Annotated in this window: 207 protein-coding genes, 6 tRNA genes and 2 pseudogenes (2 of these 215 only partly in view); 101 read left to right on the top strand and 114 right to left on the bottom strand. The window is 70.4% G+C overall.

The window, feature by feature from the left end; all coding sequences use genetic code 11:
- The 3 genes from ACQP0U_RS09455 to ACQP0U_RS09445 all read right to left on the bottom strand — a co-directional run.
- Positions 1-1,372, bottom strand: the 5' portion of a protein-coding gene (locus ACQP0U_RS09455) for an alkaline phosphatase D family protein (protein WP_433317581.1). It extends 155 nt beyond the left edge of the window; only the first 1,372 of its 1,527 coding nucleotides appear in the window; its start codon is at positions 1,370-1,372; its stop codon lies beyond the left edge, outside the window.
- 119 nt (positions 1,373-1,491) lie between these two features.
- Positions 1,492-2,223 (bottom strand): TolB family protein, encoded by a 732-nt coding sequence (locus ACQP0U_RS09450; RefSeq protein ID WP_433317579.1) that lies wholly within the window; start codon positions 2,221-2,223, stop codon positions 1,492-1,494.
- A gap of 247 nt (positions 2,224-2,470) precedes the next feature.
- Positions 2,471-3,790, bottom strand: a complete 1,320-nt coding sequence (locus ACQP0U_RS09445) for an MFS transporter (RefSeq protein ID WP_433317577.1) — start codon at positions 3,788-3,790, stop codon at positions 2,471-2,473.
- Between the two features lie 219 nt (positions 3,791-4,009).
- Between ACQP0U_RS09445 and ACQP0U_RS09440 the strand changes: the two genes are divergently transcribed.
- Positions 4,010-5,389 carry a CBM96 family carbohydrate-binding protein gene (locus ACQP0U_RS09440; RefSeq protein ID WP_433317576.1) on the top strand — a complete coding sequence of 460 codons (1,380 nt, stop codon included), beginning with the start codon at positions 4,010-4,012 and terminating at the stop codon, positions 5,387-5,389.
- A 73-nt stretch (positions 5,390-5,462) separates the two neighbouring features.
- Here the strand turns inward: ACQP0U_RS09440 and mmsB are convergent, their stop codons facing one another.
- From mmsB to ACQP0U_RS09350, 18 genes are all read right to left on the bottom strand, one after another.
- Positions 5,463-6,713 (bottom strand): multiple monosaccharide ABC transporter permease, encoded by a 1,251-nt coding sequence (mmsB, locus tag ACQP0U_RS09435; RefSeq protein WP_433317574.1) that lies wholly within the window; start codon positions 6,711-6,713, stop codon positions 5,463-5,465.
- Positions 6,710-8,248 carry a multiple monosaccharide ABC transporter ATP-binding protein gene (mmsA, locus tag ACQP0U_RS09430; protein WP_433317572.1) on the bottom strand — a complete coding sequence of 513 codons (1,539 nt, stop codon included), beginning with the start codon at positions 8,246-8,248 and terminating at the stop codon, positions 6,710-6,712. The genes mmsB and mmsA overlap by 4 nt, the downstream gene beginning before the upstream one ends.
- Before the next feature lie 83 nt (positions 8,249-8,331).
- Complete coding sequence (chvE, locus tag ACQP0U_RS09425; RefSeq protein ID WP_433317570.1) at positions 8,332-9,474, bottom strand: multiple monosaccharide ABC transporter substrate-binding protein; 1,143 nt, start codon at positions 9,472-9,474, stop codon at positions 8,332-8,334.
- 312 nt (positions 9,475-9,786) lie between these two features.
- Entirely contained in the window at positions 9,787-11,442 is a 1,656-nt protein-coding gene (locus ACQP0U_RS09420) for a glycoside hydrolase family 27 protein (RefSeq protein ID WP_433317568.1), read from the bottom strand.
- 346 nt (positions 11,443-11,788) lie between these two features.
- On the bottom strand, positions 11,789-12,775 hold the full coding sequence (locus tag ACQP0U_RS09415; RefSeq protein WP_433317566.1) for a LacI family DNA-binding transcriptional regulator: 987 nt from the start codon (positions 12,773-12,775) through the stop codon (positions 11,789-11,791).
- Between the two features lie 362 nt (positions 12,776-13,137).
- A complete protein-coding gene (locus ACQP0U_RS09410) occupies positions 13,138-15,246 on the bottom strand; it encodes a family 43 glycosylhydrolase (RefSeq protein ID WP_433317564.1) in 2,109 nt (702 codons plus the stop codon).
- A gap of 342 nt (positions 15,247-15,588) precedes the next feature.
- Positions 15,589-17,091, bottom strand: coding sequence for an L-arabinose isomerase (araA, locus tag ACQP0U_RS09405; protein ID WP_433317562.1), 1,503 nt, complete (start codon positions 17,089-17,091; stop codon positions 15,589-15,591).
- A 26-nt stretch (positions 17,092-17,117) separates the two neighbouring features.
- Positions 17,118-18,107 carry a galactofuranose ABC transporter, permease protein YjfF gene (gene yjfF / locus ACQP0U_RS09400; RefSeq protein WP_433317560.1) on the bottom strand — a complete coding sequence of 330 codons (990 nt, stop codon included), beginning with the start codon at positions 18,105-18,107 and terminating at the stop codon, positions 17,118-17,120.
- Positions 18,104-19,174 carry an ABC transporter permease gene (locus ACQP0U_RS09395; RefSeq protein ID WP_433317558.1) on the bottom strand — a complete coding sequence of 357 codons (1,071 nt, stop codon included), beginning with the start codon at positions 19,172-19,174 and terminating at the stop codon, positions 18,104-18,106. The genes yjfF and ACQP0U_RS09395 overlap by 4 nt, the downstream gene beginning before the upstream one ends.
- Positions 19,171-20,712, bottom strand: coding sequence for a sugar ABC transporter ATP-binding protein (locus ACQP0U_RS09390; RefSeq protein ID WP_433317556.1), 1,542 nt, complete (start codon positions 20,710-20,712; stop codon positions 19,171-19,173). The genes ACQP0U_RS09395 and ACQP0U_RS09390 overlap by 4 nt, the downstream gene beginning before the upstream one ends.
- A gap of 188 nt (positions 20,713-20,900) precedes the next feature.
- Positions 20,901-21,905 (bottom strand): ABC transporter substrate-binding protein, encoded by a 1,005-nt coding sequence (locus ACQP0U_RS09385; protein WP_433317554.1) that lies wholly within the window; start codon positions 21,903-21,905, stop codon positions 20,901-20,903.
- Between the two features lie 128 nt (positions 21,906-22,033).
- A complete protein-coding gene (locus ACQP0U_RS09380) occupies positions 22,034-22,726 on the bottom strand; it encodes an L-ribulose-5-phosphate 4-epimerase (RefSeq protein ID WP_433317552.1) in 693 nt (230 codons plus the stop codon).
- Positions 22,723-24,405: a ribulokinase gene (gene araB / locus ACQP0U_RS09375; RefSeq protein ID WP_433317550.1), complete on the bottom strand. Its 1,683-nt coding sequence runs from the start codon at positions 24,403-24,405 to the stop codon at positions 22,723-22,725. Before araB ends, ACQP0U_RS09380 begins: the two co-directional genes overlap by 4 nt.
- Before the next feature lie 621 nt (positions 24,406-25,026).
- A complete protein-coding gene (locus ACQP0U_RS09370; RefSeq protein ID WP_433317548.1) occupies positions 25,027-25,815 on the bottom strand; it encodes an ABC transporter permease in 789 nt (262 codons plus the stop codon).
- Complete coding sequence (locus tag ACQP0U_RS09365) at positions 25,812-26,789, bottom strand: ATP-binding cassette domain-containing protein (RefSeq protein ID WP_433317546.1); 978 nt, start codon at positions 26,787-26,789, stop codon at positions 25,812-25,814. Before ACQP0U_RS09365 ends, ACQP0U_RS09370 begins: the two co-directional genes overlap by 4 nt.
- Positions 26,790-26,822: 33 nt before the next feature.
- Positions 26,823-27,665 (bottom strand): DUF4097 family beta strand repeat-containing protein, encoded by an 843-nt coding sequence (locus tag ACQP0U_RS09360; protein ID WP_433317544.1) that lies wholly within the window; start codon positions 27,663-27,665, stop codon positions 26,823-26,825.
- A 70-nt stretch (positions 27,666-27,735) separates the two neighbouring features.
- The gene (locus ACQP0U_RS09355) at positions 27,736-28,260 is read right to left on the bottom strand and encodes a hypothetical protein (RefSeq protein WP_433317542.1); all 525 of its coding nucleotides are present in this window, start codon (positions 28,258-28,260) and stop codon (positions 27,736-27,738) included.
- A gap of 91 nt (positions 28,261-28,351) precedes the next feature.
- Entirely contained in the window at positions 28,352-29,500 is a 1,149-nt protein-coding gene (locus tag ACQP0U_RS09350; protein WP_433317540.1) for an FUSC family protein, read from the bottom strand.
- A 45-nt stretch (positions 29,501-29,545) separates the two neighbouring features.
- Between ACQP0U_RS09350 and ACQP0U_RS09345 the strand changes: the two genes are divergently transcribed.
- From ACQP0U_RS09345 to ACQP0U_RS09335, 3 genes are all read left to right on the top strand, one after another.
- On the top strand, positions 29,546-30,628 hold the full coding sequence (locus ACQP0U_RS09345; protein WP_433317538.1) for a sigma-70 family RNA polymerase sigma factor: 1,083 nt from the start codon (positions 29,546-29,548) through the stop codon (positions 30,626-30,628).
- Positions 30,629-30,661: 33 nt separating this feature from the next.
- The gene (locus ACQP0U_RS09340) at positions 30,662-31,534 is read left to right on the top strand and encodes a YybH family protein (protein ID WP_433317537.1); all 873 of its coding nucleotides are present in this window, start codon (positions 30,662-30,664) and stop codon (positions 31,532-31,534) included.
- Between the two features lie 130 nt (positions 31,535-31,664).
- Positions 31,665-33,896 (top strand): hypothetical protein, encoded by a 2,232-nt coding sequence (locus ACQP0U_RS09335; protein WP_433317535.1) that lies wholly within the window; start codon positions 31,665-31,667, stop codon positions 33,894-33,896.
- A gap of 9 nt (positions 33,897-33,905) precedes the next feature.
- Here ACQP0U_RS09335 and ACQP0U_RS09330 read toward each other — a convergent pair whose 3' ends face one another.
- Positions 33,906-34,661, bottom strand: a complete 756-nt coding sequence (locus ACQP0U_RS09330; protein WP_433317534.1) for an SDR family oxidoreductase — start codon at positions 34,659-34,661, stop codon at positions 33,906-33,908.
- Positions 34,662-34,790: 129 nt separating this feature from the next.
- Here ACQP0U_RS09330 and ACQP0U_RS09325 point away from each other — a divergent pair, with 129 nt between their 5' ends.
- Complete coding sequence (locus tag ACQP0U_RS09325) at positions 34,791-35,441, top strand: methyltransferase domain-containing protein (protein ID WP_433317532.1); 651 nt, start codon at positions 34,791-34,793, stop codon at positions 35,439-35,441.
- Between the two features lie 242 nt (positions 35,442-35,683).
- Positions 35,684-36,343, top strand: a pseudogene (locus tag ACQP0U_RS09320) (ice-binding family protein); the annotation flags it as partial.
- Between the two features lie 55 nt (positions 36,344-36,398).
- On the opposite strand, the gene ACQP0U_RS09315 reads toward ACQP0U_RS09320, so the two are convergent.
- On the bottom strand, positions 36,399-36,704 hold the full coding sequence (locus ACQP0U_RS09315) for a hypothetical protein (protein ID WP_433321375.1): 306 nt from the start codon (positions 36,702-36,704) through the stop codon (positions 36,399-36,401).
- Positions 36,705-36,772: 68 nt separating this feature from the next.
- On the opposite strand from ACQP0U_RS09315, the gene ACQP0U_RS09310 reads away from it, so the two are divergent.
- Entirely contained in the window at positions 36,773-36,880 is a 108-nt protein-coding gene (locus ACQP0U_RS09310) for an LPXTG cell wall anchor domain-containing protein (protein WP_433321372.1), read from the top strand.
- 138 nt (positions 36,881-37,018) lie between these two features.
- Here ACQP0U_RS09310 and ACQP0U_RS09305 read toward each other — a convergent pair whose 3' ends face one another.
- Positions 37,019-37,465 (bottom strand): hypothetical protein, encoded by a 447-nt coding sequence (locus ACQP0U_RS09305; RefSeq protein WP_433317530.1) that lies wholly within the window; start codon positions 37,463-37,465, stop codon positions 37,019-37,021.
- Between the two features lie 267 nt (positions 37,466-37,732).
- Between ACQP0U_RS09305 and ACQP0U_RS09300 the strand changes: the two genes are divergently transcribed.
- Positions 37,733-38,914, top strand: coding sequence for an RNA ligase RtcB family protein (locus ACQP0U_RS09300; RefSeq protein ID WP_433317528.1), 1,182 nt, complete (start codon positions 37,733-37,735; stop codon positions 38,912-38,914).
- Positions 38,911-39,525 carry a peptide chain release factor H gene (gene prfH, locus ACQP0U_RS09295; protein WP_433317527.1) on the top strand — a complete coding sequence of 205 codons (615 nt, stop codon included), beginning with the start codon at positions 38,911-38,913 and terminating at the stop codon, positions 39,523-39,525. Before ACQP0U_RS09300 ends, prfH begins: the two co-directional genes overlap by 4 nt.
- 4 nt (positions 39,526-39,529) lie before the next feature.
- Here prfH and ACQP0U_RS09290 read toward each other — a convergent pair whose 3' ends face one another.
- Positions 39,530-40,435, bottom strand: coding sequence for an alpha/beta fold hydrolase (locus ACQP0U_RS09290; RefSeq protein WP_433317525.1), 906 nt, complete (start codon positions 40,433-40,435; stop codon positions 39,530-39,532).
- Between the two features lie 189 nt (positions 40,436-40,624).
- Between ACQP0U_RS09290 and ACQP0U_RS09285 the strand changes: the two genes are divergently transcribed.
- The 3 genes from ACQP0U_RS09285 (at position 40,625) to ACQP0U_RS09275 (ending at position 43,582) form a co-directional block, all read left to right on the top strand.
- Positions 40,625-41,455 carry a PIG-L family deacetylase gene (locus ACQP0U_RS09285; RefSeq protein WP_433317524.1) on the top strand — a complete coding sequence of 277 codons (831 nt, stop codon included), beginning with the start codon at positions 40,625-40,627 and terminating at the stop codon, positions 41,453-41,455.
- Between the two features lie 392 nt (positions 41,456-41,847).
- Positions 41,848-43,041, top strand: a complete 1,194-nt coding sequence (locus ACQP0U_RS09280) for an endo-1,4-beta-xylanase (RefSeq protein WP_433317523.1) — start codon at positions 41,848-41,850, stop codon at positions 43,039-43,041.
- A 169-nt stretch (positions 43,042-43,210) separates the two neighbouring features.
- Positions 43,211-43,582: an ArsR/SmtB family transcription factor gene (locus tag ACQP0U_RS09275; protein WP_433317521.1), complete on the top strand. Its 372-nt coding sequence runs from the start codon at positions 43,211-43,213 to the stop codon at positions 43,580-43,582.
- A gap of 21 nt (positions 43,583-43,603) precedes the next feature.
- On the opposite strand, the gene argS is transcribed toward ACQP0U_RS09275, so the two are convergent.
- A complete protein-coding gene (gene argS / locus ACQP0U_RS09270; protein WP_433317519.1) occupies positions 43,604-45,322 on the bottom strand; it encodes an arginine--tRNA ligase in 1,719 nt (572 codons plus the stop codon).
- A 350-nt stretch (positions 45,323-45,672) separates the two neighbouring features.
- Between argS and ACQP0U_RS09265 the strand changes: the two genes are divergently transcribed.
- Positions 45,673-46,428 carry a hypothetical protein gene (locus ACQP0U_RS09265; RefSeq protein ID WP_433317517.1) on the top strand — a complete coding sequence of 252 codons (756 nt, stop codon included), beginning with the start codon at positions 45,673-45,675 and terminating at the stop codon, positions 46,426-46,428.
- A 222-nt stretch (positions 46,429-46,650) separates the two neighbouring features.
- A complete protein-coding gene (locus ACQP0U_RS09260) occupies positions 46,651-47,139 on the top strand; it encodes a nitroreductase/quinone reductase family protein (protein ID WP_433317515.1) in 489 nt (162 codons plus the stop codon).
- Here the strand turns inward: ACQP0U_RS09260 and ACQP0U_RS09255 are convergent.
- Both ACQP0U_RS09255 and ACQP0U_RS09250 read right to left on the bottom strand, forming a co-directional pair.
- Positions 47,129-47,512 (bottom strand): hypothetical protein, encoded by a 384-nt coding sequence (locus ACQP0U_RS09255; protein ID WP_433317514.1) that lies wholly within the window; start codon positions 47,510-47,512, stop codon positions 47,129-47,131. The two genes, ACQP0U_RS09260 and ACQP0U_RS09255, sit on opposite strands and share 11 nt — an antisense overlap.
- Positions 47,513-47,791: 279 nt before the next feature.
- Positions 47,792-48,283, bottom strand: coding sequence for a MarR family winged helix-turn-helix transcriptional regulator (locus tag ACQP0U_RS09250; protein ID WP_433317512.1), 492 nt, complete (start codon positions 48,281-48,283; stop codon positions 47,792-47,794).
- Positions 48,284-48,392: 109 nt separating this feature from the next.
- Here ACQP0U_RS09250 and ACQP0U_RS09245 point away from each other — a divergent pair, with 109 nt between their 5' ends.
- The 3 genes from ACQP0U_RS09245 to ACQP0U_RS09235 are packed head-to-tail and all read left to right on the top strand — an operon-like array spanning position 48,393 to position 51,206.
- Positions 48,393-49,442 (top strand): LLM class flavin-dependent oxidoreductase, encoded by a 1,050-nt coding sequence (locus tag ACQP0U_RS09245; protein WP_433317510.1) that lies wholly within the window; start codon positions 48,393-48,395, stop codon positions 49,440-49,442.
- On the top strand, positions 49,435-50,463 hold the full coding sequence (locus tag ACQP0U_RS09240; RefSeq protein ID WP_433317508.1) for an LLM class flavin-dependent oxidoreductase: 1,029 nt from the start codon (positions 49,435-49,437) through the stop codon (positions 50,461-50,463). Before ACQP0U_RS09245 ends, ACQP0U_RS09240 begins: the two co-directional genes overlap by 8 nt.
- A 26-nt stretch (positions 50,464-50,489) precedes the next feature.
- On the top strand, positions 50,490-51,206 hold the full coding sequence (locus ACQP0U_RS09235) for an NADPH-dependent F420 reductase (RefSeq protein ID WP_433317506.1): 717 nt from the start codon (positions 50,490-50,492) through the stop codon (positions 51,204-51,206).
- On the opposite strand, the gene ACQP0U_RS09230 is transcribed toward ACQP0U_RS09235, so the two are convergent.
- Both ACQP0U_RS09230 and ACQP0U_RS09225 read right to left on the bottom strand, forming a co-directional pair.
- Positions 51,203-51,922, bottom strand: a complete 720-nt coding sequence (locus ACQP0U_RS09230; RefSeq protein ID WP_433317505.1) for a tetratricopeptide repeat protein — start codon at positions 51,920-51,922, stop codon at positions 51,203-51,205. The two genes, ACQP0U_RS09235 and ACQP0U_RS09230, sit on opposite strands and share 4 nt — an antisense overlap.
- 33 nt (positions 51,923-51,955) lie before the next feature.
- Positions 51,956-52,717 carry a GNAT family N-acetyltransferase gene (locus ACQP0U_RS09225; RefSeq protein WP_433317503.1) on the bottom strand — a complete coding sequence of 254 codons (762 nt, stop codon included), beginning with the start codon at positions 52,715-52,717 and terminating at the stop codon, positions 51,956-51,958.
- A gap of 289 nt (positions 52,718-53,006) precedes the next feature.
- Between ACQP0U_RS09225 and ACQP0U_RS09220 the strand changes: the two genes are divergently transcribed.
- The 5 genes from ACQP0U_RS09220 to ACQP0U_RS09200 all read left to right on the top strand — a co-directional run bounded on the left by ACQP0U_RS09220 (position 53,007) and on the right by ACQP0U_RS09200 (position 56,843).
- Entirely contained in the window at positions 53,007-53,456 is a 450-nt protein-coding gene (locus tag ACQP0U_RS09220) for an iron chaperone (protein ID WP_433317501.1), read from the top strand.
- A gap of 118 nt (positions 53,457-53,574) precedes the next feature.
- Positions 53,575-54,090: a hypothetical protein gene (locus tag ACQP0U_RS09215; RefSeq protein ID WP_433317499.1), complete on the top strand. Its 516-nt coding sequence runs from the start codon at positions 53,575-53,577 to the stop codon at positions 54,088-54,090.
- Positions 54,091-54,154: 64 nt separating this feature from the next.
- Positions 54,155-54,952 carry an inositol monophosphatase family protein gene (locus ACQP0U_RS09210; RefSeq protein ID WP_433317497.1) on the top strand — a complete coding sequence of 266 codons (798 nt, stop codon included), beginning with the start codon at positions 54,155-54,157 and terminating at the stop codon, positions 54,950-54,952.
- Between the two features lie 114 nt (positions 54,953-55,066).
- Positions 55,067-55,471: a superoxide dismutase, Ni gene (gene sodN, locus ACQP0U_RS09205; protein ID WP_433320731.1), complete on the top strand. Its 405-nt coding sequence runs from the start codon at positions 55,067-55,069 to the stop codon at positions 55,469-55,471.
- A 61-nt stretch (positions 55,472-55,532) separates the two neighbouring features.
- Positions 55,533-56,843 (top strand): radical SAM protein, encoded by a 1,311-nt coding sequence (locus ACQP0U_RS09200; RefSeq protein ID WP_433317495.1) that lies wholly within the window; start codon positions 55,533-55,535, stop codon positions 56,841-56,843.
- A gap of 54 nt (positions 56,844-56,897) precedes the next feature.
- Here the strand turns inward: ACQP0U_RS09200 and ACQP0U_RS09195 are convergent, their stop codons facing one another.
- A complete protein-coding gene (locus ACQP0U_RS09195) occupies positions 56,898-58,496 on the bottom strand; it encodes a pectate lyase family protein (RefSeq protein WP_433317493.1) in 1,599 nt (532 codons plus the stop codon).
- A gap of 477 nt (positions 58,497-58,973) precedes the next feature.
- Here ACQP0U_RS09195 and ACQP0U_RS09190 point away from each other — a divergent pair, with 477 nt between their 5' ends.
- A complete protein-coding gene (locus tag ACQP0U_RS09190) occupies positions 58,974-60,287 on the top strand; it encodes a hypothetical protein (RefSeq protein WP_433317491.1) in 1,314 nt (437 codons plus the stop codon).
- Between the two features lie 61 nt (positions 60,288-60,348).
- On the opposite strand, the gene ACQP0U_RS09185 is transcribed toward ACQP0U_RS09190, so the two are convergent.
- The 8 genes from ACQP0U_RS09185 to ACQP0U_RS09150 form a co-directional block, all read right to left on the bottom strand.
- Complete coding sequence (locus tag ACQP0U_RS09185; protein ID WP_433317490.1) at positions 60,349-61,428, bottom strand: hypothetical protein; 1,080 nt, start codon at positions 61,426-61,428, stop codon at positions 60,349-60,351.
- 59 nt (positions 61,429-61,487) lie between these two features.
- Positions 61,488-62,120 carry a hypothetical protein gene (locus ACQP0U_RS09180; protein WP_433317488.1) on the bottom strand — a complete coding sequence of 211 codons (633 nt, stop codon included), beginning with the start codon at positions 62,118-62,120 and terminating at the stop codon, positions 61,488-61,490.
- A 27-nt stretch (positions 62,121-62,147) separates the two neighbouring features.
- Positions 62,148-64,568: a family 43 glycosylhydrolase gene (locus ACQP0U_RS09175; protein ID WP_433317486.1), complete on the bottom strand. Its 2,421-nt coding sequence runs from the start codon at positions 64,566-64,568 to the stop codon at positions 62,148-62,150.
- Between the two features lie 202 nt (positions 64,569-64,770).
- Entirely contained in the window at positions 64,771-67,236 is a 2,466-nt protein-coding gene (locus tag ACQP0U_RS09170; protein WP_433317484.1) for a glycoside hydrolase family 43 protein, read from the bottom strand.
- 275 nt (positions 67,237-67,511) lie between these two features.
- Complete coding sequence (locus tag ACQP0U_RS09165) at positions 67,512-68,666, bottom strand: serine hydrolase domain-containing protein (RefSeq protein ID WP_433317482.1); 1,155 nt, start codon at positions 68,664-68,666, stop codon at positions 67,512-67,514.
- Between the two features lie 3 nt (positions 68,667-68,669).
- Positions 68,670-69,494, bottom strand: coding sequence for a carbohydrate ABC transporter permease (locus ACQP0U_RS09160; protein ID WP_433317480.1), 825 nt, complete (start codon positions 69,492-69,494; stop codon positions 68,670-68,672).
- Positions 69,491-70,444, bottom strand: coding sequence for a carbohydrate ABC transporter permease (locus tag ACQP0U_RS09155; protein ID WP_433317478.1), 954 nt, complete (start codon positions 70,442-70,444; stop codon positions 69,491-69,493). The genes ACQP0U_RS09160 and ACQP0U_RS09155 overlap by 4 nt, the downstream gene beginning before the upstream one ends.
- Positions 70,441-71,796, bottom strand: a complete 1,356-nt coding sequence (locus ACQP0U_RS09150) for an ABC transporter substrate-binding protein (protein ID WP_433317476.1) — start codon at positions 71,794-71,796, stop codon at positions 70,441-70,443. The genes ACQP0U_RS09155 and ACQP0U_RS09150 overlap by 4 nt, the downstream gene beginning before the upstream one ends.
- A 298-nt stretch (positions 71,797-72,094) precedes the next feature.
- Here ACQP0U_RS09150 and ACQP0U_RS09145 point away from each other — a divergent pair, with 298 nt between their 5' ends.
- Positions 72,095-73,120 (top strand): LacI family DNA-binding transcriptional regulator, encoded by a 1,026-nt coding sequence (locus ACQP0U_RS09145; protein WP_433317475.1) that lies wholly within the window; start codon positions 72,095-72,097, stop codon positions 73,118-73,120.
- 75 nt (positions 73,121-73,195) lie between these two features.
- Positions 73,196-74,149: a family 43 glycosylhydrolase gene (locus ACQP0U_RS09140; RefSeq protein ID WP_433317473.1), complete on the top strand. Its 954-nt coding sequence runs from the start codon at positions 73,196-73,198 to the stop codon at positions 74,147-74,149.
- A gap of 55 nt (positions 74,150-74,204) precedes the next feature.
- On the opposite strand, the gene ACQP0U_RS09135 is transcribed toward ACQP0U_RS09140, so the two are convergent.
- From ACQP0U_RS09135 to ACQP0U_RS09110, 6 genes are all read right to left on the bottom strand, one after another.
- Entirely contained in the window at positions 74,205-76,598 is a 2,394-nt protein-coding gene (locus tag ACQP0U_RS09135; RefSeq protein WP_433317471.1) for an RICIN domain-containing protein, read from the bottom strand.
- A gap of 80 nt (positions 76,599-76,678) precedes the next feature.
- Positions 76,679-77,530 carry a sugar phosphate isomerase/epimerase family protein gene (locus tag ACQP0U_RS09130; protein ID WP_433317469.1) on the bottom strand — a complete coding sequence of 284 codons (852 nt, stop codon included), beginning with the start codon at positions 77,528-77,530 and terminating at the stop codon, positions 76,679-76,681.
- A 6-nt stretch (positions 77,531-77,536) separates the two neighbouring features.
- Positions 77,537-78,718, bottom strand: coding sequence for a substrate-binding domain-containing protein (locus ACQP0U_RS09125; protein WP_433317467.1), 1,182 nt, complete (start codon positions 78,716-78,718; stop codon positions 77,537-77,539).
- Between the two features lie 13 nt (positions 78,719-78,731).
- Positions 78,732-79,715, bottom strand: coding sequence for an ABC transporter permease (locus tag ACQP0U_RS09120; protein WP_433317465.1), 984 nt, complete (start codon positions 79,713-79,715; stop codon positions 78,732-78,734).
- Positions 79,716-79,717: 2 nt separating this feature from the next.
- Positions 79,718-80,689 (bottom strand): ABC transporter permease, encoded by a 972-nt coding sequence (locus ACQP0U_RS09115; RefSeq protein ID WP_433317463.1) that lies wholly within the window; start codon positions 80,687-80,689, stop codon positions 79,718-79,720.
- Positions 80,686-82,197: a sugar ABC transporter ATP-binding protein gene (locus ACQP0U_RS09110; RefSeq protein WP_433317462.1), complete on the bottom strand. Its 1,512-nt coding sequence runs from the start codon at positions 82,195-82,197 to the stop codon at positions 80,686-80,688. Before ACQP0U_RS09110 ends, ACQP0U_RS09115 begins: the two co-directional genes overlap by 4 nt.
- Positions 82,198-82,720: 523 nt before the next feature.
- Between ACQP0U_RS09110 and ACQP0U_RS09105 the strand changes: the two genes are divergently transcribed.
- The gene (locus tag ACQP0U_RS09105; RefSeq protein ID WP_433317460.1) at positions 82,721-86,269 is read left to right on the top strand and encodes a ThuA domain-containing protein; all 3,549 of its coding nucleotides are present in this window, start codon (positions 82,721-82,723) and stop codon (positions 86,267-86,269) included.
- An 89-nt stretch (positions 86,270-86,358) separates the two neighbouring features.
- On the opposite strand, the gene ACQP0U_RS09100 is transcribed toward ACQP0U_RS09105, so the two are convergent.
- The 8 genes from ACQP0U_RS09100 to ACQP0U_RS09065 form a co-directional block, all read right to left on the bottom strand.
- A complete protein-coding gene (locus tag ACQP0U_RS09100; protein WP_433317458.1) occupies positions 86,359-87,351 on the bottom strand; it encodes an aldo/keto reductase in 993 nt (330 codons plus the stop codon).
- Positions 87,348-88,226: an amidohydrolase family protein gene (locus ACQP0U_RS09095; RefSeq protein ID WP_433317456.1), complete on the bottom strand. Its 879-nt coding sequence runs from the start codon at positions 88,224-88,226 to the stop codon at positions 87,348-87,350. Before ACQP0U_RS09095 ends, ACQP0U_RS09100 begins: the two co-directional genes overlap by 4 nt.
- Positions 88,223-88,984 carry a 2-dehydro-3-deoxy-D-gluconate 5-dehydrogenase KduD gene (gene kduD, locus ACQP0U_RS09090; RefSeq protein WP_433317454.1) on the bottom strand — a complete coding sequence of 254 codons (762 nt, stop codon included), beginning with the start codon at positions 88,982-88,984 and terminating at the stop codon, positions 88,223-88,225. Before kduD ends, ACQP0U_RS09095 begins: the two co-directional genes overlap by 4 nt.
- Positions 88,981-90,006 (bottom strand): zinc-dependent alcohol dehydrogenase, encoded by a 1,026-nt coding sequence (locus tag ACQP0U_RS09085; RefSeq protein WP_433317452.1) that lies wholly within the window; start codon positions 90,004-90,006, stop codon positions 88,981-88,983. Before ACQP0U_RS09085 ends, kduD begins: the two co-directional genes overlap by 4 nt.
- Before the next feature lie 106 nt (positions 90,007-90,112).
- Positions 90,113-91,336, bottom strand: a complete 1,224-nt coding sequence (locus ACQP0U_RS09080; protein WP_433317450.1) for a mandelate racemase/muconate lactonizing enzyme family protein — start codon at positions 91,334-91,336, stop codon at positions 90,113-90,115.
- A gap of 1 nt (position 91,337) precedes the next feature.
- Entirely contained in the window at positions 91,338-92,165 is an 828-nt protein-coding gene (locus tag ACQP0U_RS09075) for a carbohydrate ABC transporter permease (RefSeq protein ID WP_433317448.1), read from the bottom strand.
- Positions 92,165-93,145 (bottom strand): carbohydrate ABC transporter permease, encoded by a 981-nt coding sequence (locus tag ACQP0U_RS09070; RefSeq protein ID WP_433317446.1) that lies wholly within the window; start codon positions 93,143-93,145, stop codon positions 92,165-92,167. The genes ACQP0U_RS09075 and ACQP0U_RS09070 overlap by 1 nt, the downstream gene beginning before the upstream one ends.
- 4 nt (positions 93,146-93,149) lie before the next feature.
- Entirely contained in the window at positions 93,150-94,412 is a 1,263-nt protein-coding gene (locus ACQP0U_RS09065; protein WP_433317444.1) for an ABC transporter substrate-binding protein, read from the bottom strand.
- Positions 94,413-94,557: 145 nt separating this feature from the next.
- On the opposite strand from ACQP0U_RS09065, the gene ACQP0U_RS09060 reads away from it, so the two are divergent.
- Positions 94,558-95,328, top strand: a complete 771-nt coding sequence (locus ACQP0U_RS09060) for a FadR/GntR family transcriptional regulator (protein WP_433317442.1) — start codon at positions 94,558-94,560, stop codon at positions 95,326-95,328.
- Positions 95,329-95,400: 72 nt separating this feature from the next.
- Here the strand turns inward: ACQP0U_RS09060 and ACQP0U_RS09055 are convergent, their stop codons facing one another.
- The 3 genes from ACQP0U_RS09055 to ACQP0U_RS09045 all read right to left on the bottom strand — a co-directional run bounded on the left by ACQP0U_RS09055 (position 95,401) and on the right by ACQP0U_RS09045 (position 99,944).
- Complete coding sequence (locus ACQP0U_RS09055; protein ID WP_433317441.1) at positions 95,401-96,786, bottom strand: RICIN domain-containing protein; 1,386 nt, start codon at positions 96,784-96,786, stop codon at positions 95,401-95,403.
- A gap of 228 nt (positions 96,787-97,014) precedes the next feature.
- Complete coding sequence (locus tag ACQP0U_RS09050; RefSeq protein WP_433317439.1) at positions 97,015-98,472, bottom strand: endo-1,4-beta-xylanase; 1,458 nt, start codon at positions 98,470-98,472, stop codon at positions 97,015-97,017.
- A 464-nt stretch (positions 98,473-98,936) separates the two neighbouring features.
- Positions 98,937-99,944: a PaaX family transcriptional regulator gene (locus tag ACQP0U_RS09045; protein ID WP_433317437.1), complete on the bottom strand. Its 1,008-nt coding sequence runs from the start codon at positions 99,942-99,944 to the stop codon at positions 98,937-98,939.
- Positions 99,945-100,189: 245 nt separating this feature from the next.
- Between ACQP0U_RS09045 and ACQP0U_RS09040 the strand changes: the two genes are divergently transcribed.
- The gene (locus ACQP0U_RS09040) at positions 100,190-101,554 is read left to right on the top strand and encodes an extracellular catalytic domain type 1 short-chain-length polyhydroxyalkanoate depolymerase (RefSeq protein ID WP_433317435.1); all 1,365 of its coding nucleotides are present in this window, start codon (positions 100,190-100,192) and stop codon (positions 101,552-101,554) included.
- 82 nt (positions 101,555-101,636) lie between these two features.
- Here the strand turns inward: ACQP0U_RS09040 and ACQP0U_RS09035 are convergent, their stop codons facing one another.
- Positions 101,637-103,166: an arabinofuranosidase catalytic domain-containing protein gene (locus tag ACQP0U_RS09035; RefSeq protein WP_433317434.1), complete on the bottom strand. Its 1,530-nt coding sequence runs from the start codon at positions 103,164-103,166 to the stop codon at positions 101,637-101,639.
- Between the two features lie 231 nt (positions 103,167-103,397).
- Positions 103,398-105,233 (bottom strand): RICIN domain-containing protein, encoded by a 1,836-nt coding sequence (locus ACQP0U_RS09030; RefSeq protein ID WP_433317432.1) that lies wholly within the window; start codon positions 105,231-105,233, stop codon positions 103,398-103,400.
- 298 nt (positions 105,234-105,531) lie between these two features.
- Between ACQP0U_RS09030 and ACQP0U_RS09025 the strand changes: the two genes are divergently transcribed.
- From ACQP0U_RS09025 to ACQP0U_RS09010, 4 genes are read left to right on the top strand one after another with little or no spacing between them, the layout of a single operon-like run.
- Positions 105,532-106,770 carry a sugar ABC transporter substrate-binding protein gene (locus ACQP0U_RS09025; protein ID WP_433317430.1) on the top strand — a complete coding sequence of 413 codons (1,239 nt, stop codon included), beginning with the start codon at positions 105,532-105,534 and terminating at the stop codon, positions 106,768-106,770.
- Between the two features lie 18 nt (positions 106,771-106,788).
- Entirely contained in the window at positions 106,789-107,760 is a 972-nt protein-coding gene (locus tag ACQP0U_RS09020) for a carbohydrate ABC transporter permease (protein ID WP_433317428.1), read from the top strand.
- Entirely contained in the window at positions 107,757-108,581 is an 825-nt protein-coding gene (locus ACQP0U_RS09015; RefSeq protein ID WP_433317426.1) for a carbohydrate ABC transporter permease, read from the top strand. The genes ACQP0U_RS09020 and ACQP0U_RS09015 overlap by 4 nt, the downstream gene beginning before the upstream one ends.
- Before the next feature lie 56 nt (positions 108,582-108,637).
- Positions 108,638-110,350, top strand: a complete 1,713-nt coding sequence (locus tag ACQP0U_RS09010) for an amylo-alpha-1,6-glucosidase (RefSeq protein WP_433317424.1) — start codon at positions 108,638-108,640, stop codon at positions 110,348-110,350.
- A 9-nt stretch (positions 110,351-110,359) separates the two neighbouring features.
- Here the strand turns inward: ACQP0U_RS09010 and ACQP0U_RS09005 are convergent, their stop codons facing one another.
- Positions 110,360-111,373, bottom strand: a complete 1,014-nt coding sequence (locus tag ACQP0U_RS09005) for a LacI family DNA-binding transcriptional regulator (RefSeq protein WP_433317422.1) — start codon at positions 111,371-111,373, stop codon at positions 110,360-110,362.
- A gap of 208 nt (positions 111,374-111,581) precedes the next feature.
- Here ACQP0U_RS09005 and ACQP0U_RS09000 point away from each other — a divergent pair, with 208 nt between their 5' ends.
- Positions 111,582-113,057, top strand: coding sequence for an arabinofuranosidase catalytic domain-containing protein (locus ACQP0U_RS09000; RefSeq protein WP_433317420.1), 1,476 nt, complete (start codon positions 111,582-111,584; stop codon positions 113,055-113,057).
- Between the two features lie 64 nt (positions 113,058-113,121).
- Here ACQP0U_RS09000 and ACQP0U_RS08995 read toward each other — a convergent pair whose 3' ends face one another.
- Entirely contained in the window at positions 113,122-113,682 is a 561-nt protein-coding gene (locus ACQP0U_RS08995) for an alpha/beta fold hydrolase (protein ID WP_433317418.1), read from the bottom strand.
- A gap of 94 nt (positions 113,683-113,776) precedes the next feature.
- Here ACQP0U_RS08995 and ACQP0U_RS08990 point away from each other — a divergent pair, with 94 nt between their 5' ends.
- Both ACQP0U_RS08990 and ACQP0U_RS08985 read left to right on the top strand, forming a co-directional pair.
- Complete coding sequence (locus ACQP0U_RS08990; protein ID WP_433317416.1) at positions 113,777-114,385, top strand: VanZ family protein; 609 nt, start codon at positions 113,777-113,779, stop codon at positions 114,383-114,385.
- Between the two features lie 142 nt (positions 114,386-114,527).
- The gene (locus ACQP0U_RS08985) at positions 114,528-115,982 is read left to right on the top strand and encodes an alkaline phosphatase PhoX (RefSeq protein WP_433317415.1); all 1,455 of its coding nucleotides are present in this window, start codon (positions 114,528-114,530) and stop codon (positions 115,980-115,982) included.
- A 61-nt stretch (positions 115,983-116,043) separates the two neighbouring features.
- Here ACQP0U_RS08985 and ACQP0U_RS08980 read toward each other — a convergent pair whose 3' ends face one another.
- From ACQP0U_RS08980 to ACQP0U_RS08970, 3 genes are read right to left on the bottom strand one after another with little or no spacing between them, the layout of a single operon-like run.
- Positions 116,044-116,541 carry a GNAT family N-acetyltransferase gene (locus ACQP0U_RS08980; protein WP_433317413.1) on the bottom strand — a complete coding sequence of 166 codons (498 nt, stop codon included), beginning with the start codon at positions 116,539-116,541 and terminating at the stop codon, positions 116,044-116,046.
- Positions 116,542-116,572: 31 nt separating this feature from the next.
- Positions 116,573-116,992, bottom strand: a complete 420-nt coding sequence (locus tag ACQP0U_RS08975) for a VOC family protein (RefSeq protein ID WP_433317411.1) — start codon at positions 116,990-116,992, stop codon at positions 116,573-116,575.
- Positions 116,993-117,042: 50 nt separating this feature from the next.
- Positions 117,043-117,564 (bottom strand): CGNR zinc finger domain-containing protein, encoded by a 522-nt coding sequence (locus ACQP0U_RS08970; protein ID WP_433317409.1) that lies wholly within the window; start codon positions 117,562-117,564, stop codon positions 117,043-117,045.
- A 135-nt stretch (positions 117,565-117,699) separates the two neighbouring features.
- On the opposite strand from ACQP0U_RS08970, the gene ACQP0U_RS08965 reads away from it, so the two are divergent.
- Positions 117,700-118,356 carry a pyridoxamine 5'-phosphate oxidase family protein gene (locus ACQP0U_RS08965; protein WP_433317407.1) on the top strand — a complete coding sequence of 219 codons (657 nt, stop codon included), beginning with the start codon at positions 117,700-117,702 and terminating at the stop codon, positions 118,354-118,356.
- A complete protein-coding gene (locus ACQP0U_RS08960; protein WP_433317406.1) occupies positions 118,353-119,108 on the top strand; it encodes an MBL fold metallo-hydrolase in 756 nt (251 codons plus the stop codon). The genes ACQP0U_RS08965 and ACQP0U_RS08960 overlap by 4 nt, the downstream gene beginning before the upstream one ends.
- A gap of 90 nt (positions 119,109-119,198) precedes the next feature.
- Here ACQP0U_RS08960 and ACQP0U_RS08955 read toward each other — a convergent pair whose 3' ends face one another.
- From ACQP0U_RS08955 to ACQP0U_RS08945, 3 genes are all read right to left on the bottom strand, one after another.
- Complete coding sequence (locus ACQP0U_RS08955) at positions 119,199-119,411, bottom strand: hypothetical protein (protein ID WP_433317404.1); 213 nt, start codon at positions 119,409-119,411, stop codon at positions 119,199-119,201.
- A gap of 42 nt (positions 119,412-119,453) precedes the next feature.
- Positions 119,454-119,828, bottom strand: coding sequence for a cupin domain-containing protein (locus ACQP0U_RS08950; RefSeq protein ID WP_433317402.1), 375 nt, complete (start codon positions 119,826-119,828; stop codon positions 119,454-119,456).
- Between the two features lie 135 nt (positions 119,829-119,963).
- On the bottom strand, positions 119,964-120,461 hold the full coding sequence (locus tag ACQP0U_RS08945; protein ID WP_433317400.1) for a YcxB family protein: 498 nt from the start codon (positions 120,459-120,461) through the stop codon (positions 119,964-119,966).
- Between the two features lie 94 nt (positions 120,462-120,555).
- Between ACQP0U_RS08945 and ACQP0U_RS08940 the strand changes: the two genes are divergently transcribed.
- The 4 genes from ACQP0U_RS08940 (at position 120,556) to ACQP0U_RS08925 (ending at position 124,572) form a co-directional block, all read left to right on the top strand.
- Positions 120,556-121,515, top strand: a complete 960-nt coding sequence (locus tag ACQP0U_RS08940; protein ID WP_433317398.1) for a PaaX family transcriptional regulator — start codon at positions 120,556-120,558, stop codon at positions 121,513-121,515.
- Between the two features lie 278 nt (positions 121,516-121,793).
- Positions 121,794-123,014: a cellulose binding domain-containing protein gene (locus tag ACQP0U_RS08935; protein ID WP_433317397.1), complete on the top strand. Its 1,221-nt coding sequence runs from the start codon at positions 121,794-121,796 to the stop codon at positions 123,012-123,014.
- A 95-nt stretch (positions 123,015-123,109) separates the two neighbouring features.
- Positions 123,110-123,700 carry a DinB family protein gene (locus tag ACQP0U_RS08930; RefSeq protein WP_433317395.1) on the top strand — a complete coding sequence of 197 codons (591 nt, stop codon included), beginning with the start codon at positions 123,110-123,112 and terminating at the stop codon, positions 123,698-123,700.
- A 17-nt stretch (positions 123,701-123,717) separates the two neighbouring features.
- The gene (locus tag ACQP0U_RS08925; RefSeq protein WP_433317393.1) at positions 123,718-124,572 is read left to right on the top strand and encodes a DUF4253 domain-containing protein; all 855 of its coding nucleotides are present in this window, start codon (positions 123,718-123,720) and stop codon (positions 124,570-124,572) included.
- Positions 124,573-124,581: 9 nt separating this feature from the next.
- On the opposite strand, the gene ACQP0U_RS08920 is transcribed toward ACQP0U_RS08925, so the two are convergent.
- A complete protein-coding gene (locus ACQP0U_RS08920; RefSeq protein WP_433317391.1) occupies positions 124,582-125,895 on the bottom strand; it encodes a serine hydrolase domain-containing protein in 1,314 nt (437 codons plus the stop codon).
- A 313-nt stretch (positions 125,896-126,208) separates the two neighbouring features.
- Between ACQP0U_RS08920 and ACQP0U_RS08915 the strand changes: the two genes are divergently transcribed.
- Both ACQP0U_RS08915 and ACQP0U_RS08910 read left to right on the top strand, forming a co-directional pair.
- Positions 126,209-127,078 (top strand): fructosamine kinase family protein, encoded by an 870-nt coding sequence (locus tag ACQP0U_RS08915; RefSeq protein WP_433317389.1) that lies wholly within the window; start codon positions 126,209-126,211, stop codon positions 127,076-127,078.
- A 112-nt stretch (positions 127,079-127,190) separates the two neighbouring features.
- Positions 127,191-128,414 (top strand): MFS transporter, encoded by a 1,224-nt coding sequence (locus tag ACQP0U_RS08910; RefSeq protein ID WP_433317387.1) that lies wholly within the window; start codon positions 127,191-127,193, stop codon positions 128,412-128,414.
- A gap of 9 nt (positions 128,415-128,423) precedes the next feature.
- Here the strand turns inward: ACQP0U_RS08910 and ACQP0U_RS08905 are convergent, their stop codons facing one another.
- Complete coding sequence (locus ACQP0U_RS08905; RefSeq protein ID WP_433317385.1) at positions 128,424-129,629, bottom strand: MFS transporter; 1,206 nt, start codon at positions 129,627-129,629, stop codon at positions 128,424-128,426.
- A 72-nt stretch (positions 129,630-129,701) separates the two neighbouring features.
- Between ACQP0U_RS08905 and ACQP0U_RS08900 the strand changes: the two genes are divergently transcribed.
- Positions 129,702-130,544, top strand: coding sequence for a LysR family transcriptional regulator (locus ACQP0U_RS08900; RefSeq protein ID WP_433317383.1), 843 nt, complete (start codon positions 129,702-129,704; stop codon positions 130,542-130,544).
- Between the two features lie 28 nt (positions 130,545-130,572).
- Here the strand turns inward: ACQP0U_RS08900 and ACQP0U_RS08895 are convergent, their stop codons facing one another.
- Positions 130,573-131,028, bottom strand: coding sequence for a hypothetical protein (locus ACQP0U_RS08895; RefSeq protein WP_433317382.1), 456 nt, complete (start codon positions 131,026-131,028; stop codon positions 130,573-130,575).
- A complete protein-coding gene (locus tag ACQP0U_RS08890; RefSeq protein ID WP_433317380.1) occupies positions 131,025-131,426 on the bottom strand; it encodes a DUF6069 family protein in 402 nt (133 codons plus the stop codon). Before ACQP0U_RS08890 ends, ACQP0U_RS08895 begins: the two co-directional genes overlap by 4 nt.
- Before the next feature lie 131 nt (positions 131,427-131,557).
- Here ACQP0U_RS08890 and ACQP0U_RS08885 point away from each other — a divergent pair, with 131 nt between their 5' ends.
- Complete coding sequence (locus ACQP0U_RS08885; protein WP_433317378.1) at positions 131,558-132,718, top strand: sensor histidine kinase; 1,161 nt, start codon at positions 131,558-131,560, stop codon at positions 132,716-132,718.
- Between the two features lie 50 nt (positions 132,719-132,768).
- On the top strand, positions 132,769-133,368 hold the full coding sequence (locus ACQP0U_RS08880; RefSeq protein ID WP_433320728.1) for a response regulator: 600 nt from the start codon (positions 132,769-132,771) through the stop codon (positions 133,366-133,368).
- An 8-nt stretch (positions 133,369-133,376) separates the two neighbouring features.
- Here ACQP0U_RS08880 and ACQP0U_RS08875 read toward each other — a convergent pair whose 3' ends face one another.
- Together ACQP0U_RS08875 and ACQP0U_RS08870 are read right to left on the bottom strand one after the other, a co-directional pair.
- Positions 133,377-133,847 (bottom strand): hypothetical protein, encoded by a 471-nt coding sequence (locus ACQP0U_RS08875; protein WP_433317376.1) that lies wholly within the window; start codon positions 133,845-133,847, stop codon positions 133,377-133,379.
- Positions 133,844-134,437 (bottom strand): CDP-alcohol phosphatidyltransferase family protein, encoded by a 594-nt coding sequence (locus ACQP0U_RS08870; RefSeq protein WP_433317374.1) that lies wholly within the window; start codon positions 134,435-134,437, stop codon positions 133,844-133,846. Before ACQP0U_RS08870 ends, ACQP0U_RS08875 begins: the two co-directional genes overlap by 4 nt.
- Before the next feature lie 141 nt (positions 134,438-134,578).
- Here ACQP0U_RS08870 and ACQP0U_RS08865 point away from each other — a divergent pair, with 141 nt between their 5' ends.
- The 3 genes from ACQP0U_RS08865 (at position 134,579) to ACQP0U_RS08855 (ending at position 137,312) form a co-directional block, all read left to right on the top strand.
- Positions 134,579-135,682, top strand: coding sequence for a sensor histidine kinase (locus tag ACQP0U_RS08865; RefSeq protein WP_433317372.1), 1,104 nt, complete (start codon positions 134,579-134,581; stop codon positions 135,680-135,682).
- Complete coding sequence (locus ACQP0U_RS08860; RefSeq protein ID WP_433317370.1) at positions 135,679-136,326, top strand: response regulator; 648 nt, start codon at positions 135,679-135,681, stop codon at positions 136,324-136,326. Before ACQP0U_RS08865 ends, ACQP0U_RS08860 begins: the two co-directional genes overlap by 4 nt.
- A gap of 122 nt (positions 136,327-136,448) precedes the next feature.
- A complete protein-coding gene (locus ACQP0U_RS08855; RefSeq protein ID WP_433317368.1) occupies positions 136,449-137,312 on the top strand; it encodes a TIGR03620 family F420-dependent LLM class oxidoreductase in 864 nt (287 codons plus the stop codon).
- A gap of 26 nt (positions 137,313-137,338) precedes the next feature.
- Here ACQP0U_RS08855 and ACQP0U_RS08850 read toward each other — a convergent pair whose 3' ends face one another.
- Together ACQP0U_RS08850 and ACQP0U_RS08845 are read right to left on the bottom strand one after the other, a co-directional pair.
- On the bottom strand, positions 137,339-137,758 hold the full coding sequence (locus tag ACQP0U_RS08850) for a hypothetical protein (protein ID WP_433317366.1): 420 nt from the start codon (positions 137,756-137,758) through the stop codon (positions 137,339-137,341).
- A gap of 104 nt (positions 137,759-137,862) precedes the next feature.
- On the bottom strand, positions 137,863-138,786 hold the full coding sequence (locus ACQP0U_RS08845) for an oxidoreductase (RefSeq protein WP_433317364.1): 924 nt from the start codon (positions 138,784-138,786) through the stop codon (positions 137,863-137,865).
- Positions 138,787-138,843: 57 nt separating this feature from the next.
- Here ACQP0U_RS08845 and ACQP0U_RS08840 point away from each other — a divergent pair, with 57 nt between their 5' ends.
- Both ACQP0U_RS08840 and ACQP0U_RS08835 read left to right on the top strand, forming a co-directional pair.
- On the top strand, positions 138,844-139,287 hold the full coding sequence (locus ACQP0U_RS08840) for a MerR family transcriptional regulator (RefSeq protein ID WP_433317362.1): 444 nt from the start codon (positions 138,844-138,846) through the stop codon (positions 139,285-139,287).
- Positions 139,288-139,475: 188 nt separating this feature from the next.
- A complete protein-coding gene (locus tag ACQP0U_RS08835) occupies positions 139,476-140,771 on the top strand; it encodes a GAF domain-containing protein (RefSeq protein WP_433317360.1) in 1,296 nt (431 codons plus the stop codon).
- A gap of 35 nt (positions 140,772-140,806) precedes the next feature.
- Here ACQP0U_RS08835 and ACQP0U_RS08830 read toward each other — a convergent pair whose 3' ends face one another.
- Positions 140,807-141,064, bottom strand: a complete 258-nt coding sequence (locus tag ACQP0U_RS08830; RefSeq protein ID WP_433317358.1) for a DUF6221 family protein — start codon at positions 141,062-141,064, stop codon at positions 140,807-140,809.
- Positions 141,065-141,257: 193 nt separating this feature from the next.
- On the opposite strand from ACQP0U_RS08830, the gene ACQP0U_RS08825 reads away from it, so the two are divergent.
- Positions 141,258-142,085, top strand: a complete 828-nt coding sequence (locus ACQP0U_RS08825) for an SAM-dependent methyltransferase (protein WP_433317356.1) — start codon at positions 141,258-141,260, stop codon at positions 142,083-142,085.
- Positions 142,086-142,157: 72 nt separating this feature from the next.
- Here the strand turns inward: ACQP0U_RS08825 and ACQP0U_RS08820 are convergent, their stop codons facing one another.
- Positions 142,158-142,565, bottom strand: coding sequence for a nitroreductase family deazaflavin-dependent oxidoreductase (locus ACQP0U_RS08820; protein WP_433317355.1), 408 nt, complete (start codon positions 142,563-142,565; stop codon positions 142,158-142,160).
- 106 nt (positions 142,566-142,671) lie between these two features.
- On the opposite strand from ACQP0U_RS08820, the gene ACQP0U_RS08815 reads away from it, so the two are divergent.
- Complete coding sequence (locus ACQP0U_RS08815; protein WP_433317353.1) at positions 142,672-143,583, top strand: GNAT family N-acetyltransferase; 912 nt, start codon at positions 142,672-142,674, stop codon at positions 143,581-143,583.
- A gap of 88 nt (positions 143,584-143,671) precedes the next feature.
- Here the strand turns inward: ACQP0U_RS08815 and ACQP0U_RS08810 are convergent, their stop codons facing one another.
- The gene (locus ACQP0U_RS08810; RefSeq protein WP_433317351.1) at positions 143,672-144,523 is read right to left on the bottom strand and encodes an alpha/beta fold hydrolase; all 852 of its coding nucleotides are present in this window, start codon (positions 144,521-144,523) and stop codon (positions 143,672-143,674) included.
- Between the two features lie 462 nt (positions 144,524-144,985).
- On the opposite strand from ACQP0U_RS08810, the gene ACQP0U_RS08805 reads away from it, so the two are divergent.
- On the top strand, positions 144,986-146,119 hold the full coding sequence (locus ACQP0U_RS08805) for a hypothetical protein (protein ID WP_433317349.1): 1,134 nt from the start codon (positions 144,986-144,988) through the stop codon (positions 146,117-146,119).
- Here ACQP0U_RS08805 and ACQP0U_RS08800 read toward each other — a convergent pair.
- The 3 genes from ACQP0U_RS08800 to ACQP0U_RS08790 all read right to left on the bottom strand — a co-directional run bounded on the left by ACQP0U_RS08800 (position 146,110) and on the right by ACQP0U_RS08790 (position 148,892).
- Positions 146,110-147,120: a mechanosensitive ion channel family protein gene (locus ACQP0U_RS08800; protein WP_433317347.1), complete on the bottom strand. Its 1,011-nt coding sequence runs from the start codon at positions 147,118-147,120 to the stop codon at positions 146,110-146,112. The genes ACQP0U_RS08805 and ACQP0U_RS08800 overlap by 10 nt on opposite strands.
- 415 nt (positions 147,121-147,535) lie before the next feature.
- Entirely contained in the window at positions 147,536-148,735 is a 1,200-nt protein-coding gene (locus ACQP0U_RS08795) for a helix-turn-helix domain-containing protein (protein ID WP_433317346.1), read from the bottom strand.
- On the bottom strand, positions 148,728-148,892 hold the full coding sequence (locus ACQP0U_RS08790) for a hypothetical protein (protein ID WP_203148687.1): 165 nt from the start codon (positions 148,890-148,892) through the stop codon (positions 148,728-148,730). The genes ACQP0U_RS08795 and ACQP0U_RS08790 overlap by 8 nt, the downstream gene beginning before the upstream one ends.
- 138 nt (positions 148,893-149,030) lie before the next feature.
- Here ACQP0U_RS08790 and ACQP0U_RS08785 point away from each other — a divergent pair, with 138 nt between their 5' ends.
- The gene (locus tag ACQP0U_RS08785) at positions 149,031-149,792 is read left to right on the top strand and encodes a helix-turn-helix domain-containing protein (protein WP_393256019.1); all 762 of its coding nucleotides are present in this window, start codon (positions 149,031-149,033) and stop codon (positions 149,790-149,792) included.
- Positions 149,793-150,003: 211 nt separating this feature from the next.
- A complete protein-coding gene (locus ACQP0U_RS08780; protein ID WP_433317344.1) occupies positions 150,004-150,498 on the top strand; it encodes an SMI1/KNR4 family protein in 495 nt (164 codons plus the stop codon).
- A 480-nt stretch (positions 150,499-150,978) separates the two neighbouring features.
- On the opposite strand, the gene ACQP0U_RS08775 is transcribed toward ACQP0U_RS08780, so the two are convergent.
- Positions 150,979-152,589 (bottom strand): hypothetical protein, encoded by a 1,611-nt coding sequence (locus ACQP0U_RS08775; protein ID WP_433317342.1) that lies wholly within the window; start codon positions 152,587-152,589, stop codon positions 150,979-150,981.
- Between the two features lie 73 nt (positions 152,590-152,662).
- Here ACQP0U_RS08775 and ACQP0U_RS08770 point away from each other — a divergent pair, with 73 nt between their 5' ends.
- From ACQP0U_RS08770 to ACQP0U_RS08740, 7 genes and pseudogenes are all read left to right on the top strand, one after another.
- Positions 152,663-153,202: a hypothetical protein gene (locus ACQP0U_RS08770; RefSeq protein ID WP_433317340.1), complete on the top strand. Its 540-nt coding sequence runs from the start codon at positions 152,663-152,665 to the stop codon at positions 153,200-153,202.
- Complete coding sequence (locus tag ACQP0U_RS08765; RefSeq protein ID WP_433317339.1) at positions 153,195-153,572, top strand: YbaB/EbfC family nucleoid-associated protein; 378 nt, start codon at positions 153,195-153,197, stop codon at positions 153,570-153,572. Before ACQP0U_RS08770 ends, ACQP0U_RS08765 begins: the two co-directional genes overlap by 8 nt.
- Positions 153,573-153,586: 14 nt before the next feature.
- A complete protein-coding gene (locus ACQP0U_RS08760) occupies positions 153,587-153,901 on the top strand; it encodes a hypothetical protein (RefSeq protein WP_433317337.1) in 315 nt (104 codons plus the stop codon).
- 18 nt (positions 153,902-153,919) lie between these two features.
- Positions 153,920-154,645, top strand: a complete 726-nt coding sequence (locus tag ACQP0U_RS08755) for a WXG100 family type VII secretion target (protein WP_433317335.1) — start codon at positions 153,920-153,922, stop codon at positions 154,643-154,645.
- Positions 154,646-154,655: 10 nt separating this feature from the next.
- Positions 154,656-155,282 (top strand): EndoU domain-containing protein, encoded by a 627-nt coding sequence (locus ACQP0U_RS08750; protein ID WP_433317333.1) that lies wholly within the window; start codon positions 154,656-154,658, stop codon positions 155,280-155,282.
- 22 nt (positions 155,283-155,304) lie between these two features.
- On the top strand, positions 155,305-155,562 hold the full coding sequence (locus ACQP0U_RS08745; RefSeq protein WP_433317331.1) for a hypothetical protein: 258 nt from the start codon (positions 155,305-155,307) through the stop codon (positions 155,560-155,562).
- Positions 155,563-155,747: 185 nt separating this feature from the next.
- Positions 155,748-156,064: pseudogene (locus ACQP0U_RS08740) on the top strand (tyrosine-type recombinase/integrase); the annotation flags it as partial.
- Between the two features lie 89 nt (positions 156,065-156,153).
- Here the strand turns inward: ACQP0U_RS08740 and ACQP0U_RS08735 are convergent.
- Positions 156,154-156,225 (bottom strand) — tRNA-Val (locus ACQP0U_RS08735).
- A 50-nt stretch (positions 156,226-156,275) separates the two neighbouring features.
- On the bottom strand, positions 156,276-156,932 hold the full coding sequence (locus tag ACQP0U_RS08730) for a TIGR02611 family protein (protein WP_433320726.1): 657 nt from the start codon (positions 156,930-156,932) through the stop codon (positions 156,276-156,278).
- Positions 156,933-157,226: 294 nt separating this feature from the next.
- Here ACQP0U_RS08730 and ACQP0U_RS08725 point away from each other — a divergent pair, with 294 nt between their 5' ends.
- Entirely contained in the window at positions 157,227-157,658 is a 432-nt protein-coding gene (locus tag ACQP0U_RS08725) for an SsgA family sporulation/cell division regulator (RefSeq protein WP_007457244.1), read from the top strand.
- Between the two features lie 116 nt (positions 157,659-157,774).
- Here the strand turns inward: ACQP0U_RS08725 and ACQP0U_RS08720 are convergent, their stop codons facing one another.
- Positions 157,775-158,551: a glucose 1-dehydrogenase gene (locus ACQP0U_RS08720; protein ID WP_433317330.1), complete on the bottom strand. Its 777-nt coding sequence runs from the start codon at positions 158,549-158,551 to the stop codon at positions 157,775-157,777.
- A gap of 202 nt (positions 158,552-158,753) precedes the next feature.
- Here ACQP0U_RS08720 and ACQP0U_RS08715 point away from each other — a divergent pair, with 202 nt between their 5' ends.
- The 3 genes from ACQP0U_RS08715 to ACQP0U_RS08705 all read left to right on the top strand — a co-directional run bounded on the left by ACQP0U_RS08715 (position 158,754) and on the right by ACQP0U_RS08705 (position 160,575).
- The gene (locus tag ACQP0U_RS08715; RefSeq protein WP_433317328.1) at positions 158,754-159,746 is read left to right on the top strand and encodes a helix-turn-helix transcriptional regulator; all 993 of its coding nucleotides are present in this window, start codon (positions 158,754-158,756) and stop codon (positions 159,744-159,746) included.
- Positions 159,747-159,753: 7 nt separating this feature from the next.
- Complete coding sequence (locus tag ACQP0U_RS08710; protein ID WP_433317326.1) at positions 159,754-160,209, top strand: RrF2 family transcriptional regulator; 456 nt, start codon at positions 159,754-159,756, stop codon at positions 160,207-160,209.
- 186 nt (positions 160,210-160,395) lie between these two features.
- Positions 160,396-160,575: a DUF4236 domain-containing protein gene (locus ACQP0U_RS08705; protein ID WP_030333600.1), complete on the top strand. Its 180-nt coding sequence runs from the start codon at positions 160,396-160,398 to the stop codon at positions 160,573-160,575.
- A gap of 174 nt (positions 160,576-160,749) precedes the next feature.
- Here ACQP0U_RS08705 and ACQP0U_RS08700 read toward each other — a convergent pair whose 3' ends face one another.
- Both ACQP0U_RS08700 and ACQP0U_RS08695 read right to left on the bottom strand, forming a co-directional pair.
- Positions 160,750-161,634, bottom strand: coding sequence for a hypothetical protein (locus ACQP0U_RS08700; RefSeq protein WP_433317324.1), 885 nt, complete (start codon positions 161,632-161,634; stop codon positions 160,750-160,752).
- Between the two features lie 24 nt (positions 161,635-161,658).
- Entirely contained in the window at positions 161,659-162,180 is a 522-nt protein-coding gene (locus ACQP0U_RS08695; RefSeq protein WP_433317323.1) for a VOC family protein, read from the bottom strand.
- A 49-nt stretch (positions 162,181-162,229) separates the two neighbouring features.
- Here ACQP0U_RS08695 and ACQP0U_RS08690 point away from each other — a divergent pair, with 49 nt between their 5' ends.
- Positions 162,230-162,691, top strand: a complete 462-nt coding sequence (locus tag ACQP0U_RS08690) for a MarR family winged helix-turn-helix transcriptional regulator (RefSeq protein WP_433320723.1) — start codon at positions 162,230-162,232, stop codon at positions 162,689-162,691.
- A 58-nt stretch (positions 162,692-162,749) separates the two neighbouring features.
- Entirely contained in the window at positions 162,750-164,405 is a 1,656-nt protein-coding gene (locus ACQP0U_RS08685; protein ID WP_433317321.1) for a tetratricopeptide repeat protein, read from the top strand.
- A gap of 17 nt (positions 164,406-164,422) precedes the next feature.
- Here ACQP0U_RS08685 and ACQP0U_RS08680 read toward each other — a convergent pair whose 3' ends face one another.
- Together ACQP0U_RS08680 and ACQP0U_RS08675 are read right to left on the bottom strand one after the other, a co-directional pair.
- The gene (locus ACQP0U_RS08680; protein WP_433320720.1) at positions 164,423-165,820 is read right to left on the bottom strand and encodes an ATP-binding protein; all 1,398 of its coding nucleotides are present in this window, start codon (positions 165,818-165,820) and stop codon (positions 164,423-164,425) included.
- Positions 165,821-165,894: 74 nt separating this feature from the next.
- Positions 165,895-166,551, bottom strand: coding sequence for a response regulator transcription factor (locus tag ACQP0U_RS08675; protein WP_433317319.1), 657 nt, complete (start codon positions 166,549-166,551; stop codon positions 165,895-165,897).
- A 95-nt stretch (positions 166,552-166,646) separates the two neighbouring features.
- Here ACQP0U_RS08675 and ACQP0U_RS08670 point away from each other — a divergent pair, with 95 nt between their 5' ends.
- The gene (locus ACQP0U_RS08670) at positions 166,647-167,771 is read left to right on the top strand and encodes a LolA family protein (protein ID WP_433317317.1); all 1,125 of its coding nucleotides are present in this window, start codon (positions 166,647-166,649) and stop codon (positions 167,769-167,771) included.
- A gap of 68 nt (positions 167,772-167,839) precedes the next feature.
- Here the strand turns inward: ACQP0U_RS08670 and ACQP0U_RS08665 are convergent, their stop codons facing one another.
- Positions 167,840-168,466, bottom strand: a complete 627-nt coding sequence (locus ACQP0U_RS08665; RefSeq protein WP_433317315.1) for an SGNH/GDSL hydrolase family protein — start codon at positions 168,464-168,466, stop codon at positions 167,840-167,842.
- Positions 168,467-168,613: 147 nt separating this feature from the next.
- Between ACQP0U_RS08665 and ACQP0U_RS08660 the strand changes: the two genes are divergently transcribed.
- Positions 168,614-170,908 carry a HelD family protein gene (locus ACQP0U_RS08660; protein WP_433317313.1) on the top strand — a complete coding sequence of 765 codons (2,295 nt, stop codon included), beginning with the start codon at positions 168,614-168,616 and terminating at the stop codon, positions 170,906-170,908.
- A gap of 92 nt (positions 170,909-171,000) precedes the next feature.
- Here ACQP0U_RS08660 and ACQP0U_RS08655 read toward each other — a convergent pair whose 3' ends face one another.
- A complete protein-coding gene (locus ACQP0U_RS08655) occupies positions 171,001-171,420 on the bottom strand; it encodes a hypothetical protein (RefSeq protein WP_433317311.1) in 420 nt (139 codons plus the stop codon).
- 191 nt (positions 171,421-171,611) lie between these two features.
- Between ACQP0U_RS08655 and ACQP0U_RS08650 the strand changes: the two genes are divergently transcribed.
- Together ACQP0U_RS08650 and ACQP0U_RS08645 are read left to right on the top strand one after the other, a co-directional pair.
- Complete coding sequence (locus ACQP0U_RS08650; protein ID WP_433317310.1) at positions 171,612-173,654, top strand: glycerophosphodiester phosphodiesterase family protein; 2,043 nt, start codon at positions 171,612-171,614, stop codon at positions 173,652-173,654.
- Positions 173,655-173,831: 177 nt separating this feature from the next.
- Positions 173,832-174,206, top strand: coding sequence for a hypothetical protein (locus ACQP0U_RS08645; RefSeq protein WP_433317308.1), 375 nt, complete (start codon positions 173,832-173,834; stop codon positions 174,204-174,206).
- Between the two features lie 68 nt (positions 174,207-174,274).
- Here the strand turns inward: ACQP0U_RS08645 and ACQP0U_RS08640 are convergent, their stop codons facing one another.
- On the bottom strand, positions 174,275-175,222 hold the full coding sequence (locus tag ACQP0U_RS08640; protein WP_433317307.1) for a sporulation protein: 948 nt from the start codon (positions 175,220-175,222) through the stop codon (positions 174,275-174,277).
- Between the two features lie 368 nt (positions 175,223-175,590).
- Here ACQP0U_RS08640 and ACQP0U_RS08635 point away from each other — a divergent pair, with 368 nt between their 5' ends.
- Entirely contained in the window at positions 175,591-175,809 is a 219-nt protein-coding gene (locus ACQP0U_RS08635) for a hypothetical protein (RefSeq protein ID WP_433317305.1), read from the top strand.
- 15 nt (positions 175,810-175,824) lie between these two features.
- On the opposite strand, the gene ACQP0U_RS08630 is transcribed toward ACQP0U_RS08635, so the two are convergent.
- Both ACQP0U_RS08630 and ACQP0U_RS08625 read right to left on the bottom strand, forming a co-directional pair.
- The gene (locus ACQP0U_RS08630) at positions 175,825-176,601 is read right to left on the bottom strand and encodes a DeoR/GlpR family DNA-binding transcription regulator (protein ID WP_433317303.1); all 777 of its coding nucleotides are present in this window, start codon (positions 176,599-176,601) and stop codon (positions 175,825-175,827) included.
- Between the two features lie 37 nt (positions 176,602-176,638).
- Entirely contained in the window at positions 176,639-178,630 is a 1,992-nt protein-coding gene (locus ACQP0U_RS08625; protein WP_433317301.1) for a beta-galactosidase, read from the bottom strand.
- A 284-nt stretch (positions 178,631-178,914) separates the two neighbouring features.
- Here ACQP0U_RS08625 and ACQP0U_RS08620 point away from each other — a divergent pair, with 284 nt between their 5' ends.
- From ACQP0U_RS08620 to ACQP0U_RS08590, 7 genes are all read left to right on the top strand, one after another.
- Positions 178,915-180,243, top strand: a complete 1,329-nt coding sequence (locus tag ACQP0U_RS08620; RefSeq protein WP_433317299.1) for an ABC transporter substrate-binding protein — start codon at positions 178,915-178,917, stop codon at positions 180,241-180,243.
- 21 nt (positions 180,244-180,264) lie between these two features.
- The gene (locus tag ACQP0U_RS08615; protein ID WP_433317298.1) at positions 180,265-181,221 is read left to right on the top strand and encodes a carbohydrate ABC transporter permease; all 957 of its coding nucleotides are present in this window, start codon (positions 180,265-180,267) and stop codon (positions 181,219-181,221) included.
- Positions 181,218-182,099, top strand: coding sequence for a carbohydrate ABC transporter permease (locus ACQP0U_RS08610; protein ID WP_433317296.1), 882 nt, complete (start codon positions 181,218-181,220; stop codon positions 182,097-182,099). The genes ACQP0U_RS08615 and ACQP0U_RS08610 overlap by 4 nt, the downstream gene beginning before the upstream one ends.
- Positions 182,096-184,231, top strand: a complete 2,136-nt coding sequence (locus tag ACQP0U_RS08605) for an alpha-galactosidase (RefSeq protein ID WP_433317294.1) — start codon at positions 182,096-182,098, stop codon at positions 184,229-184,231. Before ACQP0U_RS08610 ends, ACQP0U_RS08605 begins: the two co-directional genes overlap by 4 nt.
- Before the next feature lie 113 nt (positions 184,232-184,344).
- Entirely contained in the window at positions 184,345-184,737 is a 393-nt protein-coding gene (locus ACQP0U_RS08600) for a YciI family protein (RefSeq protein WP_433320717.1), read from the top strand.
- 42 nt (positions 184,738-184,779) lie between these two features.
- The gene (locus ACQP0U_RS08595; protein ID WP_433317292.1) at positions 184,780-186,003 is read left to right on the top strand and encodes an RNA polymerase sigma factor; all 1,224 of its coding nucleotides are present in this window, start codon (positions 184,780-184,782) and stop codon (positions 186,001-186,003) included.
- Between the two features lie 596 nt (positions 186,004-186,599).
- Positions 186,600-186,920 (top strand): DMT family transporter, encoded by a 321-nt coding sequence (locus tag ACQP0U_RS08590; RefSeq protein ID WP_433317290.1) that lies wholly within the window; start codon positions 186,600-186,602, stop codon positions 186,918-186,920.
- A 55-nt stretch (positions 186,921-186,975) separates the two neighbouring features.
- Here ACQP0U_RS08590 and ACQP0U_RS08585 read toward each other — a convergent pair whose 3' ends face one another.
- Positions 186,976-188,352 carry a cellulase family glycosylhydrolase gene (locus ACQP0U_RS08585; protein ID WP_433317288.1) on the bottom strand — a complete coding sequence of 459 codons (1,377 nt, stop codon included), beginning with the start codon at positions 188,350-188,352 and terminating at the stop codon, positions 186,976-186,978.
- Positions 188,353-188,726: 374 nt separating this feature from the next.
- On the opposite strand from ACQP0U_RS08585, the gene ACQP0U_RS08580 reads away from it, so the two are divergent.
- Together ACQP0U_RS08580 and ACQP0U_RS08575 are read left to right on the top strand one after the other, a co-directional pair.
- A complete protein-coding gene (locus ACQP0U_RS08580) occupies positions 188,727-189,689 on the top strand; it encodes a TIGR03557 family F420-dependent LLM class oxidoreductase (protein WP_433317287.1) in 963 nt (320 codons plus the stop codon).
- A 5-nt stretch (positions 189,690-189,694) separates the two neighbouring features.
- Positions 189,695-190,564 carry an alpha/beta fold hydrolase gene (locus tag ACQP0U_RS08575; protein ID WP_433317285.1) on the top strand — a complete coding sequence of 290 codons (870 nt, stop codon included), beginning with the start codon at positions 189,695-189,697 and terminating at the stop codon, positions 190,562-190,564.
- Here ACQP0U_RS08575 and ACQP0U_RS08570 read toward each other — a convergent pair.
- The 7 genes from ACQP0U_RS08570 to ACQP0U_RS08540 form a co-directional block, all read right to left on the bottom strand.
- Complete coding sequence (locus tag ACQP0U_RS08570; protein ID WP_433317283.1) at positions 190,551-191,804, bottom strand: hypothetical protein; 1,254 nt, start codon at positions 191,802-191,804, stop codon at positions 190,551-190,553. The genes ACQP0U_RS08575 and ACQP0U_RS08570 overlap by 14 nt on opposite strands.
- A gap of 67 nt (positions 191,805-191,871) precedes the next feature.
- On the bottom strand, positions 191,872-192,681 hold the full coding sequence (locus tag ACQP0U_RS08565; protein WP_433317281.1) for an endonuclease/exonuclease/phosphatase family protein: 810 nt from the start codon (positions 192,679-192,681) through the stop codon (positions 191,872-191,874).
- Positions 192,682-192,692: 11 nt separating this feature from the next.
- Positions 192,693-194,183: a phosphatase PAP2 family protein gene (locus tag ACQP0U_RS08560; RefSeq protein WP_433317279.1), complete on the bottom strand. Its 1,491-nt coding sequence runs from the start codon at positions 194,181-194,183 to the stop codon at positions 192,693-192,695.
- Positions 194,184-194,252: 69 nt separating this feature from the next.
- Positions 194,253-195,254 carry a YihY/virulence factor BrkB family protein gene (locus ACQP0U_RS08555; RefSeq protein ID WP_433317278.1) on the bottom strand — a complete coding sequence of 334 codons (1,002 nt, stop codon included), beginning with the start codon at positions 195,252-195,254 and terminating at the stop codon, positions 194,253-194,255.
- Positions 195,247-196,251: a diacylglycerol/lipid kinase family protein gene (locus tag ACQP0U_RS08550; RefSeq protein WP_433317276.1), complete on the bottom strand. Its 1,005-nt coding sequence runs from the start codon at positions 196,249-196,251 to the stop codon at positions 195,247-195,249. Before ACQP0U_RS08550 ends, ACQP0U_RS08555 begins: the two co-directional genes overlap by 8 nt.
- 93 nt (positions 196,252-196,344) lie before the next feature.
- Positions 196,345-196,923: a Clp protease N-terminal domain-containing protein gene (locus ACQP0U_RS08545; protein ID WP_433320714.1), complete on the bottom strand. Its 579-nt coding sequence runs from the start codon at positions 196,921-196,923 to the stop codon at positions 196,345-196,347.
- A complete protein-coding gene (locus tag ACQP0U_RS08540) occupies positions 196,923-197,159 on the bottom strand; it encodes an HTH domain-containing protein (protein ID WP_357263759.1) in 237 nt (78 codons plus the stop codon). The genes ACQP0U_RS08545 and ACQP0U_RS08540 overlap by 1 nt, the downstream gene beginning before the upstream one ends.
- Positions 197,160-197,311: 152 nt before the next feature.
- On the opposite strand from ACQP0U_RS08540, the gene ACQP0U_RS08535 reads away from it, so the two are divergent.
- From ACQP0U_RS08535 to ACQP0U_RS08525, 3 genes are all read left to right on the top strand, one after another.
- Positions 197,312-198,172, top strand: coding sequence for a universal stress protein (locus tag ACQP0U_RS08535; protein WP_433317275.1), 861 nt, complete (start codon positions 197,312-197,314; stop codon positions 198,170-198,172).
- A 62-nt stretch (positions 198,173-198,234) separates the two neighbouring features.
- Complete coding sequence (locus ACQP0U_RS08530; protein ID WP_433320711.1) at positions 198,235-200,628, top strand: phosphoketolase family protein; 2,394 nt, start codon at positions 198,235-198,237, stop codon at positions 200,626-200,628.
- An 11-nt stretch (positions 200,629-200,639) separates the two neighbouring features.
- Positions 200,640-201,494, top strand: coding sequence for a universal stress protein (locus tag ACQP0U_RS08525; protein ID WP_433317273.1), 855 nt, complete (start codon positions 200,640-200,642; stop codon positions 201,492-201,494).
- 25 nt (positions 201,495-201,519) lie between these two features.
- Here the strand turns inward: ACQP0U_RS08525 and ACQP0U_RS08520 are convergent, their stop codons facing one another.
- The 3 genes from ACQP0U_RS08520 to ACQP0U_RS08510 all read right to left on the bottom strand — a co-directional run bounded on the left by ACQP0U_RS08520 (position 201,520) and on the right by ACQP0U_RS08510 (position 203,588).
- Complete coding sequence (locus ACQP0U_RS08520; protein WP_433317271.1) at positions 201,520-202,512, bottom strand: NAD-dependent epimerase/dehydratase family protein; 993 nt, start codon at positions 202,510-202,512, stop codon at positions 201,520-201,522.
- Between the two features lie 93 nt (positions 202,513-202,605).
- The gene (locus tag ACQP0U_RS08515) at positions 202,606-203,073 is read right to left on the bottom strand and encodes a hypothetical protein (RefSeq protein WP_433317269.1); all 468 of its coding nucleotides are present in this window, start codon (positions 203,071-203,073) and stop codon (positions 202,606-202,608) included.
- Positions 203,070-203,588: an RNA polymerase sigma factor gene (locus ACQP0U_RS08510; protein WP_433317267.1), complete on the bottom strand. Its 519-nt coding sequence runs from the start codon at positions 203,586-203,588 to the stop codon at positions 203,070-203,072. Before ACQP0U_RS08510 ends, ACQP0U_RS08515 begins: the two co-directional genes overlap by 4 nt.
- 207 nt (positions 203,589-203,795) lie before the next feature.
- Between ACQP0U_RS08510 and ACQP0U_RS08505 the strand changes: the two genes are divergently transcribed.
- From ACQP0U_RS08505 to ACQP0U_RS08490, 4 genes are read left to right on the top strand one after another with little or no spacing between them, the layout of a single operon-like run.
- Positions 203,796-204,728 carry an ABC transporter ATP-binding protein gene (locus tag ACQP0U_RS08505; RefSeq protein WP_433317266.1) on the top strand — a complete coding sequence of 311 codons (933 nt, stop codon included), beginning with the start codon at positions 203,796-203,798 and terminating at the stop codon, positions 204,726-204,728.
- Positions 204,725-205,447 (top strand): ABC transporter ATP-binding protein, encoded by a 723-nt coding sequence (locus ACQP0U_RS08500; RefSeq protein ID WP_433317264.1) that lies wholly within the window; start codon positions 204,725-204,727, stop codon positions 205,445-205,447. The genes ACQP0U_RS08505 and ACQP0U_RS08500 overlap by 4 nt, the downstream gene beginning before the upstream one ends.
- A 7-nt stretch (positions 205,448-205,454) precedes the next feature.
- The gene (locus tag ACQP0U_RS08495) at positions 205,455-208,619 is read left to right on the top strand and encodes a permease (RefSeq protein ID WP_433317262.1); all 3,165 of its coding nucleotides are present in this window, start codon (positions 205,455-205,457) and stop codon (positions 208,617-208,619) included.
- Complete coding sequence (locus ACQP0U_RS08490) at positions 208,616-211,372, top strand: FtsX-like permease family protein (protein ID WP_433317261.1); 2,757 nt, start codon at positions 208,616-208,618, stop codon at positions 211,370-211,372. The genes ACQP0U_RS08495 and ACQP0U_RS08490 overlap by 4 nt, the downstream gene beginning before the upstream one ends.
- Before the next feature lie 54 nt (positions 211,373-211,426).
- On the opposite strand, the gene ACQP0U_RS08485 is transcribed toward ACQP0U_RS08490, so the two are convergent.
- Positions 211,427-211,501 (bottom strand) — tRNA-Val (locus tag ACQP0U_RS08485).
- 26 nt (positions 211,502-211,527) lie between these two features.
- A tRNA-Gly gene (locus tag ACQP0U_RS08480) sits at positions 211,528-211,600 on the bottom strand.
- 147 nt (positions 211,601-211,747) lie between these two features.
- Here ACQP0U_RS08480 and ACQP0U_RS08475 point away from each other — a divergent pair.
- From ACQP0U_RS08475 to ACQP0U_RS08465, 3 genes are all read left to right on the top strand, one after another.
- Positions 211,748-211,990, top strand: a complete 243-nt coding sequence (locus ACQP0U_RS08475; protein ID WP_433317259.1) for a DUF6458 family protein — start codon at positions 211,748-211,750, stop codon at positions 211,988-211,990.
- Between the two features lie 234 nt (positions 211,991-212,224).
- Positions 212,225-212,959, top strand: coding sequence for a GNAT family N-acetyltransferase (locus tag ACQP0U_RS08470; protein ID WP_433317258.1), 735 nt, complete (start codon positions 212,225-212,227; stop codon positions 212,957-212,959).
- A 290-nt stretch (positions 212,960-213,249) separates the two neighbouring features.
- Positions 213,250-213,753, top strand: coding sequence for a winged helix-turn-helix domain-containing protein (locus ACQP0U_RS08465; RefSeq protein WP_433320708.1), 504 nt, complete (start codon positions 213,250-213,252; stop codon positions 213,751-213,753).
- 64 nt (positions 213,754-213,817) lie between these two features.
- On the opposite strand, the gene ACQP0U_RS08460 is transcribed toward ACQP0U_RS08465, so the two are convergent.
- From ACQP0U_RS08460 to ACQP0U_RS08450, 3 genes are all read right to left on the bottom strand, one after another.
- A tRNA-Val gene (locus tag ACQP0U_RS08460) sits at positions 213,818-213,892 on the bottom strand.
- Between the two features lie 13 nt (positions 213,893-213,905).
- Positions 213,906-213,976 (bottom strand) — tRNA-Cys (locus ACQP0U_RS08455).
- 34 nt (positions 213,977-214,010) lie between these two features.
- Positions 214,011-214,083, bottom strand: a tRNA-Gly gene (locus ACQP0U_RS08450).
- Between the two features lie 387 nt (positions 214,084-214,470).
- Between ACQP0U_RS08450 and ACQP0U_RS08445 the strand changes: the two genes are divergently transcribed.
- Both ACQP0U_RS08445 and ACQP0U_RS08440 read left to right on the top strand, forming a co-directional pair.
- Positions 214,471-215,073: a TetR/AcrR family transcriptional regulator gene (locus ACQP0U_RS08445; protein WP_433317256.1), complete on the top strand. Its 603-nt coding sequence runs from the start codon at positions 214,471-214,473 to the stop codon at positions 215,071-215,073.
- A gap of 82 nt (positions 215,074-215,155) precedes the next feature.
- Entirely contained in the window at positions 215,156-215,737 is a 582-nt protein-coding gene (locus tag ACQP0U_RS08440) for a TIGR03086 family metal-binding protein (protein WP_433317254.1), read from the top strand.
- A gap of 33 nt (positions 215,738-215,770) precedes the next feature.
- On the opposite strand, the gene ACQP0U_RS08435 is transcribed toward ACQP0U_RS08440, so the two are convergent.
- Positions 215,771-216,907, bottom strand: a complete 1,137-nt coding sequence (locus tag ACQP0U_RS08435) for an alkane 1-monooxygenase (RefSeq protein WP_433317252.1) — start codon at positions 216,905-216,907, stop codon at positions 215,771-215,773.
- A 220-nt stretch (positions 216,908-217,127) separates the two neighbouring features.
- Here ACQP0U_RS08435 and ACQP0U_RS08430 point away from each other — a divergent pair, with 220 nt between their 5' ends.
- On the top strand, positions 217,128-220,058 hold the full coding sequence (locus ACQP0U_RS08430; RefSeq protein WP_433317250.1) for a M36 family metallopeptidase: 2,931 nt from the start codon (positions 217,128-217,130) through the stop codon (positions 220,056-220,058).
- 43 nt (positions 220,059-220,101) lie between these two features.
- Here the strand turns inward: ACQP0U_RS08430 and ACQP0U_RS08425 are convergent, their stop codons facing one another.
- The gene (locus ACQP0U_RS08425; protein ID WP_433317248.1) at positions 220,102-220,992 is read right to left on the bottom strand and encodes a hypothetical protein; all 891 of its coding nucleotides are present in this window, start codon (positions 220,990-220,992) and stop codon (positions 220,102-220,104) included.
- Positions 220,993-221,142: 150 nt separating this feature from the next.
- On the opposite strand from ACQP0U_RS08425, the gene ACQP0U_RS08420 reads away from it, so the two are divergent.
- The 5 genes from ACQP0U_RS08420 (at position 221,143) to ACQP0U_RS08400 (ending at position 225,673) form a co-directional block, all read left to right on the top strand.
- Positions 221,143-221,811: a class I SAM-dependent methyltransferase gene (locus ACQP0U_RS08420; protein ID WP_433317247.1), complete on the top strand. Its 669-nt coding sequence runs from the start codon at positions 221,143-221,145 to the stop codon at positions 221,809-221,811.
- Between the two features lie 9 nt (positions 221,812-221,820).
- The gene (locus ACQP0U_RS08415; RefSeq protein WP_433317245.1) at positions 221,821-223,011 is read left to right on the top strand and encodes a cytochrome P450; all 1,191 of its coding nucleotides are present in this window, start codon (positions 221,821-221,823) and stop codon (positions 223,009-223,011) included.
- 24 nt (positions 223,012-223,035) lie between these two features.
- Positions 223,036-223,884, top strand: a complete 849-nt coding sequence (locus ACQP0U_RS08410) for a polysaccharide deacetylase family protein (protein WP_433317243.1) — start codon at positions 223,036-223,038, stop codon at positions 223,882-223,884.
- A gap of 89 nt (positions 223,885-223,973) precedes the next feature.
- A complete protein-coding gene (locus ACQP0U_RS08405; protein ID WP_433317241.1) occupies positions 223,974-224,906 on the top strand; it encodes an ABC transporter ATP-binding protein in 933 nt (310 codons plus the stop codon).
- Entirely contained in the window at positions 224,903-225,673 is a 771-nt protein-coding gene (locus tag ACQP0U_RS08400; protein WP_433317240.1) for an ABC transporter permease subunit, read from the top strand. The genes ACQP0U_RS08405 and ACQP0U_RS08400 overlap by 4 nt, the downstream gene beginning before the upstream one ends.
- 35 nt (positions 225,674-225,708) lie before the next feature.
- Here ACQP0U_RS08400 and ACQP0U_RS08395 read toward each other — a convergent pair whose 3' ends face one another.
- The 3 genes in view from ACQP0U_RS08395 to bioD are tightly spaced (at most 59 nt apart) and all read right to left on the bottom strand, a layout consistent with a single transcriptional unit that may run on beyond the window.
- Positions 225,709-226,326, bottom strand: coding sequence for a response regulator (locus ACQP0U_RS08395; protein ID WP_433320705.1), 618 nt, complete (start codon positions 226,324-226,326; stop codon positions 225,709-225,711).
- Between the two features lie 59 nt (positions 226,327-226,385).
- Positions 226,386-227,957: a sensor histidine kinase gene (locus ACQP0U_RS08390; protein ID WP_433317238.1), complete on the bottom strand. Its 1,572-nt coding sequence runs from the start codon at positions 227,955-227,957 to the stop codon at positions 226,386-226,388.
- Positions 227,958-228,011: 54 nt separating this feature from the next.
- Positions 228,012-228,211: the 3' portion of a dethiobiotin synthase gene (gene bioD / locus ACQP0U_RS08385; RefSeq protein WP_433317237.1), read on the bottom strand. Its footprint extends 526 nt past the window's final position; only the last 200 of its 726 coding nucleotides appear in the window; the start codon falls outside the window, past its right edge; the stop codon is at positions 228,012-228,014.

The following is a 228,211-nucleotide window of genomic DNA, read 5'->3' as shown; positions in this document are numbered from 1 at the left end:
AGTAGAACTTCAGGTGCGGGTTGGCCGCGGCGTTCGGGACCGTGGTGCTGCCGCTGCCGTTGCCGGTCGAGCTGATCGAGGTGCAGACCAGTTCGGTGCCGATGGTGGCCGACGAGGGGTTGGCGTAGTCGGCCTTGAGGTTGTTGGCCCACGACCGGTGCACGTCGCCGGTGAGCACCAGCGGGTTGCGCACACCGCGCTGCTGCCAGCCGGTCTGGATCCGGCTGCGCGAGGCCCGGTAGCCGTCCCACGCGTCCATGCTGGCCGCCCCGTTCGCGTCCAACTGCTGGGCGAAGAAGACCTGCTGGCCGAGGATGTCCCAGGTCCCGTAGCGCTGGGCCAGCCCGTCGAGCAGCCACGCCTCCTGGGCGGCGCCGGTCAGCGACCGGGAGGCCAGGTCCGCGTCGGCGCAGACCTTCCAGCCGTCCCCACAGGCCTGGTCGTCGCGGAACTGCCGGGTGTCGAGCATGTGGAAGGTGGCGAGCTGTCCCCACCGGACGCGCCGGTACAGCGGGATGCTGTTGCCGTTGGCGGCGGAGGCCGGCCGCAGCGGCATGTTCTCGTAGTAGGCCCGGTACGCGGCGGTCCGGCGGGCGGTCCACTGGGCGGCGGTCAGCGTGGGGCTGCTGTCGTTGCGGACCATGTTGGCGTAGTTGTTCTCCACCTCGTGGTCGTCCGGCACGACCAGCCAGGGTGCCGCGGCGTGCGCCGCCTGCAGGTCGGGGTCGGACTTGTAGAGCGCGTACCGGCGGCGGTAGTCGGCAAGCGACACGATCTCGGAGCCGACGTGCTGCCGCACTGTGGAGCTGCCGACGCCACCCTCGTAGATGTAGTCGCCGAGGTGCAGGATCAGCCCGGGGTTGTCCTCTGCCATCCGCCGGTAGGCGGTGTAGTAGCCGGCCTCGTAGTGGGCGCAGGAGGCGAAGGCCATCACCAGGTCGCGGCCGAAGGAGCTGGGCGCCGGGGCGGTCCGCGTCCGCCCGACCGGCGAGATCTGGCCCTGGGCCCGGAACCGGTAGTAGTAGTCGGAGTCGGCGGCGAGCCCGCCGGCGATGGCGTGCACCGAGTGCGCGTCGGCGTAGCGGGCGACCACCGAGCCGGAGGCGACCAGCGAGGTGAACCGGTCGGTGGTGGACACCTGCCACTCCACTGTCACGTCGGCGTTGGCCATGCCGCCCTGCCCGTCGGCGTTGAGCGGCGACGGTGCCAGCCGGGTCCAGAGGACCACGCTGTCGGGCGCCGGATCGCCGGACGCCACACCGAGTTTGAAGGGGTACGGCACCGCGGCGAGGGCACCCTGGCGGGGTGTCAACGCGACGCCGGCGGTTGCCAGTCCACCGAGGACGAATATGCGACGACTCAGCCTTGTCATGGTCAACAGCCTCGGGAACGTCGATGAACGGCGATGGGTGCGGGGCGGAATCCGACATGACGGGATGCTGTCCGCGCCAAGGCGTTCAGGTGTCCGGACCGCCGGCCCGGGTCGGACCGTCAGGTGAGCGGGGACGGCGACTCAGCACCGGGGATCACCAGCGTCGGCGTGCCGGACCCGTCCGCCGGGACGCCCCAGACGTCGGGCTGGCCGTCGTCCCGGCGCAGCGTGTAGGCGAGTCTGCCGTTGTCCAGCCACGCGGCCTGGTCATCGACGCTGCGCGTCTCGGCGGTCGGGGTGACCCGCATGCTCGCCAGGTCGAGGACCGACAGCCGCCAACCCTTCGCCGGGTCGGCGTCGACCGCCTCCTTGAACGCGAGCCGCGTGCCGTCCGGTGACAGCGACGGGCACTCGACGTTCTCCTTCAGCGTCTCGACGGTACGGGCGGCGAGGTCACCCCGGACCAGGTACCTCTTACCCCCCGTCGACATGGTCGCGTAGAAGCGGTTGTCGTCGGCGGTGAAGGTGACGCCCCAGTAGTTGACGTCCGGGTTGCGGTAGCCCCGGCCGTCCCTGGTGATCCCGAACTCCTCGAGCGAGGCCACCGTGGCGCCGGTGCGGGCATCGAGGATCCCGGTACGGGTGGAGAAGCCACTGGAGGTGTACGAGTCGCCACCGACGAACGTCGTCCAGGAGACCATCCGGCCGGACGCCGAGACCCGGGCCCGGTTCGGCAGACCCGGCACACTTACCGCCCGGGTCTGGCGCAGCGCGGCGTCGAGCACGACAACCTGGTACGACCACGCGGTCTCCGGTTTGAGGCAGACCCCGGTGCCGGCCGCGGCGTACACCCGGAGGCATTCCAGGCCGGCGACGGTGCGCGGCCCGGCGGGGTCGGTCGCGGCGACGGTGGAGACGTGCCGGTCGGTGATCGCCAGCAGGCGTGGCCCGGGCGCCAGGGTGACCGCCTGCCCGCCACTGGCGGACGGCGGCGTTCGGGGGCCTCGGCGGCCGTGGCGGCGTAGCCGGCCGCCACCGCGCCCAGCAGCACGGCCGAGGCGACCACCACGCCGAGCTTCGCTCGGGTCGACATCGCGGTCATCGGGGCACCTTCCGGGTGGTGAGTCGGGACGGGGAGGTCAGCAGGAGCAGCGTGCCGACCAGGACGCCGGCGACGGCCACGGCCGCCGCGCGGATCGCGTTCTCCGGCCCCCACGCCTGCCAGGCCAGACCGAACAGCACGGACGAGACGAGGTACGCGAGGGCCTGCCCGGTCTGCACCAGGGCGATTCCGGTGGTCCGCAGTCGCGCCGGCAGCACCGGGCCGGCGAGCGCGATGAGCACGCCGTCGGTCGCCGCGTAGAAGGTCCCGTACAGCGTCAACGCCAGGGCGACAAGCGGCCAACCGTCGACCGGCCCGGCCAGCAGCAGGTACGTCGCACCGAGAGCGGTGTAGCCGCCGATCACCACGGGCAGACGACCGATCCGGTCGGCGAGCACGCCGAGCGGGGCGGCGAGCACCAGGTAGGCCAGGCTGGTCCCCACCGCGAGCAGCGGGAACCAGCGCAGGCCGAGGTCCACCTGACGTTGCAGCAGCAGGTAGACGAAGCCGTCCCCGATGGTGGCCAGCCCGAGCATCGCGGCGGCCAGCACCAGCCGTCTGGCGGGCCCGCCGCGCAGCAGACCGAACGCCTCGCGGACGGAGACCTTCGGGTCGTCCGGCCCGCCCGCCGCCGCGCCGCCCGCCGCCGCGCCCGCTGCCTCGCCGTCCGGTGCATCGCCGTCCGGCCGCTCCCGGACGAAGAGCACGAGCACCACGACGGCCAGGGCGGCGATGCAGAAGCTGGTGACGAAGACCGCGTCGTACGACTGCCCGACGACCAGCAGGACCGCGAACGCGGCGAGCGGTCCGAGGAACGCGCCGACGCTGTCCATCGCCCGGTGCACCCCGAACGCCCGCCCCAGCGCCTCGGGCGGCGTGGAGAGCGTGATCAGCGCGTCGCGCGGCGCGCTCCGCACACCCTTGCCGAGCCGGTCGACGGCGATGACCGCGCCGATCGCCGGGATCGACCGGCCAGCGAGCAGCAGACCGAGTTTCGCGACCGCCGAGAGCGCGTACCCGACGCCGGCGATCAGCTTGCGCCGCCGGAACCTGTCGGCCGCGAAACCACCGACGACGCGCAGCAGCGCGGTGGCGCCGGTGTGGACGCCGTCCAGCACGCCGAAAGCCACCGGGCTGAGGTGCAGGCCCAGCACCAGATAGAGCGGCAGGACCGCGGCCACCATCTCGGCCGACACGTCGGTGATCAGACTGACCGTGCCGAGCGCGACGACGTTGCCGCTGACCATCGCGAACCGCCGACGGGGCCCCGATCCGGGTTGGTCGGCGACCGGTCGGGAGACGGTCGACAGGTACACGAGCATCTCCTCGGATCGACGGCTGACGGGCAGCCATCGTCCGTACTCAGTGCGGAGGGCACAACGGACCGCGGGTGGCATCCGGGCGAGGGACGGATGAACGTGCCCTCAACACCGAGGTGTTCGCCTGCCGGGACGCACTGTTCATCCGGCCGTCGCCCGCCGGCTCATCGACCTTCCTACATTCCTTGCGCTCTACCACGAGGTAAGGAGTCCTGGATGGACATTCGATTTCCCCGCCCGTCAGTGACGCTGGGGGTGGTCACGGTGGTCGTCGCCGCGACCGCCGCCGTCGTCGTGACCGGCGCCGGCGCGGCGTCGGCGGCGAGCGTGACCTTCACGCCGGTCGCCGACACCTACGTCCAGAGCGACACGGCCGCCACCAACTACGGCACGTCCACGCAGGTCGTGGTCGACAACTCGCCCGTACGACGCTCGTTCCTGCGCTTCACCGTGAGCGGTGTCAGCGGCACGGTGACCGGCGCCAAGCTGCGACTGCGCACGATCAGCGGCAACAGCGGCAGCGACGCCGGTGGCACCTTCCGCCGGATGTCCAACACGACCTGGTCGGAGACCGGCACCACCTGGAACAACCAGCCGGCCATCGACGGGGCCACGCTCGGCACGATCGGCGCGGTCAGCGGCAACGCCTGGTACGAGGTCGACGTCACGGCCGCCGTCACCGGCAACGGCACGTACAGCTTCGGCGCCACCTCGACCAGCGGTGACGGCGCCTACTACGACACGCGCGAGAGTGGCGCGGACGCTCCGCAACTGGTGGTCACCACCGGGACCACCACGCCGCCCCCGTCGGGCGACCCGGTGTTCGTCGGTGCCGGCGACATCGCCGACTCCGGCTCCGGCGACAGCGCCACCGCGACGCTGCTCGACAACATCCCAGGAACGGTCTTCACCACCGGCGACAACGTCTACGACAGCGGGACGGCGTCGCAGTTCAACAGCTACTACGAGCCCACCTGGGGTCGGCACAAGTCCCGCACCCGCCCGTCGCCGGGCAACCACGACTACAACACGTCGGGCGCGACCGGCTACTACAACTACTTCGGTACGTCCGCCGGCCCGAGCGGTCGCGGCTACTACTCGTTCGACCTCGGCAACTGGCACATCGTGTCGCTGAACTCGAACATCAGCATGTCGGCCGGCTCGACGCAGGAGCAGTGGCTGCGCGCCGACCTGGCCGCCAGCAGCAAGCCGTGCACCATCGCGTACTGGCACCACCCGCTGTTCACGTCCAGCTCCAACCACGCGCCGTCGACGTCGACGCGCCCGCTGTACCAGGCCCTCTACGACTACAACGCCGACGTCGTGGTGTGGGGACACAACCACGTGTACGAGCGGTTCGCCCCGATGAACCCGGCCGGTGGCGCCGACTCCAGCCGGGGTCTGCGCAGCTTCGTCGCCGGGATGGGCGGTGCCGGCCACTACGGCTTCGGCACCATCCAGCCCAACAGCGAGGCCCGCAACAGCTCGGCGTGGGGCCTACTGAAGTTCACCCTGCACTCCAACAGCTACGACTGGCAGTTCGTACCGGTCGCAGGCCAGACCTACAGCGACAGCGGCACCAACACCTGCCACTGACCCTCACCCCTTCCGTACGCGATGGCCCCCTGACCGCGAGTGGTCAGGGGGCCATCTGCCTACGGTCCAGGCGTCAGCGGGCGGTGCCGGCGCGACGCTTGTTGTAGACGTCGAAGGCGACCGCGACGAGCAGGACGAGACCCTTCACCACCGACTGCGTCGACTGGTCGATGCCCATCAGCTGCATGCCGTTGCTCATCACCGCCATGATCAGACCACCGACCATCGCGCCCACCACGGTGCCCACGCCACCGGTGACGGCCGCGCCGCCGATGAAGGCAGCGGCGATCGCGTCCAGCTCGAACATGTTGCCGGCGGCGGGCTGGGCGCCGTTGGACCGCGACGAGTAGATGACGCCGGCCACCGCCGCCAGGAAGCCCATGTTGACGAACATCCAGAAGTTGACGGTGCGGACCTTCACCCCGGACAGCGCCGCCGCCGACAGGTTGCCGCCGATCGCGTAGACCTGACGACCGAAGACGGTACGCCGGGTGAGCAGGCCGTAGACCAGCACCAGGAACGCCAGGATGATCAGCACGATCGGCAGCCCTCGGGCGTGCGCCAACTGCCAGGCGAAGTACATGAGGACCGCGCCGACCAGCACGACCCGGGCGACGAACAGCGGGAACGACTCGACGGGCTGCTGGTAGCGGATACGCGCCACGCGGGTGCGGAAGCCGCTGACCGCGTAGCCGGCCACAGCGATGGCGCCGATCAGCAACGTGAAGGCGTCGAAGCCCTGCCCGCCGAGCAGGCCGTTGAGGAAGCCCGCCGCGACCTGCTGGTACTCGGACGGGAACGGCGACAGCGAGATGTTGTCGAGCACCCGCAGGGTGAGACCGCGGAACAGCAGCATGCCGGCCAGGGTCACGATGAAGGCCGGGATGCCGGCGTACGCCACCCAGAAGCCGTGCCACGCGCCGACCGCGATGCCGACGACAAGCGCGGCCACGATGCCGATCCACCAGGGATGGCCCTGCTGGATCACCAGGACGGCGGAGACCGCTCCGGTGAGCGCGACGACCGATCCGACCGACAGGTCGATGTGCCCGCCGATGATCAGGATGACCATCCCGATCGCGAGGACCAGGATGTACGAGTACTGGAGAACGATGTTGGTGATGTTGCCGGGGCTCAGCAACACCCCGTCGGTCAGGACCGCGAAGAGCGCGACGATGACGACCAGGGCGACGTAGATCCCGCTCTGCCGCAGGTTGTTCAACACCAGCGCCCGCAGGTCGTTCGTGCCGCTGTGCAGGGCGGCGGCGGGCGTGTTGTCCGGGGGCGTGGGGTGCTCCGTCGAAGGGGTCTTGATGCTTGTCATCCGACGAGCTCCTTGTCCTTGGTCATCAGCTCCATGAGGCTCTCCTGAGTCGCCTCGGCCACCGGCATCTCGCCGGTGATCCGGCCGGCGGCGAGGGTGTAGATGCGGTCGCACATTCCGAGCAGCTCCGGCAGCTCGGAGGAGATGACGATCACTGCCTTACCGGCGGCCACCAGCCGGTTGATGATCGTGTAGATCTCGTACTTGGCGCCGACGTCGATCCCCCGGGTGGGTTCGTCGAGGATCAGCACGTCCGGGTCGGTGAACAGCCACTTCGACAGCACGACCTTCTGCTGGTTGCCGCCGGAGAGCTTGCCGACCACCGCCATGACGCTGGGCGTCCGGATGTTCATCTCCTTGCGGCTGGTCTCGGCAACCTTGATCTCCTCGTTGCCGTTCACCCAGCCCAGGCGGGACAGCCGGTCCAACGCGGCGGCGGACACGTTGCGCCGCACGTCGTCGATGAGGTTGAGGCCGTAGCGCTTGCGGTCCTCGGTGACGTACGCGATGCCGTTGTCGATCGCCTCGGCGACGGTGCGCGCCTGCACTTCCCGCCCGCGGACGAAGAGTCGGCCCCGGATGTCACGCCCGTAGGACCGACCGAACACGCTCATGGCCAGTTCGGTCCGCCCGGCCCCCATGAGGCCCGCGATGCCGACGACCTCGCCGGCGCGTACGGAGAGGCCGACGCCCTCGACGACCATCCGGTCCTGGACCGGGTGCCGCACCGTCCAGTCCTCGATGCGGAGAACCTCGTCGCCGGGCGACGACTCGCGGTCGGGGTAGAAGCTGTCCAGGTCGCGCCCGACCATGCCCCGGATGATCCGCTGCTGGTTCACCTCGTCGGACTTCATGTCCAGGGTCTCCACCGTGCGCCCGTCGCGGATCACGGTGGTCGAGTCGGCGATGGCGGTGATCTCGTTCAGCTTGTGCGAGATCATGATGCAGGTGATGCCCTGCTCCTTGAGTGCCCGCAACAGGTCGAGCAGGTGCGCCGAGTCGATGTCGTTGAGCGCGGCGGTCGGCTCGTCCAGGATGAGCAGGCGAACCTTCTTCGACAGCGCCTTGGCGATCTCCACCAGTTGCTGCTTGCCGACACCGAGCTGGATGACAGGGGTGACGGGGTTCTCGTGCAGCCCGACGGACGCCAGCAGCTTCGCCGCTTCGGCGTTGGCGAAGTTCCAGTCGATGAGCCCGCTGCGGCCACGCCGCTCGTTGCCGAGGAAGAGGTTCTCCGCGATCGACAGGTACGGCACCAGGGCGAGCTCCTGGTGGATGATGACGATTCCGTTGGCCTCGCTGTCGCGGATGCCACGGAACTGCATCGGCTTGCCGTCGAAGAGGATCTCGCCGTCGTACGAGCCGGACGGGTGGACGCCGGACAGCACCTTCATCAGGGTGGACTTGCCGGCGCCGTTCTCACCGCAGATGGCGTGAATTTCCCCGCGGCGCACTGCGAGGCTGACGTCCTCCAGCGCGGTCACGCCGGGGAAGGTCTTGGTGATGCGACGCATCTCGAGGATGGTGTCGTCCATTGTCACTGTCCTCCGTCAGGTCTGGACGCGGCACGCGCCCAGGCGTCGGGCCCGGCGGGTGACCGCCGGGCCCGACGAGTGGCTTACTTCTTGGCCTGACCGGCGGCGACCTCTTCCGCCGTCCAGTAGCCGGAGTCGATCAGCGTCGCCTTGATGTCGTCCTTGTAGACGGTCGCGATCGGCAGCAGGTACGCCGGGACGACCTTGACACCGTTGTTGTACGTCTGGGTGTCGTTGGCCTGCGGCTGCTTCTTCTGCAGGAACGCCTCGGCGGCGTTCACTGCCTGCTCGGCCAGCAGGCGGGTGTCCTTGAAGACCGTGGAGCTCTGCACGCCGTCGTTGATCAGCTTGATCGAGGCGATCTCGGCGTCCTGGCCGGTGACCACGGGGAGCTTCTTCGCGCCCTTGCCGTAGCCGGCGTTCTGCAGGGCGGTGATGATGCCGCGGGAGATGCCGTCGTACGGCGAGAGCACCCCGTCGACCTTCGAGCCGTCGTTGTAGGCCGAGGTGAGCAGGTTCTCCATCCGCTTCTGCGCGGTCTCCTGCTGCCACCGCAGGATGGCGACCTGCTCGGGGGTGGTCTGCTTGGACTTGACGATCAGCGTGCCGTTCTCGATGAACGGCTTCAGGGTGTCCATCGCGCCGCCGAAGAAGTACTGGGTGTTGTTGTCATCCAGCGACCCGGCGAAGAGCTCGACGTTCAGCGGCCCCTTGGCCGTGCCCTTCGAGCCGTCCTTGTTCAGCAGGCCGAGACCGACGAGCAGCGCGGTGCCCTGGGCGACGCCAACCTTGTAGTTGTCGAAGCTGACGTAGAAGTCGACGTCCTTGCTGCCACGGATCAGCCGGTCGTAGGAGATGACCGGGATCTTCGCGGCCGCGGCGGCCTGCAGCTGGCTGTTGAGCGCCGTGCCGTCGATCGCCGCGATGACCAGGACATCCGCACCCTGGGTGATCATCTGGTCGACCTGCTGCGACTGCGTGGGGATGTCGTCGCCGGCGTACTGGAGGTCGACCTTGTAGCCCTTGGCCTCGAGCTTCGACTTCACCGCGTTGCCGTCGGCGATCCACCGCTCCGACGTCTGGGTCGGCATCGACACACCGATGGTCAGATCGCTGGGCTTCTCGTCACCGGTCTTCTCGCCGCTGCCCGCACCCCCGCCGCTGCACGCCGCCAAACTCAGCGCCAGTGCGGCGCCGCCGAGAGCAACCAGGAATTTCCTGCCCACGGGCTTCTCCTCTCTGGACTCCCCCGCCGACTGCCGGGGCCAAGTGTCATCTTTCGGGTAGTGTTAGCGCTCACATAGATTGCGTCAACACCAGATCCGAAATACCGGTGTCACGGTCTCGTAACGGAGCATCCAGGCGAGCGTAGCCATGTCGCCGATCCGCCGGAAGGGCAGGACGCGGCGACTCAGCGTGGTCGCCCGCAGCACCTTACCGACCGATGCCCGTGGACGACAGATGTCGTCCACGGGCACCCGCACCACCGCCGGATCAGGTGGGTGGCCGCGACCTCGGCGGTCGGCGGACCCGGTCGGCTACCGCTGCGACCACCGCTGGTTGGCCGCACCGGTGCAGGTCCAGAGGAGCACCGTGGTGCCGTTGGCCGTGCCGTTGTTGTTGACGTCCAGGCAGAGCCCCGACTGCGCGCCGCTGATCGTGCCGTTGGCGTTGACCGTCCATTGCTGGTTGGTCCCACCGTTGCAGTCCCAGAGCTGCACCTTGGTGCCGGCCGTGGCGTTCAGCGGCGCGTCCAGGCACTTGCCGAGGGCCTGCAGGGTCTGATTGGTGCTGGTCCAGCGCTGGTTGGCGGCGCCGTTGCAGTCCCAGATGACCGGTTGCGTGCCATTGGTCGTGTTGCTGTTCGGCACGTCGAGGCAGCGGCCGGAGGCGGCGCTGGCGTACGCGCTCGACGTGGTCGGCGGCGGCGTCGTCGGAGGCGTCGTTCCGCCACCGCTGACCCGGTACACCACAGTGCCGTGCGCGGGGACGCTGGCGCTGATGGTCCCGCTGCTGGAGCTGCTGCCACCGGTCCACGCGTCCACGAGCGTGAACGACGAGCCGGACTTGCCGATGGCCGCGGCCGTGGTCGAGATCGTCGTCGTCGAGCCGCCCTGGTTGAAGAGGGCGACGGCGACGTCACCGTTGGCGAGCCGCTTGGCCAGCACCCGACGCGTGCCGTCGAACGACACCTGCACCCCCTGCAACCCGAGCGAGTCCTGGTTGATCGCGATCAGGTTGGCGTTCTTGAGGATGGTCTGCGTCGCCGAGTTCATGTTCCGTACGTCGTTGCCGGCGATCAGCGGAGACGCCATGATCGCCCACATCGCGAAGTGGCTGCGCATCTCCGTGTCGTTCATGCCGCCGCGGCCGACCTCCATCATGTCCGGGTCGTTGAACCCACCCGGCCGCGCGTAGGACGCCAGCGGAACCGTCACGTTGATGATGTTCTGGATGCCCATCGGGTAGCCGTTGCTCTGGCCGGTGTCCCACGCGTTGGTGATGTCCTCGGTGGTTCGCCACATGTTCGCCACGTCGCCCCAGTTGCGCTGCGGGCCGGTCTTGGCGTGGATGCTGTTGGAGTTGATGCTGTACACGATCGGTCGGCCGGTGGCGGCCAGCGCGTCACGCATCTTGGCGAAGGTGGTCACCTGGTCGTTGATGCTGCCCTCCGGCGAGCACCAGTCGTACTTGAGGAAGTCGACACCCCAGGCGGCGAACTGGCGGGCGTCCTGCGCCTCGTGACCACGGCTGCCGGTAGCGCCGGGGTAGGCGCCGAAGTACTGCGCACAGGTCTTGTCGACAGGCACCTGGTACAGGCCGAACTTCAGGTTCCGGGCGTGCAGGTAGTCGCCGAGCGCCTTCATCCCGCTGGGGAACCGGCTGGGGTCGCCCTGGATGTTGCCGGAGCTGTCCCGGTTGGGGTTGAACCAGCAGTCGTCGACGACGACGTAGTTGTAGCCCAGGTCCCGCATGCCACTGCTGACGATCGCATCCGCCGTCTGCCGGATCAGCGCCTCGTTGATGTTGCAGCCGAACGAGTTCCACGAATTCCAACCCATGGGTGGAGTGCGCGCCACGCCGTTGTCCAGTGCCTGCGCCGTCGGGGCGCGAAGGCCGACCAGGGCACCGGCGAGCAGTATTCCGGCCGCCAGTACGCTCCCCCAGCGACGACCTCGGGTAATGCGGTTCATCGAGCCTCCTTGTCGGTGGCGCCCGCCCGCGACTACGATCCCTGGTCGGCACGCCGATAGTTGTACGCCAATTCTTGTTAGCGTTAACAGAGACGCCCATCATGTTACGGCGGCATTTCACGAGGTTCAATACCTGCACCGATCCGTATTGCTGGACATCGATAGGTCACCCTCTGCGACCAATCGAGTCGCGTCTTATCAGCCGGGAAGTCGAGAAATGACGCAGGCAGCTGCGGGCAGCAGCCGGCGCGCGCTGGCCCGCGCGCACCGTGCATGCGCTCAGCGGGGAGCGGCGACGAAACCACTCCCCCGCGCCGCGCGGGCCGACCTCTGGTTGGTCCGGCCGTCAGCTACGCGGCGGGGCGACACTCTCGCGGGCGACCAGCGCCGGGGCGATGGTCTGCCGCAGCGCCCCACCGGTGCCCGACTCGATCTGGGACAGCAGCATCTGCAGGCTCGCCCGCGCCACCGCGTCGAAGTCCGGTCGGACGGTGGTCAGCGGCGGAATGAAGTACGCCGCCTCCGGCACGTCGTCGAAGCCGACCACGCTGATCTCGTCCGGCACCCGTCGGCCGAACTCGTGCAGTGCCCGCAGCACGCCCAGCGCGAGGTGGTCGTTGGCGGTGAAGACGGCGGTCACCTCCGGCATCCGCGCCAACATCTGCCCACACCGGTAACCCGACGCCGCGGACCAGTCCCCCGGCATCGGCGGCGGCGGATCCAGACCGGCGGCCAGCAGCGCCTGCCGCCAGCCGTCGATCCGACCGACGCTGTCGAACCAGTCGGTCGGCCCGGAGACGTGCCAGACGGTGCGGTGCCCCGCGTCGAGCAGATGCTGCGTCGCCGCCCGGGCGCCCGCCACCTGGTCGACAGTCACCAGCGGCACCGGCCGGCTCGGGTCACCGTCGACGGTCACCAGCGGGACATCCTTGGGCAGGCGCTCCAGCGCCTCACCGGCCGACTCGACCGGGGCGATGACCACTATGCCGGCGACCCGGTGCGACAGGTGCCGCTCGACGGCCGCCGAGATGGAGCGGTGGTCCAGGTTTCGCACGCTGCCGACGCTCACCGCGAAACCCTCTTCGGCGGCGGTCTGCTCCAACGCGGCCAGCAGCGACGCCGGACCGTAGAGCGTCGTGTTCTGTGCGACCACACCGATGACCTGTGATCGACCGGTCACCAGGGCGCGTGCCGCGCCATTGGGGCGGTAGCCGAGTTCGGCGATCGCCGCCCGCACCCGAAGCCGGGTCTGCTCACGGACGTTGGGATGCCCGTTGAGCACCCGCGACACCGTCTGATGGGAGACACCGGCGAGACGAGCAACATCCGTCATCGCGGGACCGTGGACGGCCATTTCACTCCCCCCGCTACATCGCCGGCCCGCAGCCCGTCGGCGTCGACTGGAGCGGCCCGGCCCGATCCCCTCGCTCAGTCACCACGCCGGTGCTGAATCCCAGGTGACCAGCGCTGGATCGCCGACAGTCTACGCCAGCAACGGCCCCGAACACGGCACGGCCGTATGGGGACTGTGGAACGCGTCCGACACCGCACGACACATGGCCCACCCGGAGTGCTGAGTCGTCCTGAGCGGGGCGCTGCCGCGACGGCACGCCGGCCTGCCGCAAGCTCCGGACAGAGCCTGCAGCAGGCCGGCGAGGACCTGGCGCGTTCAGACCGACGGTCGTGTGACTGGTGTCACGGGGTCGTCAGGTCGAACCGCCGCACGGTGACCGCGCCACCGAGCGCCTGCGTCGCGTGGTTGAAGATGGCGAACCGGTAGCCCATGAAGAACTGCCAGTTGTTCGCCAGCGTCAGGGCGTTGCCGAACGAGGTGAAGTTGACCCCGTCCGTGCTGTACGAGAAACGGGCCTGTCGGCCGGAGCCGGGTCTGATGTCGGCGTTGGCGCGCAACCAGATCCGGCCGCCGGAGACGGCGGTGCTCGCCACCTCACTGCCGGTGCTCGTGGTGTTCCAACTGCCGTCCATGGTCAGGCCGTTCTGCATGACCAGACGTGTGGACCCGTTGTCGCGTCGGACCCCGATCCAGGCCGACGAGTTGCGCAGCACCGCCAGGCCGGTGCGATCACCGTCGCGCATCGTGGAGTAGTCCAACTCGATGGTCGCGGTCGAGGTGGGGCCCTGGATCCGGTGGGTCAGCGTGTTGCGCGCCGCGTACAGGTCGCCGGTGACGGTGGCGGTCTGCAGGTTCAGCCCGTTGTTGACCGACCACCTGTTGTTGTCGGGGTTGTGGTTCCACTCCCACTGCGGGCCGAGCGTGGTGCCCGAGAAGGTGTCGGTGCCGGTGAGCGGCTTGACCGCCCTGGGCGGCGCGGGCAGGTTCGGCTTCGGGTACGAGCTGCCCCACGTGCCGTTGACCGTCTGCAGCACGGGCCAGCCGTCGCCGGTCCAGGTGATCGGGGCCATCGCCGGCATCCGACCACCGGGGTACGCGTCGACGAAGGACATGTAGTACCAGTCGCCGTTCTGGGTCTGCACCAGCCCACCCTGGTGCGGCACACCGCCGCCGGAGATCGGACCGGGCAGGTTGAGCAGCACCTGACGCTGCTCGTACGGGCCGAACGGGCCGTTTGTCGACTTGAGCACGTACTGGCCGTTGGCCGGGCGGGTGAGCCAGATGTAGTAGGCGCCGTTGCGCTTGTAGAAGCGTGCGCCCTCCAGCGTCCCGATGCTCGACGGCGTGGTGTACACCTGCTGGGCACGCACCTGGGACTTCCCGTCGGCGGACAGCTGGGCCACGCTGATGGTGCCGTTGCCGTACGCCACGTACATGGTGTCGTTGTCGTCGATCAGCATCCCCGCGTCGTAGTAGCAGTTGGGGATGGTGGTGTGCTTGCTCCAGGCGCCGTCGACGGCGGACGCGGTGTAGATGTGGGTCTGCGCGAAGTCGATGCACCCGGCCCAGTAGTACGTCCGGTTGCTCGGCCGGTAGTTGAGCGTCGACGCCCAGATCCCGTCGACGTACGCGTTGCCGCCGCTCATGTCGTACTTCGACCCGAACTCAAGCCGGGGCACCGAGTGACCGGCGAACTCCCAGTTGACCAGGTCGTACGAGCGCAGGACCGGCGCGCCTGGTGAGTAGTGCATGGTGGAGGCCGACATGTAGTAGGCGTTGTCCACCCGGATGATGTCGACGTCGGCGAAGTCCTGCCAGACCACCGGGTTCGAGTACGTGCCGTTCGACGGAGGTGGCGTGGTGGGGTTGGTCCCGCCGTCGACGCGGACGAGCTGCCACTGCTGGTTTGCGCCGTTCCAGTCGTCGTACTGCACGATGTTTCCGCCGTCGGCGGTCGACGCGCCCTGCACCTCCATCACCTTGTTGCTGTTGCGGTTGATCAGCCGGACGTAGCCGCTGTCCGAGTCGGCCAACCGGAACTGCTGGTTGGTGCTGTTGTTGTCGGCCCACTGCACGATGCTGGCGCCGTTGGCGGTCGAGAAGCCCGAGACGTCCAGCACCTTGCCCGACAACCTCGACTTGAGCCGGTAGTAGCCGCTTCCGGAGTCGACGAACTGCCACTGCTGCTGGTTGCCGTTGTTGCGCGTCCACTGGGTGATCCGCGCGCCGTCATTCGTGGCCAGGTTGTACACGTCCAATGCCTTGCCACTGTTGCGGTTCACCAGCACGTAGTAGGCGCTGGTGTCGACAGTCGCCGCTGACGCGGCGGTCGACGCGACAGCCGCCAGAGCGCCGCCGACCACCACCGCGACCGCAGCGGCGACGAGCCGCGACAGCCGACCACGCCCCCGTGCTGGTGTTGTCCAGGGAACCCGACCGATGGCAACCATGATCCTCCTTATGCGTTCCGAGCGGCCCGGGGTCGTCATCCGCGGCACTGGGCGGTGTGCCGAGCTGGCCCGATCGCAGGATGTGATCGTTAACATCACTCATCGTGGTTCGCGGCGCTGAACTGCCGTGCACGGGGAAGAAAAATGATCGCAAGCCGGGCCAGCCACAGACATCGACCGTCTTGGTTATAGACTGTGAGCGATAACACGGCCTTAGTCAAGACGTAACCCAATCGGCTGACGGTCGTGCTAGGCGGACACGCAAACGGGTGGCCCGCCCCTGCCCGAGGAATGTCAGGCAGGGACGGGCCACCCGTCCGGAGTGCGGCCGAACCGCGCGAATCAGAAGCCGCGGGCCAGCCGGTAGTAGGCCTGGTTCCAGCGCAGCTCGTCAGCGAAGCGGCGGGGCTCCGTGGCGGCGTCGATGACGACGAGCTCGGTACGGCTCATCTCCGCCAGGTCGTGCAACTCCTCCACGCCCACCGCCTGCGACAGCACGGTGTGGTGCGGGGCGCCCGCGGTGATCCACGCCTCGGCCGAGACCGGCAGGTCGGGGCGCGGTTGCCAGACGGCACGGGCGACAGGCAACCGGCGCAGCGGCTGCGGCGGGGACACCACGTCGATCTCGTTGGCCACGAGCCGGAAGCGCTCACCCATGTCAGCCAGGCCGAGCACCACAGCCGGACCGGGTGCGGCGTCGAACACCAGCCGGACCGGGTCCTCCCGACCACCGATGCTCAGCGGATGGATCTCCACGTTGGGCACGTCGGACGCGATGGTCGGGCAGACCTCCAGCATGTGGGCGCCGAGCACCAGCTCGTTGCCCGGGGTGAGGTCGTAGGTGTAGTCCTCCATGAACGACGTGCCGCCGCTCACGCCCACCGACATCGCCTTGAGGGTGCGGACCAGGACCGACGTCTTCCAGTCGCCCTCGCCGCCGAAGCCGTAGCCGTCCGCCATCAGCCGCTGCACGGCGATGCCCGGCAGCTGACGCAGCCCCCCGAGGTCCTCGAAGTTCGTCGTGAAGGCCCGGAAGCCGCCCGCGTCCAGGAAGGCGCGCATGCCCAACTCCAGGCGCGCGGCGTAGCGCAGCGAGTCGTGCTGGTCGCCGCCGGGCAGCAGTTCGCCGACGATGCGGTAGGTGTCCTCGTACTCCTTGACCAGGTCGTCCACCTGCGCGTCGGTGACCTCACCGACCACCTCGACCAGGTCGTTGACGCCGTAGGTGTTGACCGAGACCCCGAACCGCAGCTCAGCCTCGACCTTGTCGCCCTCGGTCACCGCGACGTCGCGCATGTTGTCACCGAAGCGGGCCAGGCGCAGCGACCGCATGGCCGACCAGCCCAGCGCGGCGCGCGCCCACGCACCGACCCGGGTGGTCACCCGCGGGTCGCTGACGTGCCCGGCCACCGTCTTACGGGCCACACCGAGACGCGTCTGGATGTACCCGAACTCGCGGTCGCCGTGGGCGGCCTGGTTCAGGTTCATGAAGTCCATGTCGATGTCGTTCCACGGCAGCAGAACGTTGGCCTGGGTGTGCAGGTGCAGCAGCGGCGTCTGCAACGCGTCCAGACCGGAGATCCACATCTTGGCCGGCGAGAACGTGTGCATCCAGGCGATGACCCCGACGGCACCCTGAGCGGCGGCGTCCCGGCAGACCTGCAGGATCTCACCGCTGTTGGTCAGGACGGGCTTCCAGACCACGCGGGCGGGAATCTGCGGTGAGTCGTCGAGCGCGGCCGCGATCTGGCGAGACTGCTCGGCCACCTGGCGGAGCGTCTCCTCGCCGTACATGCCTTGGCTGCCGGTGAGGAACCAGATCTCGGGTTCTGTGTGTGGTGCCATGGAGTTGCCTTCCGCGAGAGGGGCGGTCACTTGTAACGGATTCCGATGAGGCGCTGGAGGAGGATGAACGCGAAGAGCAGACCGCCAATCACGATCTTGGTCCACCAGGAGTTGAGGCTCCCATCGAAGGTGATGAGGGTCTGGATCACGCCCAGGACCAGCACGCCGAGCACCGTGCCGAAGACGTAACCCGCGCCACCGGTGAGCACCGTGCCACCGATGACGACAGCGGCGATGACGTCCAGCTCCATCCCCACGGCGATCAGAGGCGCGCCGGAGAGAGTGTAGAAGGACAGCAGGATCCCGCCGATGGCCGAGCACAGACCACTGATCGTGTAGACGGCGATCCGGGTCCGCCCCACCGGCAGGCCCATCAGCAGCGCCGACTGCGGGTTGCCGCCGATGGCGTACACGTTGCGTCCCAGCCTCGTGTAGGCCAGCGTGTACGCGGCGATGACGACCACCACGAAGGCGATCAGCACGCTGATCGACACGAAGTTGCCCCGGGGATCCCCGATCCGCTCCTGGGACATCGAGGTCCAGAACCCGTCGGTGATCGGGATCGACGCGCCCGAGATGAACGTGCACATGCCCCGGGCGAAGAACATCCCGGCGAGCGTGACGATGAACGGCTGGATCTCGAAGAAGTGGATGACGCAGCCCATCAACAGGCCGAGCGTCGGGCCGATGAGCAGGGCGATGACGAGCACCAGCGCCGCCGGCATGCCGTCCTTCAGCAGCGCGGCCGACACCATCGCCGTCATGGCGACGACCGACCCGACCGACAGGTCGATGCCACCGGTGAGGATCACGAAGGTCATGCCCACCGCGACGACGAGCAGGAAGCCGTTGTCGATGAAGACGTTGAAGATGACCTGGACGTTGGAGAACGCCGTGTACTGCGAGACACCGATGCCGTACATCACCAGCAGCAGGGCGAGCGTCGCCAGGACCGGTATCTGCTTCCTCGGCAGCCGGAACCGGGTACGACCGGCGGTGAGCGTTCCAGTGGTCATGCCGGCACCTGCTCCTTCGGCTTGTCGGCGATGGTGGCGGGCGGCGGGGCGTTGCGCCTGCGGCGGCTGAACTTGGCCCGGAAGGCCGGTGCCTGGATGAGGCAGACGGCGATGACGACCACCGCTTTGAACAGCAGCGAGGTCTGCGGTGAGATGTCCATGGCGTACACCGTGGTGGTCAGCGTCTGGATGATCAGCGCGCCGATGATGGTGCCGCTGAGGAAGAACCGACCGCCCGCGAGGGACGTACCGCCGATGACGACCGCGAGGATCGCGTCCAGCTCGACCCAGAGGCCGGCGGCGTTGCCGTCGGCGCTGGAGACGTTGGCCGTCATCATGAAACCGGCGACCGCTGCGCACGCGGCGCTGATCACGTACGCGAGGAAGATGACCCGGCCGGACCGGATGCCGGCGAGCCGGCTGGCCACGGCGTTGCCACCCACCGACTCGATGATCATGCCGAGTGCGGTGCGACGGGTGAACGCGGCGACGAGCAGGGCCGCGGCGAGAGCGATGAAGATGGCCAGCGGCAGGGTCAACGCGTGGCCCAGGCCGATCGCCCGGTACGGCTCGGAGTTGATGGTGATGATCTGGCCTTCGGTGATCAGCTGGGCGAGACCCCGACCGGCGACCATCAGGATCAGGGTGGCGATGATCGGTTGGATACCGATCACGGCCACCAGCACCCCGTTCCAGGCGCCGAGCACGAGCGAGACCCCCAACGCCATCGCGAGAGCGGTCACCACCACGCCGACGCTGTTCTGGTCGGGCTGCTTGCTGATGTACATGCAGGCGATCGCGCCGCTGATCGCGCAGAGCGAGCCGACCGACAGGTCGATGCCGCCTGTCGAGATGACCAGGGTCATCCCCAGTGCGACGAGGATCAGCGGTGCGCTCAACCGCAGGATGTCGATCGGCGTGCCGTACAGGTGCCCGTCCTTGAGCTCGATGGACAGGAACCCGGGTCGGTAGATCGTGTTCGCGGCGAGCATGACGAACAGCACGGCGGCGGGCCAGAACAGCCGGTGACCGATCATCGTCCGATAGCGGTTCATGGTGTCGTTCATCGGTCTGCCTCCTCCCGGTGGGATCCGCTGGCGATGGTCTGCATGATGCGGTCGGCGTCGAGGCTCTCGTCGTTGGCGAGCTGCGCGACCATCTGCCGGTCCCGCATCACCGCCACCTTGTGGCTGAGGCGCAGCACCTCCTCCAGTTCGGCGGAGATGAACAGCACCGCCATCCCCCCGTCGGACAGCTGCGTCACGAGCTTCTGGATCTCGGTCTTCGCGCCGATGTCGATGCCCCGGGTCGGCTCGTCGAGGATCAGCAGTCGCGGCTCGGTGATCAGCCACCGGGCCAGGAGCACCTTCTGCTGGTTGCCGCCGGAGAGGTTGCGTACCGGCACCTCCGGGTCGGCGGGCCGGATGTTGAGCGCCTTGACGTACTTGTCGACCAGCTCGTCCTGGCGGCGACGCGGAATGGGCCGCAGCCAGCCGCGGGCCGCCTGCATGGCGAGGATCATGTTCTCGCGGACCGACAGGTCGGCGACGATCCCCTCCGCGCGGCGGTTCTCCGAACAGAAGCCCATACCGTGGTCGATGGCCTGGGCGGGAGTGCGCAGGCTGCTCGCCGTGCCGTCGACCGCGACCTGACCGCCGTCGGTCCGGTCGGCCCCGAACAGCAACCGCGCGACCTCGGTACGCCCGGAGCCGAGCAGGCCGGCCAGGCCCACCACCTCGCCGGCGTGGATGGTGAGGCTGAACGGCTCGACGGCGCCCGACCGACCGAAGTTCGACACCGCCACCAGGGGGGTGCCCTCCTCCAGCGCGGCCAGGTCCCGCCGGGAGTGCTCCTCGATGCCCTCCAGGACGTCGAGCTCCTTGCCAATCATCTTCTCCACCAGGGAGAGCTGGGGCAGCTCGGTGGTGAGGTACTCACCGACCAGCCCGCCGTTGCGCAGCACGGTGATCCGGTCGGCGATCTCGTAGACCTGGTCGAGGAAGTGGGTCACGAACAGGATGGCGATGCCCTCGTCGCGCAGTTGCCGGATGATGCGGAACAGCTGCGCCACCTCGCCGGCGTCGAGGCTGGACGTCGGCTCGTCCAGGATCAGCACCCGGGCCTGGATGTCGATCGCGCGGGCGATGGCGACCATCTGCTGAATAGCCAGGGAGTACGAGCCGAGTGGCGCGCTGACGTCGAGGTCGAGGTCGAGGCGGGCCAGCAGGGCTCGGGCGCGGCGGCGAACCTCACCCCAGCGGACGGCGCCGAGGAGCCGAGGCTCACGGCCGATGAAGATGTTCTCCGCCACGGACAGGTTGGTGCAGAGGTTGACTTCCTGGAAAACGGTGCTCACACCGGCGGCGGTCGCCTGCATCGGCCCGGTGAACGACACGGGCTCGCCATCGAGGGTGATCGCGCCCTCGTCGGTGTCGTAGACGCCGGTGAGCACCTTGATGAGGGTCGACTTGCCGGCGCCGTTCTCGCCCATCAGGGCGTGCACCTCGCCGGGGAAGAGCCGGAAGTTGACGTCGTGGAGTGCACGCACCCCGGGGAAGGATTTGCTGATCCCGGTCATCGTCAGGACCGGACGGCTATCCGTCATCCCATCAGACCTCTTCTGGGTTGTCGACACGGAAGGGCCGCTACGCTCCCGCCACGCCCACCCGGTCGTCCCTGGGGGTCGCTCGGGCGGGCGTGGTACGGGGGTCGTCGCGGGCCAAGCCCGGTCCGTTTCGGGTATGGGGGCGACGCGGCGGGGCCGCCACGCGAGCGCGGCGACCCCGTCGTCGATCAGTACTTACGGTTGGGCAGAGCTTCCTTGGCCTGCTCGGTCGTGAAGGTGGTCTCCTCGGTCTCGATCCGAGCGGGCACCTCCTGGCCGGCCTTGACCTTCTTGGCGAGGTCCATCAGCTGGGGGCCGAGCAGCGGGCTGCACTCTGCGATGAAGTTGAACTTCCCGTCGGCGAGAGCCTGCATGCCGTCCTTGACAGCGTCGATCGTGATGATGGTGATGTCCTTGCCGGGCACCTTGCCGGCGGCGGTGATCGCCTCGAGCGCGCCCAGGCCCATGTCGTCGTTGTGCGCGAACAACACGTCGATCTGCTTGTTGGCCTTGAGGAACTGCTCCATGACCTGCTTACCGCCGGCCCGGGTGAAGTCGCCCGTCTGCGAGGCGATGACCTTCAGGTTCGGGTTGGCGGCGATCGCCTCACCGAAGCCCTTCTTGCGATCGTTGGCCGGCGCCGCGCCCGTGCTGCCCTGCAGCTCGACGATGTTCACCGGACCCGAGGCGCCCTTCTTCTGCTCGACCAGCCACTCGCCCGCGAGCTTGCCCTCCTTGACGAAGTCCGAGCCGAGGAAGGTCTTGTACAGCGACTTGTCGGCCGAGTCCACCGAGCGGTCGGTCAGGATGACCGGGATGCCGGCGTCCTTGGCCTCCTTGAGAACTGTGTCCCACCCGGACTCCACCACCGGCGAGAAGGCGATGACGTCGACCTTCTGCTGGATGTAGTTGCGGATCGCCTTGATCTGGTTCTCCTGCTTCTGCTGCGCGTCGTCGAACTTCAGCTCGATTCCGGCCGCCGTGGCGGCCTCCTTGATCGAGATGGTGTTCGCGGTACGCCACCCGCTCTCCGCACCGACCTGGGAGAAGCCCATCGTGATCTTGCCGTCGTCCTTGGTGCCGCCGCCGCCGGTGTCGCTGTTGCCGCAGGCCGCCACGCCGCCGACCAGCAGCACGCTGGCGAGGACCACGGCAGCGCGCCACGGCGCGGACTGCGTTCGCATCTTTCCCATCGAATCTCCTTGGCTGGATGTGGTGGGTAACCGCGCCAACCGCCGAGGTGCGAAAGAGCGGCTTACGCGGGTGGTGCGTGCTGGTGCGCGTGGTGCAGACCGACGGGTCTCAAATGGGCGGTGCAGGGTCAGGAACCCGCCGGTGCGACTGGTTGTTGACCGTAGACGTTCTGGTAACGGTCATAAAGAGCATCAATGTCTGCCTGCGCCATCGGCACCGGCTGCCCGAGGGTGTGGGCCAGGTGCGCGGTACGGGCCACGTCCTCGCACATGACCGCCGCCTTGACCGCGGCGCGGGCGTCGCGGCCGATGGTGAACACGCCGTGGTTGCGCATCAGCACCGCGGGCGAGCGGTGCCCGGAGAGTGTGGCGACGATGCCCTTGCCGATGTCGTCACCGCCGATCAACGCGAACGGGCCGATCGGGATCTCGCCGCCGAACTCGTCGGCCTGCGCGGTGAGGTGGCAGGGGATCGACTCCCCGCACGCGGCCCAGGCGGTCGCGTACGAGCTGTGCGTGTGCACGACCCCACCGACCTCCGGCATGGCGCGGTAGACGTAGGCGTGGGCGGCGGTGTCGCTGGACGGGGCGAAGTCGCCCTCGACGAGTACGCCGTCGAGGTCACACACCACCATCGTGGCCGCGGTGAGGTCGTCGTAGCTCACCCCACTCGGCTTGATCACCATCAGATCCTGGCCGGGGACCCGCGCGGAGACGTTGCCGGACGTCCAGGCGACCAGGTTGTACCGGGTCAGCTCGGCGTGCAGGCGGGCAACGGTCTCGCGCAGCTCGCTGATCTGTCGGGTCACCTCGGTGTTCACGCCACCACCTCCAGCGGGGTCTCGTGCGCGGTCGCCGCGGTCTCGACCGCCGCGTTACGGATCGCCCGGAGTCGGAGCATGACGTCGTTGCCGCCGCGGCCGAAGTGGTCGTGCAACGCCCGGTACTCGGCGTAGAGGGCGTCGTAGGCGCGCGCCCGCTCGGGGTCCGGGCGGTAGACGGCCTCGTGCACCCGACCCATCGCCTGCGACGCCTCGTGGATCGAGGGGAACTCACCGGCGGCGACGGCGGCGTGGATCGCCGAGCCCAACGCCGGCCCCTGCGCCGAGGCGATGATGTTCAGCGGTCGCCTGGTCACGTCGGCGTAGATCTGCATCAGCAGCGCGTTGTTGGTCAGGCCACCGGCGATCACCAGGTCATTCACCGGGACACCGGCGTCGACGAACGCCTCGATGATCATCCGGGTGCCGTACGCGGTGGACTCCAGCAGCGCCCGGTAGATGTCCGGTGGCCGGGTGGCCAGGGTCATCCCGACGATCATCCCGCTGAGGTCGTGGTTGACCAGCAGGGAACGGTTGCCGTTCCACCAGTCCAGGGCGACCAGGCCGTGCGCCCCGACGGGCTGACTCGCGGCCAGCTCGGTGAGGCGTTCGTGCGAGTCGATGCCGGCCGGGGCGGCGTGCTCGACGAACCAGCCGAAGATGTCGCCGACGCCGCTCTGCCCGGCCTCGTAGCCCCACGCGCCGGGGCTGATGCCGCCGTCCACGACACCGCACATGCCGGCCACCTCGGCGACCTCCGCGCCGTTGACGACGTGGCAGGTCGAGGTGCCCATGATGGCGACGAGCCGACCGGGCTCAACCGCCTGCGCGGACGCCGCGGTGACGTGCGCGTCGACGTTGCCGACAGCCACCGCGATCCCCTCGGGCAGGCCGGTCCACGCGGCGGCCTGGGCGGTGAGCGCGCCGGCGCGGGCGCCGAGGGGCAGCAACGGGCCGTCCAGCTTGGCCACGAAGTCGCCGAAGTTGGGGTTGAGCGCGGTCAGGAAGCCCTCGGACGGGTACTGACCGTCCTGCAGGATGCCCTTGTATCCGGCAGTGCAGACGTTGCGGGTCTCGGTGCCGCAGAGCTGCCAGACGATCCAGTCGGCCGCCTCGATGAAGCGCTCGGCCCGGTCGTAGATCTCCGGGTCCTCCTCCAGGATCTGCAGGCCCTTGGCGTACTGCCACTCGGCGGAGATCTTGCCGCCGTACCGGCCGATCCACGGCTCGGCCCGCTCGTGGGCCAGCGCGTTGATCCGGTCGGCGTGCGGCTGCGCGGCGTGGTGCTTCCACAGCTTGACCCAGGCGTGCGGTCGGTCGCGCAGCTCGGGCGTCTCGCACAGCGGGGTGCCGTCGGCGAGCGTCGGCAGCACGGTGCAGGCGGTGAAGTCGATGCCTATGCCGACCACCGCCGCCGGGTCCACCCCCGCGGCGGACACCGCCGCCGGGACGGCGTACCGCAGCACGTCGCGGTAGTCCTGCGGGTTCTGCAGGGCCCAGTCCGGGGGTAGCGATCGACCTCCCGGAAGCGCCGTACTGATCACGCCATCGCCGTACTCGTGCACCGCGGTCCCCAACTCGGCACCATCGCCGACACGGACCACCAGAGCTCGCCCGGACAGGGTGCCGTAGTCGACACCGACGACATAGCGGTCGTCAGCTCCGTCCACACGGTTCATGTTCACCTCCACCGTTAACGGGGATAGTGTTAACGCTCACATCCAGGCTCGTCAAGACATCTACCCGCAACAGCTCCGTAACGGAACGCGGAAGGCGGACCGACTCGGGAGGGTAGATAGCGGACCGGTGCAAAACGCACGATCCCGGCGTCGTCTTGGCCAGGAAGGCGACGAAGAGGGCGTCCGCGCGGAACGGATGCCGCCCGAAGAACCGTCGGCAGGCGGGGCGACAGGTCCAGCGCGCCGGACACTGCGGGACGACCGTCCGATAGCGACCACTTCTCTTCCGGCGAAGATGGCAGCGATAACATCGCCGAGACGTCGCACTCCCGTGCTCAGATCCGCGCCACAGCCATCGGTGACCTTGCGGGCTCACGGGTGAGCGCGCCGGAGGGGCGACCCGCACAGCGCACAGCCGGACGACGCGCCAGTGTTATCGATAACATTCAACGTCTCCAGGCGCCCGCGCCACCCCGGTCGGCCCGCTGACCGGATGGCAGCGGGGAGCAAGGGCTCACGCCGCCGGCCCGCAGGTCGCGCGACGCCACGAGCCGGCGGCCCGACCCCGTGGGCCGAGCCGCCGGCTCTTTGTTGCGATGGCGAGACCGAGCGCCGGTCGGATCACGCCGCCCGGTTGCGGTTGTACAGGGTCTTGGCCCAGAGGAAGCAGCCCACGGTGATGACGGCGCACCAGACGACCGAGATGATCCCGTTGGCGCCGATCCCGGTGCCCAGCAGCAGGCCGCGAAGGGTCTCCATGACGGGCGTGAAGGGCTGGTAGTCCGCGAACAACCGCACGGCGGTCGGCATGGAGTCGGTGGGGACGAACCCGCTACCGAGGAACGGCAGAAGGATCAGCGGCATGGGCAGGTTGCTGGCCGTCTCGACGCTGTCACTGACCAGACCAAGGGCGACGGACAGCCAGGTGAGCGCAAAAGTGATCATGGCGAGGACACCGATCGCGGCGAGCCACTCGACCGGGTTGGCCGTCGGCCGGAACCCGACAAGCAGCGCCACCACGGTGACGGCCGCGAGGCTGAGCGTGGTCTGGATCAGGCTGCCCAGTACGTGACCCGTCAGGACCGACGGTCGGAAGATCGACATCGTGCGGAACCGGGCGATGATCCCCTCGGTCATGTCCATCGCCACCGAGATGGCGGTGCCCTGCGCGGCGCTGACCACCGTGATGAGCAGGATGCCGGGGGTGACGTAGTTGGCGTAATCGGAGCGGTCACCGGTCGGGCCGAGGCCGGCGCCGAGCGTGCCGCCGAAGACGTAGACGAAGAGCAGCAAAATGATGATCGGGATGCCGATGAGCAGGAACGTCATCGACGGGTACCGCCGCATGTGCAGCAGGTTGCGCCGCAGCATGGTGCTCGAGTCGCGGACGGCGAGGGAGAGGGTGCTCATCGCGCGGGAGCCCTTTCGTGGTCGGGTCGGCTGGCCCGGGTGTCGGGCTGACCGGTGAGGGTGAGGAAGACGTCGTCGAGGTCGGGGGTGTGCACGGAGAGCCCCGCCACGCTGATCGAGGCTCGGTCGAGCCGGTCGAGCAGGGAACGCAGCGACCCGACTCCGCCGTCACTGGGCACCTGGAGGGTGAGTGCGGCGTCGTCCCGGGTGGCGGCCTCGAACGTCCGGGCCGCCGAGTCGAGCCCCTCCTGGTCGGCGAACTGCAACACGACGTGCCCGCCCGGAATGAGCCGCTTGAGCTCGCGTGGCGTGCCCTCGGCGATCAGTCGGCCGTGGTCGAGGAACGCCACCCGGTCGGCGAGCTGGTCGGCCTCCTCCAGGTACTGCGTGGTGAGCAGGATGGTGACGCCCTCGGCGGCGAGTGCGCGGATGATCTGCCACATGGCCCGGCGGCTGCGCGGGTCGAGACCGGTGGTCGGCTCGTCGAGGAAGATGACGCGGGGTTCGCCGACCAGGGTCATCGCGAGGTCGAGCCGTCGGCGCATGCCACCGGAGTACGTCGACACCGGCTTGCCCGCCGCCTCGGTCAGGTCGAACTGGTCGAGCAGGTCCGCGATCCGTCGCCGGCCGGCGGCCCTGTCCAGGTGGCACAGGTCGGCCATCAAGCTCAGGTTCTCCCGTCCGGTCAGCAGGTTGTCGACGGCGGAGAACTGGCCGGTGACGCCGATCAGCGCGCGTACCGCGTCGGGCTCTCGGGTCAGGTCGTGGCCGAAGACCCGGGCGTTACCGCCGTCGGCCTCGATCAGGGTGGAGAGGATCTGCACCGTGGTGGTCTTGCCGGCGCCATTGGGACCGAGCAACGCGAAGATCGTGCCCTCGGTGATCATCAGGTCGATGCCGTCCAGCACGACCTTGTCGCCGTAGGACTTGCGCAGGTCGGTGGCGACGATCGCGGGGTTCGTGGAGCTGGTCATGGTCTCCTCATTTGTGGTCGGCGTGGTGGTGGGTCAGGCGCGGCGGATCATGATGTCGCCGTAGGAGGTGTTCGCCCGGACCTCGACCGTGTCGTCGGTCTGCGCCGGGCTGTCGGTCGACTCCAGCGCGTTGTGCACGCGGCCGTGCTTGGAACTGACGTCGAGCCAGGCGGCGGTCCCGCGACGGATGCCGACCTCGATCGCGCCAAAGGAGGTCTGCACGTCGATCGAGCCACGTGCGACCTCACCGAGCCGGAGGTTGCCGTAGGCGGTGCGCGCCGTCACCGAGGCCTGCGCCGCGTCAACGGTGATGTCGCCGTAGGCCGTGTTGATCCGGACGTCGCCACCGCTGCGGCCGACCCAGCAGTCGCCGGACGAGTTCTTGATCTCGGCGGTGTCGTCGACAACGCCGATGCGCACCTTGCCGGACGAGGCCTTCACCCGGGCGGAACCCAGGACACGCGCGACCGCGACCTCGCCGTGGCTGCTGTCGACCTCCAACGGTCCGGTCTCGTCGAGCCGGATGCCGCTCCCGGTCTTGATCCGGCAATCGCCGAGCCGACCCTCGCAGCGGAACGCCGCCCACGACGACTCGGCGTACAGCCGGGAGCCGGTCGGCACCTCGATCTGGACGTCGACCGACGGGCCGGGACCGAACCCGTAGCGGCGCCAGCTCTTCGGCACCCGGATCACCAGTCGCCCGGCGGCGAACTCGACTGTGGTCTGGTCGGCGGCGCTCACGTCGGCCTTGCTCGACGGGTCGCGGGGCCGCACCGTCACCACCGTGTCGGTGCGGTCGCTCGCGGCGATCCAGGCATCGCCGATCGGCAGCTCGATCTGGACGGAAATCGGCTCTGGGGTGTCGAAAACAGGCATGGTGGTCTCCCGAAAGGTCGTCGGCGAAGGTCACCGCTGGTCAGCGGTGCGGCGGAAGGGGTACGGGGAGTTAGCGGGCCCAGCCGGTGAAGTGCTGACCGGAGGTCGGCTCCACTCGGCGGGATGGACGACGTTGCGTATCGCCCGCCCCGATGGCGCCGGCGACGGCACGCACCAGCCAGGCGTTGACGGAGAGCCCGGCGCGCCCAGCGGCGTCCTCGACGCTGGCCTTCAGGTGGTCGGGGAGCCGGAGGTTGATCCGCGAGGTGCCGCCCTCGTCACCGTCGGGCGCGGACACCGGCACCGACAGCGGTGGCGGGCCGCTGGGCTCGCTCGCCGCCTCGACGGACGGGCTGGCCGGCGTCACCACGAAGTCGGGCTCACGCCCGCGCAACCGGACGTGCACCGAACCGGGCGCGAGGTCACGGGTGATCTCGTCGGCCGCGTCGGAGAGGGCTTCGAGCAGCGTGAGACGGGTGGCCGACTCCAACTGCGCGAAGAGCCGTTCGGCAAGCACCCGGGCCTCCGGATCAACCCCCTCCGCAGCCACCGCGAACTCGTTGCGCAGATTCTCGACGTACGACCTCAGCTCCATGACACCATCATGGCACCACTTTGGCTCAAGGTGCAACCGTCATGGCTCAAGAAGGTGTCATCACCTGGCTCCACTGCTGGCCACCGGGCTGTCAGAGGTCACCGAAGACCCTCCTGACCAGGTGATTCGCGTCCTCCTGGCTCAGGCCGGAGGCCACCAGGAGGTCGCTGACTGTCGTACGGACCTGCGCCACCACGACCGCGCCGGAGAAGCCGACGCCGTCCCGATAGGCGTGCCCGGCCGTCCGGACCGCTTGCAGCGCCTGCTCCCGTGCCCGATTCGGCTCGGCACCGGCGGCGAACTGCCGCTTGAGCAGGCGGACGGCCTCGGCGAGATCAATAAGCGCCGTCGGTAGCGACTCCGGCACCGGTTCGCCGTCCTCGATGAGCGTCACCGACCGTCGGATCAGGGTGCCGCTGTTGCGCATCGCCCGGTCGATCGGCTCCGCCGCCCGCGCGTAACGGCCCACCGGCCCATGCCGTTGGTGCCAGTACACAGGTGACAGGGTGCTCGCCTCCCGGGCGCCCTGCGTCGCCTCGACGAACGCCTTCAACCGGCCGCCGCTCTGCCGCAGCTCCCCCCGGGCGGTACGGGCCCGATCGGCGTCCCGCCGGGTCAGCGCCTCGGCGGTGGCGTCGAGCTGGGTCGCGAGGAGATCCAACGCCGGACGCGCGGCCCGGTTGAGCACCCGTAGCGGGTTCAGCGGCAGCAACACGGCGGTGACCAGCAGCGCCACCCCTCCCCCGATGAGCGCGTCCACGAACCGGGGGATCTCCAGATCGCGGACGGCTGGGCTGAGCGTGCAGATGAGCACCGCCGTCGCCCCGGCCTGGATCACCACCGCCGCGCTGCCCGCGAGGAACAGCGCCACGACGATCGCCAGCACGACGATCAGGGCGAGCTGCCACCACCCGGTGCCGATCACCAGGAGCAGCGCGTCGCCGATCAGCACCCCGACGGTGACACCGATGATCAGCTCGACGGTGCGACGCAACCGCTGGCCGACCGACGCGGCGAGAGTCGAGACGGCGGAGATCGGCGCGAAGACCGGCTGCGACACATGCAGCAGCGAGTGCGCCACGTACCAGGACAGCCCCGCAGCGAGGCCGGCCTGCAGGGCGAGGCCGCCGATGGTCCGTACCCGACGGATCCGGTCGCGCAAGGCGGCCGCCACGCGGTCCCAGCTCCGGGCGACTGCCGACGGGCCCGCGTCCGCTCCGCGCCGACCGGCAGCGACCATGGCGGCACCTACCCCGCCACGAGCGGATCAACCCTCCCGACCGCCATGGGGTCGAGACCCACCCGACTCGGCGACGACCAGGCGTGGACCGCGCCGGAGGTAGGCTCCAGCACCGTGACGATCGCTCGGCTGATCGACGAACACCGCGCCGAGCTGACGGCGCACTGCTACCGGATGCTCGGCTCGTTCCACGACGCCGAGGACGCCGTGCAGGAGACCTTCACGCGGGCCTGGCAGAGCCGCCACCGGTACGAGGACCGCGGCGCCGAACGCGCCTGGCTCTACACGATCGCCACGAACCGGTGCCTCACGATGATCGAGCGTCGAGGCCGCCGCCGGGAACTGCCGACCGACCTGACCCCTGGCGCCGCCGCCCTGGCCGAGACGGCATGGCTCGGGCCGTACCCGGACCGGCGGTCAGCGCCCGTCGACCAGCGGGACCCCGCGCAACGACTGGTCGACACTGAGCACCTGGAGTTGGCGTTCGTCGCGTCGCTGCAACGCCTGCCCGGCCGGCAGCGGGCCGTGCTGCTGCTGCGCGACGTGCTCGGTTACCCCGCCGCCCAGGTCGCCGAGCTGCTGGGCACGTCCACCCCGGCGGTCAACAGCGCCCTGCAACGGGCCCGCCGGGGCCTGGACGCGCTACGCCCGACCGACAGCCAGCAGGTGGAGCTGAGCGGCCTCGGCGAGGCGAAGGTACGCGAGCTGGCCCGGCGGTACGTGACCGCGTGGGAGAACGGCGACGTCGACGCCATCCTGGCGATGCTCACCGACGACGCCCGGTACTCGATGCCGCCGCTGCCCCAGTGGTACGAGGGTCACGAGGCGATCAGGCGGTTCCTGCTGGACGGCCCCCTGGCGCTGCGGTGGCGGTTCGTCCCCACGTACGCGAACGGGCAACTGGCCTTCGGGACGTACCTCTGGAGCCCGCAGGCGTCGGTCTTCACGGCGGCGGCCCTGGACGTCGTCGCCCTACGCGGCGGCCGGATCGCCGAGGTGGTGTCCTTCCTGACCCCGGAGACCCTGCGCATCTGCGGCCTGCCGACGCAGCTGGGCCAGGGGTCCGACCGGGACGGCGAGATTCGGTCGGCAGGCGGCGATGAGTTCGTCGGCCCGCGCGGGTTGTAGAGGTGAGAGCAACCCGACCGACGAGGGAGCACCATGGCCGACGACGAGACCCAGATCCGCGAGCTGATCGAACAGTGGACGCGGGCGGTGCACGCCGGTGACCTGCCCGGCGTACTCGCCCAGCACGCCGCGGACATCGTCATGTACGACGTCCCGCCACCGCACAACGGCGTCCGGGGCATCGAGGCGTACGAGCGGACCTGGCCGGACTTCTTCCGCTGGCAGGCGTCGGGGGCCGCCTTCGAGCTGACCAGCCTCGACATCACCGCGGGCGACACGGTCGCCTACGCCACCGCGCTGCTGCGCTGCGGCACCCCCGACGACCTGGCCAGACGCCCCGATCTCCGGCTGCGGCTGACCCTCGGCCTGCGCAAGGAGAACGGCTCGTGGGTCGTGGCACACGAACACCACTCGTTCGCCGACGACGGTGGCGCGGACGAGCGCGAGACCTCCGAGCGCGAGGTGCGCGACCTGCACCAACGCTGGTACGAGGCGACCGAGGCCAAGGACCTCGACGGGATCATGGAACCGGTGGCCGAGAACGTCGTCTCGTACGAGCACGAACGGCCGCTGGAGTACGTCGGCCGCGACCAGGTTCGCCAGGTCTGCGCCAACGGCCTCGACATCAGCACCGGGACCGTCACCTGGACCGTTCCGGATCTGGCGGTCGTCGTCCGCGACGATGTGGCCGTGGCGTGGGGCCTCAACCGGATGACCGCGCAACAGCCGGACGGCACCACGGCCGTGAGCTGGTCACGGGGCACACGGGTTTTCCAGCGGGCCGGGCGGGGCTGGGAGATGGTCCACCAGCACGTCTCGTTCCCCTTCGACCCGGACACCGGGCGGGCGAGGGCCGATCTGACCCCACCCCGGCGCACTGGTGGCGACCCGGCCAACGGCGATTGAGGGCGTCCGGTTCGGGTAGACCCGGCTCTGCCGTCTCAGTGGTCGGCGGCCCCGGCGCGTGGCGTCGGGGCTGGGCCGCGGGACACGGGCTGCGAAACGCCTCGGGGGGACGTCGGATGGATCAGCGCGGTTGAGCGGGCCGGACAACTCCGGTGACGTCGTGGAGCTACGGGTGCACGGGGTCTCCGGCGCGAGCGCCGCACAGGTGCTGGGCCTGCAGCAGACCGGGCAGGTCGCAGGTGACCGCAATGGCGGGTTCTACCGGCCGCGCCCCCCGTGCTCGGACAGCGCCGGGGCGCGCGGGGTGACGGTTGAGGCGTACCGCTGGGGTGACCTGCCCTCCGGGACCGTGGCCCGCACCCTGGCGGTGGTCTTCCTCTTCCCCTTCATGCTGGTCAACGTCGCGATCTGGATGCGCCCGGCGAACCCCGGTTCCGAGGCTTCGGTCAAGTCCCTGTGCCGGGTGCTGGCGCTCACGCTCACCGTGTTGTACGTGCTCGCCATCGCCGGGGTCGCACTGGATCTCGTCGGTTGGAAGTGCCTGGGCTCGGCGGACTGCCTGACCGGACGCAGTTGGTTGTCCTGGTTGGGTGGGCGGCCGGTCGGGCAGCGGCTGGCGGTGCTCGCGCTCGTCCCGGCCGCCGCGATCGGCCTGATCTGGCGGGTGAGCTGCCGTCCGGGCCGGACGTTCGAGGCGTTTCGCGCACCCGATCAGGGCATCTCCGCGTCTCGGCTCGGCACCATCGGCCAGTGGGACGCCGAGCCGCTGGTGGGCCGGTTGCGGGCCATCCACGTCGCCGCGGCCTTCGCGACGCTGGACCTCGTCCTGCTCCTGGCCCGAGGCGCGGGTGACGCCTCCGCGTCCACGATCGCGCTGACGGCGATCACGGGGATCGTCCTGGCGGGCTGCGTGGGGCTGCTCTGCACTCCGCCGCTGATGGACCGGGCCGCCGGCGACCAGCGGCTCGACCGCGTCACCCGCACCCTCCGGACCGCTGCCATCGTCGTGACAGTTGTCGTCGTGACGCACGTGCTGACCAGCTCACGGCCGTGGCAGCAGGAGCACGGGCTCCCCGGGTACGACACGACCCTGGCCGGTCTGTTCGTGGCGCAGACGACGCTGCTGGCCGCCCTGGGCGTGGTGCTGCTCTGGCACCGGCGCCGGGAGCAGGGCGCTACCCCGCTGTTCGGGCTGGGCGCTCTCGTTGTCGCCGCCACCGGGATCAGTATGGCGGTGGCGTACTCCGCCGAGCTGGTCTACCGGGTGGCGGACTTTTTGGACCGCGACGTGCCGACCGGAGAGGGCATCGCCTCCGGCCCGCCCCGGGCCTACACCTGGGCGATCTACGGCTTCTTTCGCGCCCTGCTGGTCACGGTGATCGTCGCTGGCCTCGTCGTCCTGATCTCCCGCCGAGGTCGACGCCGGGCCGCGGCGGCGATAGTCGCGCGCGACTTCCCGGACCCACCGGTCGAGGCGCGGCCCCGACTGCGACAGGTCCGAGACGCGATAGCTCGGGCCCGCTTCACCGAGAAGCTGGTGCCGCTGGCCGTGCTCTACGGATGTCTCGCCGGGCTCGCCACCGCCACCACCACCATCGGCCTGCTGGGGCAGTTCCCGAGCGACGTCATCGAGCGGAACGCGAGGTTGCCGGCGGACGCGGTCACGTTCGGCATCGCGTTCGGTAGCTGGGTCATCGCGGCGGTCATCCTCGGGATGATCGTCGGCGGCATCTTCGCGTACCGGACCGAGCCGTACCGCCGACACATAGGTGTCCTCTGGGACCTTGGCACCTTCTGGCCCCGGGCCGCCCATCCGTTCGCGCCGCCCTGCTACTCCGAGCGGGCCGTGCCGGAACTGGCCCGCCGGATCACGTACCTGGTCGAGCGCGGCGACGCGGTGCTGCTCACCGGGCACAGCCACGGCTCGGTCCTGCTCGCCGCCACGGTGCTCCAGTTGCCTCCGCAGGTCGGCGACCGGGTCGCCCTGCTCACCCACGGGTCACCGCTGCGCCGCCTCTACGCGCGGCTCTTCCCCGCCTACGTCGACGACGCGGCGCTGCACGAGATCGGCCGGCGGGTGGGGTGGCGCTGGGTGAACCTGTGGCGCGACACCGACCCCATCGGCGGTTGGGTCTTCTTTCCGCATCCGCCGCCCGCGCCGGCCACAGCCGGTGACCCGGCCGCCGGGGTGGATCGCCGACAGCGTGATCCCCGCGACGTGGTGACGCCCCCCGGGGACAGCGTCGCCCCACCCATCCACGGACACTGGCCCGGCGAGTCCGACGAGCCGTTCACCGAGGCGGTACGGGAGTTGGTGCGGCGCCTCGGCGGGCGCACCGACCCGCCCGGGTCGCCGGGGTGACGGGCCGGCTCACCGTCCCCGGCTCGCCCGCGTACGCCAGTCGTCCAGGGTGGTGCCGGGTATGCGGGCGCCATCGGCGGGGACGAGCGAGCGTTCGCCCAGCTTGGCGCCGAAGTACCGGGCATCGGGGTCGGCCACCACCGAACGGGGGTCCTGCTGGTCGGCGAGGAGGGACCGGCCCAGCTCGTCGAGGTGGAACTGCTCCGGGCCGGCGACCTCGACCACGGAGTTCGTCGGCGCGCTGAGCACGACCTCGGCCACCGCGGCGGCGACGTCGTCCGCGGCCATCGGCTGAATGAGCACCGGCGCGAGGTGCACTGTGTCGCCGTCGGTGGCGGCGTCGATGATGCCCTGGAGGAACTCGAAGAACTGGGTGGCGTGCACCACCGAGTACGGGACTCCGGACGCGGCGATGAGCTTCTCCTGGGCGACCTTCGCGCGCATGTACCCGCTGTCCGGGATCCGGTCGCTCCCCACGATGGACAGCGCCACGTAGTGGTTCACCCCGGCGTCCGACGCGGCGGCGAGGAGCGTCCGGGTGGACGTCTCGAAGAACTCCAGCACGGCGGCGTCCTCGAACGAGGGCGAGTTCGACACATCGACGACGACTTCGGCCCCGGTGAGCACGTCGGCCACTCCCTCGCCGGTCAGGGTGTTCACGCCGGTCTTCGGCGATGCCGGCACCGTCTCGTGGCCCTGGGCGCCGAGGCGGTCCACGAGCTTGGAACCGATGAGGCCGCTGCCCCCGATGACGACGATCTTCATGCGCGAACCACGTCCTGTCTGCACTGGGTTGAATCGTGCTGCCAATCAGTAAGACGGAAAGCGTGCGCGGATGCAGGACAATCGCCGGAGAACAGTTCTACGGAGATCACGCCATCCCTGGAGGTCGACGTGGCCACGGTGTCCCATCCGGTGTTCGCCCGCGTGTACGAGCGACTGAGCGTCGCCATGGACCGCGCCGGCACGGCGGCGTTCCGGCGGGACCTGGTCGCCGGCCTGTCCGGCCGGGTGATCGAGATCGGTGCGGGCAACGGGCGGATGTTCTCCCACTATCCGCCGGCGGTGACCCAGGTCCTCGCTGTCGAACCGGAGCGGCGTCTCCGTGCCGCTGCCGAACGCGCCGTGTCGGACGCGCCGGTTCCGGTCACTGTCGTCGACGGTCTGGCCCAGGCGCTGCCCGCCGGCGACGGCGAGTTCGACGCGGCAGTGGTGGCGTTGGTGCTGTGTACCGTGCCCGATCAGGCGAGCGCGTTGGCCGAGATCAGCAGGGTGCTGCGCCCCGGAGGCCAGGTGCGGTTCTTCGAGCACGTGGCCGCCGAAGAGGCAGCCGGGCTGCACCGCGCCCAACGACTTGTCGACGCCACACTGTGGCCGAGGCTGTTCGCCGGCTGCCACACCAACCGCGACACCGTCGCCGCCATCGCAGCGGCCGGCTTCGAGGTGGAGGAGCTGCGCAGGTTCCGTTTCCCGGCCACCAGTAACAGCCCCTCCTCCCCCTGCGTCCTGGGACGCGCGATCAGGCCGATCCCGACGGTCCGGTGATGGGCCGAGAGGGCTCGGCTGCCCTGGCCGCACACCTGGGCCGCTGACGCAGAACGCGAACAAGAACGCGAGGATCAGTCCAATTCAGATAGATAAACCTCGGCTATTGTGCTGTTTTGCCCGCATTTGGGCACCCGACGTGATGTGGTGGTCAGCGCGCTTATCCGCGCCATACAGGCCGTATCACGCAGGACGCCGCTCGCTCGACGTCTCCTGCGAGTAGTACCCACGGAGGGTGTTCTGTGACAGCTAAACCCAAACAGTGGCTACGGCGGCGGGTGGTCCTACCGACCCTCGCGGCTGGCGCAGCCGCCACAGTGGCAGCCAGCCTGCTGCTCTTCAGCTCGACCGCCGCCAACGCGCAGGAAGCACCTGTCAACCTGGGCACGGCGGCCGACTTCTCCGTCCTGGCTGGGGCGGAGCCCACCAACACCGGCCCCAGCTTCCTGGCCCAGAGCCTCGGACGGTTCCCCGGAAACACCGCGGCCGGCTTCGGAACGGCAACCATCGGCGGCGAGGTGCACCTCGGCGACGCGGTGGCACTCCAGGCCCAGAGCGACCTGACCATCGCCTTCAACGACGCCGCCGGCCGGACCCCGTTCACCAACCTCCCGGCGGAGCTGGGCGGCAACACGCTCAACGAGGGGGTCTACCGGATCGGGGCGGCCCAACTGACCGGGGCGTTGACGCTCAACGGCCAGGGCGATCCGTCGTCCGTGTTCATCTTCCAGGTCGACTCCTCGCTGACGACGGCGTCGAACAGCAGCGTCGTCCTGACCAACGGGGCTTCGGCCTGCAACGTGTTCTGGAAGATCGGCAGCTCGGCGACGATCGGCACGGGCACCACCTTCGTCGGCACCATCATGGCGCAGGCCGCGATCACGCTGGCCACGGGCGCGACCCTCCAGGGCCGCGCGCTGGCGCGCACCGCCGCCGTGACCCTCGACACCAACGTCATCACCGCACCGATCTGCGCTGGGCCAACGGGCCCGCCCGGACCGACCGGACCGCCCGGACCAACCGGTCCACCCGGACCGTCCGGTCCGCCCGGGAGCCCTGGCGCACCCGGCAGCCCGGGAGCACCCGGCAGTCCAGGAGCACCGGGCAGCCCCGGCGCACCCGGTAGCCCAGGAGCACCAGGTAGTCCAGGAGCACCGGGCAGTCCAGGAGCACCAGGTAGTCCAGGAGCACCAGGTAGCCCCGGCGCGCCTGGAGCGCCCGGTAGTCCCGGAGCGCCAGGTGCCCCCGGTAGCCCCGGCGCACCTGGTCCGTCCGGACCCCCCGGACCTCCCGGTCGACCTGGTGGCGGCGGCAAGCACCCCATCCTGCCGGTGACCGGCGGCGGTGCGGTCCCGGCCATGACGGGCATCGGAAGTGTGATGGTCGTGCTGGGCGCGGTCGCGTTCTTCCTGGCACGGCGTCGACGCCTGGAGTCCTGATCGGTTGGCCCGGCCGGTGAGCTACCGGCCGGGCCACTCCGGGGCACGACATCCCGACCATCGTCGGTCCACTCCCCACCGGGAGTGGACCGACGACTGGTATGTGCGGTCGAATCGCCCCGGACCGGCGGGACCGGGTCAGTCGGTGAGCCCCAGCTCACGCATGGCTTCGTCCTCCCGCTCGTGCGAGAGGTAGAGCAGGATCTGTGGCCGACTGTCGCCGAGGCGCACCACATAGGTCTGTGCGAACTGCGCGCTGCCGCCCCTGCCAGCGGGTGGCGCGAAGTCCAACGTCCACCTGGTCGGGACGAGGACGTACCCCGGCGCGAGATCGAGGACATCCAGGACTGTCACCTGGGCTCCGGTCAGACCAAGGTGCTGGGTCATCGCCGTGTGGCGTTCGTCGAGGGCGGCCCGGTACTCCGCGTCGTTGGTGACGGCCGCCGCCCCGCCCGGGTCACCCTCGATGTACGTCCCGGCGTAGCTCGCGGCAACGGCGTCGTTGTCACCGGCCTCGACGGCCCGCGCGTAGTCGTGCAGGAAGGCGATGATCTCGTCGCGTACCGGTGTCTCCGTCGACTTCATCCTCGGTCCTCTCAGTTCGGCGGCTGTCCGCGCGGCCTCACCGGCTGGGCAACCCGCTCACGCCGTAGACCAGGATGCGACGCGGTGCGCTCATCGCGGCAGCGTACGTCGTGAAGGAAAATCAGTTGTCGTGCCCGCCGCGCGTCGGCCAGAGTGACGCCCATGACGTACTGACGGACACCATCCCCTGCTCCGCGCCCACCGGTGATGCCTCCCGGGGGCCGTGACGCCGTCCGTTCACACGTCCGCAGCGAGAAGTGAGCCCCCTTGTCCCAGCACCACCTCCCTCGGGAGCCCCTGCCCTCGTCCGCCCCGGCCACCGTCACGGTGTTCGCCTCTCCCGCGAGCTGGATCGAGTCCGAAGCGCTCGCACAGTGCCAGCAGGTCGCCGCCCTGGACGGCATGCTGCACGTCGCCGCGATGCCGGACCTGCATCCCGGCAAGGGCGCGCCCATCGGCGCGGCCATGGCGTCGACAGTGCTGTACCCGTTCCTGGTGGGCTCCGACATCGGCTGCGGCATCGCCGTGTTTCCGATCAGGCTCAAGCGTGCCGTACCGGAACGGCTCGCCGCCCGGTTCCCCGACCTCGATCGGGCGCTCGACCCGGACGCCGACGACCCCGCCTGGTCCGTCGTCGACGGTGACGTGCCGGCCGGTCACCTGGACGGTCTCGGGACGGTCGGGCGGGGCAACCACTTCGTGGAGCTGGCCCGCGTCGACACCGTCCTCGACGTGCGTCACGCAGGCCGGCTCGGGCTCGACGCGGGCGATCTCGTACTCATCGTGCACAGCGGTTCCCGTGGTCTGGGCGAGCGGATCCTGCGGGCGCACACCGAGGTCCACGGCGCCGGGGCGGCTCCCGACCCCGCCGCCTACCTGAGCCAGCACGACGACGCCGTGCGCTGGGGATCGCTCAACCGCCGGGTGCTGGCCGCCCGGGTGGCGCACGCGTTGGGGGCCGAGCCCACCGCGCCGATCGTCGACCAGTGCCACAACCTGGTCGAGGTCCGGGACGGGGTCTACCTGCACCGCAAGGGCGCGGCGCCGGGTGACGGGCGCGATGTCCTGATCGCCGGCACCCGGGGGACGGCGTCCTACCTCGTGGCCGCGCACGCCGGTCCGGACGCCAACCATTCCGTGGCCCATGGTGCTGGCCGCAAGATGTCGCGCGCCGACGCCCTGCGGCGCGGTCGGGCCAAGCACACGGTCGAGGAGTTGCGCCGTACCCCAGTGGGATCGCTTGTGGTGTGCGGCGACCGGCAGTTGCTCTTCGAGGAGGCGCCCACGGCGTACAAGCGCATCGAGCAGGTGATCGCCGACCTGGTCGAGCACCAGTTGGCCACGCCGGTGGTCAGTACGACGCCGCTCGTCACCTACAAGACACCCGACCTCGGGGCCGCCGCCCGACCGGACCGGCGGGGCCACCGCGGCAGGCGAGGACGGTCGTGAACGTGTTCCTGCTGCTGTCGGCCGGCCGTGGGCCGCAGGAGTGCGCCTGGGCAGTGAGTCAGCTGCTGCGCCGCCTGCGGGGCGAGGGCACCCGCCGGGGTCTGACGATCCAACAGCTTCAGGCGGTGCCCGGTGAGCGCACCGGCACCTACCGGTCGGTGCTCATCCGGATCTCCGGCGACGACGCCGAGGCGTTCGCGGCCTCGTGGACCGGGACGCTGTGCTGGCAGGCCCCCAGCCCGTACCGGTCAGGTACCGGGCGGAAGAACTGGTACGTCACCGCCCAGCCACCCGAACGCGACGCCCGGCCGACGACGTTCCGCGAGGCGGACGTCGACCTCGTCGCCTGCCGTACCGGCGGGCCGGGTGGTCAGCACCGGAACAAGGCCAGCACTGCGGTACGCGCGACGCACCGCCCCTCGGGCATCGTGGTGGTGGTGGATGAGGAGCGGCAGTTCAGTCTCAACCGCCGGATCGCCCTGGATCTGCTGCGCCAACGCATCGAGCACGGCGACGAGGTGGCCCGGCGTGCCGTCACCACCGCCCGGTGGCGCATCCACGACGGGCTGGTTCGCGGCGATCCGGTGCGGGTGGAACGTCCGGCGTCCTAGCGGCTCAGACTTCCAGCACCGCGTCCGCGAATGCCTGCGGCGCCTCCTGCGGCAGGTTGTGCCCGACGCCGCCCCCGACGGTCCGGTGCTCGTACCGGCCGGTGAACTGCTTGGCGTAGACGGTGGGTTCGACGTGGGGCGCGCCGTTGGCGTCGCCTTCCATGGAGATGCTCGGCACGGTGATCTTCGGTTGCGTGGCCAGGCGCTTCTCGATCTCGTCGTACTGTGCCTCGCCGTCGGCGAGGGCCATCCGCCACCGATAGTTGTGGATCACGATCTCGACGTGGTCGGGGTTGTCGAACGATGCCGCGCTCCGGTCGTACGTCGCGTCGTCGAACGTCCACTGGGGGGACGCGGTGTGCCAGATCAGCTTGTTGAAGGCACGCCGGTTCTTGTCGTACCCTTCCCGCCCTCGCTCGGTGGCGAAGTAGTACTGGTACCACCACGCCAACTCCGCCTTCGGCGGCAACGGCGCCTTACCGGATTCCTGGCTGGCGATCAGGTAACCGCTGACCGAGACCAGCCCCCGACAGCGTTCGGGCCACAGCGCGGCGACCACGTCGGCGGTCCGCGCGCCCCAGTCGAACCCGGCGAGCTTCGCAGTGTCGATCTTCAGGGCGTCCATCAGGGCGATGAGGTCGAGCCCCATCGCGGCCGGTTCGCCGTTTCGCATGGTGTCGTCGGAGAGGAACCGGGTCGTGCCGTAGCCCCGCAGGTACGGGACGACGACCCGGTGACCGGCAGCGGTGAGCAGCGGTACGACGTCGACGAAGCTGTGGATGTCGTAGGGCCAGCCGTGCAGGAGGATCACCGCGTCCCCGTCGGGCGGCCCGGCGTCCACGTATCCGACGTTCAGGAGCCCGGCCTCGACCTGTCGCAGGTCAGTGAACCCGCCAGCGGCCCTTGCCATCGACTTCTCCCCGCGCCCGGACCTGCTCGGATGTGCTGATCACGCCCGAATCTAGCGACCTGCGCGGAGCCTGCTCACCGTTCACGCAAGGACCGCTCGACGGATGTCGAACTGGGTAGGATGCCCGCTCCCGCGGACGTTCCCGGGAGAGGTCACGGGGTAGTGGTCGGATGACCGTAGGGTGATGGCATGGCTGAGCGACCTCTGACCCTGATGGCGGTGCACGCCCACCCCGACGACGAGGCGACGAGCACCGGCGGCGTTCTTGCCCGCTATGCCGCGGAGGGGGTCACCACCGTGCTCGTGACCTGTACCGACGGGCGATGTGGGGACGGCCCGGGTGGGGTCAAGCCGGGCGACCCGGGGCACGACCCCGACGCCGTCGTGGCGATGCGCCAGGCCGAGCTGGAGGCGAGCTGCGCGACACTGAACGTCACGCACCTGGAGACCCTCGGCTACGCCGACTCCGGGATGATGGGGTGGCCGACAAACGACCTGCCCGGCGCGTTCTGGACGACGCCGGTGGCCGAGGCGGCGGCCCGGTTGGCGGAGCTGATTCGGCAGTACCAGCCGAACGTGATCGTCACGTACGACGAGAACGGTTTCTACGGCCACCCCGACCACATCCAGGCGCATCGGATCACCATGGCCGCCGTGGAGCAGACGGACGTCCCGGCGAAGGTCTACTGGACCACTGTGCCGCTTACGGCGTTCGCGGAGTTCGGTCGGATCATGAAGGAGCTCGGCGTCGAGTGGGCCGAGCCGGACGCGGCGACGGAGCCGGGGCCGCAGATTGGCCTGCCCGACGACGAGATCACCACCTGGGTCGACACGAGCAAGTACGGCGCACAGAAGTTCGACGCGCTGGCCACTCACGCCAGTCAGACCGAGAACATCTTCTTCCTGCAACTGGGCCAGGAGCGGTTCACCGAGCTGATGGGCGTGGAGACCTTCCTGCGGGTCCGGGACCGGACCGGCGCGCCGACCCCCGAGGACGACCTCTTCGCCGGTCTGCGCTGACCGGTCTTCGTCAGCGTCACCGGGCATCGTCGGCCGCCGCGTCGACGATGCCCCGGCCGTGTGCGCCCTGAGGGCGCCGCTGCGGGATGTGCCGTGCCACAGCACCCTGCGCTTGAGCCGCAGCCGCCGGTCGCCGGTCGCCGGTCGCCGGTCGCCGGTCGCCGGTCGCCGAAAGTTTCGACCGCCAGCCACTCAGCGCCCCGCAGGTCATAAGACGAATTTCCGGAAGTTTTCAGCGTTGACGCCCAGACATAGATCGGCTTAACGTTTCGAGCGGGTTTCCGGTTTCCGGCCGGAACTTCCGGTGCCACCTGACCCAACCGCGCCTCCACCACCGGACCCTCACCTCCTGGATCGACATTCTTCTATTGATCGTCTGGAAGGGAAGGCACATGAAGTTGAGACAGTGGTCGACAGTCGGCCTGGTCGCCGTCGCGACCGCAGCGACGCTGAACACGGTGCCGGCCACCGCGAGCCGGCCGTACGACCCCACAACGCAGAGCCTCGCCACCCTCGGCTTGCGTCACGGCCTGCACGTCGGCACCGCAGTGAGCATGGATGCCCTCAACGACGCCAGCGACCCGGAGTACCGCAGGCTGGCCTCCTCCGAGTTCGCCTCGGTCACCGCCGAGAACGTGATGAAGTGGGAGAGCCTGGAGCCCACCCGCGGCACCTACAACTGGGCGCCGGCCGACCAGTTCGTCGATTTCGCCAAGCGCAACCGGCAGAGCGTGCGCGGCCACGTGCTGGTTTGGCACAGCCAGCTGCCCGCCTGGCTGACCAGCGGCGTCGCCGACGGTTCCATCAGCAAGCAGGAGCTGCGCGAGCTGCTGCGCAAGCACATCACCACTGTCGTCAACCGCTACAAGGGCAAGATCTGGCAGTGGGACGTGGTCAACGAGGCGGTCAGCGACCCGTGGGACACCCCGTCGACCCTGCACTACAAGGGCTTCTGGGCGCAGAACCTCGGGCCCGACTACATCGCCGACGCGTTCCGCTGGGCACGCGCCGCCGACCCCAAGGCCCTGCTGTTCTACAACGACTACAACATCGAGGCGTTCGGCTCGGGCAACCCGGCGGACGACAAGACCCAGTTCGTGTACGACATGACCAAGAGCCTGCGCGCCCAGGGTGTCCCGATCGACGGCGTCGGCTCCCAGGGCCACCTGGGCACCCAGTACGGCAACTTCGACACCCTCCAGGTGACCGCCGCGCTGAAGAAGTTCGGCGGGCTCGGCGTCGCGACCGCGTTCACCGAGGTCGACGTCCGCAGCCAGTTGACGGCGGGTGTCCAGGCGGGCAACTCGGAGGAGATCAACCCCCGGCTCCAGGCGTCGGCAGCCAACTTCAGCGTGCTGATGAAGGCGTGCCTCGCCGTGCGGAGCTGCCTGTCGTACACGGTCTGGGGTTTCAGTGACAAACATTCGTGGGTGCCCGGCTGGTTCGATGACCCGCCGGAGGGCCTGGCCACCATCTACGACGAGAACTACCAGCCCAAGCGGGCCTACCAGGAGTTGAAGTCCGACCTGATCTTCGCTGGGCCGCCGTACGTCCTGCCACGCATCGCACCCAAACCCCGCCGCTGACCCGAACCTCGGCGTAGGGCCGTGTGGAGCTTTCCGAAGCTCCACACGGCCCGTGTGCCACCACGGACGTCGACGTTCGACTCACGTTCGGTGGTTCCGGTCCGCCATCCGGACGCCATCGGAGGACTGGTGCCGGTTCTGCCGGTTTATTGATGGTGTTGGTGTCACTATGGCAAGCGTGGGAACTGCGAAAACTGCCATGCCTGCGATCTCGCCGCTCACCGGCGATCCCATCAAGCGGGCCGATGCCGAACGGCTAGCGGGGGTGCTGAAGGCCTTCGCCGATCCGGCGCGACTCCGGTTGCTCAGCCTGATCCAGTCCGCGCCGGAAGGTGAGGCGTCCGTGAGTGACCTCACGTCGGCGCTCAACCTCTCCCAGCCGACAGTGAGTCATCACCTTCGGATCCTCACCGAGGCCGGCCTCCTCGAACGCGACAAGCGCGGGGTCTGGGCGTACTACCGCCTGGTGCCCTCCGCGATCGCGCAGATCGCCGACCTGTTGACGCCGCCCCGGAAGCGGGCGACGAAAAGGGCCCGCTGACCGGGCCGGGAGGCTGGCTCGTCACATCCGCTCCAGCGTACGGATGCCGAGCAGGTCCAACCCCTGCCGCAGGGTCCGGGCGGTCAGCTCGGCCAGCAGCAGCCGGCTCTCCCGCAGCTCGTCCGGAGCCCGCAACACCGGGCAGCGCTCGTAGAACGCGTTGAACGCGGTCGCGAGTCGGTGCAGGTAGCCGGCGAGCTGATGAAACTCGAGACTCCGCTCCAGCTCGCCGACCACGCCGGCGAAGCCGAGCAGCTCGACCGCGAGCGCCCGCTCCGCAGGCTGCGCGAACACGATCGGCGCGTCCGGCCGCGCGGCGGCGCCGGCCCGCCGCAGCACCGACCGGATCCGGGCGTACGCGTACTGGAGGTAGGGCGCGGTGTTGCCGTCCAGCGCGAGCATCCGCTCCCAGTCCAGGACGTAGTCCTTGCTCCGATCGACGGACAGGTCGGCGTACTTGATCGCGCCGATGCCCACCGCGCGGCCGATCTCGCCGGCGGTCGCGGCGTCCAGTTCCGGGTTCCTGGTCCGGGCCAGGTCGGTGGCGCGGGCGACCGCCTCCTCCAGCAGCCCGACCAGTTTCACCGACTCACCAGCCCGGCTGCGCAGCATCCGCCCGTCGGCACCGAGGATGGACCCGAAGCCGAGATGCTCGGCCCGGGCCGGCGGGTCGAGCCAGCCGGCCGCCTGGGCAACGGCGAACACCATCGCGAAGTGCTGCCGCTGCGGGAGACCCACGACGTACAGCAGCCGGGTCGCGCCCAGTTCGCCGACGCGCTGCCGTAGCGCGGCCAGGTCGGTGGCCGGATAGCCGTACCCACCGTCGCTCTTGCGCACGATCAGCGGCAACGGCTCGCCGTCCCGGCCGGTGAACCCGGGCGGAAAGACGCAGTCGGCCCCACCGCTGGGCAGCAGCAGCCCCAGCCGGTCCAGGTCGTCGACGACACCGCTGAGCAGGTCGTTGTAGGCGCTCTCGCCCCGAAAGTCGTCAGCGGACAACGTCACGTCGAGCAGGTCGTACACGGTCAGGAAGTACCGCTCGGACTGCGTCACCAGCAGCCGCCACAACCGGCGGGTCCGCTCGTCGCCGCCCTGCAACGCGACCACCCGCAGCCGCGACCGTTCCTGGAACGCCTCGTCGGCGTCGAACTTCACCCGGGCCGCCCGATAGAAGGTGTCCAGGTCCCCCAGCGACAGGTCCTGCGCGGCTTCGGCCTCACCGAGGTCGACCAGGTGCTCGATGAGCATGCCGAACGGTGTCCCCCAGTCACCCAGGTGGTTGACCCGCACCACCCGGTGCCCGAGCCAGTCCAGCAGCCGCACCGCCGCGTCGCCGATGACTGTGGAGCGGAGGTGCCCGACGTGCATCTCCTTCGCCACGTTGGGCGCCGAATAGTCGACCACCACGGTCTGCGGCGTCGCCGTCGACGGCACGCCGAGCCGGGCGTCGACCGCCAGCCCGCCGACCAGGTCGGCCAGCGCCCGGTCGGCAACCGTCAGGTTGAGGAATCCCGGCCCGGAGACGTCCGCCGACACGCCGACGTCGTCGAGCACCGCGTGTGCCAGCACCGCGGCGGCGATGTCCCGCGGCGGGCGGCCGAGCCGCCGGGCCAGTGCCAGCGCCGCGTCGGACTGGAAGTCCGCACGCGGAGACCGCCGCACGAGCGGGTCGACCGGGCCGCCGGCAACCGCCGCGAACGCCGGTGCCAGCCGGTCGGACAACAACTTCTCAAGATCCATGAGTACGCCGATCTCGCTCGGACCCGCACTGTCACGCGAGTCGTTAACGGGGAGATGCGGGCGGACCGAGGACGACCAGCGAACGACCGGCGGCTCGATCCGCCGGTCGCAGGAAACAGGTCAGCGCGGGCGGGCGACGGATCGCCGACGTCGCCCCGCACCGACCTGGACGTCACACGACAGTCCGGTGGTGTACTGAGCGATCCCGCTGGTCATGCGGGGCAGCGTAGCAACCCTGCCGATGAGGGGCCCCGTCAATTCCTGCTGTCTGGTCCACGTCCGAGGCGCTGCCCTGTCGTTTCGGTCGATGCAGGGTAGGGAATTGCCCTGTGGGACGACAAGGGGTGATCATGAGCCGATCCACACCACCGCCGGCGGCCCGTACGCGACGCGCGCTCGCACTGCTCGGCACCATCGCACTGACCGCTGCCTGCAGCACCACCGAGGATCCACCCGTCTCGGCCCCGACGACACCGGCACCGACGACCGCGTCGGCGTCAGCGCCCCCGACGGACCCACCGTCCCCGAGCGCGAGCACCCGGGTGACCATCCCGACCTCGGCCTTCGTCGAGTTGCCCGCCGAGCTGCGGAAGTCTCCTCGACGGACGACGCCCGTCGAGGAGGCCCTGCCGAAGTTGTGTGCCAACGAGTTCGGCACCGGCGGCCGGCAGGTCACCGCGAGCGCCGCGATGACCGTCACCTACCAGAAGGCCGGCGAGCCCTCCAGCAACGTGCCGCAGGGGATGATCCACCAGACCATCTTCACCTTCGACAGCGCTGGCGCCTCGGCCTACCTGGACCGTCTCCGCGCGGCCGTGCAGGCGTGCCCCTCGTACGACCAGTCGGGAAACCGCGTCACCGTGACGAGCAAGGTTCTGCCCGGCGTCGGGAACGAGGCGCTGCTGCTGACCCGGACCTGGCCCGAGACGAGCCTGAACGGCGAGCGCACCGGCGGTACCGCCACCAGCCAGATCGCCGTGGCCCGCGTCGACAGCACGGTCACGGTCTTCGACGACGAAGGGTGGGAGGGCACCAGCGGCAACCCCGCCATCCTGGACCGGGTCGTGCGGGACGGCGTACGGACCATCGACGCCTGGCAGCGGTAACCCCAGGTTTCCCGCCGACAGCGACTTCCACCGATCGGTCTGGTTCTCCGTCGGATCATGGACACCTGGACCCGGGCCGCGCTCGCGCCCGGAGACTAGGGGATCTCGGTCCACAGTGAAGCTACCGACCTGGATGTGGCAGCTGATGACGGTCCTGCGGCGTACGACGCACGTCACGGGTGACGCCAGCCCCACAACATTCGTCGTCGCGGGAGGTTCGTCATGTCGGACGGTCAGGGAACGAAGGCGCCGTGGCTTCCGCCGCGTTGGTTCATCCGGCTGGCCTGGTCGGTGCACCGGGGCCTGTACCGGGTCACCGGCAGCCGGGTGGGGCTGTGGCGACCGCGGGAGAACCGCTGGGGCGCCCTGCGGCTGACCACTATCGGCCGCCGCACCGGTCAGCAGCGCAGCGTCATCATCGCGTACTTCGAGGATGGCCCGAACCTGGTCGGGGTGGCGATGAACGGGTGGGGCGAGGGCGCCCCAGCCTGGTGGCTCAACCTCCAGGCCCGCCCGGACGCGTCAGTCGAACTTGCCGACGGGCGGCGGCTGGTCCGTGGCCGCGCCGCCACCGGTGACGAGTGGTCGCGGCTGTGGCCACGCTGGCGCGAGTCCGACAAGAACTTCGACGCCCACGCGGCGCGGCGATCGTCCGAGACCACAGTTGTGGTGCTGGAGCCCAGATCGGATGGCGACGCGGTCAACGGCTGAATGCGAGGTAGAGACCCAGGCCGAAGTTCACGATCAGGATGATCGCGCCGACGACGGCGAACCAGCGTTGCCAGGCCGTCCACCGGACCGTCCGCTGGGACTCGACGAGGCCCGCCTCCTCCACCCGCACCGCCGCGATCCTGTCCCGCTCACTGGCGTCGCGGCGGCCTGCGGTCACGTTGGCGCTGAACAGGCTGACGTTGGCGCGGAGTTCCTCGGTGAGAGACCGGAGCGCCTGCGCCATCGAGTCGATCGAGCCGTTGATCTTTCGCAGGTGCTCATCGTGCCCCTGTAGACGCTGCTCGATCCGGCCCGCGTCGAGACCGCGGGCGTAGGCGGCCGCCTTCTCCTCGGTGCTCTCCGGGCTTGTCACTGCGGATCCGTCGGCCACGAGGAAACGGCTCCGATCCCGCACTCGGGCGGGGCCACCGCGACCGTGAGGTCGAAGGGCTGGCGCCGGGGCGTGCTGTTCGTGAGACGCACGCGCCACCTCCTACTGACCCATACCGTCCGGTCCGATGCATCAGTCGTACCACTCGGAGGCTCCGAAAGCCACTGCTCGGATCCGACAAAACCGCAGGTCAGAGACGTACTCCTGCCCAGGTCGTCCGCTGAGGCAGCCGCTGGCGTGACAGGGGCGCGCCCTGGTGCGTCACTCCGCGCGCAGGGCGTCGAGGTGCACTCTCAGCGCCGTGGCGATCTCGCCCGCCGCGACGATCTGGTCCGGGGTGAGGGCGTCGACGAAGAGCTCACGAATGGCGCGCAGGTGCGGAAAGGTGGCCCCCTTGAACGCCTCTGCTCCGGCCGTCGTGAGCAGCACCTCCGCCCCACGGGGAACCGTCGCGCACTCCTGGCGGCGGATGAGGCCACGCCGCTCCATCCGACCGAGGTGGTGGGAGAGCCGGCTCCGCTCCCACCCGATGTGCGAGGCGAGTTCGGACGAGCGCATCGACTGGCCCTGCGCCTCACTGAGGGCAAGGAGCACGGCGTAGTCCCCGGTCGAGAGCGAGGAGTCGCTCTGCAGGCGGGATTCGAGCCGCGAGCTGAGCGCTGCCGTCGTCTCGATGAAGTCCCGCCAGATCCGCAGCTCGTCGACGGTCGGGAGTTGGCGTCCGGCCCGCCGACCGGGTGTGGCCTCCGTCATCTCACTCTCCTGGGAATTGACGTGTCAATCGCCAAGTTAGCATCATTGACACGTCAACCGGTAGGTCCGCTCCCGCAGGCCACCGGCGGACCGCACCGAGGAGGAGACGATGGCAGCTGCAGACTTCGAGCTGGGGCTCAACTCGTTCGGGGAGGTGGCCACCGACGGCGACCGGGTCCTGAGCGACGCCGAGACCGTACGGCTACTCGTGGACGAGGCACGGCTCGCCGAGTCGGCCGGAATCGACGTGTTCAGCGTCGGTGAGCACTACCGCGAGGGCCACAACGACTCGGCGACACCCGTGTTGCTGGCGGCAGCCGCGACGGCGACCGAGCGAATTCGCCTCGGCACCTCGGTCACCGTGCTCAGCACCAACGACCCGGTACGGCTCTACCACGAGTTCGCCACCCTCGACGCGGTCTCCAACGGCCGCGCCCAGATGGTCCTCGGGCGCGCATCGGCAACCGAGTCGTTCCCGCTGTTCGGTTACGACCTCACCGACTACGAGCGGTTGTTCGAGGAGAAGCTGGACCTCTTCCTGCGGCTCCAGCAGGACGAACCGGTCACCTGGTCCGGCACGGTACGAAGCCCCCTGAACGCCCAGCTCCTGCACCCACGGATGCAGCCGGGCGGCATCCCGACCTGGATCGGTGTCGGGGGAAGCCCCAACTCTGTTATCCGCGCCGCCCGGCACGGACTTCCGCTGATGCTCGCGATCATCGGCGGGCGTCCCCAGCGCTTCGCCGGCCACGTCGACCTCTACACCAGGGCGCTCGAACAATTCGGGCATACCCTGCAGCCAATCGGGCAGCACTCACTCGGCCTTGTCGCAGACACCGACGAGGAGGCGGTGGAGACGTGGTGGCGATACTGGCAGCCGGTCGTGGCGGCCCTGGCCGCCGAACGCGGCTTCTACAAACCGGACCGCGCGCGCTACGAGGCGGAAATCGACAACGGGGCGCTCTTCGTCGGTTCACCCGAGACGGTGGCGCAGAAGATCGCCACTGTCGCTCGCGACCTGCGGCTGAGCCGCTTCGACCTGAAGTACGACATCATGCACCTGCCCCGCGAGGCACGCGCGCGCACCATCCAACTGCTGGGCAGTGAGGTCGCGCCGCGGGTCCGGGAGCTGCTGGCGAAGGAGCCCACCAATGTCTGATCTCTTGTTCGGCCTGGACACGTTCGGCGACGTACCGCAGGACGACGCCGGCAAGCTCGTCTCCCACGCGGCGGCGATCCGGCAGGTCGTCGACGAGGCGGTCCTCGCCGACCAACTCGGGGTCGACGTCATCGCCCTGGGCGAGCACCACCGGCCGGAGTACTCGGTCTCCACGCCGGAGACGGTGCTGGCCGGAATCGCCACCCGCACCTCGCGGATCCGGTTGGCCTCCGGCGTGACAGTGCTGAGTTCGGACGACCCGGTGCGGGTGTTCCAACGCTTCGCCACCGTGGACGCGCTGTCGAACGGCCGGGCCGAGGTCATCCTCGGTCGCGGCTCGTTCACCGAGTCGTTCCCGCTCTTCGGTTACGACCTGCGCGACTACGACACGCTGTTCGAGGAGAAGATCGAACTGTTCGTGAAGTTGCTGGACGAGAAGCCGGTCACCTGGAGCGGCACCCTGCGCGCCCCGCTGGAGAACGCCGACGTGTTCCCGAAGACCGAATCAGGTCACCTGGCCACCTGGGTCGGCGTGGGTGGCTCGCCGCAGTCGGTCGTCCGCACCGCCAAGTACGGGCTTCCGCTCATGCTCGCCATCATCGGCGGCGCCCCCGAGCGCTTCGCGCCCTACATCGACCTCTACCGCCGGGCCGCCGAGCAACTCGGTACGACCGCGCACCCGGTCGGAATGCACTCGCCGGGCTTCATCGCCGACACCGACGAGGAGGCCAAGGAAATCTACTGGCCGCACTACCGGATCATGCGGGACCGGATCGGCAAACTGCGGGGCTGGCCGCCGATCCGCCGCCAGGAGTTCGACTCCGAGGTGGCGAACGGCTCTCTCTACATCGGTTCGCCGGAGACGGTGGCCCGCCGGATGGCCCGCGCGATCCGCAGCCTCGGCGTCGGCCGGTTCGACCTCATCTACTCGGCCGGAGCGCAACCGGCGAGCGCGCGCATGCGCGCCGTGGAGCTGTACGGCTCGAAGGTGATCCCCATGGTCCGCGAACTGCTGGCCTGATCAGCACTTCCCAGCGAGAGGACGACATGAACGACAACGACCGGAGCCGGCCTCAGACCCTCGGCATCCTCGGGGCCGGCAAGGTGGGCACGGTGCTCGCCCGGCTCGCCGTCGCCGCCGGCTACCGGGTACGGGTGGCCGGCTCCGGCGACCCGGCGAAGATCGCCCTCACCGTCGAGGTCCTCGCCCCGGGGGCCGAGGCCACCACGGCTGTCGACGCGGCGGCCGACGCCGACATCGTCATCCTCGCCCTGCCGCTGGGCAAGTACCGCAGCGTTCCCGCCGAGGCGTTGCGCGGCAAGCTCGTCGTCGACGCCATGAACTACTGGTGGGAGATCGACGGCATCCGCGACGACCTGACCGACCCGCGCACCTCGTCCAGCGAGATCGTCCAGGCGTTCCTGTCCGGTTCGCGCGTCGTGAAGGCGTTCAACCACATGGGCTATCACGACCTGGAGGACGAGGCGCGGCCGGCGGGGACGACAGGTCGCAAGGCCATCGCGATCGCCGGCGACGGCGGCACCGACCTCACCGAGGTCGCGACCCTGGTGGACGCGCTCGGCTTCGACCCGGTCGTCGCCGGCCCGCTGGCCGAGGGGGTACGGCTCGAACCGGGCAGCGAGTTGTTCGGCGCCAACGTGAGCGCCGACGAGGTACGCGCCATGCTCGACCGCTTCGGCGAGTCCGAGCGGGGACGGACCATCACCGCTGCCCGAGCCTCGACCGCATCCGAGACCGCCTAGACGCCGAAGGCCGCCTTCGGTTCGAGGAGCTGGCCCACGGCGTACTCCTCGTCGAAGGCGGTCGGGCCGATCGCCGCGATCGCGGCGGCGCGCATCCTGGCGAGGTCCGCCGCGTCGTCCGGATCCGGGACCTGGCCGAGTGCCGCGAACGCCGCATCCGCCACGCCGATCATCCGCGCCGCGCGGGGGTGGTCCCCCTCGGCGGACGCGAGCGCCGCGCCCGCAACGCAGACGTACGGCACGAAGTCGGCCCAGCCGTTGTGGAACACCCGCTCGCGGTTCTCGGCGAACAGCGTTCGCGCCACGTCGAGGTTGCCGAGCCCCAGCTCGCAGAACGCGAGGTTGTGAAGTTCGGAGTTGACCGCCTTGGGTTGGCCGAGGGCCTCGTTGAGCGCGATGCTCTCCCGGTACAGGTCCCGAGCGCGGAGCAGGTCGCCGGACATCCGCGCCACGGCGGCGAGCACGTGCCTCGGCCGTTCCTCCAGGGCGCGATCGCCGGAGCGCAGCGCCACCGCGAGTGCCTCCTGGGCACGGGCCTCTCCGCCCGGCAGGTCACCGCCGCGAATGGCGACCCGGGCGAGGCTGTACCGCGCCTCGACCTCGCCCGCCGGGTCGCCGGCGGCCTGGGCCCGCTCGATCTCGGCCTCGCTCATCCGCACCACGGCGTCGGTTTCGCCTCGTCGAAAGGCCGAGCGCACGTTCTCGCTGAAGGTCACAGGTCTTCCTCTTCTTTCGGCCGGTCTCGCCCGTCAGCCCGCCTGGAACGCGGTCCAGGTCTCCACGAGCGCGAAGCCCATCGACTCGTAGAGCGGGCGGCCCATCGCGCTGGAGTGCAGGTAGGCGGCGTCGGCACCGGCGGCGATGCCGTCACGCAACACCACCTCGGTGAGCACCCGGCCCAGGCCACGACCTCGGGCGGACGGGACGACGGCGATGTTGAACACGCCGACAGCGCCGCGTGTCCGCATTCCGAGCGCGGTGCCGGTGGGGTGGCCGGACTCCTCGGCGAGATAGCCGGTGATGGCGTCGGCGTCGAGCACCGCACCGCCCATCAACGAGCCGAAGGCGCCGTCTGGGGCCTCGAAACTCTGGGTGAGGGCGTCGGTGTACCGCTCGTTCTCACCGGCGCCGACCCGGCGTACCGGCACCCGCTGGGTCGAGCCGGCCCGGAACACGATGTCGTCGGTGGCGCAGGCCAGGAACGGCAGCTCGCTGCGCCCGCGCAACCCGTGCCGGGCCGCGATCTCGGCGACCTCGTCGCTCGCCTCGCCACGAACCATGAGCGACCAGTGCGGTGCCTGCCGACGGACCTCGGTCGCCAGTTCGTCGAGCGCCCCGAGATCCGGCTCCGTGGTCGTGTCGTAGACCGCGTTGAGCGTCGGGATGCCGGCGTGGGTGAGCCCCGCGCGAGCGGTGCCCCGCTCGGCGTACCAGCCCTTGGGGGTAACCCGGCAGAGGAGTTCGATGGCGTCGAAGTACGCCGTCGCCATCTGGTCGGCGGTGGTGCTCATGTCTGGTCTCCCCCGGAACGCTCGCTCGTCCTCGTCCGACAACTTAGCCACCGGTCGGGCGGCTGAGCACCTTCGAGAGGCCTGGGTCACCCCGCAGCGGCACCTCGCAGGCCGGAGAGCATCCCGTCGTGGCGCACCCCGAGGGTTTCGCCGCGCCGTCCCCGCCGAACGGGTTCGGTGGGCGCCGCACACCGATCAGGAATCGAGAAGCCCGCGAGCGCCGCCCGGCCTAGCCTTTCCCCAGGCAGACGGCAGCGCGCCGGGCCTGACGACGAGAGGGAGCCCGACAATGTCCGCGAAGACCAGCACGACCGAGTCCGACGGCTTCAGCGCCGAGGAGCGCGCCGCGATGAAGGAGCGCGCCGCCGAACTACGCGCCGAGGGCAAGAAGGGCGCGAAGAAGGCCGACGGGCTACAGGCTGTCCTCGACCGGATCGCACAGATGGAGCCGGAGGACCGCGCGCTCGCCGAGCGCGTGCACGTGACGGTGACCGCCGCCGCCCCGGGCCTGATGCCGAAGACCTGGTACGGGATGCCCGCCTACGCGAACGAGGACGGCAAGATCGTCGTCTTCTTCCAGGACTCCGGCAAGTTCAACTACCGGTACTCGACCCTGGGCTTCCAGGACTCGGCCAATCTCGACGACGGAGACCTCTGGCCGGTGGCGTACGCGTTGCAGCAGTGGAGCCCCGCGGTGGAAAAGAAGATCACCGAGCTGGTGCGGGCAGCGGTTTCCTGACCGACCGCCTCCCCCTGCCGGTCTGGCGGGAAGTGCGATGATCGAGGGCCGGAGGGCGAGGGAGACAGGTGGTGCGGACGATGTGGTGCCAGGTGCCGGCGGCGAGACGAGTCGCCAGGTGACGAGCCGGGCCGGTGCGGTGTTCGACACCGGTCAGGCGGTGTCCGACATCGAGGCGCTGCTCGTCGCGGACCTGCCCACGGGTGCCGTACCGGTCAGCGAGGGGGACCCGGCCACCGGTGAGTGGACCGGCACCCGAGGCGAGGGCTTTCGGATCGTCCCGCTCTGGGAGAGCGAAGCCCTCACGGGTGTGTACGGCGCCGAATGGAACCAGGCCGAGGATGCCGCCGAGGCCAACCTGGCCCTCGTCGTGGCGGAGTTGGACCGACGGTGGGGCGCGCACCGCAAGGTCTCCATGCGGGTGCCGCTGTTCCGGGACCAGGCCGGTGAACCCATGCCGGCGCTGTTCCAGTCGCTCTGCGACCTGGACTGCTACGGCGACCTGGCGGTCTGGGGGCCGACGGCGGCCGACGGCCGGTGGATCGCCGTCTCGGTCAACCAGTGTGACGGCGACGCCCCGATGATCATGACGGCGGTTGTCAGCCAACCACCGATCATCGAGCTGTCGGACTGACCCGTCCGGCGCCGATGGCGTGTGCGGCCGTCATCGACGTCGCCACGGCTCCTATGGTTCATGCATGTCGATCACAGACCATGCGCTGGCCATTGAGGCGGCGGAAGCTGGAGCCACAGTTGTCCGCTCACGGTACGGCTCGGCGCTGACGCGCGTCATGAAGACCGCCGGTGACTTCGCCACCGCCGCCGACGTCGAGGCCGAGCAGGCCATCCTCGACGTTCTGCGCGCGGCGCGTCCGGACGACGCCGTGGTGGCCGAGGAGAGCGGACGCACGGGTACCGGTGACAACGGACGCACCTGGTTGGTCGATCCGCTGTGCGGCACGTTGAACTTTGCCGCGCGGACCATGCTGGCCTCGGTCAACGTCGCCCTGCGCACCGGATCGGACGTCGCCGTGGCGGCGACGGTGGACCCGTTCGCCGATGAGGTGTTCTGGACCGACGGCACCGCCGCGCACGTCCGGGCTGGGGGCACGGACGAGCGACTCGTCCCGTCGGCCGAGTCGACGCTTGTCGACGTCAATCTCGACCCGCCCTTCCCCAACCGGAAGGTCTTCCTGGCCGCCCGCATGCTCGCGGACGAGGGCTTCGTCGAACAGTTCCGCCCCCGGGTGGTCTCCACCAGTCTGGCCGTGGCCTGGGTCGCCGCCGGTCGTCGCGCCGCCTACGTGACGGACCGCCACGACCTGCGGAACAGCGTCCACTTCGCGGCCGGAATCGCGCTCTGCCAGGCGGCCGGCTGCGTGGTCACCGGGCTCGACGGCCAGCCGCTGGACACCGGCGGGGACGGTCTCGTCGTGGCCGCGGACGAGCGGACGCACGCCGCACTGCTGGCGCTCGTCCGGAAACAGGGCTCGTGATCGACTGAGCCTTGACATGAAGTGCGGTTGAGGTTCTAGCGTCCCTAGATGATCACGTCGGGGCCGCCGCGTCCGGACGTACGTCACCCGTGCACTGCCGTCGAAGGGATTCTGATGCACCTGCCCCGACTTCTCCGCCCGCGTACCGTCGCGAGCGCGCACTGCGACCTCCCCTGCGGCGTCTACGACCCGGCGCAGGCCCGCATCGAGGCCGAGTCGATCAAGGCGATCTCCGAGAAGTACCAGGCCAGCGACGACCCGGAGTTTCGTACTCGCTCGCTGCTCATCAAGGAGCAGCGGGCCGAGCTGGTCAAGCACCACCTCTGGGTCCTGTGGACCGACTACTTCAAGCAGCCGCACTTCGAGAAGTACCCCCAGCTGCACGGCCTCTTCAACGAGGCGACCAAGCTGGCGGGTGCCGGCGGCGCGAAGGGCGCCGCGGACCCGGCAGTCGCCGAGCAGCTCCTCGTGAAGATCGAGGAGATCTCGAAGATCTTCTGGGAGACCAAGCAGAGCTGATCAGCCAGTACCGGGTGGCGTCGGCCACCCGGTTCGGCGGACCGCGTTCGGGAGGAACCGCATGGAGTCGCGCACCGACCTCGTCGAAGAGTTGATGAGTCGTTTCCCACACGTGCCCCGCGAGGCGGTCCTCAAGGAGGACCTGCTGCGGGGCGGGCTCGCCTTCGACGACGCGGCACTCACCGACAACGAGCACGGCGACGTCAAGCCGAAGTCGTACTTCATCTTCTCCTTCGATCACCGGACGCTGCCGGAGTTGGGGACGGCCGCACTGCGCCGGCCTCCGGAGGAGATCGTGCTCACCGGCGGCCCGTACGAGCTACGCCGTACCGTCGTGTCGGTCCGCACCAACCCCAGCTCGCCGTACCGCGTCGGCACCGACGGCGACGGTCAACTGCGCCTGTTCCTGGACGGGCGGCCGATCGCCGACGTCGGGCTGCCCCCCATGCCGGCGTACTACCGTCACACCCTCGCCAACGGCAAGTCGGTGATGGAGGTCGCCCCGACGATCCAGTGGGGCTATCTGATCTACCTCACCGCGTTCCGGGTCTGTCAGTACTTCGGCGCCAAGGAGGAGTGCCAGTACTGCGACATCAACCACAACTGGCGGCAGCACAAGCAGGCCGGCCGCCCCTACACCGGGGTCAAGCCCGTCGACGAGATCCTCGAGGCCCTGGAGATCATCAACCGGCACGACACCGACCGCGCGTCGCAGGCGTACACGCTCACCGGTGGCAGCATCACCTCGCAGGTCGGCGGGTTGGCCGAGGCCGACTTCTACGGCCAGTACGCGCAGGCGATCGAGGAGCGGTTCCCCGGACGGTGGATCGGCAAGGTCGTGGCCCAGGCGCTGCCCCGCGCCGACGTGCAGCGGTTCCACGACTACGGGATCCGCATCTACCACCCCAACTACGAGGTGTGGGACAAGCGGTTGTTCGAGCTGTACTGCCCGGGCAAGGAGCGGTACGTCGGTCGGGAGGAGTGGCATCGGCGCATCCTCGACTCGGCCGAGGTGTTCGGCCCGCGCAACGTGATCCCGAACTTCGTGGCGGGTGTCGAGATGGCCGCCCCGCACGGCTTCACGAGCGTCGACGAGGCGATCGACTCCACCGCCGAGGGGCTCGACTACTTCATGTCCCGGGGGATCACGCCCCGGTTCACCACCTGGTGCCCGGAGCCCACCACACCGCTCGGGCGGACGAACCCGCAGGGTGCGCCGCTCGAATACCACGTCCGCCTGCTGGAGGTCTACCGGGCGACAATGGACGCCCACGGGCTGTCCAGCCCACCCGGGTACGGCCCCGCCGGGCCTGGTCGAGCGGTCTTCTCGGTCAGCTCCTTCATGGACACTCTGCCGTCCACTGATTCGTGACCGGCGCGCAGAGGCGGGAGTGGCCTCGTCTGCCGCTCCCGCCCGCGCTCAGTGCTAACTGGCGTACGTCTCGAACTCGCCGACCCGTGGCGTACCGCCGGAGCTGTTGATCTTGAAGTTGATCTTGCTCATCGCGGTCGCGGAGAAGGTGATCGACCCGGCCCCGCTACCGGAGGCCAGGACGGCCCCGTTGTCGTTGTTGATGAGCTGCCAGGACCCGATGGAGCCCTGGGTGCCGGACGGCTCACGGATCACCACCCGGGACACCTGGGTCGCGGAACCCCACTTGATCGAGATCGTGCCGGTCGATCCGGCCGGCGACCAGTAGGTGCTCAGGTCACCGTCGCGCACGTTGCCGTAGCTGGTCCCGCTGGCCTTGCTGGAGCCGTCGGCGCCGGCACCGAGGCTGAGGTTGGTCCCGCCAGAGGGCGGGGGCGTGGTGGGCGGGGGCGTGGTGGGCGGGGGCGTGGTGGGCGGGGGCGTGGTGGGCGGGGGCGTGGTGGGCGGGGGCGTGGTCGGCGGCGGGGTCGTGGGCGGCGGGGTCTGCGGCGAGCAACTGCCGTTCGACACCTTCAGGCCCGTGTTCGCGCCCACCGTCTGACGGACGATGTCCGGCACGCAGCTCGCCCCGTCGAGGCTGTACGGGTACGGGATGCTGACAGTGGTGTTCGAGGTCGGGTTCGGGCCGGCAGGGTAGTTCTCGCTGCCGGCGCTGGACCAGGTCACGTTGTCGAAGACGTTGCCGGCGACCTGCCAGTAGCCCCGCTCGTTGGTGTAGAAGGTGCCCAGGACGTCTTTGGAGTCGCGGAAGTAGTTGTTCTCCACTTTGGCCCTGGCTCCAGCACGGGAGTTGATACCCGACTCGTGCAGGCTCACGTAGTGGTTGTTGTAGATGTGGGCGATGCCGCCCCGCAGCAGCGGCGTCCGGGAGTCGATGTTCTCGTAGAGGTTGTGGTGGTACGTGATGAAGCCGTTCGACGTGTCACTCTCGCTGGACCCGACGAGGCCGCCGCGACCGGAGTTGCGCAGGATGCTGTAGGACAGCGTGACGTACTGGGTGTTGTCCTTCATGTCGAAGAGGCCGTCGTACCCCTCGGACTCCCCGCCCGACGCCTCCAGGGTGACGTGGTCGACCCAGACGTTGCGGACCGTGCTCTCCATGCCGATGGCATCGCCACCGTTCGAGGTGGGTGAGCCCGACTTCTTGACGTTCCGCACTGTCACGTTCTGGATGATGATGTTGCTGGAGTCGCGGATGTGGATGCCGAGCTGGTCGAAGACCGCGCCGCTGCCGACCCCGATGATCGTGACGTTGCTGATCTGCTTGAGCTCGATCACGCCCGCCGCGGTGTTGCAGCTCGACCCCGACACCTTGCTGGTGTTGCCGTGGTTGATGGTCCCGGTGACCTCGATGGTTATCGGGGTGCTGCTGCTGGTCCGGCCGCACAGCGCCGCGTGGATCGCCGTGCCAGTGGTGGCCCGCACCGTCTGGCCGCCCGCACCGCCGGTGGTCCCACCGTTCTGGGTGGCGTAGCCGGTGGCGCTGCCGACCGCCGCCGACGCCTGCGGGGTCGGCAGGACCACCCCGACCGCGATCACCACGGCCGCTGCGGCCAACACTGCCTGACCTCGCAACACGACTGGTCGTCTCATGTCGCCTCACCTTCGCCTTCGTCTTTGTCCAGGCTTCGCCCCGACGGTCATCGCGACCACACCTGCCGACGGACGTCATCAGAAATTGGCGGTAGTAAATCGCGATGATTGCATCGAGGTCGCTCGTGCCCTGGTAGAAGCAGGGATGTGTCGTGCGAGCGGGGTGCCCCTGATGACACCGCCCACCTGACCGTTAAATGAAACATCGATGTAATGCGATCGTAGGAAAGCGGTTTCCCTCAAGGCAATAGCTGACGCTTGCAGGTTTGTTGCAGTGCTTCCGGGACTGTCGACCAAGCGGGTGAGGCCGTCGGCGGCGCGGGTTTCCGGCTTGCCGCGCGCTCGGTATTGACACCACGGGGCTTGCCATCGATGCTCTGCTAAATCAGTTTAGCGACCGGCTCGCTCCGACCCGGCCCACTTCCGGTCCCGGGCGCGATCGCTGGCTGAGCGCACCACCTTGGAGAAAGGACCCGCATGAGACTGCGAAAAGGACTGATCCCGCTCGCCGCCACCCTCGTCCTGGCCGGCGCCTCCGGCACGGCCTACGGCAGCGCGAGCGGCAGCCGGGGCACCGCCGACGGAATCCGCAGCATCACCCCGATCACCACCGTCTACACGTACGGCCAGAAGGTCTCGGCGGTGGCGATCGAGTACGGGGCCACTGTCAACCCCCGCACCCTCGACACCACCACGTTCTCGGTGACCGACACCGTCTACAACTTCCGCTTCAACCCCATCGAGGACCTGCCGAAGCTCGCCGACCGGACCATCACCCACACCTACACCAACGGGGCGCCGGGCACCCGTGCCGACCGCCACTCGGCGCCAGGCAGGTACGTCATCGTCGAACTCGACCCCGCCGACACCGGCGGCTCGACAGTCATCGTCTCCAAGTGCCCGACCTTCCTCTGCACCGTGAAGGTCAATCCCGAGCTGCCGACCCGGGTCGTGCAACGCAAGGACGTGCACGGCCAGCCCGGCCGCGGGGCCGGCAAGGGGCCGGTGCTCGCCCGGGCCACCCCGCGCGAGTCCCGACCGGTCACCGAGAAGCCGGTCAACCAACTTGTCGACGAGTTCACCTACGGCTCGTTCCTGAGTGGCGGAATGGTGCTGCCGTACCACTACCACCTGCCGAAGAACTACCAGCCGGGCCGAAAGTACCCATTGATGGTCGTCCTGCCCGGTCACGGGATGGGCTGGGACGGCGACAACCTCGGTGTCCAACTCGCCGCCGACATCCCGGCGACCGCGTGGCTGCAACCCCGTTGGACCGGCACCTCCGAGGACGTCATCGTCCTGGCACCCCAGCACCAGCGGGTCGGTGGGGTCGCCGAGGCGGACCTGCTGGTCAAGCTGCTCGGCCAGTTCGTCGGCCAGTTCGCCGTGGACACCGATCGGGTGTACGCGACCACCGTGTCGTACGGCGCCCAGCTGCTCTGGGAGGCGTTCGCCAAGCGTCCGGACCTGTTCGCCGGCGGGCTGGTGACAGGTGGCTTCCCGGTCAACGCCACCCAGGCGACCGCCATCGCGGCGGCCGAGGTGCCGGTGTGGATCACGCACGGCGAGCACGACCACCTGCTCAACGTCTCGGGCGCGCGCAACTCCACGGCCGTGCTGCGGCAGGCGTACACCGCCCGGGGTAAGACGCCCGAGCAGGCCGCCGACCTGGTGCGCTACACCGAGTACGCCGATGCCGCGTTCTCGTTGCCGGACTACCACGCGGCCTTCGGACCGACCTACGAGGACGCCACCATCCTGCGCTGGCTGCTCCGCCAGTCCAAGCCCTGAGGCCGGCGGCCGGGCGACGCCTCGCCGCGACCCGTCGGTGCGATGTCTTCGCGCCGACGGGTTACCGGCGGGCGTCGTCCGTGTCGGGCTCGGCGTCGGCGGGCGCGCCGCCGACGAGCACGGACTCCTGACCCTCCTGGCGGCCCTCCTGCCTCGCGCGGGCCAACAGACCGGCCAGCCGACGTCGCCGGTGCCGGGCCGCCGCCCGCAGTCCCAGGAGCAGGACGGTGAGCAGAACCAGCAGGGCGAGCTGTGCCCACGGTACGACCCAGGTGGTGACGGTGGCGGAGGCCGTTCGGAGGTCGGCCCCGGCCTGGCCGTCGCCGAGCAGCGTCGGCGAGGTGGTGACTGTCGTGCGGAGACGCCCCAGGGCCCAGACGCCGTCGGCCCGGGTCTCCACCTGCCGACCGCCGCCGGGAAGCAACTCCTCGACGGCGCTGGTGGCATCGTGGCTGGTCCGGCCGAGGAGGTCGGACATCGCCACGCGACTCGTTCCGCCGACCCAGACGTTGCCGTCGTTCTCGACGGTGTAGCGGACCCGCACCGTGCCGCCGGCGAAGGGGTTCCACGACGGTGCGTACGTCACGTCGAGGCCCCGGACGGCCAGGGCCGCCTGCGCGGAGCCGTTGACCCGCAGCATGACCCGGAACCCGACGCGGCTCTCGACGTTGACTGTGCCTCCGGTGCTGGTGACGGTCGCGGCGATGCCGGCCGGGTGGTCGCCCGGCGTGGCGTCAGCGGGCACCGTGATCGTGAACGGCACGACCGTCGTCTCGTTGGGGCCGACGGTGACCTTCTCCTGTACGTCGATCCAGGTGCCGCCGTCGACCGAGGGCCGGTCGGACGACAGCATGTTGAAGCGTCCGTTGTCGGTGAGGTAGCCGTCGGCGGCCTTCAGGGAGAAGGCGACAGCGGTGCGGCTGAAGTTCCGTACCGCCAGGTGCTCGGTCACGGCCTGCCCCGGGTCGAGGCTGGCGTTGATCCACCGGCGTTGGTCCGGGCCACTCGCGGTGGCCGGCTGGACCGTCCAGGTCAGGGCCTTCGGGTCCGGTTCCGCCGCTGCCGCGGTCGGCGCGGCCGCAACCGCGAGGGACGCGACGGCGAGGACGACGAGCGCTCGGCGCAACGGGGTGACGGTCATGAGGCGGCCCTTCGGCACGGGGCTGGGCGGGGGCCCGATCCGGGCCCCCGCCCAGGCCACTACTCGAACAGTGAGAGCGTGAGCGTGGAGCTGTACTCGCCGGCGGCGACCTCCGCGGGGGTCCGCAGATACAGGTCGGCGTTCACCGAGTACGAGTCACTGACGACGGCCTCGGAGTCGAAGGCCGAAACCAGCAGCTCCTGGTCGACGAGGCCGACATTGTTGCCCGGCTGGGTCGGCTCGTCGAGGCTGGTCACCACCTCCTCGCCCTCGGTGACCAGGCCGGTCTCGCCGCCGTCGAGCAGACGCGGCTTCCAGCCGAAGTGGTCGGCGGTGATCGGCGCCTGGCCGGCGGTGCCCGCGAAGTCGGTCGCGCTGCCGAGCACCGCCCAGCTGGCACCGTCGGGCACCTCGTCGGCGACGCGCGTGTCGGTGACCGTCACCGTCGGCAGGGTGCCGACGAACTGGCGAACCAGCAGGGTCGAGCCGTCCTCGGACAGCGCGACCGCGTCGCCGGCGATCGACAGGGCGAGTACGCCCGGTTCCCTGATCTCGTCGATGTCGACGGTGACCCGCACGCTGGCGTCGTCACCGGGCTCGGCCAGTGCGGGCGACGGCAGCACCGCCGCCCCGGTCAGCACGGCGCCGACGGCGTAGGCCGCGAGCATCTGCCGCCGCTTGTACGTGTTCATCTGATCTCCGTTCTCCGCCATGAGGGGTTATCCGCCGCAGGTGCCGGCGGGGTGTTGCACGGTGCGGACGGTCGTCACGTCCTGGCCGCCGATCGCCCCGGTCACCCGGACCGTCGCCGAACCCGCCGGCACCGACACCGCGCGGGTGTTGAACGACTGGTAGGCGCTCGCGCCCGGGGCGACGGCCGCGAACGACCGCTCGCCGTACGGCGTCTCGACTGTGATGCCGACCGGCGCGTCATGGTCGTTGCGCGCCTGCACCGCCACGTACGCCTTGCCGCCCACGCACCGCGTCGACGCCGTGGCCGTGACGGGCAGGTCGAGGGTGGCCGCCTGGAAGGCCCAGTTGTCGATCTCGACGAGGTCGACGCCGGCCGGGCCGGTGTAGGTGAAGTAGACGTCGTGCACGCCGCTGACGCCCTCCAGCTCGGCGGTCACCTCGGCCCACTGTCCCACCGGCGTGTCCACCGCGACAGTGCCGAGGACGGGGCCGGTGGCGTTGTCCAGCCGCACCTGGACCTGACCGCCGGTGGTCAGCGCACGCACCCGCGCCGTCAGGCTCTGCGCGCCGCTGTCTCCGAAGTTCACCGAGGACAGCGCCGTCCAGTCGCCGTTGTCGATGTCACGGACCGCCAGGTTCGGCGCCGCGCCACCGAACTGGGCGGAGCTGCCGTCGACAGTCGTGGTCGCGACGCCCTTGCTCCAGCCGAAGGTCTCGGCCTCGAAGACGCGGTACGGGTCGAAGTCCCGGACCTGCTCCACACCTGCGTAGGTGCCGACGACCTGCTGGATCGTGCCGTCCGGGTTGAAGGTCAGCTCCTGGATGTGCGGGCTGCGGTACCCCTGGGTGGTGTTGCCGTTGATGCGCTTGTTGAGCGTCGGGGCGTGGTAGGTGAAGTAGTACCTGCCACCGAACTCGAACACCGACTGATGGTTGTTACCGCCGGTGCCGGCCCCGAAGAACTGCGACTGGTTCGGGAAGAGCACACCGGCGTAGGTCTCCTTCGGCCACGACATCGGACCGTCGGAGATCATGTAGCCGATCTGGCCACCCCCGGGGTAACCGGGAAGGGGCTGCTGACTGCCACCGAAGTCGTTCCCGCCGAAGTGCGACGAGTACGAGAAGTAGTACCTGCCCAGGCGCTTGAAGACGTGGCCCGCCTCGAAGGCGACCGGGGCGTCGACCACGGCTGCCGTTCCTTCGGTCGAGACCATGTCGTCGCCGAGTTCGATCGACCGGATGTTCTTCGGGTTGTTGAAGCGCTCGGCCGGCGGCATGCTCGTCGACGCGGGACCACCACCGAAGTAGAGGTACGGCTGGCCGTCGTCGTCGACGAACGGTGCCGGGTCGAACTTCCACGCGACGGCCTCGGCACCGGGCGTACGGCCGTCGATGAGCGTGCTCGTGCGTTCGCTGGTCCACGGGCCGAGCGGCGACGCGCCCGTGATCACGTTGCTGGAGCCGCCGCCGTTGGCGTAGTAGAGGAAGAACTTCTCCACACCGTTCACCACCTTCTTGGTGATGCCCGGAGCCCACGAGTTGGCGGTGAACGGAGCCACCCCGTTCGGGCCGGCGACCTGGATCTCACCGTGGTCGGTCCAGTTCACCAGGTCCGCCGAGGAGATCACCGTGATCTGGTTGATGTCGCCGTAGTTGATCCCCGGCGAGACACCAGTGCTCGGGTTCGGGGCGTAGCCCTGGGTGTCGTTGGTCATGTACATGTAGACCCGACCGTCGTGCACGAGGCCGAAGCCGTCAGCCCCGAACTTGTGCCCGATCAACGGGTTGTGCTCCCCGGGCAGCTTGCCGACGACCTCGATGGTCTTCGACGCCGGCGCGGGCGGCGCGGCGCCGATCACCGACACGTCGTCGAGCTTGAAGTCCATCAGGTGCAGAGCCGGGTCCGTGGACGGCGTGCTCGTCCAGGGCGTCTCGAAGAACAGGCGTGCCGTCGACACGCTCTGCGTCGTCGGGATCGTGAACGTCCCGTTGAACTGCGCCCACTGGCCCTTCGTCGCCGTCACGCTGACGAGGTTGGTGTAGGTGCCGCCGCCGTAGTGCATGGTGGCGAAGAACTGCTTGGTGGCCGGGCCGCTCTCGTTCTCGTACTTGATGCGGGCGGTGAGGGTGTAGGCCTGGCCGGCCTGCACCTTGCCGCTGAGGTCCTGCATCGGCCCGGATCCGGTGGTCGTCCGGCTGGTGACGAGCGCCGCGTTCGCGCCGGCGTAGGCGTCCGACGTGGCCGACAACTGGGCGCTGTCGGTGGCGTTCCCGTTGTTGACGAACCAGTTGGCCAGGCCGCCCTCGAACCCGCCGTTGACGACGAGGTTCGTGTCGGCGGCCTGGACCGGAGCAGCCGGGGCGATGAACCCCGTGGCCAGCATCAGGCCGACTGTCGCGAGCGCTGCGACCCGTCCTCGGGTCGCCCGTCGCATTCGTTGTTCCACGAGACATCCTCCTGCATCTCTGACGTGCGGTCATCGGTGTACGGGGGATCGGTGGGTGTGCTTCCGTGGGTGGTCCGGACATCAGGGGTCGACTGCCACCACCGGTCCGACCGCGGCGGGCGGCGCGGGACAGATCCGCAGTTCCGCGCCGCCCGGCTGGTCGCCGGTGGTGCCGGTCGGTGAGCCGTGGGCTCGTGGTGGGTTATCCGCCGCAGGCGGTGGCGGGGTGCTGCGCGGAGTGGGAGGTGGTCACGTCCCGGCCGGCGACCGCCCCGGTGACTCGGACCGTCGCCGAGCCGGCCGCCACCGACGCCGCACGCGTGTTGAACGACTGGTAGACATTCGCTCCCGGCGCGACGGCCGTGAACGAGCAGTTCCCGTACGGGGTCTCCACGGTGATCGCGACCGGCTCGGTCGAGTCGTTGCGCGCCTGCACCGCCACGTACGCTCTGCCGCCGAGGCAGCGCACCTGGGCGGTGGTCGTCGCGGGCAGTGCCGCCAGCACCCCGAGTCGGGCCAGTTGGTAGCTGAGGGCCCGTTCGGGCGCGTCGATCTGGTTCTGGGTGCCGAACTGGCCGGCCCGCGCCGAGGTCGCCGCCGCGAGCGCGGACTGCGTCGTGGCCCAGGCGTCGGCCGGGTAGTGGCGCGGGTCGAGTGTCTGCGCGTGGGCGATGGCCGCGTCGAGAGCTGTGGTGTCCAGCGGCCGGGCCTGCGCGGTCAGCACGTCGCTGAGCAGGTAGCTGTCGAAGTCGACGTGCCCACCGGTCTCCTGGGTCGCGTAGTTGAACAGGCCCACCCGGTGACCCATGAAGTGTGCGAGGCTGCCGTCGAGCGCCTGCGGGCCGACGCGGTTGCCCAGCCGGGTCCACTGGATCCCGTCCAGGCTGTAGTAGAACGTCGTCCACAGTTGGCCGACCGGCGAGGAGAAGTCGAGGTCGGCCTTCACGTGCACCTCGGTCGCGTCGCCGAGCGGCACCGTGGTGCCGGACACGAAGTTCTCCAGCGTCGACTGGTCGAGGTCGACCGCGAACGGCTGCGACCGGTTCACGACGCCGAGGGTGTTGACGCCGCCGACGCGCTTGACCGCCACGTACGAGAATCCGCGGTTGTAGGCAGCCAGGCCCGCAACGTCGCCGTTCTTCATCCCGGAGATGTCCATCCGGGTCTGGACCGACTGCCGTGGCCCGAACGTCCGCTGCGAGAGCGTGTTGCGGGCCTCCTCGAACCAGGCCAGCTCGGCCCGGTTGGACAGCTTCGTGTAGACGTACTGGCCGGTGACGACCTTGCCGGTCGTCAACCGCAGCCAGCCGTCGCGGTCGGTGAGAGACCAGTACCTGTTGTCCGGCGCGTGGTTCCACTCCCACGCCAGGTCCAGCCGCGACCCGTTGGGGGCGATCTCCGCCGGGTCGATCGGCCCGGGGACCGTCCACTGCTCGTCCTGGTACGCCCTGTGCGGCGCGTCGTTGGCGAAGTCGTCCGAGGCGACGATGCTCTTCTGCCGCTCGAACAGCTCCTCGGCCGGGGTGAGCCGGATCGGCTTGTCGAACAGGCCGTTGACCGGCACGACCCCGTTGGTGCCGAAGGTCGGCCACCCGTCCTGCCAGGTGGCGGGGATGAGCGCCGGGATCCGACCGATCGGGAACGTGTCCCGGAAGAACATGCCGTGCCAGTCGGTCACGCCGCCGGCACGGCTGATCGGCACCAGGCTGCCCTGCGCGAAGCCGTTGGAGTTGAGTACTCCGCGCGCCTCGTAGGTGTTGACTCCACCGGTCGAGGTGTAGCGCCCGAGCAGGTCCTTCGACCGGAACATCACGACCTGGCGGCCCTGCCCGGACGGCCAGGTGATAATGACGGCGTAGTACCAGCCGTCGATGTGGTAGACCTGCGCGCCCTCGAACAGACCGCCGATGAACGGCTGCCCGGCGTAGTTGTTAGCGGTGAAGATGTTCGGGTAGTCCTGCGCGATGGCTGTCAGGTCGGCGTTGAGGCGTACGGCGCTGGTGCCGCCGGAGCCGTAGAAGATGTACGGCGTGCCGTCGACGTCGAAGAAGAGCGACGGGTCGTGCAGGCCACGGCCGAGGGCGGTGCGCTGCCACGGACCGTTCTCGACGTCGTCGGTGCGGTAGAGGTACGCCCCGCTGAGGTTGTTGGTGTTGAACACGGCGTAGAACGTGCCGTCGTGGTAGCGCAGCGACGAGGCCCACTGGCCCTGCCCGTACGAGTTCTGGCCGTTGCGCAGCGAGAAGGAGTCGCCGATGCTCGCCCGGTCGAAGACGTAGTTGACGATCTCCCAGTTGACGAGGTCGTACGACTTCATGATCGGGGCGCCCGGGCTCAGGTGCATCGTCGTGCTGATCATGTAGTAGATGTCGCGGCCCTCGTCGTTCTCGGCGGCCGGCACGCGCTCAACGCTGATGTCCGGCACGTCGGCGTTGAGCAGTGGCACCGAGTAGGTGCCGGCGCCGGTGTCGGTCGAGGTGTACGACGATCGGGGCGACCATCCGTCGGCGTCGTGCGCCGCGGCGGGGGTGGCGGCCAGCCCCGCACCGACGAGAACGGCGACCGATGCGAACGCACACAGTGGACGGAGTCGACCCCGGAACACTGTGGACGCTATTCGGGCCAGTGTGTTCGCCGTGAGGCGAGCAGCGGCGTTCAGGCTGTTCACAGCGGAGCTGCGGAAGGATTTCAGGACACGCGAGCGGACCGGCACGACCAAGGCGAGCTCCAAACGCGAGAGCGGCGTGAAGGCCATCGTGTTATCGCTAACAACGCCTGTCAAGACTATCGATGAAACGTGCCCGAAGTATCCCCGTAACACCAAGACCGACCACAATGGACGGTCCCATCCCAGGCCCAACCCCGGTGATCATGAAGTTATCGCCATCGATCACGGCGTGTCAGGGCAATAACTTCATGATCACCGGGTCTGGACTGGCGGCGTCAGTCGTGCAGGCAGGAGCGGAGGGCGGCGGTCAGGCTGTTGGCGCGCTCGTCGCCCATCCCGCGCATCTGGTTGACCACGTAGCCGAACCCCACCTGGTGCTCGGCGTCGGCGAAGGCCAGGTTGCCGCCCGCGCCGTCGTGGCCGAAGCTGCGCTCACCCAGCAGGGGCCGGGCCGGTGGCGAGTGCAGCAGGAAGCCGGTGCCCCAGCGCTGCCCGGTGTCCGGCGGGCCATGTCGCTGCTGACCCTGCGAGCGGACGACTACCGCGTCGTCCACCGACGCGGCCGTGAGCAGCGGTCCACCCTGGAGGTCCGAGACGCAGGCGGCGTAGAGGCGCGCGAGGCCGTCGGCGGTGCTCACCGCACCCGCGCCGGGAACACCGGCGGCCCGGATGGCGTCGTCGTTGAAGCTCACCAGACCGTCGGCGTCGGCCGGGAAGGCGAAAGCGCCCCCCATGGTGATGCCCCGTTCGGCGACCGGGTCCTCGAACGGGTCCGGGTCCGGCGGTGGCGCCAGGCCCCAGGCCACGGTGTCGCTCTCGGTGGCCGGAAGCCCCAGCCAGGTGTGCAGGCCGAGCGGGCCCGCGACGGTGTCGGCGAAGAACGCGCCGGGCAGTTGGCCGGTGACGCGGTGGATCACCTCGCCGACCAGCCAGCCGTAGGTCATCGAGTGGTAGCCGTGCGCGGTGCCCGGCTCCCACAACGGGGCCTGCGCCTCGAGCGCCTTGATGACCGGCTCCCACGCCAGCACCTCGTCGAGGGTCAGGGGCCGGTCCACCGCCGGCAGGCCGGCCTGGTGCGTGAACAGCCAGCGCACCGGGATGTTCGCCTTGCCGTGCTGCCCGAACTCCGGCCAGTAGCGCGTCACGGGGGCGTCGAGGTCGAGCCGGCCCTGTTGGGCCAGCAGGTAGGCGCAGATCGCCAGGATTCCCTTGGTGCAGGAGAAGACGACGACAGGTGTGTGCGCGTCCCAGGGCCGCCCGGTACGGGTGTCGGCCACCCCGCCGTACAGGTCGACGACCTTGCGGCCCCGTACGTAGACGGTGACCGCCGCGCCGATCTCTCCCCGGGCTGTGAAGTTGTCGCGGAAGACGTCGGCGACGCGGCCGTAGCGATCGTCGACGTCGCCGTGGATCTGCGGCTGTGTGACCACTGCCTACCCCTTCACTGACCCTTGGATCAGGGCCTTGATGAACTGTCGCTGGAAGATCAGGAACACGATGAGGGTCGGGGTGAGGATCAGCAGCGACCCGGCGCAGAGCAGCACCAGGTCGGTGCCCCACTGACCCTGGAACGCGCCGAGCGCACCGGCCATCGTGCGTTTGGTGGCGTCGTCGACGAGGACGATGGCGAGCAGGAACTGGTTCCAGGTCCAGAGGAACATCAGGATCGTCAACGAGGCGATCGCCGGTCGGGCCAGCGGCACCTGGACCCGCCAGAACAACTGCCACGTGCTGCTGCCGTCCACCCGGGCCGCCTCGGACAACTCGACGGGCACGTTGGTGAAGTGCGCGCGCATCCAGAACACCGCGAACGGCATGTACAGGCCGATCAGCGGCAGGATGATCGCCCAACGCGTGTTGAGCAGGCCGAGATCCTGCATCTGGTAGTAGAGCGGCGTGACCACGGCCTCGAAGGGCAGGGTCAGACCCAGCAGGAAGAGGCCGAAGACGAATCGGGCACCCGGCACCCGTAGCTGACCGAGCCCGAAGCCGGCCATGGTCGCGATGAGCACCGACACCGGCACGACACCGGCCACGATGAGCAGGCTGGAGCGGAGCAGGGCACCCATGTTCGCGGCGGTGAAGGCGTCGGCGAAGTTCCCCCACTGCGGGTCGGACGGCCACTCCAGGCCATCCGGCACGGTGCCCCGCGGCTGCAGCGCCGCCGACAGCATGCTCACGAACGGCAGCAGGGTGACGACGATCAGGGCGATCAGGAAGACGCGGCCGGTCACCTGTTCGCGTCGGCTCAGATTCACGGCTTCTCCCCTCGGCTCAGACGCTGGATCGGCAGCACACACGCCAGCACCAGCAGCATGAGCACGACAGCGAGCGCCGAGGCGAGCCCCACCTGCCGCTGCGAGAAGGCCAGCCGGTAGATCTCCAGGCCCGGCACTGTGGTCTGGAGGCCGGGGCCGCCGCTGGTGGAGATGTAGACGATGTCGAAGCTCGCCAGCGCCGCGATGATGGTCACGGTGAGGCAGACGCCGATCTCCTGGCGCAGGCTGGGCAGGGTCACGGCGAGGAACTCGCGGATCGGACCGGCCCCGTCCAGGCGGGCGGCCTCGTACAGCGCCGGATCGATCTTGCTCATGCCGGTGACCAGCAGAATCGTGCAGAGACCGAGCAGGACCCAGGCGCCGATGACGCCGACGGCAGGCAGCGCCGTGTCGAAGTCGCCGAGCCAGGCGCGGGCGAGGCCACCCAGCCCGACCGCGCGCAGCACCTGGTTGACCAGACCGTTCGACGAGAGCAGCCAGCTCCACGCGATGCCCGCCGCCACCAGGGGGATGACCTGCGGCAGGAACAGGATGGTCCGCACGACGGTGCCGAACGCGCCGGTGGTGATCCGGCGAACCATGCTCGCCACCAACAGCCCTAGCGCGACCGGGATGAAGCTGAAGAAGACGATCAGGACTACCGCGTTGCCGATGATCTTCAGCAGGTCGCTGTCGGTGAAAACGGTGAGGTAGTTGTCCAGGCCCACCCAGCGGGCCACCCCGATCCCGTTCCAGTCATAGAGCGAGTACTGAAGCGTCAGAACGAGCGGGCGCAGGACGAACACCGCGTACATCACCAGGGCGGGCAGGACGTACAACCAGCCGGTCCCGGCCGCGCGGGCCCACCGAGAACGGTGGGCCCGCGTGGGGGTCGGACGGGCGCGACGATCGCCGCGCCCGGTTGGTGCGCTGCCGAGGGCAGACGTCATCGGGACAGTTCCTTCTGGTACTCGGCCTGGACCGCCTTCACGTACCCCTCGGGCGTCTGCTGGCCGGCGATCAGCTTCTGCATCTCCGGCGTGATCGCGGCGGCGAAAATGCCGCCTGTCGCATTCGCGGTGAAGTCCACCGCGCCGTTCTCCGCACCGAGCTGCTGCGACGCTTTCAGGGTCTCGGCCAGCACGGTGTTCGGGGCGACGCTCGGCACCGGCAGGTCGCTCGGGCCGCCGGGGCTGGAGCCACCGACAGTCACCGAGATCTCGCGGGCCTTGGCGTTGGTGTGGACCCAGTTCAGGAAGTACGCGGCGGCGTCCGGGTTCTTGGCCTTGGCCGAGACGCCGAAGGTGTTGGGGGCGGACATCGCCACGTGCTTTCCGCCGGGAGACTCGGTGGGGAAGAGGAAGAAGCCCACGTTGCCGGGCATCGACTTCTCGAGGTTGGCCGACTCCCAGTCGCCGTTGAACATGAACAGGCCGTTGCCCTTCTGGAACTCCCCCACCATGCCCGCGTAGTCCAGGGCGTTGGCGTCCTTCGTGAAGTAGCCGGCCTGCGCCCACTTCTGGATGGTCTGGGTGGCCTTCAGGGCGGCCGGGGTGTCGAAGGTGGCCCCCGGCTTCTGGAAGATCCAGTCGGCGACCTGGGTCGGGTCGCCGAACTGGTTCTGCAGCGCCTGGTGCGGGAAGTTGATGCCCGCGGTGTTCTTGTTGAACTGCATGATCGGCTGGACCCCGCCGGTCTTCGCCTTGGCCAGCAGTTCCTCGAACTCGGCGACAGTGGCCGGCGGCTGGGTCATGCCGACCTGACCGGCCAGCTTCTTGTTGTAGAAGACGCCGGTGACGCTGTAGCCGAGCCCCATCCCGTACAGCGAGCCGATGCCCCGGGTGTTCTCGCCGACGCGCAGCTGCATGAGCTGCGAGGCGGGGAACTTGTCCCAGCCGTACGCGGTGAAGTACGGGTCGAGGTTCTTGAGCAGGTCGTCCTTGACCAGGTCGACCATGGTGGGGAGCCGGATGATGTCGGGTGAGTTGTCCGAGGCCATCACCCGGGGCGCGTTCTCCACGATCACCGTGAACTGGTCCTCGCGGATGTTGAACTTGACGTTCGAGTGCTGCTTGGAGAACTCGTCGGCCAACGCCTTGGCCAGCGGGAAGCCGGTCTCCGCGTACATCTCCAGGGTGATCGGCTCGGTGCCCAGCTCCGTCTTGACGGCGGCATCGGACTTCTGGGTCGACGACCGGTCCTCCCCCGGCGCGCTGCACGCCGTCGCGGTCATCCCGACCGCCAGCAGCGACGCGAGGAGCACAGTTCTCCGTCGCGGAAACTTTGTCAGCAATTCTGCCATTTCATGACTCCTTGACATCTCCACGCGTACGCCGTGACCAGTCGCCCGAGCGCAGCACCGGCGTACGGTCAGCGAAAAGAACCATCGAAGGCACCTCTGGATGCACCAGAAGTGGTCGCTAAACTGATTTAGCAGAGCATGCGCGCGGCACGGGAAGCTGTCAAGGACAACTTGGCAACGGTGCGGAAACGTCGGGTTCACACCACGCCGACGTGACCGGCGCTGGATCCCGGACGGCGACGCATCATGATGGGCAGGAGCGGCGCGCCTGTGGCACCGCGCCTGATTCGGAGGACTGATGGGCCGCAACAGAGCAACACTCGCCGACGTCGCGCGCCGAGCCGGGCTGTCCAAGACCGCCGCGTCGATGGTGCTCAACGGCAGGGAGGGCACCCGCCTCTCGGCCGAGGCGCACCAGCGGGTGTTCGCCGCCGCCGAGGAACTCGGCTACCGGCCCAACCTCGCCGCGCGCAGCCTGCGCACCCGGAAGACGGCCACCATCGCGTTCGTCTCCGACATCGTGGCCACCACCCGGTTCGCCGGCGACCTCATCCGCGGCGCCCTCGACGCGGCCCGCGAACGGGACCACGTCCTGCTCATCACCGAGACGCAGGGCGACGCCACCTTCGAGCAGTACGCCATCGAGGCCGTCCTGGACCGGCAGGTCGACGGGGTGATCTACGCGGCGATGGCGACCCGGCGGCTGACGGTGCCACCGGCCATCCTCGGCGGCCCGGTGGTGCTGCTCAACGCCACGAGCCCCGACGGTCTGCCCAGCGTTGTCCCCGACGACGAGGGGGCCGGCCGCTCCGTCGCCACCGCCCTGCTGGAGCTGGGCCACCGCGACGCGATCGCGCTGATCGGCCGCAACCGACTCAAGGAGGACGACCCGGAGGTCTCGCTCGCCGCCCGCGCCCGCCTGCACGGCATCCGGCAGGCGCTGGACGAGGCGGACGTCAACCTCCTGGCCGAGTGTTTCTGCACCGAGTGGTTGCCCGAGCACGGTTACGCCGCCATGCGCAGCCTGCTGAGCAAGCCGAAGCGACCCAGCGCGATCATCTGCATGAACGACCGGCTGGCCTTCGGCGCGTACCAGGCACTCGGCGAGGCCGGGCTGACCGTCCCGGAGGACATCTCGGTCATCTCGTTCGACGACGACCCGATCGCCGCCTGGTTGCGCCCCAGCCTGGCCACCACGGCGCTGCCGCACGAGCAGATGGGACGACGCGCTGTCGAGCTGCTCCTGGACGGGGGCGCCGCCGAGCCCTCGCTCGTTCCGATGCCGCTGCGCCGACGCCGGTCCCTCGCACCTCCGGCGGGCTGACCGCCGGCCCTCCGACCCGTACCGTCGGACTGGCCTTCGCCGACGCTAAAACGGTTTAGTGCTAGGTTTCCGACCATGCTTCGCTTACCCGACCACTGGGTGTGGGACAGCTGGTACGCGCGGGACGACAACGGCCTCTGGCACGTGTTCTTCCTGCGCGCGTCCCGTGCCCTGCACGACCCGCACCGCCGCCACCGCCGGGCCAGCATCGGCCACGCCGTCTCGGCGGACCTGCGTTCGTGGCGCCTGCTCGCCGACGCCGTGGTCCCCGCCGACGCGCCCCGCTGGGACGACCTGGCGACCTGGACGGGCTGCACGGTCCGCGGGCCGGACGGACGGTGGTACCTGTTCTACACAGGGGTCGGTCGCGCCGAGGACGGGCTCGTCCAACGCATCGGACTGGCGGTCTCCGACGACCTGACGACCTGGCACCGGCACGGCACCGAGCCGGTCGTCCAGGCCGACCCCACCTGGTACGAGCTGCTGGACAAGGACCTCTGGTACGAGCAGGCGTGGCGTGACCCCTGGGTGTTCCCCGACCCGGACGGCGAGGGTTGGCACATGCTCATCACCGCCCGTGCGAACACCGGGCCGGCGAACACCCGTGGCGTCGTCGGCCACGCCACCTCCACCGACCTCGTCACCTGGACCGTCGCGCCACCGCTGTCGACGCCTGCCGGCTTCGGTCACCTCGAGGTGCCGCAGGTCGCGGTCCTCGACGGGCAGCCGCTGCTGCTGTTCTCCACCGATGCCACCGGCAGCGCTCGGCGCGACGACCACCGGATCTGGGTGGCGACCGGCGAGACCACCCTCGGGCCGTGGGACGTCGCGTCCGCCCAGCCGTTCGCGCACCCGCACCTGTACGCGCCACGGCTGGTCCCCGGACCCGCCGACGACTGGTCGCTCATCGGTTTCCTCGACCACGTCGACGACACGTTCGTCGGGGAACTCACCGATCCCATCCCGGTCCGCTACCAGCACTCGACCGGGCTGATCGTGGACCCGGCGCGGACGACCGACCAGCGGTGACCACGGTCCGGGCTGGGGCGGTGACACCCCAGCCCGGACCGTGGACGGCGCTACCTCAGCTCCGCAGCTGCCACTGCTGGTTGGTGCCACCGGTGCAGGACCAGAGGATCAACTTCGTGCCGTTCGCCGTCGCGGCGCCGTTGGCGTCCAGGCAGAGACCCGACTGCGCTCCCGTGATCGTGCCGTTGGCGTTGATGTTCCACTGCTGGTTGGACTGACCGTTGCAGTCCCAGATCACCACAGTGGTGCCGTTGGTGGTGCCCTGGCCCGAGGCGTCCAGGCACTTGGTGCCGTACACCATGAGCTGCCGGCTGGCGGTGGAGGTCCACCGCTGGTTCGCGGCGCCGCTGATGCAGTCCCAGATCTGGGCCTGCGTGCCGTTGGTAGTGCTGGAGTTGCCGATCTCGGCGCACCGGCCCGACTGGACGCCCACGATCTGCACGTTCTGCGGGTTGGTGCTGCCGCCGCCCTGCACGCCAGCCGCGTTGATCACCGTCTGCGCGCCCGACGGCCAACTGCCGTTGCTGACCGTGACGTTGCTGTTGACCACGTTGCCGCGGTCGCCGTTCGTCACGTTCGTGCTGTTGTTCGTCGACCAGTTGCTGGTGACGGTGAAGTTGCCCATGTTCTCCGCGTACCAGTAGTTGGCGGTGGCCCAGGTGCCGGTGGAGGAGAACACGTTGTTGCGGGCGGTGTAGTAGCGGGAACCCTCGTCGAAGTAGAGGCCGAACCAGCCGTTGGTCCGCAGGCAGTAGTTCTGGTTGATGGTCCCGCCGGGGTTCGCCGACAGCGTGTAGATGCAGCCGCCGTCGGTCATCTGCTGCATGACGTCGTGCACGTAGTTGCCGATGACCTGGTTGTTGGCCGCGGTGGTCGCCGTCGTGTAGCGCGGCTGGTAGTTGTACAACCCGCGGTTCGCGTAGTGCTGGCTGCCGCCGGCGTCGTTGGCACCCCAGCCGTACCCGACCGACAGACCGGTGTACGGCATGTTGTAGACCTCGTTGTACGAGACCATCGCCGTGTTCACGTAGGTGGTCAGGATCGAGACTACGCCCCGGTACTCCAGGCCAAGGTCGTGCACCCGGTTGTTGCTGATGGTGATGTTGCGGTTGACCATCCGCTGGTCACTGGGGTGGTGGGCGTCGGCGCGTACGCCACCGACCACGATGCCGCCGGCGGAGTTACGGGCGATCTCGGAGCGGGTGACGGTGATGTTGCTGGCGCCCAGGCCGACACCGCTGGCGTGGGCGTTGGCGTCGTTGCCGATGCCGATCGCCGTCTGCCCGAGGTTGACGAACTGGGAGTCGCCGAAGGTGATGGTGTTGGCCGCGGAGACCTGCACGGCGGCGGGCATCTGGTTCCAGTTCGGCCGGGTGGCCTCGAACTGGGGGCAGCCGGCCTGGCAGGAGGTCAGCGCGTCGGACGGACGGGACCAGGTGCCGGTGATGTGTGCGCCGGTCTGCTGGTCGGCGAAGCCGTTGCTGCTGCTCGGGCCGAGCCAGCTGGTGCCGGTGAAGGTGATGCCGCTGAACGAGATGTGATGCGCCGGCGCGTCGAGGGTGCCGCCGACGTTGACCAGGGACTGCAACTGCGGCAGCTCGACGCTGACGGAGCTCATGTTCTGCCCGGCGAGGGGGATGTAGTTGAGCTGGCCGTTGCCCGGGTTGAGATACCACTCCCCCGCCGAGTCCAGGAACTCGTACGCGTTGGTCAGGTAGAAGGGGCCGGCGCGGTGCGGGCTGGAGAGGGTGTCGAACCCGAAGGTGTTGTTGTTCCACGCGGGCTGCTGCATCGTCAGGAAGTTTCCGCTGATGCTCTGCACCGGCGAGTACCTGTCGGTGAACGAGCCGACGCTCTCCACCTCGACCCGGCTCTGGTTGCCGAGGTTGTTGAGGTAGTTGAGCGCGCTGTTGGTGAACCGCATGCCGGACGTCGTGAAGGTGAAGTCGGACCGGTTCACGGCGGTGCGCGCCCGCGTGGCGACGGCCCCGTTGACGTAGAGCTGACGGGAGTCGAGCCCGGCGCCGACGTTGGCACGCCAGATGTTCTTCCCGGAGTCGACGAGCGACCAACCGGTGACCGCCCGGGCGCCGGTGATGGTCGGACGTGCGCCGGAGGCCGCCCGCCAGATCACCTGGTAGCCGTTGTTGCCCGAGTCGGCGGCGGTGAACCGCAGCGGCGACGAGAGCCGGTACACGCCGTTCGCCAACTCCACGACGATGTCACCGGACATCGCGCTGTTGATCGCCCGCACCGCGGTCTGTGCGGCGGTCAGCGAACACGGTTGGCTGGCGGAACAGGCGGTGCCGGTGCCGGAGGGCGACGCGTAGAGGGTGGTGGTGGCCGCGAGGGCCGGGGACGCCGAGGCGGTCACCGCGACCACTGCGGTCACCGCTGTGGTGGCGGCGCCGGCCAGCAGTCGGCGCAGCGACGGAATGGACGAGAACACGGGACGGTGCTCCTGACGTGTGAACGGGGTGGGGGTCGGCGAACGGCCTCGACGAGCGCGGGGGTGGCGGCTCGGGGCGGTTATCCGAGGATCTCCCGGAGGTAGCGCAGGCCGTCCGTGGCGAGACGGTCCTGGGAGGGGGCCAAGGGACGCCAGATCGACGCGGCGGTGGCGATGGTCTCGTTCTCCGCCGTGAATGACTCGATGCAGATCGCGCCCTGGTAGCCGGTGTCCCGCAGAACGGTGAAGAAGCGGGGCCAGTCGAAGTGGTCAGCACCGGGGGCGCCCCGGTCGGTGCCGCTGACCTGCACGTGCTTGATGTGCCGGCCGGCGACGGCGAGGGCCGCGTAGGGGTCGGCCTCTTCGATGTTCATGTGGTAGGTATCGATCATGATGCCGACGTTCGGCGGGAGCCCGTCGATCAGCTCGACGGTCTGCTCGATGGTGTTGACGACGCTCGTCTCGTAGCGGTTCAACGCCTCGACACCGATGCTCACGCCCAACTCGCCGGCCCGCTCGGCCACCGGCGTCAGGGCCCGCCGGAAATCCGCGTAGCAGGCCGCGCGAGCCGTCGGCGACATCCGCCAGGTGCGGCCGACCGAGGCGTACGCGGGACCGCCGACGCATCCAGCGCCGACGGCCGCCGCGCTCGCCACGCAGCCCATGAGGTACGCCACCGTCGACTCGACGACCGCCGGTGCGGCGTCGACGAGTTCCCGCCCCGGCGGGGTGACCGCGCAGACGCCTGCCGCGACGAGGCCGTGCTCCGCCAACAGGTCCCGGGTACGGATCGGGTCCCAGTCGCCGGGCTGCTCGATCGGCAGTTCGACAGCGTCGAAGCCGAACGCGGCGATCCGCGGAATCAGCTCGGCCAGGGCCTTGTCGTCGACCGGCGAGGCCCAGACCCAGGGGTTGACGCCGATGGCGTACATCGGGCTCTACTTCCAGCGCTGCGGGTAACCGGGCAGGTCGGTGCAGCCGCACATCGCGTAGTGCAGCGGCGGCATGCCCGCGTCGAGGTACTGGTCCAGGTTGTCCTGGGTGACCGTCGGCTGCGGCAGCTTCCACGGGTTGGACACCTGCTGGCCGTCGAGGATCCGCAGCGCCGCGATGATCGGCGTACGCCACTGGTAGGTCGGGTAGGTCGGCGCGATCGCGGTGAGCTGCTTGTCCTTCCAGATCTTCAGGAAGTCGAGCTGGTCCTCACCGTTCATCGGCGGAACGGGCTTGCCCGCGTCCTGGAACGCCTCGACCGCCGCGACGGCCACCGCTCCGGCGTCCATCCAGACCCCGTCGATCGTGCCGTACCGCTGGATGTAGTCGTCGACGATCTTCTTGGTCTTGGCCGGATCACCGTCGGTGAACTCGACGCCGACGACGTCGACCTTCGCCTTGTCGAACGCCACCTTCGCCGCCGACCAGCGGGTCTCCAGGACGTCGACACCGGGCAGGATCCGCAGGGCGAGCACCTTGCCGCCGGGCTTCATCTTCTGGCTGACGAACTCGGCCCCGACGTGACCGAACCCGTAGCCGCCGATGGGGTTGATGAACGTCACCGGGCACTTCGTGTTGACCCCACGGTCGAAGACGACGACCGGCAGCCCGGCCTTGCACGCCGCCTCGACGGCCGGGGTGAGCGTGGCGGTGGTGTTCGGCGAGACGATGAGCGCGTCGCAGCCCTTGCCGAGCAGGTCGTTGATGTCCGCGATCTGCTTCTGGTCCTTGCCCTCGGCGTCGACGTGCACGAACTCCTTGATCCGGCTCTTCTGCGCCTCGACCTCCGCCTGCATGGTCTTGAACCCGACCTGCCGCCAGGGGTTGTTCAGGGCCGCGTTCGAGAAGCAGATCTTGTGTGGGCCGTTCTTCTTGAACTTGGCGGTGTCGACCATCGCCGGGTTGAGCACCTGCTCCCACGGCTTGTCGGCCGGGCCCGTCGGTGCCGCGTCGAGCAGCGCCAGCTCGGCGTCGTAGTCGGCCTGCACGAAGAACTTCGACTGCTCTCCGGTGCCGGCCCCGGCGGCCGATGCACTCCCCGACGGGCTCGCTACCGGCTCGTCGGTGGAACAGGCGGCCATGGACAGCAGGGTGACAGCGGCAAGCGCCGCCATGGAACGTCGCACTATGGTTTCCCCTTTATCTCGACGAAGAACGCGTTGCCGAGACCGCCACGGCGAGCAGGATGATCGCGCCCTGGACGGTCGACCTGAGGGCGCCGGAGACGCCGTAGAAATTCATGAGAGCGAACAGCAGTTCGAGGGTCAGCGCGCCGAGCATCGCCCCGACGACCGCGCCACGCCCCCCGCCGAGCGCCACCCCACCGAGGACGACAGCGGTGATCGCACCGAACTCCAGGCCCGCACCGGCCTGGAACGACACACCGCTGTACCCGCCCAGGAGGATCGCCGCCACCGCCGCCGCGAGCCCGCTGAGGATGAAGGCGAAGGTCCGGGTACGCCACACCCGTACGCCGCTCAGCTCGGCGGTGCGCGGGTTGTCGCCGACGGCGACAAGCGTCCGACCGAAGTCGGACCGCATCAGCAGCACGGCCGCCACCGCCAGGACCACGAGGACCACCAGCGCGTACGGCACGCGGCCCAGCACCGGCACGTCCTCGAAGGCCCGCCGGCCGAACCGTCGGAACTCCTCGGAGAGCCCGCCCTTCGGAGCGCCGTCGGACCACAGGTAGACCGCGCCCACGAGGATCAGGAACATGCCGAGGGTGGTGATGAACGACGGCACCCGCAGCCGTGTCGTGATCAGGCCGTTGACCAGCCCGACAAGTGCTCCGAAGGCGAGCAGGAGCAGCACCACCGGCCAGGTACGTGCCGGGTCGCTGTCGATCAGCCGGGCCGCGACGACCACCTGCGCGGTGACCAGGGACCCGACCGAGAGGTCGAACTCACCGGACACGATCACGAAGTACTGACCGGCGGCGAGCAGGATGATCGGCGCCGAACGGCCGAGGAAGGACATCAGCGACGGCGGTGCCAGGAAGTCAGGCTGCCGAATACCGACGAGCACCAACAGCACCGCGAGAATCGCGACGATCGGCAGGACACCACCGGGGCGCACCCGCGGCAGGCGCAGCGGCAGGGAACGGGGCTGGACGGTCTGCATGGCTAGGCCGCCTTTCGCATTGCCCTGCGGGCGTAGACGGCGACCGCGGCGATGATGATGACGCCCCGGATCACCTGCTTGAAGAAGGCGTCGACCTCGAGCTGGTTGAAGATGGCGTCGATGCTGGCGAGCAGCAGCACCCCGCCGACCGTGCCGACGACACCGCCGCGCCCACCGGCGAGGGCGGTTCCGCCGATCACCACCGCGGCGATCGACTCCAGGTCGTAGAGGCCCTCGGTGCCGACGCGCGGGGCGCCCGAACCGAGCCGACTGGCGAGGTAGATGCCGGCGAGCCCCGCGCACATCGAGCACAGGACGTGCGCGGTGACGAGAACCCGGTCGTTGCGGACACCGGAGAGCCGGGCCACCTCCGGATCCCCGCCGACGGCGACCAGGTGGTGGCCGAAGCGGGTCCGCGAGAGCGCGAACCAGGCCGCCGCTGTCACCGCTACCAACAGCAGGAACGACACCGGCACCGGCCCGATGCGCTGGTAGCCGAGCGACTGCACGAGCGAGGGTGCGGTGGTGCCGGCCGGGCCGTCGTAGCCGTTGTCGAGGTAACCCTTGAGCAGCAGCCCGACGCCGAGGGTCGCGATGAACGCGTTGACCCGGAACCTGGTGACGAGGAGGCCGTTGAGCAGCCCGACACCGGCGCTGACGACGAGCACCAGGCCGATCGCCGGCAGCACCGCGCCATCGCTGCCGTTCATCGTCTCGGCCGCGACCAGGGTGCTGAGGCTGATCACGTACGCCACCGAGAGGTCGAGTGACCCGCCCAGGATGACCAGGGTCTGGCCGACCGCGACCAGCCCGAGGCCGGCGGCGACGTGCAGCAGGCTCACGGTGGTGGACTGGTTGAAGAGCTGACCACCGTCGAGCAGAACGACCAGCCAGCCGACCGTCAGGGTCAGTGTCAGGGCCACGAAGACGCCCGGTACGGGACGCCGGGCCGGCAGTAGCGACACAGCGCTCATGCCGCGGCCTGCCGCGTGGTACCGACCGCCAGCGCGACGACCTCCTCCTCGGTCGCGCCGGCGGGCAGCTCGCCCGCGACGTGGCCGTCCCGCATGACGACGATCCGGTCACTCATCCCCAGCAGCTCCGGTAGATCGGACGAGATCATCAGCACGGCCGCGCCATCACGGGCGAGGCGGCGGACGAGGTCGTGGATGGCGGACTTCGCGCCCACGTCGATGCCCCGGGTCGGCTCGTCGAAGAGCAGGATCCGTGGGTTCAGCGCGAGCCATCGGGCCAGCACGACCTTCTGCTGGTTGCCCCCGGACAGAAAGCGGATCTCCTGGTCGTCGCCGGCGGAGCGGACCTCCACGGCGGCCAGCAACTCGCGCACCCGCACGGTCCTTGCCGCACGGCCGGACCGAGCGGCGAAGACGGCCCGGCTGGCGAGCAACGCGTTGTCGAGCACCGACTGCCGGGGGACGATCCCCTCGCCCTTGCGGTCCTCGGTGACGTAGGCGATGCCGGCCCGCATCGCGGTGCGCGGTGAGCGCAGTCGGACCGGCCGATCGTCGAGTGTGACGTCGCCGGTCGTGAACGGCGACACCCCGAAGATCGCACGGGCCAGTGCCGACCGCCCGGAGCCCTGCAGGCCGCCGATGCCGAGCACCTCGCCGGCGCGCAACTGGAGGTTGACGTCCCGCAGCTTGCGGTTTCCCGCGTCGCGAAGGTTGAGTCGCACCGGGCCCCGGTCCTCGGGTGCGGCCCGGTCGGGGTAGTAGCTGGACAGCTCCCGGCCGACCATGTGCCGCACCAACTCGTCGGCGGTGGTGTCCGCGGTGTCCACGGTGGTGACCCGACGGCCGTCCTTGAGAACGGTGATCCGGCCGGACAGGTCGAAGACCTCGGCGAGCCGGTGCGAGACGTACAGCAGCCCGATGCCCCGCTCCTGGAGCCTGCGTACCAGCCCGTAGAGCAACTCGACCTCGTGGTCGGCCAGGGCGGCGGTCGGCTCGTCCATGATGAGCAGCCGCGCGTCCAGGGCGAGCGCCTTGGCGATCTCGACGACCTGCTGCTGCGCGACGCCCAGCTGCCCCACCCGGGCGTCGGCCGGCAACGTGGTCTCACCGATCGAGGCGAGCAGCTGCGCGGTGCGGTCGAGCATCCCCCGACGATCGACGAGCCCCCGACGGACCGGCTCGTGCCCCAGGTAGACGTTCTCCGCGACAGTGCGCTCCGGGAGCAGATTGAACTCCTGGTGGATGATGCCGATGCCGGCCCGCTGCGCGTCGCGCGGACCACGGAACGTGCGCGACGCACCGGCGAACTCGACAGTGCCCCCGTCCGGGGCGTACCCGCCGGAGACGATCTTCATGAGGGTCGACTTGCCGGCGCCGTTCTCACCGACCACGGCGTGCACCTCGCCCGGGGCGACCTCGAGGTCGACACCGTCGAGAACGCGGACCCCGAGGAAGGACTTGCCGATGCCCCGAAGGGTGAGTAGCGGCACCGGCCGTGGGTCTGACATCCCGAAAGCCCTCACAGATAGTAGTTATTGATAGAACTCAATGCCACACTACGGCGACTTTGAAGCGCTGGACATCAAACTTTCGTAGGAACAGCGATGGCTTACGTTCGCGTGTCGAAAACATTCCCTTGACATCGATGAAACATCACACGTATGAAGATAGATGTTTGGATGCGGGTCCGCAATCCTCGATCAAGCCCGACTGCCAGGTCGGGCCGGGATCGACAGGCGGCGCCGCAGCGAGGGAGCCGGGCACGGCCGCCGTCCACCGGGCAGGACGTCGGATGTTACTTCGTGGATTGACAGTCATCGATTGCTAGCTCATCCTGACCTCGTGGCCCACGGGACGAGAACCACAGCCACCGTCACGCTGTGTGACGTCCCGCAGGTCTGACTGCCGTTTCGGCGAACGGCATGAGGACAGACCAGCGCGCCCGTGTCCCCTCACGTGTCCAGGGTCAACCTGACGCGTCGCAGGACCCGTGGTCGCACATCCCTACGCCCGCCCAACCTAGGAGACGGCATGCGTCGTAACACATTGCTCATCTCGGTGATCGCCGGCCTGTTACTGGCGCTCGGACTCGCCCCACCCGCGTCGGCGGCCCCGGCCTTCCGCGCCCTGGTGTTCAGCAAGACCACCGGCTACCGGCACGACTCGATCCCCGCCGGGATCAGCATGCTCCAACAGCAGGCCACCGCGAACAACTTCGAGGTGGTGGCGACCGAGGACTCGAGCGTCTTCACCGCGTCCAACCTGGCGACCTTCGACGTGATCGTCATGCTCCAGACCTCCGGCATGGTCTGGACCTCGACGGCGCAGCGCCAGGCGGTGGAGGGTTACCTCGCCAGCGGCAAGGGCATCGTCGCCATCCACAACGCCACCGACATGGGCATCGAGTCTGAGTACCCGTGGTGGGACCAGACCATCAACGGCGGCGCCCACATGCCCGAGCACTCCCCCGGCGTGCTGCAGGGCACCGCCATCGTCGCCGACAAGAAGCACCCGTCGACGGCCAGCCTGCCGGATCGGTGGACCCGCAGCGAGGAGTGGTACAACTTCGACGCCAACCCGCGCGGCAAGGTGCACGTCCTGGTGACCGCCGACGAGCGCACCTACAACCCGGGGTCGCGGGCGATGGGCCCGGACCACCCGATCTCCTGGTGTCGCGACACCGGTGGCGGGCGGGTGTGGGCCACCGCGATGGGCCACGCGATCGCCTCCTACAGCGAGACGAACTTCCAGAACCACGTCCTCGGTGGCATCAAGTGGGCCGCCGGTAACGCCGCCGGCGACTGCGGCGGCACCGTCTGGGGCAACTTCGAGAAGCGCACCCTGGACGACAACACCGTCGACCCGATGGCGATGGCCGTCGCCCCGGACGGGCGTGTGTTCTACGCCCAGCGCGGCGGGCAACTGAAGATCTTCAAGCCCTCCACCAACAGCACTGTCACCGCCGGCACCCTGAGCGTCTACACCGGCGGTGAGGACGGCCTCACCGGCATGGCGCTGGACCCCAACTTCGCCACCAACGGTTACGTGTACCTGTACCACTCGCCGGCGAGCAGCTCGACCGACGTCAACCGCGTCTCCCGCTACACCATGAGCGGTGACACGCTGAACACGTCGAGCGGTGTCACGATCATCGACATCCCCGCGTACCGGGACCGGACGTTCCCCGAGCCCGGCCACACCGGCGGGTACATCGAGTTCGGTCCGGACGGCAACCTCTACATCGGCACCGGCGACGACACGCCCCCGAACCTCGACCCCAACTGGCAGGGCTACGCCCCGCTGGACTGGCGCTCCGGCAAGTCCAACCTGGACGCGGCCCGGACCGCGGGCAACACCAACGACCTGCGCGGCAAGCTGCTGCGCATCCGCCCCGGAGCCAGCGGCAGTTACACCATCCCGAGCGGCAACCTCTACCCCCAGGGCACAGCGCAGACGAAGCCGGAAATCTACGCGATGGGCTTCCGCAACCCGTTCCGTTTCTCGATCGACGCGGCCACCGGCTGGGTCTACCTGGCCGACTACGGACCGGACCGCAACCCGCCGACCACCAACCGGGGCCCCGAGGGCCTGGTCGAGCTCAATGTGATCAAGACGCCCGGCAACTACGGCTGGCCGTTCTGCCACGGCGACAACCAGCCGTACGCGCCGTTCAACCCCGACACCGGCGTCGTCGGCTCAAAGTTCAACTGCTCGTCGCCGGTCAACAACTCCCCCAACAACACCGGCCTGACCAGCTTGAAGCCGATCGTCGCACCGAACATGTGGTACGGCTACGGCACCTCGCCGACCTTCCCGGAGCTCGGCTCCGGCGGCTCCGCGCCGATGGGTGGGCCGGTCTACCGGTACGACGCGTCCAACCCGTCCGCGACGAAGTTCCCGCCCTACTACGACGGCGTGCACTTCTTCTACGAGTGGTCGCGCAGCTACGTCAAGGAGGTGCACTTCGACTCCTCCTCGGCGGTGACCCGCACCAACCCGTTCCTGCCCGGCGGTGGGTTCAACAAGCCGATGGACATGGAGTTCGGTAAGGACGGCTCGCTCTACCTGCTGGAGTGGGGCACCAACTTCGGTGGCGGCAACAGCGACTCCGGGCTCTACCGGATCGACTACATCCAGGGCGGCCGGTCACCGATCGTCAAGGCCACCGGTACGCCCACCAGTGGCACCTCGCCGCTCACCGTCCAGTTCAGCAGTGCGGGCACGTCCGACCCGGACGGCAACGCGCTGAGCTACCAGTGGACGTTCGGCGACGGCACCACCTCCACGGCGGCCAACCCGTCCAAGGTGTACACCTCCAACGGGAACTACACGGCCCAGTTGAAGGTCACCGACAACACAGGTAAGACGGGCTTCGCCAACGTCCAGATCACCGTCGGCAACAGCGCGCCGGTGGTCACCATCACCACCCCGCCCAACGGAGGCATGCTCACCTTCGGTGACAAGGTGTCGTACCAGATCACCGTGACCGACCCGGACGGCGGCACCGTCGACTGCTCGAAGGTGATCCTCAACCCGGCGCTGGGTCACGACGACCACGCACACGAGACCACCGAGTACCCCGGCTGCTCGGGCACCATCTCCACCGACCTGCTCGGCGGCCACCCGGACGGCGCGAACCTGTTCTACGTGCTGAACGCCCGGTACACCGACAGCGGTGGCGCGGGGGGCGCGGCCCCACTCACCGGCACCGCACAGGTGATCCTCCAACCGAAGCACAAGCAGGCCGAGTACTTCAGCAGCCAGTCCGGCATCCGGGTCGTGGACCAGTCGGCGGCGGAGAGCACCAAGCGCGTCGGTGACATCTCCAACAACGACTGGATCGCGTTCAGCCCGATGAGCCTGTCGGGCATCTCCACGGTCAGCTACCGGCTGTCGTCACCGTCCGGTGGCGGCTCCATCGAGCTGCGGTCCGGCTCGCCCACCGGGACGCTGCTGGCCACGACCACGGTGCCCAGCACCGGAGGTTGGGACAACTACCAGTCCACGACGCCGGTGAGCGTTGCCGCGAGCAGCGGGACGCAGACGCTCTACATGGTGTTCAAGGGCAGCAGCAACAACTGGTTCGACCTCGACTCGCACACCTTCGGCGGAAACGGCGTCGGTACACCCAGCACCGGCGGTGGTGGCCTGGCGGGGAAGACCTACACGGTCACGGCCCAGCACAGCAGCAAGCTGATGGACGTCAGTGGTGTCTCCACCGCCGACGGCGCCCAGATCACCCAGTGGGCGTCCACCGGCGGCAACAACCAGAAGTGGCAGGCGGTCGACGCCGGCAACGGCGCGCTCTACCTGAAGGCGGTACACAGCGGCAAGTGCGTCGAGGTGGTCGGCAGCTCCACCGCGGCGGGTGCCTTCCTCCAGCAGGCCACCTGCAACAACGGCAACCAGCAGAAGTTCACCGCCACCGCGACCGGAACCTCCGGCGTGTACACGGTGAAGAGCGTGCTGAGCGGTCTCTGCGTGGACGTCAACGGCGCCGCCACCACCGACGGCGCCCGGCTGTTGCAGTGGACCTGCCACAGCGCCGCCAACCAGCAGTGGCGGTTCACCGCGGTGTGACCCCACGGCTGTCGCGGTAACAGATGACGTCCCGGTCGGGACCGGTGTCCGAGAAACGGAGCCGGTCCCGGCCGGGACGTCGTCGTCGATCAGGCAGGCCGACCGGGCGGCGCCGCGAGCAGCCCGGCCGTCGCCAGGTCGTCCCACAACTCGTCCGGCACGACGATCCCCGACCGTCGCACCGTCTCGACCGCCTGCGCCTCGTTGCGGATCCCGACCACCGTCGACACCACGGCCGGGTGCCGGCGGACGAAGGCGAGGGCCGCCTGCGGCAGGGTCACCCCGTACGCCTCGCAGACCGTGGCGATCCGCCGCGCCCGCTCGATCACCTCCGGTGGGGCCTGCTGGTAGTTGTAGACGGCGTCGGCCGGCGGCCGGTCCCGCGACAGCAGCCCCGAGTTGTAGACGCCCGCGATGACCACGCCCACTCCCCGGTCCTCGGCGGCCGGCAGCAGGTCGGCGGCCGCGCCCTGTTCGAGCAGGGTGTAGCGCCCGGCGCACATCATCACGTCGACGTCGGTCTCCCGCACGAACCGCGCCAGCATCTCCGACTGGTTCATGCCGGCGCCGATCGCACCGACGACGCCCTGGTCCCGCAGGTCGATCAGGGCGGGGATGGCCTCACGCGCGGCAGGTTCCCAGTGGTCGTCCGGGTCGTGCAGGTAGACGATGTCGATCCGGTCCAGCCCGGTCCGGTCCAGGCTGGCCTCGATCGAGCGGAGCACGCCGTCGCGGCTGAAGTCCCACACCCGCCGGTGGGTCGCGGGCACGTCGAAGCCGTCGGAGTCCCGCAGATGCGCGTCCTGCGGCGACGGCACCAGGAGCCGGCCGACCTTCGTCGACACCACGTACTCGTCGCGCGGCCGTTGGCGCAGCGCCGCGCCGAGCCGGCGCTCGGACAGCCCGAGACCGTAGTGCGGCGCGGTGTCGAAGTACCTCACGCCCGCCTCCCACGCGGCGTCGACCGCTGCGGCGAACTCCTCGTCCGTCGTCGTCCGGTACAGGTTGCCACCCTGGGCCGCGCCGAAGCCCAGATCGGTGAGACGTACCTGCGGGCGGCGCGGCAGTGCGCGCGTCATCATGACGCCTCCAGCCCGTAGACGCGGCGTGCCGTCCCGCCCCAGACCGACGCCTGGTCGGCCCGGTCCTGACCGTCCAGCAGCTCGGCCAGGGTGTCGACCCACCGCTGGTAGGAACTGGCGAGCAGGCAGACCGGCCAGTCCGAGCCGAACATCAGGCGGTCCGGCCCGAACGCGTCGAGCGCGTCCGCGACGGCGGGTCGAAGGTCCCCCGTCGTCCAGTGCGGGAGCGGCACCTCGGTCACCAGCCCGGAGAGCTTCGCCGTCGTGTTGGGCGAGGCCGCCAACGACCGCAGGTCCCGGGTCCACTCCGCCATCTCCGGGCTGCCCAGCGCGGGCTTGCCCAGGTGGTCGAGGACGAAGCTCACCTCGGGCAGGTCGCGCGTGAGACGCGCGGCCATGGGGAGTTGGTGCTGGCGTACCAGCAGGTCGAAGACCAGGCCGGCGGCGCCCACCGCCGCGATGCCCCGACGGACGTCCGGGCGGTCCAGGTACGCCGGGTCGGTCTCGGACTGCACCAGGTGGCGGATGCCGACGAGGCGTTCCCCACCCCGTGCGGCCCGCAGACGGTCGAGGCGCTCGGTGACGTCGTCGGCGGTCAGGTCCACCCAGCCGACGACCCCACGGATCAGCGTGTCCTCGGCGGCAATGCCCAGCAGGTCCACAGTCTCCGTGTCGGAGGCGACGGACTGCACCACAACGGTCGCGGTGACCCCGGCCGCCCGAGCCGGCGGTGCGAGATCGGCGGGTTCGAAGTCGGCGTCGATGGCCGCCATGGTCACCGGGTCGATCCACGGCTGCGGGTGCCGTGCACGAACCCAGAGATGGTGGTGCGCGTCGACGATTCCGGCACGACCGGGCTCCTGTGCGCCCGTCATCGGCCCAGCCATCCGCCGTCGACGGGCAGCACGATGCCGTTGACGTAGTCCGACGCGGTCGACGCCAGGAACACCGTGGCACCGCCGAGATCGTCGGCCCGGCCCCACCGGCCGGCCGGGATCCGGCCGAGGATCGCCTGGTTGCGGTCCGGGTCGTCGCGCAGGGCCTGCGTGTTGTCGGTGGCGATGTAGCCGGGCGCGATGGCGTTGACGTTCACCCCGTGTGCCGCCCACTCGTTCGCCAGCGCCTTGGTGAGGCCGGCCACCCCCGACTTCGAGGCGGCGTAACCGGGGACGGTGATGCCGCCCTGGAAACTCAACAGCGACGCGGTGAAGATGATCTTCCCTCGGCCCCGCTCGACCATCGTCCGGCCGATCTCCCGGCTCAGGATGAACTGGCTGCTGAGGTTCACCTCGATCACGTGGTCCCACATCTCGTCCGGGTGCTCCGCGGCCGGGGTCCGGGCGATCGTGCCGCCGTTGTTCACCAGGATGTCGACCGGTCCGAGCGCGGTGATGTCGCGGGCCAGGCGGTGCACGGCCGTACGGTCGCCGAGGTCCGCCCGCAGCGCGGTGAAGCGGCGCCCGGTGGCGCGCACCCGACGTTCGACCTCGCTGCCCTCCGCTTCGAGCTGGGCGGAGACGCCCACGATGTCGGCACCGGCCAGGGCCAGGGCCTCGGCCATGGCGAGGCCGATACCGCGCCGCGCGCCGGTCACGACGGCGGTCTGGCCGGACAGGTCGAACAACGCCGTCACTTGGTGCCCTCCCGCACGTCGAGCAGCACCTTCATGACGCCGCCACCCTCCAGCGCCGCGAAGGCCGCGCCGGCCGCCTCGACCGGCTCGATCCGGGAGATCAGCTGCCGCGCCGGGATCGCACCCGAGGCGACCAACCGGATCGCCTCCACCATGTCGTCGCGCTGGTACAACCGGGCGCCGAGGAGTTCCAGCTCGCGCCAGAAGAACCGGTGCAGGTTGACCTCCCGGGGCTGGGGATGGATCGCCACCATGACCAGCCTCCCGCGAGTGGTCAGGACGTCGACCGCCGTGGTGACGCCGGCCGGCGAGCCGGACACCTCGAAGGCGATGTCGGCGCCCGCGCCATCGGTACGGTCGTTGACAAGCGCCACGACATCAGTCGATCGAGGGTCGACGGCCTCGATCCCGATTCCCCCGGCAACCTCGCGGCGGAACGGGTCCGGCTCGACGAGGAGCACACGCGCGCCTCGGCCCCGCGCGACGGTGGCGATGAGGACACCGACCGGTCCACCGCCGACCACGACCACCTGGTCGTCGGCTGACACGTTCCCCCGGCGTACGTCGTGCACCGCGACCGCCACCGGCTCGACGAGCGCCGCGTGGTCGAGGGGCAGCTCCTCCGGAAGCGGCAGGACCAGCTCCACCGGCACCGTCCAGGAGGACTGCATGGCACCCGGTGAGTCGATGCCGAGGAAGTTCATCGCGTGGCAGACGTGGGAGTTGCCCCGCTGGCAGGCCGCGCAGTGTCCGCAGGGCCGGGTTGGCATCACCGTGACAGGCTGACCGACGTTCCAGCCGGTCACGTCCTCGCCGACGGCCGCGATCCGCCCGGACATCTCGTGCCCGATGATCGCGGAGTCGCCAACCCGGGCGTCCATGTCGCCGCGGTAGATGTGCAGATCCGTACCGCAGATCCCGGTGTAGGCCACCTCGATCCGTACCTGGCCGCGGCCCGGTGGTTCCGGGTCGCGGTTCTCGATTCCGAGGTGTCGCGCTCCCCGGTAGACGACTGCCTTCATCGTTCCTCCGTCTCGACGGTCGGTACGTCGGTCGTGCCGACCGGGCATGGTCGTGGGTGCACCGCCGTCGCGATGCACCCACGCCTTCCCTCTTCTGGTGGTCAGCTCAGTGCCGTACGGTCGGCGACACCTCGTTGCGGGAGTTCAGCGACACGACAGGCACCTGGCGGGTGGGGATCACCCCGTCGACGCCGGCCAGCAGCCGCCGTCCGGCCCGCTCCGGCCGGACGTTGGGGCTGTCGGCCGTCTGCGCCTGCGGGCGGCGGTTGACCGCCCGGATCCGCTCCTCGTCCACCCGGACCCCCAGGCCGGGCGCGTCGCCGAGGATGAAGGCGCCATCCTCGACGTGCAGGTCGATGGAGACACCGACAGGTGGGTGCAGGTCCTGCAACTCGCTGGTCAGGTGGTTCGGCACCGAGGTCGCCGCGTGCAGCAGCCCGATCGGGCTGTTGCCGATCGGGCTGACCGGCAGGTCGTGGGCGTGGGCCAGGGCGGACGCCCGCAGGAAGTGGGTGACCCCCCAGACCGCCGCCATCTGCACGATGTCGACAGCGCCGGCGGCGATCAGCGGACGGTACTGTTCGAGCCCGGTGAGGTTCTCACCGGTGGCGACGGACGCGTTCACGCCCCGGCTGACCGCGGCGAGGCCCTCGGCGTCCCACCGCCGGACGGGCTCCTCGATCCAGATGAGGTCCAGGGTGCGTTCCAGTTCGCAGACATGCCGGACGGCCTGCTTGCGGGTCCACGCCTCGTTGACGTCGAGCATCAGACCCGGCCGCCGGCCGTGCCCGGCGTCGGTCAGGACCTCCTTGACCAGGCCGAGGCGGTGCCGATCGCTCTCGATGTCGAGGCCGCCCTTGAGCTTGGCCGCCCGCAGCCCGTGGCTCGCGTAGACCTCGTACTCCGCGACGAGCTCGTCGTCGGTGAGCCCGATGTCCAGCCCGGACGCGTAGGCGGTGACCCGCCGATCCCGTCCGCCCAGCAGCCGCCACAGCGGTTCGCCGGCGATCTGCGCCTTGATGTCCCAGAGCGCGGTGTCCAGAGCGCCGATGGTGCCGAACACCGGCCCTGCGTGGCCCGCCTTGAAGGTGTGCCGCAGCATGCGGTCGTACAGGGTCGTCACGGCACGGGGGTCTTCGCCCTCGAGGGCTGCGAAGATCCGCTCGATCTCCACGTACGGCCCGAGGCCAACTCCCGAGATGCCCTCGTCGGTGTCGACGACGACGATCGAGACCGGGACTACCCCGTCGGCGAACACTCCGTTGGCGTCGCCGACGGGTCGCCCCCATTCCTGGACCGTGGTGAGCGTCCGATATCCCGTGATCCGCATGTCAACCCTTCGTGGAACCGGCGGCGACGCCGTCGGCAATTTGGCGCTGGAGGAACAGGTAGACCAACAGGACGGGTATCGCGGCGATCAGCACCCCGGAGGCGAAGGAGGGGATGTTGTCGGAGTACTGCCCCCGCAACGAGGTCACCCCGATCATCAGCGTCCGGTGCTCGGCCGAGGGCATCATCACCAGCGCCATGAGGACGTCGTTCCAGCAGAACAGGGCGTTGAGGATGCCCACCGACAGCAGTGCCGGGGTGCCCAGGGGGAGCATGATCCGCCGGTACACGCCGTACACGGTGTTGCCGTCGATGCGCGCAGCGTCGACGATCTCCGGCGGAATGCCCTTGTAGTAGCTGGTCATGAGAAAGACGGTGAAGGGCAGGAACTGGGCCACGTAGACCAGGATCAGACCGGGGTACGTGTCGATGAGCGCGGTGTCGGCCATGATCCGAGCGAGCGGCACCATGATCACCTGGAACGGGATGAAGAGCCCCGCGAGGCAGCCCAGGAACAACGCCGACGAGCCCCGGAACCGCAGTTGGCTCAGGGCGAAGCCGGCCATCGACCCCAACAGCAGCAGCAGGAGCACCGACACCGTCACCACGAGCAGTGAGTTGACGAAGTAGCGGCCCATACCGACGCTGTTCCACGCCGTGCTGATGTTCTCCCAACGCAGAGCGTCGGTCAGGCCGAACCGGTCGAGAATGTAGTCACGGCGCGTCTTCATCGCGACGTTGGCGGTGAACAGCAACGGGTAGATCGTCGCCAGGGCGAGCAGCGACATGGGGATGGCGATCAGCCACCAGCCCAGGCGGAGGCGAGACATCAATCCTCCTTTCCGGATCGTTCGAGCAGCTTGATCTGCAACAGCCCCACCACGAGCATGATCATGAAGAGGATCGTCGACGCGGCCGACGCGAGAGCCGGACGGTTCATCTGGCCCTGCTGCTTCCAGATGTAGAACTCCGGCAGGTACGTCGACCCCTCCGGCCCGCCGCTGGTCATGACGTAGAGCAGCCCGAACATCGAGGTCAGCATCCCGATCATCGTGGTCACGAAGACGAACTGGATGGTGCGCGAGAGTGCCGGGATGATCACGTGCCAGACGACCTGGCGCAGCGTGGCCCCGTCCACCCGGGCGGCGTCCAGCAGCGCGGCGTCCAGCGTGGCGAACCCGGCGAGGAACACCACCAGGGCCATGCCGAAGGTGGCCCAGATGTGCACGCCCACCACCATGAACATCGCGATGCCCGGATCACCGAGCCAGTCGATCGGGTCGACACCGACCGACCCGAGGACGGCGTTGAGGGGGCCGTCGAAGGCGAGCAGCAGGTTGAAGATCGCACCGACGATGACAGGTGAGAGCACCGCGGGGAAGAAGTACACGCTGCGGTAGAAGCGGTGACCGGGCACCCGGAGGTAGATGAACGTCGCGAGCAGACCGGGGATCGCCACCGCCACCGGCAGCAGGAGCACCAGCAGCCCGACGTTCTTCAGCGCGGTCTGGAACAGCGGGTCCGCGAAGAGCTCGCGGTAGTTGCCGAACCCGACAGCCGTCCCGTTCTGCGCACCGTCGCCCGTGAAGGAGAAGTTGACCCCGAGGATCAGCGGGTAGAGGCGCAGCACCACGATGATCAGGACGGCCGGGGCGACCAGGATGTAGGGGGCGTAGCGCTCGGCCCCCAGGCCGCCACGGGTGCGACGGGGTCGTGCGCCACTCCGAAGCGCGGCGGCGTTGGCCGCCGCCCCGCCGGCCCGTCCGGCCGAAGCCGGACGGACCGACGGTTGCGTGTTTCCGATCGGCACGAGGTCAGCCCGCCTGGTCGGAAGCGGCCAACTGCTTCACCACCTCGTCGACGGTGATCGACCCGCTGAGCAGCTGCTGGGAGAGACGGCCCATCAGGTCGATCGTCTTCGAGGACAGCGCGACATGCAGAGCGGGCTTGCCGCTCTTCAGCTCGCTGACGATCGTGGAGACCGCCGCGCCACCCTGCGACACGTCGATGGTGGTGTCGGCGGCGATCGCGCCGGCGTCGGCGTAGAAGGCCTTCAACGCGTCAGCCGAGCTCAGGGAGCGCACCAGGTCGGCGGCCACCTTCGGGTCCTTCGTCCACTTGGCGACCGCGTAGCCGATACCACCGTCGTACGGGAGGCTCGGGGTGGTGCCGGGGGTGACGATCGGGGGCTTCATGACGCCGAGCTTCTCCGGGGTCAGGAACTCGTTGAAGTCCTGCCAGTGACCCACGTCGGACATCAGACCCATGACGTGCGCGGCCTTACCGGACTGGAAGAACGCGAAGGAGTCGTTGAACATGGCTGTCGAGTTGGCCCCGTCGCTGTTCATCTTCTTGTCGCCGGTCTCCTTCCAGAGCTGGAAGAGCCGCTTGACGTTTGCCGAGCTCCAGTCGCGCTTGCCGGCGATCCAGGCGTCGTACTCGGCAGCGGTGAGGGTGGTCGAGCCCATGCTGGAGAGCCAGAACTGGATGCCGACGCCCTCCTTGTTGCCGAGGGCGAAGCACTTGGCACCGGCCTTGGCGACGGCGGCGCAGTCGGCGACGAACGTGTCCCACGTGGTGGCCGGGCTGGCCGGGTCGAGGTTCGCCTTCTGGTAGATCGCCTTGTTGTAGTAGATGGGGTAGCCCTGCAGCGTCACCGGGACGGCATAGGTCTTGCCGTCCTTGCCGAACGCCTCCCAGCCGGTCAACCGCTGCTTGTCCTCGGACACGTACTCGTCGAGGGGCACCAGCGCGTCCACCCGGTCGCGGATCTGGCCACCACCGTTGAACAGCATGACGTCCGGGCCCTTGCCGGACTGGATCGCCGCACCGAGCAGGGTGTAGTACTGGTCGAAGGGCTGTGCGACGAACTCGACCTCGACGTCGGCGTGCTTCTTCTTGAAGTCGGCCTTGGCCTTGTCCAGATAGGATTTGGCGAATGGTTCGCCGGACTTCCAGTCCCACACCACCAACTTGCCGTCCGAGCTGGTTGACTTGCCCGAATCGCTAGCACTTCCACAACCGGCCAGGGCCAGGCCCACAACGAGGACGGCCGACCATATTGCGCGCTGTCTCATCGATTGTCACCTCTGTATGGGGGGTGGCCGGCGGGTGCCCCGCGAGCCAATGTTGACCGGAAGGTAACTCGTATGACGTGTGACGTCAACACTCGGTCGTACACTGAGCCAGACGTCGTGCCACGGCGAGCCATTCGGAGGGGACATGACGCCACCGCAGGAGACAGCCCTGAACAGCCCGGCGACCCCGGCGTGGGTGCGTCGACCGACCAACCTCGCCAGGGCGGTCACCGCCGAACTGGTGGAGCGCATCGTCCGCGGCGCACACCCGTCCGGGACGTCCCTGCCTCCTGAGCCGATCCTCTGCGAGACCTTCGGCGTCTCCCGGACGGTCGTCCGGGAAGCAGTGAAGATCCTTCAGGAGAAGGGGCTGGTGCAGGTCCGCCAGGGCGCCGGCACCATGGTCACCCCACCGTCACACTGGGACATGCTCGACGAGCTCGTCCTCGCGGCCACCATCGCGGTGGACGACAGCCTCGCCATCCTCGACGACCTGGTCGTCACCCGACGGGTGCTGGAGTCCGACATGGCGAACGTGGCCGCCCGCCTCGCCGACACCGAGACCGTCGATCGACTACGGGCCATGGTGGACCGGATGGACGAACTCGTCGACGACCACGTCACCTACCACGACCACGACCGGGCCTTCCATGACACGATCATGCAGGCATCCGGGAACCGCATCGCCCGTGGCGTCGTCCGCGCCCTGGAGAGCCAGGTCATCAACACCGCCCGCTACATGGGCCGGACCGAACGGGCGCTGTGCGTGGCGTCCAACCAGGGTCACCGACGCATCTACGAACGCATCGCCGCCCACGACTCCAACGGCGCCGCCGAGGCGATGTTCACCCACATCACCGAGGCCTGGCTGGTCCGCCGCAGTGGCTCGGGGAGCCCGGTCCGCCTCGAACGCTGACCGTCCCGGGCAACGCGACGACGCCCGCCCCGAGGTACCGGAGCGGGCGCCGCCGGCTGAGGTCGACACGTGTCACGAGAACTGGGCGAAGAACCTCCAGATCTCACCCTTGGTCCAGGTCGTGATGCCGCTCTCGGCGTAGGTGCCGTCCACCGGGCCGGGCATGTGGCCGTTGTCGTACGCGGCCCACTGCACCGGATAGCCAACCCGGCAACCCGAGTAGGCGGTCGTGATGTGGGTACGGCTGCCGCCTGCCGGTTCGCGCGGGCTCTGTGCTGTGCAACCGTTGTTCCGGACGAACGTGTCGCGCAGCGCCCTGCCCTGGGAGATGTTCAGGACGTTGTCCGAGATGCCGTGCAGCCCGAAGTACGCGATCGGCTGCGTACCGCCGCTGCAGCCGCTGATCTGCGCGCCGGAGATGACCGCCACGGCCCGGAAGACGGTGGCCCGTGCACAGGCGACGGCGTAGCTCATGCCGCCGCCCCAACTGAAGCCGAGCGCGAACCGCTGGCGCGGGTTGACGCAGAGGCTGCTCTCGATTCGGCTGATCATGTCGTCGACGAAGGTGATGTCCTCGCCGCCGGAGTTGCCCCAGCCGTTGCCGAATCCCTGGGGCGCCACCAGGATCGCGCTGTTGTTCGACTGCTCCTGCTGCCCGTAGTAGGACCACGCGGTACCGCTGGTGCCACCGGAGGAGATCTCCTGCATGGTGCCGCCGCGCCAGTGGAAGGCGAAGATCAGCCGGTAGGGGTTGCTGTTGTTGTAGTTGGCCGGCACCCGCAGGATGAAGGTTCGGCTCTTGCCGTTGCTCTGGATCGTGTGCGTGCCGCTGGACAACGTCGGTGCCTTGCCGCACCCGCTACCACCCGACGGCGGTGGGTTGCTGCCGTCGACGGCGACGAGTTGCCACTGCTGGTTGGTGCCGCCCCAGTCGGCGTACTGCACGATGTTTCCGCCGTCGGCGGTGGACGCGCCCTGCACCTCGACCGCCTTGTTGCTGTTGCGGTTGATCAGCCGAACGTAGCCACCGTCCGAGTCGGCCAGCCGGAACTGCTGGTTCGTCCCGTTGAGGTCGGACCACTGGACGATCGCGCCGCCGTCGGCGGTGGAGAAGTTGCTGACGTCGAGCACCTTGCCCGAGTGCCGCGACTTGAGCCGGTAGTAGCCACCCCCGGAGTCGACGAACTGCCACTGCTGGTTGACGCCGTTGTTGCGCGTCCACTGGCTGATCCGCGCCCCGTCGTTGGTGGCCGAGGCGTACAGGTCCAACGCCTTGCCGCTGTTCCGGTTCACCAGGGCGTACCAGGCGTTGGTGTCCACGGTCGCCGCCACCGCTGGCGCCGCGTTGACCGCGACGAGTGTGCCGGCTGCCATGACCGCGGCCGCCGCTGCGGCCAACCCTGACCGCCAGCGATGCCTCTGTCGAGAGGCGGGACGAGCCGCACCGAGGGCTTTCATGGTCCACTCCTTTGATCGGGGTCACCCACGAGCCGAACGCCGTGGTGCCCTGGGCGTGCGTGCCGTCGTCCTGGTGGTGGCGTCAGCACGGCTGGGTGTGGTGCGGGGGTACGGCGGCCCGCCCCCGGCTGGGACGGGCCGCCATTCGTCAGACCTTGTCCGGGCGGGTGCCGGCCGGATCCCGAGCGGCCGGCACCCGCCTCTCCCTGAGGTCGATGGTTGCGGCCACTAGCCGATCCGGACCAGTTGCCACTGCTGGTTGGTGCCACCCCAGTCGGCGTACTGAACGACGTTTCCGCCGTCGGCGGTGGACGCGCCCTGCACCTCGACCGCCTTGTTGCTGTTGCGGTTGATCAGGCGCACGTAGCCGTCCGAGGAAGCAGCGAGTCGGAACTGCTGGTTCGTGCCGTTGAGGTCGGACCACTGCACGATCGCGCCGCCGTCGGCGGTGGAGAAGTTGCTGACGTCGAGCACCTTGCTGGAGTTGCGGGCCTTCACCCGGTAGTAGCCACTACCGGAGTCGACGAACTGCCACTGCTGGTTGACGCCGTTGTTGCGCGTCCACTGGCTGATCCGCGCCCCGTCGTTGGTGGCCGAGGCGTACACGTCCAGCGCCTTGCCGCTGTTCCGGTTCAGCAACACGTACCAGGCGCTGGTGTCCACCCCGGAACCCGGCGGGGGCGTGGTCGGCGGGGTCGAGCCGCCGTTCAGAGCGTCCAGAACCGCTGTGTACGCGGACTTCTTGTTGCCGTTGCAGTCGAACAGCAGAGCGTTGTCGGACCCGCGCCAGGAGTCGCAGTCCCGCACGCCCCAGGTGGTGATGCCGGTGCAGCGCGAGACGGCCAGGCAGGCGCGGGTGACGGCGCCGAAGATGTTGGCCTGGTTGCCACCGGTCATCACGTCCAGCTCGGTGATCTGCACATCCACACCGAGATCAGCGAAACGCTGCAGATTGGCCTGGTAGTCACTGGCCAGTGAGGTGCCCAGGTGCGACTGGAACCCCACGCAGTCGATCGGCACGCCACGGGACTTGAAGTCCCGCACCATGTTGTAGATCCCCGTCGACTTCGCGTTGATCCCATCGGTGTTGTAGTCGTTGTAACACAACTTCGCACCCGGATCCGCCGACCGGGCCGCCCGGAACGCCGCCTCGATCCAGTCGTTACCCGTGCGCTGCAGGTTCGAGTCACGACGCCCACCGCTGCCGCCGTCGGCGAACGCCTCGTTCACCACATCCCAGGCATAGATCTTGCCCCGGAAGTACGAGGCGACCTGGGTGACGTGGTTGATCGCCGCACTCCGCAGCGCGCTACCCGACATGCCCTGCGCCCAGCCCGGCTGCTGGGCGTGCCACAGCAGCGCATGGCCCCGCACGCTCATGCCGTTGGCCTGCGCGTGACTGACCAGACGATCTCCACCGGAGTAGCTGAACCGACCCTGCTGCGGCTCGGTGGCGTCCCACTTCATCTCGTTCTCGGCCACGACACTGTTGAACTCACGGTTCAGAATCGTCGTGTAGGCGCTGGTCGAGAGCTTGCCCGTCGCGACCGCGGCACCGAAGTAACGACCCTTCTCGGCCGCGGCCGCCTTCAGGGTCGTGCCGGCACCGGACGCGGGAGTCAGCGCCACCGTCATGCCAGTGGTGAGGGCGACGGCTATGGTCGCCGCGGCCAGCATCGTTCTCATGGGTTTCATGGCATTCCTTTTCAGTGGTTGCATCGGTGGTGGTGATGTGCCACTTCGCTCGGGACGACTGATCGGGGCGGTCATCCTGGCCGCCCGGCATCAGCACGCACAGTCCGAGAGGGCTGTCGCCGGCATCTGCCGGGTCCCGAGGTGACGTCCGCATGCCCTTGCGGACGTCGTGATCGGAGGTACGACCCGTGCGGCCCGCCCGGTGAGCCACGGCAACGATCGTCCTCTATCTATATCGAGAGTGAGCGATAACATGCCGTTCGTCAAGACGTAACGGGCCGTTCACGCCGATCTCCCGGAACGCCATGTTTGGCCCGGTACCTACCGACCAGGGCAACAGTGCTCAGCCGCTGCGCGACAAGGCGGCGAGCCGTACCGCCGTGCCACCGCGACCGCACCGGACGGCGATCCTGTTATCGCTCACAGTGCCGGCCGACGGCGACCGGCGCCACGGTTCACGAGCAGCCGGTAGACGAGCTACTCGCGGACGGCTGCGCCGGGTCCGCGTCGACCCGTATTCCGGCAACCAGGTCGGCGGTGGTGTGGGCCTCGATGCCGGGCTGCGCCGCGTCGGCGAACCGCTCGACGACGGCCCGGACGTGTCGCTCGGCGGGTGCGGCAAGGCCGTCGTAGACGGCCGCGAACAACTCCCGCGCCGGACGCCTGAGCCATTCCCGTGGGAGGAGTTCCACGGGCAACTGCGGATCGAGGACCGGGAAGCGCCGGAAGGTGTCCATGACCTCGGTACGGGCCCGCACCGCGGCGGCACCGTCGACCTGCCCGGACAGCACACCGGGCAACAGCGGCGTCCATCGACGGAGGAAGGTGTCGTAGCTCCCGCTGATCGCCTCGATGTCCCAGGCCTCGATGGGCGCACGGTGAATTGTCGAGGCGAGCGCGGTCTGCCGCCCGCGAAAGACCGTCACGGCACCGAGGGTGAGCCGGTCGAGCTGGGCGCGGGCCGCGGCAGTCAACTCCTGCGGCGAGATCCACAACCCGTCGTACAGCGGCGCGTAGCCGAGCCACCGAAGTTGCGCCCGCAGGGCCCGGCGCAGCGCACTGCGATCCTGCGGCAGCGAGAAGGCGACAATCGTCCAGCACCCGTCCCACCGCGCCGTCGAGGTGGTCGAGGCGAGGATCCAGTGCCCTCCGGCGGAGAGGTTGGCGGCGGCGGCACGGCTGAGCCGGTAGGAACTGCGCCGCCCCAGCCGACTGCCCTCCAACACACCACGGCGGGCCAACCGGCTGATCGCGGTCCGCGCTCCGGCGGTCGTCACGCCGGCCTCCCCGAGCAGCGCAACGATGGCGGCGGACGGGAGCGCGACACGGGTCCGCAGCGTGTAGTCCGCCAACAGGGTCACCGCGACACCCTGGGGCGAGTTGCCGACCTGCCTGCGGGGCAACCGGAGTGGGTGCTCTCCGTCGTCCGGATAGATCTCGTCGATGTCGAAGAGGCTTGCCACAGGCGCTCCGTGCTCCTCGGGGACGGTATGACGACTGTAGACGGACCGTCGCCCACCAAATAGAACGTCCTCGATTGACACTTGTTGGCCCGAGGGGAACACTAATTGCCACGTGACGCCATCCGAAGCCGGGCAGGGCGAGCCACAGGTAGCGGGCATCGTGCGATCACCGCGGGATCAGGGCACCCCCGCGACCGGATCGCACGGCCAATCCAGCCTGCACAGGCAATCGAAGGAGTCGTCAGTTGAGAATCAGAAGGAAACTGCTGCTCGCCCTGGCCGCGTCACTGGTCGCTGCCGGCCTGGTGGTCCCCACGATCGGGCCCGCGTACGCGGCGTCACTGACCGAGGTGACCAGCTTCGGCGACAACCCGGGCCGGATGCGCATGCACGTCTACGTGCCCGACAACCGCCCGGCCCGGCCGGCGGTCGTGGTGGCCATGCACGGCTGCGGCGGGTCCGGTCCCGGCTTCTACTCCGGGAGCGAATTCGCCAGCCAGGCCGACAGGTACGGATACATCGTGATCTACCCGTCCGCGACCCAGCAGGCCGGCTTCGGCAACTGCTTCGACACCTGGTCGGACGCCGCCAAGCGGCGTGGCGGAGGCAGCGACCCGGTGTCGATCATCTCGATGATCCGGTACGTGCAACAGCAGTACGCTGCCGACCCGGACCGGGTCTACGCCACCGGCAGCTCGTCCGGCGGCATGATGACCAACCACATGCTGGCGCTCTACCCCGACGTGTTCAAGGCCGGCGCCGCGTTCATGGGCGTGCCGTTCAACTGCTTCGCCAACGCGGCGGACTACCCGCCCGGCAGCAGCCAGTGCACGGGCGGGAACATGAACCGGACGCCCCAGCAGTGGGGCGACGCGGTGCGCCAGGCGTACCCCGGCTACTCCGGGCCCCGGCCGCGGGTGCAGTTGTGGCACGGCACCAGCGACACGCTCGTGCCGTACTCGCTGTTGCAGGAAACGATCGAGCAGTGGACCAACGTGTTCGGGCTGAGCCAGACACCCACCTCCACCGACACGCCCCAGGCCAACTGGAACCGGCGTCGGTACGCCGACAGCAGCGGCACGGTCCAGGTCGAGGCGTACAGCATCCAGGGGGCCGGGCACAGCCTGCCCTCCGGTGGGATGGCCGCGTCCGCCATCGCGTTCTTCGGACTGACCAACCCCACGACGCCGCCGCCGACCACCCCGCCGCCGACGACGCCGCCGCCCACCACCCCACCCCCGACCACTCCGCCGCCGACCACTCCGCCGCCGACCACTCCGCCGCCGACCTCCGGCGTCTGCCGGGTGACGGTCGCCATCAACGCCTGGAACACCGGGCTGACCGAGAACATCACCGTCACGAACACCGGTACCAGCGCCGTCAACGGCTGGTCCCTGGTCTTCACCCTGCCGAGCGGGCAGACCATCACCTCGGGCTGGAACGCCACCTACTCGCCCAACTCGGGGCAGGTGACGGCCCGCAACGTCGCCTACAACAGCGGCATCCCCGTCAACGGGTCGGTGAGCTTCGGCTTCCAGGCCACCCACACCGGTAACAACGCCCAACCGTCCTCGTTCGCCCTCAACGGCGCGTCCTGCACGGTCGCCTGATATCGGGTCGACGTCCACGCGAGCGTGCGCCGGTCACCACGAGATGGTGACCGGCGCACGACTCGTTCGGGCGTCGCCCGGATCAGCGGTAACCGGCGGTCACCACGTTTGCCTGCACGGCGTTCTCGGTCGCGTCGGTCGGATAGCCGGCGACCATCGCCCCCTCGTAGAAGGTGCCGGCGCTCAGGTTGGCGCCACCGTCGGGCTTGCAGCAGTCACCGCCACTGCCCAGGATGATCGCGCCCTGCTTCTTCATCGGGCTGTAGCCCGACGGCAGCGAGCCGTCGTACAGCGTGTAGAGGCTGCCGGACTGCGCGTCGCTGCCCTTGATGGCGAAGCGGGTCGTGCCGTTGTTCTTCAGCGTCGCGGTGACGAACTTGCTGGTGAACGCGCGTTGGTTCGGGTTCCAGGAGCTGCTGCCGCCCGGGAAGAGACCCCACTCCAAGTCCGCCTGCACCCAGGGGCCGCTTCCGGAGCAGCCGCCGAACCAGCACTGCTTGCTGAAGTTGATGGCGTCCATCGCCCCGGCGGCGTCGGCCTTGCGCGTCGTCTCGCTGTTGCCGTAGTCGAAGCAGCAGCCGCTGTTGACGTGGGTTCCGCTGGTCACCATGTACATGCCCTCGGGTGCCGCGCCGGTCGGCACGCCGGTGAGGTGCCCGTCGCGCCAGTAGCTGTTGCCGGGATTGATGTAGAGCGAGTACGCCTTTGCGCCCCCCACGGTCAGCGACTCCGAGGTGGCGATCGCCGGCCTGCTCTGGGGCGAGCCCGGGACGACGCTCGACCCCTGGTACCAGAGGTCGTTTCCGCGCCCGGACTGGTCGAAGACGACAGTGATCACGCAGGTCGTGCCGGAGCAGAACGTGTCCTGCGTGGCCGCGTTGGCGGTGCCGCCCGTACCGGTGAGCCCGATGTTGCGGGTCGTGCTGTCCGACGAGCGTCGGACCTGGTACAGGTTGCCGGCGTACGCCTCGTAGAGCGCCCGCGTGGTGCTGTGCGCCGCGATGCACGGGGTGCCGCCGGAGGCGTAGATGTCGCACGGTCGCGCGCCGGTCGGCGGGTTGGTCGGCGGTGGGGTCGTGGTGGTCGGCGAGGCCCACTGCTGGTTCGCGCCGCCGTTGCAGGCCCAGAGGATGATTTTGGTGCCGTTCGCGGTGGCGGCGGCGTTGGCGTCGAGGCAGAGCCCGGACTGCACGCCGGTGATGGTGCCGTTGCTGTTGACGTTCCACTGCTGGTTGTTCTGGCCGTTGCAGTCCCAGATGATCGCCTGGGTGCCGTTGGTGGTGCCTCGGCCGGAGGCGTCCAGGCACTTGTTGCCGTACACCTGCAGTTGTTTGCTCGACGTCCACGTCCAGGTCTGGCCGGAGCTGCCGTTGCAGTCCCAGAGTTGCGTCTGGGTGCCGTTGGTGGTGCTGGAGTTGGGCACTTCGAGGCAGCGGCCCGACGGCGTACCGATGATCCGGGTGCTCTGTCCCGGTTCGATCGCGGCCGCCATCGGCGCGGCGGCCTCGGCGGTCGGCGACGGGCCACCGGGGGCGGCGCCGATGCCGACGAGAACGGCGACCAGAGCACCCGCCAGGGTGGTCAGACGGCGGGCGCGATGACGTCTCGGCATGGGATCACGGGCTTTTCCTGGCGCGATGGGGGACGGATTTCGCACGAGGTGGCTCCTCGGAGTCGTGGAAGCGCGGGGGATTGTCGACTCGTCACGGGAGGTGGCGGCGGTGGCGAATCGATTCGCAGCGAATGGTATGACCTTTGGTGAATCTATGTCAATCAATGTTGTGGTCGGGCGACGCGCTGGCCGTCGGGCCGACAGCCAGCGCATCACCTCCCGCCGGGACGCCTAACGCCCCAGCAGCCGCCACGTCTGGTTCAGCGGGCTGCCCTGGCTGACCGCCCGGCAGGTCCACTGGTGCACCAGCGCGCCGGCCGCCGTGGAGACCGCGTTGACATCGACACACTTGCCACTGTGCCGGGCGACGAGTTGGTAGTCGTGCGAGTCGTTGCCCGAGTAGGTCACCTTGCGCAGCGTGAACTGCTGGTTGAGGCTGTTCAGGCAGGTCCACTGGTGCACGGCAGCGCCGTCGGCGGTGGACACGCCGCTGACGTCGAGGCACTTGCCGCTCTGCTGGTTGACCACTGTGTAGGTGTTGGCCACGCCGGCGACCGGGGCGAAGTTCCAGAGCTGCTGGTCACCGCCGTCGCAGTGGTTCTGCTGCTGGACGTTGCCGTCAGCGGTGCTCAGGCCGGCGTTGTTCAGGCACTGCTGGGAGTGCTGGGCCACCGCCACCGACTGGAAACCAGCGTCCGACGGTGGCAGCAGCGTGACGGCGTAGGTGTCGGTCTGGTTGGTGTACGGCAGGGTGACTGTGGCGCTGTTGTTGGACACCCCGACCAGGCTGTTCGAGACCGTGAGCGGCCCCGCCACGGCACCGCCGCCGTTGTGCGGGATGCGTTGGGTGAGCACACGGACCTGACCGTTCTGCACGATGCCGCTGGTGGTGTCCAGGCGTTGCAGGTTGACTGCCAGGTTCCCGGTGGTACGACCACCGCCGACCAGGACCTTCGCCGCCCCGGCCGTCTTCGTGGCGTACGCGTCGTACGACTGGCTGGGGGTCACCGCGACGTTCTCGCCGACCTGGGAGGCGTAGAAGCGGTAGTTCCACCACTCCCCCTTGGGCTGGTGCTGGCCGGTCGAGTTCCGGATCAACAGGTTGCCGAGGTCGTTGTGCAGGCTGCCGCCGCTGGCCCAGTTCGCCCGCAGGCCGTCGGCTCTGGCCCGCCCCAGACGCGCGATGTACCAGGCGCCGTCGGCCGGGTTCTGCTCGTCGGGCGCGCCGTACTCGTTGATCTGGTACGGGCGCGGGTGGGCGATGCCGCGCGGGTCGAGTGTGGCGTTGGCGGCGTTGACGTTCGCGACCGGGTCACCGGGCAGCGAGTGCCAGCTGATGATGTCCGGCACCGTGTTGGTGGAGCGGACGAAGTCCAGGTACTGGTTCCAGAAGGTGTGCGTCGTCGACGGTACGCAGGCACAGCTCGGCCCGACGATGAGCTGGCTGGGGAACTCCGCCCGGATGCGCTGGTAGGTCCGACGCCACAGTTCGAGGTACTGGGAGATCGGTCGGTTCCAGAAGATGGTGATGTTGGGTTCGTTCCAGATGTCCCACTGCACCGACAGCCCGGATGTCCGGACGTCGTTGATGAGGCGGGTCAGGAAGTTGTCGTAGTCGGTCCAGTTGCCGTTGTCACCGGGGAAGCGGGAGATCCCGGCGCCGTCGGCACCCCAGAGGTCGTGCGGCAGGATGATGAACTTCCCGCCGAGGGCGGTGGTCCGACGCGCCTGGGCGACTGTGGAGTTCCAGCGACGGTCGTAGGTACCGCCGACCCAGCCACTCCCCGGAAGCTGCGCGCCGCCGGCACGCATGTACTGGAACTTGACGTCCCGGTAGAAGTGGTCGGCGGGACCGCTCGCGTTCTCGGTCATGCCGTAGATCCAGCCGGATGCGCGGTAGGTCGGCGCACCGCTGGTGGTGGCGAAGTTGACGCTTATCGACTCGTCGGCGGCCTGGGCGGGGGACGAGACGACGGTGACGGCGGCAGCGGCGGCGAGCAGGCCGACGACGAGTCGGGCCATGAACACACTGGCTCGTCCTGACCTGCTGCGGGACGGGGTTTTCACGGGCGGCTCCTTGGTGGGGCGCGGGGGACGCTCTCCGGAGGGCAGCGCTTGCGAATCGATTCGCACGGATCGTAGGACCAGGAACTGAACCATGTCAATGAAGTGACAGTGCGGTGACGGCCGCGTTTCCCAGCGATGCTCCCCGCCCGGCCAAGTAACTCTTGACCCCCGCGCATGGCCAGACCTATCTTCGAGCGAACCGATTCGTCGAATCGATTCGCCTCCTGGTTGGACTGTTCCAACCCGCGCCGATCAACCACACACCCCACCTGACGATCGATTTGAAGTGAGGCACCACATGACCGGACTCAGTCGTCGGCGGCGTCTGGCCGCCGTCGCCGTGATAGCTCTCGCCGCAGTGGCAGGCAGTGCCTGCTCGTCGTCCAGCGACGGTGGCGCCGACGGTGGCGCGCACCTCGTCTGGGACCCCTACCCGCAGTTCGCCGACGACTCCGAGTGGGTCGCGCTGCTCAAGAAGTGCGGCACCTCCGCGGGGGTGACTGTCGAGCGAACCGGCTACGACACCACCGACCTGACCAACAAGGCGCTGCTCGCCGCCCAGCAGGGAAACTCGCCGGACGTGCTGATCGTGGACAACCCGGTCATCTCGACGCTGGCCGAGGCCGGTGCGCTCACCACCACCGACGACAACAAGCTGGACGTCTCGGCCATGGAGAAGAACCTGCTCGGTGCCGGCCAGAGCGACGGCAAGACCTACGGAGTGCCGATCGGGGCGAACACCCTCGCCCTCTACTACAACAAGGATCTGCTCACCGCCGCCGGCGTCGATCCCGCCGCCGTCAAGGACTGGCCGTCACTGACCGCCGCACTGACCAAGGTCAAGGCCAAGGGGAAGAAGGGCATCACCTTCTCCGCGATCGGCACCGAGGAGGGCAGCTTCCAGTTCCTGCCCTGGTTCTGGGGGTCCGGTGCCCACCTGACGAGTCTGGACTCACCGCAGGCGGTGTCAGCGCTGACGCTCTGGACCGACTGGCTCAAGCAGGGCCACGCCCCGAACTCCGTCATCAACAACACCCAGACCACGAGCTGGCAGGAGTTCGCCACCGGCGACTACGCGTTCGCCGAGAACGGCACGTGGCAACTGGCCAACGCGGAGAAGCTCGGCTTCTCGTACGGCACTATCGCGATCCCGGCCAGCGCGGGAGGGCCGGCCCCGGCACCCACGGGTGGTGAGTTCGTCTCCATCCCGGTGCAGAAGAACACCGGCCGGTACGAGGCGTCGCAGAAGCTCGTCGCCTGTCTGACCAACGCCGACAACCTCCTCACCACGGACACCACGCTGTCCTACGTCGCACCCGTCGCCGCGGTGCAGGAGCGACAGGCGAGCGCGGACCCCAAGCTCAAGGTCTGGGTGGAGGCCGTCCGGGCAGCCAAGGGCCGCACCGGTGACAACCTCGGCACGAAGTACCCGAAGATCTCCGAGTCGCTGTGGACCGCGGTGCAGTCGGCCCTCAGCGGCGGGAAGTCGCCACAGGAGGCCCTGACCGCCGCGCAGACCGCCGCCACGACCAGGTAAGCGACCCGAACCGACACCATGCCCTCCACGACAGAGACCTCCACCGCCGTACGGGACCAGGGTGGGGCGGCGCCGGCCGCCCCACCCGGGCCTCCCCCGTCCCGTGCCCGCCGGCCCAGCCGGTGGATGGCGTGGGGCTTCCTGGCACCCGTGACCGTCTACCTGGTGGCCTTCTACGCCTACCCGCTCTACCGCAACGTCGAGTTGAGCCTGCGGGAGTACACCGTCCGCTCGTTCGTGCAGGGCGGGGCGCCCTTCGCCGGCCTCGACAACTACCGCACGGTCCTGACCGACCCGGCATTCGGGCCGACGCTGACGCACACACTGGTCTTCACCGCGGCCTCGCTCGCCTTCCAGTTCACCATCGGCATGGCCCTGGCCCTCTTCTTCCACAAGCACTTCCCGCTGTCGCGCACACTGCGGGCGCTGATCCTCGTACCGTGGCTGCTGCCGCTGATCGTCTCGGCGTCGACCTGGTCGTGGCTGCTCAACAGCGACTCGGGGCTGGTCAACGCGGCGCTGGGCGTCGTCGGGATCGACCCGGTCAACTGGCTCACCTCGCCGGGCTGGTCGCTCACCTCGGTGATCATCGCGAACGTCTGGATCGGTATCCCGTTCAACCTGGTGGTGCTGTACAGCGGCCTGCAGGGGATCCCGACGGAGATGTACGAGGCGTCCGCGCTCGACGGCGCGACGGGGTGGCAACGATTCTGGGGGATCACCTTCCCGTTGCTGCGTCCCGTCTCCGCGATCACGCTGCTGCTGGGGTTGATCTACACGCTGAAGGTCTTCGACATCATCTGGATCATGACCAGGGGTGGCCCGACCGGCTCCTCGGCCACGCTCGCCACCTGGTCGTACCGGCTCGGCTTCGGCAACCTGCTACCCGAGTTCGGCCCGGGCGCGGCGATCGGAAACCTGCTCATCGTGCTGGCGCTGATCGCCGGCCTCATCTACATCCGGATCGAGCGGAAGCAGCAGCTGCGATGACCACCTCGAAGCCGCGGGCCTGGTGGAAGACAGGCGTCGGCCTGGTGCTGACCGGGCTGATGCTCTTCCCCGTCTACTGGATGATCAACGTGTCCTTCACCCGGGACCAGGACATGCGGGCCAGTCCCCCACACCTGTTCCCCACCAACGGCACCCTGGACGGCTACCGGGCGGTGCTCGACCAGCAACTGCCGTACCTCGGCACCAGCTTCCTGGTCGGCCTCGGCACTGTGGCGCTGACCGTGGCGCTGGCCGCCCCGGCCGGCTACGCGTTGGCGAAGCTCCGGCCACCCGGTGGCCCGGCTCTGAGTTTCGTGCTGCTGATCGCGCAGATGATCCCGGGAATCATCATGGCGATGGGCTTCTACGCCATCTTCCTCACGCTCGGCGTCCTGAACACGCTGCCCGGCCTGATCCTGGCCGACACCACGCTCGCGGTGCCGTTCGGCGTCCTGATCTTCACGGCCTTCATGTCCGGCATCCCCGACGAGCTGCTCCAGGCCGCCGTGGTCGACGGCGCCGGTCGGCTGCGGACCTTCTGGTCGGTGGTGCTGCCGGTCAGCCGCAACTCGATCGTCACGGTGTCGCTCTTCGCGTTCCTGTGGTCCTGGTCGGACTTCATCTTCGCCTCGACCCTGGCCGGCGGCGGCGACCACCAGCCGATCACCCTCGGCATCTACCACTACATCGGCAACAACAACCAGCAGTGGAACGCCATCATGGCCACCGCCGTCGTCGCCTCGATCCCCGCCGCCGTACTGCTGATCCTGGCCCAGCGGTACGTCTCGATGGGCGTGACCGCCGGCGCCGTCAAGGACTGACCATCCGCGGCGGTCGAGGACTGACCACCCGCACCACAGAAAGGCACCCGCCACCCATGACCGCCGCCCCGTCCGGTCCGGAGTTCCCCATCCAGGACATCCCGTTCAGCTACCGCGGATCCTGGTTCAACATCTCCCCGGTGGTAGCCGAGAAGACGTACGCCGAGGATCTGCACCTGGTCTCCCACCAGACCGGGCTGCACCCCGTCCTGCGGCTCACCCCCACGGTCGCCGGTGCCACAGTCGTCGCCACACCGGCGCTGCTGACCTGGCGCAGCGGGGCCGACCGGATCGAGGCCGTCTACGACGGGCCGGACACCCTGCGGATCCGGGGCCACCGGCTCGGCCTGCGGGTGGCCGCTGCCGCGCGCACCCTCACCCCGTTCAGCGGCACCTACCTGTACGCCGACCCGGTCGACGGATCGCACGTGTTCACCTCGTACGAGACCGGCCGCCGGTACCGGATCACTGTGCTCTCCGGCGCGCTGTCGCGCACCGACGGCACACAGGCGCTCGGCACCGCCGACCGGTCCCTCGACCTCCCCACCGACCAGCCCTGGGAGATCGCGATCGAGGAGTACGCCACGGCACGCCGCCCGTACGCCGGATCGGTCGCCTTCGAGCAGTTGTGCCACGACCGGATGGCGGAGTTCACCGCGTTCGTCGACGCGATCGCGCCCTGGCGTGGTGCGGAGACCCCGGCCGCCGAGCTGGCCGCGTACGTCCTGTGGTCGGCCACTGTCGCCCCGGCGGGTTTCGTCACCCGCCCGGCCGTCCTGATGTCCAAGCACTGGATGGACAAGGTATGGAGCTGGGACCACTGCTTCAACGCGATCGCCCTGGCGGCCGGCGAGCCGGAGCTGGCCTGGCACCAGTTCCAGCTCCCCTTCGACCACCAGGACGAGGCCGGAGCCCTCCCCGACTCGGTCACCCACTCCGAGGTCCTGCACAACTACGTCAAGCCCCCCATCCACGGTTGGGCACTCCGTCACCTGCGCCGACGCCTGCCCCAACCACCGAGCCGGGCGGCGCTGGCGCAGACGTACGGCCGGCTTGCCCGCTGGACCGAGTTCTGGCTCGACGCACGGCGCGCCCCCGGCCACGATCTGCCGCACTACCAGCACGGCAACGACAGCGGCTGGGACAACGCCACCACCTTCGACGACAAACGCGTCCTCGAGACGGCCGACCTCGCCGCGTTCCTGGTCTCGCAGCTTCGCTGCCTCGCCGACCTCGCCACCGAGCTGGGTGAGCCCGCCGCCCGCTGGTCCCGGGAGGCCGACCGGATCCACGGGGCCATGCTGCGCGACCTGTGGGACGGCGAACGCTTCGCCGCCCGCGACCCGCACACCGGGCACCGGCGGACGAGCCGCAGCCTGCTCGACCTGATGCCCGTCGCACTCGGGGCCGACCTGCCGGCCCCGGTCGCCGCCGCGCTGGCACGAGGCGTCGAAACCCACCTGACCACGCACGGGCTGGCCACCGAGCCGACCGACTCGGCCCACTACCTCGCCGACGGCTACTGGCGTGGCCCGATCTGGGCACCCTCCACAGTCCTCGTCGAGGACGGCCTGCGTCGGGCCGGACAGACCAGGATCGCCGACGACATCAGCCGGCGGTTCCTTGCTCTGTGCGAGAAGTCCGGCTTCGCGGAGAACTTCGACGCCGAGACCGGCACCGGTCTGCGGGACCGCGCGTACACCTGGACCGCCAGCAGCTATCTCATCCTCGCCGCCGCCCAGGAGGAACGGCGGGTCAGGGGCGGCTAGCCGGTCGGATCAGCGGGCCCGGACCGGACCGGTGCTGGAACGCAACGAGATGGGCGGGCTGTACAGGCGGTGTCGTGGCACGGCACCGGGAGCCGCGATGATCTCCAGCAGCAGCGACACCGCCTCGGCGCCCATCTCGACCATCGGCACGTCGGCGGCGGTCAGCGGCGGGCGGAAATCCTCCGCCCAGTGCTGCGCGGCGACTCCGGTGACGGAGAAGTCGCGCGGCACCGACAACCCGGCGCCGGTCAGTGCACGCTGCATCCCGGGCAACGCGGCCTCGTTGATGGTGGCCACCGCCGTGACCTCCGGGTGCGTCGCGAGCAACTGCTCCATACACGCCTCGCCGGAGGCCGTGTCGTCGCCGCTGCAGACCTCCACACCGGTCAACCCCCGCTCCAGCGCCGCCGTACGGAAGCCGGCCAGCGCGCGATGGCTGGGGCCGTAACCGGCGGCCACCAACTCGGCGGACCGGTTCACGAGTGCCACGTGCCGGTGCCCGAGATCGGCCAGGTGCTGCACGCACCGGGCGATCAGCGCGGCGTAGTCGATGTCGATCCAGCTCATCCCGTGCGGCTCGGCGGTCCGACCGATCGTGACGAACGGCAGCCCGGCCTTGGTCAGCCGGGTCACCCGGTCGTCCTTCAACCGGATCTCCATGAGGACCACGCCGTCGACCCGACGCCCGGTGACGATCCGCTCGAACGACCGGTCGTGGTCGCCACCGGAGGGGGACAGCAGCACGTCGAGGTCATGGCGGGCGGCCGCCTCGACCACACTGGCGACGAAACCCAGCTGCATGTCGGTCAACCGCTGACTCGCTGGCGGGATGACCAGCCCGAGGGTACGGGTGCGCCCCTCCTTGAGAGCACGGGCGCTGGCGTTCGGCCGGTAGTCCAACTCGTCGATGACCGACTGGATCCGTTGCCGGGTCGCCTCCGAAACGCTGCGTTTTCCGCTGAGCACGTAGGAAACGGTGCTGCGGGACACCCCCGCCCGGCGAGCGATCTCCCCGATGTTCATCAATCGCCCTCGAATCGATTCTTGCCCCGACACGGGGACGCACCTCGCTCCGCCGACCAGCATATCCGTCCTCAGGCTCATCGATAGATGACCAACGCGTGCCGACTAGCGCCAACGCATGGATGCTCATTAATGTCACAGGTATGACGTGTGACGTCAATGTCACCGCCACCCCACCCCACCCCCACCACGCAACGGAAAGGTTCCGATGAATGTGAAGAGAAAGCTGGGTCGCCTGCTGGCCGCCGCGGGAACCCTGCTGGCCCTCGTCGTCGGCGCTGGCGTCTATGTGGTCTCGGATGCGCCGGGCATCGCCCACGCCGCCGGCACGGGTCCGTGTGACATCTACGCCTCGGGTGGTACCCCGTGCGTGGCCGCGCACAGCACCACCCGCGCGCTGTACGGCGCGTACAACGGCCCGCTCTACCAGGTCCGACGCTCGTCGGACAACACCACCCGCGACATCGGCGTACTGAGCGAGGGCGGCTACGCGAACGCCGCCACCCAGGACTCGTTCTGCGCCAACACGACCTGCGTCATCACGATCATCTACGACCAGTCCGGCCGCAACAACCGTCTCACCCAGGCGCCCCCCGGGGGCTTCGCCGGTCCCGCGCCCGGCGGTTGGGACAACCTCGCCGACGCGAAGGCAGCACCGGTCACCGTCGGCGGCCAGAAGGCGTACGGCGTCTACATCGCCCCCGGTACCGGCTACCGCAACAACAACACCAACGGTGTCGCGACCGGCGACCAGCCCGAGGGCATCTACGCGGTCGTCGACGGCACCCACTACAACCAGTGGTGCTGCTTCGACTACGGCAACGCGCAGACCAACAGCCTCGCCGACGAACGCGCCATCATGGAGACCGTCTACTTCGGTGCCAACAAGCAGTGGGGCTACGGGGCGGGAGCCGGCCCCTGGATCATGGCCGACCTGGAGTGGGGGCTGTTCTCCGGGGTCAACGCGGGCTACAACAACATCGCGTCCATCAACCACCGGTTCGTCACGGCCATGGTCAAGGGCGAGCCGAACCACTGGGCGATCCGGGGCGGAAACGCCCAGTCCGGCAGCCTGACGACCTACTTCGACGGGCCGCGCCCCAACGGCTACCACCCGATGAAGAAGGAAGGGGCCATCCTGCTCGGCATCGGCGGTGACAACAGCATCACCGGCCGCGGCACCTTCTTCGAGGGCGTACTGACCTCCGGCTACCCGACGGCGGCCACCGAGAACGCCGTCCAGGCCAACATCAACGCCGCCGCCTACGCACCCGCCGGCGGCGGCAACCCGCAACAGAACGTCCAGGTCGTCGGCGCGCAGTCCAACCGCTGCATCGACGTGCCGAACGGCACCACCACCAACGGCACCCAGGTGCAACTCTGGGACTGCCTCGGCAACACCGCGCAGCGCTGGACCTACACCGCCGGCAAACAACTCCAGGTGTACGGCAACAAGTGCCTCGACGCCTTCGGCCAAGGCACCACCAACGGCACCCAGGCCATCATCTGGGACTGCCACGGTGGCTCCAACCAGCAGTGGAACCTCAACGCCAACGGCACCATCACCGGCGTCCAGTCCGGGCTCTGCCTCGACGCCAACGCCGCCGGCACCGCCAACGGCACCAAGCTCATCCTCTGGGCCTGCAACGGCGGTGCCAACCAGCAATGGTCCACCCGTAGCTGACCCACCACACGATCGATCGGCCGTGCCGCCCCCGCGACGCCGCTGGGGCGGCGCGACCGGCGACCTAGTCGCCCCGGATCGCCCCCGCCACGTCGCTCAGGTCATCGTTGAGCTGGTGGTCACGCCCCGGCAACCGGTGCAGGTACGCCTGCGGGACGACGTCGGCGTACCGGTCGGCGTGCGCCAGCGGCACGGTGTCGTCCTCAAGCCCGTGGAACACGTGCACCGGCACGCCGTGCGGCAGTCTCGCGCCGAGATCGTGCGGCACCTCGAACCCGTCGCTGGCCCAGCCCTCGGGACCGACGAATGGGGCGGCGATCAGCACGATCGCCCCGAGCGTCCGCTCCGGCGGCCGTTCGGCGAGCGTGTGGACGAGGATCGTCCCGCCCACCGAGTGGCCCACCACGACCGGGCCGTCGTCCAGGGCCGCGATCTCCCGCCGGATGGCCGCGCTCCAGGTGGCGTAGCTCGGGTCGTCCTCGTCGGGCATGCGCGGGTAGTGGATCTCGTACCCTTCCCCGAGCTCACGGCCCAAGCTGTCGACCAGCTTGTTGTCCCATTCGTCGTGTACGCCGGCACCGGCCCCCTGAACGAACAGGATCTGCGGGACTCGTTGATTCGCCACGCTGGTGTGTGCCCGAAGCGCGGGTGCCACAAACGGGCAGGTGCCCGCCACCCGGGCCGGGTAAATTTCGGGGCTGGGCGAGAGCGGGGGTCGCATGGTCAAGGGATGGCACGGCTGGCTCGGTACGTTCAACGGCGTCGTCCTCATCACGATGGTCGTCCTGCCGTTGGCCGCGCTGGCGGTGTGGGTCCTGGCGCGCCGCCGACGCGCCGCCGGCACCCCGTCCGCGTGGCGGACGTCGTTGGCCGACGTCGGCATCGTCTACGGCACTGTGCCGTGGGTGTGGATGATCATGTTGCCCGGCGATCAGGCCGGCATCGTCCCCGGTCGGGTGACACTGGTGCCGCTGCGCGACCTGCTCACGATCTTCTCCGACGGGGGGCCGCTGACGGCGACGTTTCAGGTCGTCGGCAACCTGCTGGTCTTCGCGGCGCTGGGCTTCTTCGCCCCGCAGCGGTTCCCGGCGCTGGCGTCGGTACCACGGATCCTGGCCCTCGCAGCCGGCTGCTCGGTCCTGGTCGAGACCGCCCAGTTCGTCCTACGACTGGACCGGGTGTCGTCGGTGGACGACGTTCTGCTCAACGCCGCCGGCGCCGGACTGGCGGCATTGGCGTCCCGGCACTGGTGGCGCGCCACTGCCGATGTGTCCGAGGAGCGCCGACCTGAACCGGCTGCGGGGTCCCGGTGGACTACCTCGGCCTGATCGGGGGGCGCGCGGCGACGCGTGCGCGACCCTGATTCTTAACTCCGATGTCACCGCCCGCTCCCACGGGTGACGTGTCGCTGTCCGCAGGCAGGAGTTGGCTCCCAGTCGTCGCACTTGTCTTGACCAGGAGTTGATCCACGTGCCTTCGTCTCGTCGTACCTTCCTCGCCAGCGGCGCCGCCGCCGGCGTCGGCCTTGCCGTCGCGGGCGGCCTGCCGTCCCTGGCCCAGGCCAGCCCGGCTCGGCCGCACCCGCCGGTGAAGCCCGGAAACGTGCCCTTTCCGCCACTGGTGGACGACCCCAAGGGGATCCTGGCCCTGCCCAAGGGCTTCAGCTACACCATCGTCACCCGGACCGGCGTCACCCGGCTCGACCGCGGCCAGGGCACGACCCCGTCGGACCACGACGGCATGGCCGTCTACGACGCCGGCCACGGCCGCTACACCCTGATCCAGAACCACGAGATCGACCCGGGCGCCGAGTTCGGTGTCCCGCACGTCAAGGGAACTGTGTACGACGCGGGCGCCGTCGACGCCGGCGGTTGCACCGTGATCAAGACCGACCTCGCGGGCCGCAACCTGGGCGAGTTCGTGGCGCTCTCCGGCACCATCTCCAACTGCGCCGGCGGGCCGACGCCGTGGGGCACCTGGCTCACCTGCGAGGAGACCGAGGACCGGGCCGGCGACACCTGGGAAGAGGGCGGCCGTTCCGGCGTCTACCAGAAGGACCACGGCTACGTCTTCGAGGTGTGGGCCGACGGCAGTGCCGACCCCAAGCCGATCAAGTGCCTGGGCCGCTACTCCCACGAGGCCCTGGCCGTCGACAAGGACCGCACCCGGATCTACCTCTCCGAGGACGCCGACGCGCCCAACGGCCTCTTCTACCGCTGGACGGCGCCACACGGCGTCAAGCTGGGCCCGGGGGTGCTCACCCGCCTCGCACCGAACGCCGGTGTCCTCGCCGCGATGCAGATCATCATGGATGACGGTTCGGTGCTGCCGGACGTCGCGTACCTGACCTCCGCCCAGCTGGGCCGCCCCTTCCCGGTCCGGTGGATCGAGGTGCCGGACCGCGACGCGCGCACCAAGTCGGTGCGCGAGCAGTTCGCCGACGGCCAGGTCACCCGCGGACGCAAGTTCGAGGGCGTGTGGGCCACCGACGAGGGCGTGTACGTGGTCAACTCGTACGCCTGGGACGAGGGTGACCTCCCGGCGGACGCGGCGCCGCACGACGGAATGGTCTGGTTCTACAACTTCAAGAACCAGACCATCCAGCTGGTGACGTACTTCCCGCACCAGACCCAGTCCGAGGAGGGTACGCCGGTCAAGTACACCGACCTCACCTTCGACGGCCCGGACAACGTGACAGTCACCCCGTGGGGAAGCCTCGTCCTCGCCGAGGACGGCTCCGGCGCCTCGCACGTGCTCAGCACGATCCCGGGCGGTCCCACGTACCCGATCGCCCGCAACCAGCTCAACGACTCGGAGTTCTGCGGGCCGACCTTCAGCGCGGACGGCAAGGTGCTCTTCGTCAACATGCAGGACCCGGGCCTCACCCTGGCCATCACCGGTCCGTGGGAGAAGTACCTGGGCTGACCGAGCCCGAACGTGGGGGCCGGGCGACCCGCCTGGCCCCCACGCCGCGTTCCGGCCGCCGTCAGGAGACGCGCGGCAACGCCAGCCAGTCCCGCCAGGTGATGTCGCGGCCCAGATAGCGGGGCTGGTGGAACGGCCAGTCCGCGGCGATCCACTGCGGCACCAACGCGTCGACCGCAGCCTCCACCTCAGTGCCGACCAGGTCGTCCACCACCCACCAGGAGACCTCGCCGTCGGAGCCGGTGCGCTCCGGCGGGTCGATGTAGACGCAGCCGAGGATCGCCGTCTCCCCCTCGTCCAGCAGCGCGTAGTTGAACGACTGGTGCGCGGCTATCTCCCTCTCGTGCCGCAGCAGGTCGACGCGGTCCTCTTCATAGGTCATCGTCTCGCTGGGCCATGCCCAGGCCGGGCCGAAGATCTCCCACAGGCGCTCACGGGAGCCCATCACGGCGGGGTAGTCGAGCGGGGTGTCCGCCTCGCGAATCGGCCGCAGATGCAGCGCGGTGTTGGGCACCGGCACGTGAACGGGGTGGACGAACTCATCAGGCAGCCAGGTCATGAGGGCCGAGGCTACCGGCAGGCGCCCGCATTCAGTCGAGGCAGAACTCGTTGCCCTCGACGTCCTGCATGTTGAGGCACGACTCGTTCTCGCCGTCGGCGAGCAGCAGTTGCCCGCGTACCGCGCCGAGCTTGACCAGGCGCGCGCACTCGGCCTCGAGGACGGCCAGGCGCTCCTCGCCCACGAGCCCGGTGCCGACCCGTACGTCGAGATGCACCCGGTTCTTGACGACCTTGCCCTCGGGCACCCGCTGGAAGAACAGTCGCGGGCCCACACCGGCAGGGTCACTGCACGCGAACCACGATCCCTGCTCCTCGGAGTTGACATCGTCCCAGGCGGCGACCCCCTCCGGAGGCGGCGGCGGGACGTACCCCAACACCTCGCACCAGAAACGACCGACGCGCACGGGCTCGGCGCAGTCGAAGGTGACCTGGACCTGCTTGACCGACATCCGTTCACCTTACGAGTGGCGCTGCCGCCGCTGTCCGCGTACCCCGTGCGCTAGGGGGTGGCGCGCTGGCGTTGATAGTGGCGGGCGGATTTGGCGCGAGCGCCGCAACCGTCCATCGAGCACCAGCGTCGGGTGCCGTTGCGCGACGTGTCGTAGAAGTGCAGGACGCAGGCGGGGTTACCGCAGCGTCGGATGCGGTGGGGTTGCTGGCGCAGCAGGTCAAGGTAGTTGACGGCCGCTCGCCAGGAGGGGAGCCAGCCGGCGTCGACGTCATGCTGCTCATGCACGACCGCCTGACGGAGCGTGTAGCGCGAGGCACCACGGGCGAGGATCGCGTTGACCGCCCGTTCGGCGTCCTCGTCGGGTTGTTCGAGGGCGCGGCGCAGCGCGGAACGCGCCTCCCGCAACGAGGGCTCCACCGCTGCGGGGTCACCCTCCAGTTGGTGCTCGGTGAGCCATCCCCGCAGCCCGTCCGGCTCGTCGAACAGGTCGACCATGCGGCCCCGCTCGACCCACTGTGTGTTGACCAGGTCCAGCGCGAGGGGTTCGCCCACAAGCGGCCGACGTGTCATGCGGCCAACCTTACCACCGTTCGGCGTTTGACAGGTTAGCCATTCCGACGTATCTTCTTACCGGCAAAAGTCATCACGATGGTTAGACAGCGTCGACTTTCTCCGGCCCGGCCCGATCCCCGGAAGGTGCCCGTCATGCCACACCGCTACCTGCAGGAACTGACCACCGCGTCGGTGGTCGCCGCGCAACAGCGCTACGGCAGCCGACCCGCCATCCAGCGCATGACCGCCGGATGGGACACCGACGCGACATTCAGTGACGATGAGGCCGCTTTCATCACCGAGCGCGACAACTTCTACCTCGCCACCGTCGGCGAGAACGGCTGGCCGTACCTGCAGCACCGCGGCGGCCCGCCCGGCTTCCTGCACGTCCTCGACCCCGTCGACGGGCACAGCGTCCTGGGCTGGGCCGACCTGCGGGGCAATCGGCAGTACCTGTCGGTCGGCAACCTCGCCACGTCACCCCGGGTCTCGCTGCTACTGATGGACTACGCCCACCAACGCCGCCTCAAGATCATCGGCACGGCGCGCGTCACCGACGTGCGGGACGACGCAGCCGACGACCTGCTGGAGAGGCTGAGCGTGCCCGGACCAGCGGGCCGGGTGGAACGGTTGATCACCGTTGACGTGCAGGGCTACGACTGGAACTGCCCCCAACACATCACCCCCCGCTTCAGCGAGGCGGAACTCTCGGACGCACTCGCGCCGGTACGTGACGAACTCGCCCGCCTGCGCGCCGAGAACCAGGCCCTCCGCGAGCAGGCGAATCAACAACCAGGGAGAACACCATGAACAAGCTGACCGTACGCTCCGTCGGCGGCCCCACGGCCGTCCTCGACTACGCCGGCCAACGCGTCGTGGTGGACCCGACCTTCGACGATCCGCGGACGTACCAGGACGGGCCGGTCACCGCCACGAAGTTCACCGGCCCGAGCACGGCGCCGACGGACCTCGACCCGGTCGATGTGGTGCTCGTGTCGCACGAACATCACGTCGACAACCTCGACATCTCCGGGCGGGAGTACGCGCGCCGGGCCACGCGGGTGTTCACCACCACGGCGGGGGCACCGAATCTCGGGCCTGGAGCGACCGGCCTGCGGCCCTTCGAGTACGCCGAGGTCGGCGACGTACGCGTCACGGTGGTTCCGGCGCTGCACGGTTCGCCGGAGGTCGGCGTGGTCAACGGCCCGGTGATCGGTTTCGTGCTCGAGGCGACCGGTTGGCCGACCGTCTATGTCAGCGGCGACAACGCCTCGCTGGATGTCGTGGCTGTTGTCGCTGAGCGGTTTCCGGCGATTGAGATCGCGATCCTCAACCTCGGCGCGGCCCAGCTCGCGGTACGCGGCGAGGCGTTCCTCACCCTGACCGCGGATCTGGCGGCACGAGCGGCGGCAGTGCTCGGCGTCCGCGCGGTGGTCCCGGTCCACCAGGACGGCTGGGCGCACTACACCCAGGGCGCCGACGATGTCGTGCGTGCCTTCGAGAGCGCGGGCCTGACGGACGTGCTCGTCGACCTGCGACCCGGCGACTCTGCGATCATCTGACCAGGATTCGGACCGGCCCGGTACGGCCTTGGGGTCCGGTCGTCGTGGTCGAGCGCTGCGACGACCACGGCGACCGTGACCCCGCAGACGTCAGTGCGTGCTCCGTGGCCTGGGGGTCGCCCCTGCGCCCGAACGCTTGAGCAGGATCGCCCCGCCGGCGACGAAGATGACGCCGAGGATCACCCCGACGAGGTTGCCCTGGGACAGGCTGGAGACGATGCCCAGCACGCCCACAACGATCGCCAGCACGCCGAGGATTCGCATGGTGTAGCCACCGACAGACTTGACCCGATCACTCGTCATGACGTGCCTTCTGCCCGACGCGCCGATCGCGTAAACGAGATCTCACTCCACCTTGGTGAGGAGTGGTTTCCCCTTCTCGACGACGTACGTGGCCAGTTCGACAGCGACACCGTCGCCAACATTGCGTGCCTGGTGATGTACACCGTAGGGGACGGTCAACGCGTCGCCAGGGTTGCACACCATGGGCGGCTGACCCTCAAGCCGATATTCCAGCGTTCCCTGCAGGACGCAGATGATCTCCTCGCCCGGGTGGAAATGCTTGAACGGTGGCGAATCCGGGGTGAACTCCACCCGAGTCTGAATGACCTCCCGCCCGGGGATGCTGAGGTCGTGCCGTTGCAGATCGATCCGCCACAGCCCCGGCGCTGACTCCACGGCTGTGGGGCTGATGCCCTCGGGTCGATCCTTGGTGCTCACGACGGCCTCCTGTAAGCCGTCGGGCCGACGGCCACTACTCGGACTGGTGCATCCCCCGTCGAGAATAGGTAGCCGCGGACGATTAGGGGCGCGGATGCCGTAGCCCGATCCCCTGCGCTCCTCGGGGAGCTGAGTTCAGCGGCTTTCCAGCAGCCCGCGCCGGGCCATGTGGGCGCGCAACGTCTCGGCGTCCTCGGCGGACATCAGCCAGCGCGGGATCACGGTCGCCGGCATCCGGCCGACGTACACGACCCAGAACTCTCCGACGTCCCGCACCTGGGCGACCCCGTCCCAGGCGATGCCGCCGGACTCCGAGCCGCTGCGCATCATGATGTTGTCATCGGTGATGTCGTAGGCGCCCTCGACGGCGTAGCTACCGGAGCGGCGTCGGGCGCGCGCCAACACCCACGGCCGGTACAGCATCGACAGCACGCCGGCCACGAGCAGCGCCGTCCACAGCGGCGAACTCCGCTCGGCCCACCCGAACCCCCGCGAGACGACGAGACCGATGACCCCGACCACCGCCAGGGCCGCTCCGATGTAGCCGAACCTGCGCAGCCGAACGTTGCCGAGCGCAGCGGCCACCCGGCCCGGGTAGGCGGGATCGGCGGGGACGTCGAAACGGATGTGCACGCCAGAACGATAGTGCCTCCACCCGCCGCTGACAGCGCCTTGCCCCCGCCCCACCTGACGAGCCGTCGGCATCCTGGTGGGGCAGTCTGATGAGGTGAACGCCGACGACATCCGGGTGCCCCGGGCCCAGGCGGGGTCGAGCCCGCAGCACCTGCTGACGACCCTGCTCGGCGAGTACCTCGACTCCTCGGATGCCGACCTGCCGTCGACGGCGGTCATCGCGATCCTGCGGGAGTTCGGGGTCAGCGAGTCCAGTGCCCGTGCCGCGCTGTCCCGGCTGGTCAAGCGTGGTCTCATCGCCACGCGGGGGAAGGGACGTCCACCGGTCTACCACCTCACGCCGGAGGCGATCGCCAAACACCGCTCCCGGATGCGACATTTCCTGAACTTCGGCGCCCGCCCGGTGCCCTGGACCGGCGAATGGGTGCAGGCGTCCTTCTCGATCCCGAACTCCGGCCAGGCGTTCCGTCACGCGCTGCGCAGGTCGTTGAGCACACTGGGCTTCGTGGGCCTGTACGACAGCGTGTGGATCCGGCCGGGATCGGACGCCGCGCCGGTGCGGGACGCGCTGCGCGAGCTGCTGCACCACGTCGAGGGTGCCCGATGGTCGGTCCTGCATGTCCGGTTCGACGAGGAGGCCGGGCCACACGGTCCGGCCTCCGCGTACGACCTGACCACTCTCGCCTCGGCGTACTCGGGCTTCATTCAGCAGTACGCCGAGCTGCGGGAGGCCGCGCGCGACGGGGAGGTGGACGCGGCCCGGGCGTTGGTGGCTCGTACCTCCGCAATGGATTCCTGGCGGAAGTTCGCGGACATCGACCCGGACCTGCCCCCGCATCTGCTGCCGGAGCCCTGGCCGCGCCAGGAGGCCAGGGAGACCTTCCTGGACATCCACACCGGGCTCGGCTCGCTCGCCCAGGCGCGTCTGGTCCAGCTGGCAGAGCCGCACTGGCCCGACGCCGCCGCGTGGATCACCCACTTCCAGGCTTCGCGGAACCCCTCGCGACCCGAGCCGACCGGCGGCAAGCACGGCAACGCCCCTCCCGCCGGCTGAGGGCGATGGCGGTCGGCCAGAACCGCCGACACATTGACACTTTTCATTACGGCAGTGATAGTAACTGCACACAGCTCCCATCGGAGCGCCTGTGGGGACCGCGGCCGGGCGGTCACCAGCGCTGGACGAGCGGGCAGTGGCAGCCGAGGGCACGGCTGCCGCCCACGCCGCGCCGCGACCATGTCGACCGGACCCGCAACCAGCGCTGACCACCCTCGTCGTGGCGCGAATGAACGACCGCCGCCGGGAGCACCACCGTGACGTGTGCAGGAGGGTCAATGAAAAGGCGAGCAAAGATCTACGCGGCGCTGGCGGCAGCCATCGTCCCGGTCACCTCCGTGATCATGGCGATCGGCGGGACACCGGCGTCCGCCGCCGTCGGCGGTTCCGGCCCCTACCCCGCCGACTACGAAACCTCGACCACCCTGGCCAATCACACGATCTTCCGGCCCCAGACCCTTCCGTCCGAACGTCTGCCCATCGTCGTGTGGGGCAACGGCGGTTGCTCGGCCAACGGCCTCTCCCAGGGCAACTTCCTCCGCGAGATCGCCTCCCACGGCTTCCTCGCCATCGCCAACGGCGGCCCGAACGCATCCGGCTCCACCAACTCGCAGATGCTCACCCAGTCCATCGACTGGGCGATCGCGGAGAACTCCCGGCAGGGCAGCAAGTACTACAACAAGATCGACACTTCCAAGGTCGCCGTCGCGGGCTTCTCCTGCGGGGGCCTGGAGGCGTACGCCGTCTCGAACGACTCCCGGGTCACCACGACCGGCATCTTCAGCAGCGGTCTGCTGAACGACGGCGACGACTACCAGCTCCGGAGGCTGACCAAGCCGATCGCCTACTTCATCGGCGGGCCCAGCGACATCGCCTACCCGAACGCGATGGACGACTGGGGCAAGCTGCCCGCAGGCCTGCCCGCCTTCATGGGCAACCTGAACGTCGGGCATGGCGGCACCTACGACCAGACCAACGGCGGCGAGTTCGGCCGCGTCGCGACTCTCTACTTCAAGTGGCGCCTGAAGGGTGACACCACCGCCGGCCGCAACTTCGTCGGCTCCGACTGCGGTCTGTGCCGCAGCCAGTGGAGCGTCCAGCAGAAGAACCTGACGCTCGACGACGGCACGCCGCCCACCACCCCGCCTCCCACCACCCCACCGCCCACCACCCCACCGCCCACTACCCCGCCGCCGACCGGCACCCCCGGCTGCACCGCGGTCTACGCCGTCCAGGACCAGTGGAACGGCGGATTCGTCGCCAACGTCAGCGTCACCGCGGGAACCACCGCGCTGACCGGCTGGCGGGTCACCCTCACCCTGCCGAGCGGCGCGTCGGTCAGCTCGCTCTGGAACGGGGTCAGCAGCGGCACCAGCGGGACCATCACGGTCGCGAACCAGAGCTACAACGGACGACTGGCCGCAGGTCAGGCCACCAGTTTCGGATTCCAGGGCAGCGGCAGCGGTAGCGGCACCACCGCGAGTTGCACCGGAAGCTGACGCCCCGGGCAGATCGAGTCCTCGGCGGGCCGGCGCCCCGGCACCGGCCCGCCGTGGGTGCGCCCCGGTTCAGCGGATAGGGGAGACTGGCCGGCATGGCTGATCTGAGCGATGCGAAGGCCGCGCTGCACGACTACCTCCGGGAATCCCGCGAAGACCTCGTGTGGAAGCTCGACGGGCTCAGCGAACGCGAGGTCAGGCTGCCCCGCACGGCGACCGGCAACAACCTGCTGGGCGTCATCAAGCATTGCCTCAATGTCGAAGCCGCGTACTTCGGGCCCACCTTCGGTCGCGAGTTCCCGACGCCTGACGAGCTGGTCCCCCTGGCGGCGTACGACGACGACCCGCAGGCGGACTGGTACGCCCGGGAGGACGAGACGAAGGACGGGCTGCTCGACCTGTATCGCCGGGTCGGCGCCTTCGCCGACCAGACGATCGACGAGCTACCGCTCGACGCGCCGGGGCAGGTGTCGTGGTGGCGACCGGGTCGGCAGGCCGTGACACTGCAACGGATCATCATCCACGTGACGTGTGATCTCGCCCGTCACGCCGGGCACGCCGACATCATGCGCGAACAGCACGACGCGGCGGTCGGCGTTCGGCGGGGTAACTCCAACCTCCCCGACGACTACGACTGGCCGGCGTACGTCAGCAAGCTGACGAAGCTCGCCGACCGGTTCGCATGATCGGAAAGGCTGTCGACGTGCCAGTTGACCTCGACCGGATCGCAGCGGCCTTCGTGGGCACACCACTGGCCGGCCTGCCGATCGGGCACGGCCCGTCGGGCACCGTCCTCGTCGCGGACGTCGACCCCGCCCGTCTGCACGAGCTCTGGCAGGCCGCCGACGCGCTGATGCCGGTCATCGGACGTCGGCCCGTGATGGTCACCGACGACTTCGACGACGCGCTGGCCATCCGGCCCGAGCCCGAGCCGGGTCCGTCGGAGTCGGAGCTGCGCGCGTTCGCCGAGGCGGCGGAGCTGTCCGAACCCTGGCTGGCCTACCGCGACTACGGCGAGGACCACCAGGTCGACGAGGGCGAGATCGAGTACTACGCACTGGGCACGACAGGCGTCGACCTGACCGCCCTGGTGTCGGACGTGGTGCTGCCGACGCCGCTCCCGGTGCTGGAACGGGCGCTGTACGACCGGCTGCTCGCCGACGCCGACAGGCACGCGCAGGTGCTCGACAACGTGCGGCTCGTGACGCAGACCGAGTACTGGTACACGCCGGACAACGTCCTGCTCATGTTGCTGCCCACCAGCGACGTGCGCAGCTCGGCGTACTGGGTGGAGTTCTACGGTGCCCTCGACCCAGAGGATCAGCAGCGGTTCGCCGAGGTGCTGGCGCAGTGGCGTCATCGGTGGGACGCCCGCCTGGTCGCGTCGTGGGACACCATGCTGCAGTTTCAGGTGGGGCGTCGCCCGACGCCCGGCGACGAGGCGTGGGCCGCCGCCGGTCAGCTCAAGGCGCTCGCTCCGGACCTCGAACTGAGCCGGTGGGAGGTCGCCGTCGCCCTACCGGCGGGTGACGCGTGGTTCGTCCACAACCGCCCCTGACCGACCTGGCTATTCCGCTTGCTCGGTGACTGGTCTGGCGGTCTGCGTGACCCCTTCCTGCCGCAGTTCGAGGCGGTAAGGCTGGTCGTCGGTCCGCAGGAACCGGACCTCCAGATCGAGGTCCGGGTGTCGGTAGCGACCGTCGGGGTCTGCCAGGAGGACAACCGGTTGTTGAGCAGCCGCGGCCAGGGCCAGTTGACCGTTGGTGACTGCGATGTCGATCGGGTAGCCGTCGTGCAGGACGTACCGGCCCGCCACCTCAGCGAGCGGCACCGCGGTGATGCTGGTAGGGCTGGCGTATCGGCGGTCCACAGCGGCGCGGATGCTGACCAGCAGCTCCCAGCCATCCTCCGAGTTGGTCATCGCGGCGACCGCGGTGCCGCTGTCGGGCCACACGTAGGAGAAGCAGGTGTAGCCGACGTTCAACCCGGTGTGTCCGAAGCGCCGACGCCCGGCGCGGTCGTCCAGCTCGGTGCCGAGCCCGTAGCCGCCGCCGGGAATCTGCGGTGTGCACATCTGGGTGGCCAGGTCGCGGTCGAGCAGCTTCGAGTCTCCCAAGGCTGCTCGGGCGATCTCAAGGTCGAGTCGGATCAGGTCGGTCGGTGTGCTCCAGAGTCCCGCCGCGGCCATCTCCGGTTGCGTTCGCCAACCGCCGGGAATCCTGGTGCCGCCGCCGTGGTGCCCATGAGCCACCTGGTCCGGTCGCTGGTGCGGAAACTGCCTGTCGAAGCTGCTGTCGGCCATGGCCACCGGTTCCAGCACCAGAGTTCGCATGAGGTCCTCGAACGAGGTTCCGGTCGCGTCCACCATCAGCTGCTGGAGCACCGAGTAGTGGCTGCCCGAGTACCGGAAACGGCTGCCGGGCAACAGGGTCTGCCGGACCGGTGGAGTGGTCGTCGAGCCGCTGCCGTCCAGGACCTGCAACAGCGACGGGGCACGATCCGCGGCATAGCCGCGGTACCAGGTGTCGGACAGTCCTGCCGTGTGCGCCAGCAGCTGTCGCACCGTGACTCCCTGCTGGCCTTCGCGGCCGGGTAGGTGCCACGAGGTGAGGTACTCGCCGATGTCGGTGTCGAGATTCAGGACACCGGTCTGGACCAGCAGCAGTGCGCCGAACGCCGCGACGTGCTTACTTATCGAACAGGCCGCGAAGGCGGTGCTCGCGGTAACCGGCGTCGACGTCCCGCCAACCATGGCGCCGAACCCCGCCGTCCACACCTGCCCGCTCACGTGGCCGACGGCGATGCTGACGCCCGGCACGTCATAGATGCTCATCAGCTCGGGCAACGCCGCCGTGTCCGGTGAGAGCCGCCCGGAAGACATCTGCCGGTCAAGCTGGCCCAGCAACGAGACCCAATCCTGGGGTAAGTCCACGACCTCGATTCTCGGCCGCGCCGACCCGGTCGATCAACTCTCGGCGACCGGTTCAGCTCGTGACGGTGCCGGAAACATCGCGGATCAGATCGAGCGGCTCCTCGGTCCAGTGGGAGGCGAGGACGAGCTCCAGCCGCTGCTGATCCACCGACACGTGCGCCATGTCCAGCAGTGTCCAACACCGCTGCCACCGGCAGGGTGAGCCGGGACCCGCCACCTAGGATCGGGCCGGCTCGTACGCCGGATCTGAGGAGCGTCAGGGATGACCCTGCTGGAGCGTCTGCACCTGGCCGGCATGAGTGAGGTCGTCGCGGTGCAGCCGGTGACCGGCGGGCTCGCGGCGCTCGCGGGCATCGCCACCCGTCGGGATGCTCCGCCGGTGTTCGTCAAGACCTTCGCCGACCCACCGGCCGACGACGTCTTCGTCGCCGAGGCCGAAGGGCTGGCCGCCCTGCACGAGCTCGGCGGGGTGACGACACCCGAGGTGATCCTGGCGGATCGGGACCTTCTGGTGTTGTCGGTGTTGCGCGCAAGGCCACCGAGCGAGGTCTTCTGGGAGCAGTTCGCACACCTGCTCGCCCGCCTGCACCTGAACACGACCCACCCTCGCTTCGGCTGGCACCACGACAACTGGCTGGGCCGTCGCCGCCAGATCAATACGTGGAACGACGACGGCTTCGTGTTCTTCGCAGAGCACCGGCTGCTCCGCTGGCTCGATCAGCCACGCGTCGAGGCGGCGCTGGACGCGGGAGACCGAGCGGCGTTGGAACGGCTCTGTGACCGGCTGCCCGACCTGCTGCCGGAGCGGCCGGCGTGCCTGACGCACGGCGACCTGTGGGCGCAGAACATCCTGGCCGGCGCGGACGGAGAGCCCGCGCTGATCGACCCGGCCGTGTCGTACATGTGGGCCGAGGTCGACCTCGCTCACGTGTGGTCCACCGCGCCCCCGCCCGAGGCCCGACGGATGTTCGAGGTCTACGCGGAGCTGACCTCGCTCGACGACGACTGGGAGGCCCGCATGCCGGTCATCCAGCTGCGCCAACACCTCGCCGTGCTGGCCCAGTTCGACGACGACTGGGGCGCGGCTGATCAGATCCGCGCGGTCCTTGCCCCGTTCCGGACGCGAACCTGACCGGAGGCTCCTCCGCCGGAGCGCCAGGGTCCGTGGTCGACGTCCGCCGAGGCCCGCGCGCGGAGCGGGGGGCGGGCAGTCGATTACGGTGGCCCCGGGAATGGGGGTGGCCATGGCACCGGAGGTGTCGCCGCGAAGGGCCGGGGCCGTGCTCGTCACGCTCTCCCTCGCCGCGTTCGCGTTCATCACGACCGAGCTGCTGCCGGTAGGTCTGCTGACCCATATCGCACCCGATCTCGACAGGTCCCGTTCACAGGTGGGTCTGCTGGTCAGTGGGTACGCCGTCGTGGTCGTGCTGGCGTCGGTGCCGCTGACCCGACTGACCCAGCGGATCCCCCGGCGGCACCTGCTCACCGTCACGATGCTGCTCTTCGCCGCAGCGAACGCCGCCGCCGCGCTCGCGCAGACGTACGCCGTGCTGGCCGGCTCCCGCCTGGTCACCGCGCTCGCCCAGGCGCTGTTCTGGTCCATCGCCACGGCAACTGTCATCGGGCCGTTCCCGGTCGCGGTACGTGGCCGGGCGGTGGCGCTGTTCGCGACCGGGGCGACGCTCGCCCCGGTGCTCGGCGTACCACTGGGCACCTGGCTCGGGCAGCAGGCCGGCTGGCGCGCGGCGTTCGCGGTGCTGGCCGGTGTCGGTCTGGCGATCGCCGCCGCGGTGCTGGTCCTGCTGCCGTCCTATCCCCCGGAAACCGGCGGTGCCGCCCGGGGCACCGCACCGGACGGGCGGCGCTTCGCCGTCCTGCTGATCGCCACCGCCCTCGGCATCGGCGGCTTCATGACCCTGCAGACCTACGTGACACCGTTCCTGCTCGACGTCAGCGGCTTCGCCGACGCGGTCCTGGCCCCGCTGCTGTTCGTCTCCGGCGCGGCCGGCGTCGTCGGCACCCTGATCGCGGCACGGACTCTGGACACCCGACCGATCGCCTCACTGCTGACGCCGCTGGGCATCGGCACGGCGTCGCTGCTCGGGCTGTACGCGCTCGGCGCGCTCCGGCCGGGAGTCATCGCGCTGCTCGCCGGGATCGGCCTCGCGTACGCGGCGTTCGGCTCCGCCGTGCAGAACCGGATGCTGCAACTGGCACCGGGCAGCACCGACATCGCGTCGGCAGGTGTCAGCACCGCCTTCAACGCCGGCATCGCCGGCGGCTCACTGCTCGGTGGCGCCCTCCTGCCCGCCTCGGGGGCACGCCCGCTGGCCCTTGCCGGCGGGCTGCTGACGCTGGCCGCCCTGACGCTGCTCGCCGTGGACACGCGTCGCGGGCGCGCCGTCGGGTCGGAGCCGACCGTCCCCCGTCCCTCCAGCAGCGCTGCCACGTCGAACCAGGCCTGCTGATCGCCGCACTCAGAGTCTGAGGTCAACCGGATCGGGGTGGTGGGGCACCGCCGTCCGCGCGGGTGAGCGGCGGGACAGCAGGTATCCGGTCGCCGCGGCGGCGAGGCCGGCAAGCCCGGCCGTCGCGAAACCGCCCGCCGGTACGGAGAGGTCGATCGCCACGCCGACGAGCGGGGCTCCGAGCGCGAACCCAGCGCTCTGGGCCGACGATTGCAGGCCGATGACCTCGCCCCGCACACCGGGTGGCGCGAGCCGGCTCACCGCGTCGGCCACCGTGCTGAGGGTCGGCGCGGTGAGGAGCCCGCTGCCGACGACGGCCACGCACAGCCAGGGCCAGTCGTGGGCGAGCCCGGCGGGAATCGTCACCAGCCCGAGCAGGCCGAGCAGCAGCCAGGTGGGCAGCGGCCGGGTCAGCGCGCCGTAGATCAGGCCGCCGATGACTGACGACACGCCGAACACCACGACGACCACGGCGGCCCAGGACACCTGACCTACCTCCCGCAGCGTGGCGACGATGGCGAGGTCGACGCCGCTGAGCAGCGTCGTCGTCCCGAACGCCATGGTCAGCGCGGCGATCATCCTGGCACCCAGCCACTGCCTGCGTGGCGGTCGTTGCGCGGCGGCGGTGTCCGCCTCGTCCTGGGCGCGCATCGGTGGGTTGAGCACGGCGATGCCGACGCCGCCGGCGAGGATCGCCGCGCCGACCCCCCACGCGACCACGTCGGGGGAGACCGTCGCCGCGCCCAGGATCACCACCGCCGGCCCCACGATGTACGACAGCTCGCCCTGCACCGATTCCAGCGCGAACGCGGGACGGCGCTGCTCCGCCGTCGTCATCGCGGCGATCGCCTGTCTGCTCACCGCCTGGGCCGGCACCATCAGCAGGCCCGCCACGAAGCTGGCGGGCAGCAGGAACCCGTACGCCAGGACCGGCACGCTCACCCAGAACACGACCTGCACGGCGATGGTCACCAGCATGACGAGGCGCAGGCCCCGCGCGTCGATCACGCGGCCGAGCAGCGGCCCGCCCAGCGCCACTCCGGCGGTCAGGGCCGCCGCGACACCACCCGCCGCCGCGTAGCTCAGCTCCAGGCCGAGGACGACATAGAGGGTCAGCGCCATCACGTCGGCGGTTATCGCGGTGCGGGCGAGCAGCGAGACGCCGAGCAGCGGTGCCATCCCTGGCACCGCGAGCACCTGCCGGTAGCTGGTCACCCGAATGACGCTAATTCACCCCGCGCCCCATAAGAAGACACCACTTTGTTGAGGCCGGCATAATGATTGCTTATGGCCAGGGATCTGGAGAGCGTTCTGCTGCGGTCGTTCGTCGCCGCCGTGCGGGAGGGCAGCATCAGCCGTGCCGCGACAGCGCTCGGGCATACCCAGCCCGGTCTCAGCCAACAGTTGCGCAAGCTCGAGAGCGTCGTCGGCCGTCCGCTGCTGCGCCGTTCGTCGTCTGGCGTCTCGCCGACCCGGGCGGGCGAAGAACTCCTGCCGTACGCCGAGCGCATCCTGTCGCTCTCCGCGCAGGCACTCGCGGAGACCGGACGTACGCTGACCGGCCACTGTGGCGTCGGGTTGCTCGAGGACCTCGCCGCGTCCCAGCTACCGCAGGCCCTCGCCGACCTCGCCCGGCTGCATCCCGGCGCGACGCTGGAGGTGCTGAGCTGTTCCAACGCCGCCATGCGGGAGGCCTACGACGCGGGCCGGGTCCAACTCGTGCTCGACGCGGTGCCGGACATTCCCGGGCCGCCGCGCTGGACGGTGCGCGCCCCACTCGTCTGGGCGACCGGGCAGGGTGTGGACGTGGCCGCCGATCCGCTGCCGGTGGTGCTGTTCTCCAACCCGTGCTCCTGGCGTACGTCAGTGCTGGACGCGCTGGAGCGCGCCGATCGACGGTGGCGGGTCGCCTTCGAGAGCAACAGCCTGGTCGGGGTGCTCGCCGCGGTACGGGCCGGGCTCGGCGTCGCGGCGCTCATGCCCGCGAACCTCGAACCGCTCATGATCTGTCGCGACACGGATGCCCTGCCCGTCCTGCCGGACGTCGAGTTCGGTCTCGCCCGGCACCCCCGGACCGAGGGCGATCCGCTGATCGACGCCGTGGAGTCGGCGCTGCGGCGCATCGTCTGAGCACGCGACCTCGTCGTCGGGCCGGCGGTCACCCACTCCCCCCGCTGACGACCGCCATCATGATCAGGGTGCGTCGCCGCCGCCGACTCATCAGCGCGAAACAGGCGGTGAGCACCACCAGCTCCATCTCGGCCCACACGCCTGTGACGTCGACGCGGATCGGCCCGCCCAGTCGTCCGGGGAGGCGCACCGCGAGACGGTGCCCGTCGCGCACCAGCTCGCCGCCGCAGCGACCGGGCGTCCAGCGCGCCACCCCGCCGGGCCCCGGCACGTGCGATCCGCTCGGGTCGAGCCGCACCGGCACGCCGTGCTCGCCCCGGGCGGTGAACCCGATGCGTCGGCGGCCGGTCGGTTCGACAGTCCAGAGGCCGGTGCCGGTGCGGATCTCGCCGCACCGCCAGGTCCAGCCGGTACGCAGCGAGGCGCGCTGCCCGGAGTCGAGGACGAAGGCCCCGTCCTGTTTGCGGACGGTCAGCGCGGTCATCGGCCTGCCCCTACCGGGCGGGGCCGGGGCAGGCCGAGGACGAGGATGACGCCGACGCTCAGGTGCAGCAGCGCGAGGGTCGCCTTCGCTCCCCCGCCGACGCCACTCGGTGGCCCGACCAGGAGCGACAGCAGCAGGACGGCGACCGCGATCGCTGTCCACCAGACGCGGGAGCGGTCGGTGCGGCGTTCCAGCACCGCGAGCAGCGCCCAGCCGGCCAGTGCCGCGACCGCGGCGGCCACGACGACCGCGGCCACCGTGACCTGCCGGGTTTCGCTGCCGGACCGGACCGCCAGGTCGACGCCGGCAGCCGAGTGCAGGAGCGCGAACTCGGCCACCGCCACCACGATTGCGCCGGCCGCCACCGCGGCTCGTCGCAGGAGAAGGTTGTTCGTCATGGTCTGAGTCTGCGGACCGGGCCGGGCCGGGCACGTCGGTCCAGACGCCGCAGCGCGTACGTCCGCTGGCGGCTCGGTGTACTACCAAAGAAGGTGGTCCGGCCCGCCGCGAGCCCAGTAGCGTGCGCGATGTGGATGCGGCAACGTGTGCGGTCAAGCCGCCGCGGGCGTGGCGTTACCTCCCGGTGGGCGTGACGACCCTGGCGGTCGGCGTCCTCGTCGCGACCATGCTGTGGTCCGCGACCCGTTCCAGCTCCGCCGGCCTGGTCGGCGTCGACGTCGCGCTGGCGGTGGTCGCCCTGGCCCTCGTGCCGGTGGTCGTCCGCCGCCCGCAGATCGGTGGCGTGCTGGCCGGCCTGCTCGTCGCGCTGTCTCCGGTGGCCACGCCGGTGGCCAGCTTCGCGGTGCTGTTCACCGCCCGCAACCGGCCGTTTCGGCAGGCAGCGGCGGTGGCGGCGGTCGGCGTGGCGGGCGAGGCGGTGCAGGCGTTCTGGCGGCCGGTGCCCAGCCTGCCGTACGGCTGGCGGCTGGTGCTGATGACGATCGCGTACGCGGCCCTGCTCGGCTGGGGCACCTGGGCACAGGCCCGGCACGCCCTGCTGGCGGCGCTGCGGGACCGGGCCCGGCGGGCCGAGCAGGAGCAGGAACGACGGGTCGGCGAGGCGCGGGCGGCGGAGCGCAGCCGGATCGCGCGGGAGATGCACGACGTGCTGGCCCACCGGCTGTCACTGCTGGCGGCCGCCGCCGGTGCAATGGAGTACCGGCCGGACGCGCCACCCGAGCGGCTCAGCGCCGCCGCCGGGGTGATCCGGGCCAGCGCGCATCACGCCCTCGACGAACTGCGCGAGGTCATCACCCTGCTGCGCAGCGACGACGCGGAGTCGCCGACCGACGCGCCACCCGGGCAGACCCTCGCTGACCTGCCGCGCCTGGTCGACGAGGCGCGGGCCGCCGGGCAGCAGATCGAGGTCGACGACCCGCTCGGCCCGCCGGTCGAGATTCCCCCGACGGTTGGCCGCACCGCGTACCGGATCGCACAGGAGGCCCTGACCAACGCCCGCAAGCACGCCGCCGGCCAGCCGGTCCGGCTGGTGCTCGGCGGCGCGCCCGGCACCGGCCTGCGCATCGCGGTGAGCAACCCGACCACGCCCGACACCGGTGCCACCGGCAGCGCGGGCACCGGCCTGATCGGCCTCGCCGAACGGGCCGCGCTCACCGGCGGTCGCGTCGCCCACCACGTCGACGCCGCAGGTCGGTTCCACCTCACCGCGTGGCTGCCGTGGCCGAGGTGACGGGCCCGATCCGGGTCGTCATCGTCGACGACGACCCTCTCGTACGGGGAATGCTCACGCTGATGCTCGACGGCGCCGACGGGATCGTGGTGGTGGGCGAAGCCGCCGACGGCGCCACCGCGATCACGGCGGTGGACCGGCACCTGCCCGACGTGGTGCTGATGGACATCAGGATGCCCGGCGTCAACGGCATCACCGCGACCGAACGCCTGCGCCGCCGCCACCGGCCACCCGAGATCATCGTGCTCACCACGTTCGACACCGACGAGCACGTGGTGCGAGCCCTCCGAGCCGGCGCGAGCGGCTTCCTGCTCAAGGACACCCCGCCCGAGCAGATCAGCCAGGCGGTCCGCGCGGTCGCGGCTGGCAACCCGATGCTGTCTCCGGGCGTGACGCGCCGCCTCATGCTGCGGGTCGCGTCCGGGGCCGAGACCTACGAACAGGCGCACGAGCGACTGGCCCTGCTCACGCCCCGGGAACGCGACGTCGTGCTGGCCATCGCGCAGGGGCGCTCCAACGCCGAGATCGCCGGCGAGCTGCTGATGAGCGTGACGACGGTGAAGGCCCACGTCTCGCACATCCTGACCAAGCTGGATCTCGACAACCGTACCCAGATCGCCCTGCTCGCCCACGACGGCCGGCTCCTCTGACCTCCCCGTCACACCAGCACCGCGGGCAGGACGAGGAGGGCGAAACGGATCACCCGCCCGGAGAGGCACGCGGCGGCGAACTCCCAGCGTCGAAGGCCGGCGGTGCCGGCGGCGAGGCTGACGACGGCCAGCGGTGGTACCCCGGCCGCGGCGGAGACCAGCACCGTCGGTAGGGCGGTGCGGCGGCGGGACAGCCAGCGCCTGATCGGTTCGGTCCACCGGGCGGCCCGAGCCGCCGCGCGACCTGACTTCTTCCGTTGCGCGACCTTCCGGGCCAGCCGCCCCGATCCGCGACGCGCCGATTCGAACAGGAACAGCTTGCCGGCGGTCTGTCCGAGCGCCAGGGCGACAACGACGACGAGAGCGTGGCCGCCACGCTGCCCGGCGACCACGGCGTACGCCTCGGCGTTGACGACCGGGACGAGGGCCGAAGCGAGACCGTAGCCGAGCGCCACCGCTGCCTCGGCGAGGCCGCTCACGCCCGGCCGTCGCGTTCGAGCAGCCGGACCACAGCCGTCACCGACCACAGCTTGACCGCGACGACGGCGACGGCGACGGCCAGCGCGAGCAGGTACTGCCCGAACGCGATGGCGCCGATGACCCCGGCGGTGTTGGCGACCTTCGCCAGGGGCGACCAGTTCAACGCCCATACCTGCCTGTCGACCAGGTGGAAGTAGTTGGGGCTGAGCACCGGCCAGCACAGGAACGCCAGCGACAGCATGGTGTCCAGCACCAGGAACGAGAGCAGGAAGACCAGGGCCACGACCGCGACGTCAGGCACGAGGGAGACCAGGCCAACGCAGAGTACGGCGGTGCACGCGCGGTCGCTCACGATGTCGAAGACGGCCCCGGCCCGGGTCTCCTGTCCGAGCCGGCGGGCGGCCCAGCCGTCGAGCACGTCGCCGATCCAGTAGATACCGTACGATACCGCCAGCAATGCCACCGACCCGGAGACGAGGGCGACGACACCGACGGTGACAGCGGCGACCGTGCGAATGGCGGTGATGTAGTTGGGAACCGTACGAAGCGAGCCGACGGTGCTGGCGGCGCGGGAGTCGACGAGAGTCACCTCCGCAGAGTCGTCCGGTGAGCGTTCTCGCGGAACGTGCCGCGGTGCCGATCTGATCCCGAGGGTGGTACCGGGGTGCCAGCCGATCCGGTACCTGGGTACTGGCCGGTCTTCCGGCTGGTCGCGGAGACTGTCCAGGTGATGACTGGAATCCGCGAACGGCTGCGCGACCCCGAGCGAGTGCGCCGGCTCGCGTACGCCGTGGCGGGCCTGATCATCGCCGCCGTGGTCACCACCGTCGAGGGCGGCGTGTCCGGGCCGGCGGGCTGGGCGTGGCTGGTGCTGCCGGTCGGCCTCGGAGCCACGGCGCTGCGCCCCCGCTACCGCGCCCTGGTCTTCGCGCTCTGCGCGGGATTCGTCGCGATCGTGAGCACCGGGGAGTCGGTGCAGTTGGGCCTCGCGGCCGCTGGCCTCGTGTTCGTCTCGGTCTCCGTGGACCCGGCCCGACACCCCTGGCTCGGGTGGGTGAGTGGCTTGATCGGTGCGGCCGGTGCCCTCGCTACCGCGCTGCTCAACGGACGAGGGCTGTACGAGCAGCCGTTCTTCTTCGTGACGGCCGGCTACCTCCTGGCGATCCTGCTGCGATCGTGGTCACGCGGCCGCGCCCTCACCCGGGAGACAGACGACCTGCGCGGCCAGGCCGCCTGGCTCGAACAACGCACCAACCTGGCCCGCGAGCTGCATGACGTGGTCGGCCACCACGTCACCGCCATGGTGGTGCAGGCCGAGGCGGGCCAGCTCAGTGCCGACCCCGGGGCGGCGCTGCGCGCGATCGCGGGCAGCGGCCGGACCGCACTGAGCGAACTCGACACGCTCGTCGTGCACCTGCGCGATCCGAACGCGTCGATCGCGGTGAGCGCGCCGCCACGCCTGTCCGACATCGACGAACTGCTCGCGCAGCCGCTGCGCCAGCAGGGCGTGACGGTACGGGTCCACCTCGACCCCGAACCGGGCCTGGACGAGATCGGCGTGTTGACCGCCTACCGCATCGCCCAGGAGGCCCTCACCAACATCGCCCGCCACGCGAAGGCCACGGCGGCCTGGGTCGAACTGGTCCGTATCGGCGACCACGCCCGCCTGCGGGTCAGCGACGACGGCATCGGGCCGCCGCGCGCACCCACGAGCGGCTCGGGCCTGCTCGGCATCGGGGAACGCGTCTCCGCGCGCGGTGGCAGCTGGGAGCTGAGCCGGCGCCCCGGCGGCGGAACGGTCGTGCAGGCCGACCTGCCGGTGACGAACCCGTGATCCGCGTCGCGATCGCCGACGACCAGGAACTGGTCCGGGACGGCTTCAGCCTGATCCTGCGCTCCCAACCCGACATCCAGGTCGCGGCCGAGGCCGCCGACGGCCGGCAGTTCCTCGACGCCGTACGTCGTGACTCCCGCATCGACGTCGCCCTCGTCGACATCCGCATGCCCGTACTCGACGGCCTGCAAGCCACCCGCGAGCTCGCCAGGATCCCGCACGCGCCAGCCGTCATCGTCGTCACCACCTTCGACGACGACGCCTACGTCCTGGACGCCATCGCCTCCGGCGCACGCGGGTTCCTGCTCAAGCGGTCCAGCGCCCGCGACCTGATCGCCGCGGTACGCACCGTCGCGGCCGGCGAGGCGGTCCTCTCCGCCGAGGTCACCGGCGCGGTCCTCGACCGGGTCCGCGCGACCGGCCCGGCCACCCGCGTGGAGTTGGCGGCATACCAGTTGACCGCTCGGGAGACCGACGTGCTCGCCCTGATCGGCGCCGGGCTCAACAACAACGAGATCGCCGAACGCCTCTACCTGTCCATGAGCACCGTCAAGACCCACGTGACCAACGTGCTGGCCAAGACCGGCAGCCGCGATCGCGTACGAGCCGCCATCCTGGCGATCCAGGCCGGCCTGGCACCCTGACAGGGACCAGTCGCTGGCCCGACGTGAGCGCCTTGTCAAGGCAGTCGAGGCTCACAGCTTCGTGGTGGACGTCGCCTGTCGCACCGCCGCCGGCAGCGGCTGACGCGTCGTAGGGTTTCGGTATGGCACAACGACTCGTCAGCGTGTGGCAACCGTTCTTCCTTTCAAGCGAGAGCCAGGGCGCGGCCATCGACGCCGCGACCGAGTTGGAAGACCTCGGCTATTCACGAATCTGGTTCTCCGGTGGTTTCGGCGAGAACGTCGCCCCCCGCTTCCGGGAGATCCTGGACGGGACCACGCGCATCGGGGTCGCGTCCGGCATCGTGAGCATCTGGCACTCGTCGCCCCCCGAGGCGGCGGCGTTCGTCCAGGACGCGGAGCGGGCGCATCCCGGCCGGTTCCTGCTCGGTCTTGGCGCCAGCCACGCGGTGCTAGTGGAGAGCAGCGGCACCGACTATCGCAAGCCGTACTCAAGAATGGTTGACTACCTGGACGGCCTCGACGCGGCCGGGGTCTCGCCCGAGCAGCGTGTCCTGGCCGCACTCGGCCCGCGAATGCTCGAACTCTCCCGCGACCGTTCCGCCGGGGCGCACCCATACTTCGTCCCCGCCGAGCACACCGCCGAGGCCCGGGCGGCAATCGGGCCCGACCGGCTGCTCGCCCCCGAGGTAGCGGTGGTCCTCGACGCGGACGCCACCACCGCGCGCGCCACCGCGCGGCAGTACGCGAGCGGCTACCTCGCCCTGCCGAACTACACCAACAACCTGCGGCGATTCGGCTGGACCGACGAGGACTTCGCTGACGGCGGCAGCGACCGCCTCATCGACGCCCTGATCCCCTGGGGCAGCGTCGAGAAGGTGGCAGCCGGGCTGGAGCAGCACTACCAGGCCGGCGCGGACGAGGTAGCGATCCAGGTGCTCAACGGCGGTGACGCCACGACGTTCCCCGCCGACGCGTTCCGCGCCCTCGCCGCAGCCCTGATCTGACCCTCGAAGATCAGGACGACGGACGATCAGCGTCCGGCTCGTGTTGTCGTGCGGGCGTCACGCCGGCCAAAGATCTCCTCAGCTGGGGTGCCCTTAGTTTCGTCAACAGAGCTGTCCTCCACCTTGCCGAGCATCACGTCGATGTCGCCAGATCGGATCATCTCTCCCAGGGCCGCCACCATCGCCTCGACACCGGGTCTTGGCACGATGACCAGGTCGCTGCACCAGAAGTACCGGCCGCCCCCAACCTCCCCGGTCCCGGCCCACCCTTGCAGGAGCCGACCGATCTCATTTGTCGTCATGAAGGTGGCGTAACGACGAGTGCCGTCAGCAAGGCAGACATCGGCGTCGATATTGTCGGCCGTCGCAGGATCGTTGCGCTGGCCTGGCCTGAAGCGAACACGAGCGCCTTCGACCATGTGGTCCCATCCCACCGTCTCAGTCACGGTTGGCATCATCGCAGCTCCGGGACGCTCACCTTGGGGAGCGCCGTGACCTACTTAACGAGAAACCCCGACCCGGACGAGCGCGCGCTAAGCAGCGGCACGGCTCAGGCTCGATCGATGAGATCGAGGCCGGTCAGGTCGGCCGACAGCGCCCAGAGTCGGGCTGCCTCGCTGCTGTCCGTGGGGCTGTCGGTGGTGATGCGGCAGTCCACGCAGTAGTCGCCGCCATTCGCGTCGAGGTGGGGTGACGTGGCGGCCCAGACCTGGGTCGCCGCACCCTGCTCGACGGTCTTGAACAGGCCTGGCGCGGGAGTCCCGTCCGCGTCGACCCAGCCGGCGGCGACCATCTCCTCGCCCGCGAGGTGTCGTTGCAGGGGCGTGAGGATCCATCCAGGGTTGACGGAGAAGGCGCGGACGCGATGCGGCCTGCCGAGCAGGTCGAGGTGGTGGGCGAACAGGATGTTCGCGAGCTTGGACTGGGTGTACGCCTTCCACTTGTCGTAGCCACGTTCGAACTGCACGTCGTCCCACTGGATACGCCAGGCCGGGTCGCGCCCGGAGGCGACCGAGACGACACGAGCCGTGTCGGCGGCGGTGAGCGCGGGCCACAGCAGGTTCGCCAGCGCGTAGTGGCCGAGGTGGTTGATCGCGAAGTGCGCTTCCCAGCCGGGTCCGACACGTGTCTCCGGGCAGGCCATGACTCCGGCACTCGCGATCAGGATGTCGAGGGCGGGATGGCTGCGTACGAACCGTTCGGCGAACGCGTGAACGGAGGCGAGGTCAGCGAGGTCGAGCTTGTCGATCTCGACCCCGGCTACGTCGGCGAGTGCTTGCTGCGCTGCGTCCGGCCGGAGGGCTGGGACGACGACCCGGGCCCCGGCTCGGGCGAGCGCGCGGGTCGTGGCGAGACCGAGGCCGGAGTAGCCGCCGGTGACGAGTGCGGTCCTGCCGGTCAGGTCGATCCCGGCGAGGACGTCTCCGACCGTACTGTGGGCATCGAACCTGGTGTGGGTCGTGTCGCTGGTCATACGCTCGGACGCTAAGTGCTAGACCAGGGTCTAGGTCAACGGACTACGGTCGATGCCATGGCGGACAGGGGCCTGAGCATCGGGCAGGTGGCGCAGCGCACCGGGTTGAGCGTGCACACCCTTCGGCTCTACGAGCGTGAGGGCCTGTTGGCCAGCGAGGTGCGGCGTGACGGGTCCGGCAGGCGCGTCTACAGCGCCTGGGACGTCGAGTGGCTGGCGAACTGCGTGAAGTTCCGGGCCACCGGGATGCCGCTCGCGACGATCGGCCGCCTGGCCCAGCTCGTCCGCGAGGGCAGCGGCAACGAGGCCGAACGGCTCACGCTGCTCCGCGAACACCAGTTCCGCATCACCGAGCAGCTCACGCGGCTGCACGACTGCCTCGAACTCATCAATGTCAAGGTCGCCAGCTACGAACACCATCTCGCCGTGGGAGCATCCGGCGACCCCTGGCAACAGCAACCCCAGCCCGCACCGGAAGAGCACACACACCAGACGAGCTGACGAACACCGCCGCCAGGATGGCGACGGGTTGCGATGCGTGGTTGGTGGGTAGGACCTGACGGACGGGCACGTGGGTACGCTGCACCGGCGGTGACCTCAGTCAAGTCCCTCCGCACCGCGGCCACCCGCACCGACCGGTGCCACCATCGGTCGTTCCCAGATCCGCAGACGAGAGGCGACGCCACACCATGACCGCAGTACCAGACCAACGGTCTACTGCTGCTGCGGGTCCGGCGGCTGGCGAACGAGCAGCGGAGGAGGACCTGCGGGCGTTGTTCGGGCAGTCCATCGCCGTCTTCGCGTCTCTGGCGGGGCCAGCGCACCTGGTGGAGACGGCGAACCCGGCGTTCTTCGCGACCGTCGGCCAGGAACGGGCTCGCGTCGGGGTCGCGCTCGCCGAACTGATGCCTGAACTGGCCGGCCAAGGGTTCATCGGTCTACTGGACCAGGTCTTCCGCACGGGTGAGCCCTACACCGGCCGGGACGTCCGGGTGGTGCTGGGCGACGGCCCGCAGGCGCGGGAGGCGTTCTTCGACTTCACCTACGAGCCGCGCCGCGACGCCGGCGGCACCGTCACCGGGATTCGTGTGCTCGGTGTCGAGACCACACAGGTCAAGCATGCCCAACGACTGATGGCCGAACACCGTGCGCTGTTGGAGCAGATCGCCCGCCAGGCGCCCCTGACCGAGGTGCTCGACGGGATGGCCCGCTGTATCGAGGACCTCGCGCCGCAGGAGGTGCTCGTCTCCGTCCTGCTCGCCGACCCCGACGCCCGGCACCTGCGCCACGGAGCCGCGCCGAGCCTGCCCGACTTCTACAACCAGGCCATCGACGGCATCGCGACCGGCGAAGGTGTCGGCTCGTGCGGCACCGCCGCCCACCGGCGGGAACCAGTCATCGTCACCGACATCGCCACCGATCCGTTCTGGGTCGACTTCCGGTGCCTGGCCGACCAGGCCGGGCTGGCGGCCTGCTGGTCCACTCCGATCCTGGCCCGCGACGGCGGCCTGTTGGGCACCTTTGCGATGTACCACCGCACCCCGCGCGTCCCGCAGGACACCGACCTCGCCCTCGCCCGGCTCTTCGCCGGCACCGCTGCCCTGGCCATCGAACGCCACCACATCGAGCAGGCGAAACTCGCCGCCGAGGCACGCGCCAAGTCAGCAAATGACGAGCTGGCCAAGGTGGTACGCGTGGAGCGGGAACTGCGCGCCGAGGCTGAGCAGCGCGCCGCCGCAGCAGCGGAACTCGCCACCCAGATGCGGGCCGCCGCGGCCGCGCAGGCCGCCACGCCGCACCCCGAGCGCTGCCAGCTCGGTGGCGCCGACGGGTGCACCGCACCGGCCGAGATCAAGATTGCCGATTCGTGGGGCGACGCGGCGTGGGGCTGCCCCGCCCACGTCGAGGAAGCCATCCTCAACGTACGGTCGGTGTTCATCGCCAGCGAGGAACTCGGTGGCCTGACCGCCTACCTCAACCGCTGACGCTCGCGAGGGCCCGCCGGGCACCTGCTGAGCAGCTAGGGACGCCACTCCTTGCGGTAGTCGGGGTGCTCGTTGTACGACTGCGCGAGCACCCGGAGGGCGTACCCGAGACCACCGAAGCGCTCGTCATCGGGGTCCATCGCTTCGTACTCTTTTGCCAGCATGTCGACCAGATCGAGCATCGGCAGTTGGCTGTCGAGGAGGGCTTCGCCCCCGAATCGGTGAAAAACCTCGACGTACGCGTGGCAGTCCGCCTCGTATCGATCATGAAGGAATCTCAGGAGATCTTTCATCTGTCGATTCTCGCGTACCGAATGAGTGCTCACGAGACTCCTTCAGCCCACGGTGCAGGGCCGCCGTTCGACGATTCTTTGGGAGCGGTACCAGCGGGGCAAAAAATCACGCTCCCGATCGCTAAACTCGCCGCAACGTAGGTGCCGCCCGCCGGCCTCAGCCTGCGCCGATCCCCACCGAATGGAGACGCCTGTGACCCGCGACAAGGCGGCACCCCCCGGCATCGACCCCAGCGTTCCCAGCGTGGCCCGGGTCTACGACTTCTTCCTGGGCGGCAAGGACAACTTCGAGGTCGACCGGAAGGTCGCCGAGCACGCCCTGCGGATCACACCGGACGGGCCGGCAGCCGGCCAGGCCAACCGCGCCTTTCTGCGTCGGGTGATTCGCTTCCTCGTCGCCGAGGCGGGCATCGACCAGTTCCTCGACATCGGATCAGGGCTGCCCACCCAGGGCAACGTGCACGAGGTCGCCACCGAGCAGAACCCAAAGGCTCAGGTGGTCTATGTGGACAATGACCCCATCGTCCTGACGCACGGGCGGGCCCTGCTCGCCGCGGAGGGCACCGCGACCGTGATTCAGGCCGACATCCGGGAGCCGCAGGAAATCCTCAACCACCCGGACGTACGTCGGTTCCTCGACTTCGAGCGGCCGATCGGGTTGCTGCTCTTCGCGATCCTGCACCACCTCGGTGACGACGAGGACCCGAAGGCGGTGGCGGCCGCGTTGATCGACACGCTGCCCTCCGGCAGCTACGTGGCGATCTCGCACTTCCGCGACCCGGGCGAGCGAGACCCGGAGGGCTCCCGCAAGGCCCGCGAGGTCGAGCGGATCTTCAACGAGTCGCTGGGCACCGGCCGCTGGCGCACCGACGAGCAGATCCTCTCGTTCACCGACGGGCTGACGCTGCTGGAGCCGGGGCTGGTGCCGCTGGCCGAGTGGCGCCCAGAGCCGGGCGCACCGGCGGCGGTGCAGACCGACACCTACCACACCTTCGTCGGGCTCCTCGCCCGCAAACCGTAGGCGCAGCGCGCTCTCGTCGGAGGTAGGGCACCTGACGGCGTGGCCGGCGAGCAGTGGGTGTGCTGTCTCTGTCTACGGCGCAGGTTCCAGTACGACGACTGGGATCTGGCGGGTGGTCTTGCGCTCATAGTCGGCGAAGCCTGGATAAGCGGCCTTCTGCGCGCTCCAGATCCGTTCCCGCTCGTCCCCGGCGGCGACCCTGGCGACCAACTCGACCTTGTCCGTACCAATCTCCGCTTGGGCATGCGGGTGAGCGACCAGGTTGTGGTACCAGTCGGGATTGGTGGGCGCACCGCCCTTGGACGCGAACACCGCGTAGCCGCCGTCCAGCTTCTGGTACATCATCGGGCTCACGCGAGGCTGGCCGCTCTTGGCACCGACCGTGTGCAGAAGCAGCAGCGGTGCGCCAGCGAAGTGACCGCCGACCTGCCCCCCGTTAGCACGAAACTCGGTGATGATCTTGTCGTTGTAGTCGCTCACAGCTTCTCCTCGCCTCGGGGCACCGGCTCCTTGAACACGATTCTGACAGTCCTCCCCGGACGAAATTCAGGTGTCGATGTGAAGCGGTGATGGCTAGCGTACGCAGATGAGCACTGTCCCGATGGCCGGGCTGCGGCTGCGGTTCTTCGCCGACCCGGGTGAGTTCCTGGCCGCAGCGGATGACTACCTGGGCGCGGATCCCGTCGTCTGCACGGTCGTGACCACCGTGGCACACCGGCTGTTGTCGCAGCGGGCCGAGGGAATCTCGCAGCCCGACCGCAACTGGTGGCTGGTGGTCACCGACGACTCCGGCGCGGTGGTCGGTGCCGCGATGCGCTCGGCGCCGTACGCCCCCTACCCGCCGTTCCTGCTGCCCATGCCCGACCATGCGGCGGTTGCCCTGGCCCACGCACTGCACGACCGCGAGGAGGAGATCCTCGCGGTCAACGGGGCACTGCCCGCCGTTGAGGTGTGCGCCGCCGAACTGACCCGACTGCGCGGGGGTCGAGTCCAGGTCGCCCAGCACACACGGCTGCACGAACTCGGCGAGCTGGCGTGGCCGCCACCCGCGCCCGGCGGCCTGGTGGTCGCGACCGAGGACGACCTGGCACTGGTCACGCAGTGGTTCACCGCGTTCGTGGGCGACGCCGACGAACAGGCGGGCCGCCCGCGCGGTAGCAGCGCCCACGAAGTACCCGACCACACCGACATGCTGCGCCGGCTGCACGCCGGACGGCTGTGGTTCTGGGTCGACGAGACTGGTCAGCCGGTGCACCTCACCGGGGCCAATCCACCGTCGTTCGGGGTGGCCCGCGTAGGCCCCGTGTACACGCCTCCGGCCCAGCGCGGGCGCGGCTGGGCCAGCAACGCGGTCGCCGAGGTCTCCCGGCGCATCCAGGCCGAGGGTGCGCGGGCCTGCCTGTTCACCGACCAGGCCAACCCGACCTCGAACAAGATCTACGCCGCCCTCGGCTACCGACCGGTCGTCGACATGGCCAACCTTGCCATCGTCCCCTGACGCCAGCCGCGCCACGGCGGAAAGGTGCGCCTCCACGGCATGGTTGGCTGCCGGCGGCCGGGCCTCTCACGGCACGCGGGGCAGCGGCTCAGGCGATGATCGCGGCCATCCGTCCGGGCTGCTCCAGGAAGATGAAGTGGCCGGCGTCGGGCACGACGACCGGCTCCTCGCCGAGAGCCTTCGCGGTACGCGCCCGTTCCGACGGTCGAGACCAGTCTCGTTCGCCGTAGATCAGGGTGCGGGGCGCCCGCACGGCCCCGTACTGGGCGCGCGCCGCGCCCCAGGAACGCCAGTTCTGGTAGACGTTGCGCTCGACGTACGGGTAGCCGGATTGTTTCTGGGTGGCGGCGAAGACGTCGAGCAGCGGGTCGGGAACGCCCGTGCTGCCGGCGAATCCGCCCTTCATGATCGTCGCGGTGACGAACCTCTTCTCGGAGGCACCCAGGAACGGGCCGATCACCGGGAGGGCAACGCCACCGAGAATGACGTTGGCGAAGCGTCGTCCACGGCGTACGCCGTCGGCAAAGCGGGTGTCGTAGTCGTACGGGTTGGACGCGACCACCCGACTGACAGTTTCCGGCATCTGACTGGCGACGGTGAGGGCCAGAACGCCGCCGATCGACTCGCCAACCAGTGTCACGTCACGGAGCTTCAGCTCGCGGATCGTGTCGATGACACCCCGTCGCAGGTACGGCTCGTCGTACTGGACGTCGACCGGCTTGGAGGAGCCGCCATGGCCGGGGAGGTCCATGGCGTACACCGTGTAGGTGCGGGCCAGGATCGGGATGACGTCGGCGAAGTACTCGAGCTGCGTCCGGATCGTGTGCAGGAGCATCAGGGCGGGCCCCGATCCGGCACAGAGGTAACGCACGGTGCGTCGGCTGTCGAGCGGCAGGTTGGCGACCTGCCCAAGATTGTCCAGGCGCATTAGCCGTCCCACCTCCGAACCGAATGCTCGACACCAGCGTCCACGCCTACTACACCAGCCGGGACGGCCCGTCCCACGCCGCTTGCCGGTAGTTCCTCCGTTCGGCGTCGCCGATCGTGGAGATCTGCCCGCTCGGTGACCTGCCGCGGCGGCGTCAGGCGAGGCTCTCGGGGCGATCCGCCGGCCGGGCGATGCTGGTATCGAACCAGCGACCTCTTCGGTGCGATGTCCGGCTTGCGCCTGTGTTCAGAAAGAATCCGCTACACCGATCCAGGTGGTCTTTTAGGCTGTCTGGGCGGGGCGCCCGGGTAGACGAGGGCGTCGCGGTGGCGCGTTGCGGGCTGGTCGGGGTGCTCCTCTCGGCGGCCTGGCTCTACCACCACGTCAGTCGGCACGGGAGCTGCCGCGACGGCGCGTGACGCCCCCCGGCTTCCGCCGTCGGCGGCCGAGCCCGGCTACCGGTGAGGAGCGCGGATGACCCAGAGCGAACGGCAACGCCCGGAGATCGTCCTCGGACTGGTGGCAACTCCACCGGACCACCCCGCCCGGGTGGCCGCACGGCTCACCGCCGAGCTGGCCAGCGGGCTCACGGAGCGGGTGAGCGCGGATGTGCGGTGGACTGTCCGGGAAGGCTGGGGCGAGGTGGCGCCGCGCCGCGACGGCGGCGTCGAGGCCCTGCTCGACGATCTTGCGCGACGGCGCGTCGACGACCAATGGGACGTCGCCATCTGCCTGACCGACCTGCCACTGCATGCCGAGCGGGTGCCGCTGGTCGCGCAGACCTCCGCGCGGCGCCACGTCGCGGTGGTGTCCCTGCCCGCGCTGGGGCTGCACCAGTTGCGAGCAGCCCGCGCCGCCGTTCCGGATCTGGTGAGCCGACTGCTGACCGATGCTTCCGATAAGCGGGTGCCGCCGGCCGGCCGGGCATCGACCGAGATGGCACGCCGGATTCCCGCCGTCCATCGAGTGGTTGGTGATGCCGACGCCGGCGAGCGGCGCTACGTCGCCTCCGGGCTGATCGGCCGGGCGCGGCTGTTGGCCGGCATGGTCCGCGCCAACCGCCCGGGGCGCGCCCTGCTGGGCCTGTCCAAGCTGCTGGTCGGGGCGTTCGGCACGGTCGCGTTCGCGCTCACCACGGACACCATCTGGCAGATGGGCGATGCTCTCGGCGGGCTCCGGCTCGCCGTGATCATGCTCCTCGGACTGACCGCGTTGGTGGTCTGGTTGGTCGTCGCGCACGACCTGTGGGAGAAACCAGACCGAGAGACGCCGACTGAGCTGGCACGGCTGTTCAACCTGGGTACGGTCCTCACCCTCACTCTGGCCACGGCGCTGTCCTACGTGGTGCTGTTCGTGGGAACGGTGCTCGTCGGGCTACTGCTGATCGACACATCCGTGCTGGAACAGTCGTTGAAGCGGCCGGTCAACGTCACCGACTATCTGACGCTCGCCTGGATCACCAGTTCGCTGGCCACCGTCGGCGGCGCGATCGGCTCCGGGCTGGAGAACGAGGAGACGGTCCGGGCTGCCGCCTATGGCTACCATCCCCTACCGGACGGCTGGCGGGACGAGAAGGGCGGCCCGCCGGACCCGCCCGTTCAGGGCTGATACTGGCCGCGGGTGCGGGGCAGCCACTGCGGATGACGGTCGCGCACGTAGCGCACCAGCCCCTCGCGCAGGTCGCAGCGCAGGTCCCAGGCGCTGGCGCCGTCGGCGGCCGAGGCCTGCACCTGGATGACCACTGTTTGCGGGGTGGAGTCGACCATCTGGAGGACCCACTGGTCACGATCCCACAGCGGTGAGGACTCAACCAGCCGGCGCGCCTCCCGGCGCAGGTCGTCCAAGTCGGCGGTGTGGTCGACATGGATCTGGACCTTGCCGACCACCCGGGACTCGTTCCGGGTCCAGTTCTGAAACGGCCGCTCGGTGAAGTACGTGGTCGGCAGGATGAGCATCCGCTCGTCCCAGAGCCGGATCACCACGTTGGTCAGTTTCACCTCTTCGACTCGGCCCCATTCGCCGTCCACCACCAGCACGTCGCCGACGTGTAGACCGTCGGCGAAGGCGACCTGGATGCCGGAGAACGCGTTGCCGAGCGCGGTCCGGGCGGACAGGCCGATCAATGCGCCGACCACTCCCGCCGACGTCAGCACGGATATGCCGAAGAGGCGTACCGGCCGGAAGGTGATCAGGATCAGGCCGATCGCGACGATCGTGACCACGGCGACGGTGAGCCGTCGCACGGGGCGGATCTGGGTGCGGGCTCGCCGGATCCGCCGGCTGGTGACCGCGTCGCCCGGCAGTCGGCTGAACGCTATCGTCTCGGCGACGTGCAGTGCCTTGATCACCAGCCATGCCCCGGACACGACGAAGGCCACCAGGACGGCGTGCCGCAGATGACGCTGCCACGCAGCCGGTCCCAACGGCAGCGCGTAGTACAACGCCCCGGCCAGGAGGACCGCTGCCGCCGGGCGGCGGCAGGCCTGCCGCAGTGGCGCCAACAGCCATTCGTAACGGCCGCGGGCCAAGCGACGGACCAGCAGGCCAGAGATCAGGTCCACGGCCACCGCCGTCGCCAGCGCGGCTACTACGACCAACGCGGTACGCATCAGAAGCCGCTCACCGTCACCCCGATGCCAGCTTCCCCCGGCTCCCCGCCCAGTCCACGGACTCAGGGTGCCACCCCGTCCAGCGATAAGCGGCCAACATCGACGAACAACCGCTGGCCACGCCTACGACAGCCGCCCACCGGACGCTTTCCGGTTGCCGCCTTGACCGCACAGCCCGGGTCGCCGATACCGCGCTGCGGAACAGTGCACTCTTTCTCGTGGGCATCGGGCAGCGGAGGCTGACTGGGCGATCCTCGTATCGAAGGAGCGACCTCTACGGTGTGAACTCTCGGCAAGCCGGCCGGGTCGGGCTCGATGCGAGGTCAGACGGTCCGCTGACGCGCCTCTCGGGCCGGTTCGGCTGGCACGGTTGCTGTACTTCGCTGCTGTACTTCTCTGCCGCATGGAATGCCGCTCAGCCCACCCCGAGCGTGGCGGCGAGCTGGGCGATCGTGGCCGGGGCGCGCGGGTGACGGGCAACCTCGGCGACGACGTCCCGGGCGGCGGGCCGGCACCTGATCTCGGCTGGTGCGGTGCGCTCGACCTCGGTCAGCACGCGGGCGGCGCTGCCCGTATCCCCGGCCTGCAGGTAGGCACGCGCGACGTCGAGCAGGTGCGCGGCGCGGTGTTCGGCAGGTAGCCACCGCCAGCCGCCCCGCGCGGTGGCCTTCTCGTGCCAGGCGATCGCCTCCTGGGTGTCGCCGACTTCGACGGCTGCGGTGGCGCGGGCCAGGTCGACGGCGGTGGGACCGAACGCGGTGCGGTGGTGGTCGTGCCCGTCGCCGACCCGCTCCGCCATACCGGTGGCCTCGTCGAGCAGCTCGCCGGCGGAGGCCTCGTTCCCGTCTTGCGCCGCCGCCAGGCCGGCTTGGATGAGCAAGGCTCCGCACAGGGACAACTCCGCAGGCGTGCCGTACTCGATCACAGGCGGAGCGATCCGATACGCGGCACCGAGCGTCACCGACTTCGCCTCCCGCACCCGGCCAAGCGCGCGCAACACCTGCCCGAGCTGCACGCCTGCGGCGGCCACCAACTCCCGGTCACCGGTGGCGGCGAGCATCGCCCGATCCACGGCCAACCAGGCCAGCTCGGCGTCGCCGAGCTTGACCAACAGAGAAGCGATGATCCGGTACGCCTCGACGAGCGGCACCCGACCCGCCACCGGCACCTCAGCATGGGCGCGCTGCGCACCGGTGAGCAGGTCCGGCGCCAGGTTGACCACCTGCGGATAGCGGGCGTACTGGAACGTCGACCACGCGTACCCCACATCCCGCAGCATCCGGTCCACCGGCAATATCGGGCTGCCCGCCGGCCTGCCCAACGGGATCTCGTAGCGGGACAGCGCTGCTCTGATCCGCTCGACGCCGTCATCGCGACCCGTTGCCTGGACCGGCGCGGCATCCCGGTCGACAAGAGCGGCGGTGTCGATGCGAAGTACGCGAGCGATCTCCTGAAGTGTTGACAGCTTGTCCAACCGCCGAACTCCGCGCTCGACCTTGTCGACCCAGCTCTTTGACTTGCCGAGCCGGTCGGCGAACACCTGCTGCGACAGCTTCCGTCGACCCCGCCAGTACGCCACCCGCCGCCCGACCGGCAACAGCTCAACGCTACCCACGACGCCACCGCCGATCCGGAACGGCCCGAGTCGTCTCCTCTACCGGGATGCGATCCGCCTCCGCCTCGGCGAGAAGCCGCCGCCTCGCCGCCTCCCGCTCGGCCGCCTGGATCTGCTCGCCCCGACTCACCGCCGATTCGTCGCCCTTACGCGGCATCCCCACACCTCCGCCAGTAGAAGCGGCGGCACGTCGACCGTCGCGGGTCAACAGTGACGTCGGAATGTCATCTGATGCGACGGCACAAGGGCCGACAATCAGGTCACTTAGCCGGCGACATTAAGGCGACATGGCGCTATGGTGGCAGTCATGGTCGCCCCCAACACCGCCCTGCGGGCCGTCCGCACCGGAATGCGCATGAGCCAGGACGACTTCGCTCGCGCTCTGCAGGCCGCTGGCCACCGCGTCGGCGAGCCCAACGATGCCAACAAGAGACTCGTCCAGCGATGGGAGTCCGGCGCAATCGCCGCGCCCCGCCCCGTCTACGCCCGCGCCTTGGAGGTCGTCACCGGTCTACCCATTTCACTGCTCGGCTTCGACGCGGTGCCAGGCGGGCATGTTGCCGACGACGAACACGGCGGCCACGATCTGACCTCGCCCGTGTCCAGCCTGGCCACACCGACGCCGACGTCCAAGCCCACCACGGCCCACCAGTCCTACGAAGGCGTGTGGCTCAGCCGCTACCAGTACTACTCCAGCGGGCGGGGAGACTCCTTTGCTGGACAACACTTCGTGGTGCTGCTCCAGCACGGCGATCGGCTCACGGCGCGCAGCCTTCCTGGCTCGGCGTCATCGTCTCTCTCGCTGGACCTGACCGTGGACGGTGCCGTCGTCACCGGCACCTGGGTGGAGCAGACCGACCCCACCGGCTACTACCGGGGCGCCCGATACCACGGGGCAATTCAACTCATCGCCGAGCCGACAGGTCGACGTATGGCCGGAAAGTGGATCGGCTTCGGCAAGGACATGGACGTGAACACCGGCCCGTGGGAACTCGTCTTCCGCGACGCCTCGACGTCTAAGACGACACTTGATCGCTACAACACGTCCGCGACGTAGGTCGCTGCTGGTCCGGGAGCCCTTGACCCCTCGCATGTAAGTTCTGGCGCATCGTCCGGCACCATCCGCGCACGTCTCTGACGTCGAGCGTTGATCCGTTGCCAGCCGGCTTCGGCTCTCACGGTTCGGCCCTGTTGCTGTCATCGTTGCTGTCGACAGCAGCAGGGATACCGGCGGCCCGAGACTGGCTCCAACTGACTACCGTCGACCCGTGCTCGATCCCGCAACTGTCTTCGACGGATCCGGTCCGTTGGAGGATCCGCTCACCGACGAGACTCTACGGGCGGTGGAAGTGCAGCTTGGATACCAGTTGCCTGCCGCGTACGTGGACCTGGCTCGTCGACACAACGGCGGCGCGTTCGCCCGTGACGCCCACCCTGCACCCAGCCGAACCTCATGGGCTGGGGAGCACGTTGGCGTGCACACGCTCGCGGCGATCGGTCGAACTGCTGACTTCAGCCTCTGCGGCGAGCTCGGCAGCGCGTTCTGGTTAGCCGAATGGGGCTATCCCGCCATCGGCATCTACATCGCCGACTGCCCATCGGCGGGTCACGACATGATCGCCCTCGACTACCGCTCGCCCGGTGAGCCGGCCGTCGTACACGTCGACCAGGAGCGGAACTACCAGATCACTGTCCTCGCTCCCGACTTCGAAACCTTCGTGGCAGGTCTCGTCGAGGAGTCCGAGTACGACGTCGACGACTGATCGCCGGATCCGCGACGGTGTAGTTCAGCCGGTCAGACGTTGAAGCGGAACATAGAGCCGCTGTCCCGCCACCAGCGTGAACGGCCGGTGACGCCTGCTCACACGGCGACTCGGGCTGCCATCGTTGGTGGCTGGTCGACGACGTTTGACAATGTCTTGTGCCCCCTGCGTGCCCCACACTGCCCGGAGCGAGCGGGCCGCCGTTCCGACAGGTCCGGGGCCTCAGACGACGTCGTTGTGGAATTGACCTCTGGGGGATGGGCCCTTGTCCACCTCACCTGGAAACGCGCGGCCGAGAAACCGCCCTGGCCCGAGACCACCTTCTACAGCTCGATCAAGGCCCTCGAAGAGGACACCCACGAGCCAGACTGGACCCCAAGACCCCACAACACGACGGCCTTCGACGGGCAGTAGTTGCCACAGTCGGCGGGATTACTGAGGGCGGCGGGACGGTCCCCGCCGGCCTCCGGACCCTGTCGTTCAGACGGTGAACCTGACCCTACGGCGACGGACCATCAGAAGCAGCCCGGCGCCGGCGGCCAGCAGTACGATCGCACCACCAGCGATGCCGGCCACGCCGACACCGGTCACCGGAAGCCCGGGTTCGTCATCGCCGCCGCCATTTCCCGGGGCGCCCGGCGCGGTGGTGGGTGCGCTGGCCTCGCTCTCGTTCAGTACGACGTAGGCGACGTTGTTGGCGGGGTCTCCGTCGGTCTGCGGCGTCGTCCCAGTGCCTTCGAGGAGGAGTTCCACCTTCCCCTTCGAGTCCGGCACCTCGGCGTCGATACGCAGGGTGAACGAATGAAGCGACTGCCCGCCGGCCAGTAGGAACCACTCGTTGAAACAGAGGTAACGGGTATGGCCGGGCTCGCCCTTCTTTTCCAGAAGCCACTCCCCGTCGACGAGCGGCGCACAGGCTGCCGCGGCCTTGGTCACCGAAGCACCGTGCGGGACCGTGAAATCAACGTTCCCGAACGACTCGTTGATCGTTGCGGGCCCCTTGTTGGTCGTACCCACGGTCACGTCGACGAGGACCCCTTCGCTGCCCGCAGCCGTGTCTCCCACCGCAGCGACATCGGCCTTGAGGTTGCCGGAGACCTTGACGTAGCTGGAGGCCAAGTTGCCGGCTGGAGCTATGTCCACCTGAGGCGCGCCCTGCATTCGAGACGGGGCGGCGCTGGTGGATCCTTCCACGAGATCCAACTCGGAGCCGCTACCGGCTTGGCCTACCAGGTTCTCGTGGCCGTTTCGCTCAAGGAAGGCCTTTCGCAGGTCCCACTGAGCGGGTGTCATCCAGGTGACTTCGACGAGTTGCAACCCAGGAGCCATCGTGTCGGGCCGCAGTTTCAGCGGAATGGACGCGCCGTAGCCCTTGCCCGGCAGCAGATCCTCGTCGAACGTGCAGATCCGGAGCGTGTCGCCGTCGTATCGACAGTTGGCGAATTTGCCACCCGCCTCAATCCCGAACCCGCTCCGGAACTCGGCGACAACTCCGTGGGCGGTCTTGTCGCCGACGTTCCGGACCCCGTACAGCTGGGTGAAGGAGGATCCGGTCGGTGCGCTCACGTCGGCGAAGCGCTCAGCCACGACGTCAACGCCCTCACCCACGGTCACCCGGCCCTCGGTAGAGCTTTTGGCCGCCTGCTCGGAGTTCTGACCGGAGACCTGCGCCGAGACGGTGACCCTGAGCTTGCCGGTGTTGCCAGGGGCGGCCGTGCCCTTGGGGACGAGCCTGATGAAACCGACCGGAACGCCTGACTCATCGAGATCCACGAAGTCGGCACTGCACGTAGCGACATCGGCCGCGACGTGGCATTCCCAGTCGTCCTCGTCGTGCTCGATCAGCTGGGCGAAACCCGATACGTCCGAGGCGTCGTACCGGACAGTGATGGTCGCGTTGGACAATCGCTCCGCGGAATACACCTTGGTCGAAATGTAGTCGCCGCTGCTACCAGGAGCCAGCAAGGCGTCGCCGAGGTAGGCGCTGGTGGCCGGGGTCGGTTCGGCGAGGGCCGGCGCTGCGAGCGGCCCTACGAGTGTGAAGGCGATCCCCGTTGCCACCAACCATTGGCGCGCAGCAGTTCGCTGCATGTCATGCCTCCAGTGGGGTGGTGTTGATCGCCGGAGATTAGCAGCAGGCCGCTCACTGGGCTGTCCCAGCAAGATGGGGAACGCCGACCCCGAAGGCGACCACCTCGCCGGCCTCATCGACGCCTGCTGGCACCTCGGCCGCCCGCCCGCACCGACACGACCGGCCCGATGCTTCGCCGAGCCGACACTGCACAGTCTCGACGCCATTTATCTGGCGACCGCGCAGGTCCTTGCCAACGAGTCCGGAGCGGAGTTAGTTGCCTTCGTCACTGACGACCGGCGTCTGCTCGACGCTGCCAAGGCGGCCGGCCTGCCCACCGCAAGTCTGGCCAGAACTGAACGCGGACGACACCACACCTCGACGGTTCGCGCAACGACTCGACCGGCCACACTGGACGCACCTGGCCGCCCAGGTGGTGGGCGCTCCCTGGGCCGGACACCGCCGCCAGGTCGAGCAGGCCGGAAGATGGCGATCATCAGCACCCACGTCGTCGAGATCCAGATTGACCAGATCACGCCGCATTCGCTCGGCAACCTTGGTGTGGTGGGCCGCGGCTACACTGTCGCCTCTACAGCCCCTGCTCGGCAACCGAAACGGAGGCGCGGTGGGTAATCCGCTGTTGGACGCCGAGGATGCGCGGGAACGCCTGGAGGCATGGCAGGCCAATGCCGTACGCCGGGCCGCCGACACGCAGGCCGCCGCTGCCGGCTTGCGCGCGCTGCGGGTCACGGCCAGCGACGCCCACGGGATCGTCGAGGTCACCGTCGACTCCACGGGGGCGATGGCCGACGTCCGGCTCTCGGCGCGGGTGCAGCGCGTGAGCCTGGAGCAGACGCAGCAGGCGATCATGGGCGCCTATCGCAACGCGCGGGTCAAGCTCGCCGAGGCCGCCGCCGAGGTCGTGCGGGAGACGGTCGGCGCCGACTCGGCGACCGGCCGGGCCCTGCTGGCCGGATTCCGGACCGCCGACACCGAGGACTAAGAGGAGCGTTACTGATGCACGGGGGGTTCGAGGTCGACGTCGAGGCGCTGCACGCGCACGCCACGGCCATGTTGGCCATTCACGACCGCTTCGCCGCCGTCAAGGCCGCGAGCGGCACCATCTTCCAGGCCGACGAGGCGTACGGGCAGCTCTGCCAGTTCTTACCGCCCATCCTGGAGGGACGCCACCGGGACCAGGACAAGGGCGTGGGGATGCTCGCCGAGAACGTCCAGCTGCTCGCCGCCGGGATCAAGAAAAACGCCGACGCCTACGAGCGGGCCGAGGAGTCGAACACCGACGGCTTCAACTCCTTCCACTCCGCGACCTGAGCCGGCCCGGCGCCTCTCATGAGCAACCCACTGGTCGCCACGACCTCCGACATCGCTTCGACAAGCGCCGCGCACCGCGACGGCTGGACCGGCCTGCCGCTCGCCGACGACTACATGGGCATCAAGGACGCCATCGACTCCGGCAGCTGGATCGACGGCTCAGTCGCGGGCTTGGGCGCCGCTCTCGACGGGGCGTCCATCGTCATCGACCCGTTCAGCACGCTCCTGTCGATGGGCATCGAGTGGGCCATCGAGCAGGTCGAGCCACTGAAGCAGGCACTCGACTGGCTGGCCGGCGACCCCGAGACCATCGAGACGCACGCCTTGACCTGGGACAACATGGCCAGTGAGCTGCTCTCCATCGCCGAGGACCTCAAGGCGCGGCTGGTCGGCGACCTCGACGGATGGCAGGGCGCGGCCGCCGACGCTTACCGCGACATGCTGACCATCAACATCGACGTCGCCGGGATCTTCGCGGGCACGGCCGCCGGCATGGGTGCCGCGACCCGTGGCGCGGGGGTCCTGGTGCAGACGGTACGGGAGGTCGTGCGCGCCTTCGTCGCCGACTGCATCGCCAAGGTCGTGGTGTGGCTGGCCGAGGTGGTCTTCTCCCTCGGCTTCGCCACACCGCTGGTCGCCACCCAGCTCGCGATGGCCGTCGTCCGCTGGACCGGCCGCATCTTCGGCTGGCTGATGGGCCTGATCAGCAGCCTCTCCGCCCTTCGCGCACTCCTCGACGTCTAGGCGGCCCTCGATGCGACAACTCATGGCGGCTCTGCGGACCACCGCCGTCCTGGTGGTCCTGTTCGGTGTGGCGGGTCTCCACAAGCACCCCTCAGGCCCCACCCCACCGCATGGCGGTGACGGCGACGGCCCCAAGCGTCCCAAGTTCAACCCGGCAATGATGCCCAAGCGCGTGGGACCAGCCCAGCAGCACGGCATCAGGCGCGCCGAGGAGGGCCGCCCGAAGGACGCCGACACATCCGAGCCCGAGGTACCCAAGAGGACCAACCCCTGGGACGACCCCGACTTCGCCGACGCCAGGTACGACATGCACCGCTTCGGTCAGATGGGCGACGGGGCGATGGACAAGATCTGGGACGGCGACGGCATGGGCAGTGGCAACCACAAGCCCTCGTCCACCGAGCCCGGCAAGACGCTCTTCCCGCCCGGCACCACCAAGGAGCAGGTCGAGGGCTGGTTCAAGAGCATCGCCACCAACCCCGACAGCCGCCCTCAGCCACGTGCCAACGGCGACGGCTGGCGCGTCACCGGCACCCGCGACGGCGTCACCTGCATCGTTACCCTGGACAAGGACGGCAGCATCTCCGGCGGCTTCCCGCTCAGCGGCGAGGGCGTCACCACCAACCCGCCGGCCTAGCCACCGAACCCACGGGAGACCCATGGACGTCATCGGTTTCTACCGGCGCAGCCGCCGGATCACCGACCAGCTCGCACCCAGGATCAGCCCGAATCACCGGCCGTTCGTCCTGGCCGCCGCCGGCGCCGGGGCCTGGGACCTGGCGATCACGGAGCTCGTCGGCGCCCTGTCGGAGGAGGACGTCGTGATCACCACGGCGGAGAAGGACGCGCTGCGGGAGCTCATGGAGTTCCGCCGGGAGCCTCTGACCTACCTGGAGCAGATCCGGACCTCGGACTGACGGCCGAAGCGTAGATCGGGCCCCTCGAACCCTGCACCGTGTCGACCATCTGGCGTCCCAGACCTGGCCCGATCTCGGCGGGCATGTCGATGGCGACAGTCATCGAACGGTAGATCTCGGGATCCGACTGCGGAAGGCGCCAAGATTTTTGGGGCGGGTTGTTCGGGGATTCTTTGCGTGAATCTACCGAAGCAGCCGCCGGGAAGGCGTGGCACGAGACCAGGCTTGTATTCACCACCCGCCAGGGCACGCCCATCGAGCCACGCAACTTGCAACGGTCCTGGCAGGCGAGGTGCGAGAAGACCAACGTCAGGCCGATCACCGTCCACGACGCCCGCCGCACCTACGCGCCGCTGCTCGCCGACCTCGACGTCCACCCCAGAGTCGCCATGCAGGTGCTGAGGCACGCCCGTTCCTCCGTGACGATGGAGATCTACACGCAGGTATCCAACAAGGCGACCAGGGACGCGCTCAGCGCCTCGGCGAATCACTAACGCCATAGCCGGGCTCCTGTACTTAGCTGCTGTAGACAACCAGAAAGGCCACCTCCCGAAACTCGGGAAGCGGCCTCTGACCTGCAAAAACTGAGAGTGGGCGATGCTGGTATCGAACCAGCGACCTCTTCGGTGTGAACGAAGCGCTCTCCCACTGAGCTAATCGCCCTCAGCGCCACTGACTCTACCCGATCGTGGAACCGGACCGGAAATCCGGGGTCAGTGCGTCGCGAGGTAGTGCATCGCCTCGGCGATCACGTCGATGCCGAGGCTGTACTTGAGGGACAGCCAGACCACCGTGGCCACGAAGACCAGGCCGACGGAGCCGAGCACGATTCGCACCAGCAGCGATTGTCTCGTCACCCAGCGTGTCCATCCGTGGACGTGGCGGCGGGTGAAGCCGAGCAGCCGCCGGGCCCAGTGGTATTCGACGGCCCAGATGCCCAGGCCGGCGATCACCAGCAGCCAGCCCGGCCCGGGGAGCGGGATGAGGGCGATGCCGATGGTCACCACCAGCGCACCGGCGATCGCGATGAAGATCTTGAGTGCGATCCGGCCGGTGGGGTTGGCGCGGATGAGTTCGAGGGTCAGCGAGATCCGCTCGCGCCAGCGGGGGCGGCGCGGCGGGTCCTGCACGGCGACCCCGCCACCACCAGCACCGGCGTCACCGTCGCGACCACCACCAGCACCGCCATGACGACCAGCACCAGCACCGGTGCCGTGACGACCAGCACCGCCGCCATCGCCACCGGAACGACCGGCGTCGGACGTCGGCCGACCGGTCCGTTCGGGCTGCTCCATCGGCACTTCGTACCCCCGCTTTTCGGCTGCTCGGACCGCGACTCTCGGCGTGCCGGGCGCCGCCGCCGGATCCACTGAGGATTGCTTCGTCACCATTTCACCCCCCAGTGTCGCTCGGGCCCGTCACTGCAACGGCCGACTGGACGTTACCGGAGTAAGTCGACGACTGAGCCACCCGATACCGGGCGGGATCACGCACTGGGCAGAACCGGAAATCCTACATGAATGCTCACATTCACGCGGCCTTTCCGTCCCCCTTCCCACCACTGGGTGAAGTCAGCGTATGGCGGAGCGTAGCCAGGAGTAGCACCTGAGTATGGGAAAAGCGGGACACGCGCGTTCCGCAGCGGTGCCGGGGGGAGAACGTCCATGAGTGTCATCCGACCGACGACCGTAGAGGTCGAGACGTCGCTAAGGCTCGTCGCACCTGACGCCACCGCCTTGCCGGTGCGTGCCAGTCTGCGTTACGACCCTGCTGACCCGTATGCGGTCCATGTCCTGTTCCATGCCGAATCGGCAGGGGGCGAGGCGGTGAGTTGGTCGTTCGCTCGCGAACTTCTGGTCACCGGCCTGGACGAGCCGGCCGGCATCGGGGATGTCCGGGTCTGGCCCTGGGCCACACCGCGCGGCGACTTTGTCGCGCTGGCCCTCTCGTCACCGGACGGCAACGCCCTCTTCGAGGTGCCGCGCAGCGTCCTGGTGCGTTTCCTTCGACGGACCTACGTCGTCGTCCCGCGCGGCCGTGAGGCCGAGCACCTGGACGTCGACACGGCGGTGAACCGGCTTCTCGCCGGTCGCTGACCGCCCGAACGGGCAACACCGGCCATACCGGGGCCGCGCGGATCTGCCGAGTCCGCGCGGCCCCGGCACACACACCCCAGGAGTACGCGGACACCGCGCCCCGGGTCAGCGGGTGCTCAGCCGTGCGTGGTGATGCCGCCGTCGACGGGAATGACCGCGCCGGTGAGGTACGCGCCGGCGCGCGACGAGAGGTAGATGGCCGTGCCGGCCATGTCCTCGGGGCGCCCGATGCGGCCCAGCGGCACCTGCTGCTCGATGGCGGCCCGGCTGGCCGGGTCGTCGAGCGCGAAAGCCATCATCTTGCTCTCGAAGGGGCCGGGCGCGATGGCGTTGACGGTGATCTGCTCACCGGCGAGCTGGTGGGCGAGACTGCGGGTGAGCATGTGCACGGCCGACTTGGTGGCCGAGTACGCGTACACCTCCATCATCGGCACCCGGATGCCGTCGATCGACCCGATGTTGATCACGCGGGCCGGGTCGTCGGCGCTGGCGGCGGCGCGCAGCGCCGGCAGCAGCGCGGTGGTGAGCCGGAAGACGGCCTTGACGTTCACCGCCCAGAGCTTGTCGAACGCGGCCCCGGGGTAGTCCTCCAGCGGTGCGCCCCAGGTCGCGCCGGCGTTGTTGACAAGCACGTCGAGGCGGCCGAAGCGCTCGCGTACGGCGGCGGCAAGCGTCTCGGCGCCGGTGTCGTCGCTGAGGTCGGCGGGGATGGCCTCGCAGCGGCCCTCGGCGGAGAGGGTGGTGGCGACCGCCTCGCAGACGTCCGCCTTGCGGGACGAGATGATCACGTGTGCGCCGGCCCGGACGAAGCCCTGGGCGATCATCAGCCCGATCCCCCGCGAGCCTCCGGTGACCAGGACCGTCTTACCTTCGACCGAGAACAGCTGCGTCATGCCCATCCCATCGCGAGTCGGCGGGGGCCGCCGGTCGGTCGGGTGGCCGGCGGATGCCGGGTGGACCGCGGACCGACGGCGCTACCGCCGGGTAACGTAGCCCGGCCGCCGGGACCGGGACAAGCCCGTGGCACACCGCGGATTCCGCTACGAACGTGGGTCGGGATGCGGTGACCTGCGGTTCGGGCTACCGTCGCAGGCGATGGTCTCCACCGATCCCTCCCCCGCGCCATCGATCGGAACGGCGTCTCCCGTCACCGACGAGATAGTCACGTTCGCCCTGGCCGATCTTGCCGGTGACCCGGGGTGGCGTCGGCCGGTGATCGTCGAGCGGGAGCTGCTGATTCTCACCACGCGTGGGCACGGCGACGCGGAGCTCGACTTTCACCTGCTGCCGTGCCGGCCCGGCACGCTGCTGCGGGTCCGCCCCGGCCAGGTGCTGCGCTGCGCCGGCCCCCAGTTCGACGCCACAGTGGTCGCCTGGGACGCCGAGACGCTGCGCGGCTTCGACGTCGACCTGACCACGACCGCGACCTGGCGGCAGTTGGCCGGTGAGGACGAGGACGCGGTGATCAGCGAGGTGAGCCAGTTGGCGGTGGACTGTCGGCGGCACCCCGACGACCCGACCGCCCGCGCGCTGCTGCGGCATCAACTGGCCGTGCTGCTGCTGCGGCTGGCCCTGGCCCACACCGACCGGTCGCCGGCCCGGCCCGAGGACGAGACGTTCCACAGGTTCCGCCGCGAGGTGGAGCACGGCTATCCGCACACCCGGCGGGTGGAGGACTACGCGGCCGAGCTCGGCTGTTCGGTGCGTACCCTGACCCGGGCCTGCCTGGCCGTCACCGGCCGCAGCGCCAAGCAGGTCATCGACGAGCGGGTCGCGTTGCAGGCCGGCCGGCTACTCGCCGCGACGGATCAGCCGATCGCCCAGATCGGGCGGCGGCTCGGCTTCTCCGAGCCCACGAACTTCGGCCGCTTCTTCACCCGCGAGGTCGGGCTCAGCCCTGGCGCGTTCCGGGCCGCCCGCGACCAACCGGCGGCCGGCCGGGTCGTCCGGCCTCGACCGCCTGCCGAGTCGACGGGCGCCAACGGCGGCCGGTTCCGCCCCGGCACCCCCGGCGAACCCACCAATGGCGGGCACGCCACGAGACCCGGGCCGCCCGCCGGAGGGCCGGGCGGCACCGGGCGGGCATGATGGCAGGGTGCAGATCTCCGCGCGCGGCGACTACGCGGTACGGGCGGCGTTGAGCCTGGCCACCGCGTACCCCTCGCTGCTGTCCACCCAGGCCATCGCCGTGGAGCAGGACATGCCCCGCAAGTTCCTGGAGGCGGTCCTGGCGGATCTGCGCCGGGCCGGCATCGTCCGCGCCCAGCGCGGCGCCGAGGGCGGCTACACGCTGGCCCGCCCGCCCCGTGAGGTGACCGTCGGCGCGGTGTTGCGCGCGGTGGAGGGCCCACTGGCCGGGGTACGCGGGCTGCGCCCCGAGGAGACCCGGTACGAGGGCTCGGCGGAGAACCTGCCCGGCCTGTGGGTGGCGGTGCGCGCTGCCGTGCGGCGGGTCGTCGACGAGGTGAGCCTCGCCGAGATCGTCAGCGGTCGACTGCCCGCGCACGTCCGCAAGCTCACCGCGCTGCCCGACGCGTGGGAGCCCCGCTGACCGGTGCCGGCTCGGCGCGAAGCGCCCCGAGCTGCGCTTACTGAGCCGCTGCACCTGTTGGTGGACAGGGATTGCGGCGCCTGTTGGTCACCGTCCAGGACGGACAGCGAGAGGGTTTCAAAAGTTTCCGGTTCGGGAATGTTCGATCTCGACACGGCAGGGAACGGTGACGAGGGGAGTGCTCCGATGGGCCTCATGTTTCGCAAGCGCAAGAAGTACGGTCCGATCATCCTGAACTTCACCGAGAACGGCTTCTCCTCGTGGAGCATCAAGATCGGTCGCTGGTCCTGGAACTCCAAGGCGCGGGCGCACCGGGTCGACCTGCCGGGTCCGCTGTCGTGGAAGCAGGACAAGTCCCGGTCGTAAGCATCCCGGGAGTCGAGCGGGGTGCCGGTGATTCACCGGCACCCCGCTCGGCATCCAGCCCCACCCAGCCCCAGCCCCAGCCCTCGCGATCTTGCACTTTCGGTTGTCGTTCTGCGGGGAATACCCCTTATGTCACCGCAGAAAGTGCAAGATCGCGCAGGGTGGGTGGGGTGCTCAGCGCGCCAGGGTGATGATCTCGTCGCCGGCCAGGCGGCCGGACTCGCGGTCGCGTCGCACGGCACCCGTATCGAGTAGGTCGGCCAGTGCCTGGTTGGTGTCGGCGGCCCGATAGACGGTCGCGGTGAGGGTGTGCCGGCGCAGCTCGGTGACCGGCCGCGACCCGCCCGCACGCAACTCGGCGAGCAGCTCGTGGGCCAGCGGTTCGAGGTCCGGATCGCCGACCACGTCGACAGTGGTGCCGGTCGGGTCGAGCGGGTCGCGGTAGCGCACGTCGAACTCCGCGCCGACCGCCCAGAGCGCGTCGCGGACCGCCTCCAGACTCCGGTCGGAGCGGCTGCCGAAGGCGATCACACCGGCAGCCTCCCGGTCGGGCAGCACTGGTGCCACCTCGGCGACCAGCGGGAAGCCGGCGGAGACGAGCGCGTCTCGGGCACTGTCGCCGGTGTGCAGCAGCAGTTCCCCGGTCCGACCGTTCGTCGCGGCGGTGAGCAGCTTCGGCGTCACCGCGCCGGGCAGGTCCACGAAGGTGAACAGCGGCGCGCCGGCCGCCCCGGCGGCCTTCACCGCTACCGGTAGTCGGTACGGCTCGCCGGGCAGCACGTGCACGGTGACCTCGGCGGGCAGCTCCGCCTCGATCGGGCCGAGTCGGGCCGGTAGGTCGGCGGCGGCGTCGGCCAGCACCAGCACCGTCACCTGCCGGCCGCGCACCTGGTCGCCGTGCGTGGCGACCAGGCGGAGAGCGGCCTCCGCGCTGCCCGCGTCGGCGCCCGCGAGGGCGATGGTGGCCCGCCGGGAGCGGTGCAGGGCCGCGGGCAGCCAGGTCGTCAACTGGCGGACCAGCAGCTCGCGGAGGAAATCAGTGGTCCGGTCGGTCGGCATCGGTCCGTTCTACCGTACGAGCGGTCAGGCCGGGACGGAGATCCCCACCCCACCCCGGGTCTGCCCGCCGTAGCGCCGCCGCTCGGCGTCCAGGTCGAGCCGACCGATCTGCTTGCGGGCGGCCAGCACGGTGTCGTCGAGCAGGTCGGCCGGGATCAGCCAGACCACCTCGAACTCCAGACCGTCCGGGTCCTTGCCGTAGAGGCTCTTGGTCGTGCCGTGGTCGGAGGTGCCGACCAGCGCGCCGGCCGCGACGAGTCGCTCGGCGGTGGCGGCCAGCTCGTCGAGCGTGTCCACCTCCCAGGCGAGGTGGTAGAGGCCGACGGTGCTCCGGCCGGCGGTCGACCGCCCGGCGCCCGCGCCGATCTCGAAGAGGCCGAGGTCGTGGTCGTTGGTGGAGTCGGGGGCCTGGAGGAACGTGGCGCCCCGGAAGCCGTCCGGGGTCATCGCCACCGGGCGGAAGCCCAGCACGTCCTGGTAGAACGCGACGCTGCGGGCGAGGTCACTGACGTAGAGGACCGCGTGGTTGAGCCGGTGAATACCCATGATCCGAGGCTAGCGCGGTTTAGATGAACCTTCAACCATCAGAGGTATGATGGCGCTCATGACCCGCTGGCTGGACCCCGACGAGCAACGCACGTGGCGCGCGTACCTGACCGCCTCCCGGGTGCTGATGGACACTCTCGACCGCGAGCTGCAACGCGACGCGGGCATGCCGCACGCGTACTACGAGATCCTGGTCCAGCTCTCCGAGGCCCCCGGCCGCCAACTGCGCATGAGCCAGTTGGCCCAGGCGGCGGGGTCGTCCCGCAGCCGGCTCTCGCACGCCGTGGCCCGGCTGGAGGCCGCCGGCTGGGTGCGCCGCGAGGACTGCCCCACCGACCGGCGCGGGCAGATCGCGCTCCTCACCGACGAGGGTTTCGCCACCCTCGCGGCCGCCGCGCCCGGCCATGTCGAGGGGGTACGCCGACACCTGTTCGACGCGTTGAGCCCCGCCCAGGTCGACCAGCTGCGCCGAATCAGCGAGACCCTGGCCGAGCACCTGACCGGATCCTGACCGGATCGACACCGGCGCGGGTCTTGTACTTACCGTCGTCGGATGAGCACGATGGGGCGTGTCTTCCGGCTTCGGTGAACTGACTGATCAGGCGCACCACCTCGTGTCCTCCGGCGATCTTGCCGGCGCGCAGCAGTTGCTGTCCGACGCGCTCACCGACGCCGACCCCCGCCCGGCCAACGCCACCCCGGAGCTGGCCGAGGCGGCCAGCCTCCAGGCGCGGGTGCTGATCGCCCTCGGTGAGCCGCACTCGGCCCGGGGGTGGGCCGCCTTCGCGTACGCGGCCACCACCCGCCTGCACGGCCGCGCCGACCCGCGCACTGTGGCCGCCGCGGCGACCCTGGCCGCGGTGCTGCACCGGGTCGGCAGCCACTCCCGGGCGGCGCGGCTCTACCAGGAAGTCATCATCGAGCTGACCGCGCAGGACGGCCCGGAGTCGCTGCGGGTGCTCGCCGCGCACGCCGACCTGGCCACCGTCGAGTACGCGCGCGGCCAGTGCACGGTGGCCCGCGACCGCCTCCAGGACGCCTGGGAGCTGCACCGCGAGGTGTACGGCGACGGGCACCCCAGCGGCATCAAGATGCTGGCGCGGCTCGGGGCGATGCAGCGCGACTGCGGGCAGTTCGCCGAGGCACACGACAACCTGGCGCTCGCCCGTGAGCTGTGCCGGCAGCACCTGCCCGCCGACGACCCGCTGGCCACCCAGGTAGCGGCCCTGGCCCGGGCAGCGGCCAATCCCGACCACGCCTGCGCCGACAACCCGCCCACGGCTCGGGACACGCCTGTCGTGCCGGCCGCCCGGGTTCCACCGCACGGCGACGGGCCGTCCGAATCCGGCTACCACCCGCCGGCAGCCGCGACCCACCACGCCGGGGCGGTTCCGAACCCCCGGCTGCCCTCCGACGAAGCGGTCGGGTCGACGAGCAACAGATGGCCGACCGACCCGGTGACCGAGCCCTCGCCGCCCCACAGCGACCCTCCGGTGCCGCCGTCGGTGGTCGGGCTGGCCGGCGGCACGGAGGAGCGGCCCGGGGTGTACCGGCTGCACCGACCCGCTGCCCCCACTGACCCCTATGCACCGTCCGACCCGCACCCGCCGTCGGACCCCTACGCGTCGCCTGATCCGTACGCGTCGCCCGACCCGCGCCCACGGCCGGACCTGTACGGGCCGGTCGAGCCGTACACGCCGTCGCGGCTGCTGCCGGTGCCCGTGCACCGCGCGCCGCCGGAGCAGCGCAACCGGCTGGTGCCGGTGCTGGTGGCCGGCGTCGTGGTGGTGCTCCTCGGCGCGGCAGCGGTGATCGCCGGGGTGGCCCGGGTCGACGGCGACGACGAGCCGACCCCGCCGCCAGCCAGCGCCTCCCCCACCGCCGGCGCGCCGGCCAGCACCGCGCCGGCCCCGGGCGGCTCGGCACCCACGTCGGCCGCCGCCGCAGCACCGCCCGGCACCCCGCCCAGCGCGGTGACACTGCGCGACGCCCGGGACAGCATCGCGCTGAACTGGACCTACCCGGCCGGCAGTGAGGGCCCGGTGGTCATCGCGGGCGGCCGTACCGGTCAGGCGCACAACATCTTCGCGACGCTGCCCGCCGGCACCACCAGCTTCGTCATCTACGCGCTCAACCGCACCAACGACTTCTGCTTCACCGTCGCCGTCGCCTGGTCGACCGACACCGTGGCCCGTTCCAAGCAGGTCTGCACCAACCGCCGCTGACCCGCCTTCACGGACCGTCAGCCCTTGCTGTCCTCTGCCGGAATCGCCGGCAGCAGCAGGCACACCCGTAGTCCTCGCTGCTGCGGCGCGTCGGTCAGGGTGATGCTGCCGCCCGCGCGGCGGACCAACTCCCGGACGATGGCCAGCCCCAGGCCGGCGCCCCCGTCGTCGCGGGCCCGTCCGTCATCGAGCCGGGTGAACCGGTCGAGGACCCGCTCCCGGTCCGCCACCGGGATCCCCGGGCCGTCGTCGGTCACCGTCACCAGGTGGTACGCCCCGACGCCAGGCCCGACCGTGGAGCCCACCGTCGCCGTCGCCCTCGCCGCAGTCGCCGTCGTTGTCGCCTCGGCCGCGAGCACGACGCTGCCGTGCGCGTGCCGTACCGCGTTGTCGACCAGGTTGGCCAGCACGCGACGCAGCTCCTCGACGGTCCCCACCGTCCAGAGCGGTCCCGCCGGGAGCACCACCCGCACCGGCGGCGACGGGTAGCGGGCGGCGACCTCGGTCAGCAACGCGCCCAACTCCACCGGGCCGGTCCCCCGGGCCGGCGGGGTCTCGTCCAGGCGGGCCAGCAGCAGGAGATCATCGACCAGCCGGCTCAGCCGGTCGGTGTCGGCGAGCAGGTTGGCGGTCACCGCCGTCCAGTCCGTCCGGTCGGCGAGGCGCTGGGCCACCTCCAGCTCCGTTCGGATGTTCGTCAACGGGCTGCGCAGCTCGTGTGCGGCGTCGGAGACGAAGGCCCGCTGCCGGACGCGGGCGGATTCCAGCCGGTCCAGCATGCCGTTGAGGGTGACCGCCAGGCGGTGGATCTCGTCGGCCGACGCGGGCACCGGCAGCCGGCCGGTGCCGGCCCTTCCGGTGATCTCCTCGGCACCTCGACGTAGCGCCTCGACCGGCCGCAGGGTCGCGCCCACCACCCGCCACGCCACCCCGGCCAGCGCGGCCACCAGCAGCGGGAACGCCACCAGCAGGATGGTCCGTACCACGTGGGTGCTGTGCCGCACGTCGGCCATCGACCGGGCGACCAGCACGGTCAGTGGGTCGGCCGCGGTGCCGGCGGGTACGGCGACCACGCGGACCGGGCCGACGAGCCCGACCCGCTCGGCCGGCACCTCCAACCGCTGCCGACCGTCGCGGTTCAGTCGCTCCGGGCGGACCATCGGCACCAGGCGATCGGCGTCGATCGAGGCCGCCCTGATCCGCCCCTGCCCGTCGATGACCTGCACCCGGACCTGCCCGCCGGCCACCGGCAGCGGGTCGGGCAGCGCGTCCTCGTCGGCGAGCAGGGCAACCGCGTCGGCGGTGCGGAACGCCTCCGTGTCGACAGTGCGCTGGAGCACGAAGCCGAGCGCGCCGAGCAGCACCACCCCGCCCAGGGCCAGCCCGATGGTGAGGCCGAACACACCGAGCGCCATGAGCCGCCCGCGCAGCCCGAGGACCGGCATCCGGCCGGACCAGGCCCGACGGATCGGTGCCGGGCCGTCAGCTGTCACGTCGCCAACCGGTAGCCGGCACCCCGGACCGTCTCCAGCCGGTCCCGGCCGAGCTTGCGGCGCAGGTAGCCGACGTACACCTCGACGGCGTTCGGCGCGGTCTCCAGGCTCGCGTCCCAGACGTGGTCCAACAACTCGATCTTGGAGATCACCTGGCCCGGCCGGCGCATCAGATAGTCCAGCAGCGCGAACTCCCGCGCGGTGAGCGCCACCTCGGCGTCCGCCCGGGTCACCCGTCGGCGGGCCGGGTCCAGTCGCAGGTCACCGACCTCCAGCACGGTCGGGCGCTCCGGCGTGCCCCTGCGCAGCAGCGCCCGCAGCCGGGCCAGCAACACCACGTACGAGAAGGGTTTGGTCAGGTAGTCGTCGGCGCCGCAGTCGAGGCCGTCGGCCTGGTCGTACTCGCCGTCCTTGGCGGAGAGCATCAGCACCGGCAACCAGTGCTGCTCCGCGCGCAGCCGCCGGACCAGTTCGTACCCGGAGAGGCCGGGCAGCATCACGTCGAGGATCATCGCGTCGTACCCGCCGTGCCGGGCCGCGTCCAGGCCGGCCGGGCCGGTCCCCGCCACATCCACCGCGAAGCCCTCCGCCTGGAGGCCGCGTTGCAGGGCAGCCGCCAACCGGGCCTCGTCCTCCACCACCAGCACGCGCACAGCTCAAGGGTGCCACCCGGGTCAATCGGCGCGGTTCGGCGTCCTCAGCGCGTTCACAGCACCGAGGGGGCAGGATGGCTCCAGGAGGTGCCACCATGTCCGTCCTGAGAAGCCGTCCCGTTCTGCGGTGGCTGGTTCCGGCCACCGCGGCCGTCGCCGTCATCGGCGGTGGCGCGGCGATCGGCACGTTCGCCGCCGAGGCCGAGCCGAGTCTGCCGCCCCGTACCGCCGCTCAGCTCCTCGTCGACCTGCAGACATCCCGGCTGGAGGGGTTGTCCGGGACCGTCGTGCAGCGCGCCGATCTCGGCCTGCCGCCACTCGTCGGGCTGCTCCCCGGCAACGAGCTGACCACCATGCTGACCGGCACGCACACCGTGCGGGTCTGGTACTCCGGGCCGGACAAGCAGCGGGCCGCGCTGCTGGACACCCTCGGCGAGCAGGACGTGATTCGCAACGGCCGGGACCTGTGGACCTGGCAGAGCCGCACCAACACCGCCACCCACCGCACGCTCGGCGACGAGGCCGGGGCCTGGAAGCCCGCTCCCGAACCGGCAGCGAGTCTGCCGGCCACCCCGCAGCAGGCCGCCGACCTGGCGTTGGGCGCGATCGACCCGAGCACCGAGGTCAGCGTCGGCCGTTCGGCCACGGTCGCCGGCCGGGACTCGTACGAGCTGGTGCTTCAGCCGCGCGACCGCGACTCACTTGTGCACCAGCTGCGCATCGCCATCGACGCCAAGCAGCACGTGCCGCTGCGCTTCGAGGTGCTCGCGAAGGGCAGCGACCAGCCGGCGTTCGAGGTGGCCTTCACCGAGGTCGACTATCGCCGCCCCGACGCCGACCAGTTCACGTTCAACCCGCCGCCCGGCGTGACGGTCACCGAGGAGAAGGCCGAACGGCCGGCCGCCGGCAAGCCCGGCCACGCCGAACCGGCGGGTGACCCGCAGGTCCGCGCGGTGGGCGAGGGCTGGACGACGGTGCTGGTCGGCCGCCTGGACGGGGCGCTCGGCGGCAAGTCCACGAAGCCGGCCGCTCGCCCGGCCGGTGCCGCACCGGACGTGGACGTGTCGAAGCTGCTCGGCGGGCTGACCGCCGTCAGTGGCGACTGGGGCAGCGGTCGGCTGCTCAGCGCCAAGCTGTTCAGTGTGCTGCTCACCGACGACGGCCGTGTGCTCGCCGGAGCGGTGACGCCGGAGCGGCTCTACCAGGCCGCCCGCGGCTGATCTTCGCGGTGTTCGCGCCGGGTCGACCTGACGGTCGGCCCGGCGCTTCGCTGTGCGGCGGACGAGGGTCAGGAGACGCCGAGGGCGCTGAGGTACGCGTCGGCGAGGACCGCGTGACCGGGCAGGTGCGGGTGGACGCGGTCGTCGGCCCAGCGCTTCGCCGGGCTCACCGCCAACACCCGGTCGAACGCCGCCTGGTTGGCCACGTGCACGGCGTCGAACTCGGTGGCCAGCCCCGACACGACCGCCGCGTACCTGTCGGTGTCGGCGCGTTGCGGGTCGGCGCGGTCCGCCTCGATGAGGAACGGGTCGCCGAGGATCAGTCGGCAGCCGGTGGCGGCGACCGCCCGACCGAGCAGCTCTCGCAGGGTGCGCTCGTACTCCTCGATGCCGACGGCCTGGTCCGGCCGGTCACCGTAGCGCCGCCAGATGTCGTTGATGCCGATCAGCACCGCGAGCCAGTCGGGGGCCTCGGCGATGGCGTCGTCGTCCCAGCGGGCGGCCAGGTCCCGTACCGTGTCGCCGCCCACACCCCGGTTGACCCAGGACAGCTCCAGCTCGGGGTGCCGTGCGTCGACCAGGGCGCGCACGAGGCTCACATATCCGCTGCCGTAGGGCGCGGCGACGTCGCGTCGGCCACAATCGGTGATGCTGTCGCCGATGAAGACCACCCGTTGCCCGGTCCGCAGGATCATCAGCCGCCACCTCGCGATCACCGGCGCGCCGGCCCGCCCGGCTTGGTGAGAGCCGGCGGAACGCGCTATCTTCAACAGTTCGAAGGGCACAAAAAAGAACGGCTAAAAGCCGTTCCTGCAAAGGATTCTAATCTTTAGGGAGACGGCTTGTCAAGGCACTCCGGCGGTTCCGGCGAATTGCCGCTCGACGACGAGATCGGTCGCGAGCAGGAGTACGTCTCGATGCTCTACAACCGGCTGGACGAGCTGCGTGAGCAGGCCGCCCACCGGCTCACCGCCGAGCTGCACAACACCGGCGGCACCCTCCAGGACCGCTCACAGCGGGACAGCTCGGTAGCGATGTACGCCGATCAGGTCGAACAGTTCTCCGCCGTGGAGAACGGGCTCTGCTTCGGCCGTCTCGACGGCGACGACGACTCCCGCCGCTACATCGGCCGGATCGGCATCTTCGACACCACAGGTGACTACGACCCGCTGCTGATGGACTGGCGCGCCCCCGCCGCCCGCCCGTTCTACCTCGCCACCGCCGCCAACCCGCAGGGCGTACGCCGCCGCCGGCACCTGCGCACCCGGCAGCGCAAGGTGACCGGGCTCAACGACGAGGTGCTCGACATCGACACCGCCTCCCCCGGCGCCCACGAGGAGCTGACCGGTGAGGCGTCGCTGCTCGCCGCGCTCAACGCGGGCCGTACCGGCCGGATGCGCGACATCGTCGAGACCATCCAGGCCGAACAGGACGAGGTCATCCGCGCGGAACTCCCGGGCGTCATGGTGGTCCAGGGCGGCCCCGGCACCGGCAAGACCGCAGTCGCGCTGCACCGGGCTGCGTACCTGCTCTACACGCACCGCCGGGAACTCTCCAGCCGCGGTGTGCTGCTGGTCGGCCCGAACGCGACCTTCCTGCGCTACATCTCCCAGGTGCTGCCGACACTCGCCGAGACCGGTGTGCTGCTGCGTACCCAGGGTGATCTCTTTCCCGGGGTCAGCGCCCAACGGACCGAGCCGGCCGAGACCGCGGCGCTCAAGGGCCGGGCGGTGCTCGCCGAGGTGTTGGCGCTGGCCGTACGGGACCGGCAGTGGGTGCCGGACGAGCCGCTGGAGATCGAGGTCGAGCGGGAGACGTTGACCCTCGACCCGGAGATCGTGCGCGCCGCCCGGGACCGGGTCCGCCGCGTCGACCGACCGCACAACCTGGCCCGCGCGCTGTTCGACGTGGAGATCGTGCACGCGCTCGCCGACCAGGTGGCCGAACGGATCGGCGCCGACCCGCTCGGCGGGGACAACCTCCTCGACGAGGCGGACCGCGCCGAGATCCGACGGGAGCTGCGCGAGGAGTCGGAGATCCAGGCCGCCCTCGACCAACTGTGGCCGGTGCTCACCCCGCAGCGGCTGCTCGCCGACCTGTACGCCGACCCGGACCGGATCGCCGCCGCCGCGCCGATGCTCAGCGACGACGAACGGGCACTGCTGCGGCGCGAGCGCGGCGGCTGGACGCCTGCCGACGTACCGCTGCTGGACGAGGCCGCCGAACTGCTCGGCGAGGACGAACGCGCCGCCGCCGCCCGGCGGGACCGGATCCGCATGATGGAACGGGAGTACGCCGAGGGCGTCCTCGAGATCGCCAGGGGTTCCCGCTCGATCGACGTCGAGGACGAGGCCGAGGGCGGTGAGATCCTCGGCGTGACCGACCTGATCGACGCGGACCGGCTGCTGGAACGGCAGGAGGAGGCCGACCGGCTGACCACCGCGCAACGCGCCGCCGCCGACCGGACCTGGGCGTTCGGCCACGTCATCGTCGACGAGGCGCAGGAGCTGTCGCCGATGGCCTGGCGCCTGCTGATGCGCCGCTGCCCGAGCCGGTCGATGACGATCGTCGGGGACGTGGCACAGACCGGCGCGCTCAGCGGCACGCCGTCCTGGTCGGACGCCCTCGCCCCGTACGTCGAGCGGCGGTGGCGCCTCACCGAGCTGACGGTCAGCTACCGCACCCCCGCCGAGATCATGGCGGTCGCCGCCGACGTACTCGCCGAGATCGACCCGGCGCTGCGGCCGCCGCGCTCGGTGCGGGAGAGCGGCGTACCCCCGTGGGACCGGACGGTGCCCGACGGGCGGTTGGCGGCGGAGCTGGTTGCCGAGGCCACCCGGGAGGCGGCCGGACTGACCGAGGGCCGGCTCGGGGTGCTCGTGCCCGCCGGCCTGGTGGGTGAGTTGGGTACGGCGGTGACCGCCGCCCTGCCCGAGGCCGCCGTCGGCGAGCACCCGGAGCTGGAGAGCCGGGTGGTGGTGTTGACAGTCGCGCAGGCCAAGGGGTTGGAGTTCGACTCGGTGCTGGTGGTCGACCCGGACCGGATGGTGGCCGAGTCCCCACGCGGACGCAGCGACCTGTACGTGGCCCTCACCCGCGCCACCCAACGCCTGGGCGTCCTGCGCCCCGCGAGCTGACCCACCCACCAAGTCGATCATGAGGTTGACGTGGACTGTGCTCTTCCACAGCCACGTCAACCTCATGATCACGCCGCCCAGGGGTGGGTGGGTTAGTCGGTGGAACTGTCTCTGATGGACTTTGCTGGGCCGGTCGCGGAGGTGGACTGGTCGCTGGTGCCACCGCCCACCGGGGTGCTGAGGCCGCCGGTGGTGGCGTCGCCGGTCGTGGTCGGAGCGACAGTGCCCGGGTGTCGCTCCGGCTGTCGGGCCACCCGGCGTACGCTCGCCGGCCCGGCGGTGCCACCGGTGGTGGTCACCGCGCCCTGCCCACCGACCGGGCCACCGTCACGCAGCACCTGTGGGTCGACCCGTTCCTTCGCCGGATCGAACGGGTCATCGCGTTGGATCTGGCTCTCCACATCGGTGCGGGGCACCGTCACCTCGTCGAGGGCGCCCTTGCCGTACACGCCGCCGGCGATCCGATCCTCGGCCTCGCGGGCGGCGTCCTGCCGCATGTCGTCCTCACGCACGTCCATCACCTCGCAGAAGCTGTCGAACTGACTGCGTGCCCGACCACCGGCCGACCAAACCCTGCGTGACCGGGAGGTCGTCCACGGCGGTTCACCGTCACGCCGCCCGCTGGCCGCCTGCCCGCAGCCCGAGATGTCCATGCTGTCCGGCGACCGGTGGGAGATGCCCGCCGGCAGGAGGGGATGACAGCGTGCGCACAGTACGCCGTACCGCCGTCGCGGCCCTGGTGGCCGCGACGGTGACGACCGGGCTCGCGGTGCCCGCCCAGGCGAAACCGCGACCGGACCGGACATTCGACGTGCAGGCCCACCGGGGCGGCCTCGGGCTGCGGGTGGAGAACACCCTCGCCTCCTTCGGCAACGCCCTCCAGCTCGGTGTGACCACCCTCGAACTGGACGTGCAGATCACCGAGGACGGCCAGGCCGTCGTCACCCACGACCGGAAGGTCACCGGCACCAAGTGCGTCGACACCACCCCGGTGACGCCCGGCGACCCGGAGTTCCCGTACGTCGGCAAGTACATCAACACGCTGAGCCTGGCCCAGGTGCGCTCGCTCGACTGCGGGTCCAAGACGCTGTCTGACAAGCCCGGCCAGCTCGCCGTCCCGGGTGCCCGGATGCCGCTGCTGCGTGAGGTCTTCGCCCTGGTCAACCGCTACCGGGCAAAGGACGTGAAGCTCAACGTCGAGACCAAGGTCGAGGCCGGCGCGCCGACCGAGACCGCCCCCCGCGACCAGTTCGTCCAGGTCACCGCGGGCGAGATCCGCGCCGCCGGGCTGCTCAAGCAGGTCACCATCCAGAGCTTCGACTGGGGCGCGCTGATGCGCATGCGTCAGGTCGAGCCGAAGCTGCCGCTTGTCGCCCTGACCAACTACGACTTCCTGCAGACCGGCCAGCCGGGTAAGTCGCCGTGGCTGGGCGGGCTGGACATCGACGACTTCGGCGGCGACCCGATCAAGGCGATCCGCAGCTTCGGCGCCAGCGCCTTCTCGCCGGTGCACGGGATGCCGCAGAACGGCACTGTCAGCGACCCGGGCTACAAGCCGTACGTCACCAAGGAGATGGTCGCCCAGGCGCACCGCTACGGGATCAAGGTGATCCCGTGGACTGTCGACGACGTGCCGACCATGACCAAGCTGATCGACGACGGTGTGGACGGCATCATCACCGACTACCCGGACCGGTTGCGCGGCCTGCTGGCGCAGCGCGGCTACCGGCTGCCGAAGGCGTACACCGCGCCGTTCGACATCCAGGCGCACCGGGGCGGTCGGGCCACCCGGCCGGAGAACACCCTGCCGGCGTTCGCGAACGCCCTGTCCAACCGGGCCATCTCCACCCTGGAGCTGGACACCAACGTGACCGCTGACGGCAAGCTCGTGGTGCTGCACGACCGCACCGTCAACGGGTCGCACTGCGTCGACACCAAGCCGGTGCGCCCGGGTGACCGGAAGTTCCCGTACGTGGGCAAGCCGGTGCACGAGTTGACCCTGGCGCAGCTCAAGACCGTCGACTGCGGCACGAAGACGCTGCCCGAGCTGCCCGCTCAGGTGCCCGCGCCCGGTGCCCGGATCCCGACCCTGGACGAGGTATTCGCCCTGGTGAAGGCGAGTGGCCGTACCGACATCGGCATGAACATCGAGACGAAGATCAGCCCGGTGGTCAACGACACCGAGCCGTACCGCAGCTTCACCAGCAAGCTCGTCGACGCGATCCAGCGTGCCGGTTTCACCAGCCGGGCCACCATCCAGTCGTTCGACTGGCGCACCATCACGTACGCCCGCCAGCTCGACCGGCGGATCGGCACTGTCGCGCTGGTCTGGCAGTACGGCCCGGCCGAGTGCGCGACCCTCGCCGACGAGTGCTCGCTGGAGGCGGTCTACGGCAACCCGTCGGTGAAGAGCCCGTGGACCGGTGGACTGGACTGGTGGAAGTACCAGGACCTCGGCAAGCTGACCCGGGCCGCGGGTGCTGGCACGGTGTCCGCCAACTGGCAGGTGCACGACCCGAAGCAGGGCACCGTCGCCTCGACCGACTGGTACCTGCGGGAGAACCCGGCATACTTCCACGGACCGGACGTCCGGACCCTCCAGACGCGCGACGACCTGAAGGTGATCCCGTACACCGTCGATGACGCCACTGTGATGCAGCGGGTCATCGACCTGGGCGTCGACGGCATCATCACCGACGACCCGGACCTTCTGGTGAGCGTGGCCAGGCGCAACGGCCTGCGCTGACCCACGCGACACCCGATCGCCGGCCGGATTTTCCGGCCGGCGATCGGTGTTACCTGCTCCGTGGCCTCGGGTAGTCGGGGGTTGTCCCCGCCACGAAAGCGAACCGTGCCGTGGCCGAAACGCGGTAGCGGGGCGAGGGAATGCAGGTACGACTCATCGCATCCTGAGGAGGACCAGATGAGCACGCAGGCTGCTTCCACCCGGCCGATGAACCGGCCCATGAACGACCCGCAGAATCCCGCTCAGATGCGGGACATGCAGACCCAGCAGATGCCGTCCATGCGGGACGGACATCGAGACCCGATGCCGTCGCCGGGTACGGAGACCAAGCAGGCGTTCCTGACGACGGAATTCTGGGTCTACGCCGCTGCGGTCGCGCTCGTGGTGATCGCCGCGTTCTGGAAGGGCACCACGGCCAACGGGCTGAACATCAACAACCCGAACCAGGCGTGGCTGTTCCTGACCATTCTGACCGGTGGTTACCTGGTCAGCCGTGGTCTGTCGAAGGCCGGCTCCGCGCGCCGGTCCGGCAAGGAGCGCAACAAGCACTGACACGTCGTACGTGCGACAGTGGCCTCCGGGATTCCTCCCGGAGGCCACTGTCGTCGTTTGTGGATCACCTACTCGTCGCCACCGAAGTCGCCGAAGTCGCCCTCGAACGCGTCCTCGATCATCTCGCCGGCGATCATGCCGCCGGCGACGCCGAGCGCCGCCCCGGCCACCATGCCGCCCATGCCGTGCCCACGGCTGTGACCGTGACCGTGGCCCGCGCCGTACTGGGAACGCAGGCTGCCGTAGCGGGACGTGGTCTCACGCAGCCAACCGTCGACGACCTGCGCCCAGTCCACCCGGTCGACGTCGGTGTGCGACACCTGGTAGCGACCGAACGCGTCGTGCCCGGCGCTGAGGAACCCACCGCGCTTGTCGCACTCCAGGATGACCTCCACACCGCGCTGGCTGGTCACGAAGGTCAGCTCGACCTCCCGGATGGTGCTCGCGTACTGCGGGGAGGCGAAGAACTCGATCTCCTGGTAGAACGGCAGCGTCTGCTGCACGCCCCGGATGTGACCGCGCTCCAGGTCGGCGTGCTTGAACCGGAAGCCGAGCCGCTGGAACGCCTCCAGGATCCGCTCGTGCACCGGCAGCGGGTGCACCGCCACCTGGTCCAGGTCGCTCTTGTCGACCGCGCGGGCAATCGCCAGCTCGGTGCGCAGACCCATCGTCATGCCGTGCAGGCGCTGGCCGTACACGTCGGTGATCGGGGTCTCCCACGGCACCGGCAGCTCGAACGGGATGGAGAGCTGCTGCTTCGGGGCGAGTTGGAGCGGGCCGCTGACCACCATGCGGTGGAACTCCATCGTGCCCGCGTACTCGGTGTCGTGTCCCTCGACCTCGACCCGGGTGACCAGGCCGATCACCACCTGCTCGATGGCCGCCTCAGCGTCGCCACCGACGAGGTTGACCTGCCCGTCGAGGGTCAGGCCGGGCCGGGTGTTGGGGTTGGTCAGCACGGTGTCCACGCTGGGACCGCCCACACCGAACGCGCTCAACATCTTCTTGAAGACCATCGGAACTCCTGTGCGACGCCGACCGCTCCAGGCTGGAGTCGGACGTTGACTCGAACGGCACCCTATCCAGCACCCCTGTGAGGTGGCTGTGAAGCGCGCCGAGCCGGCGCGCCCCGCCGACGACGCGTGATCGACTCGCCTGCCCCGGTCAAGATCCGCGCAACTTCGGGGAAGGTGCTGTCTCCACAACGGATGAGGGGCCACTTTCCCTGTTCTTGCTCGGATCTTGATTCGGGCAGCCCGATTGGCCGAACCGGTCACGAATCGAGAAGCCCTGGTCGTCGGGCCGCAGCTAGCGTGACCGCCATCGACGTCCGGACCGACGGATCGCCGGGATCGAACGACGCTCGTCTTCCCAGGAGGTTGCCATGAGTGCGAAAGAATGGGTTCGGCAGATTCACCGGTGGCTGGCCATCACCTTCACGGTGACCGTCATCGTCACCTTCGTCGCGCTGGCGCAGGACGACCCCGTCGTCTGGGTGTCCTACGTGCCACTACTCCCCCTCGCCCTGCTCCTGTTCACCGGGCTGTACCTGTTCGCGCTGCCCTACACCGCCAGGCGGCGGCGAGCTGGACGGTCGGACTGACTCGGATCCAGGCCGTCAGTCGGGGTCGACGACCACCAGCTCGCCTACCTGTTCGCCGATCGTCGTACGTGCCTCGGTGGGCAGGCCACGGTCGGTGATCAGCACGTCGGCGGCCTCCAGCGGTGCGATGGTGGCGATGCCTATCGTCTCCCACTTGGTGTGGTCGGCGAGCACCACGAGCCGTCGGGCCGCGCCGATGAGGCAGCGGTTGACCCCGGCCTCCAGCAGGTTGGGCGTGGTGAACCCGGTCCGTGGGCTGAGGCCGTGCACGCCGAGGAACAGCAGGTCGACGTTGAGCGCGCTGATCGCCGCTTCGGCCACCGGCCCGGTCAACGCGTCCGACGGTGTGCGGATGCCACCTGTCAACACGACGGTCTGGTCGGCGCGCGGGTTCTGGTAGAGCGCGTCGGCCACCGGGATCGAGTTGGTCACCACCGTCAGCCCGCGTACGTCGGAGAGGATGGTGGCCAGCGCGGCGGTGGTGGTGCCGGCGGAGAGCGCGATGGCCATCCCCGGCTCCACCATCGTCGCGGCCCGCTCGGCGATGGCCCGCTTCTCCGCCTGCTGGCGGATCGACTTCGCCGCGAAGCCGGGTTCCTCGGCCGAGCCCGGCCCGGCGAGCGTCGCGCCGCCGTGCACCTTGTCGACCAGGCCGCGCTCGGCCAACACCTCCAGGTCACGCCGGATCGTCATGTCGGACACACCGAACCGGCTGACCAGGTGACTCACCCGCACCCCGCCACGTTGGCGGATCAGATCGAGGATGGCGGTCTGCCGCTGCTGGGCGAGCATGTGGGGAACCTCCTTCGCGCCGTGACTGTCGTCAGCATCAGGTCCGATCCTCACGGACCACCGCCACCTCACCGGCCGGCAGTGTCAGCTCACCGGCGCAGCGTTCCCCGGTCAACAGCTCGACGCCGTGCGCCGGCAGGCGTACCTCGGTGTCGGTGTGGTTGATCGCGAACAGCCAGGTCCGGTCGCCGTCGCGGCGGCGGACCACCTCCACCCCGGGCGGCGCCGACGCCGCCGGGCGGACGCCGGCCTCGGCGAGCAGCCGGGCCACCAGGCGGTCGGTGGCCGGCTCGTCGAGCCGGGTGCCGACGTACCAGGCGGCGCCGTCGCCCACCTGGTGCCGGGTCAGCGCCGGCACGCCCGGCAAGGGCCCATCGGTGTACGAGGCGAGCACCTCGGCGCCGTCGGCGTGCACCCACTCGGTCCACACGTCGGCGGCGCTGCCGTCGTCGAGGTGGACCTGCTCGCCCTCGCGCAGCGGGAAGAACTCCTCGGTCCGGACGCCGAGCAACTCCCGGAACGCGCCCGGGTAGCCGCCCAGCCGAATGTGGTCGTTGGCGTCCACGATGCCGCTGAAGTAGGTGACCGCCACCGTGCCGCCGGCTCCGACGTACCTGTGCAGCGCGTCGACGTCGGCGTCCCGGACCAGGTAGAGGGTCGGCACCAGGACGAGCCGGTAGCCGCTGAGGTCGGCCGACGGGTGGACGATGTCGGCGGTCACGCCGGCCCGCCAGAGCGAGCCGTACAGGGCGTTGAGCCGGTCTGCGTAGGTGACGTCGACGCTCGGGTGCGAATCCAACTCGACGCCCCACCACGCCTCCCAGTCGAACAGGATCGCCACGTCGGCGTCGACCCGAGCGCCGCGTACCTCCGCGAGGGCCTTGAGGTCGGCGCCGAGCTGGCAGACCTCGCGGAACACCTTTGTGTCCGGCCCGGCGTGCGGCACCAGCGCGGAGTGGAACTTCTCCGCGCCGGCCCGGGAGGCCCGCCACTGGAAGAAGAGCACCCCGTCGGCGCCGCGGGCGACGTGCGCGAGGCTGTTGCGTCGCAGCTGACCGGGGAGCTTGGCGACGTTGCGCGGCTGCCAGTTGACGGCGCTCGTGGAGTGCTCCATGAGCAGCCACGGGTCGCCGCCGGCGACGCCCCGGGTGTGATCCGCGGCGAGCGCCAGCCCCAGGTGCGCCTGCGGGTCGGCGGCGGTCAGGTAGTGGTCGTTGGAGACCAGATCCACATCGGAGGCCCAGGAGTGGTAGTCCATGTGCTTCACGCCCAAGCCGATCATGAAGTTGGTGGTGACCGGCTGCCGGACCAGCGTCTTCAACACCTCGCGCTCGGCGCGCAACTGGGCGCGCTGCTCGTCGGACGAGAAGCGCAGGAAGTCCAACTGCTGCGTGGGGTTGGCGAAGGTCGGCGCGGTGCGCGGCGGGTTGATCTCGGCCCAGTCGCCGTAGCGCTGGCTCCAGAACGCGGTGCCCCAGGCGTCGTTGAGCCGGTCCAGGTCGCCGTAGCGCTCACGCAGCCAGCCACGGAACGCCTCGGCGCTGACGTCGCAGTAGCAGTGCACGTTGTGGCAGCCCAGCTCGTTGGAGACGTGCCACATGACCACTGCGGGATGATCGGCGTACCGGCCGGCGACCGCGCGCACCAACTCCAGCGACCGCTCGCGGAACACCGGCGAGCTGGCGCAGTACGCCTGTCGTCCACCAGGCCAGAGGATCGCGCCGTCGGCTCGGCGGGGCAGCGTCTCCGGGTGCGCGCGGGCCAACCACGGTGGTGGGCTGGCGGTGGCGGTGGCCAGGTCGACCTGGATGCCTCCGTCGTGCAGGAGGTCCAGCACCCGGTCCAGCCAGCCGAACTCGAACCGACCCGGGGTGGGCTCCAGCAGCGCCCAGGAGAAGATGCCGACCGAGACCAGGTTGACCCCGGCCCGGCGCATCAGGTCGACGTCCTCCGACCAGGTCTCCTCGGGCCACTGCTCGGGGTTGTAGTCGCCGCCGAAATAGATGCTGTCGCCCTGCCATCGCCGCATGACAGCTGAGGGTGCACCCGCTGGCCCACGGAAGTCAACAGGTTCCAACATCGAGCTTCTTTCCAACGTTTACCACGTAACGGCCGTGTCACGACTGGGTTATCAGAGGCGAACTGCCCTCTTGACAGCGCCCGACTGAAGGGTAGCTTGAGGCCCCAATGGCCGTTCGTGTTCGCCAATGTGGATTCTCGGTGGATCTCAGTGTGTGATCACGACGCCGGACTTGCCTTCACCACCCCTGACGGCCCTTGGGCGTAGCTCCTCTTCATCCGCAGGAGGCACAGATGTCCCGTCCCCAATCCCAAGCCGAATACCTGGCCCGGCTCGTACCGCCCTCAGTCGCCGGCATCAACCGACGATCGGTGCTGGCCGGCGCGGCCGGCACCGGCGCGCTGCTCGGCACCGGCCTGCTCGCCGGCTGCGGCGACGACTCCGGCTCCGGTGGGTCCAGTAAGGACGTGTCGCTCGGCTCGAACCAGTCCGACCCGAAGCCGAAGGACGTGGTCGTCAAGGTCACCGACGGGTTCAAGACCGCGTCCGGGGTGCAGGTCGCGATCAATACGGTCGACCACAACACGTTCCAGGAGAACATCAACAACTACCTGCAGGGCAAGCCGGACGACGTGTTCACCTGGTTCGCCGGCTACCGGATGCGCTTCTTCGCGCAGAAGGGCCTGGCCAGTGACATCAGCGACGTGTGGAGCAAGCTCTCCGGCTACTCCGACGCCTTCAAGAAGGCATCCACCGGCGACGACGGCAAACAGTACTTCGTACCGGGGACGTACTACCCGTGGGCGGTCTTCTACCGCAAGTCGGTGTGGCAGCAGCACGGCTACCAGGTGCCCACCACCCTGGACCAGTTCACCGCTCTCGGCGCGCAGATGAAGAGGGACGGCCTCACCCCCATCGCCTTCGCCGACAAGGACGGCTGGCCGGCGATGGGCACCTTCGACATTCTCAACCTGCGCATCAACGGCTACCAGTTCCACATCGACCTGATGGCCGGCAAGGAGGCCTGGACCTCCGACAAGGTCAAGAAGGTCTTCGACACCTGGGCCGGCCTGCTCCCCCTGCACCAGCCGGACAGCCTCGGCCGCACCTGGCAGGAGGCCGCGCAGTCGTTGCAGCAGAAGAAGAGCGGCATGTACCTGCTCGGCCTCTTCGTCGGTCAGCAGTTCAGCAACGACGAGCAGGACGACCTCGACTTCTTCACCTTCCCCGAGATCGACCCGGCCATCGGCGCGAAGGCGCTGGACGCCCCGATCGACGGCTACATGATGGCCCGCAAGCCCAAGAACGAGGACAACGCGCGCAAGCTGCTGGAGTACCTCGGTGGCAAGGCCGCCGCGGACATCAACCTCAAGAACGACCCGGCCGTCCTGGTCGCCAACAGTGGCGCGGACGTCGGCGGCTACACCGCCCTGCAGAAGAAGGCCGCCGAACTGGTCGGGTCGGCCACCGAGATTGCCCAGTTCCTCGACCGGGACACCCGGCCGGACTTCGCCTCGACGGTGATCATCCCGGCGCTCCAGCAGTTCATCAAGAACCCCAAGGACATCGGCGGGCTCACCTCGTCCATCGAGAACCAGAAAAAGTCGATCTTCACTGACTGACGGCGGAAGGGGGAGGACATCGTGTCCGACCTGCCCCTGATCCAAGCGGATCGCGCCGTGCCGCCGCCGGCCGCGACCACCTCCACGGGTGGTCGTCGCCGGCGGCTACGGCTCCTGTCCCGCACCGACCGCGTGGTCATCACGCTGATGGTGCTCGTCCCGCTGCTGCTCGTCACCGGGTTCGTCTGGTTGCCGGCGGCGGCCACAGTGCTGCTCTCCGGCACCAACTGGGACGGCATCGGCCCACTCAACGAGATCGAGTTCGTCGGCGCGCGCAACTACAGCGACGTGGTGAACATCTACCCGCCGTTCGTGCCGGCGATCCAGCACAACCTGCTCTGGCTGGCGGCGCTCTTCGTGGTCGCCACCCCGTTCGGCATGTTCCTGGCCGTGCTGCTCGACAAGGAGCTGCGCGGCAGCCGCTTCTACCAGACCGCGCTCTACCTGCCGGTGGTGCTCTCGCTGGCGCTCATCGGCTTCGTCTGGCAGTTGCTCTACTCCCGGGACCAGGGCCTGATCAACGCCGTCTTCGGCAGCACCACCGACTGGTACGGCGACTCGAACGTCAACATCTGGGCAGTCATGGTCGCCTCCGGGTGGCGGCACGTCGGCTACATCATGCTGCTCTACCTGGCCGGTCTGAAGGGCGTCGATCCCTCACTGCGGGAGGCCGCGGCGGTCGACGGCGCCTCGGAGAGCCGGACGTTCTTCCGCGTCGTGTTCCCGGTGCTCCGGCCGATCAACATCATCGTGCTGGTGGTGACAGTGATCGAGTCACTGCGCGCGTTCGACCTGGTCTGGGTGGTCAACAAGGGCCGCAACGGGCTGGAGTTGATCTCCGCGCTGGTCACCCAGAACGTGGTGGGTGAGGCGAGCCGGATCGGCTTCGGCTCCGCACTGGCGACGATCATGCTGGTCGTCTCGCTCGTCTTCATCACCATCTACCTGGCGACCGTGATGAGGGAGAACCGGGAATGAGCGTCGACACCGCGGTCCGCCGCCGCAAGCTGACCCCGCAGCGGATGGTGCTGCACGGCTTCCTCATCGTCGTCTCGCTGGCCTGGCTCTTCCCGATCGCCTGGGCGGTGCTGACCTCGCTGCGCTCGTACGACTACACCGCCGCGAACGGCTACGTCTCATTCGGCGGCTGGACCTTCGACAACTACGTCACCGCCTGGCGGACGGCGGAGTTCGGCCAGCACTTCCTCAACTCGGTGTACATCACCGTGCCGGCGGTGCTGCTCACCCTCTTCCTCGCCTCCTGCGTGGCGTTCGTCATCGCCCGGTTCAGTTGGAAGATCAACCTCGTCCTGCTCGGCATCTTCACCGCGGCCAACCTGCTGCCCCAGCAGGCGCTGCTCATCCCGCTGTTCCGGCTGTTCACCGAGGTGCCGCTGCCGGAGTTCATGAGCGACTCGGAGCTGCTCTACGACAGCTACTGGGGCCTGATCCTGATCAACGTGGCCTTCCAGTGCGGCTTCTGCGTCTTCGTGCTCAGCAACTACATGAAGGCGCTGCCCCGCGACCTGTACGAGGCGGCGATGGTCGACGGGGCGAGCATCTGGCGACAGTACTGGCAGGTCACCATGCCGCTGTGCCGGCCGGCCCTGGCCGCGTTGGCGACGCTGGAGGTGACCTGGATCTACAACGAGTTCTTCTGGGCCACAGTCCTCATGCGCACCGGCGACAAGTTCCCGGTGACCAGCTCGCTCAACAACCTGCGCGGTGAGTTCTTCACCGACAACAACCTGGTCTCGGCGGGCAGCGTGCTCGTCGCGATCCCCACCCTGGTGATCTTCTTTATGCTCCAGCGGCACTTCGTTCGGGGCCTGACCTTGGGAGCCTCCAAAGGATGACGATCCTGCACCTGCGCCGCGCGCGGACCAGCCTGGTGCTCGACGCGCGCGGCCCGGGGCTGCCCCGGGTCGTGCACTGGGGCGGCGACGTCGGCGACCTCGACGACGACGCCCTGCGCCAGCTCACCGACGCGACAGTACCGCCGGTGGTGCCGAGCAGCTTCGACGAGCCGACAGTGCTGTCCCTGCTGCCCGAGGCGAGCGCCGGTTGGAGCGGCCGACCGGGGCTGGCCGGGCACCGCGACGGACGAGACTGGTCCACCTCCTTCCGCCTCGACGGGTGGGACGTGCGCGACACCGGGCCCGACGCGGCGCTGCTGACCGTGCGGGCGTCGGACCTGGCCGCCGGGTTGACAGTGACCATCGAGATCACGCTCGACCCGTACGGCCTGCTGACCGTTCGGCACCGGCTGCGCAACGACGGCGAGGGCGCGTACGAGCTGCGGGAGCTGACGCCGGTGCTGCCGGTGCCGGCGGTCGCCACCGAACTGCTCGACCTGACCGGCCGGTGGTGTCGGGAACGGTCCCCGCAGCGACACCCGTGGCCGCACGGCGCCTGGGTCCGCGAGGGCCGACACGGCCGTACCGGGCATGACGCCACGCTGCTGCTGGTGGCGGGCACCGCCGGGTTCGGCTTCGGCCACGGCGAGGTCTGGGCGGTGCACACCGCGTGGAGCGGTGACCACGTCACGGTCGCCGAGCGTCGGCCCACCGGAGAGTCGACGCTCGGTGGCGGCGAACTGCTGGCCCCCGGTGAGGTCCGGCTCGGGCCTGGGGAGTCGTACGAGACCCCGCTGCTCTACGCGGTCTGGTCCGACGCCGGGCTGGACGGGCTCAGCGACGTGCTGCACACGCACCTCCGGGCCCGCCCCGGGCACCCGCGCTCCCCCCGCCCGGTGACCCTCAATGTCTGGGAGGCGGTCTACTTCGACCACGACCTGGACCGCCTGCGCGCGCTCGCCGACCGGGCCGCGCAGATCGGCGTGGAACGGTTCGTGCTCGACGACGGCTGGTTCCGCGGCCGGCGCGACGACACCTCCGGGCTCGGCGACTGGTACGTCGACGAGGGCGTCTGGCCGGACGGCCTGCAACCGCTCATCGACCATGTGACCGGCCGGGGCCTTCAGTTCGGCCTCTGGGTCGAGCCGGAGATGGTGAACCCCGACTCGGACCTGTTCCGGGCGCACCCCGACTGGGTGCTCGCCGTGCCGGGGCGGCTGCCGCCGGCCTGGCGTCACCAGCAGGTGCTCGACCTGGGCCGCCCCGAGGCGTACGACCATGTGCTGCACCGCCTCGACACGCTGCTCACCGACCACCCCGGCATCCGGTACCTCAAGTGGGACCAGAACCGGGACCTCACCGAGGCCGCGCATCATGGCCGCCCCGGGGTGCGCGGGCAGACCCTCGCGGTCTACCGGCTCTTCGACGAGTTGCGCGGTCGCCACCCTGGCGTGGAGATCGAGAGCTGCTCGTCCGGCGGGGCCCGGGTGGACCTGGCCATCCTGGCGCGCACCGACCGGGTCTGGGCCAGCGACTGCAACGACGCCCTGGAGCGGCTCAGCATCCAGCGCTGGACGGGGCTGCTGCTGCCACCGGAGCTGATCGGCACCCACGTCGGCCCGGAGCGCTCGCACACCACCCACCGCGTACACGACCTGGGTTTCCGGGCGGCGACCGCGCTCTTCGGCCACCACGGCATCGAGTGGGACATCGCCTCGATCAGCGCTGCCGAGCAGACCGAACTGGCCGCCTGGGTCGCACTGCACAAGCGGCTGCGCCCGCTGCTGCACGCTGGCCGGGTGGTCCGCGTCGATCACCCGGACCCGGCCGTCTGGGCGCACGGCGTGGTCGATCACGACAACACCCGAGCGGTGTACGCGGTGGCGCGACTGACCACCTCGGTGTCCCAGGTCCCCGGCGCGGTGCGGCTGCCCGGCCTCGACCCGGGCCGGCGCTACCGGGTACGACAGGTGTCGGGCGTACCGGCCCCGGCGACCATCGACCTCGCCCCGCCCATCTGGCTGGCAGGTGGTGTCACCCTCAGCGGGGCGGCGCTGACCCGGGTGGGTGTGCAGCTACCCGCCCTGCACCCGGAGCAGAGCCTGGTGCTGGAGGTCGACGCCGTCGACTGACAAGATTCTGGAGAATCTTCGGCCGGGGTGTCGAGAACGGCAGGGACTGCTTCTACCTCAGGGTGAGAGCACCGACGAGGGTGCGCAGGTGTGAGGAGCCAACCGTGAAGTACATGCTGTTGATGCAGTTCAGCGCCGCCGGGACCGACTTCCCGAGCATCGACACCTGGACGCAGGACGAGGTCCGGGCGCACATCGCGTTCATGGGCGAGGTCAACGAGAAGCTCACCGCCGCCGGCGAGTGGGTCGACGGGCAGGGCCTCGGCGGCCCGCAGCAGGCCCGGATCGTCCGGGCTGGTGAGGGCGGGGCGCCGGTGGTCACCGACGGCCCCTTCGCCGAAACGAAGGAGTTCCTGGCCGGCTTCTGGATCGTCGACTGCGAGAGCCCGCAGCGGGCCGTTGAGCTGGCGGCGTACATCTCCACTGCGCCCGGCCCCGGCGGCCGGCCGCTGAACATGCCGATCGAGGTGCACCCGATCATGTCCGGCCCGCCACAGGAGCTGTGAGGCCTGAACACCGCACCCCGCATCGAGGACCTGCTGCGCGAGTTGGCGCCGCAGGTCCTCGGCGTGCTCAGCCGCCGCTTCGGTGACTTCGCCACCGCCGAGGACGCGGTGCAGGAGGCGCTGCTGGCCGCCGCCACCCAGTGGCCGACCGAGGGGCTGCCGGCCAACCCACGTGGTTGGCTGATCCAGGTCGGTTACCGCCGGATGATCGAGCTGGTCCGCGGTGAGCAGGCCCGACGCCGCCGGGAGGACCTGGTCGCCCGGCAGGATCCGGACGACCAGCGGTACGCGCCAGCCGCGGACGAGGAGTTGACCGCCGAGCGGGACGACGCACTGGTCCTGCTCTTCCTCTGCTGTCACCCGGCGCTCGCCCCGACGTCGGCGGTGGCGCTGACCCTGCGCGCCGTCGGCGGTTTGAGCACCGCCGAGATCGCCCGCGCGTTCCTGGTGCCCGAGGCGACGATGGCGCAGCGGATCAGCCGGGCCAAGCAGCGCATCCGGGCCTCCGGGCTGCCGTTCCGGATGCCCGAGCCGGCGGAGCGGGCCGATCGGTTGATCGCCGTCCGGCAGGTGCTGTACCTGGTCTTCACCGAGGGGCACACCAGCACCGCCGGCCCGGGCCTGCGCCGGATCGACCTCGCGGCGGAGGCGATCCGGCTGACCCGCGCGCTGCACACGCTGCTGCCCGACGACAGCGAATCGGCCGGGCTGCTGGCGTTGATGCTGCTCACCGAGGCACGCGGCCCGGCGCGGACCGGGCCCTCCGGCGAGCTGATCTCACTTGCCGATCAGGACCGCAGTCGCTGGGACGCGGCGGCGATCGCCGAGGGCATCGCACTCGTCACCCGGGCCCTGCCCCGTGGGCCGGTCGGCCCGTACCAGGTGCAGGCCGCCATCGCCGCCCTGCACGACGAGGCGCCGGGCACCGAGCAGACCGACTGGCCGCAGATCCTGGCGCTCTACGAGGTGCTGGAACGCCTGGCCGGCAGCCCGGTGGTGGCCCTCAACCGGGCGGTGGCCACGGCCATGGTGCACGGACCGGCCGCCGGGCTGGCAGCCCTCGACGCGCTGACCGACGACCCGCAGCTGGCCGGACACCACCGGCTGGCCGCCGCCCGCGCCCACCTGCACGAGATGGCCGGTGACCAGGCCCAGGCGATCGCCGACTACCGGACCGCCGCGGCCCGCACCAGCAGCCGCCCCGAACAGCTCTACCTCACCATGCGGGCAGCCCGACTCGCCGCCGACCGCGCCGATCTCCCGTAACGGCGGCGCTGCGCGGCGCGCGCCAGGCAGCGTTCCCCGCCACAGCTGGCAATCTTGGACAGTAACGGAAAGTGTCCAAGATCTACCCTGCCAACCTCCTCCGCGCCCCTAGCGGAGCGAGGGCGCGGCCCGCAGCGGCGCGGCGGGCGAGCGGGCGGCGCGGTGCGGCGGGCGGGCGGCGCGGCGCCGCGGGCGGGCGGCGCGGCAGGCGAGCGGGCGGGCGGGCGGCGCCGCGGGCGAGCGGCGCGGCGGGCGAGCGGCGCGGCGGGCGAGCGGCGCGGCGGGCGAGCGGCGCGGCGGGCGAGCGGCGCGGCGGGCGAGCGGCGCGGCGGGCGAGCGGCGCGGCGGGCGAGCGGCGCGGCGGGCGGATGTATGCCGGGCCGGCTTTGGAGCTGATGCCGTAAACGATTCACCCATCGGGACGGCTGCCTCGGGATCTGCGTACCCGATTCGTTTGTGACATCAGCTCCAAAGGGCTTCTGTGACAGATGTTGGGGCGCACGGACGTCACGCCGACGGGTCGGACGGGCGTCGGCGTCGCCGGCACTAGCCTGGGCGGCGACGGGTTCGTTGACCACGAAGGGCCGAGGGGACGCATGGCGTACGTGCTGCTGGGAATCGCCATTCTCGCCGAGGTGCTGGCGACCAGCCTGATCAAGAGCACCGCCGGGTTCAGCCGCCTCTGGCCGACCGTGGCGTGTCTCGGCGGCTACACGCTGGCCTTCCTCCTGCTCGCCCAGGCCGTCAAGGAGATCCCGGTGGGTGTGGCGTACGCCCTCTGGTCGGGTCTGGGCACGGCGGCCATCGTGGCGATCGGGGCGGTGTTCCTCGGTGAGTCGGTGGGGCTCGCCAAGCTCACCGGCATCGCACTGATCATCGCCGGGGTGGTCATCGTGAACCTGACCGGGGAGCACTGAGCACTGCGGGTTCCGGTGGCCGGGTCCGACGCGGACCCGACCACCGGTCCAATGGTCAGCTCGCCGTACAGCTCAGCACGGGCAGGCTGTTGGTGCCGGTCCAACTGCCGAGGAAGCCGAAGCTGGCGCTGGCCCCGGCGGCCAGCCGCCCGTTGTAGTCGGCGTTGCGTGCGGTCACCGTGGTTCCGCTGCTGGTGAGGGCCACATTCCAGGACTGGGTGACACGCTGGCCGTTGGCGAAGGTCCACCCGGTGGTCCAGCCGGTGATCGCCCTCGCGCCGGCGGTCACCCGCACCTCACCCTGGAAGCCGCCCTGCCACTGGTTGGTCACCGTGTACGTCGCCGTGCAACCACCGACGGGCGGGGGCGTCGTCGGCGGGGGCGTCGTCGGCGGTGGAGTGGTCGGCGGAGGCGTCGTCGGGGGTGGGGTGGTCGGCGGTGGGGTGCCGCCGAAGACGCTGGCCTCGCGGGCGGTCTGCCGGATGCCGTTGGCGCCGTTGAAGAGGCGCTGACCCCAGTCGGTCAGGCTTGCCGGGTTGAAGTTGGTGGCCAGGTCGAGATACTCGACGCCGCCGCCGTTTCCGCTCCACGACCAGCCCAGCCAGCCGATTCCGTTGGCCTGGCTGTACGCGAGGATGGTGTCCTCGTCCGGGTTGCCGTCGGAGTGGTTGAAGCCGAACTCACCGACCACGATCGGCAGTCCGGCGCTGCGGAACCGGCCCAGGTAGTCGCTGATCTCCGCGGCGGTGTCGAACACGCCGTACATGTGGACCGAGAAGACCGTGTTGCGCGCCGGGTCGGCTGCGAAGACCGACGCGGCGTTGTCGCGCATCGTGAACGACCAGTCCTGCCCCCAGTTCGGCGCGTCCACCATGATCGTGTGGGTCAACCCGCCGGCCCGCAGGCGCTTGATGGCATTGGCGTTGTCGGTGGCCCACGAGGCGTAGTTCTGGTTGCCGTACGGCTCGTTGCCGATGTTGACGATGACGTACCTCTCCTGGCCGGAGAGGACATCGGCGAGGCTGAGCCAGTAGTCGACGGCGCGGTCCAGGGTGATCGCGCCGCTCTGTTCGCCGTACCCGGTGGTGTCGTGCACCTCCAGCACGCAGATCAGCCGGTTGGCCTTGCAGAGCGAGATGACGTTGGCGACGTCGGCGTTGGTGTTGCGGGTCCACCTGTCGCCGCTGGAGAGCACCACCCGCACGGTGTTCGCGCCGAGCGCCTTGACGTCGGCGAACGAGCTGGTCTGCTGCGGGTACCAGGTGTGCGCGTGGTTGACACCGCGCATGATGAATTCGGTGCCGTTGGCGTCGTACAGCTTGCCGCCAGCGACGGAGAAACCAGCCGCGGCGTGCGCGGGCTGGCCGAACGCCAGCACGGCGACGAGCAACGCGAGCAGTGTCGCGCCGGCGGCGGAGAGTCGAGTCTTCATGGCCTTCCTCAGGGAGGACCCCCGGTGCCCGACAGGGGTGGGGACGTGACAGGGAAGGCGGCTGCAGCCCGGCAGCCGCGCCCGGCTCCCGGCGCACGCATCAGCGTAGGACGATGGATCGGTCCTCGCAACCGGTTCAGTTGGCGGGCCTGTAGCCCAGACAGCCGCAACGGCCCACGCGGACGCAGGCCGTCACGGGGCGGTCATCCCCACCACAGGATGTGCGCCACACCCGGCTCTTAACCGGTTAAGAGCGACGGTAGGCAGGTGGCCGCGATCCGTCAAGCACCACGGCGGCCGAACCGGACGGGAGGGTTGACAGCCCTCCACCGGGGTATCCGAGGAACGATCCGTCAGCGAGAGGGGATACCACGATGGTCAGCGTCGGCTACACCCTGTTGTGCGAGCAGGCCGGGCCCAAGCAGCTGGTGGACCATGCGGTACGGGCCGAGGCTGCTGGTTTCGACCAACTGGTGATGTCCGATCACTTCTACCCCTGGCTGGACTCCCAGGGCCACTCCCCGTACGCCTGGTCGGTGCTCGGCGCGGTCGCCCACGCCACCTCGCGGGCGGAGCTGATGTCCTTCGTGACCTGCCCGATCCGCCGCTACCACCCAGCCGTGGTCGCGCAGAAGGCCAGCACGATCGGCGCGCTCTCGGACGGCAGGTTCACCCTCGGCCTCGGTGCCGGCGAGAACCTGAACGAGCACGTTGTCGGCGGCTGGCCGCACGTCCAGCAGCGGCACGAGATGTTCGAGGAGGCGTTGCAGATCATCCGGCCGTTGCTCAACGGGGAGACGCTCACCTTCTCCGGCAACCACTTCGACGTGCCCGACGCCTACATCTGGGACCGCCCGGAACGGCCGGTGCCGATGGCCGTCGCCGCGTCCGGTCGACAGTCCGCGACGCTGGCCGCCGAGTACGGCAACGGCCTGATCTCCACCGAACCCGACCGGCACATCATCGAGATGTACGACGACGCCGGGGGCGCCGGCCAGCCCCGCTACGGCCAGGTGGTCATCTGCTACGGCCCCGACGAGGCGGAGTGCCGCAAGATCGTGCACGACCAGTTCCGCTGGTTCGGGATGGGTTGGAAGGTCAACGCCGACCTGCCCGGCCCGGAGTCCTTCGCCGCCGCGACGCAGTTCGTCCGCGAGGAGGACGTCGCCGAGGGCATCCCCTGCGGACCGGATGTGGACGCGCACGTCGAAGCGTTCGGCAAGTTCGTCGACGCCGGCTTCACCCACGTGGCGATCGTCCAGGTCGGTGGCGAGACCCAGCCGATGTTCCTGGACTGGGCACAGGAGCAACTGCTGCCCCGACTGCGCCAACTGTGAGCCGCGTGGCGACCCACCGGCCACACAGGCCGACCCGACCGGCTCGGACGGGCCGGTTCGGGCTGGCCGAACTGCGGCTCGGCATGGCCGCGCCCCGACCGGACTCCGGACTCACCAGCGAGTGGCGGCTCGTCGACGGGCTGCGCACCCACACCCGGCACGCTGCGGGCCCGGGGACCGACGCCCCACCCGTGGTGCTGGTGCACGGCCTGGCGGTCTCGCACCGGTACCTCACCCCGCTGGCCGTCGCGCTCTCCGCCACCCATCAGGTGTACGTGCCGGACCTGCCCGGCTTCGGCCTGACCGAACGCCCCCGAGGCGCGTACGACGTGCGCCGGCACGCCGATCACCTGGCCGCCTGGCTGGCCGCGTACCGTCTGCCGCCGGTCTGCCTGCTGGGGCACTCGTTCGGCGCCGAGGTGGCCGCCGCGCTCGCCGCGACCCACCCCGACGCGGTACGCGCGCTGGTGCTGGCCGGGCCGACAAGCGATCCGGCTGCCCGGTCCCGCCGGGCACTGCTCGGTCGGTGGCTGGTGGACAACACCCGCGAGGCGCCGCTGCAGGCGCCGGTCCTGGCGCGGGACGTCTGGAACGCCCGACCCTGGCGGGTCCTCGCGACGCTGTCGCACTCGGTGCACAACGCCATCGAGGCGGACCTGGTCCGGATCACCGCGCCGACCCTGGTCCTGACCGGCGGGCGCGACCCGATCGCCCCGCCACGGTGGCGCAACCAGGTGACCCGGCTGGTGCCGGACGCCAACCTCGTGGTCGTTGCCGGTGCTCCGCACAACGTGGCGACGACCAACCCGGTCGCGGTCGCGAACGCGATCCGGCACCTGATTGCCCCTCATCCCGCAGCACTCACGGACAGGTGACCATCATGCGCTTCGGCAACACGGAGATCCGCCCGCTCGGCGGTGGCCTCGGCTGCCTCCTGATGATCCTCTTCTCGATCGTGGCCTCGGTGGTGCTGACCGTCCTGCTCAATCTGGTGCTCTGAGACTCAGCGCTCCGAGGCGCGGCTGATGCGGTCAGCGGCGCAGGCCGAGGGCGCTGAGCACCTCCCGGGAGGCCAGTCGGGCCCGGGTCGAGCACCGAGCGACGGGCCCAGCGGGCCACCGGTCCGACGGTGGCCCGCCACGCCGTCCGGACGCCCCGCGCCACCGGCACGACCGTCGCCGACCAGACCCACCGGACTCCTCCCAGCAGCGGGCGGACGGTGTGCCGCCACAGCCAGCGCAACCCTCGCCCGAGCGGACGCAGCAGCACTCGGTAGAGCAGACGCAGCAACCGGCCGGCCGTCCGCCACGCACCGACCACCGCGGCGACGACCAGCCGACCGAACCCCGCGACGAGCCACCAGATCCCGCGCAGCAGCCCGACGAACGCGGCGCTCAACGCCCTGTCCAGCACGCCGACGGCGCGCCGCAGCAACCGTCCGGCGGGCGCGAGCACCGCGCCCAACCACCGCAGCGGCCGCAGGAGCAGGTGCTCGGCGAGCCAGACCAGCACGCGCCCCAGGGCCACAAGAGGCGGACGCAACCCTCGGCGGACCAACCAGACCAGCGGGGACCAGATCACCGTGCGGGCCACCCAGGCGAGGGCGCGGGCGAGCCACACCAGCGGCAGCCAGAACAGGGTGCGGGCCACCCACGCGACACCACGCCCCAACCACACCAACGGCAACCACACCAGGGTGCGCGCCACCCAGGCGAGGGCGTGCGCCAGCCACACCAGCGGCAACCAGACCACCGTGCGGGCCACCCACGCGACACCACGCCCCAACCACACCAGCGGCAACCACACCAGGGTGCGCGCGCACCAGACCAGGGGGAGCCAAAGCAACCGGTGCAGGGCCCAGGCCAGCGGCACCAGCAGCCAGCGGTGCACCAGCCGGCCGGCAGCCGCGATCAGCTCCCAGAGCAGGCGTACCGGCAGAACCACGACCAACGCCACGCCGCGCGCGACGGCCGCGACGAGCGGAAGCGCGGCGGCGGCCGGCTCCGCCGTGTCCGGGGTCCGCAGGTCGCGGGTCGAGGGTGCCCTCGACGGCGTGGCGGGGTGATCGTTCGACGGCCCGGGCAACGGCGAGCGCAGGGCGGGGCGGTCGGTCACGGTGGGCACGATAACCGGACCGTGCCAGCCCGTGGGGGCGTCGGCGGTGCGGCACCGACGGCGACTTTCAGGCGGCGGACAGCGTAAGCGTGGCGAGCAGCGGGTAGTGGTCGGAGGCCGTCGCCGCTGCGTCGTCACGGATCACCCGGCAGTCGCGGACCCGCTGCGCCACCGCTGTGCTGCCGAGCAGGTAGTCCAGCCGCATCCCGGCGAACTCGGCCCCACCCAGTCGGGTGGGCACGGTGTGGCCGGCGGCCTCCGGCGCGTCGACGTTGGCCGACGGCCAGAGGTCGACAAGGCCGGCGGCGAGCAGCTGGGCGATCGCGCGGGTGTCCACGGCGCCGCCGGAGCGACGCAGGTGCCGCCGCCGGTAGAGGGTGGGCATGCCGGCCAGGCGAGCGGTGTGGTCGACGGTCGGGTCGAGCGAGTTGAGGTCGCCGGTGACGAGCGTCAGCGGGCCCTGGTGGCGTCGCATCGCGGCGACCAACCAGTCAACCTCCATCCGCCGCCGGCCCCCGGAGTACGGGTAGAGGTGGGTGCCGAGCACTGTGAACGGGCCGGCGGACGTGGCCACCACGACGCGGGCGGCGGCGTGGTGGAACGGGCGGCGCACCGGCCCCGCCTCGACGGCTCGGTACGGCGGCCGGACCAGCACCGCCACCGGCTGCCCGAAGCAGGACCGGGCCAGGTGGGGCGTCATCCCCACCCGGCCCGCCACGGTGGCCATCAGCCCGTCCCGGTCGAAGCCGCGCAGCTCCTGCAGGGCCAGGACGTCCGGTGCCTGCTCGTTGACGACCTGCACCACCTGATCCAGCCGGTCGGGGCCGCCGCGATCCCGGCCGCCGGTGCGGATGTTCCAGGTCATCACCCGCAGCACGACGGCCGCGCCTAGTCGGCTCGGCCGGCCCGCGCCAGCTCGTCGTCGAGGGTGTCCACGTCCTCCGACTCGATGGCCGGTTGGTTGCCTTCCTGCAGGTCCTCGTTCGGGCGGATCACGAGGTAGAGCAGCCCGATCCAGAGCGCGGAGAGCAGGATCGCGCCCATGAAGTCGGTCGGGTGGTGCATCCCCCGGTACATCCGGGAGGTGGCCACCCCGACCGGCATGAGCACGGCCAGCGCCACGAAGACCCAACGCCACCACCTGTCGGTACGCGGGAACACGATGAGGGTGATCGCCAGCCAGACGCAGATCGTGGCCGCGATGTGCCCCGACGGGAACGACGAGGTGGGCATCTGCCCGTCCAGGTTCTCCACCTGCGGACGCGGCCGGTCGACCGCGCGGGCCGACGCGAGGAAGAGGGTCAACTCACCCACCATCGCCAGCGCCACGAAGAGCACCGGACGCCAGCGCCGCCACACCGCAAGCACCAGCGGGCAGAACACCAGCGAGATCAACAGGATGGCGTGGGTGTCACCGAACTTGCTCCACCACCAGCTGACCTCGGTCAGCACCTCGGTGTGCCGCTCGGCGAACCACTGCGGCACCTCGGTGTCGAGGGTGTCGAAGAAGGTGCCCTTGGCGTGGTAGCTGACGTACGTGCCGAAGCCGTACAGCGCCCCGAACACGATCACCCAGCCGACAAGCAGCTCGGCCACCGCCGAGCGGGGGTGGGCCAACACGTGTTCCTCGTCCGGGGCGGGGGCGATGTCGTGCCCCGCCTCCGGCTCCAGGCCCGCGCTCAGCGGCGGCACCGGCCTCCCCCGCTCCCGCCGCCACAGTCGGAAGGCGTAAGCGGTGACGCCCAGCCAGGCGGCCCCGAGCAGCCAGGCGGCCAACACGTCCGAGACGAAGTGCACGCCCAGCGCGATCCGGGTCAGGCCGACAAGCGCCACCAGCACACCGACGCCGACGATGGCCGGCTTGCGCCAGCGGGGCGCCATCGCCGGCAGGAACACCAGCAACAGTGCTCCGTACGCGACGAACGAGCCGAGCGCGTGCCCGCTCGGGAAGCTGTTGCCGGGTGCGCTGGCGATCGGCACGTCCACGACCGGGCGGAGCCGGCCGACAAGCGTCTTCAGTGACGGGTCGAGGATCAGGCCACCGACGCCCGTGATGATCAGGTAAACGGCGAGTCGGGGCTGCCGCCGGATGAGCAGCCCGACCACGGCGATGGTGACCAGCCAGATGAGGATCGGCCGGCCGCCCAGGTCTGTCACCGCCTGGAGCACCGTGACAAGCGCGTGGTGCGGGGCGACGAGCCCGTTGAACCACTCGGCGAGCGCGTGGTCGGCATCCTGCAGCGGGCTCCACCGCACCCGGACGAGCAACAACAGCAGCCCGAAGGCCACCCCGGCACCGGTGACGGCCACCAGACCGGCAATGCTCCGTTCGGCGAAATGACCGATCGGACGGCGCGCCACCTCTTTGACCGCGGTCACCCCGCACCTCCCTTGTCTGTCTGGCGAGGCGCATTACCCGATCCGCGTCCGTCGTACACGCCGGTGCCGCTAGAGCGCCGACATGTCCCCGGTGTCGTACAGCTCGGCGCGGTCCGGGTCGGGCTCCCACAGGTCCGGTTGGGCGGGCTCCTGCACACCGATGCGCAGCGCCTCCAGTTGGGCGGCGAAGGCCAGCCCACCGAAGAGCGCCATCCCGGTCAGGTTGGCCCAGAGCAGCAGCGCCATCATGCCGGTCAGTGCGCCGTAGGTCTGCCCGAAACCGTCACTGAACCGCACGTACGCGGCGAGCAGCAGGCTGGCCAGCCACCACAGCGCCGTGGCGATGCCGGCCCCGAACAGCAGCCAGGACAGGCCGGGCTGGTTGCGGCGCGGCGCGTGTCGGAACAGCACGGCGACGGCGACGACTGTCAGCGCGAGGCTCAGCGGGAAGCGGATCACGTCCCAGATGCCGTTGGCGAACGCACCCCACTCGTAGTGTTCGCGGACCGAGTCGCCCATCGCGCCGCCACCGACCAGGATCAGGAAGCCGGCGAGCGCGGGCAGGCCGGCGGTGACGGCCAGTACGGCGGCCCGCAGGTATTTCCGCAGCGCCGGGCGGTCCCGTTCGACGCCGTAGATGCGGTTGGCGCCCCGTTCGATCTGGGCCATCGTGGTGGTGAGCGCGAACAGGCCGGTGAGCAGACCGAGGGTGAGCGCCAGCTCTCCCGCGTCCTCGACGCGCTCACCCTCGCCGAGCAGTTCGGCGACCATCTGCGCGCTCTGGCCGGGGGTGAGCGCCAGGACGGTGTCGGCGACCACCTGGCCGCCCTCCTCGACGCCCAGCTCGCTGATCAGGCCGGTGAGGGCGATCAGGAACGGCACCACGGCGAGGCAGAGTTGCAGCGCGAAAGCCCGGGCGTGGCTGAACCCGTCGCCGTAGCGGAACCGGATGAACGCGTCCCGTAGCAGGTGCCAGCCGCCCTGCCCGCGCAGTGTGTGCCAGGCGTCGTCGGCGGACAGCTCCTCGTCGGCCATCAGCCGGGTCTCCGGCACGATCCGGGTGCTACTCACGGCGTGCTTCCTCGATCAGCTGCTCGCCCCGCTCCCTGGCGCTCCGCGCGTCGACGGCCAGGTCCGGGGCGTCCTCGGGCTGGGGGACGCAGAGCCAGAGCGCCTGGGGCCGCACCTCCGCCCGCAGTTGCCGGCCCGGGGAGATCAGGTCGCCGTCCAACTCCCGGGGCTGCGCCCGGTTGCTGGTGACCACCACGCGTCGGCCCCGGAACACCTCCAGCTGCGGCACCTGGCCGTTGCGGCGGATCACCGCCCAGCCGAGCGCGAGCCAGTGTCGCAGGTTGCGCGGGGTGAGCACGGCGACGTCGAGCCAGCCGTCGTCCGGTTCGGCCTCGGTGAGCAGGGTCAGGCCGCCCTGCAACCGGCCGACGTTGGCGATCAGCACCGAACGGGCCCGGCGGCGCAACGGCGGCCGGTCGTCGATGCGGATCTGCACCCGCATCGGCCGGTCCCGTAGGTGACGGGCGGCGCCCACCACGTACGCCGGCCAGCCGATGCGGGCCTTGGTGGTCTCGTTGGTGGCGGCGAGCATCTGGGCGTCGAAGCCCATGCCGGCCATCACTGTGAAGTACTGGTCCTCGACCGCGCCGACGTCGAGCAGCCGTCGACCGCGTTCGACAGCTACCTGCAGCCCGGCGGCCAGGTCGGTGGAGAGCCCCAGGTTGGCGGCGAGCAGGTTGCCGGTGCCCTGCGGCAGCACGGCGAGGGCCACGTCGGTGCCGACCAACCCGCTGACGCAGGACATCACGGTGCCGTCGCCCCCGCAGGCGAAGACCAGGTCGACGCCGGCCTTGACGGCCTGCTCGGTCTGACCGCGACCCGGGTCGTCGGCTGTCGTCTCGTACCACTGCGGCGCGGGCCAACCGGCCGCGGCCAGGGCGTCGTCGACGGTTCGGCGCAACTCGTCGAGATCGTCGATCTTCACCGGGTTGACCACGACGGCGGAGCGCAGCCCGCCGTCGCCGCCTGAGGGCCGCCTGTCCTGTCCAGCATCCACGGCGTCAGTGTGCAGCACCCGGACGGCTTCAGCGACCCGGTGACCGGCAGGCGTCGGAAGTGCCACAGACAGGTTTCAAGACGCCCCCACCCGTCATGCCGCCGCCCGCAGTGCGACCTCCACCCGTCGGCGAAGATCGTCGAGGTCGACCCCGGACTCGGTGAGCACCAACGCACCCAGCCCGTTCCCCTCCCGGAGCACTCCGAGCAGGATGTGCTCGGTGCCGATGTGCTTGTGACGCAGCCGCAGGGCCTCCCGCAGGGACAGCTCCAGCGCCTTCTTGGAACGGGGCGAGAACGGGCCGCCGAGATACCGCTTACGCCCCCAGCGGCGGCGTGGCGCCGGCACCGCCTCCCGTAGGGCGTCCGGGCCGAAGGACTGCTCGATGCGGGCCACGATGGCGGCCAGGTCGATGCCGATCTCCCGCAGGGCAGCCGCGTCCGCGTCGCCGAGGCCCGCGCCGCCGCTGGCGGTGTGCCGGCGGACGCGTTCGCGCAGGTCGTCGGCGCGCACTCCGGCGTCGGCGAGCACCCGGCTGGCCAGCCCGGCGTCGTCGGCGAGCAGGGCGAGCAGCAGGTGCTCGGTGCCGACCGGCCGCTGGCCCTCGACCCGCGCCTCCTCCAGCGCCCGTCGCACCACGTCACGCGCCCGGTCGGTGAACCGTTCGAACATCACGCCTCCCAGGATGAGTTGACCGCCGGTCGCCCGGCGTGCTTCTTGTGCACTGCCTGTCGGCTGACCTCGAGCGTGTCGGCGATCTCCTGCCAGGACCAGCCCTGTCGTCGGGCGTTGTCCACCTGGACCACCTCGAGCCGCTCGAGCAGCCGGCGTAGCGCGCGGACGGCGCGCAGCCCGACCCGGGGGTCGGTGCTGCCGGCTTCCGCCGCGAGTTCTGTCGCCTGACTCATGCCGTCAACATACGTTGACAGCACGGCCCGTGTCAACCCTGGTTGACGAGAGGCGACGCAGCCGATCCGACCCGCCATCGTGCTCATCGGACTACCCTCGGTCAGGGGACAGCTTGGTCGTGCCGGGCGCGACGCCCGGGAGGTGATATCGGATGGCCGCACCCGCCGACGCAGCGGTGCTCGTCGGCCTCGGGTCGGAACTCGACCTCCCGGTCGTCGAACAGGCCGCGCAGGAGGCGGCCGGGCACGGTCGGCCACTGCACCTGCTGCACATGTTCGACTGGCGCGCGGCCTTCGCCGCGGACACCGTCGCCGCGCCCCGCGACCAGGCCGAGGAGCTGATCACTCGCGCCGCGCAACTCGCCCACCAGACCGAGCCGGGGCTGACCGTACGCGGCGAGATCGTCGAGAGCGCCATGCTGGCCACCCTCATTCGCCGCTCAGAGGTGGCCTTTCTGCTGGCCGTCGGCGACAGCGGAATGGCGGGCAGCGGCCAGAGCGTCCCGGCCGGTACGCCTGCCGTGCAGTTGGCCGCACGGGCCGGCTGCCCGCTGCTGGTGGTCCGTCGTGAGCCGCCACCGCCGGGCCCGGTGCTGGTCGGGGTGGACGGCTCACCCAGCTCGCACCTGGCCCTGCGGTGGGCCGTGGAGTGCGCGGCCCGCCGGGACGCCCGACTGCTGGCGCTGCGGGTGGTGGAGTACGACGAGGACACCGACGCGGTCGCCGAGCAACTCAGCGAGGCGCTGGCCCAGCACACCGGCCGCCACAGCTCGGTGCCGATCGAGTGCCGCGTGGTACGCGGCGACCCCGCCGACGTGCTGATCGACACGTCCCGCAGCGCGCAGGTGGCGCTGGTCGCCGCCCGGGGCGACGAACCCGGCCGGGCGATGCTGGGCGCGGTCGCCCAGTCCCTGCTCTACCACTCCCCGGCCCCGGTGGTCGTCGTCCGCGGCCTGGCCGAGGCGCCGCTGACCGGGCCCGGCGCCCGCCCGGCGCGGGACCACCAGCCCTGACCCCGGGGCGTCCGCAATGGCCAGGCTGGACGCCCCACTCCTACCCCGCGAGAGGCAGCATGATGGACACCGCTCTCGACGTGCACCGCGCCCTCACCGACGACGAGCTGCGCCGGCTGGACGCCTACTGGCGCGCCGCGAACTACCTCACCGTCGGGCAGATCTACCTGCTGGACAATCCGCTGCTGCGGGAGCCGCTGACCCCCGACGACATCAAACCCCGGCTGCTCGGGCACTGGGGGACCAGCCCTGGCCTCAACCTGATCTACGCCCACCTCAACCGGGTGATCGTGGCACGCGACCTCAACGCCATGCTGGTCACCGGCCCCGGCCACGGCGGCCCGGCCATCGTGGCCAACACCTGGCTGGAGGGCACCTGGTCGGAGCGCTACCACGACGTGGCGCGCGACGAGGTCGGGATGTCCCGGCTCTTTCGTCAGTTCTCCTTCCCGGGCGGCATCCCCAGCCACGTCGCGGCGGACGTGCCGGGTTCGATCCACGAGGGCGGCGAGCTGGGGTACGCGTTGAGCCACGCCTACGGCGCCGCGTTCGACAACCCGGACCTGCTGGTGGCCTGCGTGATCGGCGACGGGGAGGCGGAGACCGGGCCACTGGCCGGCAGTTGGCTCTCCGACGTGTTCCTCAACCCGGCACGCGACGGCGCGGTGCTGCCCATCCTGCACCTCAACGGTTACAAGATCGCCAACCCGACCGTGCTGGCCCGGATCCCCGAGACCGACCTGCTCGACATCCTGCGCGGATCGGGCTACCAGCCGTACGTGGTGGCCGGCGACGAGCCCGCGCAGGTGCACCGGACCCTCGCGGCGACGCTGGACCGCGTACTCGACGAGATCGCGGAGATCCAGCGGCGGGCCCGCTCCGGGGGTGTCGTCGAACGTCCCCGCTGGCCGATGATCGTCCTACGGACGCCGAAGGGCTGGACCGGCCCGCGTGAGGTCGACGGCACCCAGGTGGAGGGCACCTACCGCGCCCACCAGGTGCCGCTGTCGGGCGTACGCGACAACCCGGCGCACCGGGCCGAGCTGGAGCACTGGCTGCGCAGCTACCGGCCGGAGGAGCTGTTCGACGCGACAGGCGCGCCGGTGGACGAGCTGCTGACGCTGCCGCCGCGCGGCGACCGGCGGATGAGCGCCAACCCGGTCACCAACGGGGGTCTGGTGCTGCGCGACCTGACCCTGCCGGACTTCCGCGACTACGCCGTGGAGGTTCCCGAACCGGGTACGCCGATCGCCGGGGCGACCGGGGCGCTCGGCCCGTGGATCCGCGACGTGATCAGCGCCAACCCGGAGACGTTCCGGCTGTTCGGCCCGGACGAGGTCGCGTCCAACCGACTGGGCGCCGCGTTCGAGGTGACCGACCGGGCCTGGGTGGCCGCCACAGTGCCCGGCGACGACCACCTCTCCCCCGACGGGCGGGTCATGGAGGTGCTCTCCGAGCACCTGTGCCAGGGCTGGCTGGAAGGCTACCTGCTGACCGGCAGGCACGGCGTGTTCACCAGCTACGAGGCGTTCATCCACATCGTCGACTCGATGCTCAACCAGCACGCCAAGTGGCTGAAGGTGACCCGGGCCATCCCCTGGCGGCAGCCGATCGCCTCGCTGAACTACCTGCTGTCCAGCCACGTCTGGCGGCAGGACCACAACGGCTTCTCCCACCAGGACCCGGGCTTCATCGACCACGTGGTCAACAAGAAGGCCGAGGTGGTGCGGGTCTATCTGCCACCGGACGCGAACACGCTGCTCGCCACGATGGACCACTGCCTGCGCAGCCGGCACTACATCAACGTGGTGGTGGCCGGTAAGCAGGCGGCGCCGAACTGGCTGACGATGACCGAGGCGATCCAGCACACCCGGCGTGGCCTGGGCATCTGGGAGTGGGCCAGCAACGACGGCGGCACCGAGCCGGACGTGGTGCTCGCCTGCTGCGGAGACGTGCCCACCCTGGAGACGTTGGCAGCCGTCGAGCTGCTGCGCCAGAACCTCCCGGAGTTGAGGGTGCGCCTGGTCAACGTGGTCGACCTGATGCGGCTCCAGCCGGACACCGAGCACCCGCACGGCCTGACCGACAACGAGTTCGACACCATCTTCACCGAGGACCGGCCGATCATCTTCGCGTACCACGGGTATCCGTGGCTGATCCACCGCCTCACCTACCGCCGCAGCAACCACGACAACCTGCACGTGCGCGGTTACAAGGAGGAGGGCACCACCACCACCCCGTTCGACATGGTGATGCTCAACGACCTGGACCGCTTCCACCTGGTCATCGACGTCATCGACCGGGTGCCCGGGCTGGCCGCCCGCGCCGCGCACCTGCGCCAACGGATGGTCGACGCCCGGCAGGCGGCCCGCGACTACACCCGCCAGTACGGCGAGGACGACCCCCAGGTCGCCGAGTGGCGCTGGATCCGCGAAACCGACCCGACCACCCCCTGAAGGAGGACGACGTGCGCGACGCGGAGATCCTGGTCGGCTACGACGGCTCCACCGACGCCTCGGTGGCCCTGAACTGGGCGGTGGAGGAGGCGCGGCACAGCGGCCAGCCGGTGCGGCTGGCGTACGTCTTCGAATGGCTGACCGTGGCGAGCTGGGTCGGCCCGGGCGTGGCGCCCGGCGTGTGGCCCGACGACACCGCCCGCCGGCAGGTCGAGGACCTGGTCCGCAAGGCCGCGACGGACGCCTCCGCCGCGCACCCCGGGCTGCGGATCACCGGCGAGGTGTACGACGGACCGCCCGCGCTGGTGCTGCAGGAACGCTCGGCCGAGGCCGGGATGCTGGTGCTCGGCAGCCGAGGTCACGGCGGATTCGGCGGCCTGCTGGCCGGCTCGACGGCGGTGTCGGTCGCCGCGCACGCCCACTGCCCGGTAGTGGTCGTCCGGGATGGTGCCGACAGCGCCGCGACCGACCCGTCGAGCCCGGTGGTGGTCGGGGTGGACGGCTCGGGACCGTCGCTGGTGGCGCTCGGCTTCGCGGCCGAACGGGCGGCGCAACGGCAGATGCCGCTGCGGGTCCTGCACGCCTGGACACAGGGCCCCGGCGGGGCGGCCGGGGTGCCCGACGAGCGGGCCGCCGTGGAGCAGGCGCTGGAGCCGTGGCGGCGGACGTTCCCCGAGCTGGCCGTGACCGTCGACCTGGTGTCGACAAGCCCGGCGGCGATGCTGATCGAGGCGAGTCGGGACGCCCGGCTGGTCGTGGCCGGCAGCCGGGGCCGGGGCGGACTGGCCGGCATGCTGCTCGGCTCGGTCAGCCAACAGCTCATCCAACACGCCAACTGCCCGGTCGCGGTGGTCCGCGAACGCTGACCGTGCCACTCGCCGAGGGGTTCGGTCAGGCGGCGAGCACCGCGGCCTCCACTGCCGGATCCAGACCGATCGAGCTGCGCTGCGGTCGCCCGGCACGCGGCGGAACCGCACCGACCTCACGGAGCCAGCGCCAGGTGTCCTCGACGGTCTCGGTCACCGGCCGGCAGGTCAACCCGGCGGTGAGGGCCCGGGTCACGTCCTGCTCCAGCAGACCCCGGTACGGGTGGCCGCGCGGCATCCAGATCGGCAGGTCGCTCCAGGGCTGCACACCGGCGGCGAGGATCGACGCCGGATCGGTCCAGCGCAGCCGGGCGTCGGCACCGGTGGCGGCCACGCACGCGTCGAGCAGCTCACCCATCGTGGTCTGCCCCGGACGACCGATCGCGTTGAACGTCCCGCCCAACCGGCGGGCGCCGGCGTCCACCATCCAGCCGGCCAGGTCGCGGACGTCGACGTACTGCACCGGCAGGTCGGCCGGCCCGGGGGCGAGCACGTCCCCACCCCGCTCGATCCGCCGGAGCCACCAGGGCAGCCGGCCGATGTCCTCCCCCGGGCCCAGGATCAGACCGGCCCGGGCGACCAGCGAGCGCTCCCCGAACACCTCCCGCACCGCGCGCTCGGCACCGGCCTTGAGCTGCGGGTAGTCGCCGTCGACGGAGCCCGGGTCGGCGTCCACCACCGGGGAGTCCTCATGCAACCCCGCGGTGGCGTGGTCGGTGTAGACCGACCCGCTGGACACGTACACGTAGTGGCCGACCGTGTCGACCAGGGCGCGGGCGGCGTCGCCGGCCGCCCGCGGCGCGCCGTCCCAGGTGTCCACCGCGACGTCCCACTCGCCGCCGGCCAACGCCGCCAGGCCGTCCGGCGCGGTGCGGTCACCCCGCAACCGGTGTACGTCGGGAGGCACCGCGCCGTGCAGCCCCCGGTTGAACACCGTCACGGACCAGCCACGGCGCAGCGCCTCGGTGACCGTGGCCCCGCCCACGAAGCCCGTACCGCCAAGCACCAGAAGTCTCATGCGCTCCACTCTGCCGGCACCTGTCGGCGGAGGGCACCCCTGTTCACCGGCAGCGGATCTGCCCGTGGCAGAACCGCGAGGTGGTGCCGCCGTTCACTCGTCGCCTGTCGCCGGCCCGGCCAGCGCGTTCCTGCGCAGCAGCAGCGCTGCCCTCGCCCGGCGGGCGGCCCGCAGGTGCACGGCCGCCACGACGCCGAGCACGAGCACAACGCCCAGCAGCCACGGCTCGAACTGGTGCCGTACCAGGGTGATGACCAGCGCGCCGACGCTGAATGCCAGCCACGCGCCGACGCCGAGCCAACCGGCGACCACCCGATCCCGGGCGAACAGCGGAGTCCGTCGGGTCACTGCCCAACCGCCGAACGCCGCCCAGCACAAGCCGATCGCCACCAGGACGGCGAAGGCCACGTTCGTGCGCATCGGCAACCCGGGCTCGGTCGCCCAGAGCAGACCGATCAGGGCGCTCGCGGTGAGGGCGGTGAACGCCAGGGCCAGGTAGCCGACCCGCCTGCGCAACGACAACGGCGCGTCCAGTCGCGCCAGCACCTCTTCCGGAGTCATGCTTCGTACCCCTTCCGCACCAGCTCGTGACGTAACAACCTGCGGGCCCGGTTGAGCCGCGACTTGACCGTGCCGACGGGTACGGCGCAGATCTGCGCGCAGGCGTCCAGCGGCAGATCCTCCAGATAGAACAGCAGGAGCACCTCCCGTTCCCGGGCCGGAAGCGCCGCCAGCGCGCCGGCGACCGTCTCCCGGTTGACGACCCCCTCGGCCTCGTCGTCGCCCGGCAGGTCGTCGATCGGTTCGGACTCCGGTCGGGCGTACGCCTCCCGCAGCCGGTTCAGCACCGCCCGGCGGGCGATGGTGAACAGCCACGGGGTGAACCGGTCCGGCTGCCGCAACCTCGGCAGCCCTCTCAAAACCGCCAGCCAGATCTCCTGCACCACATCGTCGTCGGACCCGCCGAGCATCCGCCCGACGTACCGCTCGACCGCCGGATGCCAGCCCTGCACCAGCTCGGTGAACGCCTCCCGTTCACCCAGCTGGCAGCGGACCACCAGCAACTCATCGCTCATCGGCCCTCCTTCGCCTGTTCAGTCGGCGTGGGAGCCCGGCAGGTTCACGACCGCCACAGCGAAGACCGGCCTCGGCAGGTGGAGAGTCCCTCGTCCAGCATGCAGGAAGGCCGCCCCGGGCATGGTCAACGGAACCGCCGATTGCGAAACTGCTTCAATCTGCGTCAGTACGGGCCATCGAGGCGCGCAACCCGGACGGAGAAGGCAATGTCCAGCACACCGCTGTCCCTGCCGCAGCCGTCCGCGCGAGCGCCCGAGTTCGGCCGGGACGCGCTCATCGTCTGCGAGAACCTGGTGCGGATCTACCAGACCGGTTCGATCGAGGTGCAGGCGTTGCAGGGACTGGACCTGGCCGTGGAGAGCGGTGAGCTGGTCGCCGTCGTCGGCGCCTCCGGGTCCGGCAAGTCGACGCTGCTCTCCATCCTGGCCGGCATCGACGCCCCCACCGCCGGGCGGGTCCGGGTCGACAGGTGGAATCTGCTGACGATGTCCCGCGCGGACCGGGTGGACTACCGGCGGCACACCGTCGGGTTCGTACGGCAGCAGACGGCGAGCAACCTGATCCCTTACCTGACCGCACGCGAGATGGTGGACCTGCCGATGACGGCGGCCCGCACCGCGAAGCGGGAACGCCGGGAGCGCGCGGCCGAACTGCTGGACAGCCTCGGTGTCGCCGACTGCGCCGATCGACGCCCCGGGCAGCTCTCCGGAGGGCAGCAGATGCGGGTCGCGATCGCTGTGGCGCTGGCCAACCAGCCGCGGGTCCTGCTCGCCGACGAGCCGACCGGCGAGCTGGACGCCGCCACGTCCGCGGAGGTCTTCGGCGTGCTGCGGGACGTCAACCGGCGCTACGGCGTCACGGTTGTCGTGGTGACCCACGATCCGGAGGTCAGCGGCCAGGTCGAACGGACCGTCGCGATCCGGGACGGGCGTACCAGCAGCGAGGTGCTGCGCCGCGCCACCACCGACGCGGAGGGCGACACGCACATGATCGCTGAGGAGTACGCGGTGATGGACCGGGCCGGGCGGGTCCAGGTGCCCCGCGAGTTCCGCCAGGCGCTGGCGCTGACCCGACGGGTCCGGCTGGCCCTGGAACCCGACCACATCACGATCCGCCCCGACGCGGTGCACGGCGAATGAGCAGCGAGCCGCTGCTCAGCGTGCGCGGCGTCCACCGGCGCTTCCGGACCGGGCCGAGCGTCGTACACGCCCTGCGGGGTGTGTCGTTCGACGTGGCCGCCGGTTCGATGGTGGCGCTCGTCGGCCGGTCCGGCTCGGGCAAGACCACACTGCTCAACGTCATCGGCGGCCTGGACCGCCCGGACGCCGGCACCGTGCACGTCGACGGCACCGACGTCACAGCGCTCGACGAGGACGGCCTGTCCCGGCTGCGGCGCGAGAAGGTGTCCTACGTCTTCCAGAGCTTCGGATTGATCCCGGTGCTGTCGGCCGCGGAGAACGTCGCGGCCCCGCTGCGGATGGCCCGCGTCGCCCCCACCGAGCGCGAGCGACGGGTCGAGTTGCTGCTGGAGCTGATCGGCCTGGCCGACCACGCCCGGCAGCGCCCGGCCGAGCTGTCCGGCGGCCAGCAGCAGCGGGTCGCGATCGCCCGCGCGCTGGCCGCCTCGCCCCAGCTTCTGCTCGCCGACGAACCCACCGGGCAACTGGACGCCGAGACAGGCCTGTCGGTGATGGCCCTGCTGCGCGGGATCGTGGAGTCCGAAGGCGTCACCGTGCTGGTGTCGACGCACGACGCGGTGATGATGGCCCTGGCCGACCGGGTGATCCGCATCCACGACGGGCACCTTGACGAACAGGCGGCCGGACAGCCGTACGCGCCGGTGCCGGACGCCGGGTGACGCGACGATGAGGCTGGTCAGCAGGCGCGCCCGCGCGCAGTGGCCGCTGCTGGCAGCCCTCCTCGCGGTCGTCACGATCGGCGCGACCCTACTGGGCACCTGCACCCTGCTGATCACCCGCACCGCCGAGCGGGCGCTGGAGGTCGCCATGGCCCGCGCCGCCCCCGCCGCCGTCGACGTGACCGTCTACACCGGCACCGTCGAGGGCCCGGACACGCCGTCCGTCGCCGCCGACACCCGCACCGCGGTGGCCTCCGCGCTCGCACCGTTCCCGGTGACGACGACCGCGCGGGCGTCGACGGTTCTGCGGGCGCTGCCGCCCACGCTCACCAAGGGCACCACCGTGCCGGCTCAGGCGTACCTGTCGGGGTTGGACGACCTGCCGACCCGAGGCGAGCTGGTCACCGGGCGCTGGCCACAGCACCCCGGCGACGCGGTGCTGCTGGAGTCCACCGCACAACTGCTCGGCCTCACCCCCGGCCGCCGGGTGCGCCTCGGCGCCGAGCTGGCCCACGCGCCCGTCCCGGCCATCGACGTGGTCGTCGTCGGTGTGGTACGCCCGCTGCCCGGGCGTGGGTGGGACCGCGACCCGCTGGCCGCTGCCGGCTCCGCCACCGGCTACCGGGACGGCCGCTTCATGCAGCCGGTCAACGCCTACGGCCCGTTCCTCGTCGACCTCGCCGACCTGGTCACCACCGGCGCCACAGTCGACCGGCTGGAGGTCACCGCCCATCCGGACCTGTCCGACAGCAACCGCCACGACCTGGAGACCGTGGCCGGGGCCGTCAGCAGTGCCGACCGCCGGCTGGCGGGCACCCTCGGCGACCGCGTCCAGCTCGCACGTGTCGCCTCCGACCTGCCACTGACCCTGCGGTCCGCCGACGACCAACGGGACACCACCGCCGCCGTCGTGCTCGCCATCGCCGTCCTCGGCGGTGTCCTGGCGGCGACGGCACTCGTCCTCGCCGGCCGGCTGACCACTGGCATACGCGCCGACGAGACCGCCCTGCGGTCCGCCCTGGGCACCAGCCGTCGCCAACTCGCCGCCACCGCGACACTCGAGGCCGGGCTCGTCGCCGGCGTCGCCGCCGCGCTCGCGATACCGGCCTCGTCGGCCCTGCACGCCGGCTTGACCCACCTGCCGCCGCTGGACGGCGCCGGCCTGACGGTCCGACCGGCCATCGTCGGCGCCCAGGTCCTCGCGGTCGTCGGCGGCGCGCTGGTGCTCGCCGCCGTACTCACCCTCCTGGCGATCCGGCCCGTCCCGGCAGCCGGCGACCAGCGCACCCGCCGCGAACTGCTGGCCCGATCCGGTGCCGACCTGATGCTCGCGGTGTTCGCCGCCGCCGGGTGGTGGCAGCTGTACGCGCAGTCCACCGCCGCCAGCCCACGCGCCGACGCGGTCCGGGTGCTCGCACCGGCGCTACTGCTCACCGCAGGCGCCGCCCTGGCTCTCCGGGTGGTACTGCCCGCCCTGCGCGCCGCCGACCGGCTGGCGCACCGCGCCCGCGGGCTGGCGCTTCCACTGGCGGTCTCCGAGGCCGCCCGCCGGCCCCAGGCGGTCGCCGCCGGGCTGCTCGTCGGGCTGGCCTGCGCGGCGGGAACCTTCGGCCTCGCCTTCGACAGCACGTGGCACCAGTCGCAACGCGACCAGGCCGCGCTCTCCGTCGGCACCGACCTCGCACTCACCCTCAGCACGGCGCCGGTGGCCGGAGATGGCGCGGTCGTCAGCGCGGCCACCGCGGGAGCCGTGAGTCCGGCTCTCGACCGAGGTACCACAGTCGGTCAGTGGCTCGGCAACGCCGGCGACGCGCCGCGCCTGGTCGCCGTCGACACCACCCGCGCCGACGCGCTGCTGCGCGGGCGGCTGGACGGCGACCGCGGATGGGCGGACGTGGGCACCAGGCTGGCGCCACGCACCCGGGTCACCGGCCTCGCCATTCCGAAAGGCGCCCCGCTCGTCCTGAGCGGGACCGCCGCCGACGCCACCCCACTCGTTGTGACGCCCCGGCTGCTGCTGCAGGACGCCACCGGCCTACGCACGTCCTGTACCGGTCCCGCCGTACCGCTCGACGGGCAGGAGTTTCGGCTGCCCGCCTGCGCGACGGCTGACGGGCTGCGCCTCGTCGCAGTCGCCCTGCCGGTCACCACCGACGCGGTCGGCGGACCCGTCGCCGTAGCCCTCACACTCACCCTGCCGCCCGCCGGAACGGCGGAGAGGTCCACCGACGGATCGGATTGGACCGCCACGTCCGCGCCGCCGGTCCCGAGCAGGTTGCGCGACCCGACCGTCATGGTGTCCGCCACGCCGACGGGAACCGCGCTGCGGATGGCCGCGACAGTCGAGCTCGGCGGCGCCGAGGACGCCGCCCGGACCCTCGTCGCCACCGCCTTCCCGGACCCGGGCCCGGTGCCCGTCGCCGTCTCCGCCCGCTTCGCCAGCGAGGTCGGTGCCGACAGCGGCAGCCAGCTCAGCGTCACGGTCGGCATCACGCCCGTCCCGATCGTCGTCACCGAGGTCGTGCCGACCGTACCGTCCGCCCCCGGCGCCGTCGCCGTCCTGGCCGACCTGGACACGCTGTCGCGCGCACGCGCCGTCACCGGCGACCTGACGTTCCCGGTCGACGCCTGGTGGATCGGCCACCCAGCCGATCCCGGTGCCACCGAGCGGGCCACCGCCCTGCACCTGGGCACCGTGGAGACCCGCGAGGCGGAGACCGCCCGCCTCATCGGCGGCCCGCTGCGCGCCGGGCTGCCGGCCGCGCTCCGGCTCATCGTCCCGGCCGCGGCCCTGCTGCTGCTCGCCGGCGTCGTCCTGCACGTCACCTGTGATCTACAGGTCCGCGCCGTCGAGGTGACGCGGCTGCGCGGCCTGGGGATGTCCCGGCGCGGCATCCGGGCCGTGCTGCTCGGCCAGCACGCCGGCGTCCTGCTGCCCCTGCTCGCGGCGGGCGCGGCCGTCGGCGCGCTCGCCACCCGCCTCGTCGCTCCCCTGCTCGTACGCTCCGACACCGGCGCCGCGCCCGTCCCGGCCACCCAGCCGCACTGGCCGTGGCCGGCCGAGACCGCACTGCTGGCCGTACTGCTGACCGGATGCATGCTGGCGGTCGCCGTCGTGGTCACCGTCCAGGTCCGCCGGGCCGACGCCGCGCACCTGCGGGTGTCGCCGTGAAGCGGTGGCTGACCCGCCGGTGGCCCGCGCCGCACTGGCCCAGCATCCGCGGCCGTGGCCGCACCGACGCCGGCCCGCTGCTGCTCACCGCCGCCGTCATCGCGGCCGTCGCACTGCTCGCCGGGGCCGCGCCACCGCTGCTCGGTGCCGCCGCCGACAACGCCGTCCAGGACACGGTCCGCCGCGCCGGCTACGACTCGAACGTCCTCGTACACGCCAACTGGGAACGCGACGACGGGCCGACCGGCGGGCGGGTCCGGATGCCCCACCTCGCCGAGGAGGTCGACGACTTCACCGCCCGGGCGACATACGCGCTCGGGCCCGACCTGGACGCCGCGCTGCTCCCGCCCGTCGCCGCCGTCGACGGCCCGATCCTCGGCATCACCGACGGCAGCGCACCGCGTACCTTCCAGTTCACCTACCTGGCCGGTGACCTCGGCGGCCCGGCCGTGACCTGGATCGCCGGCAGCCCGCCCGGCCCCACCGTCTCCGACCAGTACGTCGAGACCCCCTACGACGGACAGCCCTGGCCGGTGCAGGTCGGCCTCTCCGAGGCGGACGCCGCAGCGCTCCACCTCGGCCCCGGCGATCGAATCCCGGCCAAGGACGCCAAGGGACGCGACAAGGACCTCCGGATCAGCGGGATCTACCGACCCGCGGACAGCGCCGACCCGGCCTGGCGACTCGCCCCGGCATTACTGCGCCCCGTGCCCGGCGCCGACGGCGCGGGGACCACCCGGTTCGCCGGCCTGCTGTCGCGCGAGTCGTTACCGGACGCCCGGCTCGCCGTCGACGAGGACCAACTGCGACGCACTGTCCACTTCGCACCCATTTCCGACGCGCTCACCTGGGACGCCACCGCGACGCTCGCCAGCCAGGTGGTCGAGCTCAAGGCAACCTCCGGCTCGTCGAGCGACCGCGACGCATCCCTGAAGTGGGCATCGCAGCTCGACACCGTCCTGCGCGACGCCCGTGCACGCAACAGCGCCGCTTCCGCGCAGGCCGCCGTCCTGCTCGCCGGGGTGCTGACCGCCACGGTACTGGTCCTGCTGCTCGCCGCCGACCTGCTGGTACGCCGCCGTACCCCGGTGCTGAGCGCCGCCCGGCAGCGCGGGGCGGCGCTACCCGACCTCGGTGCGGAACTGCTCATCGAGTCCACAGTGGTGTCCCTGTCGGCCGCCGCCGTCGGGCTCGCGCTCGCCCGCGCGGCCGCCCCGGGCGTCTCCTGGACCTGGGCCGTTCCCGTGGTCCTGGCCGGTGCCGTCGCCGGGCCGGCATTCGGCACCCTCGCCGCCGCACGCGCCAGCCGCGACCGGCGCCAACCCGCCAACCCGGCGGCTCGGCGCTGGATCCGGGCCACCGGCCAGTTGCGCCGCGCCGCCGTGGAGGCCGCTGTCCTGATCGCCGCGGTCGCCGCCTTCGTCACACTGCACCAGCGCGGGCTCCAGCCCGTCGCCTCCGACGGCGACACCGGTGAGCTGACCGGCGACCTGATCCTGCCGATCAGCGCCCTCGCCCTGGGCGCGCTCGTCGGCGCGCTCGTCCTGCTCCGGCTGCTGCCCCTCGGGGCGCGGTTCGCGCTCCGACAGGCAATGCGCTCGCGCCGCCCGCTGGCCGTGTTCAGTGCCGCCCAGGCCGCCACAACAGCCGGGCGCGCGCTGCCGCTGCTGGTCCTGGTCAGCACCACGGCGCTCGCGTCGTTCGCGCTCATCCTCGGCGCCACCGTCACCCGGGGTCTGACCGACGGCGCGTGGAGCACAGTCGGTGCCGACGCCCGCCTCGACGTCGGCACCGACGCCGAGGCCGGCACGCCCGCACTCGCCGAGCGCATCGCCGCCGCGCCCGGGGTAGGTCAGGTTGTCGTCGCCCAGGTGACCGACTCGGCACGCGTCTCCACCGAATCGACACTGCTCACCCCACGCCTGGTCATCGTGGACGCCGCCGCGTTCCAGCGCCTGCTCGCCACCACTCCGCTGCCCGACGCGCCGGCACTGGCCCGGCTCACGGCACCCGGCGCTGGCGGGGACGTCCCCGCGCTGGTCCGATCGAGCAACGGCGACCTGCGGACCGGCACGCGGCTGCAGCTACCCCGGGACAACGCGCCAGCCATCCGTCTCGTCGCGGTCGGTACCGCTCCTCCCGTCGGCGGCACCGACGACGTCGTCATCGTGGACGCCGCGGCGCTCGCCGACGCCGGGCTGCCCGCCGTCCCGAACACCGTCTGGGTGACCGGCCCCGGCGCGGAGCGGGCCGTGTCGAACACCGGCGTCGCCGCCGACGTCGTGCTGCGCGCGGACGTCCTGCGGGCGCAACGAGTTGCTCCGCTGACCGCAGGGCTCCTCCGGCTGGCGTGGACGGCCGCCGCGGTACTGCTGGCGCTGGGGTTGCTCGGCCTCACGCTCTCCGCCGCCGCCGGTGCGTCGGAGCGGTGGCAGACCCTGACCCGGCTACGAACCCTCGGCCTGCGGCCACGCGACGCCCGCTGGGTCGCCGCCGGAGAGCTGCTGCCGCCGGTCGTGGTCGCCGCGGTGTGGAGCCCGCTCCTCGGCGCCCTACTCGCACGCCTGACGCTCGGCCCGCTCGACCTGCGGCTGCTCACCGGCCAAGCCGTCGACCCGGCGGCGGTCCTGCCGTGGTGGCTGCTGGGCCTGGTGAGCGTGGCGCTGCTGGCGACGGCCGCCACGGTCGTACCCGTCGAGTCGGCCCTGCGGCGACGCGACAGGCTGAGCGAGGTACTCCGCGCCGGCGAGTAACCGAAGCCCGTTACCGGACATCCGGTAACGGGCCACCTGATCTGCTCGCATGGATGGTGGGCGATACTGGGTTTGAACCAGTGACCTCTTCCGTGTCAAGGAAGCGCGCTCCCACTGCGCCAATCGCCCGTGGTGGCCCCGAGGGGCACATCGCGAGCGGACGACGGGATTCGAACCCGCGACCCTCACCTTGGCAAGGTGATGCGCTACCAGCTGCGCTACGTCCGCACGTCCCCGGCAAGCGCCGGCGACAGGTGAACTCTACCCGATGCCAAGATCGCTTGGCGCGGCACCCTGGCCGGTCGTGGTTGCGCTGGTGCCTGCCGGGGTACTGAGTGGCTCGACAGCGCACCACATCCCCCTAAGGAGGCTGTCGTGGGTATCGGCACCAGCATCTTCCTGATCGCGCTCGGCGCGATCCTCACCTTCGCACTGGACGCCAGCGTCGGCGGCATCAACCTCGACGTGGTCGGCTGGATCCTGATGGGAGCCGGCGTCCTCGGCCTCATCATGACCACGCTGATCTGGGGTCGCCGCCGCCAGGTCGTCAGCACCACCGAGCAGCCGGTGGAGTACCGCCGGGTCGAGGAGCGGCGGGACATCGCACCGCCGCTGTGATCCGACGACTCTCCATCGCCACGGAGCCGCCAGATCACGTGGTTCCGAGCCGGCCGCCGCGCTGACGGCGGCCGGCTCATCCGCTACGCGATCGGTGGCAGCGCCGGAGGGATACGTTCGGCGAGTCGAGTCACTGAACCGCCAGCGATCAACGCGCGGGGACCGCACGGCCGACTCATCGAGCCGTTTCCGCTGGCTGACAGGGGTGCCAGACCCCGAGTTACGATCCAGGTCATGGAGCCTCTCGGCACGGTGCTGGCCGCGCACCGGGCGTACCTGCTCGGTTGGAACATCGGCGTCGCCGGGGGTTCCGACCTTCCGACCTACCGCAGCGACGTGCCGCACGCACCCCTCAACGGCGTGCTGCGGGTGGCCGAGCGCACGCCGCAGGACGCGCTCGCCGAGGCCCGGAAGCGCCTGCACGGCGTACCCCGGGTCTGGTGGGTCGGCCCGGACAGCGACCCCGGCACCGCGGACGGCCTGATCTCCCTCGGCGCGGTGGAGGTCACCCGCATGCCGATCATGACGATGGGGATCGGGGAGGCGGCCGACGTGCCGACCCCCGCCGGCGTGCACATCGCCGAGACCACCGACCTCGCCGCGTTCGTCCAGGCGTACGCCCGGGTGTCCGGAATCCCGGCGGACGGCGTGGCGGCCACGATCGAACGGGAGAAGGCGTTCACCGGCGACGGCACAGTGCTCCGGCTGGCCGGCCGCCTCGACGACGGGCAGGTCGTCGGCACAGCCGTCGCCTGGATCAGCCACGGTCTGGTCACGCTCTACTTCGTCGGCACCCAGCCGGAGCAGCGCCGCAGGGGCATCGGCGCCGCCATGACCGCTGTCGCGCTCGATCTGGCCAGCGAGCGGGGTGCCCGCACCGCCGCACTCACCTCGTCGGCCATCGGCGAATCGGTCTACCGCAGCCTCGGCTTCCGGCCGGTAGGCGAGTTCCGCCTGTTGACCTTCTGAAGCACCACGCCACACCACCCACGGCCGCGCCCGCACCCGCACCCGCACCCGCACCCGCACCCGCACCCGCACCAAGATCGTGCTCAATCCAGGATGTAGTGGCCTTACCGGTGGGCGATGCCACTACATCCTGGTTCGAGCGCGATCTTGCAGGCGCGGGGCGCGTACGGCGATTGTCGCGGGCGAACCCATTGACTACGGCGGTCAGACAGCGTTGTCTTTTCTGTGGCACCTGGGGAAGGAGAGCGGTGGTTGACGATGTGTCCCTCGTGTTCTGCGTAAGCGCTGACGTGTCGGTACGCGAGCGAATGGTGCGGCGACTGAACGGGCTCGGCACCCTGGTGATCTGCGCCGACCTCGCCGAGTTGCAGGCGATGATCGGCCCGGCCGTGGTCGACGGGCCGGCCCCACTGCTCACCCAGGCCGCGCCGGCCGCCGCACCCGCTCCCGCCGCCGCTCCCGCCGCCGCTGCTCCCGCCGCCGCTGTGACCGCAGAGCGGATCAGCCTGCGTGACCTTGAGATCTATCCGCTCGATCACCTGGTGACGTGGCGGGGGCAACCGCTGACCCTGACTCGACTTGAGCGCAACCTGCTCACCCAGCTCGCCACCGCCCCGGTAGGCGTCTGGACGTACGAGAGGCTCTTCGAGTCGGTCTGGGGTTGCGCGTACCTCGGCGACACGTCGATTCTGCACTCGGCGGTGAAGCGGTTACGGCAGAAGCTGCGCGCCGCCGACGACACACTGCGCGTGCACACCGTGCGGGGCATCGGCTACCGGCTCAGCGTCGACTGATGACCGTTGCGCCACAAGCGGAACGGCTCGTCACCGGGTCTTCCGGTAACGAGCCGTTCTCCTCTGGTGGGCGATACTGGGTTTGAACCAGTGACCTCTTCCGTGTCAAGGAAGCGCGCTCCCACTGCGCCAATCGCCCGTGCTTGTTGCCGAGGTGGGGACGGGATTTGAACCCGCGTACACGGCTTTGCAGGCCGTTGCCTCGCCTCTCGGCCACCCCACCGAGGTTGCCCCCGTCATACGTGGCGGCAGCTCCGAGCGGACGACGGGATTCGAACCCGCGACCCTCACCTTGGCAAGGTGATGCGCTACCAGCTGCGCTACGTCCGCACGCCCCCGGACGTTCCCGGGTGACGGATGAGAACTTTAGCCGAGCCGGTGTTTGACTGCCAACTCGGGGTCGCCTCGGCGCGTCCCGGGTGGCTGGGGCTGGACCGGAGCCACCCCCGGCGGGCTTCCTAGGGGGCTGATCTGGTGGCCGGATTTCGCACCGACGGTCACCCTCCGACATCACTAGGCAATGATCGTCATCATCGCGTCGCATGGCCGACCGTCAACGTCTCCGCACTTCGACACCGGGCAGCGGACCTCGACGAACACTCTCCGTGGAACGACCGACGGCACCCGGAGGAAGTGTCCGGCTTCCGACTGTCACTGCGCCTGTCGAGGCGTGGTGGTAACTGTTCGTGTTCGGGTGGATGGGCTACGGTAACGGTCGTGACGAGACGTGCGGCCGAGATCCGCCTGGATGCCCTGCTGCGCACCGCCTGTGACGTGATCGTGGAGCGCGGTCTGGCCAACACCCGGACGGCGGACGTGGCGAATGCCGCGGGCGTGAGTCAGGCGTTGGTTTTCTACCACTTTGCCACCAAGGAGCGGTTGCTGGCGCAGGCCTTCGCGTACGCGGTCGAACAGGACCTGGCCCGGCTGGACGCGGTGACCCGCTCCTCGGCCCCACCGCTGACCAAGCTCCGCCGGATCCTCAAGCTCTACACCCCGGCCGGGCGGGCTACCTCCTGGTCGATGTGGATCGACGGCTGGTCCGAGTCGCTGCGTACCCCGGAGTTGGAGAAGGTCTCCCGGCGGCTCGACCTGCGCTGGCGGCAGGACCTGGCCGCGGTCATCAGCGCCGGGGTGGCCGAGGGCACCTTCCAGTGCGCCGACGCCGACGGGGCCGCGTGGCGGATCAGCGCGGTGATGGACGGCCTCGCCGTCCAACTCGCTGTGCACGACCGGGTGATCTCCCGCCGACAGTTCGGCGAGTGGGTCCGGCTGGTCACCGCCCGAGAGCTCGGCCTGGACCCGGCCGACCTGGACTGAGCTGGGCGACCAGCACCCATCTTCCGCATCAGGCCGGGCAAAACGGGCTCGATCCGCCCCGCCGACCGGAACAATCGGCAGCATGGATCTCGTGGAGGCGTACCGCCGGAGCCTGGCCGAATTCATCGACCGGGTGGACCAGATCGAGCCCGGCCAGTGGTCCGACCCGACGCCCTGCTCGGACTGGGACGTCCGCACGCTCGTCAACCACGTGGTGACCGAGGACCGGTGGAGCGTCCCGCTGCTCGCCGGCCGGACCATCGACGAGGTCGGCGACCGGCTCGACGGTGACCAGCTCGGTGCCGACCCGATCGCGACGGCGCGGGAGGCCGCCGCGCAGGCCGAGATCGCCGCCACCCACCCCGGTTCGATCGACCGCACAGTGCACCTCTCCGGCGGCGACGCCCCGGCCACCGAGTACCTCCAGCAACTCCTCGCCGAGCACCTCGTGCACGGCTGGGACGTGGCGGTGGCCATCGGCGCGCAGCCGCAGCTCGACCCGGACGCGGTGCACGCCGCCGCCCGGTGGTTCGCCGGGCAGATCGACGCCTACCGGCGCAACAACCTGGTCCACACCGGGGTACGGGTGCCCGACGACGCCGACGAGCAGGACCACCTGCTGGCCGCATTCGGCCGCGACCCCGACTGGGCGCCGGGCGACTGACCGCGCACGGAGCGCCTGGCCACGGCGCGGCGGTCAGCTCCGGCGGCGGTGGACGTTGGCCCGCGTCCGGTCGCCGCCGTAGTGGGCGAGCACCCGGTGGTCCATCACCCGGCGCCACAGCGGTGGCACCAGCGCGACGACCACCATCGTGGCGTAACCGGCCGGCAACTGCGGCGCGGTGTCGAAGCTGCGCAGCGCCTGGTAGCGGCGCAGCGGGTTGGCGTGATGGTCGCTGTGCCGCTGGAGCTGGAAGAGGAAGACGTTGGTGACAGTGCGGTCGCTGTTCCAGCTGTGCCGGGGGTCGACCTTCTCGTAACGGCCGGCGGCGGTGCGCTGCCGGGCCAGTCCGTAGTGCTCCAGGTAGTTGACCACCTCGAGCAGGGAGAAGCCGACCACCGCCTGGAGCGCCAGGAACGGCAGCACGCCGGGGCCGAAGGCAAGGGTCAGCGCCGCGTACAGCACCAGGGTCATGGCCCAGGCGTTGAGCACGTCGTTGCGGTGGGTCCAAGGTGACCGGCCACGGACGCGGAACCGGCTGGTCTCCAACCGCCAGGCCGAGCGCAGGCTCCCGAAGACGGTACGCGGCCAGAACGCCCAGAAGCTCTCCCCCAGCCGGGAACTGGCCGGGTCCTCCCGGGTCGCGACGCGCACGTGGTGGCCCCGGTTGTGCTCCACGTAGAAGTGCCCGTAGCCGGTGGGCGCCAGGGCCACCTTGGACAGCCAGCGCTCCACCCGTTCCCGCTTATGGCCCAGCTCGTGGGCGGTGTTGATGGCGATGCCGTTGACCACGCCAACGGTGGCGACGAGGCCGGCCGCGCCGGCCACCGAGAGCCCGTCGCGGGTCCACACCGCACAGCAGAGCACCACTGCCGCGTACTGGGCCGGGAGGTAGAGGTAGGTGAGCCACCGGTAGTAGCCGTCGGCGGACAGCCGGGGCACCGCCTCCTCCGGTGGGTTCTGCCGGTCGTCGCCGCGCAGCAGGTCGATCACCGGGATCAGGCCGAAGACCACGACCGGGGTGAACCACCAGGCCCAGGCCCCGCCGCCGGCCCGCCACAGGGCGAAGCCGGCGAAGGGCAGCGTCGGCACCAGCAGCGCCAGCGGCCAGAGCGGTTTGCGCGGGTCCCGCCAGGCGGCGGGCTCGACTGTCGGATCGGCATCGACGGCCATGGCCACCCTCCGCTCTCACGTCCTGCGTCGACTCTGGCAGCCGACCCGCACTTTTACAAGAGTGGTGAATTTGTAAAGTAGAGTTATTTCGATCTTTTGCCACGGCGACGGCCTGGGACCTTGCCGTGACCTCGACCGACTGATATCCACAGATGCGCATGCGTCACCGCGCAGCGACGGTCGGCGATCGCCGGCCATCCCGCTCCCACGAGGAGGTCCCGTGCCACAACCGGAGTGGTCACCCCCGATGAGCCGGCGTCGACGCCGGCTCATCGCCATCCTGGCGACGACGGCGACGGTCGCCGCGCTGCTCCCCACCGGCGTGAGCACCGCGGCCCCCACCGGCGGCGAGGCGTCCGCCGAGCGCCGGTCCGGGCCGTTCGCCGAGGGGCATGCGCCCGCCGACGCCGACAACCGCACCGGTACGGCGGCACCCGACGCCCGCCAACGCGGCCTGGCCCGCGCCGTCGACCCCGACGTCCGGTGGAACCGGCTCGGCACCCCGCAGGCGCTCGGCCCCGGTCGTACTCCGCTCGCCAGCGGGCTGGCCGCCGACCCGGAGACCGCCGCCCGCGCCTACCTGGCCGCCAACCCCGACCTGTTCGGCATGGACGCCGCAGCGGTGGCCAGCATGGAACGGGTGCTGGTCCGGCCGATCGGCAGCGGCACCGTGGTCACCCTCCGGCAACGCTTCGGCGACCTGCCCGCCGGGCCGGACGGCCTCGTCACCCTCGCGGTCGCCGACGGCGCGGTGCTCTCGGTCAGCTCCTCGCTGGCCCGGAACACCGGCGCGCCAGCGCCGGCCACCCGCACCGCCGAGCAGGCGTACGCTGCCGCGCTCGCCGACGCCAAGCTGACCGCCGGCGCGGTGGCCAGCCACACCATCCGGTCGGTTGCCGTGCCCACCCCGCTGGACGGGCCCCGGGCCGCCTACGAGGTGACCATGATCGGCGCGGACACCGAGCACCCGGCCGCGTTCACCAGCTACGTCGACGGCACCACCGGGCAGGTGCTGGTCCGCGAGGACCTCGTCGACTTCGACTCCGACAACCCGAGCTGGGCGGTCTTCCCGGCCACACCGCCCCGCGACCTCGGCCCCGGGCAGGACCCCCGGGTGCGCTGGTGCGGCGACCCGACCCCCGGCTGCCAGGCCGCCTGGCGTGACCCGGCCACCGGCCAGCCGTGGGACGTCGACGCGGCCACCGGCACGCCGACCTTCACCTCGCGCGGCAACTCGGCGAACACGGTGCTGTCCTGGGGTGCGAACACCCCGATCGTCCCGGCCCCCACCAGCCCGGAACGCCGCTACGAGTACCCCTTCACCGACCAGTGGCACCAGGCCAGGTGCAACCCGAGCGTGTTCACCTCGGCCCAGCGCAACGACGCGGACGCGTCGATCGCCAACCTCTTCGCCATGCACAACCGGATGCACGACTGGTCGTACCAATTGGGCTTCACCGAGTCGGCGTGGAACCTCCAGGCGGTCAACCTCACCCCGTCCGGGCTGGGCGGGGACGCCGAGCAGGGCCGCGCCCAGCAGGGCGCGCTGAGCGGCAACCGGAACAACGCCAACCAGGGCACCCCGCGCGACGGGCTGCCGCCGACCACCAACATGTACCTCTGGCAGCCGCAGGCGGGCGGGCCGTACCCGCCGTGCGTGGACGGCGACTACGACATGACGGTGATCGGCCACGAGTACACCCACGCGATCACCAACCGGATGATCGCCGGCCCGGACAGCGGGATCAGCGGCCACCAGGGCGGGGCCATGGGTGAGTCGTGGGGCGACCTGCTCGCCGCCGAGTACCTCTTCCAGCACGGGCTGCGTGCGCCCGGCGAGACGCCCTTCATCACCGGCGGCTACGTCACCGGCAACCTGGTCAGTGGCATCCGCAACTACGACCTGAGCCGCAGCCCGCTCAACTACTCCGACATCGGCTACAACACCGCCGGTCCCGCAGTGCACGCCGACGGGGAGATCTGGGGCGCCACCAACTTCCGGGTCCGCTCCGCCCTGGTGAAGCGGTACGGCCTCGGCACCCCGCAACGGCAGCTCGACTGTGCCTTGGGCAAGGTCGCGGCCGATCAGTGCCCGGGCAACCGGCGCTGGTCACAACTTGTCTTCGACTCGTTCCTGCTCCAGGCCGCCAGCCAGGTCAGCATGCTCGACATGCGCGACAACATGCTCACCGCCGACCTGCTCCGCTTCGGCGGGGCGAACCAGGACCTGATCTGGGCCGAGTTCGCCCGCTCCGGGATGGGCCGGGACGCCGCCACCAACGGTGCCGGCGACACCGACCCGACGCCGAGTTTCGCCTCGCCGCGCGGTGGCAACGCGACGCTCACCCTGCGCCCGCGCGGGGACAGCGCCGACGCGCCGATCCGGGTGTACGTGGGGGCGTACGAGGCGCGGGCCGTGCCGGTGGCCGACACCGACCCGGCGACCCCGATCCCGGACACCGTGGAGTTCGTGGCCGGCACGTACGACCTGCTCGCCGTGGCCCCCGGCTTCGGGCACCAGCGGCTCAGCACGACGACCAAGGCAGGTCAGAACGGTTACCTGGACTTGCGGCTGAGCCGCAACCTCGCCTCCACCGCGTCCGGCGCCACCGTCACGGGCGACGGGGTCAACCTGGACCGGGTCGCCGACGACACCGAGGCGACGAACTGGGCCTCCCTGGACGGGGTCGCCGGCCGGCAGCTCACCGTGGCGCTGCCGGGGGACGCCGCGCAGACGGTCAAGCGGGTGAACGTCAGCGCGATGCTGCGCCCGGCGATCACCGGCGACGCCGACACCGGGGCGCAGAACGCGCTGAGCGCCCTGCGCTCGTTCGCGGTGTCCGCCTGCAACGCGACGACCACCGACTGCGCTGACCGGGCGCGCTGGCAGCGCATCTACACCAGCGCGGGGGACGCGTTCCCGGGCGGGGCGTACCGGGCGTACAGCCGGGACATCAACCTCCGGACGTTCGCGGTGCCCACCACCCTCGCCACCCACCTGCGGCTCGAGGTGCTGGCGAGCCAGTGCACCGGCGGCCCGCACTACGCGGGTGAGCAGGACGACGACCCGGCCACGACGACGGACTGCGCGACCGCCAGCCCGGCCCGTAGCCAGGTCAGGATCGCCGAGTTCCAGGCGTTCTCGAAGTGACACCGTGGGGCCGGCGGACACCCGCCGGCCCCACGGCCCTCAATCAGCGGTGCGCCCGACGCCAGGGGTCGGCCACGGCCGGGCGGTCCCAGCGCCGGTCCACCGGGGGGTCGTCGGCCTCGTCGGCGTCCCCGGCGACGGCCCGGGTCAGGTGCCGCAGGCGCAGCAGCAGCCCGACCCCGAGGAAGAGCAGCAGCCCGCCGAGCAGGAACGCGACCTGCACCACGCCGAACGCGCCGGACTGCGAGACCTGGCGGTTGGCCGCCGGTGGCGCCGCGTCGGCGGGGTACTCCGCCGCCGACTCCTCGGTCGCCGCACTCTCGCCCCCGGTCGGCGTACTCGCGGATTCGGTGGGTTCCGGCGGGGTCGCCGTCGGCTTCGGCTTACTGGTCGGGGCACCGCCCACCCCCACCACCGAGCGGGTGGCGGTCTGCCGGGCCAACAGGCGCAGGTTGGCGTCGTACGCCTCGGCGGCGAGGGTGACCCGCCCCTGGGTGACGTCCTCGGCGAAGGCCACCCGGTAGCGGGCCGTGACCGTGCGGCCCGGGCAGAGCGTGCCCGGGTCGAGCTGCCGGTCGGTCAACCGGGCCACATCCCCCTCGGTGCGGATCTCCAGCGGGAAGTCGCCGTTCTCCTCCACCCGGTCCATCTTTACCTGGTCGAGCCGGAGGCCCTGCACGGTGAGCACCATCGACCAGCGCACCTTCGCGCACCCACCGCGCCGGTCCGTCTGGGAGACCACCGCGGAGATCGTCCGCACCTGCTCGCCTGCGGTGAACCGTCCCGGCAGGCCACTCATCTCGGTGGTGAAGGCCGCCTGGGCCGGTGAGGCCACCGCCAGCTCCACCCCGCTCAGACAGGCCAGCACCACCCCTGCCCTCAGCGCATACCGCCACACCGTCACCACCGCCGCCCTCCGTTCGGTTGCCTCCACCCCGCAACGCTAGAAGCGGGGCACCGGCCCGACCAGACGGGTGTGTTCGCACCGGACGGCAAGGACAGGGTGGGTTTTCACCGACCGTGGTGAACCGGTCACCGCTGCCCCGCGACACGCCCGGAGTCGGGCCGCTGGGAGAATCACGCCGTGTCCGAGCTCTCCAGCACGTTCGTCCGGCTGCACGCCCGGCTGGCCCCGGTCCCGTTCGTTCCCGAGGTGCGGCTGCACCAGGCGGACGAGCCGATCGGGCTGTGGGAGCTGACCGAGGGCGAGTTCTCCAGCGACCGGCCGCCGCCGTTCTGGGCGTTCGCCTGGGCCGGCGGGCAGGCCCTCGCCCGCTACGTGACCGACCACCCGGAGCTGGTCGCCGGCCGCCGGGTGCTCGACCTCGCCTCCGGCTCCGGCCTGGTGGCGATCGCCGCCGCCCGCGCCGGCGCGGCGTCGGTGCGGGCCGTCGAGGTGGACGAGCTGGCGGTGGCGGCGGTCGCCCTCAACGCCGAGGCCAACGGGGTACGCGTCGACGCCGAGTTCGGCGACATCCTCGACGGCGACGCCGGGGACGCCGAGGTGGTGCTCGCCGGCGATGTCTTCTACAGCGAGGCGATGGCCCGCCGGGTCCTGCGGTTCCTGCTGCGCGCCGCCCGGGCCGGCGCGCCGGCGCTCGTCGGTGACCCCGGCCGGGCGTTCCTGCCCCGGGACCGCTTCGACGAGGTGGCCGCGTACGACGTGCCGGTGCCGGAGGCGCTGGAGAGCGTGCGGGTGAAGCGCACCACCGTATGGCGGCTGCGGACCGGGCTGCCGGGGGCCTCCGGCTAGCGTGTCCGGGTGCTGTTCCGCAGCTGGGCGCAGGTGGCCGACCCCGCATGGCCGGACGTGGCCCGGGTGCCGGACCACGTCGGCGGCACCCACCTGGTCGTGACCCGGCACGCGCTGGTCCGCCAGGTGCTCGCCGACCCGGTCACCTATCGGCCGGACAACGCGCTGGACGCGGTGACGCCGATGCCGGTGACCGCGCTGCGGGTGCTCGCCGGGCACCGGTTCCGGCTGCCGCCGACCCTGGCGAACAACTCGGGCTTCAGCCATCCGCAGATCCGGGCGATCGTCGCGGAGGCGTTGCACCCCTCCCGGGTGGCCGCACAGCGACAGTGGCTCACCGCGCTGGTCCGCGACCGGGTCGCCCGGATCGGCGCCGCGCTCGACACCGGTGCGCCTGTCGACCTGTATGCGGACCTCGCCGCCGACCTGCCGCTGCTGGTGCTGGCCCGGCTTGTCGAGTTGCCGGACGCGCCGGTCGGCGCGGTGAAGGAGTTCGCCCGCGCCGCGCTGGAGTTGTTCTGGGCACCACTGGACGGCGACCGGCAGGTGGCGCTCGCCGCCGAGGTGGGCCGGTTCCACCGCGTACTGCGGGACTTCGCGGCCGTCGGCGGCGGGTTGGCCGCCGAGCTGCGCGCGGCCGGGCATCCACCGGACGTGGTGGTCGGCGCGCTCTTTTTCCTGTTGGTCGCCGGACAGGAGACCACCTCGCAGTTCCTCACCCTGCTGTTGCACCGGCTGGCCGGCGAGCCCGCGGTGCGGGCCGGACTGCGTACCGGCGAGGTCGCGGTGGCCGACGTGGTGGAGGAGGGACTCCGACTGGAACCACCGATCGTCATCTGGCGGCGGGTCGCCGCGACGGACAGCACGCTGGGCGGCACGGAGGTGCCCGCGGGCAGCAGCCTCGTGCTGTGGCTGGGCCGCGCCGGTCGGGACCCGGCGGTCGTGGAGTCGCCCGACGAGTTCCGTCCCGGCCAGCGTGGGTCACGCCGGCACCTGGCGTTCGGGGCGGGCGCGCACCGCTGCGTCGGGGACGTGCTGGCCCGCATGGAGGCGGCGGTGGTGGTGGCCGAGGCCGCGCCGCTGCTGGACGGGGTCACCGTGCTCCGTCCGCCCTGGTGCCCGGACAATCTCACCTTCCGGATGCCTGACGCGTTCGTGGTCCGCCGCTCCCCCGAGGTCACCGGGCTGACCGGATCCTGACATCCGCTCGGTATGTTTCCGGGCGTGTCAGCCATCACCACCCGTCGGATCCCTGCCGTCGTAACGCTTCTGGCCCTGCTGGCGTTGACTGCCTGCGCAGTCAGCCCTGGCCACGCGACCCACGCCCGGCAGTTCACCGCGGCCCAGCCGACTCCGTCCGCCCCGGCCCCGACCCCCTCGGCGTCGCCGTCCGCGACCGCGAAACCCGCGTTCAAGAGCCTGGCCTGGTACGTGTCCCAGGTGCCGACGTTTCCCGAGGCGCCGCAGCCGCAACCGGTGCCGCTGCCCACTACCGGTTCGGCCCCGTTCTGGCATCGCCTGCCGACCGACCAGAAGGTCGCCTTCATCACCATCGACGACGGTGGGCTGGCCCGTCCGCCGGGCGTGATCGACTTCATCTGGGAGGCGCGCATCCCGGTCACGATGTTCCTCAACTCACCGGCGGCGGCGGAGCACACCGACTACTTCCGGCAGATCGAGGCGGTGGGCGGGATCGTGGAGAACCACACCATCAACCACAATTCGCTGGCCGGCCGGTCGTACGACTATCAGAAGCAGGAGATCTGCGGTGCCGCCGACAGGCTGGAGGGGCTGTTCGGCAAACGGCCCACCCTGTTCCGGCCGCCGTTCGGCGAGCATGACAGCACCACACTGAAGGCCGCCCACGACTGCGGCGCGAAGGCGGTCTTCCACTGGACGGAGACCGTCCACGAGGGGAAGGTGCGCTACCAGACCCCGGAGAAGGTCATCCAACCCGGCGACGTGCTGCTGATGCACTTCCGGCCGGCCCTGATGGACGACCTGCTCGCGGCGTTGAAGGCGATCCACCGGGCCGGGCTCACCCCGGCACTGCTGGAGCAGTACGTACGGTGATCAGCCCGCCACCCACCTGACGAAAGTCAGGGGCGGGTGGTGCCGTTCGGGCGCGGTGCGGCGGCAGGCCGCTCGCCTAGCGTCAACGCATGATCACATTACGTGGGTTGACGAAACGGTTCGGGTCGACAGTCGCTGTCGACGCGTTGACAGTCGACATCGCGCCCGGCCGGGTCACCGGCTTTCTCGGCCCCAACGGCGCCGGCAAGTCCACCACCATGCGGATGATCCTCGGGCTGGACCGTCCCACCGCCGGGCAGGCAGTGGTCGGCGGGCGCGCGTACCGGGAGATGCGCCGGCCGCTGCACGAGGTGGGCGCGCTGCTCGACGCCCGGGCCATCCACCCGGCCCGGTCCGGCCGGGCGCACCTGCGGGCCATGGCGCACAGCAACGGCATCCCGGTCCGTCGGGTCGACGAGGTGCTGGACACCGTCGGGCTGGACGGACGCGCCGCCGCCAAGCCGGGGCGGACGCTCTCCCTCGGCATGGGCCAACGGCTCGGCATCGCCGGTGCGCTGCTCGGCGACCCGCCGGTGCTGATGTTCGACGAGCCGGTGAACGGCCTCGACCCGGACGGGGTGCGCTGGGTGCGGCAGCTGATGCGTTCGCTGGCCGACGAGGGGCGGACGGTCTTCGTCTCCAGCCATCTGATGAGCGAAATGCAGCTCACCGCCGACCAACTCGTGGTGATCGGCCGGGGACGGCTGCTCGCCGACTCGCCGATCGGCGAGGTGATCGCCCGCGGCACCGTCGCGGTCCGGGTCCGCAGCCCGCACCCGGACGGGCTGGCCGCCCTCGCCGCGCGCCTCACCGCCGCCGGCGCGACAGTCGAGGCGGCCGACCGGAACGAGCTGACCGTCACCGGCGCCACCGCGGACCAGGTCGGCGACCTGGCCCACGAGCTGGGGGTACGACTGCACGAGCTGAGTGCGCACGCCGCGTCGTTGGAGCAGGCGTTCATGGAACTGACCGCTGACAGCGTCGAGTACGCAGGTGGCCCGACCGGAGGTGGCACGCGATGAGCACCAGCACCCGTCACGGCGCCGTGGCCGCCGAGTGGACCAAACTCTCCTCGGTGCGGAGCACCTGGTGGACGGCGCTGGCCGGCCTGCTGGTGATGGCCGCGAGCGCCGGCCAACTGGCCATCTACGCCGCGAACGACAACACCAACGACGACCCGACCGACGACCGGGGAATCGTCACCGTCGGAAGTGTGCTGATCGACTCGGTCGAGCTGACCCAGTACGTGGTGCTGGCGCTGGGCCTGCTCGCGATCACCGCCGAGTTCACGAGTGGCACCATCCGGACGACGCTGCAGTGCACCCCGTCCCGTGGTCGCGTACTGCTGGCCAAGGCCGCGGTCGCCGGAGCTGTCACCTTCGCGCTCGGCCTGGTGCTCGGCGGCGTGGGTGCCCTGGTCGCCCGGCCGGTGCTCGGCGAGTGGGGCAGCGCCCCGACCGCCGACACGATCGGCGACATCGTGGCGGTGGCGGCCTACCTCGCGCTTGTCGGTGTCCTCGCCCTGGGCCTCGGCGCCGCGCTGCGCAGCGCGGTGCTCACGCTCACCGTGCTCCTCGCCACCCTGATGATCGTGCCGCTGTCCCTGCAGGAGCCGGACATCGACGTGCTGAACCGGATCGCCGACATATTCCCCGGCGTGGCCGGCGGGCACTTCCTGGCCGGCGACACCGACCCGTACCCGCCGGTGGTCGGGCTGCTCCTGCTCGCCGGGTGGGCCGGGGCCGCGCTGCTGCTGGGCCGGGCCGCGCTGCGCCGCCGCGACGCGTGAGACGTGCGGCTGAGCGGGGGCTCCCCGGCCCCCGCTCAGCCGTCGACCAACCCCGCCTCGTACGCGAGGATCGCCGCCTGCACCCGGTTGCGCACGTCCAGCCGGGTGAAGATGCTTGTCAGGTAGCTCTTCACGGTGCCCTCCACGAGATGCAGCCGGCGGGCGATCTCGGCGTTGGAGAGGCCCGCCCCGACCAGGGCCAGCACCTCCCGTTCCCGCTCGGTCAGCCCAGCCGCGCGATCCCGGGCTGCGGGTCGGCGGCCCAGCCGGCCAGCCCCCAGCTCGATCACCCGGCGGGCCACCCTCGGCGACAGGTACGCCCCACCGTCGGCGACCGCGTGCACACCGGCGATCAGCTCACGCGGGTCACCGGCCTTGAGCAGGAACCCGCTCGCACCGTGCCCGAGCGCCCGGGCCACGTGGTCGTCCTCGCCGAACGTGGTCAACATGATCGTCGCGGTGTCCGGCACGACCCGGCGGATCTCTGCGGCGGCGGCCAACCCGTCCAGCCGCGGCATCCGGATGTCCAGCAGCGCGACCCGGGGTCGGTGGGCACGGACCAACTCCACCGCCGCGTGCCCGTCGCCGGCCTCGGCGACCACCTCGATGCCGGGATCGCTGGCCAGGATGGCCCGGACGCCGGCCCGGATCATCGCCTCGTCGTCGGCCAGCACCACCCGGATCGGCGGTGCCCCCGTCGCGTCGGTGTCCACTAGGCGATCCACTCCTTGCTGACCAGCCGGCCATCGGTGAAGCAGAGCCGCCAGGTCGGCTCCGCGAGGGGGAAGTTGCCGTCGGTGTAGTACTCGCAGCCGGCCCGGTCGACGGGTGTCGGGCGTTCCAACTGCCGCCGGGGCAGCCCGACCAGCTCCGACCGGGCCGCGCCGACGCGCATCTGGTCGAAGGTGGCCCGGTCCAGCACCGTCCCGGCGGTCGCCACCGGGTAGTAGACGAGCGAGAGCATCAGGGCGAAGCCGACCGGCGCGACGAGCGCCACGAGCAGGCTGCGCCGAACCCGCCGCCGGGCGTCATGCAGCCGCCGCTCGGCATCCACCGGCCGCTCCACCGGACCGGGCCGCTCGCCCGACCGCGACGTCAGCAGAGCCTCGGCCCCCGACACGATCGCCTCGGGCGGCGGCGCGGTGGCCGGCAGCACCGCCCGTACCGCGAAACCACCCTCGGCGCGATGACCGGCGTCGAGCGTCCCACCGGCGAGGCGTACCCGCTCGGCGAGGGCGAGCAGCCCACTGCCCTGCGACGGCGGGGCGGGCAGCGGCCCGGCCGGTGGCGCATCGTTGACGACTGTCACCTCGACCCGGTCAGCGTCGCGAGTGAGGCGCACGTCGACCGGTGCGCCCGGCGCGTACCGGGCCGCGTTGGTCAGCGCCTCCCGGACGATCCGGTGCGCCGCGTGTCCGGTCATCGCCGGTAGCTCCGCGACCGCCGTGGCGGCGTCCAGCCGTACCGCCATGCCGGCCTCCCGGGCACCGTCGACCAGGTCCGCGACGGTCTCCCCGCTCGGGCGCAGCGACGCGCCCGCCTCCTCACGGAGCAGCCCGATGATCTCGTGCAGTCGCTCGGTGGCCGCGGAGACACTGGCCCGCAACTCCCCCGCCGCGGCCCGGTGCCTGTCGTCGAGGTCGGCGGCGACCTCCAGGGCGGCGGCGCGCAACGCGATGAGGCTGAGGTCGTGACCGAGCGAGTCGTGCATTTCCCCGGCGATCCGGGCCCGCTCGCGCAACCGGATCCGCTCGGCGGCGCCCTGCTGCTCGCGGCTCAGCGCGTCGACGTGCCGGCGACCGGCGTCGGCCAACTCCTGCTGCTGGCGGCGGTACCGGCCGACCAACCAGGGGAAGACGGCGGCGAAGAGCAGCACCGAGGCGAGCAGGAACCAGGTGGCCGCGCCAGAACCGAGAAGCCCCAGGTTGAGCGCCGTGCCACCGGCCGTGATCAGCACGAAGACCACGATCGCTGGACCCGCGGTTGCGCTGCGCCGCCCCGCGAGATAGCTGAAGACCGGAATGGCGAACACGAAGTTGCCATCGACCACCGACCCGAGCACGGCCAGCACCAGGGCGACCAACGGCTGGCGACGACTCACCGCCACCGCCACCCCGAGCAGCAGCAACTTGCCGACCAGCAGCGGCAACGAGTACCGCGAATAGGGCGGGCTGATCTCGGCGTAGCCGGCCGGGGCGGCCACCACCGCCCAGAGCAGCACGTCCAGCAGCAGGCGACGCCGCCGGTGCAACCAGCCCGGCGGCGCGGAGTCGAGGGTCCGCACGGCGGTCAGGCTACCCACGCCCGACCTGCGCCAACACCGACGAAAGTCAGGTGTTCAGCCACTCTCCTCGGCCCAGACCCGCCAGTCGTCGAGCACACCGTGCAGGGCCGGAGTGAGCCAACCCGGCGCGGAACGCCGGAACACACCCGGGTCCATCGCACCCGCGCCGTCGGGCAACGCGCCGAGCAGGTTCGGCACCAGGTCGGTGAGATTCGTCCAGTGCACCAGCTCCGGCCTGGTCGGCCAGGCACCGA

The organism is Micromonospora sp. CA-269861, from assembly GCF_050948505.1.
Classification (GTDB): domain Bacteria; phylum Actinomycetota; class Actinomycetes; order Mycobacteriales; family Micromonosporaceae; genus Micromonospora.
This window is presented reverse-complemented; position numbering and strand designations above follow the sequence as displayed.

Bases quoted from the DNA above. Each gene is read 5' to 3' on its own strand.
- ACQP0U_RS09440 (WP_433317576.1), top strand. From the start codon at position 4,010: ATGGACATTCGATTTCCCCGCCCGTCAGTGACGCTGGGGGTGGTCACG.
- mmsB (WP_433317574.1), bottom strand. From the start codon at position 6,713: ATGACAAGCATCAAGACCCCTTCGACGGAGCACCCCACGCCCCCGGAC.
- mmsA (WP_433317572.1), bottom strand. From the start codon at position 8,248: ATGGACGACACCATCCTCGAGATGCGTCGCATCACCAAGACCTTCCCC.
- ACQP0U_RS09420 (WP_433317568.1), bottom strand. From the start codon at position 11,442: ATGAACCGCATTACCCGAGGTCGTCGCTGGGGGAGCGTACTGGCGGCC.
- ACQP0U_RS09415 (WP_433317566.1), bottom strand. From the start codon at position 12,775: ATGACGGATGTTGCTCGTCTCGCCGGTGTCTCCCATCAGACGGTGTCG.
- ACQP0U_RS09410 (WP_433317564.1), bottom strand. From the start codon at position 15,246: ATGGTTGCCATCGGTCGGGTTCCCTGGACAACACCAGCACGGGGGCGT.
- araA (WP_433317562.1), bottom strand. From the start codon at position 17,091: ATGGCACCACACACAGAACCCGAGATCTGGTTCCTCACCGGCAGCCAA.
- yjfF (WP_433317560.1), bottom strand. From the start codon at position 18,107: ATGACCACTGGAACGCTCACCGCCGGTCGTACCCGGTTCCGGCTGCCG.
- ACQP0U_RS09395 (WP_433317558.1), bottom strand. From the start codon at position 19,174: ATGAACGACACCATGAACCGCTATCGGACGATGATCGGTCACCGGCTG.
- ACQP0U_RS09390 (WP_433317556.1), bottom strand. From the start codon at position 20,712: ATGACGGATAGCCGTCCGGTCCTGACGATGACCGGGATCAGCAAATCC.
- ACQP0U_RS09385 (WP_433317554.1), bottom strand. From the start codon at position 21,905: ATGGGAAAGATGCGAACGCAGTCCGCGCCGTGGCGCGCTGCCGTGGTC.
- araB (WP_433317550.1), bottom strand. From the start codon at position 24,405: ATGAACCGTGTGGACGGAGCTGACGACCGCTATGTCGTCGGTGTCGAC.
- ACQP0U_RS09370 (WP_433317548.1), bottom strand. From the start codon at position 25,815: ATGAGCACCCTCTCCCTCGCCGTCCGCGACTCGAGCACCATGCTGCGG.
- ACQP0U_RS09365 (WP_433317546.1), bottom strand. From the start codon at position 26,789: ATGACCAGCTCCACGAACCCCGCGATCGTCGCCACCGACCTGCGCAAG.
- ACQP0U_RS09360 (WP_433317544.1), bottom strand. From the start codon at position 27,665: ATGCCTGTTTTCGACACCCCAGAGCCGATTTCCGTCCAGATCGAGCTG.
- ACQP0U_RS09355 (WP_433317542.1), bottom strand. From the start codon at position 28,260: ATGGAGCTGAGGTCGTACGTCGAGAATCTGCGCAACGAGTTCGCGGTG.
- ACQP0U_RS09350 (WP_433317540.1), bottom strand. From the start codon at position 29,500: ATGGTCGCTGCCGGTCGGCGCGGAGCGGACGCGGGCCCGTCGGCAGTC.
- ACQP0U_RS09345 (WP_433317538.1), top strand. From the start codon at position 29,546: ATGGGGTCGAGACCCACCCGACTCGGCGACGACCAGGCGTGGACCGCG.
- ACQP0U_RS09340 (WP_433317537.1), top strand. From the start codon at position 30,662: ATGGCCGACGACGAGACCCAGATCCGCGAGCTGATCGAACAGTGGACG.
- ACQP0U_RS09330 (WP_433317534.1), bottom strand. From the start codon at position 34,661: ATGAAGATCGTCGTCATCGGGGGCAGCGGCCTCATCGGTTCCAAGCTC.
- ACQP0U_RS09305 (WP_433317530.1), bottom strand. From the start codon at position 37,465: ATGAAGTCGACGGAGACACCGGTACGCGACGAGATCATCGCCTTCCTG.
- ACQP0U_RS09290 (WP_433317525.1), bottom strand. From the start codon at position 40,435: ATGGCAAGGGCCGCTGGCGGGTTCACTGACCTGCGACAGGTCGAGGCC.
- ACQP0U_RS09285 (WP_433317524.1), top strand. From the start codon at position 40,625: ATGGCTGAGCGACCTCTGACCCTGATGGCGGTGCACGCCCACCCCGAC.
- ACQP0U_RS09280 (WP_433317523.1), top strand. From the start codon at position 41,848: ATGAAGTTGAGACAGTGGTCGACAGTCGGCCTGGTCGCCGTCGCGACC.
- ACQP0U_RS09275 (WP_433317521.1), top strand. From the start codon at position 43,211: ATGGCAAGCGTGGGAACTGCGAAAACTGCCATGCCTGCGATCTCGCCG.
- argS (WP_433317519.1), bottom strand. From the start codon at position 45,322: ATGGATCTTGAGAAGTTGTTGTCCGACCGGCTGGCACCGGCGTTCGCG.
- ACQP0U_RS09265 (WP_433317517.1), top strand. From the start codon at position 45,673: ATGAGCCGATCCACACCACCGCCGGCGGCCCGTACGCGACGCGCGCTC.
- ACQP0U_RS09260 (WP_433317515.1), top strand. From the start codon at position 46,651: ATGTCGGACGGTCAGGGAACGAAGGCGCCGTGGCTTCCGCCGCGTTGG.
- ACQP0U_RS09250 (WP_433317512.1), bottom strand. From the start codon at position 48,283: ATGACGGAGGCCACACCCGGTCGGCGGGCCGGACGCCAACTCCCGACC.
- ACQP0U_RS09245 (WP_433317510.1), top strand. From the start codon at position 48,393: ATGGCAGCTGCAGACTTCGAGCTGGGGCTCAACTCGTTCGGGGAGGTG.
- ACQP0U_RS09240 (WP_433317508.1), top strand. From the start codon at position 49,435: ATGTCTGATCTCTTGTTCGGCCTGGACACGTTCGGCGACGTACCGCAG.
- ACQP0U_RS09235 (WP_433317506.1), top strand. From the start codon at position 50,490: ATGAACGACAACGACCGGAGCCGGCCTCAGACCCTCGGCATCCTCGGG.
- ACQP0U_RS09225 (WP_433317503.1), bottom strand. From the start codon at position 52,717: ATGAGCACCACCGCCGACCAGATGGCGACGGCGTACTTCGACGCCATC.
- ACQP0U_RS09220 (WP_433317501.1), top strand. From the start codon at position 53,007: ATGTCCGCGAAGACCAGCACGACCGAGTCCGACGGCTTCAGCGCCGAG.
- ACQP0U_RS09210 (WP_433317497.1), top strand. From the start codon at position 54,155: ATGTCGATCACAGACCATGCGCTGGCCATTGAGGCGGCGGAAGCTGGA.
- sodN (WP_433320731.1), top strand. From the start codon at position 55,067: ATGCACCTGCCCCGACTTCTCCGCCCGCGTACCGTCGCGAGCGCGCAC.
- ACQP0U_RS09200 (WP_433317495.1), top strand. From the start codon at position 55,533: ATGGAGTCGCGCACCGACCTCGTCGAAGAGTTGATGAGTCGTTTCCCA.
- ACQP0U_RS09195 (WP_433317493.1), bottom strand. From the start codon at position 58,496: ATGAGACGACCAGTCGTGTTGCGAGGTCAGGCAGTGTTGGCCGCAGCG.
- ACQP0U_RS09190 (WP_433317491.1), top strand. From the start codon at position 58,974: ATGAGACTGCGAAAAGGACTGATCCCGCTCGCCGCCACCCTCGTCCTG.
- ACQP0U_RS09185 (WP_433317490.1), bottom strand. From the start codon at position 61,428: ATGACCGTCACCCCGTTGCGCCGAGCGCTCGTCGTCCTCGCCGTCGCG.
- ACQP0U_RS09180 (WP_433317488.1), bottom strand. From the start codon at position 62,120: ATGAACACGTACAAGCGGCGGCAGATGCTCGCGGCCTACGCCGTCGGC.
- ACQP0U_RS09155 (WP_433317478.1), bottom strand. From the start codon at position 70,444: ATGACGTCTGCCCTCGGCAGCGCACCAACCGGGCGCGGCGATCGTCGC.
- ACQP0U_RS09150 (WP_433317476.1), bottom strand. From the start codon at position 71,796: ATGGCAGAATTGCTGACAAAGTTTCCGCGACGGAGAACTGTGCTCCTC.
- ACQP0U_RS09145 (WP_433317475.1), top strand. From the start codon at position 72,095: ATGGGCCGCAACAGAGCAACACTCGCCGACGTCGCGCGCCGAGCCGGG.
- ACQP0U_RS09140 (WP_433317473.1), top strand. From the start codon at position 73,196: ATGCTTCGCTTACCCGACCACTGGGTGTGGGACAGCTGGTACGCGCGG.
- ACQP0U_RS09130 (WP_433317469.1), bottom strand. From the start codon at position 77,530: ATGTACGCCATCGGCGTCAACCCCTGGGTCTGGGCCTCGCCGGTCGAC.
- ACQP0U_RS09120 (WP_433317465.1), bottom strand. From the start codon at position 79,715: ATGCAGACCGTCCAGCCCCGTTCCCTGCCGCTGCGCCTGCCGCGGGTG.
- ACQP0U_RS09115 (WP_433317463.1), bottom strand. From the start codon at position 80,689: ATGAGCGCTGTGTCGCTACTGCCGGCCCGGCGTCCCGTACCGGGCGTC.
- ACQP0U_RS09110 (WP_433317462.1), bottom strand. From the start codon at position 82,197: ATGTCAGACCCACGGCCGGTGCCGCTACTCACCCTTCGGGGCATCGGC.
- ACQP0U_RS09105 (WP_433317460.1), top strand. From the start codon at position 82,721: ATGCGTCGTAACACATTGCTCATCTCGGTGATCGCCGGCCTGTTACTG.
- ACQP0U_RS09100 (WP_433317458.1), bottom strand. From the start codon at position 87,351: ATGATGACGCGCGCACTGCCGCGCCGCCCGCAGGTACGTCTCACCGAT.
- ACQP0U_RS09095 (WP_433317456.1), bottom strand. From the start codon at position 88,226: ATGACGGGCGCACAGGAGCCCGGTCGTGCCGGAATCGTCGACGCGCAC.
- ACQP0U_RS09085 (WP_433317452.1), bottom strand. From the start codon at position 90,006: ATGAAGGCAGTCGTCTACCGGGGAGCGCGACACCTCGGAATCGAGAAC.
- ACQP0U_RS09080 (WP_433317450.1), bottom strand. From the start codon at position 91,336: ATGCGGATCACGGGATATCGGACGCTCACCACGGTCCAGGAATGGGGG.
- ACQP0U_RS09075 (WP_433317448.1), bottom strand. From the start codon at position 92,165: ATGTCTCGCCTCCGCCTGGGCTGGTGGCTGATCGCCATCCCCATGTCG.
- ACQP0U_RS09065 (WP_433317444.1), bottom strand. From the start codon at position 94,412: ATGAGACAGCGCGCAATATGGTCGGCCGTCCTCGTTGTGGGCCTGGCC.
- ACQP0U_RS09060 (WP_433317442.1), top strand. From the start codon at position 94,558: ATGACGCCACCGCAGGAGACAGCCCTGAACAGCCCGGCGACCCCGGCG.
- ACQP0U_RS09055 (WP_433317441.1), bottom strand. From the start codon at position 96,786: ATGAAAGCCCTCGGTGCGGCTCGTCCCGCCTCTCGACAGAGGCATCGC.
- ACQP0U_RS09050 (WP_433317439.1), bottom strand. From the start codon at position 98,472: ATGAGAACGATGCTGGCCGCGGCGACCATAGCCGTCGCCCTCACCACT.
- ACQP0U_RS09035 (WP_433317434.1), bottom strand. From the start codon at position 103,166: ATGCCGAGACGTCATCGCGCCCGCCGTCTGACCACCCTGGCGGGTGCT.
- ACQP0U_RS09025 (WP_433317430.1), top strand. From the start codon at position 105,532: ATGACCGGACTCAGTCGTCGGCGGCGTCTGGCCGCCGTCGCCGTGATA.
- ACQP0U_RS09020 (WP_433317428.1), top strand. From the start codon at position 106,789: ATGCCCTCCACGACAGAGACCTCCACCGCCGTACGGGACCAGGGTGGG.
- ACQP0U_RS09015 (WP_433317426.1), top strand. From the start codon at position 107,757: ATGACCACCTCGAAGCCGCGGGCCTGGTGGAAGACAGGCGTCGGCCTG.
- ACQP0U_RS09010 (WP_433317424.1), top strand. From the start codon at position 108,638: ATGACCGCCGCCCCGTCCGGTCCGGAGTTCCCCATCCAGGACATCCCG.
- ACQP0U_RS09005 (WP_433317422.1), bottom strand. From the start codon at position 111,373: ATGAACATCGGGGAGATCGCTCGCCGGGCGGGGGTGTCCCGCAGCACC.
- ACQP0U_RS09000 (WP_433317420.1), top strand. From the start codon at position 111,582: ATGAATGTGAAGAGAAAGCTGGGTCGCCTGCTGGCCGCCGCGGGAACC.
- ACQP0U_RS08990 (WP_433317416.1), top strand. From the start codon at position 113,777: ATGGTCAAGGGATGGCACGGCTGGCTCGGTACGTTCAACGGCGTCGTC.
- ACQP0U_RS08980 (WP_433317413.1), bottom strand. From the start codon at position 116,541: ATGACCTGGCTGCCTGATGAGTTCGTCCACCCCGTTCACGTGCCGGTG.
- ACQP0U_RS08975 (WP_433317411.1), bottom strand. From the start codon at position 116,992: ATGTCGGTCAAGCAGGTCCAGGTCACCTTCGACTGCGCCGAGCCCGTG.
- ACQP0U_RS08970 (WP_433317409.1), bottom strand. From the start codon at position 117,564: ATGACACGTCGGCCGCTTGTGGGCGAACCCCTCGCGCTGGACCTGGTC.
- ACQP0U_RS08965 (WP_433317407.1), top strand. From the start codon at position 117,700: ATGCCACACCGCTACCTGCAGGAACTGACCACCGCGTCGGTGGTCGCC.
- ACQP0U_RS08960 (WP_433317406.1), top strand. From the start codon at position 118,353: ATGAACAAGCTGACCGTACGCTCCGTCGGCGGCCCCACGGCCGTCCTC.
- ACQP0U_RS08955 (WP_433317404.1), bottom strand. From the start codon at position 119,411: ATGACGAGTGATCGGGTCAAGTCTGTCGGTGGCTACACCATGCGAATC.
- ACQP0U_RS08935 (WP_433317397.1), top strand. From the start codon at position 121,794: ATGAAAAGGCGAGCAAAGATCTACGCGGCGCTGGCGGCAGCCATCGTC.
- ACQP0U_RS08930 (WP_433317395.1), top strand. From the start codon at position 123,110: ATGGCTGATCTGAGCGATGCGAAGGCCGCGCTGCACGACTACCTCCGG.
- ACQP0U_RS08920 (WP_433317391.1), bottom strand. From the start codon at position 125,895: ATGTCTTCCGGGCGGCTCTCACCGGACACGGCGGCGTTGCCCGAGCTG.
- ACQP0U_RS08915 (WP_433317389.1), top strand. From the start codon at position 126,209: ATGACCCTGCTGGAGCGTCTGCACCTGGCCGGCATGAGTGAGGTCGTC.
- ACQP0U_RS08910 (WP_433317387.1), top strand. From the start codon at position 127,191: ATGGCACCGGAGGTGTCGCCGCGAAGGGCCGGGGCCGTGCTCGTCACG.
- ACQP0U_RS08900 (WP_433317383.1), top strand. From the start codon at position 129,702: ATGGCCAGGGATCTGGAGAGCGTTCTGCTGCGGTCGTTCGTCGCCGCC.
- ACQP0U_RS08895 (WP_433317382.1), bottom strand. From the start codon at position 131,028: ATGACCGCGCTGACCGTCCGCAAACAGGACGGGGCCTTCGTCCTCGAC.
- ACQP0U_RS08890 (WP_433317380.1), bottom strand. From the start codon at position 131,426: ATGACGAACAACCTTCTCCTGCGACGAGCCGCGGTGGCGGCCGGCGCA.
- ACQP0U_RS08880 (WP_433320728.1), top strand. From the start codon at position 132,769: ATGCTCACGCTGATGCTCGACGGCGCCGACGGGATCGTGGTGGTGGGC.
- ACQP0U_RS08865 (WP_433317372.1), top strand. From the start codon at position 134,579: ATGACTGGAATCCGCGAACGGCTGCGCGACCCCGAGCGAGTGCGCCGG.
- ACQP0U_RS08855 (WP_433317368.1), top strand. From the start codon at position 136,449: ATGGCACAACGACTCGTCAGCGTGTGGCAACCGTTCTTCCTTTCAAGC.
- ACQP0U_RS08845 (WP_433317364.1), bottom strand. From the start codon at position 138,786: ATGACCAGCGACACGACCCACACCAGGTTCGATGCCCACAGTACGGTC.
- ACQP0U_RS08840 (WP_433317362.1), top strand. From the start codon at position 138,844: ATGGCGGACAGGGGCCTGAGCATCGGGCAGGTGGCGCAGCGCACCGGG.
- ACQP0U_RS08835 (WP_433317360.1), top strand. From the start codon at position 139,476: ATGACCGCAGTACCAGACCAACGGTCTACTGCTGCTGCGGGTCCGGCG.
- ACQP0U_RS08830 (WP_433317358.1), bottom strand. From the start codon at position 141,064: ATGAAAGATCTCCTGAGATTCCTTCATGATCGATACGAGGCGGACTGC.
- ACQP0U_RS08815 (WP_433317353.1), top strand. From the start codon at position 142,672: ATGAGCACTGTCCCGATGGCCGGGCTGCGGCTGCGGTTCTTCGCCGAC.
- ACQP0U_RS08805 (WP_433317349.1), top strand. From the start codon at position 144,986: ATGACCCAGAGCGAACGGCAACGCCCGGAGATCGTCCTCGGACTGGTG.
- ACQP0U_RS08800 (WP_433317347.1), bottom strand. From the start codon at position 147,120: ATGCGTACCGCGTTGGTCGTAGTAGCCGCGCTGGCGACGGCGGTGGCC.
- ACQP0U_RS08790 (WP_203148687.1), bottom strand. From the start codon at position 148,892: ATGCCGCGTAAGGGCGACGAATCGGCGGTGAGTCGGGGCGAGCAGATC.
- ACQP0U_RS08785 (WP_393256019.1), top strand. From the start codon at position 149,031: ATGGTGGCAGTCATGGTCGCCCCCAACACCGCCCTGCGGGCCGTCCGC.
- ACQP0U_RS08775 (WP_433317342.1), bottom strand. From the start codon at position 152,589: ATGCAGCGAACTGCTGCGCGCCAATGGTTGGTGGCAACGGGGATCGCC.
- ACQP0U_RS08770 (WP_433317340.1), top strand. From the start codon at position 152,663: ATGGGGAACGCCGACCCCGAAGGCGACCACCTCGCCGGCCTCATCGAC.
- ACQP0U_RS08760 (WP_433317337.1), top strand. From the start codon at position 153,587: ATGCACGGGGGGTTCGAGGTCGACGTCGAGGCGCTGCACGCGCACGCC.
- ACQP0U_RS08755 (WP_433317335.1), top strand. From the start codon at position 153,920: ATGAGCAACCCACTGGTCGCCACGACCTCCGACATCGCTTCGACAAGC.
- ACQP0U_RS08750 (WP_433317333.1), top strand. From the start codon at position 154,656: ATGCGACAACTCATGGCGGCTCTGCGGACCACCGCCGTCCTGGTGGTC.
- ACQP0U_RS08745 (WP_433317331.1), top strand. From the start codon at position 155,305: ATGGACGTCATCGGTTTCTACCGGCGCAGCCGCCGGATCACCGACCAG.
- ACQP0U_RS08725 (WP_007457244.1), top strand. From the start codon at position 157,227: ATGAGTGTCATCCGACCGACGACCGTAGAGGTCGAGACGTCGCTAAGG.
- ACQP0U_RS08720 (WP_433317330.1), bottom strand. From the start codon at position 158,551: ATGACGCAGCTGTTCTCGGTCGAAGGTAAGACGGTCCTGGTCACCGGA.
- ACQP0U_RS08715 (WP_433317328.1), top strand. From the start codon at position 158,754: ATGGTCTCCACCGATCCCTCCCCCGCGCCATCGATCGGAACGGCGTCT.
- ACQP0U_RS08705 (WP_030333600.1), top strand. From the start codon at position 160,396: ATGGGCCTCATGTTTCGCAAGCGCAAGAAGTACGGTCCGATCATCCTG.
- ACQP0U_RS08700 (WP_433317324.1), bottom strand. From the start codon at position 161,634: ATGCCGACCGACCGGACCACTGATTTCCTCCGCGAGCTGCTGGTCCGC.
- ACQP0U_RS08695 (WP_433317323.1), bottom strand. From the start codon at position 162,180: ATGGGTATTCACCGGCTCAACCACGCGGTCCTCTACGTCAGTGACCTC.
- ACQP0U_RS08690 (WP_433320723.1), top strand. From the start codon at position 162,230: ATGGCGCTCATGACCCGCTGGCTGGACCCCGACGAGCAACGCACGTGG.
- ACQP0U_RS08680 (WP_433320720.1), bottom strand. From the start codon at position 165,820: ATGGCGCTCGGTGTGTTCGGCCTCACCATCGGGCTGGCCCTGGGCGGG.
- ACQP0U_RS08670 (WP_433317317.1), top strand. From the start codon at position 166,647: ATGTCCGTCCTGAGAAGCCGTCCCGTTCTGCGGTGGCTGGTTCCGGCC.
- ACQP0U_RS08665 (WP_433317315.1), bottom strand. From the start codon at position 168,466: ATGATCCTGCGGACCGGGCAACGGGTGGTCTTCATCGGCGACAGCATC.
- ACQP0U_RS08645 (WP_433317308.1), top strand. From the start codon at position 173,832: ATGAGCACGCAGGCTGCTTCCACCCGGCCGATGAACCGGCCCATGAAC.
- ACQP0U_RS08640 (WP_433317307.1), bottom strand. From the start codon at position 175,222: ATGGTCTTCAAGAAGATGTTGAGCGCGTTCGGTGTGGGCGGTCCCAGC.
- ACQP0U_RS08635 (WP_433317305.1), top strand. From the start codon at position 175,591: ATGAGTGCGAAAGAATGGGTTCGGCAGATTCACCGGTGGCTGGCCATC.
- ACQP0U_RS08630 (WP_433317303.1), bottom strand. From the start codon at position 176,601: ATGCTCGCCCAGCAGCGGCAGACCGCCATCCTCGATCTGATCCGCCAA.
- ACQP0U_RS08625 (WP_433317301.1), bottom strand. From the start codon at position 178,630: ATGCGGCGATGGCAGGGCGACAGCATCTATTTCGGCGGCGACTACAAC.
- ACQP0U_RS08620 (WP_433317299.1), top strand. From the start codon at position 178,915: ATGTCCCGTCCCCAATCCCAAGCCGAATACCTGGCCCGGCTCGTACCG.
- ACQP0U_RS08610 (WP_433317296.1), top strand. From the start codon at position 181,218: ATGAGCGTCGACACCGCGGTCCGCCGCCGCAAGCTGACCCCGCAGCGG.
- ACQP0U_RS08605 (WP_433317294.1), top strand. From the start codon at position 182,096: ATGACGATCCTGCACCTGCGCCGCGCGCGGACCAGCCTGGTGCTCGAC.
- ACQP0U_RS08600 (WP_433320717.1), top strand. From the start codon at position 184,345: ATGCTGTTGATGCAGTTCAGCGCCGCCGGGACCGACTTCCCGAGCATC.
- ACQP0U_RS08590 (WP_433317290.1), top strand. From the start codon at position 186,600: ATGGCGTACGTGCTGCTGGGAATCGCCATTCTCGCCGAGGTGCTGGCG.
- ACQP0U_RS08585 (WP_433317288.1), bottom strand. From the start codon at position 188,352: ATGAAGACTCGACTCTCCGCCGCCGGCGCGACACTGCTCGCGTTGCTC.
- ACQP0U_RS08580 (WP_433317287.1), top strand. From the start codon at position 188,727: ATGGTCAGCGTCGGCTACACCCTGTTGTGCGAGCAGGCCGGGCCCAAG.
- ACQP0U_RS08545 (WP_433320714.1), bottom strand. From the start codon at position 196,923: ATGTTCGAACGGTTCACCGACCGGGCGCGTGACGTGGTGCGACGGGCG.
- ACQP0U_RS08540 (WP_357263759.1), bottom strand. From the start codon at position 197,159: ATGAGTCAGGCGACAGAACTCGCGGCGGAAGCCGGCAGCACCGACCCC.
- ACQP0U_RS08535 (WP_433317275.1), top strand. From the start codon at position 197,312: ATGGCCGCACCCGCCGACGCAGCGGTGCTCGTCGGCCTCGGGTCGGAA.
- ACQP0U_RS08530 (WP_433320711.1), top strand. From the start codon at position 198,235: ATGGACACCGCTCTCGACGTGCACCGCGCCCTCACCGACGACGAGCTG.
- ACQP0U_RS08520 (WP_433317271.1), bottom strand. From the start codon at position 202,512: ATGAGACTTCTGGTGCTTGGCGGTACGGGCTTCGTGGGCGGGGCCACG.
- ACQP0U_RS08515 (WP_433317269.1), bottom strand. From the start codon at position 203,073: ATGACTCCGGAAGAGGTGCTGGCGCGACTGGACGCGCCGTTGTCGTTG.
- ACQP0U_RS08510 (WP_433317267.1), bottom strand. From the start codon at position 203,588: ATGAGCGATGAGTTGCTGGTGGTCCGCTGCCAGCTGGGTGAACGGGAG.
- ACQP0U_RS08505 (WP_433317266.1), top strand. From the start codon at position 203,796: ATGTCCAGCACACCGCTGTCCCTGCCGCAGCCGTCCGCGCGAGCGCCC.
- ACQP0U_RS08500 (WP_433317264.1), top strand. From the start codon at position 204,725: ATGAGCAGCGAGCCGCTGCTCAGCGTGCGCGGCGTCCACCGGCGCTTC.
- ACQP0U_RS08495 (WP_433317262.1), top strand. From the start codon at position 205,455: ATGAGGCTGGTCAGCAGGCGCGCCCGCGCGCAGTGGCCGCTGCTGGCA.
- ACQP0U_RS08470 (WP_433317258.1), top strand. From the start codon at position 212,225: ATGGAGCCTCTCGGCACGGTGCTGGCCGCGCACCGGGCGTACCTGCTC.
- ACQP0U_RS08440 (WP_433317254.1), top strand. From the start codon at position 215,156: ATGGATCTCGTGGAGGCGTACCGCCGGAGCCTGGCCGAATTCATCGAC.
- ACQP0U_RS08435 (WP_433317252.1), bottom strand. From the start codon at position 216,907: ATGGCCGTCGATGCCGATCCGACAGTCGAGCCCGCCGCCTGGCGGGAC.
- ACQP0U_RS08405 (WP_433317241.1), top strand. From the start codon at position 223,974: ATGATCACATTACGTGGGTTGACGAAACGGTTCGGGTCGACAGTCGCT.
- ACQP0U_RS08400 (WP_433317240.1), top strand. From the start codon at position 224,903: ATGAGCACCAGCACCCGTCACGGCGCCGTGGCCGCCGAGTGGACCAAA.
- ACQP0U_RS08395 (WP_433320705.1), bottom strand. From the start codon at position 226,326: ATGATCCGGGCCGGCGTCCGGGCCATCCTGGCCAGCGATCCCGGCATC.